Origin of the sequence: Streptomyces sp. NPDC048604 (genome assembly GCF_043199435.1) — a bacterium.
In the GTDB taxonomy this organism is placed as follows: Bacteria; Actinomycetota; Actinomycetes; order Streptomycetales; family Streptomycetaceae; genus Streptomyces.
This window is the reverse complement of the sequence record NZ_JBICVX010000003.1, coordinates 339,065-556,908: the sequence shown is the minus strand read 5'-3', so window position 1 is coordinate 556,908 and position 217,844 is coordinate 339,065. Positions and strand designations below refer to the sequence as shown.

Genomic DNA, 217,844 nt, shown 5'->3' with positions numbered 1-217,844 from the left:
CCGCTGGTCCAGCCGGCCGTGCGCGGCGATGTCGCGCGGGTCGACGGTGCGGTTCATCTTGGCGGCGCGGCTGGCCTCGGCCTCGTCGTTGGTCTTCTCGGTGAGCATCCGCTCGATGGCGACCTCGGTCGGCTCCAGGTCCATCGTGACGGCGACCGTGCGGATCACGTCCGGGGTGTGGACGAGCAGCGGGGCGAGGAAGTTGACGCCGACGGGCGTCATCGGCCACTCCTTCACCCAGGCCGTGGAGTGGCACCAGGGGGCGCGGGTGGACGACTCGCGGGTCTTGGCCTGGAGGTACGTGGGCTCCACGGCGTCGAGCTCGGCGGGCCAAGCGTTTCGTTTCGTCATCGCCTGGATGTGGTCGATGGGGTGGTCCGGGTCGTACATGGAGTGCACGAGGGACGCGAGCCGGGACTGGCCGAGGGGCTGGCGCACACGGATGTCGGCCTCGGCGAGGCGGGCGCAGATGTCCGTCAGCTCGCGGGCCATGACGACGGCGAGGCCGGCGTCCTGGTCGAGCTTCTTCGCGCCGCTGGCCGCGCGGGCGGCGCGGGCCATGGCGTTGGCCTCGGCGGCGAGTTCGCGGGTGTAGTGCATGCACGCGACGAGATAGGCGCGGTGCTGCTCGCTGGACGTGGACACCATGGACTGCAGCTGGTCGTACGACTGCTGGAGCCAGGCGGGCGCGCCGGCGTCGCCGCGCTGGGCGACGTCCTTGGCGTGCGCGTCGGGGTCGGCGGGCAGGGTGCGGGCCAGCATCTGCAGGCGGGTGACGAAGCCGTCGCCGTTGGCGACATGCTTGAGCAGCGTGCCGAAGCGGTCGACCAGGGCCTCCTGGTCCTCGCTGTCGCGCAGGCCGACGCCGGGGCCCTCGATCTCGATGGCGGCGGTGACGGTGCGGCGGTCGGCGTGCAGCAGGACGGCGATCTCGTCCGGGCCGAACGGCGCGGCGAGCCAGTTGATGCGGCCGATGCCCGGGGGCGGGCCGATCTCGACCTCGCGCCCGTCGAGGCGGGTGCCGGCCTCGACGGCGCCGGAGCGGTAGGCGGTGCCCTGCTTGAGGATCCGTTTGTAGCTGCGGTTGATCTCAAACCACTTGTAGAACGTGCGCCGCTTGTACGGGACGTACACGGCGGCGAGCGCCAGCATCGGGAAACCGGTCAGGAGCGCGATCCGCAGGGACAGGACGGGGACCAGCAGCCCGCTCATCATGCCGAGGAACGCGCCCGCGATGATCAGCGCGATCTCGCCGGTCTCGCGGTTCTTGCCGACGATCGCGTTCGGCCGGGCCCGGCCGATGAGATACGTGCGGCGGGGCGCGACCGCATGGGAGTGGGTCGTCAACGCCCTCCACCTCCTGTGCTTCCGGTGTTGTTGCTGCTGCGGCTGCTGTGCGGGGTGCCCGCGGTCGGGGCGGCGTTGCCGCCGCTACGGCGGGGCGGGGGCGGGGGTGCGGCGGAGGGGACAGGTCCGCCGCCGCCCCCGCGGCTGCTGTGGGCGGCCACGCCACCGGAGACGGCATTGGCGGGGCGGGCGTTGCCCGCGGCACTGTTGCCGCCGTTGCCGCCGCCGTTGTCGCGGGTGCTGTGGGTCTTGATGCCCTGGGAGACGAGGGAGGCGGGCGAGGAGATGACCGCTGCGGCGGCGTTCTCGCCGGCGCGGTGCAGGCGGTTGTTGCGGGAGGCGACGATCTCGTCGCCGAAGCCCGGGACGAAGCGGTAGATCATCGCGGAGGCGAAGATCGCGAGCAGGATGATCGCCAGGCCCGAGACGACGGCGGAGAACGAGTCGGGCCCGGTGCCGGAGCTGAGCGCGCCGGCGAGACCGAGGACGATCACGATGACCGGCTTGACCAGGATCACCGCGATCATGATCCCGGCCCAGCGGCGGACATGACCCCACATGTTCTTGTCGACGAGCCCGGAGTACACGACGACGCCGAGGAGCGCGCCGACGTACAGCAGGACCGCGCGCAGGAACAGTTCGAGGAACAGCACGCCCGCGGCGAGGACGGTCACCAGCGACACGATGATCAGCATGATCGGCCCGCCGCCGATGCTGTCGCCCTTCTGCAGGGCCTGCTTGAAGCTGCCGAAGAAGACGTCGGTCTGCTGGTTCGTACCCGACGCGATGACCTCGGTGACGGCGTCCGTGGCGGAGACGACGGTGTACAGGATCAGCGGCGTGAACGCGGACGCGAGAACGGTCAGCCAGAGGAACCCGACAGCCTCGGAGATCGCCGTCGTGAGCGGCACGCCCCGGATGGCCCGCTTCGCGACCGCGAGCAGCCAGAGGAGAAGGGTGAGGAACGTGGCGGCGGCGAAGACGACGGCGTAGCGGGCGAGGAACGCGGAGTTGGTGAAGTCGACCTCGGCCGTCTCTTTGACCGCCTTCGACAACGCGTCCACGATCGCCACGGCAGCGTCGGCACAACCACGGGCGAGGGAGGTGAGGGGGTCCAGGGCGGAGGTGGGGTCGGGGGCGGTGGTCGTGGACCCGGACTGGCCCTTCTCGCAGTACTCCTTGGCGGGGCCGATCAGGAGGTCGCACGGGTTGTTGCCGGAGGGCGACGGACTGGGAGTCGGGGTCGGGGTGGGGCTGGGGGCCGCCGTGGCTCGCGCGGCGAGCATGAAGACAGCCGTTTGCACGGCCACTAGCGCGGTGACGACGGTTCGGGCCTGCCGCGGGCTACCGGGCATAGGTGAAGCCTCCGTACTCGTCGACGGCCTTGCTGATCTCGTCGGCGCTGGAGGCGATGGCGTCGCCCGGGACGGGGGCGGGCCCGTCCTTCTGGTCGTCCGACATGACCTTCCAGTCGTTGTCCGACCAGCTCAGGTCGAACGTCCACGTCTTCCACGTGGTCGTGACGGGGTCGATCGAGTTGGGACCGGACATGCCGATCAGACCCATGTACCAGACCGACACGCGCGCGGTGTCGCCACGGAAGCTCTCCACCTTGGAGCCGACGGGGACCGTTCGGGACACGAACGTGCTGCCCGACGGCGCGTTGCCCTCGGCGTCGAGCCCCAGCTTCGTCAGGAACTCCTCGGAGTACGCGGCGTCCTGCGGGCCCTTCAGCTTGGCGGCGGCGTCCACGGTGAAGACCGCGTCCACGATCTCGTGGCGGCTGTCCTTCTTGAACATGCCGTCCGAGCCCAGCGCCACCGCGTAGTTCGCCGCCGCGCTCTGCGCGCCCTGTTCGTCCTTGGCCCAGCCCTTGCCCACCGGGCCCACCCCCGTCGCCGACGTCGGGGCGGCTGCGCCGGGGTTCTTGGCGTTCGGGGTGGTCGTGCCGGGGTCGTCGTCGCCGCGGTTGGCGAAGGCGATGGCGGCGATCAGGAGGACCACCACGCCCACCACCGTGATCAGCGAGCGCGAGCCGCGCGCGGCGGGGCGGCGGCCGCCGTACGGGTCGCCGGTGGCGCCCTCCGGGAGGCGCGTACGCGTCTGGCCCGCGCCGCCCACACCGCCCTCGTAGCCGTCGTTCTGGTCGCCGAGGCTCATGCCGGGTACGCCCCCTCAACCCTTCGCGGGTTCGACAGTGGTCGTGCTGCTCTCACGGTGTGGTGACTGGACATCAGGGGCGGTCAGACAGCCATTCCGTACACGATGGTGAACAGCGTCCCCAGCGATCCGATGATGAACACGCCGGTCAGGCCGGCCACGATCAGGCCCTTGCCCTGTTCGGCGCTGAACGTGTCGCGCAGGGCGGTCGCGCCGATGCGCTGTTTGGCCGCGCCCCAGATCGCGATGCCGAGGCAGAGCAGGATGGCCACGGCCATCACGACCTCGATCATCACGCGGGCCTCGTTGCCCAGGCTCCCGAATGGCCCCCAGTTGGGAGCGATTCCGCCGATGATGGTGGTGATGTCGCCCTTCTCGGCCGCCAGGTACATGTAACTCACCGCCCCTATTGGGTAGTTCGTCGCCCCTGCCTGATGGCATGGGTCATCGCCCTATCTTCGCTGATGAAACCGCCCGCGTGTGACGGCTTGGCGGCTCTCTTTACCCGATCCCCGCACATTTGACCGAGCCGACTGCGCTGACCTGCGGTGGCGCGGGCTGGTTGTATGCGAAGACACGTATCGTCACTCTGTGTATCACGCAGGGTGACTCCGGGCAATTACTGTCGTTGTTACACCTCAGGGCGCGTACGGGGCGGCGGGCCTGGGCGTTTCTTGGGGTGGGGGTTGCGGGTGGGCTTCTGGTGCGGCCGCCCTCTTGTCGAGTGTGGCCCCCTCCGTCGGGCCGTCAAGGGCGCTCCTTCGTCGCGTCGCTTCGCGATTCCGCTGTCGCTCCACCCTTGACGGCCCGCCGGAGGGGGCTGTTTCACACTCGGAGGGCGGCCGGGGGGCGGGGCCGCGCGGGGCCTGTGCTGTGGCTGGGGTTCGGCGGGCGGCCGGCGGGTTGGTGGGCGGGGCGCACCGGTTGAGTGGGGTGCCGATTGCCGTCTCGGCGGCCGGCCCCCGCCACGCGTCCGGGGTGCATGCCCGGCTGGTCATTGCCCGGTGGGGCGGGAGGGGCTGGTGGAGGGAGTAGGGGCCGGACTTCGTCGTTTCGCGCCACTGGAGCGAGGGGTGAAGTCTCGTCAGTCACATGAGACCCGTCTCGTCACGTCCGTATCGCTTCGGGGAGTTAAGTGCACCGAAACGACGGCCAACCGGCTTACCGCTGCCACGGGCCCGTCTTTCTCGTCTCCACCGGGCATTGACCAGCGGGGCATGTGGCTCCGCCCCGCGACGGCCGGGGGTCGCCGAGACGGCATAGGGCACCCCATTCAACTGCCGCGCCTCCCCGACCCTCCACTCACCCGTCGGTCGCCCTATGCGCTCAGGCACCCCGTACGCCCTTGCGTGGGCCCGGCCCCCGGGCCGCCCTCCGAGTGTGAAGCAGCGGGTGGAAGGGGTGGGTCAAGGGTGGAGCGTCAGCGGAATCGCGAAGCGACGCGACGGAGGAGCGCCCTTGACGCTCCCCTTCCAGTCGCCACACTCGATCAGAGGGCGGCCCCACCAGAAGCCCACGAGCAACCCCCGCACCCGGCGCCTCTTCGGCCGCGGCAGCGGTCGAAACGCGCCATGCATCGGCAGGGCCCTTCCTCGCCAGCCTCACGGGTGGTCTTCTTACGCCTGGCTCCACTTCGCCACATCAGCCACATGCAGCACTTCAGTAACACCAGCCACGTACACCACACCCACGACAGGGGAGGAAAGACCATGTTCACGCACAAGCTCACCGCCGTATCCGCCGCCGCAGTGGCACTCGGTTCCACCCTGCTCCTCGCCCCCGCGGCCTCCGCCGCGTCGGCCGCGCCCGCCGAGCAGGCCGCCACCTGCCGGACCGTCAAGGACAGCACGCGGTTCGGTGCGTCCTGCTTCGACAGCGGCCTCTACCGGGCCGTGGCCCGGTGCGCCGACGGGCGGACCGTGCCCGGTCCCTGGGTCCGCGACCAGCAGTGGTCGTACGCCTCCTGCACGAGCATCGGCTCCACGGTGACCGGCGGGTACGTGCAGTTCGCCTGACCGGCGGGCCGGTTCGGCCGCACCAGTGTGCCGCCGGCCGCGAGGCCCGGGTCGTCCACGCGGACGGCCCGGGCCCTACGGGGTGTAGGACCTGACCAGTCGCGCCAGGTGACGGCCAGCCAGGAGCAAGGGGGCCTCGTCGCGGGTCACCTGGGCGGTCACTTCCGCGCCCTCCAGGGTGCTGATGACCGTGGCCGCCAGGTCGCGGGCGTCGGCCGCCGGCAGGCCCGAGCGGAGGAGCCGGTCGGCGACCAGGGTCTGCCAGTCGTGCAGGGCTGCCGCGCAGGCGCGCTGGATGGGGTTGTCGGAGCCGAGCGTCTCCAGGGCGGCGGCGGTGATCGGGCAGCCCTCCGTCCATTCGGAGGCGCGCAGTTCCTTCGCGAGGAGGCGGGCGCAGGCCTCGACGGCGGCGGCCGGGTCGTCCTCGCTGTCGAGGGCCGTGCGCAGCACCGCCGCGAACTCCTCCCGGCCGTGCTCCATCGCCGCGACCGCCAGGGCCTCCTTGCCGCCCGGGAAGAAGTGGTAGACGGAGCCGAGGGTGGCCTTGGCCTCCTTGGCGATCTGCTTGATGCCCGTGCCCACGTAGCCCTGGCGCTGGATGAGGCCGGCGGCGGCCACGACGATGCGGTCACGGGTGCTGGTCTGCATGGGGGGAGCCTACCCGGCCGCTGAGTAGAGCGTTCGTTCTAGGGCTGTGCTACGGTCCTGCCCGTGCTCTGGATAGAGCGTTCGTTCTAGTTCGTTCCACTGGAAGAGGCGATGAGTCATGAGCGACCGCGGTATCGGCGGCGACAACGGCGACAACAGCAGCAACGGTCACAACAGCAACGCGAGCGTCACCGTCATCGGGCTCGGGCCCATGGGACAGGCGATGGCCGGGGCGTTCCTCGATCGCGGCCACCCGGTCACCGTCTGGAACCGCACCCCCTCCCGGGCCGACGCTCTCGTCGCGCGCGGGGCCGGACTGGCCGGGTCGGCCGAGGAGGCGGTGCGGGCCGCCGGGGTGGTGGTGCTGAGCCTGACGGACTACGACGCCATGTACGCCGTCCTCGGCGGGGTCGACCCGGCCGTGTTCGCGGGTCGGGTCCTGGTCAACCTCAGCTCCGACACACCGGAGAGGGCGCGAGCCGGGGCGGCGTGGGCCGCCGAGCGCGGGGCCGGGCATCTGACCGGCGGGGTGCTGACGCCGCCGTCCGGCATCGGGTCCTCGGAGGCGACCACCTTCTACAGTGGGCCGCCGGACGTGTTCGAGGCCCACCGCCCGGTTCTGGAGGTGCTCACCGCCGCCGAGTACAAAGGGGAGGACCCGGGTCTCGCGGCCCTCCTCTACCAGCTCAACATGGTCATGTTCTGGACGTCCCTGACCAGCTACTGGCAGGCGGTGGCCCTGGCCGGCGCGCACGGGCTGAAGGCCGCGGACATCCTCCCGCTGGCCCTCGACGCGACGAACCTGACGCAGTTCCTGGAGTTCTACACGCCCCGCGTCGACGCGGGGGACCACTCGGGCGACGTGGACCGGCTCGCGATGGGGCTGGCGAGCGCCGAACACGTCCTGCACACCATGCGCGACGCCGGGGTCGACGGCACCCTGCCCGCGGCCGTCGCCGAGGTCTTCCGGCGCGGTGTGGCCTCCGGTCACGCCGGGGACAGCTGCTCGAGTCTGGTGGAGGTGCTGAAAGTACCCGCGGGCTCCCGTGGCTGAGTACGGCCGGCGCCCCGGATGAGTAGCCGTACCGACGCCGCCTGGCCCGCCCCGCGGTGTGATGGGCGTATGACGACGAAGCAGTGGGACGCCGTGTACGCGCGGACGTACTGGGCGGCGCAGCGCCGGGCGCCGCGGGGGCCGGAGGAGCGGGACCGGCAGGCGTGGACGCCGTCGCTCGCGGTGGCGCTCGTCGCGGTCGCCGTGCACGTCCTGGTGGTGCTCGTGTACGGCTTCTCCACCATGGCGACGGACGGCTGCGGGCCCGACCACTGCCCGGCGGGGGTCACCGGGCCGCTGACGGCGATGTCGCTCGCCTACTACGGGATCTTCACCCTCACCCCGTCCGCGGTGCTCGTCGCGCTCGCGCTGCCGTGGCGGTACCGGTGGCGGCGGGTCCGGATCCTGGTGGCGTGCGCCGGGCTGCTGCCGCACCTGACGGTCATTCTGAGCCTGGTCGCCCTGCTGGCCTTCGGCTGACCGTCCTGCCCGCCTATCCTGGGCGGAATGGACTGCCAAGACCCTAGGGGTGGTTGACGGTGCGTAAGGCGTGGGTGGTCACCGGTGTGTCGGTCGGGGCCTGCCTGAGCTTCGTCGTTCTCCTGGTCGTCGGCACGTACTCGGCCGCCGCCGGGCTCATCGGGGGCGCCGGCAACGGCAAGAACGGGACGGTGGCCCTCGCCAAGGGCGCGGTGCCGGCCGCGTACCAGGGACTGGTCCAGAAGTGGGGCAACCTCTGCCCGGCCATCAACCCGGCGCTGCTCGCCGCGCAGCTGTACCAGGAGAGCGGCTGGAACCCGCGGATCGTCAGCCCGGCCAACGCGCAGGGCATCGCGCAGTTCATCCCCGGCACCTGGGCCGGGCACGGCATCGACGGCGACAAGGACGGCGACCGGGACGTCTGGGACCCGAACGACGCGATCCCGAGTGCGGCCTCGTACGACTGCGAGCTCGCGGGGTACGTGAAGAAGGTGCCGGGCGACCTCACGAACAACATGCTCGCCGCGTACAACGCCGGGGCCTACCGGGTCATCAAGTCCGGCGGGGTGCCGCGGATCCGTGAGACGCAGAACTACGTGCGCATCATCCGCGAGCTGGAGAAGAGCTTCGCGCGGCCGGTGGGCCGGATCGAGCCGTCCCGGCAGGCGGCCGGGGCGATCTACTTCGCGCAGCAGAAGCTGGGCACGCCGTATCTGTGGGGCGGCAACGGCACGCCGGAGCAGGGCGGCCGGTTCGACTGCTCGGGGCTGACCCAGGCCGCGTACCGGACGGTGGACATCGAGTTGCCGCGCGTGGCCAACGACCAGTACAACGCCGGTCCGCATCCGTCGCGGGACGAACTCCTGCCGGGGGACCTGGTCTTCTTCTCCGACGACCTGAACAACTCGCGGGCGATCCGGCACGTGGGGCTGTACGTGGGCGGCGGGTACATGATCAACGCGCCGTACACTGGGGCCGTCATCCGGTTCGACAAGATCGACACGCCGGACTACTTCGGCGCGACCCGGGTCACGAAGGACGGGGCAGCGGCGCTGCCGACAGGCCTGCCCCGTGCGTGACGCGCATGACGATTGCCGCGTGACGCGTGACGGGTGCCGCGTGACGGGTGGCGCGTGGCGGGTGGTGCGTGGCGGGTGGTGCCGCGTGACGGGGGACTCTGCGTGAAGTACGGCCCTGAGCTGGGGCGACGCGGCACTCTTCGATAACGTCGGGGTGATCTTCGGGGCGACCGTGGAACGTATGCGCGGAGCGCCTCGTTCCCCGTTCGGACCGCATCCGTATCCGCATCCGTATCCGTAATCGCATCGACAAGGGGCAGCAGCAGATGGCTGGACTCGCATCGGACGGTTCGAACCCCGATGTCAGCCTGCTCTTCGACATCAACGGCCTCGCGAAGTCCGCGCCCCCGTGGTTCGACCGCGTCATGGAGTTCACCGGCGAGTGGGGCATCATGCTCGCCATGGTCCTGGTCGGGCTGGGCTGCTGGTGGAGCGTCCGCCGCCGGGGCTCGCTCGCGGACTCGGTCTCCGGCGTCGCCGGGCTCATCTGGGCCCCGCTCGCGGCCGGCGTCGCCCTGCTGGTCAACATCCCCATCCGCGGATTCGTCGAGCGGCCCCGGCCGTTCCGGGACCACGAGGGGCTCGAGGTCCTGATCGGCGGCAAGACGGACTACTCGTTCGTCAGCGACCACGCCACCCTGGCGATGGCCCTCGGCGTCGGGCTCTTCGTCGCGCACCGCAAGTTCGGCCTCGTCGGGATCGCGCTGGCGCTCGCCGAGGGCTTCTGCCGTGTGTACATGGGGGTGCACTACCCCAGCGACGTCATCGGCGGCTTCGCGCTCGGCACGGCCGTGGCACTGCTCCTGGCCCCGCTGGCGCTCGCGCTGCTGACGCCGCTGGTCTCCGCCGTCGCCCGCTCGCGGACGGCCGGCCGGCTCGTCCGCTCCCGCCGGGCGGACCGGCAGGCGGTCGCCGACACGGTCGGCATCCCGGAGCCCCGGACGGGTACGGGCGCGGGGGACAGCGACCTGGCGGCCTGACGGCCGTACCCCCTCAGGATCTGCCGGAGCCCAATACCGACTCGCTCGTACGCGGCGGCGCCAAGTGCGCCGCCGCGTCCGTTCGCGCGCGGTCCCGTGATCTGCGGGCCGGTCCCGTCCAGCCGCAGGTGCAGCGGGCGAGCGCAAAGGAGCCGCGCTCCGTGGTGGTCGTCTCATGGCGGGGCTGGTCCTGCACCTCTCCACCGTACCTGCGCGTGACGAGGTCCCCCCGGCCGTCGTTAGGACGGCTGGGTGGGCCCGGCAAACCGCAGGACCGCGTTGGGGGTTGGCAGGCGATGGCAGAGCAGCAGCACAAGCTCAGGGGCGCGGCGCTGGCCGTCGCCGCGGTGGTCGGGGCGACGGCCCTCGGCGGCTCGCTCGGCGGCTGTTCCGGCGACCGGGCGGGCGCCCGTAGCGGGGGCGTGGACCCCGTCCGTGCGGTCCGGGACGCGTCGGCGGTGCTGGCGCGGGCCGGTACGTCGAAGGCGAGCACGTCGATGGAGATGGCGGCCGGCGGCACCCGGGTCACCATCCGCGGCGAGGGCACGTACGACTTCCGGCAGCGGATGGGCACGCTGAAGGTCATGCTGCCCCAGGACGCCGCCGGGGCCGAGGAGCACCGGCCGATCACGGAACTGCTCGCGCCCGGGGCGCTGTACATGAAGAACCGCGGCGCGGGGGTGCCCGCCGACAAGTGGGTGCGGATCGACACCCACACGCTCGTCGACGGCAATCTCGTCACCGGCGGGGCGACCGACCCGGCCGCCGCGGTCGAGCTGCTGCGCGGGGCGGACGAGGTGCGGTACGTGGGCGAGGCCGACCTGGCCGGGGTGAAGGTGCGCCACTACCGGGGTGTCACCGATATCGCGCGGGCCGCGAAGCTCGCCTCGCCGCAGGTCCGGGGGGCGCTCCTTGCCGCGGCGAAAGGGTTCGCCACGGACGCGGTGCCGTTCGACGCGTATCTGGACGAGGCGGGGCGGCTGCGGAAGGTGCGGCACCGGTTCAGCTATCCGAGCCAGGGGCGTACGGTCGCGGTCGCGTCGACGACGCTGTTGTACGGCTTCGGCGCTCCGGTCGAGGTGCGGCTGCCGGATCCGCGGGACATCTACGCGGGCCGGATCGAGGCCTGAAGCGGCGCACGGGTCGGGGCCTGAAGCGGCGCACGGATCGTGGCCCGAAGGCATCCGGGAGGTGCCGGGTGCCGCCCGGGCCAGGGCGCAAATGGTCCGGACGTGCCATGCGCGGTGCGTGTCGCGCTCCCTACGCTAGGAGACCGCACCGGCAGGCCGGCAGGAAGAGGTGAATGCGCGTGGCTCCGCCCCCTTCGACCATAGTCCTGGACCACGATCTCATCGCCCTCGCCGAGATCGAGCTGTGCGGCGAACTGATGATCGCGGCCTCCGCCGCGGACGGGGAGCGGCTCAGCGCGGACCGTATCGACGAGGTCCTCAGGGTGACCCCCGACCTCGTGCCGCCGCGCCGTGCCGCTTCCGGCGATGGCCGGAACTAGTCGGGTACGCGAGCCCCCGGACCCCGTCCCCCTCCGGATCCCGTCCGTCCGGATCCCGTCAGGTACGCATCATCCGCGCGATGGCCTTCGTGGCCTCCTCGACCTTCGCCTCGATCTCGTCGCCGCCGGTGCGGGCGGCGTCGGCGACGCAGTGCCGCAGGTGCTCCTCGAGCAGCTGGAGCGCGAAGGACTGCAGCGCCTTGGTGGACGCGGAGACCTGCGTGAGTATGTCGATGCAGTAGACGTCCTCGTCCACCATCCGCTGGAGGCCGCGGATCTGGCCCTCGATCCGGCGCAGCCGCTTGAGGTGCTCGTCCTTCTGCTTGTGGTAGCCGTGCACTCCGTGGGCGTGGTCGGCAGTCTCGACGGCCTCGGGGGTGACCTGGTCCGTGTCGGTGGTCGTGGCCTCGGTGGTCGTCATCGCGTCCTCCCGCTGTCCAGAAAGGGTCGGTATACCCCTCGTGGGTATATGGTACCGGGTCTGGCCGAATGCGGCCGGGGCCCGTGCAGATCACTGTGCCCGATGGGCGACACTGAAAGACGCCGGTTAGCCGTGGCCGGATGATGCGCCTAGCATCAGCCTGACCGAAACCCATGCACCCCGAGGACCCCTTGTGCGCTTTCGTCTGACCCCCAGGGAGACGAGCTTCTACGACATGTTCGCCGCGTCAGCGGACAACATCGTCACGGGCTCGAGGCTCCTGATGGAACTGCTCGGTGCGGATTCCTCCGCCCGTGCCGAGATCGCGGAGCGCATGCGGGCGGCGGAACACGCGGGCGACGACGCCACCCACGCGATCTTCCATCAGCTGAACTCCTCGTTCATCACGCCGTTCGACCGCGAGGACATCTACTCCCTCGCATCGTCCCTCGACGACATCATGGACTTCATGGAGGAGGCCGTCGACCTGGTCGTCCTCTACAACGTCGAGGAACTGCCCAAGGGCGTCGAGCAGCAGATCGAGGTGCTGGCGCGAGCGGCCGTGCTGACGGCCGAGGCCATGCCGCACCTGCGGACGATGACCAAGCTCACCGAGTACTGGATCGAGGTCAACCGGCTCGAGAACCAGGCCGACCAGATCCACCGCAAGCTGCTCGCCCACCTCTTCAACGGCAAGTACGACGCCATCGAGGTGCTCAAGCTGAAGCAGATCGTGGATGTGCTGGAGGAGGCCGCCGACGCCTTCGAGCACGTGGCGAACACGGTGGAGACCATCGCGGTCAAGGAGTCCTGAGGCGTCGTGGACACCTTTGCTCTGGTCGTGACCATCGGTGTCGCGCTCGGCTTCACCTATACCAACGGCTTCCACGACTCGGCGAACGCGATCGCCACGTCGGTCTCGACGCGTGCGCTGACCCCGCGCGCGGCCCTGGCGATGGCGGCGGTGATGAACCTCGCCGGCGCGTTCCTGGGCAGCGGGGTCGCCAAGACCGTCAGCGAGGGCCTGATCGAGACGCCCCAGGGCAGCAAGGGGATGGGCATCCTCTTCGCCGCGCTGGTCGGCGCGATCGTGTGGAACATGGTCACCTGGTACTTCGGCCTGCCCTCGTCGTCGTCGCACGCGCTCTTCGGCGGCATGGTGGGCGCGGCGCTGGCCGGCGGGATCGAGGTGATCTGGTCGGGAGTGCTGGAGAAGGTCGTCATCCCGATGTTCGTCTCGCCGGTCGTCGGTCTGCTCCTCGGCTACCTGGTCATGTGCGTGATCCTGTGGATGTTCCGCAAGTCGAACCCGCACAAGGCCAAGCGGGGCTTCCGGATCGCGCAGACGGTGTCCGCGGCGGGCATGGCGCTCGGGCACGGTCTGCAGGACGCCCAGAAGACGATGGGCATCGTGGTGATGGCGCTGGTCATCGCCGATGTCGAGCAGGCGGGCGACGAGATCCCGGTGTGGGTCAAGATCGCCTGTGCGGTGATGCTGTCGCTCGGTACGTACGCGGGCGGCTGGCGGATCATGCGGACGCTGGGCCGGCGGATCATCGAGCTGGACCCGCCGCAGGGGTTCGCGGCGGAGACGACGGCGGCGTCCGTGATGTACACGGCGTCCTTCATGTTCCACGCGCCGATCTCGACGACGCATGTGATCACCTCGGCGATCATGGGCGTCGGGGCGACGAAGCGGGTGAACGCGGTGCGTTGGGGGGTCGCGAAGAACATCGTCCTCGGCTGGTTCGTCACGATGCCGGCCGCCGCGGTGGTCGCTGCGCTGAGCTACTACGTGGTCAGGCTGTTCTTCGGGTAGAGCTCGGGTGGAGCCCGAAGGGCGCCGATACGCCGATACGAAATTGGGCCCGCTTCCCCTGTGGGGGAAGCGGGCCCTTCGCCTTGCGGTGGCACCGCCATGCAGCACCGCAGGACGTCTTTAGCCGAAGCGGCCCGAGATGTAGTCCTCGGTCGCCTGGACGGACGGGTTGGAGAATATGCGCTCGGTGTCGTCCAGCTCGATCAGCTTGCCGGGCTGGCCCACCGCCGAGAGGTTGAAGAAGGCGGTGCGGTCGGAGACGCGGGCGGCCTGCTGCATGTTGTGCGTCACGATGACGATCGTGAAGCGCTCCTTCAGCTCGCCGATCAGGTCCTCGATCGCGAGGGTGGAGATCGGGTCGAGGGCCGAGCAGGGCTCGTCCATCAGCAGGACGTCGGGCTCGACCGCGATCGCGCGGGCGATGCACAGACGCTGCTGCTGACCGCCGGAGAGGCCGGAGCCCGGCTTGTTCAGGCGGTCCTTGACCTCGTTCCAGAGGTTCGCGCCCTTGAGGGAGCGCTCGACGATGTCGTTCAGCTCGGCCTTCTTGTACTTGCCGTTGAGCTTCAGACCCGCCGCCACGTTGTCGAAGATCGACATGGTGGGGAAGGGGTTAGGGCGCTGGAACACCATGCCGACGGTGCGGCGCACGGCGACCGGGTCGACACCCGCGCCGTACAGGTTCTCGTCGTCCAGCATCACCTTGCCCTCGACCCGGCCGCCGGGGATGACCTCGTGCATGCGGTTGAGGGTGCGCAGGAACGTGGACTTGCCGCAGCCGGAGGGGCCGATGAAGGCCGTCACCGAGCGGGGCTCGACGGTCATGGAGATGTCGTCGATCGCCTTGTGGGCGCCGTAGTAGGCGGAGAGGCCGCTGACGTCGATTCGCTTGGCCATATCAGTTCACTTCCAGAGGTGACCGCGGTCAGCGGCCGGTCTTCGGGGCCTTCCAGCGGGCGATGCCGCGGGCCACCAGGTTGAGGATCATGACGAAGGCGATGAGGACCAGCGCGGCGGCCCAGGCGCGGGCCACGGCGGCGTCGGTGCCGACCGCGTACTGCTCGTACACGTAGAGCGGCAGGGAGGACTGCGCGCCTTCGAAGGGGTTCGGGTTGATGAGCTTCGTACCGAACACGAGGAGGAGGACGGGGGCCGTCTCACCGGTGATGCGGGCGACCGCGAGCATGACGCCCGTGGTGATGCCGCCGATCGCGGTGGGCAGGACCACCTTCAGGATCGTCCGCCACTTCGGGACGCCGAGGGCCAGCGAGGCCTCGCGCAGCTCGTTCGGGACGAGCTTCAGCATCTCCTCGGTGGAGCGCACCACGACCGGCATCATCAGGATGGCCAGGGCCATCGCGCCGGCGAACCCGGAGGGGCCGAAGCCCAGCATCAGGTTCCAGGTGGCGAGGATGAACAGACCCGCGACGATCGACGGGACGCCCGTCATGACGTCGACGAAGAAGGTGACGGCCTTCGCGAGCTTTCCCTTGCCGTACTCGACCAGGTAGACCGCGGTCAGCAGACCGATCGGCGCGGCGATCGCGGTGGCGATGAGGACCTGCTCGATGGTGCCGAGCAGCGCGTGGTAGATGCCGCCGCCGGCCTCGGCGTCGAGGACGCCGTTCATCGAGTGGCTCAGGAAGTACGGGTCGAGGACTTCCAGGCCCTTGCTGATGGTCGTCCAGGCCAGCGAGAGCAGCGGGACGACGGCGAGGACGAAGCAGACCCAGACGATGCTGGTGGCGACCCGGTCCTTGGCCTGGCGCTTGCCCTCGACCTTGGTGGTCACGGCGAAGGTGACGAGGACGAAGAGCAGCGCGGCGATCATGCCCCACTGGAGGCGGCTGTGCCAGCCGGCGCCGAGTCCGATGCCGATCGCGGCGGCGATCGAGCCGGCGGCGACGGCGAACGGCGTCCAGCGCGGGAGGCGCGCGTGGCTCAGGGGGTCCTGGACGACGGCGACCTTGGGACGGTCCTGTATGGCGGTCATCATGCGTTGGCCCCCGAGTACTCCTTGCGGCGGGCGATGATCCAACGCGCGGCGCCGTTGACCAGCAGGGTGATGGCGAAGAGCACCAGACCGGAGGCGATCAGCGCGTCACGGCCGAACTCGTTCGCCTCGTTGAACTTGGAGGCGATGTTCTGGGCGAAGGTGCCGCCGCCGGGGTCGAGCAGGTGGCCCGAGATGAGGAAGCTGGGGGAGAGCACGACGGCGACGGCCATCGTCTCGCCGAGCGCGCGGCCGAGGCCGAGCATCGAGGCGGAGATGATGCCGGAGCGGCCGAAGGGCAGCACCGACATGCGGATGACCTCCCAGCGCGTGGCGCCGAGGGCGAGGGCGGCCTCTTCGTGCATCCGGGGGACCTGGAGGAAGACCTCGCGGGTCACGTTGGTGATGATCGGCAGGATCATGATCGCCAGCAGGATGCCCACGGTGAACAGGGAGCGGGCGGGGCCGTCGCTGGACTTGTCGAAGATGTACGTCCAGCCCATGTACTGGTCGAGCCAGAGGTTCAGGCCGTCCAGGTACGGGACCAGGAAGATCGCGCCCCACAGGCCGTAGATGATGCTGGGCACGGCGGCGAGCAGGTCGACGATGTACGCGAGCGGCGCGGCCAGCTTGCGCGGCGCGTAGTGCGAGATGAACAGCGCGATGCCGATCGCGACGGGCACCGCGATCGCCATGGCGATGATCGAGGAGACGATCGTGCCGAAGGCGAGGACGGCGATGCCGAAGACCGGCGGGGTGCCGGCCGGGTTCCACTCGGAGGTGGTGAGGAAGTTCGTGCTGTCCTTCGAGATGGCGAGCGTGGCGCGGTAGGTCAGGAAGACCGCGATCGCAGCCATGATCACCAGAAGGGTGATGCCGGAGCCGCGGGACAGACCGAGGAAGATCCGGTCTCCGGCGCGGCCGGTGCTCTTGGCACTCCGGCTCTCTATGGGTGGTGGTGTCGTTGTGGTAGTAGCCATGGGACTCTCCGGTCTGCGGAACCCCGGGGGGTTCCTGGCGGCGGTGCACCGGATACCGAGGCCGGCCCGTCAGGGGTGCTGGACGGGCCGGTCCCGGTCTGGAATCAGGACAGGGTCGGGACGATCGTGCGGACCTTGGCCGCGATCTCGGCCGGGAGCGGGGCGTAGCCGGCCTCGGCGAGGACCTTCTGGCCCTCCTCGCTCACGGTGTAGTTGAGGAACGCCTTCAGGGTCGGCAGGGTCTCCGCCTTGTTGCCCTTGTCGCAGGCGATCTCGTAGGTGACGAGGATCAGCGGGTAGGCGCCCTCGGCCTTGGTCGCGTAGTCGAGGGACAGGGCCATGTCGGAGCCGGTGCCCTTGACCTTGGCGGCGGCGATGGCCTTGGACGCGTTCTCGGTGGTGGCCTTGACCGGGGCGGCGGCACCGGTGTTCAGGTCGACCGTGGAGATGCTGTTGGAGGTCGCGTAGGAGAGCTCGAAGTAGCCGATGGAGCCCTCGGTGCCCTTGACGGCGGTCGCGACGCCGGAGGAGCCGTTGGCGGCCTGGCCGCCCTGGGCGGGCCACGACTTCGACTTCGGGTCGTGCTTCCAGTCGGCCGCGGCGGCGGTCGAGAGGTACTTGCCCAGGTTCTGGGTGGTGCCCGACTCGTCGGAGCGGTGGAAGGCCTGGATGGTGGAGGCCGGCAGCTTGGCGCCCGGGTTCAGCTTGGCGATCGCCGGGTCGTTCCACTTGGTGATCTTGTTGTCGAAGATCTTGGCGATGGTGGAGGCGTCCAGGACGAGGTTGTCCACGCCGTTCAGCTTGTAGCCGATGGCGATGGGGCCGCCGACCATCGGGAGGTTGACGCCCTTGCCGCCCTTGCAGATCTTCTGCGACTCGGCGACCTCTTCGTCCTTCAGGGCGGAGTCGGAGCCCGCGAAGGCGACCTGGCCCTGGTTGAACTTGGTGATGCCACCGCCGGAGCCGATGGGCTGGTAGTTGACCTCGACGCCCTCACAGGCCGCCTGGAAGTTCTTGACCCAGAGGTCCATCGCGTTCTTCTGGGCGGAGGAGCCGGCGGCCAGCAGCTGGCCCTTGGCGCCGTCGCACTTGATGTTCGACGCAGCGGTCGTCTTCTTGTCGCCGCCGTCGGCGCCGCCGGTGTTGTCGTCCGAACCACACGCCGACAGGACCAGGGCGCCGGAGACGACGAGGGCACCGATCGCGGAGGCGCGAAGCCCGTTCTTGCGCGAAAGCTTCACTTTCGGGTGTTCCTTCCAGAAGCCGCCCGCCCTGACCTTGGCGTCGAGGCTGTTCTACGGCGGCGTGTGTCGGGTTGAGTGTCGCGGCGCAGTGCCGTGCACCTTGTACAGCCGAAATTAGGCAGATCAGGTGAAGCCGTCGACGGATGAGAGTGAACGGCAGGTGAACCATGCCGAAAGGCACGGTGCGGGGGGCACACCGGAGGGCTGGTTGGGTGGGCGGACGCCGTTGATCTCCTACGCCAGGGTCTCCGCGGACCGGCTGAACGGCGACTCGATCGGCGTCGCACGCCAGCACAGGAACAACATCAGAAGCGCGGAGCGGCAGGGCTGCGCGGTGGTATTGCACTACGAGGACAGCAATGTGACAGCTGCGAAGGCCGGAGTGGCGCGCCCGGCGTTCCGCCGGATGTGCCAGGACATCATGCACGGTCGTGAGCGGGCGTCCGGGATCCCCGTGCGGGGTGTGTCAGCGTCGAGCGTGAGAGGGTCTACCGCCTTCCCCGCGACTTCGTCGCGTTTCAGGATGCTCTGATCACGGCCGGTGACGGCGTTTTCATCGAAGGTTCCACTTTGCTGGATCTCGCGCACGACGACGGCCTCGCTCTCGCGGTGGCGGAAGTGGGCAGAGCGCGCTCCCGTGCGGCGAGGAGCCGCGCCGACCGTGCGGAGGAGGGCCGGGTCTACGGGGGGCCGCGCCGATTCGGCTGGCTGGGCGCCTCCAGGGACCCCTATCGACTCGGCAACAAGCACAGGAACGAAGAGGAGTGGCCGCACCTGTTGGCCATGATCAAGGCGCGTAGCGCGGGGACGTCGTGGCGCGGGATCGCCGGCGATCTGAACAGACGAGGTGTCGGGACGGCACGGGGAGGACGCTGGTCGGAACAAGGAGTGAAGGCTCTCGTCACCAATCCGGCCTGGTGGGGCGGTCGCGTTCTCAACGGTGTACTGGTGGCGGACCCCGAGAGCGGCGAGCCCGTGATCGGGGAGTGGGACTGTGTCGACGAAGAGCTGGAGGGAATCGGAGTCGAAACATGGAAGACCATCATGACCGGCGTGAACGCGGCGCGCTTGCACCGAGGCATGGAGCGGGAGGGGAATGCACGCCGGCCTGCGGATGCCGCGCAGACGCGGATGTATCTCTTCTCCGGAGTTCTGCGGTGCGGGCGGCTCAATGACTTCGGAGAGGTCTGTCGCTCGAAGCTCAGCGGCAACAAGGCAACGGGCAGGAATGCCAAGTACGGCGACTACTACAGGTGCGGAGACGCCAACTGCAAGGGCATCGGTCGACGGGTGGAGCCGGTGGACCGATACCTGGAGGGCTTGACCCTCGCCCACTTGGACGAGTACTTCGCCGACACCACGGCAGAGACGGTCGCGTGGCGCGGTGAGGAGAAGCTGAATGTGCTTCGTGCGCAACGACAGGAGATCGAGGAGTCCGTAGCCGCAGGGGAGACGGCCTGGGGCGACGTCCGAGATCTCCTCGCGCGTCTGAACAGGAACGTCGAGGGCATGGTGGAAAGGCGGGAACACCTCTTGGCGGAGGCGAAACGAAACCTGCTGCGTGGGTGGAGCCGTGAGAAGTGGGAGGGCATGGGGTTGGACGAGAGGCGCGAGGTGATTTCCCGGGTACTGGCCCGCGTACTCGTCCTACCCGTGCCGACGGGTGTCAGCGACAAAGCCCCGTTCGATCCGACGCTGCTCAGGCCTGTCTGGAGTCGGGAGGCCGCGGCCCCCACAGGGTGAGCAGGTCGTCGACGAGTGCCCTGTCCCTTTCCCGAGTCAAGCGGGCTCGCGCGGCTTCTGGGGAGAGCCAGAGCATCCGGGACACTTCCCGGCTGGGTCTGAACGAACCACCAGCGGCCTCCGCCGCCCAGTAGCGGACCTCCTTGGGGCGCCCCTCGACCTGGTAGTGGCTTGTGGGCAGCTCAGTACCCAGGTCGCACGTCATGCCGGTCTCCTCCAGCACCTCCCGTACAGCGCAGTGCCGGGCATCCTCCCCGCGCTTCTGCTTGCCCTTCGGGTGGGACCAATCAGACCACTTGGGCCGATAGACGACGGCGATTTCCAGCTCGCCGTCGCCGTACGGCGAGCGTCGCCACAGCACGCAGCCGGCGGCCAGGATCGGGGTGGGGGCGGTGGTCATGAGACGGGGGCCGCCGTTCGCTGCCAGGTCTGCTGGAAGGCGTAGCGGGCCGCCTCGACCTCGTGCCGCTGGTCGGCGTGGAGCACGCCGAGCGCGTACGCGGTGGCCGGGGCGATGCGCGGGGTACGGGCCGCCGTGGCGGCCGCGGCGGCGGCTTCGGCGGCGTCCCGGTGCCGGTCCAGCGCGCGGCCCGCGTCGAACAGGACCGGGTCCGGGCCGAGGTCCCCGCGTACCGCCTCCTGGGCGTACCGGTGCAGCCGCAGCAGCTGGCGGGCCCGGTGCCAGGGGGCGTCCTGCGTCTCGCCGGCCGCGAGCTCCAGGGCCTCCGCGTTGTACGGGTGCGCCGCGCGGGCCAGCGGCAGTACGGAGACCGCGTCGAGCAGCTTCCGCTCGACGACCTCGGCGGGGGCGTGCAGGACCTCGGCGGCCGGGGCCGCGCCGGCCGGGCCCAGCGGCACCTCGGAGGCCAGCAGCGCCACGGCGTCGGCGACGGCGTGGAACCGGGACGAGCCCAGTGCCTGCAGCGCCGCCGAGTGCGCCCGGGTCCGGGCCAGGGTGAGCTGCCGCTCCAGGAGCGCCCCGGCGCGGGCCGCGCCGACGGTCAGCCCGTGCGCTCCGCCCTCCGCGGCGCGTGCGGCCGGTACGGCGGTCCCGTTCCCGGCGCCCGACAGGCGGGACAGCGCGTCCATCAGCCGGACGAGCCGGGAGGTGCAGGCGTGTTCCAGGGCCAGCGTCCCGGACAGCCAGGCCAGCTCGGTGCGCAGGTCGTCGGCCCAGCCGGAGTCGAGCAGCACCCGGAAGGTGTGCAGGCTGCCGCTGATCCGGCGGGCCGCGCCGCGCAGCGCGCGGGCGGCCTCCTCCGCGCCTCCGGTGTCCGCGCCGCTCTCCGCGTGCAGCCGCAGGCTGCGCAGGAAGTCACCGGCGCGGGCGTGCAGGTAGGGCGCCAGCACTTCTCCCGCCGTGGCGTCCCCGGCCGCGGGCCTTCCTGCCGTGAGGTCCCCGGCCGCGGGCCTGCGCGCCGTGGGCTCCCCTGCCGTGGGCTTCCCCGCCGCGGGCGGCCTGTCGCCGTCGACCGCCGCCGGCTGCGCCGCCGTCGCGGCCCGGGGGTATTCAGGGTTGTGCACGCCGGCGCCTCCGCGCGTCGATGAGCATCTCCTGGACGTGCTTCAGCGGCTGGCCGTCGGGGTCGGTCGCGTGCCGCGTCCAGTTCCCGTCCGGGCCGAGGTGCCAGGAGGAGGCGGTGTCGGACATCCCGGTCTCCAGGAGCCGGGAGAGCGCGGCCCGGTGGGCCGGGTCGGAGACCCGGACCAGGGCCTCGATGCGGCGGTCCAGGTTGCGGTGCATCATGTCGGCGCTGCCGATCCACACCTCGGGCTCGCCGCCGTTGCCGAAGGCGAAGATCCGGGAGTGCTCCAGGAAGCGGCCGAGGATGGAGCGGACCCGGATGTTCTCCGAGAGGCCGGTGACGCCGGGGCGGATCGCGCAGATGCCGCGGACCCAGATGTCGACCGGGACGCCGGCCTGCGAGGCCCGGTAGCAGGCGTCGATGATCGCCTCGTCGACCATGGAGTTGACCTTGATGCGGACGTAGGCGGGGCGCCCGGCGCGGTGGTGGGCGACCTCCTTGTTGATCCGCTGGATCAGGCCGTCCCGCAGGGACTTGGGGGCGGTGAGCAGCCGCCGGTAGGTCTCCCGGCGGGAGTAGCCGGAGAGCCGGTTGAACAGGTCGGACAGGTCCGCGCCGACCTGCGGGTCGGCGGTGAGCAGGCCGAGGTCCTCGTACAGCCGGGCGGTCTTGGGGTGGTAGTTGCCGGTGCCGACGTGCGAGTACCGGCGCAGCGTCTCGCCCTCCTGGCGGACGACCAGGGAGAGCTTGCAGTGCGTCTTGAGGCCGACCAGGCCGTAGACGACGTGGCAGCCGGCCTCCTCCAGCTTGCGGGCCCACTTGATGTTGGCCTGCTCGTCGAAGCGGGCCTTGATCTCGACGAGGACGAGGACCTGCTTGCCGGACTCGGCGGCGTCGATGAGCGCGTCGACGATCGGGGACTTGCCGGAGGTCCGGTACAGCGTCTGCTTGATCGCGAGCACGTCCGGGTCGGCGGCCGCCTGCTCCAGGAAGGCCTGGACGGAGGTGGAGAAGCTGTCGTACGGGTGGTGCAGCAGCACGTCCCGTTCGCGCAGCGCGGCGAAGATGTCCGGCGCGGACGCGGACTCGACCTCGGCGAGGTCGCGGTGGGTGCCGGCGACGAACTTCGGGTACTTCAGCTCGGGCCGGTCCTGGGAGGCGATGCCGAACAGGCCGGTGAGGTCCAGCGGGCCGGGCAGCGGGTAGACCTCGGACTCGGAGATCTTCAGCTCGCGGACCAGCAGGTCGAGCACGTACGGGTCGATGGACTCCTCGACCTCCAGGCGGACCGGCGGGCCGAAGCGGCGGCGCAGCAGTTCCTTCTCCAGGGCCTGGAGCAGGTTCTCGGTGTCGTCCTCCTCGACCTCGAGGTCCTCGTTGCGGGTCACCCGGAACATGTGGTGCGCCAGCACCTCCATGCCGGGGAACAGCTCCTCCAGGTGCGCGGCGATGACGTCCTCGAGCGGGACGTAGCGCTGCGGGGAGGCCTCCAGGAAGCGGGTCAGCAGCGGCGGGACCTTGACCCGGGCGAAGTGGCGGTGGCCGCTGACCGGGTTGCGCACGACGACGGCCAGGTTGAGCGAGAGGCCGGAGATGTACGGGAAGGGGTGCGCGGGGTCGACGGCGAGCGGGGTGAGCACCGGGAAGATCTGCTGCCGGAACAGCGTGAACAGGCGGGCCTGCTCCTTCTCGGTGAGCTCGGGCCAGCGGATCAGGTGGATGCCCTCGTCGGCGAGGGCCGGGGCGACGTCCTGCTGGTAGCAGGCGGCGTGCCGGGCCATGAGCTCGCGGGAGCGGGTCCAGATCAGGTCGAGGACCTCGCGGGGCTGCAGTCCGGAGGCGGAGCGGGTGGCGACGCCGGTGGCGATGCGGCGCTTGAGGCCGGCGACGCGGACCATGAAGAACTCGTCCAGGTTGGACGCGAAGATCGCCAGGAAGTTCGCCCGTTCGAGGAGCGGGGTGTGGGGGTCCTCGGCGAGTTCCAGGACGCGCTCGTTGAAGGCGAGCCAGCTGCGTTCGCGGTCGAGGAAGCGCCCCTGGGGAAGTTCCGCGCCCTCGCCGTCGCCGTGGTCCTCGTACACGTCGAGGTCGGCGTCCAGGTCGGGCTCCAGGTCGGACACCGGGCCGGCGTGGTTGACGGCGTGCGGGCGGTGCGCGGCTATGGAACCGATCGACGGCTGGGCGGTCGGCTGGGCGTCGTTCTGGACCGGGACCTCGGCGGGCTGCTGGCTCATGGCCCCATTCTTCCGCGCGAAGGGGTGAACGGGCGCGTCGGAGCGGGCCGTGGTGGAGGGGAGTCTCCCGATGGGGAGGTCGGGCACGGCGGGCTTCATTGAGTGAGCGTCGCAAGCGCGTCTGAATGGCGGGTGACGACGACATGTCGTGCGGGCGACCGGGGACGGGGCCGCAGGGGGCCGTGCGGCCCCCTGCGGGGGCTCACCCGTGGCGGCGGCGGAGCAGCCGGAAGGCGAGCAGGACGGCGAGCGCGGCGACGACGATACAGATGCCCGATTCGACGAGCTGGATGGGCCAGAAGTGGGACGGGGGGTGGGCGTCGACGAAGTCGGTGACGCCGCCCCGGCCGGTCATGCACGCCCGCGCGGCGTCCGGCTGGACCGTCGTGCAGTCGGCCCAGGACAGGCGCTCGCCGGTGGCGGTGAGCATGCCGGAGTCCAGCTGCCAGACCGCGCCTCGGAGGTCCACGCCGCCCTGGCCGGTGACCGTCTCGACCATCCACAGGCGGGGGCGTACCTGGGCGAGGACCGCCAGCGCGGTCCCGACGACGAGCGCCGTCGCGCTCATGGCGACGACGGTGCGCCGTACGAGCAGGCCGACGGCGGCGCCGACGGCCAGCCCGAGCAGGGTGTGCGCGACGGGGACGACGCCGTGCGAGACGAACATCGTGGGCTCGTACCAGTACGTGGGGTAGTCGTGCGCGGGGCCGGTTTTCCAGGCCCAGGAGAAGGCCAGGGCGAGCAGCGGTACGCCGACGACGGCGAACGCGGCGGGCACGGCCAGTTTGGCCGCGAGCCAGCGCGCCGGGTGGACGCCCTGGGTCCAAGCCAGCTTGTACGTGCCCGATTCCAGCTCCCGTGCCAGCATCGGGCCGGCGACGAACGCCCCGAAGAGGGCGGGCAGGACGAGCATGCCGAGCGCGGTGTACTCGATGAGGTGCCGGGTGGCCCACTGGCCGTCGAGGTACTCGCGGACGGGCTGAAAGCACGCCCGGTTCACGCTGCCGGGGGTGCAGCCGGCGGCGCGCAGCGTGTCGGCCGTATGGCCCGACCACAGGTACGAGCCGACCAGCGCGACGAGCGCCACGACGCCGAGCGCGAGCGCCGTCCACATCGCCCGCCGGTGCTGGCGCACCGTCACCCAGTAGGGGCCCTTCAGCATCGTCAGGCTCATGCGGGGGCTCCTTCGGGGGTGCGCAGGTGGGCGAGGAGGAGGTCCTCCAGGGTGGGCTCGGCCGTCTCCCAGGGGCCCTGCACGGGGCCCTCGTGGCGGACCAGGGCCGTGAGCTGACGGCCCGTCGTGCGGGAGGAGACGACGGTGTGCGGGGCCAGGTCGGCGACCGGGCCGGTGAGCAGGGTGTGTGCGGCGAGGAGTTCGTCGATGGGTCCTTCGAGGCGGACCCGGCCGCCGTGCACGAGGAGCAGGTGGTCGCAGGCGCCCTCCAGCTCGGTGAGGATGTGCGAGGACATCACGACGGTGGTGCCGCGTTCCGCCGCGTCCGCCATCAGCGCGCCCATCAGTTCGCGGCGGGCCAGCGGGTCGAGGTCGGCCATCGGCTCGTCGAGCAGCAGGAGTTCCGGCCGTTTGCCCAGGGCGAGGGCGAGCGCGAGGCGGGTGCGCTGGCCGCCGGAGAGGGAGCGGACCTTCGCGTCGGCGGGGAGCGGGCCGCTTTCCGTGATGCGTTCGGCGGCGGCCGCGTCCCAGTGGCCGGGGTTCAGTTCCTGCCCCAGGCGCAGCGTCTCGGCGACGGTGAGCTGCCCGTACAGCGGTTTGTCCTGGGCGACGTATGCGAGCCGTTCCCGCGCGGGCGCCGTGATCCGTCCCTCGGTGGGCCGCAGCAGTCCCGCCGCGAGGCCGAGGAGCGTCGACTTGCCGGCTCCGTTGGGTCCGACGAGGGCGCAGATCCGCCCGGCCGGAAGGGTGAAGCCGCAGTCTTTCAGCGCCCACCCCCGGTGGCGGCTGTAGCGCAGGCCGAGGCTCTCGGCCTCGACGACCGGTGCGGTCATAGGTGTTCGTCCCCCTTGAAGTGCTGGTCCAGTACGGATGTGAAGAGCGCGGCGACGTCGTCCCGCTCCAGTCCGGCCGCCCGGGCCCGGCGCGCCCAGTCCGTCAGCTCGGCCCGCAGGGGCGAGTCGGCGGGGGCGGCGGTGCCGAGGGTCGCGCGTACGAAGGTGCCGAGGCCGCGGCGGGCCTCGACGAGGCCTTCGCGTTCGAGCTCGCGGTAGGCCTTGAGCACCGTGTTCGGGTTGATGGCCGTCGCCTCGACGACCTCGCGCGCGGTGGGCAGCCGGTCGCCCGGCTCCAACAGGCCCATGCGGAGGGCCTGTTTGGTCTGCTGGACGATCTGGAGGTAGGTGGCGACGCCGCTGCGCCGGTCGATGCGGTACTCGACCATGCTCTTCCACCACCCTTTCACTAATCGAATAGTGAAAGGGTGGTGCAAGAGAGGGGGCGGTGTCAACCGCCCCCTCGTCGTCAACCGCCCCCTCGCCGACGGCAGTCGGCTAGGACTCCGTGCGGTACATCAGGTCCACCTCGTGCGTCGCGAAGCCCAGCCCCTCGTACACCCGCACCGCCGCCGTGTTGTCCCCGTCCACGTACAGCATGGCCGTGGGCAGCTGCTGGGCCGCCAGGTGCCGCAGCCCGATCGCGGTCAGCGCCTTGCCCAGCCCGCCGCCCTGCGCGTCCGGCAGGATGCCGACCACGTAGACCTCGCCGAGCTGCTCCTCCGCGTGCACCTTCGTCCAGTGGAAGCCGACCAGCCGGCCGTCCTTCTCCGCGAGGAAGAAGCCCTTCGGGTCGAACCACGGTTCGGCCATCCGGTCGTCCAGGTCCCGCTGGGTCAGCGAGCCCTGCTCGGGGTGGTGGGAGAAGGCCGCCGCGTTGACCGCGAGCCATGCCGCGTCGTCCTGGCCGGGGACGAAGGTGCGGACGGTGACGCCCTCGGGCAGCGCCGGCTCGGGGAACGCGACCGGGGTCAACGGGCGGCGCATCTGCCGCAGTTCGCGGAACAGCGTCAGCCCGAGCACCTGCGCGAGATGGCGGGCGGCCGCCTTGCCGCCGTGCGCCCAGACCCGCAGCCGCTTCCCGGAGGCGCCGAGCAGGGCGCTGCCGAGCGCCCGGCCGTGCCCGCGGCCCCGGTGGGCGGGGTGCACGACGAGCTCGGCGGCCGGGGCCTCGATCGGGTCGGTGTCCTCCAGCTGGGCGTAGCCGCGCAGTTCGGGCCCGACGGTGAGCAGCAGATGGCTGATGCCCTCGCGGCTGCCGTGCCGCAGATACAGCCGGCCCTGCTCGGAGACGGCGTGCACCCCGTCGACGCGGTCGGCCTCCGCGAGCAGTTCGAGGACCTGGTCGATCTGCTCGGGGTCGAGCGCGTCGTAGGTGCGGATCTGCCGTCCGGGCTCCAGCGCCGGCGCCGAATCAATCGTCATGGGTACGAGCCTACGGCGGCCGGGGGCGCAAGTCGGAGAAGTCGCTGTGACGGGAGTCAACCTGCTCGTAACCCGTCGACCCCTGTTGCGCTACGCGCGTTGACTCTAGGCTGCATCGCTGGGCCGAGAGTCAAGCGACGCCGCACAAGGGGCGCGGGGGCCTAAAGGGGAGACATGTCTACGACACGGAAGAAGAACAGAGCCGTACGGCGGATACTCGCCGCCGGCGCGGGGATCGCCACGGTCGGCGCCCTCGTGGCGGCGCTGCCCGCCGGGGCCTCCGACACCAAGGGCGGGGGCGGCTACGGCGAGGGGCGGTACGTCGACGTACAGCTGCTGTCCTTCAACGACCTGCACGGCAACCTGGAGCCGCCGACCGGTTCCTCCGGCCGCCTCACGCACCGCAACGAGGACGGCACCACCAAGACCATCGAGGGCGTCGGCGGCGTCGAGTACCTCGCCACGCACCTGCGGCAGGCCCGCCAGGGCCAGCGGTACTCCGTGACCGCCGCCGCGGGCGACATGATCGGCGCCTCGCCGCTGGTCTCCGGTCTCTTCCACGACGAGCCGACCGTCGAGGCGCTGAACAAGCTGAAGCTCGACGTCAGCTCCGTCGGCAACCACGAGTTCGACGAGGGCGCGCGCGAGCTGGCCCGGATGCAGAACGGCGGCTGCCACCCGGTCGAGGGCTGCTTCGAGGAGGGCAAGACCTTCCGGGGCGCGAACTTCCCGTACCTCGCGGCCAACGTGACGAACGAGAAGTCCGGCCGTCCGATGCTCGACCCGTACTTCGTCTGGGAGCGCAACGGCGTCAAGATCGGCTTCATCGGCGTCACCCTGGAGGGCACGGCGAACATCGTGTCCGCCGAGGGCATCAAGGGCCTGAAGTTCGGCGACGAGGTCGAGACGATCAACAAGTACGCCAAGGTGCTGGAGCGCAAGGGCGTGAAGTCGATCGTCGCGCTGCTCCACGAGGGCGGCATGCCCGCCTCGGGCGCGTACAACTACGACTGCGACACCCCGGGCGCCGGCGCCGGCATCTCCGGCCCGATCGTCGACATCGCGAAGAACGTGACGCCGCAGGTCGACGCCCTGGTCACCGGCCACACCCACCAGGCGTACGCCTGCACGATCCCGGACCCGTCGGGCAAGCCGCGCACGGTCACCTCGGCGGCCTCCTTCGGCCGGCTCTACACCGACACGACGCTCACCTACGACCGTCGTTCGAAGGACATCGTCCGTACCGCCGTCGCCTCCGCGAACCACGTCGTCACCCGTGACGTGACCCCGGCGAAGGACATGACCGACCTGATCGGCCGCTACAAGGCGCTGGCCGCGCCGATCGCCGGCCGTCCCGTCGGCCACATCTCGGCCGACATCGAGAACCCGATCGACGGCGTCGAGAAGCCGCTCGGCAACCTGATCGCCGACGCGCAGCTGGAGGGCATGGCCCCGGCCGACAAGGGCGGCGCCCAGCTCGCGCTGATGAACCCGGGCGGCATCCGCGCGCCCCTGGTCCGCGCGCAGGCCAACGGCGAGGGCGACGGCGTGGTGACCTACGGCGAGGCGTACACCGTCCAGCCGTTCACCAACATGATGACGGCGGTCGACCTGACCGGCGCTCAGCTGATCACGACGCTTCAGCAGCAGGTCAGCGGCGCGAACCAGGCCGCCCCGAAGATCCTGCAGGTGTCGAAGGGCTTCACGTACACGCTGGACATGACCAAGACCGGCGCCGACCGGATCGTGGTCGGCTCGGTGCGGCTGAACGGCGAGGCGATCGACCCGGCGAAGACCTACCGGGTCGCCATGAACGAGTTCCTGGCGGGCGGCGGCGACGGCTTCCCCGTGCTGAAGGAGCACACGAACAAGCTGGTCGGCGCGTCCGACCTGGACCTGTTCACCGCCTACCTGGGCGCCAACTCCTCGGCGAGCGCCCCGCTGGCGCCGCCGGCGCTCGGCCGGATCACGGTCGTCAAGTGACCCTGAGGTAGCGCTCGGCGAAGGGGCGGCGGCCGGTTCGACCGGTCCGCCGCCCCTTTCGTGTGCGCACGACCCTGGTTCGTCCGTGCACGACCCTGGTTCATCTTGTCGCGTACGCGTCATACTCCGCGCATGGACCGACGACGCTTCCTCGCGGGAGCCGCGGCAGCATCCGCCGCCGTCCTCGTCGGGGCCCCGTCCGCAAGGGCGGCTGCCTCGACCCAGGACTGGATGGCCGGCCACGGCGACCCCACCCCGCTCCAGCGGCTCACGATCCCCGGCACCCACGACTCCGGCGCCCGCTTCGGCGGACCGTGGAGCGAGTGCCAGAACACCACGATCGCCCAGCAGCTCGCCTCCGGCATCCGCTTCCTCGACGTCCGCTGCCGGGTCACCGGCGGCTCCTTCGCCATCCACCACGGGGCCTCTTACCAGAACATGATGTTCGGCGACGTGCTTGTGGCCTGCCGGGACTTCCTCGCCGCCCACCCCTCCGAGACCGTGCTCATGCGGGTCAAGCAGGAGTACTCCACCGACTCCGACGCCACCTTCGGCGCGATCTTCACCGACTACCTCGACAATCGGGGCTGGCGCCCGCTCTTCCGCATCGGCGACACCGTCCCCGCCCTCGGCCAGGCCCGCGGCAAGGTCGTCCTCATCGCCGACAACGGCGGGCTGCCCGGCCTCAAGTGGTGGGACGGCGGTGCCCTCGCGATCCAGGACGACTGGAACGCGATGCCCGACGCCAAGTACCCGAAGATCGAGGCCCACTTCCGCACGGCCGCCGCGCAGCCCGGCAGGCTGTACGTCAACTTCGTCAGCACGTCCGCCTACCTGCCGCCGCGCTGGAACTCCGACAACCTCAACCCGCGGGTGCACCGCTTCCTGGACGGCACGGCGAACGGCTGGAAGGGCCTCGGGATCGTCCCCCTGGACTTCCCCGCCACCCGCTCAGGCCTGGTCGAGTCCCTCATCCGGCACAACTGAGCCGCGCGGCTCCGGCGTCACTGCACCGGCTCCGGCGTCACCGCTGCGGCGGCGGCGCCGGAGCCCCCGGCAGCCGGATCACCGCCGCCGTGCCGCCGCCCTCGGCCGGGGCCAGCGCCACCGTGCCGCCCGACTGCTGCACCGTACGCGCCACGATCGACAGGCCCAGACCCGAACCCGGCAGGCTGCGCGCCGACGGCGAGCGCCAGAACCGGTCGAAGACGTGCGGCAGCTCGTCCGCCGGGATGCCGGGACCGTGGTCCCGCACCGTCAGCGTCCCGTCCCGCGCCAGGGTCACCTCGACCGTGCCGCCCGGCGGCGAGAACTTCACCGCGTTGTCCAGCACGTTCACCAGCGCCCGCTCCAGCCCGGCCGGCTCCGCCCGTACGTACCAGGGCGCCAGCTCCGTGACGAAGGTCAGCTCCGGCCCGCGCAGCCGCGCCCGGTCCAGCGCCGAGCGCAGGATCTCGTGCAGCCCCACCACCTCCAGCGGCCCCGGCGCCACCGCGTCCGGCCGGGACAGCTCCTGAAGGTCGCCGATCAGCGCCGCCAGCTCCGTCATCTGCGCCTTCACCGAGGCCATCAGGGCCCGCCGGTCGTCCGGCGGCAGCGCGCGGCCCGTCTCCTCGCTGCGGGCGAGGAGTTCGACGTTGGTGCGCAGCGAGGTCAGCGGGGTCCGCAGCTCGTGCCCCGCGTCGGCGATCAGCTGCGCCTGCCGGTCCCGCGAGGATGCCAGGGCCGCGGTCATCGCGTTGAACGAGCGGGACAGCCGGGCCACCTCGTCCTCGCCCTCGACCGGGATCCGCACCGTCAGGTCCTCGGTCGCCGCCACGTGCTCGACCGCGTCGGTCAGCCGGTCCACCGGCTTCAGCCCGGCCCGCGCCACCCACAGCCCGACCGCGCCGGCCCCGATCACCCCGATGCCGGAGACCAGCAGCAGCACCCAGGCGAGCGTGGCCATCGAGTTGTCGATCTCGGACGTGGGCCGGGCGATCGACACGCCCACCACGCCCTGCTGGAACTGCTGCTGGTACGTGTAGACCCGCATCTCCTGGCCGTTCTCGGCCTGCTCCGTGTGCAGCGTGTCGGCGAGGGCGCCGCGCGCCACCGCCAGATCCGCCGGCCGCACCGGGATCGGCGAGGCGCCGTACGAGCAGGACCTGCCCGTGCTCAGCACGATCTGCACCGTGTCCCGGCCGCCCATCGCGGGCACCGCGGAGTCGTCGACGCCGCCCACGCAGTCCAGCACGAACCCGGGCACCTGCTCCCTGGGCAGCCGGGTGTTGCGCAGCGTCGCGTCCCGCTCCTCCTCCAGCTGCGCCCGCGTCACGAACCAGCACGCCGCCGAGGCCGCGGCCACCGCCAGGGCCACCGCCAGCGCCGTCAGCAGGGCGAGGCGGGAGCGCAGCGGCAGCGCCCGGAGACGCCCGGCCGGTCTCACGGTCACGCCTCGCCGCCGGACCGCAGCGCGTACCCGACGCCGCGCACCGTGTGCACCAGGCGCGGCTCGCCGCCGGCCTCCGTCTTGCGCCGCAGGTACATCACGTACACGTCCAGCGAGTTCGAGCTGGGCTCGAAGTCGAAGCCCCAGACCGCCTTCAGGATCTGCTCCCGGGTCAGCACCTGCTTCGGATGGGCCAGGAACATCTCCAGGAGCGTGAACTCGGTCCGGGTCAGCTCCACCGCCCGCCCGCCGCGGGTCACCTCGCGGGTCGCCAGGTTCATCCGCAGATCGGCGAACGCGAGCACGTCGCCCTCCGGCTGCGGCTCGGCCGCCCGGACGTAAGAACTGCGCCGCAGCAGCGCCCGGATCCGGGCGAACAGCTCGTCCAGCTCGAACGGCTTGACCAGGTAGTCGTCCGCGCCCGCGTCCAGGCCGGTGACCCGGTCGCCGACGGTGTCCCGGGCGGTCAGCATCAGGATCGGCAGCGTGGCGCCCGAGGCCCGGATGCGCCGGGCGGCCGTCAGCCCGTCCATGCGCGGCATCTGCACGTCGAGGACGACCAGCTCGGGGCGGTACGACTCGATCTTGGCGAGCGCGTCGAAACCGTCCACGGCCTCCTCCGTGGCATAGCCCTCGAAGGCCAGCGAGCGGCGCAGCGCCTCGCGGACCGCGGGCTCGTCGTCGACGATGAGGATGCGTTCGCCTTCCGGCGCCGGACCAGTCATGGGCCCAGACTCGCACGCCGTGGCGTCGGCGGGCCCGGGCGCGCTCAGTTGTCGCCGCCGGAGCGCAGGGCGTCCAGATCGGCCTTCACGGTGTCGACCGGGATCGCGAAGCCGAGGCCGACGCTGCCGGCCGTCGAGCCGCCTGCGGAACTGGGCGAATACATCGCGGAATTGATGCCGATGATCTCGCCGTTCATATTGATCAGCGCGCCGCCGGAATTCCCCGGATTGAGCGAGGCGTCGGTCTGGATCGCCTTGTACGTGGTCTTGGAATCGCCGGTGTCCCCGTTGAACTCCTGGCCGCCGAACTCGAACGGCCAGCCCTGCCGCGGGTCGTACTGGGGCTGCTGTTGCTCGCCCTGGCCCTCGTCCTTGGCGACCGTCACGTCGCGGTCCAGGGCGGAGACGATGCCGGAGGTGACGGTGCCGGTCAGGCCCTCGGGGGAGCCGATCGCCACGACCTCCTCGCCGACCTTCACCTTCGACGAGTCGCCGAGCGTGGCGGCCTTGAGGCCGGAGGCGCCGCGGAGCTTGATCAGCGCCAGGTCCTTGTCGGGGTCGGTGCCGACGACCTCGGCGGCGTACTTCTTGCCGTCGCTGAGCCGCACGCTCAGCTCCGAGGCCCCGGAGATCACATGGTTGTTGGTGACGATCTCGCCGTCGGAGGTGATGATCACGCCCGAGCCGGTGGCCCGGCCGGAGGTCCCGTTGGCGGTGATCTCCACGATGGACGGGGACACCGCCTCGGCCACGCCCGCGACGGTGCCCTTGCTGCTCGCCGAGACGCTGGTGCCGTTCACGGCGCCGGAGCCGGCCGTGACCGGGTCGGCGGTGTACTGCTGGACCAGCGTCGCCGTCCCGCCGCCGATCGCCGCCGCGGCGAGCGCGACGGCGGCCATGAGGCCGACGCCCCGCCTGGCCCTCCGCGGGGCGGGGGAGACGTGCGCCGGACGCGGCTGGTACGGGGGCTGTGGCGGCTGCGGCGGGTAGTACGGCTGCTGGGGCTGCTGGGGGTAGTCCGTCATGGGAAAGACTCTCGGAGCCATGCATGAGAACTGTCTGAGGACCGGCTGAGAAGCCCGACAGAAGCGTGTATGCCCCAAATAAAGGAGGAGGCGGGCCTCTGTCGGCAGCCCCTACACAGCCCCTACGCGCAGCCGCAGGAGCGCCGTACCACCAGCGCGGACGGGAACTGTCGCACCCGCTCGCGCCGCGAGCCCGAGACCCGCAGCGAGTCGTCCAGGACCAGGTCCACCGCGGCCCGGGCCATCGCCGGCCGGTCCGAGGAGATCGTGGTCAGCGGCGGATCGGTGAGCGCCGCCTCCTTGACGTCGTCGAAGCCCGCCACCGCCAGCTCGGTCGGCACGTCGATGCGCAGCTCCCGGGCCGCGCGGAGCACGCCGATCGCCTGGTCGTCGGTGGAGCAGAAGATGGCCGACGGCCGGTCCGGGCCGGAGAGGATCTTCAGGCTCACCTGGTACGCGTCGTAGCGGTTGTACGGGGCCTCGAACAGCAGGCCGTCCGTGGGGCGGCCGGCCTCCTGCATCGCGCGCCGCCAGCCCTCGACGTGGTCGGCGACCGGGTCGCCGACGGACGGGGTGTCCGGCACGCCGCCGAGACAGGCCACGGAGGCGTGCCCGTGCTCCAGGAGGTGCCGGGTGGCGAGCTGCGCGCCGCCGATGTCGTCGGTGACCACGGCCACGTCGTCGATCGCCTCGGGCCGCTCGTGCAGCAGCACCACGCGGGCGTCCCAGGCCTCGATCTCCTGCGCGGCGCGCTCGCTGGGGCCCTGGCTGACCAGGATCAGCCCGGCGACCCGCATGCCGAGGAAGGCCCGCAGGTAGTGCACCTCGCGGTCGTCGCGGTAGTCGGAGTTGCCGACCAGCACCATCTTGCCGCGGTCGGCGGCGGCCCGTTCGACCGCGTGCGCCATCTCGGCGAAGAAGGGCTGCCGGGCGTCCGGCACGATCATGCCTATGAGGTCGGTACGCCGCGACGCCATCGCCTGGGCCACCCGGTCGGGCCGGTAGCCGAGCTCCTTGATGGCGGCGAGGACACGCTCGCGCGTGGCCGGGGCGACCGGCCGGGGTCCGTTGTTGATGACGTAGCTCACGACCGCGGTCGAAGTACCCGCCAGTCGCGCCACATCGTCCCGCGTCACCTTGGCCACGCGCGAAGTCTACGCGGGGGGACTCACCTCTTGGCAGGTCGGGCTGTGGCATCCACCACGTCCCTGTCCCCCGCGGGGGTGGCGTCGGGCGCGCCGTCCTTGACGCCGGCGTCCCGCTCGGCCCGGGTTCCGGCCGACTTCGCCCGGGCCTCCTCGGCCGCGCGCTCCACCTTCTCGGGCGTGACGAAGCGGTAGCCGACGTTGCGCACGGTGCCGATCAGCGACTCGTGCTCGGGGCCCAGTTTGGCCCGCAGCCGCCGTACGTGGACGTCGACCGTCCGGGTGCCGCCGAAGTAGTCGTAGCCCCAGACCTCCTGCAGCAGCTGGGCCCGGGTGAAGACCCGGCCCGGGTGCTGCGCGAGGTACTTGAGCAGCTCGAACTCCTTGAAGGTCAGGTCCAGGACCCGGCCCTTCAGCTTGGCGCTGTACGTGGCCTCGTCGACCGACAGGTCGCCGTTGCGGATCTCCATGGGGGAGTCGTCGGCGGTGATCTGCTGGCGGCCCATGGCCAGCCGCAGCCGCGCCTCGACCTCCGCCGGGCCGGCGGTGTCGAGCAGGACGTCGTCGATGCCCCAGTCGGCGGTGACGGCCGCCAGGCCGCCCTCGGTGACGACGAGGATCAGCGGACAGCCGGGGCCGGTGGAGCGCAGCAGCTGGCAGAGCGAGCGGACCTGCGGCAGGTCGCGGCGGCCGTCGACGAGGATCACGTCCGCGCCGGGGGTGTCCACCAGCGCCGGGCCCTCCGCGGGGGCCACACGTACGTTGTGCAGCAGCAGGCCGAGGGCCGGCAGCACTTCGGTGGACGGCTGGAGGGCGTTGGTCAGAAGCAGCAGAGAACTCATCGCACGCCCCCTGTCCGGGTCGTCGTCGGTCGGTCCTGTCGGTCCTGCACGGTTCGCTCGCCCATAACGTCGGTTCCTCCTCGGTCCCTGCGAGGACGTTGCGGCACTGCTTCGTACTCACTTGCGGCTCTCGCGCCCTGAGAGCTTTCGTTCACCTGCTCGTAACAACGGCGGCAAAACACAAAAGGACCCGGTGGCTGCGTCGCCCGGATCCTCTGCCGAGCAGAATAGCCCAGAAGAGTTCCGAGGCAGAGGGTCGATTTCACATGGTGGATGTTTCCTCGATCACGTACGGCCCTCGTCGCGCCACCTTGACGACGGACGACGGTGTCCGAATCGAGGCGGTTTACGAGCCGGGTACGGCAAGTGTCACCGATTCCGCGCGGACCGCCATCGTGGTGGCGCACGGCTTCACCGGCTCGGCCCACCGGCCCGCGGTGCGCCGGGTCGCCGGGGTCCTGGCGCGGGACGCGGCCGTCGTCACCTTCTCCTTCCGCGGCCACGGCGGGTCCGGCGGCCGTTCCACCGTCGGGGACCGCGAGGTGCTCGACCTCTCCGCGGCCGTCCGCTGGGCGCGTGAGCTCGGTCACGAGCGGGTGGTCACGGTCGGGTTCTCCATGGGCGGCTCCGTCGTACTCCGGCACGCCGCACTGGAAAGGGGGCGCACGGAAGCACGCACCGATGCCGTGTGCGCCGTGAGTGCTCCCGCGCGCTGGTACTACCGGGGCACGCCCCCGATGCGCCGGGTCCACTGGGTGATCACCCGCCCGGTCGGCCGGTTCGTCGGCCGCTACGGGCTCGGCACCCGCATCCACCACGAGGAGTGGAACCCGGTGCCGCTCTCGCCGGTCGAGGCGGTGCCGCTGATCGCGCCGACGCCGCTGCTGATCGTGCACGGCGACCGCGACCCGTACTTCCCGCTCGACCACCCGCGCATGCTCGCGGCCGCCGGGCCGGCCGAGCTGTGGGTGGAGCGCGGCATGGGCCACGCGGAGAACGCGGCGGAGGAGGACCTGCTCGCCCGCCTGGGCGACTGGCTCACCCGCGCATAGACCATCATGGGGAGCGGCGCGCACACGAACGAAGGGAGCGCCGCTATGGCAGCGGGAACCATCCGCTACTGGGCCGCGGCCAAGGCCGCCGCGGGCCTCGCCGAGGAGCCGTACGCGGCCGAGACCCTGGCCGAGGCGCTGGACGCCGCCCGCGCGCAGCACCCGGGCGAACTGGTCCGCGTCCTGCAGCGCTGCTCGTTCCTCGTCGACGGCGATCCCGTCGGGACCCGCGCGCATGAGACCGTACGGCTGGCCGAGGGCGGCACGGTCGAGGTGCTCCCGCCGTTCGCAGGAGGGTGAACCCCGACATGAGCAGTGACCAGCAGTACGCGTACGGCGAGCAGCCGTACGACCCGTACGCGCAGCAGCAGGGGTACGGGCAGCAGCCGGCGTACGGCGAGCAGCAGTACGCCGAGCAGCCGGGGTACCCGCAGCAGCAGCAGCCGTACGGCGGCGGGCAGCACGCGGACCCGGGCGCGACCCAGACCTGGCAGGGCCAGACCTGGGACACCCAGTACCAGCCCACCGTCGCCCCGGCGGCCGCGCCCGCCCCCTCCGCCGCCGAGACCGCGTACCTCCCGCAGCAGCCCGCCGTGCCGCTGCCGCCGGAGACCCCCACCGCGTACCAGGAGCCGGCCGTCGCCGCCCCCGAGTCCGAGTCCGGGCCCGCGTACTCGTCGCCCACCACCTCCGGGAACACCCGGATCACCGACGCCCAGCGCGCCCGCGCCGAGGGCCGCTCGCCGATCATCGACCCGGGCATCCAGCCCGCCGGGCTGACCGCCGTCCTCGGTGTCCTGCTCGCCGCCGGCGCGGCCTTCGGCGAGTACGCGCTCCTCGTCCCGCTGGTCCTGCTCCAGGCCGTCACCGCCGCCGGTTGGTTCCGGCTCAACGGCATGTGGCCGGCCCGGCAGGGCATCGCGCTCGCCTTCGCCGGCGGCGTCACCGCCGACGTGGCGCTGCTCGCGGCCGGCCGGGACCACGCGCCCGCCGCGATCCTCGGCACGCTCGGCGTCTGGGTGCTGCTCACCCTCGTCCTGCAGCTGCGCAGCCACGCGGACCCGGACGAGCGGATGTACGGACTGACGGCCACCGTCGCCTCGGCCGCCCTGGCGATCCTGGCCGCCGGCCACCTCGGCGCGGACCCGGACGCGGTCGTCGTCGGCGGGCTCGCCGTGGCCGCCGCCACCGTGGCGCGGGCGCTGCCGCTGCCCGGCCCGGCCTCCGTGGCCGCCGCGCTGTTCGCCGCCGCGGGCGCGGGCATCGCGGCGGGCGGGTTCACCGGCTTCGACACGGCCGGCGCGGCGGGTCTGGGCCTGGGCGCGGGCGTCTGCGCGCTGATCGGCCTGCGGGTCGCCGCCTACGACTACCCGTCCCGCTTCGTGCACATGACCGCCGGCGTCGCGCTGCCCCTGACGCTGGCCGCGCCCGCCGTCTACCTGCTGGGACGCGCCCTGGGGTGAGCCCCGCGGAACCATCCGGCCCCCTGACTCGTCGATCTCGTGGATGGACATGTCAGGGGGCCGGACCTTTTTCGGGCAGGAAGCGGGGGACTGCGGGGCATGCGGGCACTGCGTGTGGGGTTGATCGTCGCCGTACTGCTGGGCGGGGCGCTGGCCGGTGTCGACCGGATCGCGGTCGGGTACGCGGAGTCCGAGGCGGCCGACCGGATCATGCTCGGGGACGCCCGCGCGGGCTCGACCGAGGTGGACATCAAGGGCTTCCCCTTCCTCACCCAGGTCGCCGGCCGGAGCTTCGACGAGGTCGACGTGGTGGTCGGCGGGGCGCAGACGCAGGCCGGGAAGAAGCGGGTCCGGCTGAGCGAGCTGTCCCTGTCCCTGAAGGACGTCACCGTGGACGCGGACTGGCGGGGCGCGCGGGCGGGCCGGGTGAGCGGCACCGCCCTGGTCTCGTACGCGGACCTCACCGCGGCGGCGGAGAGCAATGTGGCGGTGGCGTACGGGGGCGACGGCAAGGTGAAGGTCACCGGCACGTTCAAGCTGCCGCTGATCGGGCGGACGATGACGCGGAGCGTCGTGTCCAGCGTGACCCTGGTGGACGGGAAGACGGTCCGGGTGCGGGCCGACGAGGTGCCCGGCGAGGGCATCCCGGGCCTTGAGGAGCTGGTCCGTGCGCGGACGGACTTCGACCGGAGTGTGGGCGCGCTGCCGCCGGGCATGAAGCTGGAGCGGATCGAGGCGCGCGAGGACGGCGTGGCGATCGCGGTGTCGGGGACGAATGTGGCCCTGACGGGGTGAAACGGCCACGTTGGCCGAATACTGAGACGAGCGTGTCCGACCTGTAGAAACGCCGGAGGGGCAGGGGCGCGGAAGCCGCCCCGAATCGGACCCCGAGGGTGATCCGATCCCACATCCCGGACGATCGCGTCTCAAAATACGACACACCGGTGACATGGCCGCCTGTCCGTCCCTACGATCGGACCCATGAAGCGACAGGCGGAACTCACGAAGCGGCGGGCAGTAGACCTGTGCCGCGTCGCCGCCATGCTCTGTCGCTCCGTCTGAGCGGGACGCCCGTCTCCCGTATTCCCCCAGGCCCCACGACCGCACGGATCGGGGCCGCCCCCGTGTAGCCCGTACGCACGCGATGACGCGTACCCGCACCACTCCTGCACGCCACCCGCCGCACACTGCCCCGGAGGAATCAGCATGGCTCGCACCGACGTCCTGGTCGACGCCGACTGGGTCGAGGCCAACCTCGACAACCCGCAGGTCGCCGTCGTCGAGGTCGACGAGGACACCTCGGCCTACGACAAGAACCACATCCGCAACGCCATCCGCATCGACTGGACCAAGGACCTGCAGGACCCGGTCCGCCGCGACTTCGTCGACCAGGAGGGCTTCGAGAAGCTCCTGTCGGCCAAGGGCATCGCGAACGACACCACGGTCGTCCTCTACGGCGGCAACAACAACTGGTTCGCCTCCTACGCGTACTGGTACTTCAAGCTCTACGGCCACCAGGACGTGAAGCTCCTCGACGGCGGCCGCAAGAAGTGGGAGCTCGACTCCCGCGACCTGGTCTCCGAGGTCCCGAACCGCCCGGCCACCGCGTACAAGGCCCAGGCCCAGGACGCCTCGATCCGCGCCTTCCGCGACGACGTCGTGTCCGCGATCGGCGCCCAGAACCTCGTCGACGTCCGCTCGCCCGACGAGTTCTCCGGCAAGCTGCTCGCCCCGGCCCACCTGCCGCAGGAGCAGTCGCAGCGCCCCGGCCACGTGCCGAGCGCCCGCAACATCCCGTGGTCCAAGAACGCCAACGACGACGGCACCTTCAAGTCGGACGACGAGCTCAAGGCCCTCTACGAGGCCGAGCAGGTCGACCTGGCGAAGGACACCATCGCCTACTGCCGCATCGGTGAGCGCTCCGCGCTGACCTGGTTCGTGCTGCACGAGCTGCTCGAGGTCCCGAACGTCAAGAACTACGACGGCTCGTGGACCGAGTACGGCTCCCTCGTCGGCGTGCCGATCGAGCTCGGCGCGAACAAGTAAGCCCCTCACCAGGACAGGACTGAAGAACATGTGTGGAGCACCGATCGGCGGCCCCGACGTCAGCACGCTGAAGCCGGGTGAGACGGCCATCCAGGGCCAGATCACCAAGGACGGCGAGCCCGTGTCCGGCTACGTCCGCCTCCTCGACAGCACCGGCGAGTTCACCGCCGAGGTCCCGACCTCGGCCACCGGCCAGTTCCGCTTCTACGCGGCCACCGGCGAGTGGACCCTCCGCGCCCTGGTCCCCGGCTCCCAGGCCGACCAGAAGGTCGTCGTGACGGAGACCGGCAGCCTGACGGACGTGGCGATCGCCGTCTGACGCAGGACGACCGAAGACGGCCGGAGGGCCGTGCCTCCTGGGGGGTTGGACGCCATCACCAGGACCCGAGGCACGGCCCTTCGGTCTGCCCGGGAACGGGGATACGGGCCTACGCTGGAGGTATGTACGCACGGCGGAGGCGTGTCTACTTCTGGATGATGGGCGTCTGCCTGGCCCTGTTCGTGGGCGCCTGGGCCGTCGTGCGGCTCTGGTCCATGCCGGTCGCCATCGGCATGTGCGTGGTCGCCATGCTGATCCCGCCCGTCGCGGCCATGATCGCGAACCGGCGGGGGCCCGAGGACCGCTGGTGGGACGACCCCTCGGGCGACCCGCAGTCGGACGAATGGTGGGACGAACTCGACGGCAAGAAACGCCGGGACTCGTAGCCGGCGGGAAGCGGCGGCCGGGAGCGACGCCGGGACTAGTAGACGAGGGCCTGGGTCTCGTCGGCCGTCGCCTCCTGGACGAAGACCTGCGCGCCGGCGATGCGGACGCCGTTCAGGACGTCCTTCTCGGTGATCTCGCGACGGGCCGCGCACTGCGTGCACAGCGTGATCCGGCCGCCCGCGAGGATCGACTCGATCAGGTCCGGGAGCGGTGCGGCGTGCGGGAGTTCGAACTCGGCCGCCTTGTCCGGCAGCGCGAACCACGACGACTCGCCGGTCAGCCAGAGCGAGACCTCCACCCCGCTGGCCACGGCCACGGCGGCCACGGTGAAGGCCTGGGAGCAGCGTTCGGGGGCGTCGGCCCCCGCGGTCACCTTGATCACGAGCTTCTTCGCCATATGCCGAACTGTAATACTCGGCGGCGCAACCCCCCGCGCCCCTAGGGTGTCGGACTTGTGCGCGGGTTACGGAATCTGCGCTTCAGGTCCTGTGGGGGGACTCTCTTGGACAGCAGTACCGGAAGGAAGCGCGGCAGAACCGCGCTGATCGTCGCCGTCGCCGCCGTGCTCGGCGTCGCCGGCGGCACCGCCGTCGGATACGGCATCCAGGCGCAGCGCGAGCCGACGCCGCTGCCCGCGCTCAGCCAGCAGGACCTGCGCCATCCCGCGCCGCTGCCCAAGGGGCACAGGGCCAAGCCGCTGAGCGCAGCGGAGGACCGCAAGGTCCGCACCGACGGCGACCTGCGCAAGCTGCTGCTGCCGCGCCCGTCGGGGGCGAAGAGCGCGGGGTTCGGGTTCGGGGACGGGTGGATGTCGGTCACCGAGTACGTCTCCGAGTTCGACCACCCGAGCGTGGCGTTCTCGTACCAGATGGACAACGAGCTCCGGCGCGTGGCGGCGGTCTCGTGGCGCACGGGCAAGTACCGGACGACCGAGATCCGGCTGGTGCAGTTCCGGTCCGGCGTCGTCCAGGGTGCGCGTGAGCACGCGCTCTCACAGCAGGGCTACATGCCCCAGGAGGACTTCGCCCGCAACGAGGGCGAACCGCTCGCCGGAACGGGCAACGGGCGGTACTACGTGTTCCCCGTGGACAAGGAGCCGGGCTACCTGGACATGTACCAGGCCCGGGCCTACGCCTACCGCGGCGACATCATGCTCGAGATCTTCATGCACGACACGAAGAAGATCTCCCCGAAGGACATCAAGTCCGTGGCCGAGCGGCAGCTGGGGCGCCTGTGAACGAGGACCGGAACACCGTGACCGACAACCCGTGGGCGGCTCCCGAGGCCCCGTCCGCCGCCCCCGCCAGGCGCAGGCTGCTGACCGTCGTCCTGCCCGCCGCGCTCGTCGTCCTCGCGCTCGGCGGCGCCGCCGCGTACACCGGCGTCACCGTCTCGCGCGCCGACCGCTCCGCGCCCACCGAGATCTGGGCCCAGACCGAGACGGACGGCACCGACAAGGACCCGGCCGCCGACCGGGCGAAGCGCGGTCGCTCGGACACCCCGCTCAGCAAGCTGCTGCTGCCGGTCCCGGACGGCTATGTCCTGGGCCCGGACGAGGAGTTGTACGGCAACGACGGCGAACTCGGCGGGAAGGAGGCCCTCGCGCTGCTGAAGCGGGAGGGCAAGGGCCTGGCCGGCAAGAAGCGCCGCGACTTCGAGAAGCGCGTCGAGCGGCTCGGCGTCCAGGGCTTCGCCGTCCGCACCTTCGCGCGCTCGCCCGCCGGCGACCTCCTGGTGAACGTGCAGGTCGTCCGCATGAAGGACAAGCGCCAGATCCGCGAGATGCACGAGCTGCGGAACGAACTGTCCGAGTTCCTGAAGCTCCCGAAGGGCCCGAAGATCAGCGGCCACAAGAACGCCGCCTGCTTCCTGATGCCGGAGCCCGAGGGCCTCGACAAGGAGGAGAAGGAGGAGGCGCTCGACGGCGTGATCTGCTCCGCGTACGACTCCGACGTCCTGGTCCTGGTCGCCGCGACGGGCCCGCGCCCGATCGACAAGAGCGAGGTGGCGGACCTGCTGAAGAAGCAGCTCGACCACATCAAGTCCCCGGGGGAGTACATATGAGCGAGCAGCAGACGGAGGCGCTGAACGAGACGAAGGACGTCTCCGAGGAGACGCCGGAGACGCCGGAGACCCCTGAGGCCTCCAAGACCTCTGAGGCGTCCGAGGCTCCTGAGGCCGCCGAGACCCCTGAGGCGCCCAAGACTCCCGAGACCCCTGCGGCCTCCGAGGCTCCCGAGACCCCTGCGGCGTCCGAGACACCCGAGACCTCCGAGACCTCCGAGGCTCCCGAGCCCGTCGCTCCTCCCGTCGCCCCCGCCCCGCCCCGTCGCACCCTCCGCGCCGTCCTCCGGTGGACCGCGGCCGTACTGGTCTTCGCCGGGCTCGGTACCGGTACCGCCATGGGGATCACCGCCATGGAGCGCACCGACGTGCCCGGGCTCGCCACCGAGAGCGACGGGCGCTGGGCGTACCCGAAGCTCAGCCTGCCGGCCCTGCCGGCGGGCGTCCCGCGGCCGTACACCGAGGGCAACGACGGTGAGATCCACCACGCCGACCTGCGCAAGCTGCTGCTGCCCGCGCCCGCCGGAGCCACGCCGGACCCGAAGCTGAACGGCGGCTGGGCCACCACGGAGCAGTACCTCGCCACGTACCCGAAGGAGTCCGCGGCGAAGCTGAGGCAGCCGCTCGCCGACTCCGCTCTGCGGCACATCGCCTCCCGCGGCTGGACCGCGCCGGACGGCACGGTCGCCCGCATCCACCTGCTCCGCTTCAACTCGGTGGCCTTCGCCGAGGCGTACAAGGACGAGGCCCTCGACACCGGCGGCAGCGAGGAGCTCGTGCCCGCCGGGGTCGAGACCTGGGAGGTCTCCGACACCCTGTCCGGCGCCATCCGCGTGCCGTTCACCTCGGAGTACGCGTACGACGAGACCGAGCCGTACGGCGCGGAGCAGACCCGTTGGGCGTACGTCCAGGCGGGTGACACGCTCGGCCTGATCGTCCTGTCCCGCAAGGGCGGGGCGCCCGAGGTGCCGTTCCAGCAGACGGTGACTCTGCAGACGCAGCTGCTGGGCTAGCGCCCCGGCCGACCCGATAGACCCACCTCACGGAGTGGGCCGGACCCCAGCCCACTAAGCTGGGGTCCGGCCCGTTCCGCCTTCACCGCTCACAAGGAGCACTCAGTGATCCTCTTCTTCGAGATTCTGCTCGTGGTGGTCGCCGTCGCCACGCTCGCGTTCGCCGGCCTTGCCGTGAAGAAGCTGTACCAGGGCCAGCGCTGAGACCGCACCACCAGAGAACCGCGAGAGCAGACTCATGATCGAGATCCCGTCCGACCTGAACCCTGAGCTCGTTCCGCTCGCCTTCCTCCTCGGTACGTGGGAGGGCGCGGGCGTGTCGGACTTCCCGGGTGCGGAGAAGTGCAACTTCGGCCAGTCGGTGACCTTCAGCCACGATGGCCGGGACTTCATCGAGTACCACTCGCACTCCTGGGTCCTCGACGGCGAGGGCAACAAGGTCCGCCCGCTGGAGAGCGAGAGCGGCTACTGGCGCGTCGACAAGGACCGCAAGATCGAGGTCGTGATGGTCCGCGACCAGGGCGTCGTCGAGATCTGGTACGGCGAGCTCGCCGACAAGAAGCCGCAGATCGACCTGGTCACGGACGCGGTCGCCCGGATCCAGGGCGCGGCCGCGTACAGCGGCGGCAAGCGGCTCTACGGCTACGTCAAGGGCGACCTGATGTGGGTCGGCGAGAAGGCGACCCCCGAGGTCGAGCTGCGCCCGTACATGTCGGCGCACCTGAAGAAGGTCGTCACTCCGGAAGAGGTCGCCGAGATGGCGCGCAACCTCCCGGACATGCCGGACGACGGCATCGCCTTCTTCAAGTAGGCGCACAGCAGGCGCACCACCGGTGTCTCCCCGCGTCCTCCTACACTGGGGGGCGTGGTGAGCACCGACTGGAAGAGCGACCTTCGGCAGCGCGGTTACCGGCTCACGCCCCAGCGCCAGCTGGTGCTGGAGGCCGTGGACGCGCTGGAGCACGCGACGCCCGACGACATCCTGGTCGAGGTCCGCAGGACGGCCTCGGGGGTGAACATCTCCACCGTGTACCGGACCCTGGAGCTCCTGGAGGAGCTGGGTCTGGTCAGCCATGCCCATCTGGGGCACGGAGCGCCGACGTACCACCTCGCCGACCGGCACCACCATCTGCATCTGGTCTGCCGGGACTGTTCCGGGGTGATCGAGGCGGATGTCCAGGTGGCCGCCGAGTTCACCGGGAAGCTGAAGGACGTCTTCGGCTTCGAGACGGACATGAAGCACTTCGCGATCTTCGGCCGCTGCAAGGACTGCGCGGCGAAGGCGGCGGCCGGGAGCGGGGACGCCGATCAGGACGCCGCCGCCGGGTCGTAGGCTTTCTCCATGAAGAGCCCACTGCTGTCCCTGCCCGGCGCCGTCCCCGCCGAAGGCCGTGACGAAGGCGTCGCCGCGCACTACGGCGAGCTGTTCCGCGAGCAGCGCGCCCTCGCCGACGGCACCGGTTTCGTCGACCTGTCGCACCGCGGCGTGATCGCCGTGACCGGAGACGACCGGCTGAGCTGGCTGCACCTGCTGCTCACCCAGCACGTCAGCGACCTCCCCGCCGGACAGGCGACCGAGGCCCTGATCCTCTCCGCGAACGGGCACATCGAGCACGCGCTCTCCCTCGTCGACGACGGCACGACGGTGTGGGCGCACGTCGAGCCGGGCACGCAGGAGGAGCTTCTCGCGTACCTGGAGTCGATGAAGTTCTTCTACCGGGTCGAGGTCGCCGACCGCACCGACGACTACGCCGTGGTCCATCTGCCGGCCGGCTCGATCGCCCCGGTGCCCGAGGGCGCGGTCGTCCGGGAGACCCCGCACGGCCGCGACCTGTTCCTGCCCCGTGCCGAGCTGGAGTCCTTCGCGGCCTCGCACGGCCCGGCCGCAGGCATCCTCGCGTACGAGGCGCTGCGGATCGAGGCGCACCGGCCGCGGCTCGGCGCGGAGACCGACCACCGGACCATCCCGCACGAGCTCGGCCTGATCGGCACCGCCGTCCATCTGCAGAAGGGCTGCTACCGGGGCCAGGAGACGGTCGCCCGGGTGCAGAACCTGGGCAAGCCGCCGCGCCGTCTGGTCTTCCTGCACCTGGACGGCAGCGAGGTCTCGCTGCCCGGCCACGGCGAGCCGGTCCGGCTGGCCGCGGACGGGGCGGAGGGCCGTCAGCTCGGTTTCGTCACCAGTTCGGGCCGGCACCACGAGCTGGGGCCGATCGCGCTGGCGCTGGTGAAGCGGAACGTGCCGGTGGACGTGCCGCTTCTCGTGGGCGAGAAGACGGCCGCCACGCAGGAGGTCGTGGTCGAGCCGTAGTCCGGCGTCAGACCTCCACGAGTACGGTGAACGGGCCCTGGTTCGTGAGCGAGACGCGCATGCTCGCCCCGAACCGGCCCGTCTCCACGTGCGCCCCCAGCGCCCGCAGCTGCGCGACCACCTCGTCGACCAGCGGCTCGGCGACGGGGCCGGGGGCGGCGGCGTTCCAGGTGGGGCGGCGGCCCTTGCGGGCGTCCCCGTAGAGGGTGAACTGCGAAATCACCAGCAAGGGCGCATTCACGTCCGAGCAGGATTTCTCGCCCTCCAGGATCCGCACGCTCCACAGTTTCCTGGCCAGCTGCGCGGCCTTCTCCGGCGTGTCGTCGTGGGTCACTCCCACCAGCACGCACAGCCCCTCGCCGACGATCTCGCCGACGGTCTCTCCTGCGACGACGACGTTCGCGCCGTCCACTCTCTGCACCACTGCTCGCATACAGACCAACCTATCTGGGGCCGAACGGGTGCAGAGCGACTGCACGTGCACATGCAGGAGTGGCACCATGCCTTCCATGCGGTGCGCCGACGCACCGGACGAGGGATGGGGTCTTGACATGAGTGCATCTGGCGCCGGGCAGACGCCGGCAGGCATCCGTCGGGCCGGTGGCGGCACGGCGGTGCGGCCTCCGATGCAGCGGTCCGGCGAGCCGGGCCCGGCGTACGCCGCCCGGCCCGAGCTGGCGGACCTGCGGCTGCCGGAGCTGCGTACGCTGCGCCGCGACGCGCAGGGCGACGAGGCGGACCTGAGCTACGTACGCAGGATGCTGCAGGGCCGGATCGACATCCTGCGGGCCGAACTGGCCCGCCGTGCCGACCCGGAGGCGCCGGCGGTGGACCGGCTGTCCGAGCTGTCGGAGATCCTCGCGGACGCGCCCTCGCAGCTGCGTACCTCGGCGCGGCACGTCACGCTGTCGACGCCGCGGGGCGAGGAGTACCGGCGGCTCGCGGCCGAGATGCTGTCCGAGGTGGAGCTGTCGGACCTGGGCGCCCGCACGGACGACGAACTGCACACCGCGATGGGCCGGCTGGCCGGGTACGAGCAGCAGGTGTCGCGGCGGCGGCAGCAGCTGCAGCGGACGGCGGACGACTGCAGCGCGGAGATCGCCCGCCGGTACCGCGAGGGCGAGGCCCAGGTCGACGACCTGTTGACCTGAGGTCCGGTACGGGACCGCTGACCTGAGGTCCGGTACGGGACTCGGTACGGGACTCAGCGCGTCCGGCGGGCGAACAGTCGGCCGGAGGCGGCGGCCGCCACCGCCAGCAGGCCCGCGGACCAGGCCAGCGCGATCCACGGCGTGGTCCCGACCGGCCGGTCGAGCAGCAGCCCGCGCAGGGACTCGATCAGCTGGGTGACGGGCTGGTGGTCGGCGAAGCCGTGCAGCCAGGACGGCATGGTCTCGATGGGCACGAACGCGCTGCTCGGGTACGGCAGGAACATCATGAAGAAGGTGAAGCCGCCGGCCGCCTCGGGTGTCCGGGCGAGCAGTCCGGCGGCGGCCGAGAGCCAGGAGATCGCCGCGATGTAGGTGACGAGCAGACCGAGCGCGGCGAGCCAGCCGAGCGGGCCGGCCTGGGGCCGGAAGCCGATGACGAAGGCGACGCCGAGGACGAGCGTGGTGGCGACGAGGTTGCGGATCAGGCTCGCGCCGACGTGGCCGCCGAGGATCGCCGCGCCGCCGAGGTCGAGGGAGCGGAACCGGTCGACGATGCCGCCCTTCATGTCGTCGCTGACGGTCACGGCGGTGCCGGCCGCGCCGAAGCCGGCGCAGAGCACGAGGACGCCGGGGACGACGTACGTCACGTACTGCGTCCCGGTCTCGATGGCGCCGCCGAAGAAGTAGACGAAGATCAGCATCAGCATGACCGGGAGCAGCAGCGACGTGATGACCGCGTCGATGTTGCGGCGGCTGATGCGCAGGCTGCGGCCGGTCAGGACGAGCGCGTCAGACATGCAGGGGCTCCTTCTCGGTGAGCGCGAGGAAGACGTCGTCGAGGGTCGCGGTGTGCAGGGAGAAGCGGGCGACGTCGGTGCGGTCCGGGTCGAGTTCGTCGAGCCGGGCGCGGGCGTGGGCGGCGGTGCCGTCGGTCGGTACGCCGAGGGTGAGGGTCGCGGGGGAGCGGTGGACGGCCCGGTCGCCGAGGCGGAGGGCGGCGCGCTCGTAGGCGCCGGCGTCGGCGAGGACGAGGTCGAGGCGGTGGCCGGCGACGCGGGCCTTGAGCTCCCGGGCGGTGCCCTCGGCGACGAGGCGGCCGGCGTCCATGACGGCGATCCGGTCGGCGAGCTGGTCGGCCTCCTCCAGGTACTGGGTGGTGAGGAAGACGGTGGCGCCGCCGTCGGCCAGGTCGCGGACGACCTGCCAGAGTTCCTGGCGGCTGCGGGGGTCGAGGCCGGTGGTGGGCTCGTCGAGGAAGACCACCTCGGCGTCGCGGACGAGTCCGGCGGCGAGGTCGAGGCGGCGGCGCATGCCGCCGGAGTAGCCGCGGACCGGGCGGCGGGCGGCGTCGGCGAGGTCGAAGCGCTCCAGGAGCGCGGCGGCGCGGCGGTGTGCGGCGGCGCGGGTCAGGCCGGAGAGCCGGGCCATCATGCGCAGGTTCTCCTCGCCGGTCTGGAGCTCGTCGACGGCGGCGAACTGGCCGGTGAGGCTGATGACGCGGCGTACGGCGGATCGTTCGGCGCGCACGTCGTGGCCGGCGACGCGGGCCTGGCCGGAGTCGGCGTCGGTGAGGGTGGCGAGGATCCGGACGGTGGTGGTCTTGCCGGCGCCGTTTGGCCCGAGCAGGGAGAACACGGTGCCCCGGTCGACGTCGAGGTCGAGCGAGTCGAGGACCTGGAGGCCGCGGTAGGCCTTGCGCAGGCCGGCGGCGTGGACGGCGGGTGGCATGGGAGTACCTCCATGACGGCATCGCAGCGTACTGCGTATGGCATACGCGCTACTGTGTAAGGGTTACGCATTACTAGGATGGCCGTCAAGAAGTCGGGCGAGGAGGCGGGCGCGCAATGGCGGACGGCGGCGGTACGGGCGCGGCGGACAGCGGGACGGGCGCGGATGGCGGAACCTTCCTGCCGCCGAGTATCGAGGCCGCCTGGGGGCTGCGGGAGCGCCCGTCGAAGGGCCCGAAGCCGGGACTGAGCCTGGACCGGATCGTGGACGCGGCCCTGGCGGTCGCCGCGGCGGAGGGCCTGGACGCGGTCTCCATGGGCCGGATCGCCAAGCACCTCGGCGTCTCGCCGATGTCCCTGTACCGCTACGTCGGGGCCAAGAGTGAGCTGTACGTCCTGATGCAGGACGCGGCGACGGGCGAACCGCCCGAGCTGTTCCCGCCCGGCGCCGGCTGGCGCGAGGCGCTGGAGCGCTGGTCCTGGGCGATGCGCGCGGTGTACCACCGCAACCTGTGGATGCTCCGCATCCCCGTCTCCGGCCCGCCCGCGACCCCGCACATGGTGGCCTGGTGGGACTGGGGCATGCGGGCGCTCGCGGACACCGAGCTCGACGAGGGCACGAAGGTCTCGGTGATCCTGCTGGTCGGCGGCTTCGTACGGAACGAGGCCCTGCTGATGGCCGACCTCGCCGCCGTCGTCGCCACCAGCGGCGAACCCCCGGAGCGCGTCCTCGCCCGCTACGGCGCCACGCTCCGCCGCCTCGCCGACCCCGACCGCTACCCGGCGGTGACCCGGATGCTGGACGCCGGCGTGATGGACGGCCCCGACGAGCCGGACCACGAGTTCCGCTTCGGCCTGGAGCGGGTCCTGGACGGGATCGCGGTCCTGGTGGAGCGGGAGAAGTAGCCGGGACGGTCCGGTGGTTCAGCCCTCCTGAAGGAGGTTCACCCTTCCCGAAGGGCGGTCAGGAGGGCGCGTACGGCGGGCAGTGCGAGCGAGGACTCCCGCACCACCGCCTGGATGGTGCGGACCGGCTCGGGGCCGCGGGTCTTGCGGACGACCACGTTCGGGTGGCGGCTGCCCAGAGCCATCAGCGGGATCAGGCTGATGCCCAGGCCCGCCGCCACGAACCCCTGCGCGGTGGCGTACTCCTCGCACTCCACCGCGAAGCCGGGCGTGAAGCCCGCCGCCGCGCACGCCCCCAGCACCGCGTCCAGGCAGGGCCCGGGACGTTCGCTGCCGACCCAGGGCTCACCGGCGAGGTCGGCGAGGTCGATCGTGCGGCGGGCGGCGAGCGGGTGGGCCTTGGGCAGGACGGCGCGGTAGGGGTCGTCCCGGAGGTGGACCAGGCGGCTTCCCGCGGCCGGGGCGGGGCCGTCGCCGGGGTGGACGACCAGCGTCACGTCCGGCTCCTCGTCGTCCGGGGCGGCCGCGCCCGACTGGCCGACGAGCCGCAGCTCGACCCGTACGTCGGGGTGTGCGGCGCGGAACCGGGCGAGGGCGGGTGCGACCAGGTCCGCGCCCGCGGTGGCGAAGTAGCGCAGCACGATCCGGCCGGTGCGGCCCGCCCGCAGATCGGCCAGCGCGGTCTCGGCCTCGGCGACCTGACGGCCGATCAGTGCGGCGTGCTCGGTGAGCAGCCGTCCGGCGGCGGTCGGGCGGACGCCGCGGCCGACCCGTTCGAGCAGCTCGACGCCCGCCTCCTTCTCCAGGGCGGCGACCTGCTGACTCACCGCGGAGGGGGTGTAGCCGAGATGGGCGGCGGCGGCCGTGACGGAGCCGCTGGTGACGACGGCCCTGAGCACCTGCATGCGTCTGACATCCAGCATGTAGCAGAGCTTAACGCTGGATGCTCGATTCTTCGCTTGTCCTGTCGAGTCGGGGCAGGGACCGTGGAGTCATGGCGTCATGGATACGGATGGGGCTCCTCGCCCTGCTCTGGGGCTCGGGCTTCCTGTGGATCAAGATCTCCCTGGACCAGGGACTCGGCCCGGTGTGGATCACCTTCGTGCGGTGTCTGCTGGGGGCGGCGTTGCTGGTGGCACTGGCCGTCGCCGCGGGGCAGTCGCTGCCGCGGGACCGGCGCACGTGGGGGCGGCTGCTGGTGGCCGCGTTCTTCTGCAACGCGCTGCCGTTCCTGCTGTTCTCGATCGGCGAGCAGACCGTGGACAGCGGCGTCGCGGGCGTTCTGAACGCCACCACTCCGCTGTGGTCGGTGCTCATCGGTCTGGGACTCGGGACGGAGCGGCGCCTCGGACCGGCCAGGCTCGGCGGACTGCTGCTCGGTTTCGCCGGAGTCCTGCTGATCTTCGCGCCGTGGAGCGCGGGCGCGGGCCTGATGAGCGCGGGCGCGCTCGCGCTGCTGGCGGCGGCGGCGAGCTACGCGGTCGCGTTCGCGTACATGGCCCGGCGGCTCACCGGCGGGGGCACCGGCCCGCTCGCGCTGTCCGCGGCGCAGCTGCTGGCGGCGACGGCCTGGTCGGCGCCGGGCCTCGCGGCGGGCGGCGGGGCGGTACGGGTGACCTGGGCGGGGGTCGCGGCGGTCGTGGTCCTCGGGGTGTTCGCGACCGGGCTGACGTTCCACCTCAACTACCGGATGATCGCGGAGGAGGGCCCGACGGCCGCGGCGACGGTGGGGTACCTGCTGCCGGTGGTGTCGGTGGCGCTGGGCGCGCTGGTGCTGGACGAGCCGCTGTCGGCGCGGGTGGTGGCGGGGATGGCGGTGGTGCTGGCGGGGGTGGCGCTGACGCGCGTACGGCGGAGCAGCGAGCGGGTGTGGGAACCGAGAGCGTAGCCGCCCGAGTCTGGGCAGGCATGCGTGTGACGATGATTCTCCCCGCTCTGACCGAGGCGACCAGCCCGCTGTTCCGGCCCATCAAGTACTCGCTGTTCCCCCCGCTCGGCCTCGCGACGCTCGCCGGCTATCTCGACCCGGACGACGAGGTGACGCTGTACGACGAGCACGTCGAACGGATCGACATCGCGTCCCTGCCGACACCCGACCTGCTGGTGCTGCAGCCGTACATCACGTCCGCGCGCCGGAGTTACGAGATAGCCGACCACTTCCGGGCGCGCGGCGTGCACGTGGCGATGGGCGGGCTGCACGTCACCTCGCTGCCCGAGGAGGCGGCGGCGCACGCGGACACGATCTTCACCGGACCGGGCGAGGACATCTGGCCGCTGTTCCTGAAGGACTTCCGGGACGGGGCGCCGCTGGGCCGGTACGACTCGAAGTCACGCACCCTCGCGGGCCTGCCGCCCGTCCGCCGAGACCTGATCAAACGTCACCTCTACCTGGTCCCGAACTCGATCGTGGTCTCGCGGGGCTGCCCGCACCACTGCGACTTCTGCTACAAGGACGCCTTCTTCGAGGGCGGCAAGTCGTTCTACACACAGGCCGTGGACGACGCGCTCGCCGAGATCGAGCGGCTCCCGGGCCGGCACCTGTACTTCCTCGACGACCATCTGCTGGGCAACCGGCGGTTCGCCGAGGCGCTGTTCGACGGGATGAAGGGGATGGGCCGGCTGTGGCAGGCGGCCGGGACGGTCAAGTCGGTCCTGGAGCCCGACCTGTTGGAGAAGGCGGCGGAGGCGGGGCTGCGGAGCCTGTTCGTCGGCTTCGAGACGGTCAACGACGCCAACCTGGCGGAGCGCCGCAAGAACCAGAACATCGGCCGGGACTACGACGCCGCCGTGCGGCGGCTGCACGACGTGGGCGTGATGGTCAACGCCAGCTTCGTCTTCGGCCTGGACCACGACGGGCCGGACGTCTTCGACCGGACGGTGGAGTGGGCGGTGGAGCAGGGCATCGAGACGGCGACCTTCCACATCATGACGCCGTATCCGTCCACCGGCCTGTGGAAGCAGATGGAGGCGGAGGACCGGATCGTGCACCGCGACTGGGACCTGTACGACACCCGCCACGTCGTCTACCGCCCGGCCGGCATGACCCCGCGCCAGCTGGAGGACGGCTACTGGCGCGCGTACCGCGACTTCTACCGCTGGCGCAACATCTGGAAGGGCGCCGCGGCCCAGCCGGGCCCCCACGAGCGCATGCGCCACCTCGCGTACGCGGGCGGCTGGAAGAAGTTCGAACCCGCCTGGGACGCCCTGATCCGCTCCAGGAGGGTCATCGGCGCGATGCCCCTCCTGGAACGAACCCTCTCCGCCTTCGGCGGCCGGGCACCGAGCTAGGCGGGGAGCTTCGGGGTCTTCGTGGTCCTCAGGACCGTCAGGGTGACGGTGAAGGCGGCGACCAGCAGGGCCGTGCCGACCGCGAAGGCGAGGTGGTAGCCGCTGGTCAGGGCCTCGGGCGCGGGGCGGCCCGCCTCCGTGAGGGACTCGGTGCGGGCGGCGGCCAGCGTGGACAGGACCGCGATGCCGAGGGCCATGCCGATCTGCTGCGTGGTGTTGAACAGGCCGGAGGCGAGGCCCGCGTCCGCCTCCTTCGCGCCGGACATGCCCAGCGAGGTCAGGGCGGGGAGCGCCAGGCCGCCGCCCGCGGCCAGCAGCATGACGGGAAGCAGGTCGGTGACGTACGAGGCGTGCACCGGGACCCGGGTCAGCAGGCCGAGGACGCCGACGAGCAGGGCGAGGCCGGCCAGGAGGACGTTGCGCTCGCCGAAGCGGGCGCCCAGGCGGGCGGAGACGCCCAGCGACACCGCGCCGATGACCGCCGCGGCAGGCAGCATCGCGAGACCGGTCTGCGAGGCGCTGTACCCGAGGACCTTCTGCAGGTAGAGCGCGACGAGGATCTGGAAGGCGAACATCGCGGCGACCGTCAGCATCTGGACCAGGTTGGCGCCGGAGACGGTGCGCGAGCGGAGGATCCGCAGCGGCATCAGCGGGTTCGCGGCCCTGGCCTGGCGGACGAGGAAGCCGGCGAGCAGAGCGAGCGCGAGGGCGCCGAGGCCGAGGGTGTGCGCCGAGCCCGCCCCGTACTCCTCGATGGTGACGACCGCGTAGATGCCGGTCATCAGGCCTGACGTGACCAGGAGCGCGCCGAGCACGTCCGCGCCGGCCTTCAGGCCGAGGCCGCGGTCGGCGGGCAGCGCGGGGAGGGCGACGAGGATCGCCGCGACGCCGATGGGCAGGTTGATGAAGAAGATCCAGTTCCAGGTGAGCGCGTCGGTGAGGACACCGCCGAGCACCTGGCCGATGGACGCGCCGGCCGCGCCGGTGAAGCTGAAGACCGCGATGGCCCTGCCCCGTTCGCGGGGCTCGGTGAAAAGCGTGACCAGGATGCCGAGGCTGACGGCGGAGGCCATCGCGCTGCCGGCGCCCTGCAGGAAGCGGGCGGCGATCAGGACGCCGGGGGACGTGGCGGCCGCGGCGAGCAGCGAGGCGACGGTGAAGACCCCGGTGCCGGCGAGGAACATCCGCTTGCGTCCGATCAGGTCACCGATCCGGCCTGCCAGCAGGAGCAGCGAGCCGAAGGCGATCAGGTACGCGTTGACGACCCAGCTGAGCCCGGTCGGGGTGAAACCCAGGTCGCTCTGGATGGCCGGCATCGCGACGGTGACGATGCTGCCGTCGAGGATCGTCATCAGCATGCCGGTGGCGAGGACGCCGAGGGCGACCCAGCGGGAACGCGCGGCTGAGGCTTCGGCCGGCGCGGGAGCGGGGGCTGCGGACGTGGTCATGACGGTCTCTCCTGTCGTCGGGAGGCAACAGGAGTGACCGTAGCAGATGGTTTTGTTGCAGACTATCTTTTACGGATCGGCTAGCTTTTCTGGCGCGCCCGCCGGGCCGCCCGGGCGCTCTCGACCGGGGTCTCCAGATGCCCGCCGACCAGCAGGTTCAGGGCCCGCACGAGCGCGGTCCGCTCCTCCTCGGGCAGTGAGCCGAGCGCGCTCCGATGCACCGCGTCGACGATCTTCTGGCTCTGCTCGGCGGCCTTCGCGCCCGCCTCCGTCACTGCGATGATCCGCGCCCGCCGGTCCGTGCTGGACGGCCGCCGCTCGGCCAGGCCGGCCTTCTCCAGGGCGTCGACGGTGACCACCATCGTCGTCTTGTCCATGTCCCCGAGCTCGGCGAGCTGCGCCTGCGTCCGCTCCTCCTCCAGGGCGTGGACGAGGACGCAGTGCATCCGGGGCGTCAGCCCGATCTCCCCGAGCCGCGCGGCCATCTGCGTGCGCAGCACGTGACTGGTGTGGTCGAGGAGGAACGACAGGTCGGGTTCGGTGCGGGTGGGCGCCATGGCTGTCATGCGTCCCAGCGTAACCAAGCGATCGATCCGTCGCGGATTATCGGCGAGCGGAGCTGTTGTGGCGGGCAACGCGCCGACTAACTATTGCAAGCAGGTGCTTGCAATAGTTAGCGCTAGCCTGCATCATCGGCAGCATGGCATCGCTCAACGTCGGCAATCTCGGTGAGTACCTGCGCGAGCAGCGGCGCAATGCGCAGCTGTCGTTGCGGCAGCTCGCCGATGCCGCCGGGGTGTCGAACCCGTATCTGAGCCAGATCGAGCGCGGGCTGCGCAAGCCCAGCGCCGAGGTGCTGCAACAGGTCGCGAAGGCGCTGCGGATCTCCGCCGAGACGCTGTACGTCCGGGCGGGGATCCTCGACGAGACGGAGCGGGAGGAGCTGGAGACGCGCGCCGCGATCCTGGCCGATCCCTCGGTCAACGAGCGGCAGAAGCAGGTGCTGCTCCAGATCTACGACTCCTTCCGCAAGGAGAACGCCGCCGAGGCCGCAGCCGAAGCCGGGACCGACGCCACCGAGCGACCCACGACGTGAGCACGTAGACCACATCCGGGAGGACCATCGTCATGGCCATCATCGAAGAGCTGCGCACCCCTCTCTACTTCGCCGCCGGCACCGCCGACCTCGCCGTCCAGCAGGCCCGCAAGGTGCCCGGCCTGATCGAGCAGCTCGCCGCCGAGGCGCCCGCGCGGATCGACGCCGTGCGCCGGACGGACCCGAAGGCCGTGCAGGAGAAGGTCGCCGCCCAGGCCAAGGAGGCCCAGTCGACCGTCCAGGCCAAGGTCGCCGAGGTGGTCGGCGTTCTCGACACCGACCTGAAGAAGCTCGGCGAGACCGCCCAGGACCTCGCCCTGCGCGGGGTCGGCGTGGCCGCCGAGTACGCGGTCAAGGCGCGGGAGAAGTACGAGGAGGTCGCCGCCCACGGCGAGGAGGCCGTCAAGGCCTGGCGGGGCGAGGCCGCCGAGGAGATCACCGAGATCGCCGTGGTCGTCGAGCCCACGCCGTCGCCCGAGGCCGACGCGGCTCCGAAGGACGAGGACGCCCCCAAGGGCAAGGCTCCCGCCCGCAAGGCCGCCGCGCGCAAGGCCCCGGCCAAGAAGAGCGCCTCGGTCACCGAGAAGTAGGCACGGGAGCAGGCAGAGGAAGAGGTACGGCTTCAGCGCGCCGGGCACCATCAGGGTGGCCCGCGCGTTGAAGCGGGTACCTTGACGGCGAGAGCCGCGAGGCGCATTCCCACTCACGAGGCGGTACGCAGATGTTCAGCACGGGCTTCGGTTCCTTCTTCTGGAACTTCGATTCGATCCTCTGGCTGGTCATCGGTCTGGTCATGCTCGGCTTCGCCGTGGCCGCCTTCCTCTTCGCCGCGACGGCGCGGGAGGACGCGTATCGCGCGGCCGAAAAGCAGACCAAGAAGTTCTGGCTGATCCTGCTCGGCGTCAACCTGCTGCTGAACCTGGTGCTGCCGATGCTCTTCCTGCAGGTCGCCGGCCTCATCGCGGCCATCGTCTTCATGGTCGACGTCCGGCCCGCGCTCCGCCAGGTCTCCGGCGGCGGCCGCCGCGGCGGCTCCAGCAGCGACGGCCCCTACGGCCCGTACAACGGCGGCCGCTGACCCTCGGCCGCCAACCGGTCGGCCGCCGACCCGCCGGCCCTAGCGCCGCCGGTCCAGCAGCAGCACCGCCACGTCGTCCGTCAGCTCGCCGCCGTTCAGCGACCGGACCTCGGTCACGGCCGCCTCCAGGAGCTCCTCGCCCCGCAGGCCCTCCGCCAGCTGGCGGTTCACCATGCCGACCATCCCGTCCTGGCCGAGCCGCGGCGAACCCGGTCCCGCCGAGCGGCCCTCGATCAGGCCGTCGGTGTACATCATCAGGCTCCACGACGGGCCCAGCTCCACCTGCCGGCGCGGCCAGCGCGCCCGCGGCAGCAGCCCGAGCGCCGGGCCGCTGTCCTCGTACGGCAGCAGCTGCGCCGCCCACCCGTGCCGGGCGATCAGCGGCGAGGGGTGGCCGGCCAGGCACAGGCCCGCCCGCCGCCCGTCCGGGGCGATGTCCACGGTGCAGAGCGTCGCGAAGATCTCCTCGCTCTCCCGCTCGTGCTCCAGGACCCGCTGCAGCGTCGACAGGAGTTCGTCCCCGCACAGGCCCGCGAAGGTCAGCGCCCGCCAGGCGATGCGCAGCTCCACGCCGAGCGCCGCCTCGTCCGGGCCGTGCCCGCAGACGTCGCCGATCATGGCGTGGACCGTGCCGTCGGGCGTGCGGACCGTGTCGTAGAAGTCGCCGCCGAGCAGCGCGCGGGAGCGGCCCGGCCGGTACCGGGCGGCGAACCGCAGGTCCGAGCCCTCCAGCAGCGGCGTGGGCAGCAGCCCGCGCTCCAGACGGGCGTTCTCCTGGGCGCGCAGCCGGGACTCGGCCAGCTTCACCTGGGCCGAGTCGGCGCGCTTGCGCTCCACGGCGTAGCGGATCGCCCGGCTCAGCAGCCGGCCGTCGAGCTCCTCGCGGAACAGGTGGTCCTGGGCCCCGACCCGTACCGCCTCGGCGGCCAGCTCGGCGTCCGAGGAGGCCGCGAGGGCCAGCACGGCGTGCCGGGGCGCGAGGCGCAGGACGTGGTGCAGCGGGGCCAGCGGGTCGTCGCCGGCGCCGGGCAGGGCGAGGTCGACGAGGATGCAGTGCACGTCGTCGGTGAGCAGCCGCTCCGCCTCGGTGAGGTTGCGGGCGGTACGGATGCGCAGCCGGGTCCCGGCGTGGTCGAGCAGTTCGGGTACGGCGAAGGCGCCGGCGGGGTCGTCCTCGATCACGAGCAGCGTCAGGTCGACGCCAGTGGCTGTGCCGGCCTCCACGACGGGGGCCGCCGAAGTGGTCCTCTGTCGCGGTACGGGTACGGGCATCGTCCTGGTTTCCTTCCCTCCCCCCGAGGGCACGGCGGGACGCGAACCGCGTCCCACCGACCGGGACCATAGCGGTACTGCGCGGTGCAGCGGAATGGCGATCACGCTGTGAACATCGAAGAGCCCTTGGCATATGCCGCGCATGGGGAGGTTGTCGACCGCCGGGCCATGACGAACATCACCCCGGCGTCGCGCCGATTGTGGCCCGGCTCACCGCTTCCGAAGGACGGTCACGCGGAGGACGGTCACCCGGAGGACGGCCCGCTCACCGCTCCGGGCGGACGACCCCGAGGATCTCCATCGAGCCGGCGCCGGCCAGGGTGACGTTCCGCCCCGGCCGCGGCGCGTGGACCATCGCGCCGTTCCCCACGTACATGCCGATGTGGCTGGCGTCCCGGTAGTAGACGATCAGGTCGCCGGGCCGCATGTCCTTGATGTCCACCCGCGGCAGCAGCCGCCACTGCTCCTGCGAGGTGCGCGGGATGGCCTGCCCCGCCGCGCCCCAGGCCCGCTGGGTCAGCCCGGAGCAGTCGTACGACCCGGGCCCCTCGGCGCCCCACACGTACGGCTTGCCGATCTGCGCGGTGGCGAACTGGACGGCCTTCTTGCCCCGCTCCGTCGCCGTGCCGTTCAGCTCCTTGAGGATGCCGGAGCTGAGCCAGGTCGTCTGCATGCGGTACTGGGCGTCCTCCTCCAGCTTCACCAGCCGGGCCAGCTCCTCGGCCGCCAGCTCGGACTCCAGCTTCTTCGCCGCGGCGATCTTGTCGTTGATCTCCTTCTTCGCCTTGGCCTGCTTGACGCGGTTGGCCTCCAGCTTGGTCCAGTTCTCGCCGGCCTCCTGCGTGTAGGCCGTCAGCTCCGCCTGGGTGCGGTTCAGTTCGCCGAGGAGGTCCTTGGTGGCCTTCTGGCCCTGCTTGAGACGGCCGGCGTTGTCGAGGAAGAGCTGGGGGTCGTCGGTGAGGACGAGCTGGGCGCTCTCGGGCAGTCCGCCGTTGCGGTACTGCGCGCGGGCCGCGGCGCCTGCGTGGGTCTTGAGCTCCTCGATCTTCGCCTGGCCGGCCACGATCATCCGGGCCAGCTGCACGATCTCGTTGGACTGCTGCTTGGTCTGCTCCTCGGCGAGGTTGTACGCGTCGGTGGCCGCGGCCGCCTTGCGGTACAGCGCGTCGATCTCCTTGCGGACCTGTTCGAGGGTCTTCTTCGGGGCGCCGGCCGGCGGCGCCGCCGGGGGCGGCTCGGGCGCGGCGTGGGCGGGCAGGGCGAGCATCGGCGAGGCCAGCACCGTCAAGGCGCTGACCACGGTGATCGCGGCGGTGGCGCAACGGCGTCGGTTCACTGGCTCCCCCTGCTGGTTGCTGTCGGATCGTCAGACCTGATTTACCGTCAGTAACTTCTCTGTGACCTTGGTGATAGTGCCATGCAGAAGCGCAAAGCGACAGAGGAAACCCGGGCCCGGGCGGCGTCACCTCCCCCACAGGGGACGAAGGGCGGCGGTGATCCGTTCCCCGTTCGACTCCCGTCCCCCGTACGAGGGGTGAGGAACGCTCAGCGCCCGCCGAACGCTCAGCGCCCGCCGGGGGCGAGCGCCGCCCAGTCCACCGTCACCTCGCCCTGCCGCCAGCGGCGCGGCCCGTCCCGCAGCGGCCAGTCCGCCGCCAGGTCCCGCACCGACCGGATCCAGCGCTGCCGCGCGCCGAGCGAGGCGTACGGGGCGGCCGCCGCCCACGCCCGGTCGAAGTCCCGCAGGAAGGCGTGCACCGGCTCGCCCGGCACATTGCGGTGGATCAGCGCCTTCGGCAGCCGCTCCGCCAGGTCCGACGGCCGCTCCAGCGAGCCGAGCCTCGTGGCGAAGGTCACCGTGCGCGGCCCCTCCGGCCCCAGCGCCACCCACACGTGCCGCCGCCCGATCTCGTCGCAGGTCCCCTCGACGAGCAGCCCCTCCGGCGCGAGCCGCGCGCACAGCCGCCGCCACACGGCGGCGACCTCCGCCTCGTCGTACTGGCGCAGCACGTTCGCCGCGCGGATCAGGGCCACCTCGCCGGGTACCGGCACCTCGAAGCCGCCGTGCACGAAGGACAGGCCCTCGCACTCGTACGGCTTCGCCGCCTCGACCCGGGCCGGCTCGATCTCGATGCCGACGACCCGGGCCCGCGGATCGGCGGTGCGCAGCCGTCCGAGCAGTTCGACGGCGGTCCAGGGCGCCGCCCCGTACCCGAGGTCGACCGCCACCGGCGGGCCGTCGGCGCGGCGCAGCGCCGGGCCGTGGACGGCGGCGATCCAGCGGTCCATGCGGCGCAGGCGGTTGGGGTTGGTGGTCCCGCGGGTCGGGGTGCCGACGGGGCGGGTGGTGCGCGGGGCCATGGCATGAGCGTACGGGCCGGAGCCGGCCGGGCCGGGGGTGTGCCGGTGTACCGGGCAATGAATTGGCAAAGTGGCGGCCGCAGGAAATGAAAGGGGCTGTTCCGGTGTTGTGCGGCGTGGAGGACGCCCCTGTGCCCTCCGGCTGTCATGCCTGTGAGCGCCCCGAGCGGAAGGACCGCCGACGTGAGCCAGTACGTGTCCCGGTTCGCCGGCACCCTGGCGGCGCCGCCCAGGCTCCGCTTCCCCGGCCGGCACCGGACCCCGCGCCGGGTCGCCATGCTGAGCGTGCACACCTCCCCGCTGCACCAGCCCGGCACCGGCGACGCGGGCGGTATGAACGTGTACATCGTGGAGCTGGCCAAGCGGCTGGCCGCGATCGACATCGAGGTGGAGATCTTCACCCGGGCCACCACCGGCGGCCTCGCGCCCGTCGTCGAGCTGGCCCCCGGTGTCCTGGTCCGGCACGTCGACGCCGGCCCGTACGAGGGCCTGGCGAAGGAAGAGCTGCCGGCCCAGCTGTGCGCCTTCACGCACGGCGTGATGCAGGCGTGGGCGGGGCAGCGCCCCGGCTACTACGACCTCGTCCACTCGCACTACTGGCTCTCCGGCCACGTCGGCTGGCTGGCCGCCGAGCGCTGGGGCGTGCCGCTGGTGCACGCCATGCACACCATGGCCAAGGTCAAGAACGCGGCGCTGGCCTCCGGCGACACCCCCGAGCCCACCGCGCGGGTCATCGGCGAGACGCAGATCGTCGCCGCGGCGGACCGGCTGATCGCCAACACCGCCGAGGAGGCCGATGAACTCGTCCGCTTCTACGAGGCCGACCCCGGCAAGGTCGCCGTCGTCCACCCCGGCGTGAACCTCGACCACTTCCGCCCCGCGGACGGCCGGGCCGCGGCCCGCGCCCGCCTCGGACTGCCCCAGGACGCCTTCGTCCCCGTCTTCGCCGGCCGCATCCAGCCGCTGAAGGCCCCCGACATCCTGCTGCGCGCCGCCGCCCTGCTGCTCGACCACGACCCGTCGCTGCGCTCGCGCATGGTCGTCCCGGTGGTCGGCGGCCCCAGCGGCAGCGGACTGGCCAGGCCGGAGGGGCTGCAGAAGCTCGCCGCGCGGCTCGGCATCGCGGACGTCGTCCGCTTCCACCCGCCGGTCGGACAGGACCGGCTCGCGGACTGGTTCCGGGCCGCTTCGGTGCTCGTCATGCCCTCGTACAGCGAGTCCTTCGGGCTCGTCGCCATCGAGGCACAGGCGGCCGGCACGCCGGTCGTCGCCGCCGCGGTGGGCGGACTGCCGGTGGCGGTGCGGGACGAGGTGACCGGCTTCCTGGTCCCGGGCCACGACCCCGCCGACTACGCGCGGGCGCTGGGCCGGTTCACCGAGGCCCCCGAACTCACGGCCCGGATGGGCGAGGCGGCCGCGCGGCACGCGGAGTCCTTCGGCTGGGACACGGCCGCGTCCGGCACGGCGGACGTGTACACCGCGGCGATGCACGACAGGCGGCTGCGCGAGCACCGCCGTCGCGTACGCTCGCACCATGGCTGACGTCGCAAGGAAGCCCGCCGAGCGCGCCCGGCAGGTCGTCGAGGAGACCCTGAAGGACGCGGAACTCGAGTGGGAGTCTCCCGAACCGGGTTCGTACGTGGTCAAACTCCCCGGCACCCGCAAGCTCTTCACGACCCTGTCGCTGCGGGTCGGCCGGCACTCGCTCTCGCTGAACGCCTTCGTCGTCCGCCACCCGGACGAGAACGAGGCCGGCGTCCACCGCTGGCTCCTGGAGCGCAACCTCAAGCTGTACGGCGTGAGTTACGCGGTCGACAGCCTCGGCGACGTCTACCTGGCCGGCCGGCTGCCGCTCGCCGCCGTCGTCCCGGAGGAGCTGGACCGCCTCCTGGGGCAGGTCCTGGAGGCGGCGGACGGCGACTTCAACACCCTCCTGGAACTCGGCTTCGCGTCGGCGATCCGGCGCGAGTACGAATGGCGGGTGGCGCGCGGCGAGTCGACGCGGAACCTGGACGCGTTCGCGCACCTGACGCGCAAGAAGGACTGAAGCAGGACTGACGGCCCAGGGGGCCGGCCCGGCTGACGGGTCCTAGGCGACGGCCGGGTCCTTGGCCTCGGCCTTCTCGGGCGAGCCGTTCGCGTCCTCGTCCTGCGAGTCCGCCGAGTCCTCCGACAGGGCCTTGCGCAGCCGCGTGGTGTACCCGACGGCGGCGGCGCAGCCGATGACGCCGCAGGCGATCCACAGCACGTCGGAACCGGGCCCCTCGACGATCCAGCCGGCCGCGATCGGGGCGATGAAGCCCCCTACGGACCACGACATGCCCATGACGCCCTGGTAGCGCCCGCGGGCGTGCTCGGGCGAGAGCTTGGCGGTGGCGGCGGCGTTGGTGGGGACGTGGACCATCTCGCCGATCGTCCAGACGATGACGGTCGCGGCGAAGACGAGGGGGGAGCCGGCCAGTGCGGTCGCGCCGGTGCCGACGGCGAAGAGCAGCGAGGAGACGGTCAGCAGCATCACCGGCGAGCGCTTGTCGGTGAGCTTGTTGACCAGCAGCTGGAAGCCGACGATCACGACGCCGTTGACGGCGATGACCACTCCGTACGAGGAGGGCGACAGGCCCTGCTCGGCCATGGTGAGCGGCAGGCCGACCCAGGGGGCGGTGAAGACCAGGACGACGAGCATGTTGAGCAGGACGAGCGTGCGGAAGGGGGCGTCCTTGAGCACGTCGAGGGTACTGAGCTTCTGCTCCGGGACGGCGTTTCCGGCGGTGTCGACGGGGGTCTCGGGCCGGGTCTCGGGGAGCCGCAGGAAGACGATCAGCGCGCACAGGGTGGTGGCGACGGCGTCGGCGATGAAGAGGGTGCGGTAGCCGAGGACGATCGCGGCGCCGCCGCCGATGGCGGCGATGGCGAAGCCGAGGTTGAGGGCCCAGTAGTTGAGCGCGTAGGCGCGGCGCACGTCGTGCTCGGGGACCATGTCGGCGATGGTCGCGTTGATGGACGGCCGGACGGCCTGCATGGCGACGCCCATGAGCAGCACGGCGACGGCGACGGCCCAGGCGCTGCCGACGAAGGCGAGCGAGCTCGTACAGGCGGCCGTCGCGAGATGCATCGTGACCATGGTGGGGCGCCGGCCCCAGCGGTCGGTGAGCAGTCCGCCGAGGGCGGAGCCGGCGATGCCGCCGAGGCCGTGCAGGGCCACGACCAGGCCGGCGAACCAGGCGGAGTGGCCGAGTTCCTGGGTGAGGAAGAGGGACAGGAAGGTCAGGACGAAGGCGCCGGTGCGGTTGACGAGGGTGGACAGCCAGAGCCACCAGAAGCCGCCTGGGAGACCGGAGACGGTGGCGACGGCGGAGCGTCGTAGTGCGGCGATGGCCATGTGTGGAGGTCCCCCTGCGTCTGTAAGCGTCCCCGACCCTACGCGTAACTTACGGGCGGGGAAGGGGAGGCCGCCACCGATTTGCCGGCCGCGGGGCGTGTCCGCCTGCCGGGCGCGCCGAGCGTCGCCGCAGAGCCGTCGATTAATCTCGTACGCATGGCCGACGCACCGTACAAGCTGATCCTCCTCCGCCACGGCGAGAGCGAGTGGAACGCGAAGAACCTGTTCACCGGCTGGGTGGACGTCAACCTCACCGAGAAGGGCGAGAAGGAGGCGGTCCGCGGCGGTGAGCTGCTCAAGGACGCCGGCCTGCTGCCCGACGTACTGCACACCTCGCTGCAGAAGCGCGCCATCCGCACGGCGCAGCTGGCCCTGGAGGCCGCCGACCGCCACTGGATCCCGGTCCACCGCTCCTGGCGCCTGAACGAGCGCCACTACGGCGCGCTGCAGGGCAAGGACAAGGCGCAGACCCTCGCCGAGTTCGGCGAGGAGCAGTTCATGCTGTGGCGCCGCTCCTACGACACCCCGCCGCCGCCGCTCGCCGACGACAACGAGTACTCCCAGGCCGACGACGCCCGCTACGCGTCGATCCCGCCGGAGCTGCGCCCGCGCACCGAGTGCCTCAAGGACGTCGTCGAGCGCATGCTCCCGTACTGGTACGACGGCATCGTCCCGGACCTGCTGGCCGGCCGCACGGTCCTGGTCGCCGCCCACGGCAACAGCCTGCGCGCCCTGGTCAAGCACCTGGACGGCATCTCGGACGCGGACATCGCGGGCCTGAACATCCCGACGGGCATCCCGCTCGCCTACGAGCTCGACGAGAACTTCAAGCCCCTCAACCCCGGCGGTACCTACCTCGACCCGGAGGCCGCCGCGGCCGCCATCGAGGCGGTCAAGAACCAGGGCAAGAAGAAGTAGCCGCGAGCAACCCCTCACCTTGCAAGGCCCCCGCCGTGACGGCGGGGGCCTTGTCGGTTTCCGGGAGCCGCCGATATTCGGGGGCGCGCGGCGGGCGCGATCGTCTAGCGTGCGGGCGTGAGTGGTACCGGACTGCGTCTTGAGACGATCACCCCCGCCAATGTCGACGCCGCGCTCGGGCTGCGCGTGCACCCCGAGCAGACGGACAACGTCGCGCCCGTCGCGACCTCGCTCGCCGAGGCGTACGCGTACGGGGAGACGGCCTGGCCGCGCGCGATCTACGACGGGGACGAGCTCGTCGGGTTCCTGATGGCGTTCGTCGACATCCGGTGGAACGCCGAGAAGGACCCCGAGGACCGGCGCAGCGGGCTGTGGCGGCTCAACATCGGCGCCGCGCACCAGGGCATGGGGTACGGGCGGTTCGCCGTCGAGGCCGTCCGGGAGGAGCTGCGGCGGCGGGGGGCCTCGCAGCTGTACGTCTCCTGGCACCAGGGCGAGCACGGGCCCGGCGAGTTCTACCGGCGGCTCGGGTTCCGGGAGACCGGGGAGCTCGCCGGGGACCAGGCCGTAGGGGTCCTCGCGATCTGACGCGGGCCCCGCCCCCGAGGGCCGGACCCGCGTACCCGATCGCTGCTAGCAGGCCCCGCCGCACTGGCACGGGGCGCCGGACTGGCAGCCGCAGCCGCAGCCCGCGCCGCAGCCGCACGCGCCGAGCACCGGCAGCAGCTTCGGCTCGCGCGCGGCGGGCTCGGGCGCGCCGTCCGTCGTCGTGATGGGGGAATCGGCCATGGGGTCCCTCCTCCAAAGGCGCCGGTCGCCTTCCTCCCCATTCCATGCCCGCCCGACACGGCGCATCAACGGCGCACTGGGGCGTTCGGCGCCTACGCGCCCTCGACCGGCGACTCCGCCGGCTGCAGCTCGTCCGCGTGCTCGCCCGTCACCAGGTACACCACGCGCTTGGCGACCGACACCGCGTGGTCCGCGAAGCGCTCGTAATACCGGCCGAGCAGCGTCACGTCGACGGCGGTCTCGATGCCGTGCTTCCAGCGGTCGTCCATCAGGTGCTGGAACAGCGTCCGGTGCAGCAGGTCCATCTCGTCGTCGTCGTGCTCCAGCTGCAGCGCCAGATCGACGTCCTTCGTGATGATGACCTCCGCCGCCTTCGCCATCAGGCGCTGCGCCAGCTGTCCCATCTCCAGGATCGTCGCGTGCAGGTCCCGCGGCACCGCGGTGTCCGGGAACCGCAGCCGGGCCAGCTTCGCCACGTGCTGCGCCAGGTCGCCGGAACGCTCCAGGTCCGCGCTCATCCGCAGCGAGGTCACCACGATCCGCAGGTCCGTCGCCACCGGCTGCTGCCGCGCGAGGAGAGCTATGGCCCGGGCCTCCAGGTCGTGCTGCAGGTCGTCGACCTTCTGGTCCGCGGCGATCACGCTCTCCGCCAGCTTCAGGTCCGCGTCGAGCATCGCCGTCGTGGCGCGCCCGATCGCCGACCCGACCAGGCGGGCCATCTCGACCAGGCCCTCGCCGATCGAGTCCAGTTCCTCGTGGTACGCGTCGCGCATCGGTGGTCCTCTCTCCTACAGTCCGGGGTCAGGATCGAACGAGTGAAGCTCGGACCCCTACGTTGCCACGGTCCGCCCCGCACACGTCGAGCGCTGCCACCGCAGGTGAACGAGCACTTTCTCCCCGGTGAACTCTGAGCGACCCGGCCGCGGAACCGTTCGCACCAAATGAACCGACACCGTCCCCACGGTGAACTCTGGGCGACGACTGTTCGAGCAGCGACTCGGACGGCTGGGAGAGAGTCGGCGAGCCCGCATAACCTGGATGGCATGGACGTGAACGCGGCGGTTGCCGCATTGGCAGCGATCGCCGGTGTATGCACCGGCGTGATCGCCATGCTGGCGTTCCGCTGGAGCGAACGCGACCAGGCACGCCCGACCCGTACCTCCCTGCACACCGACGCGGTTCTGCCGCCCGGCGTCGACACGGTGCTGTCGGTGCTCCGCTCCTCCGCGGTCGTTCTCGACGAGAGCGACTCGGTCGTCAAGGCCAGCTCCGCGGCGTACGCCCTGGGACTGGTCCGCGGCGGCAAGCTCGCCGTCGAGCCCATGCTCAACATGGCCCGCGACACCCGCAGGGACGGCGAGATACGGCAGGTCGAACTGGACCTGCCGCGGCGCGGCACCGGACGCGGCGAGGCGCTCGCCGTCTCCGCCCGCGTCGCACCCCTGGGCTCCCGCCTGGTCCTGCTGCTCGTCGAGGACCTCACCGAGGCCCGCCGTATCGAGGCCGTGCGCCGCGACTTCGTCGCCAACGTGAGTCACGAGCTCAAGACTCCCGTCGGCGCGCTCTCCCTGCTCTCCGAGGCCGTCATGGACGCCTCGGACGACCCCGAGGCGGTCACCCGCTTCGCCGGCCGCATGCAGATCGAGGCGACCCGGCTGACCAACCTGGTCCAGGAGCTCATCGACCTCTCGCGGGTGCAGAACGACGACCCGCTGGAGGACGCCGAGCCGGTCCGGGTGGACGAACTCGTCGCCGAGGCGATCGACCGCTCCCGGCACACCGCGACCACCAAGCAGATCACCATGGCGTCCGGGGGCAGCGCCGGGCTGCACGTCTGGGGCCACCGCGGCCAGCTGGCCGCGGCCCTGGGCAACCTCGTCGAGAACGCCGTCAACTACTCACCGGCGCGGACCCGGGTCGGCATCGCCGCCCGCCGCGTCCCCGCCCCCGGCGGCGACCTGATCGAGATAGCCGTGACCGACCAGGGCATCGGCATCTCCGAGAAGGACCGCGAGCGGGTCTTCGAACGCTTCTACCGGGTCGACCCGGCCCGCTCCCGTGCCACCGGCGGCACGGGTCTGGGCCTGGCCATCGTCAAACACGTGGCCGCCTCGCACGGCGGGGAGGTCACGGTCTGGAGCACCGAGGGTCAGGGGTCCACCTTCACCCTGCGACTGCCCGAGGCGGGTTCCGTACGGAACCGCGACGACTCCGGCGCGGACAGCGCCGGCGCCGCCGATCACGACGCCCCCGACACCACCACCGAACCACTCCCTGCCCCGGAGGTCCTTCCGTGACCCGAGTGCTTGTCGTCGAGGATGAGGAATCCTTCAGCGACGCCCTGTCGTACATGCTCCGCAAAGAGGGCTTCGAGGTCGCCGTGGCGGCCACCGGGCCCGACGGACTCGACGAGTTCGAGCGCAACGGGGCCGACCTCGTCCTTCTCGACCTGATGCTGCCGGGTCTGCCCGGTACGGAGGTCTGCCGCCAGCTGCGCGGGCGCTCCAACGTCCCGGTCATCATGGTGACCGCCAAGGACAGCGAGATCGACAAGGTCGTCGGCCTGGAGATAGGAGCCGACGACTACGTGACCAAGCCCTTCTCCTCGCGGGAGCTGGTCGCCCGCATCCGCGCGGTGCTGCGCCGCCGCGGCGAGCCGGAGGAGGTCACCCCCGCCGCCCTGGAGGCCGGCCCGGTCCGCATGGACGTCGACCGCCACGTGGTGACGGTCGCCGGCGGCAAGGTCGACCTGCCGCTGAAGGAGTTCGACCTCCTGGAGATGCTGCTGCGCAACGCGGGCCGCGTGCTGACCCGCATGCAGCTGATCGACCGCGTCTGGGGCGCCGACTACGTCGGCGACACCAAGACCCTCGACGTCCACGTCAAGCGCCTCCGCGCCAAGATCGAACCCGACCCCGGCGCCCCGCGCTACCTGGTGACGGTCCGCGGCCTGGGCTACAAGTTCGAGCCGTAAAGACGGGTCCGTCCGGCGGACGGAGTCCGAGCCGTAGGACCGGGTCTGCCGCAGACCAAAGGGCGGCCCCGCCGGAGTGTTCCGGTGGGGCCGCCCTTCGTCTGTGTCAGTGACCCGCGGCGTGGGTGGCCTCGCCGGTGGGCTCCCCGGTCTCCGGGGCGGTGGGCTCGCCGGTCGGCTTCGTGGCGGGCTTCTCCGGCTTGGTGGCCGGCGGGGCCGGGCGCTCCGACGGGCCGTAGCCCTCGAAGTAGCTCTTCGCCGGGACGACGAAGGCCTGCAGGCCGACGTCGCCCGTCTCGCTGAGCTTGAAGACGACCTCCTGCACGTCGCCGCTCTTGCGCTCCGGCACACCGTTCTGGATCACGGCGGTCGCGTTGCCCTCGCCGCCGAGGACGACCGAGCCGCCGGCCGGGACGACGACCTGGCCCGAGCCCTTGGCGGGGGTGAGCTTCACCGTGGTCGCCGTGCCCGGCAGGGTGATGGACTCGACGGTCTGCGAATCCTGGCCGTTGTTGAAGATCGTCGCGGAGACGACCGCGGGACCCCGCCGGCCGGTGTCGGGCTGGGTGATCACCAGCGCGTTCTGGACCTGGATGTCCTCGACCGTGACGGCCGCGTTGTCCGGCTTCACGCCGAGCGTCTGGGCGTCGTTGCCGGCGCCGCATGCGGTCAGCGAGGCGATCGAGATCACGATGGCGGTGGCGGCGAGAGCGCCGCGTCGAAGGCTGCGGCTCACGGCGGCGGCAACTCCTAGGACGTACGGACGGACGGGGTAAGGGACAACTAAGGGTGTGTCAGCGCGCTTAGGTTACCGAGCCTCACTCTCGGTCCCGCACCCGACCCGCCCCTTGTGCCCCGGAGGTCCCATGAGAGGCCCCTTCGGACCCGGGCGCCGCGCCGTCCGCCGGCTGCGGGGCCGGGCCCCCGGCCCGTTCCGATTCGCCTCCCGTTCACATATCCGCCGTGATCAATTCGCCATTTCCGCAGGAAATCCCGGAACCGCCGGTGATCAATTCTGGAAAGTCCCCCCGGATGGCTCCGTACGAGTGAGCGATCTCCGAACGGAGCACGCAGAGATCGGTAGACTGAACCGGACAAACCAGGGTGTTCCACCCTCCTTCCCGGCCCCGGGGGAGCTGTGACGCGCGTGTTTCTCTCCGTTCGCGCAGCCCGTCCGACCTGCGAATACCGCCCTCCGGAAGACCGCCGCAGCACGTTCGCGTTGCTGTTGTCAAGCCCTGAGATATGCCCTGACCTGCGAAAACGCCATTCAGAAGAAGCCGTATCCGTGTTACCCTGGATAGCCACGGAAGGGGTACCTGTCACATGACGTTCAAGGTTGGCGACACCGTGGTCTATCCCCATCACGGGGCCGCGCTGATCGAGGCCATCGAAACTCGCCAGATCAAAGGCGTGGACAAGACCTACTTGGTGCTCAAGGTCGCCCAGGGCGACCTGACGGTTCGTGTGCCGGCGGACAATGCGGAGTTCGTCGGTGTGCGTGACGTGGTCGGTCAGGATGGGCTGGACCGGGTCTTCGAGGTGCTGCGTGCGCCGTACGCCGAGGAGCCGACCAACTGGTCCCGTCGCTACAAGGCAAATCTCGAGAAGCTCGCCTCCGGCGATGTCATCAAGGTCGCCGAAGTAGTGCGCGACCTGTGGCGCCGGGAGCGCGAGCGCGGTCTTTCCGCAGGTGAGAAGCGCATGCTCGCCAAGGCTCGGCAGATCCTGGTGAGCGAGCTGGCCCTCGCGGAGAACACGAACGAGGACAAGGCCGAGGCTCTGCTCGACGAGGTCCTCGCGTCCTGACGCGATATCGATGCCGCGGTGCCCGCTGACGCTCTGTGAGCTGTGACTCACAGTGCCGTCGCCGGGCACTGCGGCATGTTCGTCTCCTGAAACACCCCCACACACTCGGCCCCGAAAGGCCCTCCGTACTGCCGCCACGTCCGTACTGCCACCGCGCATGCGCACGCGCCACACGGAGGCCGCACAGCCGCACACGGCGCCGGCGCGACCGATCCTGACCAAGTCGTCACGGAAAGGGCCCGGTCAAGGCGTCGCGCCCGGCACGATGGAGGCCATACCCACAAGGGCCGAGGAAACAAACCTGCCGGAGTGCAACCGATGTCAGACGAAACGCGTCCCCTCCGCACCGCCGCCGTCATTCCCGCGGCCGGCCGGGGCGTCAGGCTCGGCCCGGGCGCGCCCAAGGCGCTGCGCGCGCTGAACGGCACCCCGATGCTCGTCCACGCCGTCCGCGCCATGGCCGCCTCCCGCGCCGTCTCGCTGGTCGTCGTGGTCGCCCCCGCCGAAGGCGTCGGCGAGGTCAAGCGCCTCCTCGACGAGCACGCCCTGCCCGCTCGCACCGACTACCTGGTCGTCCCCGGCGGCGACGCCCGCCAGGAGTCCGTACGGCTCGGGCTCGAAGCCCTGCCCGAGGGCATCGACATCGTCCTCGTCCACGACGCCGCCCGCCCCCTCGTCCCCGTCGACACCGTCGACGCCGTCGTCGAGGCGGTCCGCGACGGAGCCGTCGCCGTGGTCCCCGCGCTGCCGCTGGCCGACACCGTCAAGGAGGTCGAGCCGGCCGCGCCCGGCACGCCCGAGCCCGTCGTCGCCACCCCCGAGCGCGCCCGGCTGCGCGCCGTCCAGACCCCCCAGGGCTTCGACCACGACACCCTGGTCAACGCCCACGCCACGATCGCCCTCGCCGGCGACGGCGCCACCGACGACGCCGGCATGGTCGAGCGCCTCGGCGCGCCCGTCGTCGTCGTGCCCGGCCACGAAGAGGCCTTCAAGGTGACCCGCCCCCTCGACCTCGTCCTCGCCGAGGCCGTACTCGCCCGCAGGAGGGCCAACGATGGCTTCTGAGCTTCCCCCGACGCCGCTCATCCCCCGCACCGGCATCGGCACCGACGTGCACGCCTTCGAGAAGGGCCGCGAACTGTGGTGCGCGGGCCTGCTCTGGGAGGGTGAGGAGTACGGGCTCGCCGGGCACTCCGACGCCGACGTCGCCGCCCACGCCGCCTGCGACGCGCTCTTCTCCGCGGCCGGCGTCGGCGACCTCGGCGCCCACTTCGGCACCTCCCGCCCCGAGTGGGCCGGCGCCGCCGGCGTCACCCTGCTCGCCGAGGCCGCCCGCATCGTCCGCGCCGAGGGCTACGAGATCGGCAATATCGCCGTCCAGGTCATCGGCGTCCGCCCCAAGATCGGCAAGCGCCGCGACGAGGCCCAGAAGGCGCTGAGCGAGGCCGCCGGCGCCCCCGTCTCCGTCTCCGGCACCACCACCGACGGACTCGGCCTCACCGGCCGCGCCGAGGGCCTGGCCGCGATCGCCACCGCGCTGGTGTTCCCCGTACCGCGGTAGCCGGTGTTCCCCGTACCGCGGTAGCCGACCTGACACGTACGGAAAGAATCGCCCCGCGAACCCGGAATCCGTCGCGGGGCACTACCACACGCCCACTACCCTGGAGTGGTGACCATTCGCCTGTACGACACCAGCGCCCGGCAGATCCGCGACTTCACCCCGCTCACGCCGGGCTGTGTCTCGATCTACCTCTGTGGCGCCACCGTGCAGAGCGCCCCGCACATCGGCCACATCCGCTCGGGCCTCAACTTCGACATCATGCGCCGCTGGTTCGCGTACCGCGGCTACGACGTCACCTTCGTACGCAACGTCACCGACATCGACGACAAGATCATCGCGAAGTCCGGTGACCAGGGCCGCCCCTGGTGGTCCATCGGCTACGAGAACGAGCGGGGCTTCAACGCCGGCTACGACGCTCTCGGCTGCCTGCCGCCCACGTACGAGCCGCGGGCCACCGGCCACGTCACCGAGATGGTCGAGATGATGCGCGGCCTCATCGAGCGCGGACACGCCTACGAGGCCGACGGCAGCGTCTACTTCGACGTCCGCTCGTACCCCGACTACCTGTCGCTGTCCAACCAGGACATCGACGACCTGCGCCAGCCCGCCGAGGAAGGCATCACCGGCAAGCGCGACCCCCGCGACTTCGCCATGTGGAAGGCCACCAAGCCCGGCGAGCCCGACTGGGAGACCCCGTGGGGCCGCGGCCGCCCCGGCTGGCACCTCGAGTGCTCCGCCATGGCGCACAAGTACCTCGGTTCCGCCTTCGACATCCACGGCGGCGGCCTCGACCTGATCTTCCCGCACCACGAGAACGAGATCGCCCAGGCCAAGGCCTTCGGCGACGACTTCGCCCAGTACTGGGTGCACAACGCCTGGGTCACCATGAGCGGCGAGAAGATGTCGAAGTCGCTCGGCAACTCGGTGCTCATCGAGGAGATGGTCAAGCGCTGGCGGCCCATCGTGCTGCGCTACTACCTCGGCACCCCGCACTACCGCTCCATGATCGAGTACAGCGAGGAGGCGCTGCAGGAGGCCGAGGCGGCGTTCGCCCGCATCGAGGGCTTCATCCAGCGCGTCGTCGAGAAGGCCGGCGAGGTCGCCCCCGCCGACGAGGTCCCGACCGCCTTCGCCGACGCCATGGACGACGACCTCGGCGTCCCGCAGGCCCTCGCCGTCCTGCACAACACGGTCCGCCAGGGCAACACCGCACTGGCCGCAGACGACAAGGAAGCCGCCGTCGCCCGGCTCGCCGAGGTCCGCGCCATGCTCGGCGTCCTCGGCCTCGACCCGCTCGACCCGCACTGGGCCGGCGAGGCCGACCGCGGCGCCGGCGCCGAACTGCACGACGTCGTCGACAGCCTCGTACGCCTGGTGCTCCAGCAGCGCGAGTCCGCCCGCGAGCGCAAGGACTGGGCGACCGCGGACGCGATCCGCGACCAGCTCAACCAGTCCGGGCTCGCCATCGAGGACAGCCCCGACGGCCCGCGCTGGTCGATCGCCCACCGCTGATGATGTGCCGCTCGGGGAGCCGGGCGGCACACTTCACTTACAGACCTTTGTACGCAACACCGAGGATTAGGTAGTCATGGCCGGGAACAGCCAGCGCAGGAACCGCCGTACGTCCAACAAGAAGGGCGCGACGGTCGGCAGCGGTGGCCAGCGGCGCAAGGGCCTGGAGGGCAAGGGGCCCACGCCGAAGGCCGAGGACCGCAAGGGCCACAAGGCGTTCCGCGTCTCCAACGCCATCGCCCGACAGGCCGCCAAGCGCCGCCCCGCCCCCCGCCGCGGCGGCCCCAAGGGCACCAGCGAGATGGTCGTCGGCCGCAACCCGGTCTTCGAGGCCCTGCGCGACGGCGTGCCCGCGACGACCCTGTACGTCCAGCAGTTCATCGACAACGACGAGCGCGTCCGCGACGTGCTCAAGCTCGCCGGCGAGCGCGGCAACATCAACCTGATGGAAGCCCCCCGCCAGGAGCTCGACCGGATGACCAACGGGCTCAACCACCAGGGCCTCGTCCTCCAGGTCCCGCCCTACGAGTACGCCCACCCCGAGGACCTCACCGCGGCCGCCCACGACGCCCACGAGGACCCGCTGATCGTCGCCCTCGACGGCGTCACCGACCCGCGCAACCTCGGCGCGATCGTCCGCTCCACCTCCGCCTTCGGCGGACACGGCGTCGTCGTCCCCGAGCGCCGCGCCGCCGGCATGACCGCCGGCGCGTGGAAGTCCTCCGCCGGCACCGCCGCGCGCACCCCGGTCGCCCGCGTCACCAACCTGACCCGCGCGCTCGAGGGCTTCCAGAAGGAAGGCCTCACCGTCGTCGGCCTCGCCGCCGACGGAGAGCACACCGTCGAGGACCTCGAGGCCCTGGACGGCCCCGTCGTCATCGTCATCGGCAGCGAGGGCAAGGGCCTCGGCCGCCTCGTCGGCGAGACCTGCGACTACCGGGTCCGGATCAGCATGCCCGGCGGCGCCGAGTCGCTGAACGCCGGCGTCGCCGCCGGCATCGTCCTCTACGAGGTCGCCCGCCGCCGCAACGCCTGACGGCCTGCGTCGCCGCCGGCGGCGTACGTCGCAGGGAAGGGCCCGGCTCTCTGAGCTGGGCCCTTTCCGTACTTCCCGCCCATACCCGTAGATCTTGACGGGTCTCGGACATTTACCGGCCGTCAAGGCAGTGTCCTAAACCCACATCACTCGGTTAGATGAGTGTGGACACAAGAACGCCCCGGCCGGGATTCGACGATCAGCCCGCGCTGAGCATGGTCAAAGTGGATTCCGACCCCGCGCAGGTCATCGTGAACCACGCCAGCTTCCGCGTCCGGCTCAGTCCGGCCCAGCAGCCCAGGTTCGCCGTCCCCCGGGCCGCTGCGGCCGGCGCCGGACGGCGGCGCGCCCCCGTCGTATGGACCGGCAGGTCCGCCCCCGGAGCGACCGGACTGCTCCAAGCCGTGCGGGAGTCCTCCGTCTCCACGCTCGAACCGCTGGACACCGGCGCCACCCAGACCATCCCCCGCATCGACCAGACGATGCCCACCCCCGTCGTCCCCGCCGCCCCGCTGCTGCCGCCCATGCGGCGCGCGGAAGGCGCGTACGACGACCTCTACGAGCCGGAGCCGGCCACCGGCGGGTACGGCGACGGCGGATACGGCGGCGCACCCGGCGAGCCCGGCGACGGCGCCGAGGAACGCGCCCGCCGCCACGCCGCCGACCCCCTCCGGCACGCCTACTACCCCGGCCGCCGCATGAACCTCGGCGTGGTGCTCCTCCCGCTCCGCGTCTTCCTCGGCTTCATCTCCATCTACGCCGGCATGGGCAAACTCTGCGACCCCGTCTACTTCGACGGCGGCGAACGCGGCTCCATGGTCAAGTGGCTCAACTCGCTGCACCCCTGGGCCCTCGCCGAACCGCTGCGGGACTTCGCCCTCGCCCACCCCGTCGGCGCCGGCCTCACCGTCGCCTTCCTCCAGGTCGTCGTCGGCGTGCTCACCGTCCTCGGTCTCTGGCAGCGGGTCGCCGCCGTCGTCGGCGCACTGCTCTCCGCCGCCCTGATCCTCACCGTCAGCTGGAAGACCGTCCCCGTCTACGACGCGCCGGACATCATCTACCTCGCCGCCTGGTCCCCGCTGATCATCGCCGGCGCGCCCGTCTACTCCATCGACGGCCGACTCGCCGGCGAGGCCTGGCGCACCCTCGGACCCCGCTCCGAACTCTGGGAACTGCGCCGCCGGGTACTGCGCCGCGGCACGCTCGTCACCGCCGTCGTCATCGGCCTCACCCTGCTCATCGGCTCCATGCTCGGCGGCGCCGTCCGCTCCACCGAGATGGTCACCGTCCCCGGACCCAACGACGACCCCATCAACCACCTGCCCGGCCAGCCGCTCCCGCCCGAGCCGGGCGAGCGCAGCCCCTCCCGCTCCGCCGAATCCCGCCCCGAGCCCTCCCGCACGGGCCGCGAGGGCGCCGAGGACGACGAGCCGAAGGGCGAGTCCTCCCCCTCCGAGACCGTCCGCGAGTCCGGCCGCGTCGACCAGCGGCCCACCGCCACCCAGGGCTCCGGCGCCGACGCGCCCGACCGCTCCGGACCGGCCGCGCCCCCGCCGCCCCCGCCCGGCCCGACCGGCACCGGCGGCGCCGGCGACGGCGGCTCCTCGGACGGCGGCGGCAACGAGGAGGGCGGCTCGTCCTCCGGCGGCGCCGGCAACAGGAACCCGATCGGCGGCCTGCTGGGCTGAGAACGGCCGCAGGAGAACGAGCAGAGGGGCGGTGCACCGGGAAACCGGAGCACCGCCCCTCTCGCATGACGTACGAGTCTCAGGCGGGCGTCAGGTACGCGTACCCGCCAGCTCCTTCGCGGCCTCGGTGAGATCCTTGGCGGTGTCGATGGCCCGCCAGTACGCGCCCTGCGGCAGCGGATAGCCCGCCAGCCGGCGCTCCCGGGCCAGCCGGGGGAACGTGGTCCGCTCGTGGTCCCCGCGCTCGGGGAGCTGCTCGGTGAAGGCCGCGGAGAAGACGTACACGCCCGCGTTGATGAGGTACGGGGACGGCGGCGCCTCGATGAAGTCCGTGATGTGGCCGAAGGCGTCGGTCTCGACGGCGCCCCAGGGGATGCGGGGGCGGGCCAGGGCCAGCGTGGCGGTGGCGTCCCGCTCCGCGTGGAACTCGGCCATGTCGCGGAGCGAGAAACGGGTCCAGATGTCGCCGTTGGTGGCGTACCAGGGCTGCGCCGGCTCGGGCAGATGCGCGGCGGCGTACTTGAGGCCGCCGCCGCGGCCCAGCGGCTCCGACTCGACGACGGTGGTCACCCGGAGCGGCAGTTCGGCGCTCTCCAGCCAGTCCTGGAGCACCTCGGCGAGGTGGCCGCAGGAGACGACGGCGTCCGTGACGCCCTCAGAAGCCAGCCAGGAAAGCTGATGGCCGATGATCGGGGTCCCGGTGCCCGGGATCTCGACCATCGGCTTGGGGCGGTCGTCGGTGTAGGGGCGCAGCCGCGAGCCCTGACCGCCCGCCAGGACCACTGCCTGGGTCGGAGAGGTATGCATACGGCGAACGATATGCGCCGCCTCGTGGAGAGACGGGTACGGCGCTCGGGAGACGCCGTACGGGGCGGCTCGGAAGGCGGCTCAGGCGGCTCAGGACGCGGCTCAGGCGGCTCAGGAGGCGGCCATGACGCCGGTCGCGAAGGACGTGTCGCAGACCGGGCGGGAGAAGGACTGGGCGCGCGTCGGGCCGTACTGCTTCACGGCGGCGCGGCCGAGAGCGCGGGCGATGTCCATGCAGTGCCTGGCGAGCGACGGACGCGCCTCGACCTCGCGCTGGAGGTGCGTCAGCGCCGTGCCGGGGTCCTTCTGCTGAAGCTCCGCGAGCAGCCGGTCGCGCAGAATATCCTGCGGTGCACGGGACTTGGCGGGGGTCGAGACGTCCGCGGAGGACGCGGTCAGCATCTGGGTCCCCTGGGCCTGTCCGGCCCACGGAACGGCGGACACAGCGAGCGTTCCGGAGAGCACCAGGACGACGGGCAGGACGAGTGCGAGAGAGCGGCCGATGCGGCGGGCTGTGTGGGTCACGGAGCGAGCGTAGCGGCCGGTAGTGATATGGCGACATTTAGTCACTCTCGCGAGGGACGGTTCGAGGCGGCCTTTCGATTCCCGTGTTGACGCGACGACGTCGGGATCACCCGATATTCATGGACATCCATCGACTCGGGCGGAAACGCACAGCGGCCCCGCACCTGCAACAGGTACGGGGCCGCTCGGCGCTACGGGCGCGGGGCGGGGGCCCTTCGTCAGCCGCTGAGGCGCTCGCCGGTGGAGGTCGAGAACACGTGGATCTCGCCGCCGCGCGGCACGACGTGCAGCTCGGAACCCTTCTCCGGGACGTTCCGGCCGCCGACGCGCACCACGAGGTCCTTGTCCGCGCCGCCGACGCGGGCGGAGCCGTACACGTAGCCGTCGGCGCCCAGCTCCTCGACGACGTTCACGGAGACGGCGAGACCCTCGTCGCTGTCGGCGCCGGACACGTCGAAGTGCTCGGGACGGACGCCGACGGTGACGGTCTTGTCGCCCTTGGCGGAGGCGGCGGAAAGCGCCTCGCGGGACACGGGGACGACGCTGTTGCCGAACTTCACGCCGCCGTCGGTGATCGGCACCTCGACCAGGTTCATGGCGGGGGAGCCGATGAAGCCGGCGACGAAGAGGTTGGCGGGCTTGTCGTACATGTTGCGCGGGGTGTCGACCTGCTGGAGCAGACCGTCCTTGAGCACGGCCACCCGGTCGCCCATGGTCATGGCCTCGACCTGGTCGTGGGTGACGTACACGGTCGTGATCCCGAGCCGGCGCTGCAGCGAGGCGATCTGCGTACGCGTCGAGACGCGGAGCTTGGCGTCGAGGTTCGACAGTGGCTCGTCCATGAGGAACACCTGCGGCTCGCGCACGATGGCACGGCCCATCGCGACACGCTGCCGCTGACCGCCGGAGAGCGCCTTCGGCTTGCGGTCCAGGTACTCGGTCAGGTCGAGGATCTTCGCGGCCTCCTCGACCTTCTGCCGGATGGTGCCCTTGTCCACGCCGGCGATCTTGAGCGCGAAGCCCATGTTCTGGGCGACGGTCATGTGCGGGTACAGCGCGTAGTTCTGGAACACCATGGCGATGTCCCGGTCCTTCGGCGGCAGGTGGGTGACGTCACGGTCGCCGATCCGGATGGACCCGCCGTTGACGTCCTCGAGCCCCGCGAGCATGCGGAGCGAGGTGGACTTGCCGCAGCCGGACGGCCCGACGAGCACGAGGAACTCGCCGTCCTCGATCTCGATCTCGAGCTGGTCGACGGCAGGCTTGGTGGCACCCGGGTAGAGCCGGGTTGCCTTGTCAAAGGTGACAGTGGCCATGGTGATGCGTCCCTTCACCGGCAGGAACGTGCCGGACGATCCGAGTGGAAGGAAGGATTGAGGTCTAGTCCACCAGGGTGAACTTCCCGTGACGGTACCTGGCCGCGCCCGATCTGTCAGCACCTGGCAGTGGCGGAATTCCCCGTCTGAGGTGGGCGACCGTTGGTTACACTGCACTGGCTGCCGCCTTAGCTCAGTTGGCTAGAGCGCTTGACTTGTAATCTTGAGGTCGTCGGTTCGATTCCGACAGGCGGCTCTGAGAAGGCCCGGGTTTTGTGACCCGGGCCTTTTTGTGTTGGTGGGGGTGGGGGTCAGCGGCCGGTGAGGTGGTTGGCGGCTTTGGCCAGGGGGGAGGTGGTGGGGGTGTGGGTGGTGGCTTCCTGGCGGTCGGCGGTGCGGTAGGCGGCGTACATGGCCTGGACGCCGAGCCAGCGGAGGGGTTCGGGTTCCCACTTGCGGACCTTGTGGTTGACCCAGGGGAGGGTGGTGAGGTCGGTGGGGCCGGCCTGGCCGGAGTCCTGCTGGATGAGGTCGCGCAGGGTGCGGGCGGCGAGGTTGGCGGTGGCGACGCCGGAGCCGACGTAGCCGCCGGCCCAGCCGAGGCCGGTGGAGCGGTCGAGGGTGACGGTGGCGCACCAGTCGCGGGGGACGCCGAGGACGCCGGACCAGGCGTGGGCGATGCCGATGCCTGCCAGTTGGGGGAAGAAGCGGGTGAGGATCTCGCGGAGTGCGTCGATCGTCTGGGGCTGGGTGCGGCCGTCGTTGTCGGTCTTGGAGCCGTAGCGGTAGGGGACGCCGCGGCCGCCGAGGGCGATGCGGCCGTCGGCGGTGCGCTGGGCGTACATGTAGGCGTGGGCCATGTCGCCGAGGGTCTCCAGGCCGTTCCAGCCGATGTCGTCCCAGAGCTCTTCGGAGAGCGGTTCGGTGGCGATCATCGAGGAGTTCATGGGGAGCCAGGTGCGGCGCTGGCCTGCGAGGGAGGCGGTGAAGCCTTCGGTGCAGCGGAGCACGTAGGGGGCGCGGACGGTGCCGTACGGGGTGACGGCGTGCTTGGGTCTGATCTCGGTGACCGGGGTCGACTCGTGGATGGTGACGCCGAGGGCTTCCACGGCTGCTGCCAGGCCCTTGGCCAGTTTCACCGGGTGCAGGCGGGCGCCGTGCGGGGTCCAGGAGGAGCCGACGGCGCCGGAGACGCGGATGCGTTCGGCGGTTTCGCGGGCGCCGAGGAGTTCGCGTTCCTTCTCGCCGAAGGCGAGTTCGCGGGCGTGGAACTCCTTGAGGCGGGTCAACTGCGCGGGGGTGAGGGCGACTTCGAGGACGCCGCCGCGGTGGATGTCGGCGTCGATGCCTTCGGCGGCGCAGGTGTCGATGACTTCGGTGACGGTGTGGTTCATGGCCTGCTGGAGGCGGGCGGCGGGTTCGTGGCCGTGGACGCGGGCGTGGCGGTCGCGGCCGGCGATGCCGTTGTAGAGCCAGCCGCCGTTGCGGCCGGAGGCGCCGTATCCGCAGAACTTGGCTTCGAGGACGGTGATGTTGAGGAAGGGCACGGCCTTCTTGAGGTAGTACGCGGTCCACAGGCCGGTGTAGCCGCCGCCGACGATGCAGACGTCGGCCGTGGTGTCCCCGGGGAGCGGTTCGCGGGGCGCCGGGGTGCCTTCCTGCGCGTACCAGAACGAGATGCCGCCGTTGACCGTGACCGTGCTGCTCATGCTGTTCCTCGTGCGCCGAAAGGGGATGCGGGGTGGGTGTGCGGGGCACGCCGGGGTGTGCCGGTGTCTAGCATTCCGGCGTGATCGAGATTCCGGAAGCACTGGTGGAGACGCAGTTGCAGTTCAACGGGGACGCGGGTCGGGCCTTCGTCGACGCCTTGCCGGGCCGGGCGGCGTTTTTCCTCGACACGTGGGGGTTGCGGCTGTCCGGGCCGTCGATGTACGGGATGGCCTCGCTGGTGCTGCCGGTGACGCGGACCGCCGACGGGACGCGGGCGGCGCTGAAGCTGCAGCTGCTCGACGAGGAGACGGCGGGGGAGGCTGCGGCGTTGCGTGCCTGGGGCGGCGACGGGGTCGTGCGGCTGCTCGACGAGGATCCGGGGACCGGGACGCTGCTGTTGGAGCGGCTCGACGAGGGGCGGCATCTGTCGTCGCTGGAGGACGGGCGGGAGGCGACGCGGATCCTGGCGGGGCTGCTGGCGCGGCTGGCCGTGGTGGCGGCTCCGGCGGGGTTGCGGATGTTGGGCGACGTCGCGGCGGGGATGCTGGAGCGGGTCCCGGCGGCGGTGGCCCGGCTGGGGGCGGAGGACGGGCGGCTGCTGCTGGACTGTGCGGCGGCGGTGCGGGAGGTGGCGGGGGAGCCGGGGGACCGGCTGCTGCACTGGGACCTGCACTACGACAACGTGCTGGCGGGGGAGCGCGAGGCGTGGCTGGTGATCGATCCGAAGCCGTTGGCCGGGGATCCGGGGTTCGAGCTGTTGCCGGCGCTGGTCAACCGGTTCGAGGGGCCGGGTGAGGTGCGGTGGCGGTTCGATCTGCTGACGGAGACGTTGGGGCTGGACCGGGAGCGCGCGCGGGCGTGGACGCTGGGGCGGGTGTTGCAGAACGGGTTGTGGGAGGCGGAGGCGGACGCGGAGGGCGGCGAGGGCGGGCTGGACGGGCTGGACGGGGTCCAGGTGTCCGTGGCACGGACTTTGCTGGGTCGGTAGGCGCGTCCGGGGTGTGGACTGCGGTGGCCCGGTTGGCGCGTCCGGGGTGTGGACTGCGGTGGCCCGGTTGGCGGTTGGCAATTCATGCTGATCACATGATTCGTACGGCTACACCTGCAGACATTCCTGTCATTCACGCGATGGTCCGCGAGCTCGCGGAGTACGAGAAGGCGCTCGACGAGGCGCGGGCGACGGAGGAGCAGCTTCACGAGGCGCTGTTCGGCGAGCGGCCGGCGGCGTTCGCGCACATCGCGGAGACCCCGGAGGGGGAGGTGGCGGGGTTCTGTCTGTGGTTCCTCAACTTCTCGACCTGGCGCGGGGTGCACGGGATCTATCTCGAGGATCTGTACGTGCGTCCGGGGCATCGTGGCGGCGGGTACGGCAAGGCGTTGCTGACGCAGCTGGCGCGGATCTGCGTGGAGCGCGGGTACGAGCGGCTGGAGTGGTCGGTGCTGGACTGGAACGCGCCGTCGATCGCGTTCTACGAGTCGCTGGGCGCGCGGCCGCAGGACGAGTGGACGGTGTACCGGCTGACGGACGGGGCGCTGGGGGAGTTGGGGGCGGCGGGGGTGTAGGTCCTCGTCTTCCGTGGTTTACGAGAGCGGCCCGGTTCCGTGGGGACCGGGCCGTTCTCGTAGGTGCGTGCGGGGTTCCGTGCTTACGGGATGAGGACGACCTTGCCCGTCGTGCCGCGGGTTTCCAGGGCGCGGTGGGCGGCCGCGGCTTCGGCGAGGGGGAAGGGGTGGACGGCGGGGCGGAGGCGGCCGGCGGCGGCTTCGGCGAGGGAGCGGGTCTCCAGGGCGCGCAGGCCGCCGGCCTTCTCGAGCATCTGCGGGCCGAGGGGGCTCGTGGAGGTGATGCCGCGGGTGGCGAGCTCCTCGTCGGTGAAGGTGAGCGGGGCGGCGTCGGGGGCCCAGCCGTAGGCGAGGTGGGTGCCGCCGGGGCCGAGGAGGTCGACGGCGGCGCGGGCGCTGTCGCCGGCGACGGCGTCGAAGACGGTGGTGAGGGTGCGGTCGCCGAGGAACTCCCGTACGCGGGCGGGCCAGTCGGGGTGGGTGTAGTCGACGGCGAGGTCGGCGCCGTTGTCGTGGACACGGGCGGTCTTGGCGGGGCCGCCGGCGAGGCCGATGACGGTGGCGCCGGCGTTCTTGGCGTACTGGACGAGGAGGGTGCCGATGCCGCCGGCGGCGGCGGTGACGAGGACGGTGTCGCCGGGGCCGGGTTCGGCGAACTGGAGGATGCCGAGGGTGGTGCGGCCGGTGCCGATCATGGCGACGGCCTCGGCCGGGGTGAGGCCGTCGGGGATCGGGTGGAGGCGGTCGGCGTCGGTGACGGCGGCCTCGGCGTAGCCGCCGGGGACGAGGCCGAGGTGGGCGACGACGCGCCGGCCGAGCCAGGAGGGGTCGGTGCCGTCGCCGAGGGCGTCGACGGTGCCGGCGACCTCGCGGCCGGGGATGGTGGGGAGTTCGGCGGCGGCGGGGAAGGGGCCGCGTTCGCCGCTGCGCAGGGAGGTGTCGAGGACGTGGACCCCGGCCGCGGCCACGGCGATGCGGACCTGGCCGGGGCCGGGGGTCGGGGTCTCGGTCTCCTCGTAGGTGAGGTTCTCGGCGGGGCCGAAGGCGTGCAGGCGGATGGCGTGCATGGTGAGTGTCGTGGTCTTGGTGGTCTGGGTGGTCTTGGCGGGCGTGGTGGACATCGTGGGCTCCCCGGGGCGGACGGTGCGGTCTTCTGTCGGTGTGAGCCCAGCTTTCAACCTCAAGCGAAGTTGAGGTCAACCCTCAGGCCGCCAAAGGCGCGGTGGAGTGCTTGAGGGCGAGCGAGACGGCCTCGATGGCGCTGTTGAAGGACACCTCGGAGAGCACGCCGGGCGCGGCGACCTGGTCGCCGACGAGGTAGACGCCGTCGCCGCGGTCGATGGCGGGCCGGTCGCGCCAGGTGGTGCCGGGGCGGTCGACCGCGCCGGTACGGCCGTTCGCGACGGCCTCGCGGCGCCAGACGGTGCGCTCGCGCCAGCCGGGGAAGCCGAGGTCGAGGAGGCGTTCGGCGTGGGCGACGCCGTCGGCCTTGGAGCCGTCGGGGCCGATGGGCAGCTGGGCCTGGACGAGTTGCCGGCCGGCGGGGGCGAGTCCGGGGTCCTGGGCGGTGAAGCGTTCCACCCAGCCGGGTGCGTCGAGGTCGGAGATCACGAACGGGTCGCCCTTACGGGTGCGCAGCGCCAGGTCGAACAGGACGGTGCGGCCGCTCTCCCAGGTCAGGCGGGGCTCGCCGAGGAGGCGGCCGGCCGCGGCGAGGGAGGTGGCGACGACGACGGGTCCGTCGCCCAGCGGCAGGGAGCCGACGCGGGAGCCGGCCTCGATGCGTACGCCGAGGTTCCAGGCACGGGCGGTCATCCGCTCGACGAGCTGTCCCCAGCCGCCGCGGATGTACCGGGCCTCGGGCGGCAGCGAGGCGGCGCGGTGCAGCCGCTCCTGGACGAAGCGGGCGGAGAGCGCGCCGGGGTCGTGATGGAAGAGCGCGACGCCGCTGTAGTGGGCGGCGGCGCGGGCGGTGTCGGGGCCGGCGATGCGGGTGGCCCAGGTGAGGAAGTCCTCGTCGACGGGGGCCTGTTCGGGGGTGCGCAGGGTCTGCCGGAGGAAGCCCAGCGGCGGGGTGCGGCGCAGGGCGCCGTTGCGGTGGAAGCGGAACCGCGCGGCTTCGAGCGCGGGCAGCGCGGCGAGCGGTCCGAGCAGGTCGCGCTGCTTGAGCCAGGTCCAGTGGGGTCCGCCGTCGTACAGGGCGTGGGGGCCTTCGTTCGTCTTGTACGGGCCCTCGGCGGTCCGCGCCCGTCCGCCGAGCGTGTCGTGCGCCTCGTGCAGGGTGACGCGCGCGCCGGCTTCGGCGGCGGTGATGGCGGCGGTGAGTCCGGCGAAGCCGCCGCCGACGACGGTGAGGTGCTGCTGCATGGCTGGTGTCCCTTCGCTGAGGTGTCAGGCATGCGACGGCCGGGGGGCTTCGGTTTGTGACATCCGGGCGCTGTCAGTGGTGCACGTCACACTGAGTGGTGCTGGGTGAGGAGTCGACCGGGAGGACGTGGCGGTGGCGGGAAAGCGGGCGGTGGCGGCGGCGCGGCGGCCGGAGGTGCGGCTGCCGCCGCTGGAGGCGTACGAGGGCGGACTGGAGCCGGACGGGGACTACGACGGGCTGGAGTTCGCGGGGCGGGACCTGGCCGGGCAGGACGGGGCGGGGGCGCGGTTCCTGGACTGCGCGCTGCGGGACTGCGCGGTGGACGAGGCGCGGCTGACGGGAGCGCGGTTCCTGGACTCGGTGCTCGACGGGGTGCGGGGCGTGGGGACGGACCTGGCGTCGGCGACGCTGCGGGACGTGGAGGTGGTGGACGCGCGGCTGGGCGGGGTGCAGCTGCACGGGGCGGTGCTGGAGAGAGCGGTGGTGCGGGGCGGGAAGCTGGACTACCTGAACCTGCGGGCGGCGAAGCTGCGGGACGTGGTCTTCGAGGGCTGCGTGCTTGCGGAGCCGGACTTCGGGGGCGCGGAGCTGGTGCGGGTGGAGTTCCGGGAGTGCGTGGTGACCGGGGCGGACTTCGGCGGGGCGCGGATGCAGGACGTGGACCTGCGGTCGGTGCAGCGCCTGGAGATCGCGCGGGGCGTGGACGCCCTGTCCGGCGCGGTGATCAGCACGCCCCAGCTCCTCGACCTGGCCCCGGTGTTCGCGGCGGCACTGGGGGTGCGGGTGGAGGACTGAGGGGCTGAGGGGCTGAGGGGGCCGAGGGCTGAGGGGGTGTGGGTGGCGGCCGGTTAACGGAGGCGCGGGAAGCGGGACTGGAGGTCCCAGATCACGGGGTTGTCGCCGAGGCCCTCGTGCATGTCGGTGAGGTCGGCGACGAGGTCGTGGAGGAAGTCGCGGGACTCGCGGCGGAGTTCGGCGTGGTTGAAGGTGAGCGGCGGCTCGTCGCCGGGCATCCAGTCGGCCTCGACGTCGACCCAGCCGAAGCGGCGCTCGAAGAGCATGCGGTCGGTGGACTCGGTGAAGTCGAGTTCGGCGTGCTGGGGCTGGGAGGCGCGGCTGCCGCGGGGGTCGCGGTCGAGCCGCTCGACGATGTCGCACAGCGCCCACGCGAAGTCGAGCACCGGGACCCATCCCCAGGCTGTGGACACCTCGCGGTCCGCCTTCGTGTCGGCGAGGTACACGTCGCCGCAGAACAGGTCGTGGCGCAGGGCACGGACGTCCGCGCGGCGGTAGTCCGTCTGCGGGGGGTCCGGGAAGCGGCGGGAGAGGGAGTAGCCGATGTCGAGCACGTGGTCGATGGTGTCACGGCCGCGGCGGGGCTGTGTCACGGCCGCCGCGGGCCGCCGGGCCGGCGGCGGGCGCCGACACCGTGGTGGCGGGCGTACGCGGCCGTCGCCAGGGCCAGCAGGGGGCCCGTCGCGGCCAGCGGGGCGTAGGTGAGGAGCATCAGCGGGCGGCCGGAGGAGGACAGGTACGAGTCGGGGGTGACGAAGAAGAACAGCACGAGCTGGCTCAGGCAGAACAGGGTGACCAGCGCGGCCAGGACGCGGCCCGTCCGGACCGCCGTGCGGGGGTTCGGCACGGGGAGGCGGCCGGTGACCACCAGGAGCGGGAGCAGGGCGGCGCACTCCTGGAGGACGGTCAGGCCGACGACGTAGGCGACGCCCCAGCCGGGGATCCCGTACACGTCGCGCAGCACCTCCGCGCTGTACCCGACGGGCAGTTGGGCCGCCATCGCCAGCCGCCACAGCCCGGACGGCACGGTGCACAGGGCGAGCAGGCGTGCGGCCCGACGGGCGGTACGCAGGTGGTCGACGGCCGGGAGGGAGGCCGCCGGCAGGGCGTCGGCGGCCGGGTGGGCGGTGGGTGGTGGGAGCGGTGGTGTCGGCATGTGCTCAGGGTTGTCGGTCCCGCCGGGCCGGTCCTCGGCCTGGGCGGCGGACCTTCTCCGCCGTGCGGCGGAGGGGCCCTCCTGCGCCCGTGCTACGGCAGCAGGCGCTTCTCCTTGGCCACCGCCACCGCGCCCGCGCGGGTGTCGACGCCGAGCTTGGCGTAGATGCGGCCCAGGTGGGTCTTCACCGTGGCCTCGCTGATGAACAGGGCACGGGCGATCTCGCGGTTGCCGAGGCCCTGGGCGAGCTGCGCCAGGATGTCGCGTTCGCGGTCCGTCAGCGAGGGGCCGGCGGCGCCGCGCATCCGGTCCATCACCCTGCTGGCCACGGGAGCCGACAGGGCCGTGCGGCCCTCGGCCGCCGAGCGGATCGCGGAGAACAGCTCCTCGGGGCGTTCCGCCTTCAGGAGGTAGCCCGTGGCGCCCGCCTCGATCGCCCGCGTGATGTCGGCGTCCGTGTCGTACGTCGTCAGGACCAGGACGTGGACGTCCGGCGTGGCGATCCGCCGGGTGGCCTCGACGCCGTCGATGCCGGGGCCCAGCTGCAGGTCCATCAGCACCACGTCCGGCTTCAGCTTCGCGGCCATCGCGACGGCCTCCTCGCCGCTGCCGGCCTCGCCGACGACCTCGATGCCGTCGGCGCTGCCGAGCAGCGCGAGCAGGCCGGCGCGGACCACCACGTGGTCGTCGCACAGCAGGATGCGTACCGAATCCGAAGTCACTCTTCCGTCTCCAGGGGGATCAGGGGGATCGCGGCGGACAGGACCGTGCCCTCGCCGGGGGCCGACTCAATGGTGAGCGCGCCGCCGAGCTGGCGCACCCGCGCCCGCATCGCGGGCAGGCCGTGCCCGCGTACGCCCGCCGTCCCGGTGCGGCCCGGTTCGAAGCCGCGGCCGTCGTCGGCGATGTCGAGGACGACCTGGTCGTCGAGGTACGTGAGGGTCAGCGCGGCGGAGGTGGCCGCGGCGTGTTCGCGGACGTTCGCCAGCGCGCCCTGCGCGATCCGCAGCAGCGCCGACTGGACCCGCTCGGGCACGGGCACCGCCGTTCCGTCGACCCGGAACCCGGCCGATTCGCGGGCCGCGAGCCGCCGCAGTGCCTCCTCCAGGCCGCCGCCCTCCGCGAGGTCGGCGGGCGCGAGGTCGTGGACGAAGCGGCGGGCCTCGGCGAGGTTGTGCTCGGCGATCGACTCGGCGGTGCGGACGTGCCGGCGCGCGGTCTCCGGGTCGCTGTCCCAGGTGCGGTCGGCGGCCTGGAGCAGCATCTGCTGGCTGGACAGGCCCTGCGCGAGGGTGTCGTGGATCTCCATCGACAGGCGCTGGCGTTCAGCCAGCGTGCCCTCGCGGCGTTCGATCGCGGCGAGTTCGCGGCGGGTGCGGACCAGGTCGTTGATCAGGGCCCGTTGCCGGTCGGCCTGCCGCTGCGCGTGCACGAACACGGCGGTCGCGATGGCCGCCACCGCGGGCGGCGCGACGAGCAGGTTGGGGTCCCAGCCGCCGAGGTCGACCTGGGCGGCGACCACGAACGCGGTGAGCAGGGTGACCAGGACGAGCGCGGCGCGCGGTGGCAGCGTGCGCATGCCGGTGTAGAAGAGCGGCACGGCGCACCACGCGAAGCTCGGGGCGAGCACCACGAGGACGACCCACACGGCCACCACCGTGACCAGCCAGGCGATCCGGCGCGGCGTCGCGCGGGTGCCGAGCACCGGGCCGAGGAGGTACAGCGAGGCCAGCGCCCCGCTCAGGGCGATGATCCACGGGCTGCGGTCCTCCCAGGGGTGCCGCAGCAGGAACCGGACGAGCGAGGCGCCGAGCAGCAGGAAGAACGCGAGGTGCATGACGCGCGCCAGCCAACGGGCGTCCGGGTCGTGCTCCATCGTTCACCTTCCGAACTTCCGAAACCCGTCTGACCTGGTGGTACAGGTCCATGGTGGCCCCAGGGGACCAGTGCGGCATCAGCCGATCGGTTGACCCCGGCGTCAGCCGTCCCGCGCGCCGACGGCAGCCGGTCCGAGGACCGGAGGGGACGGTCTGCGGCACCAGCATGGATGACGAAGCGAACGAATCGCGCCGCTGAGGACCTGAGGACTCGAAGGAGCCCCACCATGAAGAAGAAGCTCTGGATCGGTGCCGCCACCGCCGCCGTCGTCGCCGCCGGCACGTTCGGCGCCGTCTCCGCGAACGCCTCCGCCCCGGCCGCCGCTCCCGCCGTCGCGATGAAGGCCGATGTCGCGAACGACAACCTCATGCAGACCACGCACCTGACCGTCGAGGCCGCCACCGAGGCCGCGCAGGCCGCCCTGGACGCCGCGAAGGCGGAGAACCAGCGCGTCTCCGTCGCGGTCGTCGACCGCAACGGCAACACCATCGTCACCCTGCGCGGCGACGGCGCCGGCCCGCAGTCGTACGAGTCGGCCGCGAAGAAGGCGTACACCGCCGTCTCCTGGAACGCCCCGACCTCCGAGCTGGTCAAGCGTCTGGAGAACGCCCCGAACCTGAAGGACATCCCGGGCACCCTGTTCCTCGGCGGCGGTGCGCCGGTGCAGGTCAAGGGCGCGCCGATCGCCGGCATCGGCGTGGCCGGCGCCCCGAGCGGCGACCTGGACGAGAAGTTCGCCCGCGCGGGCGTCGCCTCCCTCGACAAGTAAGCGGGACGGCACGATGACCCCGGTGGCGTTCCGGACCCCCGAACGGGACGCCACCGGCCTGCTCGTTCGGCTCGCGGCCCATGGACGGAGGAAGGGCATGACCAGGAACGAAGCGAACCGGCGGCTGCTCGACGCCGCCCGCCGCGGTGACGCCGACGGCGTACGCACCGCGCTCGCGGACGGCGCCGCCGTCGAGACCCGCGACGAGGAGCTGCGCTCCCCGCTGCTGCTCGCCGCCCTCGGCGACCATGTGGCCGCCGCCCGCGTCCTGGTCGAGGCCGGCGCGGACCCGGACGCGCAGGACAGCCGGCACGACAGTCCGTGGCTGGTCACCGGCGTGACCGGCAGCGTGGCGATGATGCGGGTGCTGCTGCCGGCCGGCCCCGATCTGACGCTGCGGAACCGGTTCGGCGGGGTCGCGTTGATTCCGGCCTGCGAGCGCGGGCACGTCGAGTACGTGCGGGCGCTGCTTGCGGAGACTGCGATCGACGTCGACCACGTCAACGACCTCGGCTGGACGGCGCTGCTGGAGGCCGTGATCCTCGGCGACGGCGGCCGCGCCCACGCGCAGACCGTCGAGCTGCTGCTCGCCCATGGCGCGACGCCCGACCTGCCGGACGGCGACGGCGTCACCCCCCTCGCGCACGCCGAGCGCCGTGGCTTCACCGCCCTCGCCGCACTGTTGCGAGACGCAGTGCCGCGGGACGCCGTGCCGCGCGACGCCCGCCAGCCTGCCGGCACGCGCCCGCCCGGCCTCCGTGCCTAAGATCGGCGGGTGGAACCCCGTATCGCCTCCCGCCCGCGTCGGCTCGCCGTGCGGGCGGCGCCCGTCGCCGCGGCGCTGCTGCTGCTGGCCGGCTGCAGCGTCGGCGTGGAGGGGACGCCCGGCGCGGCCGGGCTGCGCGACCCGTACTTCCCGAAGCTGGGCAACGGCGGGTACGACGTACGGCACTACGCGCTGAACCTCGCCTACGACCCGAAGACGGGGCGGCTCGACGCGACCGCCGACATCACCGCCGCCGCGACGCAGGACCTCAGCGCCTTCAACCTCGACCTGTCCGGGCTCACGGTCCGCAGTGCCGCCGTCGACGGCGCGCCCGCCGCCTTCCGGCGGGCCGGCGACGAGCTGACGATCCGGCCGCGTGAGGAGCTCGACAAGGGCACGGTGTTCCGTACGCGGCTCGTCTACTCCGGGGTCCCGGAGACGGTCACCGACGCGGACGGCTCCGAGGAGGGCTGGCTGCCCACCGCCGACGGTGCGCTCGCGGTCGGCGAACCCACCGGCTCCATGGCCTGGTTCCCCGGCAACCACCACCCCTCCGACAAGGCCACGTACACCGTCACGCTCACCGTCCCCGCCGGCCTGAAGGCGGTGTCCAACGGCCGCCTGGTCTCCGAGCGCACCGCGAACGGCCGGACCACCGCCGTCTGGAACGCGCCGGAGCCGATGGCGAGCTACCTCGCCACCGTCGCCATCGGCACGTACCGGACGAAGACCGGCACTGCCCGGGCCGGGAAGCCCGCCGACGTGCCCGTGCTCAGCGTGATCGACCCGGCCGCCGCCGACGCCGAGGCGGACGCGCTGCTCGCCCGGATCCCGGAGATCCTGGACTGGCAGTCCGAGAACTTCGGCCCGTACCCGTTCTCCGCCGCCGGCGCGATCGTCGACCGGGGCGGTGACCTCGGCTACGCCCTGGAGACCCAGACCCGCCCGGTGTTCCCGCGCACCGCGTTCGACACGGCGACCCTCGTCCACGAGCTCGCCCACCAGTGGTACGGCGACTCGGTCACGCCCGAGACGTGGCGGGACATGTGGCTCAACGAGGGCTTCGCCACGTACGCGGAATGGCTGTACGCGGAGGACTTCGAGGACATCCCGGCGCAGGAGAGCTTCGACGAGGCCTTCGCCGACGACGCCAACTGGGCCTTCCCGCCCGCCGATCCGCCGGCCGCGGAGAACATCTCGGACGCGCCGGTGTACGGCCGGGGCGCGATGGTGCTGCAGAAGCTGCGGCAGACGGTCGGCGACGACACGTTCTTCGAGATTCTGCGCGGCTGGCCGGCGAAGTACCGCTACGCCAACGCCTCCACGGACGACTTCACCGCGTACGTCGAGGAGACGGCGGGCGAGGACGTGGCGCAGGAGGACCTGGACGAGGTGTGGGACGTGTGGCTGTACGGGGACGGGAAGCCGAAGAGCCCCGAGGGCTAGAGCTGCTTGCGCAGCACGATGCAGGGGCGGCCGTGGGCGAGGTCCGGGCGCCGGGCGGTCTCCGTGTAGCCGAGCGCGGTCCAGAAGACGAGCGCGCGGGGGTTGTTCTCCAGGACGGCGAGCTTCAGGCCGGTGCGCCCCGCGGCGCGGAAGCGGTCCTCGACGGCGGCGGCGAGGCGGCGGCCGTGGCCGGCGCGGTGTTCCGCCGCGTGGATCATCAGCAGGCCCAGCCACGGGTCGGGTTCGGCCGGGTCGGGGTGGTGCGCGAGGGTGACGGCGATACCGGCCAGGCGGCCGTGCGTGCGGGCGAGCAGCACCTCGCAGGAGGGCTGGGCCAGTTCGTCGGCGAGGGCGGCCGCGACCTGGTCGACGGTGATGTCGTCGGGGTCCGGGAAGTCGCCGCTGAGCTGCTGGAACGCGTGGTTCGAGGCGTACAGCGCGGTGAGTTCGACGAGCAGCGGACCGGGCAGGTCGTGCGGGTCCCCGGCGACCAGGGGTTCGACGATCATGCGGGCCAGCGTAGGGCCCCGGCGCAGGTGGCGCGGGGGCCCTACGGCAGGTGTGGCGTCGGCCGGGTCAGCGGACTCAGATGCTGACGCCGAAGTCGCGGGCGATGCCCTCCAGACCGGCGGCGTAACCCTGGCCGACCGCGCGGAACTTCCACTCCTGGCCGTTGCGGTACAGCTCGCCGAAGACCATGGCGGTCTCGACGGCCGCGTCCTCGCTGAGGTCGTAGCGGGCGATCTCGGCGCCGCCGGCCTGGTTGAGGATGCGGATGTAGGCGTTGCGCACCTGGCCGAAGTTCTGCGAGCGGGTGACCGCGTCGTAGATGGAGACCGGGAAGACGATCTTGTCGACGTTCGGCGGCAGCTGGGCCAGGTTGACGTTGATCTGCTCGTCGTCGCCGCCGCCCTCGCCGGTGCGGTTGTCACCGGTGTGGACGATGGTCTGGTCCGGCGTGGCCTTGTTGTTGAAGAACACGAAGTGCGCCTCGGAGGCGACCTTGCCGGTGGCGTCGACGCCGATGGCGGACGCGTCGAGGTCGAAGTCGGTGCCGGTGGTCGTACGGACGTCCCAGCCGAGGCCCACGGTGACGGCGGTCAGACCCGGCGCCTCCTTGGTGAGGGAGACGTTGCCGCCCTTGGAGAGGCTTACAGCCATGGGAAGTCCCTTTCATCGTGGTGTCTTCGCTACGCACTAACGCGTATCGAGGTCCGGTGGTTCCACCGCGAAAAAAGGATGACGTGCGGGAGCCCGTCCGGGGAACATGGAAGGCATGTCCGGTCCCTATCCGATCCGAGGCTCCGTCTCCCTTCCGGAGGCCGAGCTCATGTGGCGTTTCTCGCGGTCGTCCGGGCCGGGCGGGCAGCACGTCAACACCAGTGACTCGCAGGTCGAACTGCGCTTCGACCTCGCGGCGACGAACGCGCTGCCGCCGGTCTGGAAGGAGCGGGCGCTGGAGCGCCTCGCGTCCCGGCTGGTCGGCGGGGTGCTGACCGTACGGGCCTCCGAGCACCGCTCGCAGTGGCGCAACCGCGAGACGGCGGCGGTCCGGCTGGCCGCGCTGCTCGCCGAGGCCACCGCGCCGCCGCCGAAGCCGCGTCGCGCCACGAAGATCCCGCGTGGCATCAACGAGCGCCGGCTGCGGCAGAAGAAGCAGCGCGCCGAGACCAAGCGCGGCCGCCAGGGCCGCGACTGGTGACGCGCCGGTAGGCACGGGCTCAGTCCTCCGCCGCCGGTCGCGGGCTCCGCCCTCCGCCGCCGGCTCAGCCCAAGTGGCGGTACCGGCCGCGGAAGTACGTCAGCGGCCCGCCGTCCGACGTCGGCAGAGCCGCCGTCAGCACGCGGCCGATGACGAGCGTGTGGTCGCCCGCGAGCACGCGGTTCTCCGTCCGGCACTCCAGCGTCGCCAGCGCCCCGCCCATCAGCGGCGCGCCGCTGGTCTCGCCGCGGGTCCAGGGCACGTCCGCGAACAGCAGTCGGTCGCTGACCCGGCCCTTCATCGCGAACCGGCCCGCGACGTGCCGCTGGCTCTCCGACAGCAGCGACACCGCCCAGGTCGGCACCTCCTCGAGCAGGTCGTCCATCCGGGAGCCGTTGCGCAGGCTCACCAGGACCAGCGGCGGGTCGAGCGAGACGGACATGAACGCGGTGGCCGTCATGCCGACGTCCTCGCCGCGCGGGCCGTCCTCCGGGTCGTGCGCGGTCACCAGGACCACGCCGGAGGCCAGCCGGGACATCGCCGCCCGGAACTCGTCGTCGCTCACCCCCTCAGCATGGGGGATGCCGGGGTCGCCGGCCGGGACGGCGGCGGTACTGGGGGAGAGGGGCGTCTGCAACACACCCGCACGCTAGCTCGGCCCCGGGGGCCCGGGCATCGGGCCAGGGGACCAGCCGGGTCCTAGGACTCTCGCCCGTGGCATATGACGCACCGTGGTGCAAACGGGCGCACCGGACCCCACCGCGCGGTGTGATTTGCGTTGCTGAAGAACCGGGAGCGCTCCCCGTCCTCCGTGGCATCCGATGGTGCCGTCTGTGACTTGAGTCACAGAGCCCAGTAATTGTTGACCCTGTGTACCGGGTGCACAGCTCGCTGTGATTCAGTGGCGGGGACAATGCAGCACGAGTGCCGATGAGAACCCTGGAGTTGCTGTCGAGGTCTCGGGGAGAGCGAGCGATGGAGACCGAGTCGGAGCCGTACGTCCGTCTTGCGACCCTGCGGCAGCTGCACCAGGTCGTGGCCGACCTCAACACAGCCCGCAGCCTCGCGGACACCTTGCAGACCGTCGCCGAAGGCATCGTCCGCGGCCTCAACTATGAGCTGGCCTGCGTCAACCTCGTCCGCGCCGACGGAGACCTCGTCGTCGCCGCCTTCGCCGGCAGCCCCGCCGCCGAGGCCCTCATCACCGGCCGGGTCGGCTCCCGCGCCTCCTGGGACCGCCGCCTGACCATGGGCGAGGCCTGGGGCGACCTGCGGTTCATACCGCACACCGAGGGCTGGGTGCTCATGGAGGACGACGTCCCCCAGTGGCACACCGACGGACCCGCCCCGCGCTTCGAGGACGAGTGGCACCCCCAGGACCGCCTCTACGCCCCGATGTACGCCTCGGGCAGCGGCCGCGAGCTCCTCGGCGTCATCTCGGTCGACCGGCCGCGCAACGGCCGCCACCCGGGCCCCTGGGGCCGGGAGGCCCTCCAGATGTACGCCTCCCAGTCGGCGATTGCGATCAGCAACGCCCGGCTCCGAGCAAACATGCAGCGGGCCCTGGTCCGGCTCGAACGCGAGCAGCAGGCGCTGCGGGCCAGCGAGGAGTCGTTCCGGCAGGCCTTCGAGTACGCGCCCTCCGGCATGGCGATCGCCGAACTCGGCGGCGACCAGCACGGCCGCCTGCTCCGCACCAACGACGCGCTCTGCCGGCTGCTCGGCCGCCCCGCCTCCGCCATGCGCCGCCACTCCTTCGCCGACCTCGTCCACCCCGAGGACATCGGCACCCTGCTGCGCACCTCCGCCGAAGGCGGCCGCGCCGAGCTGCGGCTCGCCCGCCGCGACGGCACGTACGTCTGGGTCTCGCTGCGGAACTCCGTCGTGGCCGACACCGCCGACGGGCCGCGCTTCCTGCTCACCCACGTCGAGGACATCGAGGAGCGCAAGCGGCACGAGCTCCAGCTCGCCCACCGCGCCTCGCACGACGCGCTCACCGGCCTGCCCAACAGCGCCGAACTGCGGGCCCGGCTCAGCGCCCGGCTCTGCGAGCGCCCCGGCGGGGTGCGCGCCGCGCACCTGCCCGGCGCGTCCCTGCCCGGCGAGCGCGAGCCGCGGCCGGTGTACGGGGGTCCCGGCCAGGGCTACGACGAGCCCGGGTACGAGCCCGCCGGGTACGACGGCCGGCCCGAGGGCCGGGGCGGCTACGACGAGCCCGGCTACGACGCGTACGGCGGCGGCCGGCCCGAGCACGGCTTCCGTGCCGACGGCTACGACTTCGACCCGCCCGGCGGCGGCCCCTACGACCACCACGTGCACATCGTCGCCCCCACCGGGGGAGACGTCGACGACGGCACCAAGGGGCTCGCGGTCCTCTTCTGCGACCTCGACGGCTTCAAGTCGATCAACGACCGGTTCGGGCACCACACCGGCGACGCCGTCCTCATCGAGGTCGCCCGCCGGCTCACCACCGGGGTGCGCGACGGGGACACCGTCGCCCGGCTCGGCGGCGACGAGTTCGTGGTGCTCGCCGACGGGCTCGGCGCGGCCGACGCCGCCGACCTCGCCGTGCGGCTGCGGAACGCGATCATCCCGCCCATCCGGGTGGACGGCCGGGCCGTGCGGGTGGGCGCGAGTTTCGGCATCGGCTGGGCGGAGTGCGGCATGACGGTGGAGGAAGTCCTGAACTCCGCCGACCAGCGGATGTACATCGAGAAACGATCCCGCGCGAAGCTCCACCGCAGGGCCGGATAGTCCGCCGCCACCGGCTCGTCATGGTCAAGGACCGCACCGGAGGGTGGCCCGTTCGGGGTAGGCTCGGCCGGTCGGCGACGGCTGGCGAGCATGGATAGGAGTGACGGGGATGGCTGCCGGTACCAGCGGCGCGAACACGCCCGAGGACGACGATCCGTTCGGCTACCTGTACGAGGACGGCCAGGCGTCGGGCGCCCAGCCGCCCCGCTCGGGCGGCTACGGCTACCCCGGGCCGGCCGCGCAGCCCGGTGTCCCGAGGACGTCGTACAACCAGGTCAGAACGGTCGGCGAGCGTCAGTACGGCGGCCACGGGCAGGTCCCGCAGCAGCAGCCGTACGGCCAGCCGAGCGCGCAGTACGCCGCGCCCGAGACGTACCCCGGCGGCGAGCGGACCCGCCAGGCGCCGATCCCGCCGCAGCGCGGCGGCGGCGGCGCGGGCGGCCGCGGGCCGAACACCAACGGTCTGCTGATCGGCGCGATCGCGGTCGTCGCGGTCGTGGTGATCGGTATCACCGTGGCGATCGTCACCAACGGCGACGAGAACGACGACCCGTCGGCCGGCGGGACGCCGTCCACCGGGCCGACCGCCGTCCAGGAGTCCCCCACCGGCGAGCCGAACGGCCAGGAGACCCCCCAGCAGCTCCCCCAGCAGGACGCGGCCACCCTGAAACTCGGCGGCACCGCGGCCCTCGCCAAGGACATCAAGGGCGCGGAGGGCGCGGACGGCGCCTATGTGACCGGGTTCAACGCGCTCGGCTCGTCGGTCACCTGGCAGGCCGAGGTGGAGAAGGGCGGGAAGTACTTCCTGTCGGTGCGGTACGCGATCCCCGCGAAGGACGCCAACGCGACGCTGTCGGTCAACGACAAGCCGAACAGCAACCCGATCGGCCTGAAGAACTTCATCCACTCCTCGGACCCGAACTGGGAGAAGAACTGGCAGACCACCTGGGCGCCGGTGACTCTCAAGAAGGGCATGAACACGATCAAGATCTCGTGTGAGCAGGGCAATCAGTGCGACGCGATCTTCGACTGGCTGAAGATCACGAAGGAGAAGCCCTGACGGTCGCGGGACCGACGGTGTGAACGGGTGGCGCCCCTGGTGGGGCGCCACCCGTTTCTGCGTGCGGGCTGAGGTGGCTACGCCGCCGGGGACTGGGCCTGTACGGCGACTTCGGGGAGGAGTTGTTCGTAGCGGGCTCGTTCGAACTCGCCGGCCACCGGTGACAGGACCGTCGCCGTCGACAGGGCGACGGCTCTCGACAGACGGTCGGGCCAGGGGAGTTGGTCGACCAGGGCGGACAGGAGGCCCGCGACGGCGGAGTCGCCGGCGCCGGTCGGGTTGCCGCTGACGGTGGCGGGCGGGGTGGCCTGCCACAGGCCCGTCGCGGTGACCGCGAGGAGGCCCGCCGGGCCGAGGGAGGCGACGACCGCGTGCGCGCCCCGGCGGCGGGCGTCGCGTGCGGCGCGCTCCGGCTCGCGGGCGCCGGTCAGTTGGGCGAGTTCGTCCGCGTTGGGCTTGACGATGTCGGGGCGGGCGGCGATGCCGCGGCGCAGCGGCTCCCCGCTGGTGTCGAGCAGGACCGGGACCCCCGCGCCGCGGGCCGTGCGGATCAGTTCCGCGTACGCGCCCACGTGGATGCCCGGCGGCAGGCTGCCGCACAGGGCCACCGCGTCGGCGGCGGGGAGGAGGTCGTTGTACCGGGCGACGAAGGCGGCCCATTCCTGCGGGGTGACCGTGGGGCCCGGCTCGTTCAGCTGCGTCGTGTCGCCGGTCGCGTCGTCGACGACGGCCAGCGTGCGGCGCGTGTTGCCGCTGATCGGGACCAGTGCGTCGCGCACGGGGCAGCGGGCCAGCAGGTTGCGCAGCACCGCGCCGTTGGGGCCGCCGGCGAAGCCGGTGACGACGGTGTCGTGGCCGAGCGCCCCGAGCACCCGGGCGACGTTGACGCCCTTGCCGCCGGGCCGTTCGAGGACGTGGGTGACGCGGTGCGAGGCGTGCGGGGTCAGCGCGGGCACGCGGTACGTCAGATCGAGCGCGGTGTTGAGCGTGACCGTGAGAATCACCTGCCGCACCCCCCTGGTCAGCGCATGTCGTCCTGCCCGGCTCCTGTTTCGCGCCCTGATCATGCCAAAGAGACGGCGGTCCGCCCAGACCCCTGGACCGACCGCCGTCAGGTAAGTTGGTGGTAAATCAGCCCAGTTGGGGCTTAACCACCCACTCGCCCTGCCGCATCACGCCGGTGAGCTCGAAGTGCGCGTCGAGGACGACGAGGTCGGCGTCCTTGCCGGGTTCGAGGGAGCCGACCCGGTCGTACAGGCCGAGCACCCGGGCCGGGTTGGCGGAGACGGCCTGGACGGCGGACTCGACGGGGAGGCCGTCGACGGTCACCGCGCGCTTGAACGCCCGGTCCAGCGTGAGCGTGGAGCCCGCGATGGAGCCGCCCTCGACGAGCCGGGCGACGCTGTCCTTCACCTCGACCTCCAGCGGGCCGAGCATGTAGCGGCCGTCGCCGAAGCCGGCCGCGTCCATGGCGTCGGTGATGAACGCGACGCGTTCCGGGCCCGCGTGATGGAACGCCAGCTCCAGGGCGGCGGGGTGCAGATGGGTGCCGTCGTTGATGAGCTCGACGGTGATCCGCTCGTCCTCCAGGAGCGCCGCGATGGGGCCGGGGGCGCGGTGGCCGAGGCCGGGCATGGCGTTGTAGAGGTGCGTGGCGACGGTCGCGCCGGCGTCGATGGCCTCGACGGTCTGCTCGTACGTGGCGTCGGTGTGGCCGATCGCGGCGACGACGCCGTGTTCGGCGAGGAGCCGTACGGAGTCGAGGCCGCCGGGCAGTTCGGTGGCGAGGGTGACCATCCGGGCCTGGCCGCGCGCCGCGTCGACGAGCTTGCGGACCTCGGCGGGGTCGGGGTCGCGCAGCAGGCTCTCGTCGTGGGCGCCCTTGCGGCAGGGGGAGATGAACGGGCCCTCGAAGTGGATGCCGGCGATCTCGCCCTGCTCGGCGAGCTCGGAGAGCAGCCCGGCGCGCCGGCCGAGGAAGTCCATGTCGCCGGTGACGAAGGAGGCGACGGTGGTCGTGGTGCCGTGCAGCCGGTGGGTGTGGACGCCCTTGAGGACCTCGTCGACGGTGCCGGAGGTGAAGGACGCGCCGCCGCCGCCGTGGTTGTGCATGTCGACGAAGCCGGGCACGAGCCAGTGGCCGGAGAGGTCGAGGGCGGGTGCGTCGGCGGGCGCCGAGCCCGCGATGCGGCCGCCTTCGACGATCACGCGTCCGTTCTCGACGATCCCGGTGGGCAGCACGACGCGTGCGCCGGCGAGAACCTTGCGATCGGCCATCAGGCGGAGACCTCCGGGTCGTGGGGGGTTTCAGTTGAATTGTCGGCGGCGAGGAGGTCCCAGGCGAGGAGGCCCGCGCCGAGGCAGCCGGCGGTGTCGCCGAGGGCCGCCGGGACGACGGCGGGCAGCTTCTGGAAGGTGACGCGCGCCTCGACGGCGGCGCGGAGCGGTGCGAAGAGCGTCTCCCCGGCCTCGGCGAGTCCGCCGCCGATGATGAGCGTGCGGGGGTCGAGCAGGGTGAGCGCGGTGACCAGGCCGTCGGCGAGGGCGTCGACGGCGGTCTGCCAGACCTGTACGGCGGCGGGGTCGCCGGACTCGACGGCCTTGGCGCAGTCGGCCGCGTCGGCGTCGGGGTCGCCGGAGGCCTCGGCCCAGGCGGCGGTGACGGCGGAGGCGGAGGCGTACCGCTCCAGGCAGCCGCGCTGGCCGCAGCCGCAGGGGACGCCGCCGGGGCGGACGACGATGTGGCCGATCTCGCCGGCGTAGCCGTGGGCGCCGGCCTCGATGCGGTCGCCGATGCCGATGGCGCCGGCGATGCCGGTGCCGAGCGGCACGAACAGGAACCGGTCGGCGCCGTCGCCGGCGCCGATGCGGCCTTCGGCGAGGCCGCCGGTGCGCACGTCGTGGCCGAGGGCGACGGGCAGTCCGTCGAGGCGCTCGCTGAGCAGGGCGCGCAGCGGGACGTCGCGCCAGCCGAGGTTGGCGGCGTAGACGGCGATGCCGCGGTCGGCGTCGACGATGCCGGGGACGGCGACGCCGGCCGCGCAGGCGGGGGCGCCGTAGCGCTGGAGGCCGTAGTCGCGCAGCTCGGCGGCGAAGCCGAGGATGGACTCGACCACGGCCTCGGCGCCGCGCTTGCGGCCGGTGGCGCGCCGGGCCTCGTACAGCAGCGTGCCGTCCGCCCCGACGAGGGCGGCCTTCATCCCGGTGCCGCCCACATCGAGGGCGATGACGTGTCTCACGGTCCCAGTCTGACCCGGCGGACCCCAACAGGTCTAGTCCACTGCCCGATATTGTTGCGCTGCCATACAAAGCCCGCGCAAAGCCCGCCGGCTCCTCGGGGCGCAATCGTCGTGCGCACGTTGCGCTTACTACCCAAGTGGTGTAGACCTCATCCCTCGCGATGAGGGAAAATCGCAGCTCAACGACGAGTGAAGGTGGAGACAACGCTGTGCAGCGGCGATTCCTTGGACTGACCGCGGCCGTCGCCGCACTGGGGCTGACCGCCACGCTCGCCGGCTGCGGCGTGACCGGCGGGAACGGCGACGTCACGCTCACGCTCGTCGCCGCCGACTACGACCTCGTCGGCGGCGACTCCACCGAGAAGTATTGGGCCGGCCTCACCGCCGCCTACGAGGCGAACCACCCGGGCGTCGAGGTCGAGGTCCGGATCGAGTCCTGGGACGACGTCGACCGCGTCGTGGGCGAACTCGTCGACGCCGGCAAGGCCCCCGACATCGCGCAGATCGGCGCGTACGCCGACCACGCGGCCGCGGGCGAGCTCTACACCGCCGACGAACTGCTCTCCGTCCCCGTCCAGTCCAACTTCCTCGCCCCGCTGATCTCCGCCGGCGAGATGAAGCGCGTCCAGTACGGGATGCCGTTCGTCGCCTCCACGCGGCTGCTGTTCTACAACAAGAAGCTCTTCGCCGACGCGGGCGTGGCCAAGCCCCCCACCACGTGGGAGGAGCTCGCCGACGCCGCGAAGGAGCTGAAGAGGGCGAAGACGCCGTACCCCTTCGCGCTGCCGCTCGGGCCCGAGGAGGCCCAGGCCGAGACCATGATGTGGCTGCTCAGCGGCGGCGACGGCTACACCGACGACACCGGCCGCTACGTCATCGACTCCGACGCCAACGTCAGCACCTTCCGGTGGCTGAAGGACGAACTGGTCGACAAGGGCCTCACCGGCCCCGTCGCCCCCGGCAGGCTCAACCGCAAGGCCGCCTTCGCCGCCTTCTCGCGCGGCGAGGTCGGCATGCTCAACGGCCACCCCTCCCTCATGCAGGAGGCCGCCAAGCAGGGCGTCGACGTCGGCATGGTCCCGCTGCCCGGCCGGGACAAGGAGCCCAGGGCCGCCATGGGCGTCGCCGACTGGATCATGGGCTTCAAGCAGAACGGCCACCGCAAGGAGATCGGCGAGTTCCTCAACTTCGTCTTCAGCGACGCGAACGTGCTGAAGTTCGCGGGGGAGAACGGACTCCTGCCCTCCACCGTCAGCGCCTCCCACGCGATGGAGTCCGACCCCGAGCACGCCGAGCTCGCCCCGTTCCTGAAGGCGCTGCCGAACTCGCGGCTGTACCCGGTCGGCAAGACGTCCTGGGCGCAGGTCAGCGAGCGGGTCAAGAAGAACATCGGCAAGGCCGTCGGCCCGGGCGGCTCGCCCGACGCGGTGCTCACCTCGATCGGGCGCGAGGCGACGACCGCGGAGGACGCCGAGTGACGACCGCGGAGGACGCCCGGTGGCGCCGCCGAATAGGTTGGTCGTATGAACGACGCATCGGAGCGGGAGCCGGACGCGGGCCCGGGCGAGGTCCTCGGCGAGCGGGAGCGCGCCGTGCTCGCCCTGGAACGCCGCTCCTGGCCGGGACCCGGCGCCAAGGAGCGTGCCGTGCGCGAGCAGCTCGGGCTCTCCCCGGTCCGGTACTACCAGCTGCTCAACGCGCTGCTCGACGATCCGCGCGCCCTCGTCCACGACCCGGTGACCGTCAACCGGCTGCGCCGGGTGCGCGCCGAGCGTGAGCAGCGCCGCTGACTCGCGCCGCTGACGCGGACGCGGAGCGTCGGTAGGGTCGGAGACATGGTCAGCAGCCTGCCGCACCCGACCACGTCCGCCGGCCGCGACGGTCTGGCCGCGCTCCTCGCGCGCCCTGCCAAAGCCGTCGTCGCCCTCGACTTCGACGGGACGCTCGCCGAGATCGTCCCCGACCCCGAGCAGGCCCGCGCCCATCCCGGCGCGGTGCCCGCCCTGTCCGCACTGGCCCCGCACGTCGCCTCGGTGGCCGTGGTCACCGGCCGGCCCGCCGGGGTCGCCGTCCGGCACGGAGGCTTCGCCGGGGCGCCCGGCCTGGAGCACCTGGTCGTCCTCGGCCACTACGGCGCCGAGCGCTGGGACGCCGTCTCCGGCACGGTCACGGCCACCGCCGTGCCGCCGGGCGTCGCCGCGGTACGCGCCGAACTGCCCGGCTTCCTGGACGGTGCCGGGGCCTGGCCCGGCGCCTGGATCGAGGAGAAGGGCCGCGCGGTCGCCGTGCACACCCGGCGCGCCGCGGACCCGCAGGGCGCGTTCGAGGCGCTGAAGGGCCCGCTGGCCGAGCTGGCCGCGCGCCACGGCCTGGTCCTGGAGCCGGGCCGGATGGTCCTGGAGCTGCGCCCGCCCGGCATGGACAAGGGCATGGCGCTGGCGGAGCACGTGCGCGCCACGGGCGCGGAGTCCGTGCTGTACGCGGGCGACGACCTGGGGGACCTGCCCGCCTTCGCCGCCGTGGAGAAGCTCCGTTCGAACGGGGTCCCGGGCCTGCTGGTGTGCAGCGGCTCCACGGAGGTCCCGGAACTGGCGGAACGGGCCGACCTGTCGGTGGCCGGCCCGTCCGCGGTGGTGGACCTCCTCGCGCGGCTCGCGGAGGCGGTCAGGACGCGCTGATCAGCACGCGCCGGTTCCGTACGCGCTGATCAGTGCGCGGCCGGGTTGGCCACGGTGATCCGCAGGTCGTCGCCGGCGTCGTCGGTGACGGTGACCCGCACGCCGTGGCCCGCGACCTTGACGCTCGCCTGGGCGGCCGCCGGGTCGTAGTAGGCGTTCGGGTCCGTGTCGTCGAAGACCGGGATGCCGGGGACGGAGGGGGCGCAGGCCGCCTTCGTCTCGACGGTCCGGTTCCTGCCCTTGCCGACCTCGACCTCCTTGTGGAGGCAGGTCGCGTCCGTGGCCTCCAGGCCGAAGGTCGCGTCGAAGGGCTGGCGCCGGTTGCTCGGCGCGGTGCCGTCGTCGAACCGGAACGGCGCGGGCCGGGCGTCGACGGCCATGGCCGAGCCGCCGCCGGGGTGGTCGCTGACGTTGTTGTCGTCGAAGGACCGGTCGACGTACCAGACCAGCATGCCGTTCTGGAAGCGGAAGAACTCCACCCAGTCCGGGGCGGTGAGGCCCTTGCTGAACTGGTACGGGCCCTCCGCAAGCAGCGCATCGCTGCCGACGTACTCGCGGTTCTCCACCAGGTAGTACCGCGGGTAGGTGGCGGACTCCGTGCCCGTGGAGATCTTCCACCGGCCGGTCGCCGTCCAGCCGCCCGCGCCCTGCTCGACGTCGTCGGCGGCGAGCGTCGTGCCGCCGGCGGTCAGCGTGATGTCGTCCAGGAACGCGCCGGCGAAGTGCACGCCGCCGTCGGTCTGGTAGCGGAAGCGGAACAGCGAGGGCTTGCCGCCGGCGTCGTACGCGAAGCGCAGCGTCGTCCACTTGCCGGCCGAGGAGCCGTCGACGGCCGTGCCCGCGCGCAGCCAGTTCGCGCCGCCGTCGAGGGAGTACTCGGCGAACAGGTAGTCGAAGTCGGCCTCGATCTCGTACCAGGCCTCGGCCTTGGCGGTGACCCGGGCGGCGGCCGGCACGGAGCGGGTCAGGGACTGGTTGAGCCCGTCCGCGGAACCGGTCCACCAGGCGTGCGAGCCGGAGGCGGGGGCCGTGTACACGGTGCTGGCCGTCTTGTCGGGCAGGGCGACGCGGACGGCCTGCTCCTTGCCGGCGGTCTGGAACTGGGCCGGATTGAGCGTGTACGAGCCCGTCGCGCCGAGCGGCGCGTCGGCGTAGTCCAGCCAGCCGAGGAACAGCTTCTCCTCAGCGCCCATCAGGCCCGGGTGGGTGCCGATGCCCTGGTTCGCGGCGGCGCCGTGGCCGAGCCAGGAGCCGGAGCTCATCAGGGTCCAGAAGGCGGTGGAGTTCTCGCCGCCGTTCGTGTCGTAGTAGTCCGGCAGGCCGAGGTCGTGGCCGAACTCGTGGCAGAAGACGCCGAGTCCGCCGTTCTCGCCCTCGGTGGTGTAGTCGCCGAGCCAGTACTTCGACTGGCCGATGCGGGCGCCGCCGGCCTTGTTCTGGACGCCGGAGACGTCCGGGCCGGTCAGGCCGTAGTCGTCGCCGTTGACGTACCAGCGGTGCGACCAGATGGCGTCCTCGCCCTGGGCGCCGCCGCCGGAGTCCTCGCCCATGCCGGCGTGGACGGCCTGGAAGTGGTCGACGTAGCCGTCGGGCTCGTCGAAGTCGCCGTCGTGGTCCCAGTCGTTGCGGTCCCAGACGTCGAACTGGGCGAGGTACGCGTCGATCTCGGCGGGCGTCTTGCCGGCCGCGAGCTGGGCGTTCCACCAGGCGTCGCCGGTGTCCTGGACGAAGGCCCAGGAGCCGCCGGTGTCCTCGATGGCGTTGTCGCCGTAGGAGGAGGCGTTGCCGGGGACCTTGACCCAGTCCTCGACGGTGTTGGTGACCGAGTAGCGCCCGCCGGAGAGCTTCTCGTAGTACGTCTTCATGGACTCGCCGGGCCCGTTGAAGAGGTTCTCGTAGTAGCCCTTGGAGAAGTCGGCGGTCCAGGCGTTGGAGTTGTCCTTGCTCCGGTCCGGCTGCGGGATCTCGTTGTGCCGGGGGCCGGGGACGGTGCCGTACTTGCCGTCCGCGCGGTCGCCGAACTCGGCGAGGACGGTGAGGATCTTCTCGGAGCGGACGGTGGCCGTCTCCACGAACTTGCCGGGGGCGACCTCGACGACGCCTTCGGCGTTCGCCCGGGCCTTCCCCTTGGCGACCTTGTCGATCGCCTGCTCGCGCAGCTCGGTGCGCTGCTTGGTGAGCGGTCCGGGACGGTTGTCGGCGCGGTGCCGGGCGGGGCCCTTGGCCCCCGGCGCCGAGGAGTCCCGGGTTTCCTGCGCGGCGGCCGGGGTGAGTCCCGCGGCGAGGAGAGCGGTGAGCGCCGACCCTAGGGTCATGCCCACGACAAATCGCTTCACGTGCGATCCCTTCGCATGCTTCGTGTGATGCCGGCGGATCGCCTGGGGGAACGATCGCGGCAGAGTCTGACACGAGAAGGACCGCGGCGAGGAGAGGCCGGAACGGAAGATTCTGCGGCATCATCCGTTCGCAGGGCGGGGGCTACCGCCGGGCGGCTTACGCCTGCGGCAGGGCGCGCAGGGCCTCCAGTTGGGTGAGGAACCAGCGTTGGGGTGGCAGGGCGGTCGCTGCGGCGGCCAGGCGCTTCGTACGGTCGGCGCGCTCCGCCGCGGGCATCGTGAGGGCCTTGTGCAGGGCCTCCGCGGTCTGCGTCACGTCGTACGGGTTCACCGTCAGCGCGTCCTCGCGCAGCTCCTCGTACGCTCCCGCGCCCTCCGAGAGGACCAGGGCGCAGCCCGCCTCGGAGACCACCGGTATCTCCTTGGCCACCAGGTTCATGCCGTCGCGGACCGGGTTGACCAGGGCCACGTCCGCCATGCGGTACACCGCGAGCGAGCGCGTGAAGTCGTCCTGGACGGAGACGAGCACGGGCTGCCAGTCCGCCGTGCCGAACTCCTCGTTGATCCGCTCCGCCAGCTCGGTCACCGCCGCCGTGTACGAGCGGTACGCCTCCAGGTCCTGCCGCGAGGGGTACGCCGAGGCCAGGTGGACGACCCGGCCCCGCCACTCGGGCCGGACGGTCAGCAGCTCCCGGTAGGCGAGCAGGCCGCGCAGGATGTTCTTGGACAGCTCCGTGCGGTCGACGCGGGCGATCGTCCGGCGGTCGCCGATCTCCTCGCGCAGCCGCGCGAGCCGCTCGTCCACCTCCGGCCGGTACGCCAGCGCCCGCAGGTCCTCGGCGTCGACGCCGAGCGGGTAGGCCCGCACCCGGGGCGTCCGCGTCTCGTCGTCGAGGCGCGCGCACGCCACGAACGCGTCCGCCCACCTCGTCGTGTGGAAGCCCAGCTCGTCCGCCCCGAGCATCCCCTGCAGCAGCTCCTCGCGGATGTCCGCCGGCAGCATCCGCAGATAGTCCGCCGAGGCCCAGGGCGTGTGCGTGAAGTGGCCGATGCGCAGATCGGGGCGGAGCTCCCGCAGCTGCCCGGGGACGAGGGCCAGGTGGTAGTCCTGCACCAGCACGCAGGCGCCCTCGTCCGCCGCCTCCGCCAGCGCCTCGGCGAAAGCGCGGTTGTAGGCGCGGTACGACTCCCAGCGGCGGCGGAACTCCGCGTCGAAGACCGGCTCGCGCGGGATGTCGTACAGGTGGTGGTGGAGGAACCACAGCACCGAGTTCGCGATCCCGTTGTACGCGTCGTCGTACACGGCCGGATCGATGTCCAGCATCCGGACGCCCGTCTCGCCGACGCCCCGGCGCACCGCCTCCCGGTCGCCCTCGCTCAGCGCCGCGCAGACCCACAGGCTGTCCTCCGCGGAGACCGCGCTCAGGCCGGACACCAGCCCGCCGCCGCCCCGCCGGGCGTCGAGCGCGCCGTCGTCCCGGCGGACGTAGCTGACCGGACCGCGGTTGGAGGCGACGAGAACAGTGGCCATGTGGCGAACCTAGCCCGTCCCGGAACCGCTCAAACGTACGCCCGGACAGGGTGGCGACAACCGGTCACCGGTCCCGCCGCGCCCGGGCCGCCGCCCGCGCCACGACGCCGGTGGCGCCCAGGGCGAGGACCAGGCCCCCGAGCAGCCACAGCCGCTCTCCTGCGCGCCCACCGACTTCCATCGTCAACTGCGTGAATTGTGTAAATCGCATGAAAACGGAATCTAGTCACCCGCCCCCGCGCGCCCCGGCTACGCCACGCCCGCTACGCCACGCGCCTGCGCGCGTACTCCGCGATCTCCGCCATCGGCGGCCGCTCCTCGGTGTCGACCGGATACGTCCGCGGCACGAACCCCGGCGCGCCGTCCTCGGCCCGCTCGAACTGCGTCAGCACCGGCCGCACCAGGTGCCCGCGCGACAGCCGGACCTGCGCCGTCCGGTAGATCGCCGCCGCCATCCGGCCCAGCGCCTGACCGCCCTGGTGACGGTGCTTGCGCACCCCCACGTCCACCTGCGCCAGCGCATCCAGGCCCACCGTGTGCAGCGCGTCCACCAGGAGCCCCAGCTCCACCCCGTACCCCACCGGGAACGGCAGCCGCTCGAGCAGCGTGCGCCGCGCCGCGTACTCGCCGCCCAGCGGCTGCACGAAGCCGGCCAGCTGCGGCCAGTGCAGGTTGAGCAGCGGCCGCGCCACCAGCTCCGTCACCCGGCCGCCCTGCCCGGGGGCGTCCCCGAGCGGCCGGTCGTACATCGCCTTGACGAACTCCACGTCCGGGTCCGTGAGCAGCGGGCCCACGATCCCCGAGACGAAGTCCGCGGAGAAGTCCCGCAGGTCCGCGTCCACGAAGCAGACCACGTCCCCGCCGGTCGCCAGCAGCGAGCGCCACAGCACCTCGCCCTTGCCGGGCAGCGCCGGGATCCGCGGCAGGATCGCGTCCCGCGCCACCACCCGCGCGCCCGCCGCCGCGGCCACCTGTGCCGTACGGTCGGTGGACCCGGAGTCCACCACCACCAGCTCGTCGACCAGCGGGACCGCTTCGGACATCAGTTCGCGGCGGATGACGGACACGATGTCGCCGACCGTGGCCTCCTCGTTCAGCGCCGGCAGCACCACGCTCACCGTCGTCGACCGCTTGGCCGCCAGGATCTGCTCCATCGGCCGGTCGGCCACCGACCAGGAGCGCCTGCCCAGCCAGCGCTCCACTTCATCCAGCACGTCGGTTACTCCCCAGTTGCTGCGGTCTGTGATCCATCTCGCGGTTCGGACGACTATCTCAACCGTCCGCGCCTTCGGTTACAGTCTTGAACAACGCAGCGGCCCGGTGCATGTCGGGGTCCCGACCGCGTTCCACAATCGAATACCGCTCATCCAGAGGGGCAGAGGGAAACGGCCCGTTGAAGCCCCGGCAACCCTCCAGTCGGTTCTCCGTCGCCGTCGTGCGACCGCGAGGCTCCCGGCTAGGGAAGGTGCCAAATCCGTCTCATGGCGAAATGCGCCATGAGGAAGATGAGGAGAAAGGGCCTCGCCTCCATGGCTGTACAGACGGTTGCAACCACCCAGAATTCGGTCGATCTCGGTCCCGCGACCGGCCTCTCCTGTCGCGAGTGCGGCGAGCGGTTCGCGCTCGGCCCGATCTTCGCCTGTGAGCTGTGTTTCGGACCGCTCGAAGTCGCGTACGACCTTCCCGCCGGCGACCCCGAGGCGCTGCGCAAGCAGATCGAGGCCGGCCCCGCCAACATCTGGCGCTACGCCCCGCTGCTGCCCGTCCCGGCCGGCGTCGCCGACAAGCCCAATCTGAACCCCGGCTGGACCAAGCTCGTCCAGGCCGACAACCTCGCCGCCGCCCTCGGCGTCGAGCCGGGCAAGCTGTTCGTCAAGGACGACTCCGGCAACCCGACGCACTCCTTCAAGGACCGCGTCGTCGCCCAGGCCCTGGAGGCCGCCCGCGCCTTCGGGTTCACCACCCTGTCCTGCTCCTCCACCGGCAACCTGGCCGGCGCCGTCGGCGCCGCGGCCGCCCGCGCCGGCTTCCGCTCCTGCGTGTTCATCCCGCACGACCTGGAGCAGGGCAAGGTCGTCATGGCCGCGGTCTACGGCGGCGAACTCGTCGGCATCGAGGGCAACTACGACGACGTCAACCGCTTCTGCTCCGAGCTCATCGGCGACCCGCTGGGCGAGGGCTGGGGCTTCGTCAACGTCAACCTGCGGCCGTACTACGCCGAGGGCTCCAAGACGCTTGCGTACGAGATCTGCGAGCAGCTCGGCTGGCGGCTGCCGGACCAGCTCGTCATCCCGATCGCCTCCGGCTCCCAGCTCACCAAGATCGACAAGGGTCTGCAGGAGCTGATCAAGCTCGGCTTGGTCGAGGACAAGCCGTACAAGATCTTCGGCGCCCAGGCCGAGGGCTGCTCCCCGGTCTCGGCCGCCTTCAAGGCCGGCCACGACGTGGTCCGCCCGCAGAAGCCGAACACCATCGCCAAGTCCCTCGCCATCGGCAACCCGGCCGACGGCCCGTACGTCCTCGACATCGCCCGCCGCACCGGCGGCGCCGTGGAGGACGTGAACGACGAGCAGGTCGTGGACGCCATCAAGCTGCTCGCCCGCACCGAGGGCATCTTCGCCGAGACCGCGGGCGGCGTGACCGTCGGCGTGACCAAGAAGCTCGTAGAGGCCGGCGTCCTCGACCCCACGCTGACGACGGTGGTCCTCAACACCGGCGACGGCCTCAAGACCCTCGACGCGGTGGCCGAGACCTCTCAGGCGACCGCCGTCATCCGCCCGAGCCTGGACGCGTTCCGCGACGCCGGCCTGGCCCACTGAAAGGGAGTACGCATGAGCGTCAACGTCCGCATCCCCACCATCCTGCGCACCTACACGGGCGGGCAGTCCGAGGTCCCGGCCGAGGGCACGACCCTCGCCGAGGTCATCGCGGACCTGGAGAAGAACCACACCGGCATCGCCGCCCGCGTCCTCGACGACCAGGGCAAGCTGCGCCGTTTCGTCAACGTGTACGTCAACGACGACGACGTCCGCTTCGAGCAGGGCCTGGAGACGGTCACGCCGGACGGCGCGGGCGTCTCGATCATCCCGGCCGTCGCCGGAGGCTGACCATCGAGCACAGTGCCGGAGGCTGCTGACGCGCTCCACGCGTTACCCGCGGTATCCCAATTGCCCCCTCCGTCAAGAAACGGAGGGGGCAATTCTGCATGGTTGAGCGCGGTAGAGTTGGGGAAGTCCCCTCCGCTGCTCATGCCGACCGCATATGAGAATGCGCCCGCATGCGACAAGAAGCAGCCAATGTGCTCGCGCGATGTGTACTTTTTGCGCCTTTTCCCGGGCCCGACTTGCCCAGGAAATCAAGGAAATCTCCGCAATTCTCCTTTCTCGTTCGCTCAGATTTCTCGTCCGATTGACCTGTTGCAGAGGGCAGTTGGGCAGATACATTCAGCCGCGGTCGACGCGTTCCGGCGCAGGGTCTGACCCGGGTCCGCGAAGTGCGGTCCCGCGCAAGGGCCAGTAATAGGGGAGTTAGGCATGGCTCAGGGCACCGTCAAGTGGTTCAACGCGGAGAAGGGCTACGGCTTCATCGCGGTCGACGGTGGTGCGGATGTTTTCGTCCACTACAGCGCGATTCAGATGGACGGCTACCGCACCCTCGAAGAGGGGCAGCGGGTCGAGTTCGAGATCTCGCAGGGCCAGAAGGGCCCGCAGGCCGACATGGTCAAGCTCGCCGTCTGACCGCGGCGCGATCGGCCACCGACGCACTTCGTTCGAGGGGCCCGCATCCACCAGGATGCGGGCCCCTCGTGCGTGCGTACAGCGGGTGGCGACGACCGGCCCGATCCCCGAGAGGCGCTTGCACTCGCCTGGGTCGAGTGCTAATCATTGGCGTTAGCACTCTCCCAGTGAGAGTGCTTACGAGGATCGGGCAGACGAGGTCCGCAGGCCGGGCGGGGCAAGGAACCGCACGGCGCGCAGACCGTCCGTCGCGGGCGTCGGCGCGGTCCTGGAGCGTTATCCACCCCATGTCCGGGAGGACCACTTCACATGGCCAAGATCATCGCGTTCGACGAGGAGGCCCGGCGCGGTCTCGAGCGCGGCATGAACCAGCTCGCTGACGCCGTCAAGGTCACCCTCGGCCCCAAGGGTCGCAACGTCGTCCTCGAGAAGAAGTGGGGCGCCCCCACGATCACCAACGATGGTGTGTCCATCGCCAAGGAGATCGAGCTCGAGGACCCGTACGAGAAGATCGGCGCCGAGCTGGTCAAGGAAGTCGCCAAGAAGACGGACGACGTCGCCGGCGACGGTACGACCACCGCGACCGTTCTCGCCCAGGCGCTGGTCCGCGAGGGCCTGCGCAACGTGGCGGCCGGCGCCAACCCGATGGCCCTCAAGCGCGGCATCGAGAAGGCCGTCGAGGCCGTCTCCGGTGCGCTGCTCGACCAGGCCAAGGAGGTCGAGACCAAGGAGCAGATCGCCTCCACCGCCTCCATCTCCGCCGCCGACACCCAGATCGGCGAGCTCATCGCCGAGGCCATGGACAAGGTCGGCAAGGAAGGCGTCATCACGGTCGAGGAGTCCCAGACCTTCGGTCTGGAGCTCGAGCTCACCGAGGGCATGCGCTTCGACAAGGGCTACATCTCGGCGTACTTCGCCACCGACATGGAGCGTATGGAGGCCTCGCTCGAGGACCCGTACATCCTCATCGCCAACTCCAAGATCGGCAACGTGAAGGACCTCCTTCCGCTGCTCGAGAAGGTCATGCAGTCCGGCAAGCCGCTGCTGATCATCGCCGAGGACGTCGAGGGCGAGGCCCTGTCGACCCTGGTCGTCAACAAGATCCGCGGCACCTTCAAGTCCGTCGCCGTCAAGGCCCCGGGCTTCGGCGACCGCCGCAAGGCCATGCTGAACGACATCGCCATCCTCACCGGCGGCACGGTCATCTCCGAGGAGGTCGGCCTCAAGCTCGAGAACGCCGGCGTGGACCTGCTGGGCCGCGCCCGCAAGGTCGTCATCACCAAGGACGAGACCACCATCGTCGACGGTGCCGGCGACAGCGACCAGGTCGCCGGCCGCGTGAACCAGATCCGCGCCGAGATCGAGAACTCGGACTCGGACTACGACCGCGAGAAGCTCCAGGAGCGCCTCGCGAAGCTGGCCGGCGGCGTGGCCGTCATCAAGGCCGGCGCCGCGACCGAGGTCGAGCTCAAGGAGCGCAAGCACCGCATCGAGGACGCCGTTCGCAACGCGAAGGCGGCCGTCGAGGAGGGCATCGTCGCCGGCGGCGGCGTGGCCCTGCTGCAGGCTTCCGAGGTCTTCGAGAAGCTGGAGCTGGAGGGTGACGAGGCCACCGGCGCCGCCGCCGTCAAGCTGGCGCTCGAGGCCCCGCTGAAGCAGATCTCCGTGAACGCCGGCCTCGAGGGCGGCGTCATCGTGGAGAAGGTGCGCAACCTGCCCGTCGGCCACGGCCTGAACGCCGCCACCGGCGAGTACGTCGACATGATCGCCGAGGGCATCATCGACCCGGCGAAGGTCACGCGCTCCGCGCTGCAGAACGCGGCCTCCATCGCCGCGCTGTTCCTCACCACCGAGGCCGTCATCGCCGACAAGCCGGAGAAGGCCGCCGCGGCCGCTCCGGGCGGCATGCCGGGCGGTGACATGGACTTCTGATCCCTCGACGGATCGGCAGTTCTCGCAGGACGCGAACGAGGGCGGTACCCCCAGCAGGGGGTACCGCCCTCGGGCGTTGCACGGACCGTCAGAGGACGTCGACGAAGTCGCCGACCGCGGACGAGTTGAAGTGCGTGCCGGTGCTCGTGCCCAGGTAGCGGATCAGGTACGTGCCGTCGACCGTCGCCGTCGTCCTCAGCGAGACGCCGCCGTTGGCCGCCGACTTGCCGGAGGCGACCAGCTTGTACGTGCTCGTCCCCTTCGCCTGGAACCACAGGCCCACCGGCTGCCCGGCGAACAGCGTCCAGGCGCCGTTCTTGTACTGCTGGAGCCCACCGGTCACCGTCACCGCCGCGCCCTTGCGCACCGGCTCGGGCGCCGCGTTCACCGAGACGACGCGCGTCTGGGTGCGGGAGAGGCCGAAGACCGGGCCGAAGCTCTCGGCCATGGTGTCGGTGGCGGGGTGGTGGACGCGGAACCAGCCGCCGGTGCTGCGGCCGGTGACGGTGAAGCCGTATCCGGAGTGGGTTTCGCTGGTGCCGATCACCTTCCAGCCCGTGCGGCCGTCCGCGGAGTGCTCCAGCCGCATCGGCTCGGTGTGGAGCCCCTGGGATTCGTAGGTGTACTCCAGCATGCCCGTCACCGTGACCGTCGTGTCGGCCGCGAGCGAGCCCCGTACGTTCCTGATGTGGGACTCGGCCGGCATGGCCACCTGACCGCTGGCGCCTCCATTGAGGAACACATCGGTCGGCGACACGTACCAGCTGCCCGCGTACTGCCCCGGCGCGCCCTTGAAGAGGGCGGTGTACCGGCCGTCGCCGTCGGTGGTCGCGAGCCGCACCATCCCACCGGAGTTGACTCGCACCTCGGTGCCGGCGAGCGGCGTGCCGCCGTCCGTGGCCACCACGCGGCCGCTGATGGCGAAGGGCTCACCGGGCAGGACGCGGGTCTTGTCCGCCGTGCCGGTCACCGTCACCGGGCGGGCCGTGACGCTGTGGAAGGCGTTCTGCTGCTTCAGGGAGCCGTGGACCTGGTCGCTGTTCTCCGAGAAGGCGAGGTCGTACCAGTTGGTGTTGGTGGTCACCCGGTAGGGCTCGGCGGCGAACGAGCCGTCCGCGGCCACGGCGACCGTCTGCGGCGCCGACGCCTCGGGGTAGCTCCGCGACACCTGCACCGTACGGCCCGTCAGCGGGACCGTGTCGCCGGAGCCGGGCTGGACGCCCGTCAGCGTTCCCTTCGGGCGGGCGACCGGGTCGGTCCACTCCGGGCTCGCGAGGGTGAACGTCGCCTCCGGCCGGAGCGTGAAGTCCAGCGTTCCCGCGTCGAGCCGGGTGAGCTTGTTGCCCTTGCTGTCCTCGGCGGTGACGTCGATCGAGTACCGGCCGAGGTCGGGGATCTGCCCGCCGTCCTCGGTCAGCTTCAGCGGGGTCTCGGCAGGCAGTTGGTAGTAGCCCGCCGCGTTCGACGCGGTCAGCGCGGGCAGTTCGACGAGGACCTGGTCGCCCTTGCGGATCTTCGCCGAGACGGAGGTGACCGTGCTGTCCGGCGCGTCCGTCCAGGCCGAGACCTGGAACGCGCCGCGCTGGTGGTCGAACGTGGTGGCCCGGCCGATGCCGACGGTCACGGTGTCGGCGAAGGCCGGCGCGGCGGGCGCGGTGAGCGCCAGGGCGACCGCGACCGCGGTCAGGGAACGCCGGGGCATGCCGCGGTGATCAGCGCGCATCGATGTACACCGCCTTGGACTCGCTGTAGAAGTAGCCGGTGAGCGGCTGGGTCGCCATGCCCCAGTACCCGTCGCCGTAGTTGGTGGCGGTGAACTTGAACCCGCCGTTGGCGGCGGTCTTGACGTTCTTCTTCACCCAGTACCACTGGCTCTCGCCGCGCGGCTTGAAGTACAGCGTCAGGTACTGGCCACCCGCCGGCTTCCAGACCCCGGAGACCTGCTTCTGCACCGCGCCGGACACGGTCATCGTGCCGTTGACGGTCGGGCGGGTGGGGCTGATCGTGAAGGAGGAGAACCGGGTGAGGGTACGGGTCTGGAAGACCGGCGCGGAGACCGCCGTGATGTACCGGTCGGTCTCGGCGTGCACCACGCGGTAGTACGCGCGGACGTAGCCGTTCACCGAGATGTCGAACGGACAGGCGGCCGTGCCGGTGTACGACGACCGGCCCCATTTCAGGCTGCGCCAGGTCCGGCCGTCCAGGGAGTACTGGATGGCGACGGGCTCGGACTCGCAGCCGACGGCGTTCAGCTTGCCGGTGGCCCGGACCGTGCCGAACGGGTCGATCGCGATCTTGACGTCGCTGAAGGCGGCCCGCTGCGGAACGGCGATGCTGCCACGGGCGAACGGCAGCTCGCCCAGGTACACCGAGGGCCGGACGTGGGTGAACACGTCGGTCGCGACGGGCGCGCTCGCGGGATACGCGAAGGTGCCGTCGGCGGCCGCGTCCGCGCCGCCCATCGGACGGGCCACGTGGTGGACCCACGCGTACGGCCAGTCCCGCGACGAGACGACGGGCGCGCCCGCGAACGGCTGCCAGCCGTCGTTGGTGAGGCGCTCGACGCGACCCTTGACGTTGACGTTCTGGCCCAGGGGGACGCGGAACTTGTCGAGGGTGGCGTTGATCCGGTACTTGGTCTGCTCGACGCCGACGGTCTCCCGGACCTTGTGCGTGGCGTCGGGGTCGGTGTCGGCGGCCGGTTCGACGACGGTGGCGGTGCCGCTCTCGACCCGCGCGTTCGGCGTGAAGGGCACCGAGAACGTGCCGCCGTTGCCGGTGACGGCGGTGGCCTGGGCCGACGGGTTCGGCCCGCCGTCCAGGTCCAGGGTGACCTTCACCTTGGTTCCGGCCCTGGCGGGTCCGCTGGTGCCGGTCGACGGGTCGAAGGTCGTCGCCTTGCCGGAGAGCACCACCTGGCGGTGGTCCCAGTCCGTCGTCGTACGGTCGAAGACGGTCTCGGCGACGCCGGTGTGGAGCTTGTAGGCGAAGGTGCCGCCGGTCCAGTGCTGAACCGTTCCGCCGGGCAGTCGGTAGTCGACGGAGACCGGGTAGTCGCCCAGTGCCGTGCCCTCGGGCAGCCGCAGGGCCGCGTCGGTCTTCCAGCCGGCGGGCTGACCGGTCGAGTAGTCGTACTCGTGCGGCCGCAGCTCGTCGGTCGAGGCGAGGACCGCGGCGTCCGGGGCGGTGGACGCGAGGACGTTCACCTTCACCCAGAGCGCGTTGGACGGCAGCCCGATGTCGAGCCGCCCGTCGTCGAGCGTGGTGGTACGGGTGACGGTCGCGGTCTCCGCGTAGGCCGCGGGCGCCGTGACCAGGGCGGGGGCTGCGACCCCCGCCGAAAGGACGAACATGGCCGCGGCACGCACGACGGCATGCGACGGCCTGCGCGTTGAGCGCATCAAGGGACCCCCCACAGGTCAGAAAAGGCGCGGCTCGCGTGATCGCGGAGGCCGCGTGGGAGCACGATAGCGCCCCGGCGTTGAACGTGTTCACTCAAGGGGCGGATTCGGCGGGTGTGCGCGATGCTGTTGGGGTGAGTGTGTTGAGTGAGCAGGGGCTCGTCGTGCCACGGCTCGCGGCGGTCTCCGGCTCGGGCGAGGAGTTCGCGCTGCGCCGCTGGGAGCTGACCGACCTGCCCCTGGTGCGGGAGGCGTCCACGGACCCGTACATCCCGCTGATCACGACCGTCCCGTCGGAGTACAGCCGCGCCGAGGGCGAGGCGTTCGTCCACCGTCAGTGGGCGCGGGCCGAGCAGGGCAGCGGCTACCCGTTCGTCGTCGAGCGCCGCTCCGACGCCCGCGCCGTCGGCACGGTCGGCCTGTGGCTGCGCGACCTGCCCGAGGGCCGGGCCACCCTCGGGTACTGGATCTCCCCCCGCTGCCGCGGCGCGGGCGCGGCCGGCGCGGCCCTGGGCACGGTCGCCGACTGGGCGCAGCGCGAGCTGCACATCCCCCGGCTCCAGCTCTTCGTCGAACCCTGGAACACCGCGTCCTGCCGCACCGCCGAACGCGCGGGCTTCGTCCGCGAGGGCCTGCTGCGCTCCTGGCAGGACGTCGGCGGCGAGCGGAAGGACATGGTGCTGTACGGGCGGGTGTGAGTCCGTGGTTCCGTGAGCCCGGCCCGGGCGACTAAGAGTTCCGCCACTTCTGGGTGGCGTCGTTCGGGTCGCAGGGCTTGGAGCCGACGGCGTACCCGCCGCTCATGTACAGGCATTGCTTCTCGGCGACGTTCTCAAGGAGCCGGCCGCCGGACGTCGTGGCGTAGACCCGCCACAGCTGTGCATCGGAGCCGTTGCAGGGCCTGGATTTCATGCCCGCGTAGCCCATGGACTCCAGGCAGTTGCCGGTGGCCTTGCTGACCACCCGGAACGTGGTCGAGGAGACCGGCTTGTACGTCCACTTGTACGTCCAGGTGGCGCCGTTCGTGGCCGGAGTCCCGCACACCTTCGACCAGACCGCCGTGCTGCCTCCGTAGCCCTCCTCCTCCGACAGACAACGGTCGTCCGAGGCGTTCCTCAGCAGATACGTGCCCGAGGGCGCCGGCTGCGCCGGAGGCTTCTGCGCGGGCGGCTTCTGCGCCGGCGGCCGGTCGCCGGACGGCGTACCGGCGCCGCCCTGAGCGCCGCCCCCGGAGGCGGCGCCGCCGGAAGCGCCCGCGTCCGGTGCGGGGCCGCCCGCGACGGGCGGGCTGCTGACCGCGCCCGGGGAGGCGCTGCCCGCGGTCGACGGGGCCGGCGAGCCCGAGGGCCCGCGCGTGCCGGGCGTCGCGGTGGCGGTGATCGAGGCCGTCGGCGAGGACGAGGGCTTCGCGCCCGCGCTCACGTCGGTGACGTACGGCAGCAGGGCGACGGTCAGCGTCGTGCCCGTGCCGATGACGATCGGCACGGCGAAGACGAGGAGCCGCGACCGCTTGCGGGCGGGAGCGGGGGCCGGCGCGGGGGGCTTCGTGGTGCCCTCCGCCACCGGCGGCACCGGCACCGGCTCCGGTTCCTCCACCTCCTCCGGCAGCACCGGCGGCACGGCCGCGAACGCCGCCCGCTCCGCGATCCGCGCCGCGACGGCGGCCGGCCAGGGCGACCGGGAGCCGCCGCCCAGCTCCAGCGTCGCCCCGGCCTTCACCCCCGCCAGATGCCCGTCCGCCAGCTCGACCAGCCGCTCGGCCGTCGGGCGGTCCTCCGGGTCCTTCGACAGACAGGACGTGACGATCGCGGCCAGCTGCGGATCGGTCTCCGGCAGCGCGCCGAGGTCCGGCTCCTCGTGGACGATGCGGTAGAGCAGTTCGAGGCCGGAGCCGTCGCCGAACGGCGGACAGTTGTTCGCCGCGTACAGCAGCAGGCTGCCGAGCGCGAACACATCGGCGGCACCCGAGAGTTCACGGCTGGCGACCGCCTGCTCGGGGGCCATGTACGCGGGCGTGCCGACGACCATGCCGGTCTTGGTGAGCCGGCTCTGGTCCGCGGCCCGGGCCACGCCGAAGTCGATGAGCGTCACGCCGTCCGCCGTCAGCATGACGTTGGACGGCTTGAGGTCGCGGTGCACCATGTCCGCCGCGTGCACCAGCTTCAGGCCCGCCGCCGCGTCGCGCAGCAGCCGCCACAACGAGGGGCCGGGCAGCGGGCCGTCGTGGAGCCGTACCGCCTCGTTCAGGGTGATGCCGGGGATGTACCCGGTCGCGAACCACGGCGGCCGCGCGGTGCGGTCGCTCGCCAGGAGCCGGGCCCCGGCGTCCCCGGGCAGCCGCGCCAGGTTGTCCAGCTCGTGCCCGAAGTGCCGCAGGAAGTCGGTGTCCTCGGCCAGCGCCGGCAGCACCTGCTTGACCGCCGCGTACGAGCCGGGCCGCCCCGGCTCGCCCTGCGTCGCGCCGAGGTACACCCGGCCCATACCGCCCGCGCCGAGCAGCCCGAGCAGCCGGAAAGAGCCGATCCGCCGCGGATCGTCCGGCTGCAGCGGCGTCGCGCCGCTGCCCGTCAAAGTGAAGTCGTCGTCCGTTCCCCCGGTCATGCGGCACAGGCTATCGGCTTTGCCACAAAGGCAGTTGGGGGTGCCCGGCCCTCTCGCGGGGGGTTATCCCCCGACGCGGTCCGGCTGCTGCCCGGATGGGTCTGTGACGCCCCGTCAACCACTCTTTTCCCATGACGACTCACCGACGCAACGCCCTCCTTGTCGCCCTCTCCGCCGCCACCGTCGCCACGGCCCTGCTGCCCCTGGCCCCCGCCTCCGCCGCCGCCCCGGCCGCCCCGGCCGCCCCCGCGCTCGACTGGACGGCCTGCGGGCCCGCAGGCCAGGGCCAGGAGTGCGCGAAGCTCACCGTGCCGCTGGACTACCGCGACCCGGACGGCGAGCAGCTCGCCCTCGCCGTGACCCGGATCCGCAGCACCCGGCCGGAGGCCCGCCGCGGCACGCTCATGGTGATCCCCGGCGGACCCGGCGGCTCCGGAGTCGAGCGGCTCACGCAGAAGGGCGCACGGCTCGCCAAGGAGACGGGCGGGGCGTACGACCTCGTCGCCTTCGACCCGCGCGGCGTCGGCGGCAGCTCCCGCGCCAACTGCCGGCTCGACGAGGCCGACCGGTGGATGGTCACCCTGCGGTCCTGGCCCGCCGCCGACGGGGGCATCGACGCGAACGCCGAGCGCTCCCGCCGCACCGCCGAGGCCTGCCGCCGCAACGGCGGCGCGGTCCTCGACAGCTTCACCACAGCCAACCAGGTCCGCGACATGGACCGGCTGCGCCGCGCCCTCGGCGAGCAGCGGCTCTCCGCCTGGAGCACCTCGTACGGCGCGTACGTCGCCGCCCAGTACGCCCAGAAGTTCCCGCGCCGCACCGACCGCATCGTCCTCGACAGCAGCGCCGACCCCGACCCGAAGCGGGTCGCGCAGGGCTGGCTGCGGGACATGGCGAAGGGCGCCGAGGTCCGCTTCCCCGACTTCGCGGCCTGGGCCGCGCACCCCGAGCGCGACGACGACGGGCTCCGGCTCGCCGCCCGGTCCGAGGACGTGCGCCCGCTGTTCCTGGCCCTCGCGGCCCGCCTGGACCGGGAGCCCGTGCCGAGCACGACGGCCGGCGTCGCGGTCGACGGCAACGTCCTGCGGCAGGCCATGCAGCTCGCCCTCGGCAGCGACGGCGCGTTCCCGTCCCTGGCCCGTCTGATCAAGGCGGTCCAGGACCCGGCCGCCGCCACGGACCCCACCCGCCGGCCCGTCCTGCCGCCGCCGCTCGCGCAGCCGCTGAGCGACGAGGACGCGGCGATCATGGTCGGCGTCATCTGCAACGACGTCCGCTGGACCGGCACCGTCGGGGACCACCGCACGGCCGTCGCCGCCGACCGCACCGCCCACCCGCTCACGGCCGGCTTCCCGGTCAACATCACGCCCTGCTCGTTCTGGAAGGCCCCGGCCGAGAAGCCCACCCGTCTGACGTCCGACGGCCCGTCCAACATCCTGATGATCCAGAGCCGCCGCGACCCCAACGCGCCGCACTCCAGCGGCCTGAAGATGCGCGCGGCCCTCGGCGACCGCGCCCGCCTCGTCACCGTCGAACGCGGCGGCCACGGCATGTACCTGGGCAACGGAAACGCCTGCGGCGACGCGGCGGTCACCCGCTTCCTGCTCACGGGCGAGCGCCCGGAGCAGGACGTGTACTGCGCGAACTGACGCGGGCCCTACGGCCCTACGGCCTCACGGTCCTGCGGTCCTACCGGACGACGTCGAAGACGTTCTTCTGCACCCCGTTGCCGTACGCCTCGGCCTCGACCAGCTTCAGCTGCTGGGCGTCCTTGTCCGTGGCGCTGAACAGCCGCTTGCCCGCGCCGAGCAGGACCGGGAAGACCAGCAGGTGGTAGCGGTCGATCAGACCGGCGTCGGAGAGCGCGTGGTTGAGGGTGGCGCTGCCGTGCATGATGATCGGGCCGCCCTCGGTCTCCTTCAGCGCGGCGACGTCCGCCACGGAGCGCAGGATCGTGGTCTCGCCCCAGTTCGACACCAGGTCGCTCTCGGCGAGCGTGGTGGAGACGACGTACTTCGGCATCACCTTGTAGTCGGCGAACTCCTCCATGTCCGGCCACACGGGGCTGAACGCCTGGTAGCTGGTCCGCCCCAGGAGCATCGCCGCGGCCTCCTTCTGCTCCCGGCCCTTGATCTCGAAGGCCTCGGGAAGGAACTCGGTGTGCTTGAACGTCCACCCGGAGTTCCGGTAGCCGGGCTCGCCGCCGGGGGCCTCCACGACGCCGTCGAGGGAGACGAAGGCGGTGCTGATGAGAGTACGCATCTGAAGCTCCTGGGTGACGTCGCTGAGTTCGCTGCTTGTCGGGCCTACATGATCTGAGACCCGGCCCGGACCGAGAACTCATCGCAAGCGGCGAAACTTTTTCGAGCAGCTGCCAGGCCGCTGTCGTACCCGCTCGGTACGGTGCCGCCATGACTGCTTTCGTACTGGTACCAGGGGCATGGCTCGGCGCGTGGGCATGGGACGAGGTCGCGGCGGAGCTGCGGGCGGCCGGGCACGAGGCGCACCCGCTGACGCTGACCGGCCTGGCGGAGAAGCGGGACCTGCCGGCGGGGCAGCGCACGCATGTGGACGACATCGTGGCCGAGGTCGACCGCCTGGGCTCGGACGACGTCGTCCTCGTCGGCCACAGCTACTCCGGCATCCCGGTCGGCCAGGCCGCGCAGCGCATCGGGAACCGGCTGCGGCGGGTCGTCTTCGTCGACGCGGGCGTCCCCGCGCACGGCGAGTCCTTCGCCTCGGCGTGGTGGCAGGGGCAGCCGGCCTTCGAGGCGGAGCTGGCCGCGCACGGCGGGGACTGGGCCCCGATCACGGCCCCCGAGTGCGCGGGCCAGGACCTCACCGACGACCGGATCGCCCACTTCCTCGCGGGCGCCACCCCGCACCCCGGCGCGAGCCTGACCGAACCGGCGGTCGTGACCGGCTCGTTGGCGGACCTGCCGGCCACGTACGTCAAATGCCTCCTCGACGGGGAGGAGCCGACCCCGGACGTGGCGGCCCTCCTGAAGAGCGACAGCTGGCGTCTGGTCGAGATGGAGACGGGCCACTGGCCGATGTTCTCCCGCCCCCGCGAACTGGCGGCCGTCCTGATGGAGCAGGTCAGCGGGCGTACTCCTTGAGCTTCTCGGTCTCGAGGGTGATGTCGACGGGCCCGGGAAGCGGGACGGTCGCCCCGAAGGGGTAGGCGGCGCGCTCCTGGTAGAAGCCGTTGCGGGGCTCGCTGAAGACGACGAGGGAGTCGGCGTCGCGGTCGATGAGCAGGTGGACGGGGATCTCGGACGCGGCGTACCCGTCGCGCTTCTCGATGCGGTCGCGGCGGTGGGTGTCGCGGTCGCGGGACGTCACCTCGACGACCATGAGGACCCCCTTGGGATCGCCCCACAGCTCGGGCCTAGGCGACGCGACGAAGTGGTCCACCGGCGCGAGTGCCCCGTCCGCGATGGCCCTGCCCTTGCGGTAGGTCTCCACCCGCAGCTCCTGCTCGGGGTAGAACGCGAGCTCCGGCCGCTGCTGCATGCACACGCGCAGCAGCCACATGACCATGGCCTTGTGGAGTTGGTCCGGCAACGGCTTGACCTTCAGCTTCCCGTTGATGAATTCCAGCTTCACGCCCTTCGGGGCGAGCTCGGCGAGTTCCTCGAAGTTCTCGACGTCCCTGGGGCCGTACTTGACGATCAGGCGGCCGTTGATGAGCTCGAACGTGGCGAGCTCGTCGGCCTTTCGGGAGAACTCCACGAAGTCCTCGAAGGAGATGTCTTCGCGGTCATCGGCGGGGCTGGGGGTCATGGCGTCGCCTCCTCGCCTCCATCGTGCCCCGCCATCGCTGCGGATGAGCTGAACGGTCATGTGCGATTCCTTTCGCCGGCTTCGCGGATCGCGTCGGCGTACGCGCGGACGCGGGCGGCGGGCAGGATGGCGGCCCGCCGGGTCTGCGGGGGTGCGGGGCCGCCGCGGCAGACCCCGCATTCGCCGCCGACCAGGGCGTCGACGTACCCCGGAACCCCGCACTTGGCGCACTCCAGCAGCCGTAGCGGCGGTGGCTCGCGGCGCATCGGCGGCGGTGGGAGTTTCGTGGTCAGGCGGTTGCGGACCAGCCCGGCCGGATGGTGCACGGGCGTCGGCAGCCCGTCCGTGAGCGCCCGCAGCACGTCCCCGTCGGTGGCCTCCCGCGCGAACCACTCCTCAAGCAGCGGCGCGAGTGCCCGGCAGTCCGCGTGCGACAGCGACAGCGCGGAGTTCTCCCGGCCCAGCGCGGCGAGCAGGATGTACGCGCGCGAGCGCGTCGGCGGCGGTTTCTCCCGGGGTGCGTCGCCCCGTTCGAACGCCGCCCACCACGCGTCGTCACGAGCCGTACGGGACCACCACGTTCGGGTGATCCAGCGCCCGCCCAGGCACTCCCGTCCGCGCCGCAGATGTCCGGCCCGCTGGATGCGGTTGAGCGCGGTGCGCAGGGCGCACTGCCCGTAGGGCAGCTGCTTGGCCAGCGTCTTGACGGAGATGTCGCTGCCGTCGGGCAGCCGCTCGATGTAGGCGGCGATGGCCGCCTCGCGGGGGTGCAGGTGCGCCCAGTCGTCGCGCCGGGCCGGATGTTCGTACGGAGCGGTGCGCTTTCCGTAGCCGGGGTTGGCGAGGGGGTGCGGGGCGCTACTAGACTCGGCGTTAGCCATGGATCGAAGTCGCTTTCGATCTGGTTGGTGAGGCCCTCGTCCAGTGTTGGCGCACTGGCGGGGGCCGCTCTATGTCTGGGTTCGCTCACCGTAAACGCATATGACACTCCGTGGCAAGTCGCTCGCTCAGCGTCAACTCCTAGGGTGGGCGGGCGGGTTAAGTCCAGGCCCGTATCCATTCCTCAGAAACAGTGCCCGAGGCTGAGGACTTGAGCTTCGGGCCGACAGGTACTCGGGGCGAAGGTCCTGGTGGGTTTCTGGTGTGGCCGCCCTCTTGTCGAGTGTGGCCCCCTCCGTCGGGCCGTCAAGGGCGCTCCTTTGTCGCGTCGCTTCGCGATTCCGCTGTCGCTCCACCCTTGACGGCCCGCCGGAGGGGGCTGTTTCACACTCGGAGGGCGGCCGGGGGTGGGGGTCCGCGCGGGGGTGCCATCGCGTCGTCCGGTCCGTCGGCGGCCGGCGGGTTGGTGGGGGTTGGGATGCGCGGCTGTTGAGTGGGGTGCCCCATGCCGTCTCGGCGGCCGCCAGGCCGTCGCGGGGCGGGGGTTCATGCCCGGCTGGTCATTGCCCGGTGGGGGGAGGGGGTGGGGGACCGGACTTCGTCGTTTCGTGCCACTGGAGCGAGGGGCGAAGCTTCCCAAGTCACACCGGTATCGCTCAGTCACTCCCGTGCCGATCCGAGGCGTTGGGAGCACTGAAACGACGATTGCGATGTTCCCTTGGCCCTCCCGTCTGTGACGACTGGGGCGGGTGCTGTGCATGTGACGGCGGGGGTGCCGAGCCTCGCTCCTGACTCGTGCGCGACGAGCGGGACCGGTCGTTTCGGTGCTGCGGACGGGGAGGTGAAGGCCCGTGAGTCACATGCGTCTCGTCCGGGCACTTCCGTACCGATCCTGGGCGTTGGGGGCGCCGAAACGTCAGGCTCCGCTTCCCGGACCCCGTGCCCGGCTTCCAGGGAGTGAAGCCTGGGATGGGTGCTTCGCGAGGGACGCCCGCCTTCGCAGACCCCTCCCCCCACCGGACAATGACCAGCCGGGCATGCACCCCGGACACGCGGCGGGGGTCGGCCGCCGAGACGGCATGGGGCACCCCACTCAACTGGCGCGTACCCACCGCCGGCCGCCCACGGCGACCAGCACACATGCGGCCTCCCCGCGTGGACCCTGCCCCCGGCCGCCCTCCGAGTGTGAAAAGGCTCCTGGAGGCGCCGGGTCAAGGGTGGAGCGCCAGCGGAATCGCGAAGCGACGCGACGAAGGAGCGCCCTTGACGCGGCGACTCCAGGAGCCACACTCGGAAAGAGGGCGGCCACACCAGAAACCCACCAGACACCCCTACCCCGACTACCCCACCGCCCTACGGGTGACCAGCCGGGGGCGGCCGCTCGTAGGGAACCGGACCTTCGTGCAGGGCGTTTCAGTGATCGTGATTGCTGATGCGGACGACCTGATCGACGACTGGGAGTCGATCTACCAGGGGTACTTCCTCGGGGAGCACGACGAGACCCTGCTGGAGTGTGTGGAACGGCTTGACGCGGCGCGGGCTGCCCGGCCAGGCGATCCGCACGTGACGGCGTTCTACACGCTGGGCCTGGTGTGGACGTACGCCCATGCGGCAACCGATGCGGACCCCGACGTGGCACGGCGGGTCGTCGCCGCGCTGTCCGCCGCGGCCGCCGAAGCGCCGGCCGCGTGCGAGCACGCGGGCCATCCGTGCGACGACGACCTGGACACGCACCTGGAGTCCTTCGTCGTGGTGTTGGCGCTGCTGACCGGGTCCGACGACTACACCTGGGACGACCTCGACGCGGGGTCCGGCTGGCGCTGCCCCCGCAACCTGGCGGGTTACGCGCGGTCGGCGGCCGACACGATCGAGCTGCACCGGCGGTAGTCAGCAGGAGCCCTCGGTGTAGGTGGCGTGGGAGCGGTAGAAGGCGAGCATGCCCGGGGCGGGCGGGGGCAGGTCCTCGGCTCCCGGAAAGACGACGGGGGGCTGCTTGTCCAGGGTCAGAGTGACGCGGACGCAGTACTCGGTCTCCGTGTCCTCGGTGCTGACGGTGTAGCCGCCGCCCTCCTCCTGGTCCGTGTCGACGCCGTGGCCCGGCCCGATACCGCTCTCCCGGATCGCGTCCGCGATCAGGAAGCCGTGATCGCTTTCCAGGCTGGTGTACTGCTGTCCGTCTTCCAGGTCCTGGACGCCCTTGTGGACGGCGTCTCGGAGTTCGCCCTCGCTCCACGTCGACTGGGCGTGCATGCCGAAAAGCATGCCGAACGCGAGGAGCGACGAGAGGACGATGAGTGCGAGACCAGCCGGATTGCGGTGGTTGTAGACGTACCGGCTGGTCCCCCACTTGCTCCGTACGAAGACGGGCTCTTCGCTCAACGCGCCGCCTGCACGCCGCCGATGAACGCCGCCCAGGCCTCAGCCCGGAACACGAGCTTCGGGCCGTCGGGGTTCTTGGAGTCCCGGACGGGGACGACGCCGGGGTGGTCGCCGGAGACTTCGAGGCAGTCGCCGCCGCTGCCGCCGCTGAAGCTGGACTTGCGCCAGGTGGCGACCTCGACGCAGTCGCCGCCGCTGCCGTCGCTGAAACTGGACTTGAACCACACCGCCGCGCTCAGGTCGTACTCAGAGATGTCGATCTTCATAGGTGTAATCCTCCGCCACGGATTCGATCAGGGCCAGGGATTCACGGGGGGACAGCGATGAGGCCCCGAGGAGATCGTAGGTGAGCGTGTGCTGCCTGACTGTGGCCGGGTCATCTTCCAACTGGCCTGTGCCAGGCCCCTGGAAGTACGCGAGCGGTGGGGCGTCCTCGAAGGCCATCAGCTTCAGCGCGCCGCCCATCGAGCCGTACGCTCCCGCCCCGAACGGCAGCACCTGCACGATCACCCGGTGCTGCCGCGCCAGCGCCGCCACGTGCCGTAGCGCCTCCGCCATCACGGCGCGGCCGCCGACTTCCTGGCGCAGCACCGCCTCGCCCAAGACCGTCCACAACAGCGGCTTTGTTGGGTCGGTCAGCAGCCTGCCACGATCCAGCCTCGCGGAGACGAGTTCGTCGATCTTCTCCTCCGGAGCCGTCGGCTGATACGCACGGAAGACTTCCCTCGCGTACCCCTCCGTCTGCATCAGCCCCGGGATCAGCAGCGGCGCGAACTCCTTGATCGCCTCCGCAACGGCTTCCGCCTCCGCGGCCTCCGCGAAGTGGTCCGGGTATCTCGACTTGTTCGCCGCCCTGCAGTTCCGTGCGAAGAAGCCCCCCGTTCCCAACACCTCGTCCAGTTGGGACGCGATGTCCTGCGGGATGCGGCGCGTGCCCGCCTCCATCTGGCCGACGTACGAGCCGCTGACGAACAGCAGTTGGCCCAGGGCCTCCTGGCTGAGGGCCTTGCGTTCGCGGGCGTGGCGGAGTTCCGCGCCGATTATCGCTCTGGGTGAGGTCGAGGGGTCGGGCTTCCTCGGGCCGCCGGCTGCCGCCATGGTCATCAACTCCGGGTCGTACATCTGCGGTTGTTGGGGCGTCACGACTGTTTCCCAGTGTGCTCCGCGCAGACACTCTCCGTAGGTGAAACCGATACAGAACGTGGAGGAGTCGGTAAAGTGGCAAGTTCGTTGGAGCGGCTGCGGGCCGCTCAGCAGGTCGTCGACCAGTTGAAGGCCGAGCTGGACGCGCTGGACGTGATCCTGCCCTCGATGGGCGTGGATCCGATGACCATCGGCGGCAGCGGCCCCTCGTCGCCGTATCCGCTGATCGAACTGGGGCGGTGCAACATGGACACCGCGCGGCAGCTCGTGGCGGTGCTGAGCGGGGCGCGGGCGGCGGTGGGTCCGGCGGAGGAGCCGGGTACGTCCGGCGAGGTTCTGCGGGCGCGGGTGCGGGCGGTCAACCGCGAGGGGCGGCTCCCCTGAGCCTGTTGGCCGCACCCACTACCGCCATTTCCGGCGGGCCGCCGCCATTCCCTGGTCTCGCGCGGGGTGCGCGGGCGTTCGCCGCGGTTCTTCTGGTAGCCGGCCCCGGTGCCGAGCACCGTGGCGACGGCCCGCCACGCGGTGACGTCCCCGCAGCGGGCCGTGCCGGGCTTCACGGGGTATCAGCGGGCGAGGATCCGCCGGAGCCAGCGGGTGCGGGCCTCCAGGGCGTCGAGGCTGACCGCGGCCTTCGGGACGATGGTGTCGAAGCCGTGGAACGCGCCCGGCCAGACGTGGAGTTCGGCGTCGCCGCCGGCCCGCCAGAGGGCGTCGGCGTAGGCGACGGTGTCGTCGCGGAGGAGTTCCGCCGCGCCGACGTCGAGGTACGCGGGCGGGAGCGCGGAGAGGTCCGTGGCTCGGCCGGGGGCCGCGTACGGCGGGATGTCGGCGGTGCCGTACAGGTCGTCCCCGAGTGTGGCGCGCCAGATGGTCCGCAGCGTCGTACGGTCCACGGTGTCGATGCCGTCCATCTGGTGGGCGGAGTGCCTCTCGGCGCGGTCGTCGAGCATCGGGCACAGCAGGAGCTGGCCGATCGGCGCGGGGCCGCCGCGGTCCCGGGTCAGCAGGGCGAGCGAGGCGGCGAGCCCGCCGCCGGCGCTCTTGCCGCCGAGGACGATGCGGTCGGGGTCGATGCCGAGGGCGTCCGCGCGGTCCGCCGTCGCGAGGAGGCCGGCGTAGCAGTCCTCCTGGGACTCGGGGTACTGCGCCTGCGGCGCGAGGCGGTACTCGACGGAGACCACCGCGAGGCCCAGCGGCTGCGCCCACTCGTCGAGCAGACGGGGCATGACGGACCGGGCGTTGCCCATGACCATGCCGCCGCCGTGCATGTAGTAGAGGACGGGCAGCGGGCCGGCCGTGCCGGCGGGGCGACCGGCGACGAGGGTGACGTCGCCCGCGCGTAACTCTTCGACCTCGAACCGCCCGTCGGCCCGCAGCTCCTCGACCGACGGCCGCGGCCGGACCTGGACGTCACGCCGCTGCACCTCGGCGAGGTTCTCGGGCGTGATCCGCACCCGCCCGCCTTCCCCCAGCCCGGCCGCCAGCTCCGGATCGACCTGCGGTACGCCTTCGCTTCCCATGGAAACCTCCCCCTCGACCGCGAGGCGGCCGCCCCGCCCCGCCCGGACCATTCTCAGGCCGCGGACCGCGACACGAAGGCGACTTCCTCCGAATCGTCGGCGAGGGCGATGGTGAGAGACGCGTCGAGGGCGCCTGCCAGGCGGCGGAGCAGCGACAGGGTGGGGACGGCGTCGGCCCCTTCGATGCGGGAGATCTTCGCCTGCGTCAGACCGGCACGGGCGGCGACCTCGACCTGGGACAGGCCCAGCTCGGTCCGTCGGTCGTAGACGGCCTTCGCGAACGCCATGGCGAGCCGGATCTCCGCGCGCTCGGCGGCGATCTCGGGCGTCTCGGCGAGGCTTTCGGCCACCGCGCGGTCGCGGGACGACTTCCAACGGGCGTGACTCATGGGCGTCTGCCTTCCTCGATTCGGCGGTACTCCACGTGCGCCGGTTCGTGCGTGCTCGCACACAGCAGTCGAGCGCGCACCGCGCGCTCGACTTGGGCGGCCTCGTGCATGCGGGTCTTGCGGAAGACCGTCAGCAGGACGATGCGGCGATCGGGGGCGAACCAGTACGTGATCCGAGTGTCGTTTCCGTCCAGTGTCGGTCGTAACTCGTGGACGCCGTCGCGCAGGGGACGTGCAAAAGGCATGGGCGTCAGCGTTCCGAGCGAGGCCAGGAGCGCGGCGTACTCCTCCACCTTGCGGTACTGCCTGCCGGGGAGGCTGTCCAGCCATGCGTGTACCTCCGGCTCCATCTCGATGGCGTGAAGGTCTTCCATGCGGCGGACCGTAATATGTCGCCAACGACATATTACGGCGAAGACGGGAGCTTCGCTCCTTCAGGTGACGCCGGCGTCGGGTGCCTCGGATTGGCGTCGGGGGCGAGGTCGTCTTCGACGGGGCGTTCCGGCGCGGCGGTTTCGGTCGGGACGTTCCATTCCGCCAGCAGCTGCGCGTCGAAGCCGAAGAGGTACGTCGCCGCGAAGCCCGTCGTGTAGCCGACCAGGAGGCCGCCGGCGTAGATCGCGGCGGTTTCGGCGAGGCCCTTGTCGCCTTGCAGCAGGGGGAACAGGGCCCAGCCCGACGGGCCGATGGCGGTGGCACCGACCTTGGTGCCGAGCATGTTGAACAGGCCGATGAAGCCGCCGCCGAACGCGCCGCCCACGCAGGCCGTGACGAACGGGCGGCCCAGGGGGAGGGAGACGCCGTAGATGAGGGGTTCGCCCACGCCCAGGAGGCCCGGGGGCAGGGCCGACTTCACCGTGCGGCGGATCGAGTCGTTGCGGCGGAGCCGTACGTACACCGCGAGCGCCGCGCCGACCTGGCCCGCGCCTGCCATGGCGAGGATGGGCAGCAGGACCGTGTAGCCCTGCTGCTCGATCAGGGTGGTGTGGATCGGGATCAGGGCCTGGTGCAGGCCCAGCATCACCAGGGGCAGGAACAGGCCGCCGAGGACGAAGCCCGCGAACGCGCCCGCGTGCGCCAGGAGCCAGTTCGCCGCGTCGCCGATCGCCGTCGAGACCTCGCCCGCCACGTACATCAGGCCGTAGACCGTCACCAGGCCGGTCAGGAGGACGGTCAGGGTGGGGGTCAGCAGGACGTCCAGCGACTCCGGGACCCACCTGCGGCACCACTTCTCCACCTGCACCGCCAGCGCCGCCGCGGCCAGCGCGCCCAGGACCCCGCCCTGTCCGGGCGACAGCGGCTGCCCGAACGCGTCGATCTTCGCGACCCCGGGGAACACCACGATCGCGGCCACCGCGCCGCCCAGGACCGGCGTTCCGCCGAACTCCTTCGCCGTGTTGAGGCCCACGAAGACCGCGATCAGCGCCATGAATCCCGAGGCGATCGCCGCCAGGGCCGGGGTCACGGACGGGAGCCACTTCAGGTTGATCAGCAGGCCGTTCAGGCCCGCGATGATGCCGCAGCCGATCAGGGCCGGGATCAGGGGGACGAAGATGTTCGCGATGCGGCGGAGGAGCTGCTTGAGCGGGGTGGCGTTCGCCGCCTTGCGCGAGGCTCTGATCGCCGCGCCTCGTTCCGCCAGATCCTCCGCCGAACGCCCCTGCGCCACCAGCGCTTCGAACGCTCTCGTCACCTTCCCCACCGGGCCCGGGCCCAGCACGATCTGGTAGGTGTCGTCGTCCGCCACAAGCCCCAGGACGCCCGGCAGCGCCCGCAGTTCCTCGTCGCGGGCGAGGGTGGGGTCCAGCAGGCCGAGGCGTAGTCGCGTCATGCAGTGCGCGACCGACTCCACGTTCTGCGCGCCGCCGACCAACGGGAGGATCGCCGCGGCCAGGGCGGCGTCTGCTGTGCTCATGTGCGGGCCTTGCCGTGCGGGGGGAGGGGTGCTCGGGGCCCTACTGTCCCGCGGTCAGCGCCGCCCGCAGGTGACCGTGGCTCTCGGCGAGTCGGCGCTCCGCGCTCTTCGCGTCCACGTCCGCGAGGATCATCAGGATCGCCGTCTTCACCTCGCCGTCCGCGGCCGTGAGCGCGTTCTCGATCTCGGCGTCGGGCGCGCCCGTCGCCAGCGAGACGATCCGGCGGGAGCGGGCGTGCAGCTTGTCGTTGGAGGCGCGGACGTCGACCATCAGGTTCCCGTACGTCTTGCCCAGTCGGATCATCGTGATCGTCGAGATCATGTTGAGCACCAGCTTCTGCGCCGTGCCCGCCTTCAACCGGGTGGATCCGGTGAGCAGTTCGGGGCCGGTGACGATCTCGATGCCGTGCTCGGCGGCGGCCGCGAGGGGGCTGTCCGCGTTGCAGGACAGGCCGAGGGTGAGCGCCCCGGCGACCCGCGCGTGGGCGACCGCGCCGACGGCGTACGGGGTACGGCCGGAGGCGGAGACGCCGACGACCGTGTCGTCGGGCGCGAGGCCGAGCTGCTCAAGGTCGGCCGCGGCCAGTTCCGCGGAGTCCTCCGCGCCCTCGACCGCCTCCACCATCGCGGACGGGCCTCCCGCGATCAGGCCGACGACGCGGGACGGGTCGGTGTTGAAGGTGGGCGGGCACTCGCTGGCGTCGAGCACGCCGAGCCGGCCCGCGGTGCCCGCGCCGGCGTAGATCAGCCGGCCGCCGCGGGCCATCCGCGCGGCGGTGGCGTCGATCGCGGCGGCGATCTCGGGGAGCCGGGCCGCGACCGCGCCGGGCACGGTGGTGTCCTCGCCGTTCATGATCCGGGCGATGTCGAGCGTGGGCAGCCGGTCGATGTCGGCGAGCTCGGGGCGGAACGCCTCGGTGGTGAGGGCGGCGAGCTGGGCCTGGAGTGCGGAGTAGTCCTGGGTGGTCATGTGGCGGGGGGCTCTTTCGGCGTACGTCAGGGGGGTGGCTTGCTCAGCTCGGCGGCCGTCAGCGGCCGCGCGGGGCGTGGCGGTGGGCCAGGGCCTCGTACGAGGCCGCGAGCGCGGGCGCGGCCGTCTCGTACGTCCGCTGGCACACGCCGGTGAACAGGCAGTCCACGACGAGGAGCTGGCTGGTGCGCGACGACATCGCGGCGGGGCGCAGTTCGCTCTCGCGGGCGGTGGAGGTGGTGAGTATGTGGTCCGCGTACTGGGAGACCGGGCCGTCGGGTCTGCCGGTGATCGCGACCGTGGTCGCGCCGTGGTCGAAGGCGACCCGCAGCGGTTCGATGACGTCGCCGGTGGAGCCGGAGTGCGTGATGGCGACGGCGACGTCGCCGGAGCGGAGCTGGACGGCGTTGGTGACCGCGAGGTGCGGGTCGCCGGGCGCGTGCGCGAGCAGCCCGATGCGCAGCAGTTTCTGCACGAGGTCCTGGGCGACGAGCCCGGACGCGCCGATCCCGTACACGTCGATGCGGCGGGCGGCGGAGAGGGCGGCGACGGCCGCGCCGAGCTGCACGGTGTCCAGGTTGGCGGCGGTGTCGGCGAGGGTCTGCTGCTCGTCGTAGGCCAGCTTGGCGACGACGTCGGCGATCGGGTCGTCGACGGCGATGTCGGCGGTGACGGAGGGCGCGCGGCCGGACTGCTGCTGGGCGGCGAGTCCGGCGAGGGCGAGCCGCAGGTCGCGGTAGCCGGGGTAGCCGAGGAGCCGGGCGGTGCGGACGACGGTGGCCTCGCTGGTGCCGGTCAGCTCGGCGAGGCCGGTGACGGTGAGGGCGGCGCAGCCGGCCGGGTCGCCGGCGACGGCCTCGGCGACGCGCTGCATGGAGCGGGTCATCGACGGGGCGAGGGTGCGGACCTTGGCGGCGAGGGCGGCGGGCGCGGGGCCGGCGTCCGCGCCGGTGAAAATTTCCTTCACGTCATTGGTCACATTTGAAAGATATTTTCGGTCCGTGGGGCCGTCAACCCCTGGTTCGGGGAGGGGTGGGCTCGGGAGGGGTGGGCAGGGGGTGGACTCGGGCAGGGGTGGACTCGGGCAGGGGTGGACAATGGCTTCATGGACGACATCGACCCTGTCGAGCAGGCGCTGCACGCCGCCCGAGCGCTGGTGCTGGCCGATCTCGTGGCGCGGCAGGTCGCCCAGGCGGAGGTCGTCTCGGTGGTGGAGGACGCGGTGACGCACCGCCGCTGGTGGGTGGAGCAGTGGCCGGAGGGCGCGGCGTACGTGGCCGGGCTCGTCGCCCAGGACGTACAGGACGCGCTCCTGGAGCGGTACGGCCGCTGGCCCCTGTGCCCGGTCTGCGCCTCCGGCGATCCGCACGCCCTGGACGTGGAGCCGGAACTCGGCCCGGACCCGCACTGGGTGTGCGGGAAGCAGGGCGTGGTGGTCGCTCCGGTCGGCGGTCTGACGTGACCTGTGATCCTCTGAGCCCATGACTCTCTACATCGACCCGCCTCAGTGGCCGGGCCACGGACGCATGTGGTCGCACCTGGTCAGCGACGTGTCGTTCGAGGAGCTGCACGCCTTCGCGGCGTCGATCGGCGCGCCCGCGCGGGCCTTCGACGGCGACCACTACGACCTTCCGTCCGAGCGCTACGCGGACGCGGTGGCGGCGGGCGCGATCGAGATCGGCTCGAAGGAGCTGGTCCGCCGGATCACCGAGGCGGGGCTGCGCCGTCCGAAGCGCCGGCCGGTAGCGAATCCGGCGGTCTGACGGCGCCGGCCGAGGCCTTACGGCCCTATACAGGCGCTTACGGGCGTTGCTTCGCTGGCTCGTGCTGCTCCGCCGCGGCGTCCGTCGTCGCCCCCATGACCACCCGCGAGCCGGCCGGGCGCTGCAGTCGCAGCGCGACGGCGACGGCCGCGAGCGCGAGCGCGGTCATCGCCGCGCCCGCCCACGCGGGCGAGGCGAAGCCGTGGCCGGCGTCGATGACGCTGCCGCCCAGCCACGGGCCGCCGGTGTTGCCGATGTTGAACGACGCGGTGGCGGTGGCCCCGGCGAGGGTCGGGGCGGCGCCCGCGACGTTGAAGATCCGGGCGTTGAGCGCCGGGGCGGTGTAGAAGCAGGAGATCCCGAGCAGCAGGCTCAGCACGATCGCGGCGACCGGGCTGGAGGCCAGCAGGGCCAGCGCGACCAGGATCACGGTGGAGGCGGTGATGCCGCTGAGCAGGACGCCGAACGGGTGCGCGTCGGCGACCCGGCCGCCGATGTACGTGCCGATCAGCGCGCCGACGCCGAACAGCCCGAGGACGCCGGAGACCCAGCCGGCGCCGAGCCCGGCCACGTCGGTGAGCAGCGGGGCGAGGTACGAGAAGGCGCAGAAGACGCCGCCGGCGGCGAGGGCGATGATCGCGACCGTCAGCAGGACCTGGCGGTCGCGGTAGATCGTCAGCTCGTCGCGGAGCCGGGGCCTGGTCTCGGGCAGGGGGATGCGCGGGATCTTCGTCAGTACGCCGGCCAGCGCGATCGCGGAGGCCACGGCGACCGCCCAGAACGCCGAGCGCCAGCCCAGGTGCTCGCCGAGGAACGCGCCGGCCGGGACGCCGACCACGTTGGCGATCGACAGTCCGCCGATCATGACGGCCATGGCCCGGGCCCGCGAGCCGACCGGCACCATGGCGATGGCGACGCCCGCGCCGACCGCCCAGAAGCCGGCGCAGGCGAGCGCGCTGATCACCCGGGAGGCGAAGAGCACCTCGTACGTCGGCGCGAGCGCGCCGGCGACCTGCCCGAGGCCGAACACGGAGATCAGCGCGACGAGCGTGGTCTTGCGCGGCAGCCGTAGCGTGGCGGCGGCAAGCACCGGCGCGCCGATCACCATGCCGATCGCGAACGCTGAGATCAGCAGCCCGGCCTGGGGGATCGAGACGTCCATGTCGTCGGCGATCTGCCGCAGCAGCCCGGACAGCATGAACTCGCTCGTACCGAGCGCGAACACGGACAGGCCGAGGATGTAGACGGCCAGGGGCATGCGGGACGACTGGGGCGACCGGGATGACCGGGGCGACCGGGACGACGAAGAGGGCATGACATCGGTCAACCAGGGGTTTGTTCCTGACATTCCCGCCGCACGGACCGTCTCACGGACTGGGACGGTCAGGCGGCCGGTCAGGCCTCGGCGGTGAGCCCCGCCAGCTCGCGCTCCAGATTGCGGCGGGCCGGGGCCTCCCAGTGCTCCGCTCCGTACGGCGTGCGGAACAGGCGCGGCAGGGCGAGCAGCTGACGCAGGACGTCCGCGCGGCCGGCCCGGAACAGGTCGTCCGGGACGAAGCCGTACTCCTCGCGGACCGCCGACGCATACCCCCCGTAGGCATCGGCGTCGGCCGCCAGGATCGCCAGGTCCGCGTCGCAGAGCAGGGCGCCGTTGACGTCGTCCGCGGCCGGATCGTGGGTGACGGTGAGGCGGACGAGGCGGGCGACCTCGGCGGTGGCGGCGGCGGAGAGGCCGGCCTCCGGGAGGGCGCGCTCGGCGAGCGCCGCGCTGCGCTCCTCGTTCTCGGAGCGGTCCGGGCGGTACACCGCGTCGTGGAACCAGGCGGCAAGCCGCACCAGAGCGAGGTCGGCCGGGCCCGGGGCGTGCGGGGCGAGCTCGTCGACGCGCCGCAGCACCGCCCACAGGTGCGCGGTGGTGTGGTACCGGCGCTGCGGCTCGGCCCAGCGGCCGAGCAGCTCGGTCCCGTACGGCGCGGGGTCCGGGCCCGCGCCGCCGGCGCGCGCGGCGAGCAGCGCCGCGCTCCAGCGGTGGAGAAGCTCCGTGTCGTCCTGCGCGCGTGCTGCGTCGGCTGCCATGCGCGGCATTCTGCCGCACACGCGTCCAGCCCTCCTTCCGGCTCAGCCCGGCTCCGCGCGGCCACCTCGTCCGGCTCCGCGTGGCCGCCTCGCCCGGCTTCGCGCGGCCCTTTCGGCGGCCGCTGCGGTGCGGTGCGGGGTGGCTGCTGCTCGACTGGAGGGGACTTCCACCCCCACACAGAGAGGGCCGCCACCATGGCCGTACTCGTCGTCGTCGACATCCCCGGCGGGACCAAGGAGCAGTACGAGGCGAACAACTCCCGGATCACCAGCGCGCCGTGGTTCCCGCCCAAGGGCTTCATCTCCCATGTCGGCGCGCCCAACAACGGCGGCTGGATCATCGTCGACGTCTGGGAGACCAAGGAGGACTTCCGCGCCTTCGCCGAACAGGCGCGGCCCATCTTCGCGGACACCGGCACCCCGCCGATGGAGGCGAAGTACTACGAGCCTGCCAACGTCATCAGTCCCTGAGCCTCCCGGCCGTGTCCCGGGCGAGGCCGACCAGGCCCGCCTCGTACGCGATGATCACCAGGTGGACCCGGTCGCGGGCGTCGAGCTTCGCCAGCAGCCGGGTCACGTACGTCTTCGCCGTGGCGACGCTGATCACGAGACGCTCCGCGATCTCGGAGTTGGTCAGCCCGCTGCCGACCAGCGTCAGCACCTCGCGCTCCCGCTCGGTGACCACGGTCAGCGGCCGGGCCGGCGCGGGGTCCGCCGGGCGGCCCGCGAACTCCTTGATCAGCCGGCGGGTCACGCCCGGCGCGATCAGCGCGTCCCCGGCCGCGACCACCCGGACCGCGGCGAGGATGTCGTCCATCCCGGCGTCCTTCACGAGGAAGCCCGAGGCTCCGGCGCGCAGCGCCCCGTAGACGTACTCGTCCTCGTCGAAGGTCGTCAGGACCAGCACCCGGGCGTCGCCGCCGGACGCGGTGATCCGGCGGGTCGCCTCGATGCCGTCCATGCCGGGCATCCGGACGTCCATCACGACCACGTCCGGGCGCTCCGCGGCGGCCAGCCGGACCGCCTCGTCGCCCGTGCCGGCCTCGCCGACAACCTCCACGTCCGGCAGTTCCTCGATGACCAGGCGCAGCGCCGTACGGATCAGGGGCTGGTCGTCCACCAGCAGCACCCGTACGGGCCCGGCGGTCTCCGGCGCGCTCACACGGCCTCCTCGTACGCAGGGACGGGCAGCCGGGCGGAGACCCGGAAACCGCCCTCGGGGCGGGGGCCGGCGGCGAACTCCCCGTGCAGCAGCGCGACCCGCTCCCGCATCCCGGCTATCCCGAGCCCGGAGCCGGCAGCGGCGGGCGTCCCGCCGGCGCCCTCGTCGGTGACGGTGACCGTCAGATGCTCCGCCGCGAAGGCGAGCCGCACCTCGCAGGACGGGGCACCGGAGTGCCGGACGACGTTGGTGACCGACTCCTGCACGAGGCGGAACGCGGACAGCTCCAGCTCCGGCGGCAGCGGCCGCCGCTCCCCGTCCCACCGCAGATCCACCCGCACCCCCGCCGCGGTCGTCGCCGCGGCCAGCCCGTCGAGATCGGCGAGCGTGGCGGCGGGCGCCAACGCGACGTCCCCCGACGAGGGTTCGCCCTCCCGCAGCGCGCCCACCATCAGCCGGAGCCCCGACAGGGTTTCGCGGCCCGCCGCCTCCACGGCCAGCATCGCCTCGCGGGCCCGCTCCGGCCGGGAGTCGACGATCCGGGCCGCCGCGCCCGCCTGCAGGGCGACGATGCCGATGGTGTGCGCGACGAGGTCGTGCATCTCCCGTGCGATGCGCAGCCGTTCGGCGGTGACCGCCTGCCGCTCGGCCTGCGCGCCGACCCGTGCCGCGTGCTCCTGCGACTGGCGCGCCGACCGGCCGAGCAGCCAGGCGACGACGGCGACCAGCGCCACCGCGAGCTCCGTGGATATCCCGGCCGGCCAGCCTCGCAGCAACCGGTAGCTCTGATGGACGACGAGGAAGCCGATTGCCAGGGCCAGCGCGTAGCGGGCGGTGCGGCGGGGGTGCGCGGAGGCGATCGCGTACAGGGCGACGTCGACGGCGGCGAACTGCGCCATCGGTATCTCGCCGACGCTCAGCTGGGACGTGGCGCACAGCGAACCGAGCAGCATCAGCCCGAGCGCCCGCAGCGGCCGGCGCGGCAGCAGAACGCAGCCGACCGCCGTCAGCGCCGTCGCGAAGCCGAGTATCACCGGGCCGTCCCAGCGGAACAGCTGGGAGCCGGGCACGTGTTCCGGCTCCCATTCGCCGGGCAGCTGCAGCCGCGTGAGGACCGTGAGGACCAGGCCCACGAACCAGACCACGGCCGCCCATTCACCGGGCGACAGCAGCTTGGCCAGGGGGCGTGGATGTGGTGTGGCGGACATGTCTTCGAGCCTATGCGGGCGTACGCCGCCGGTCATCAGACCACGGCTGTACACCCCCGGTCGACAATCCGACCCGGGTCCGGCATACGCCCGCAACGGCGCTAATGCCCCCGCCACTTGGCGGGCGCATTAGCGCCGTTACGGGGCCGTGTTCACGCCGCGGGCTGGAAGCCGCGCAGGCGCAGGCTGTTGCCGACCACGAAGACCGAGGAGAAGGCCATCGCGGCCCCCGCGATCATCGGGTTGAGCAGTCCGGCCGCGGCGAGCGGCAGGGCGGCCACGTTGTAGGCGAAGGCCCAGAACAGGTTGGACCGGATGGTGCCGAGCGTCTTGCGGGAGAGCCGGATCGCGTCGGCCGCCGCCCGCAGGTCGCCACGGACGAGGGTCAGGTCGCCGGCCTCGATGGCGGCGTCGGTGCCGGTGCCCATCGCCAGGCCCAGGTCGGCCTGGGCGAGCGCGGCGGCGTCGTTGACGCCGTCGCCGACCATGGCGACCGAACGGCCTTCCGCCTGCAGCTGCTTGACCACGTCGACCTTGTCCTGCGGCATGACCTCGGCGATGACCTCGCCGATGCCGACCTCGGCCGCGACGGCCTCGGCGACCGCCTTGTTGTCGCCGGTGAGCAGGATCGGCGTCAGGCCGAGGGCCTTCAGGCGGCGGATCGCCTCCGGGCTGGTCTCCTTGACCGCGTCGGCGACCTCCAGGACCGCGCGGGCCTCGCCGTCCCAGGCGACCGCGATGGCGGTCCGGCCGGCCCGCTCGGCCTCGTCCTTCGCGGACTTCAGCGAGGCGGGCAGCTCCATGGCCCACTCGGCGAGCAGCTTCTCGCGCCCGACGAGCACGGCGTGGCCGTCGACGATGCCCTGGACGCCGAGCCCGGGAACGTTGGCGAAGTCCTCGGGGACGGGCAGGACGCCGACGCGGGCGGCCGCCCCGCCGGCGACGGCCTGGGCGATCGGGTGCTCGGAGGAGTGCTCCAGGGCGCCGGCCAGGCGCAGTACGTCGTTCTCGTCGGTGCCCTCGGCGGTGTGCACCTTCAGCAGGGTCATCCGGCCGGTGGTGACGGTGCCGGTCTTGTCCAGGACGATGGTGTCGACCTTGCGGGTGGTCTCCAGGACCTCGGGCCCCTTGATCAGGATGCCGAGCTGCGCGCCGCGGCCGGTGCCGACCATGAGCGCGGTCGGCGTGGCCAGGCCCAGGGCGCACGGGCAGGCGATGATCAGGACGGCGACGGCGGCGGTGAACGCGGCGGTCAGGCCCTGTCCGGTGCCGAGCCAGAAGCCGAGGGTGCCGAGGGCGAGCGCGATGACGATCGGCACGAACACGGCGGAGATCCGATCGGCGAGGCGCTGTGCGGCGGCCTTGCCGTTCTGTGCGTCCTCGACGAGCTTGGCCATCCGGGCGAGCTGGGTGTCCGCGCCGACGCGGGCGGCCTCGACGACGAGGCGGCCGCCGGCGTTCAGGGTGGCGCCGGTGACGGAGTCGCCGACGGAGACCTCGACGGGTACGGACTCGCCGGTGAGCATGGAGGCGTCGACGGCGGAGGAGCCCTCGACGACGGTGCCGTCGGTGGCGATCTTCTCGCCGGGACGGACCAGGAAGCGGTCCCCGACCTGGAGTTCGGCCGTCGGGACGGTGAGCTCCCGGCCGTTCCTGAGGACGGTCACCTCCTTCGCGCCCAGCTGCATCAGCGCCTTGAGCGCCGCGCCGGCCTTGCGCTTGGAGCGGGCCTCGAAGTACCGGCCGGCCAGGATGAACGCGGTGACGCCGGCCGCGGCCTCCAGGTAGATGTTCCCGGCGCCGTCCGTGCGGGCGATGGTGAACTCGAAGGGGTGCGTCATGCCCGGCGTGCCGGCGGTGCCGAGGAACAGCGCCCACAGCGACCAGGCGAAGGCGGCGAGCGTGCCGACCGAGATCAGCGTGTCCATGGTGGCCGCGCCGTGCTTCGCGTTGGTCCAGGCGGCCTTGTGGAACGGCCAGGCGGCGTAGACGACGACAGGCGCGGCGAGGGTGAGGCTGAGCCACTGCCAGTACGTGAACTGGAGCGCCGGGACCATGGCCATGGCGATGACCGGCACGGCGAGCGCGACCGCGGTGACCAGACGCTGCTTGAGCGGCCGCAGTTCCTCGTCCGCCTTCTCCTCGTCGGACGGCCCGTCCGCGGTACCGGGGGTCTCGCTCCTCGGCGGCTCGGGCTCCTGGGCGGTGTAGCCGGTGGCCTCGACGGTGGCGATGAGGTCGGCGACGGAGACCTCGGCGTCGAAGGTGACCTTCGCCTTCTCCGTCGCGTAGTTGACGGTGGCCTCGACCCCGTCCATGCGGTTCAGCTTCTTCTCGATGCGCGCCGCGCACGAGGCGCAGGTCATGCCGCCGATGGCGAGCTCTACCTGGGCGGCGGCGCCGGATGTCGTGGTGGTCATGAGTGCTGCTCCTCGTAGGCGGGTCGGGGGCGTGCGGGTCAGGCGCGGCCGGTGAGTTCGTAGCCCGCGTCGTCGATCGCTTCGGCGAGCTTCGCGTCGTCGGGCGCGCCGCCGGTGGTGACGGTGACCAGACCGCCGGCGACATCGACCTCGACGGCGCGTACGCCGTCGAGCGCGCCGACCGCCTCGGTGATGGCGGTCCGGCAGTGGCCGCAGCTCATGCCGGAGACGCGGTAGACGGTGACGGTGCTCTCGGCGACGGCGGTCGCGGTCGTGGCCGCGGTCGCGTTGTTGGTGGAGCAGCTGTGGTCGGGGGTGCAGCAGGACTCGGACATGGGTCCCCTCCTCGGCTCTGTAACTCTTCCGGTCGATACCCTCGGGGGGTATCTGCTGGGTTCATGTATACCCCCCTACCGTATCCGACGCAAGCGGCTGCCGCACTTGACTTGATACCCCCCAGGGGTATGGTGAGGTGCAGAGAAGGAAACGGAGCAGGACCCGGGACGGGAGAGCAGCCATGAACACCGCCGTGAGGATCACCGCCTTCGCCGCCGCGCTCGCCGCGACGTTCGGCACCGCGTACGGGGTCGGTACGGCCGTCGGCCCCGTGGGCGGGCCGCAGCAGGCGGAGCACGCGCAGGCCGGGCACGGCGAGGCGGCCGGCGGGGACGGGGGCGACCCCGCCGCGGGCGGCCTCCAGGTCTCCGAGGGTGGCTACACGCTCGCCCTCGAGACGCCGAAGCCGGCGGCGGGCGCGAGCGAGCTGAAGTTCTCGATCAAGGACGCGGCCGGCCGGAGGGTCACCGCGTACAAGACGGAGCACGGCAAGGAACTGCACTTCATCGTCGCCTCGCGCGACCTCACCGTCTTCCGGCACCTGCACCCGGTGCGGGCCGCCGACGGGACCTGGTCGACCCCGGTGGACCTGCCGGCGGCGGGCGCGTACAAGGTCTTCGCGGACTTCACTGCGGCCGCGAAGGGCGCGAAGCCGGTCACGCTGGGCGCGGACGTCTCCGTACCGGGCGCGTACGCCCCGCAGCCGCTGCCGGCCGCCGCGCCGACGGCCACGGTGGACGGGTACCAGGTGCGGCTCGGCGGCACCCTGGACCCGGGGAAGCCCGGCGAGCTGAAGCTCACCGTCTCGAAGGCCGGCCGGCCGGTGACGGACCTTGAGCCGCACCTCGGCGCGTACGGGCATCTGGTCGCGCTCCGCGAGGGCGACCTGGCGTACCTGCACGTTCACCCGAACGAGGGCGGGCCCGGCCCGGACGTCTCGTTCACCGCGACGGCGCCGAGCGCGGGGGCGTACCGGCTCTTCCTGGACTTCCGGCACGAGGGGAAGGTCCGCACGGCGGCGTTCACCGTGTACGCGGGCGGTCAGGGCGGCGGACAGGGCGCCGGGCAGGGTGAGGGCGGCGGGCACGATGCGCCCTCGCACTCCCACGGCTAGTCTGGTCCCGAACATTGGACTAGACCTGTAGCCGCTATGGGGAGGAACGGGCTCGATGAGCGACCGTGCAGTGCTGGAGGTGATCGCCCTCGACGAGGAGGACGCGGTCGCGGCCCAGGCCGGCGGGGCGGACCGCCTCGAACTGGTCACCGACATGGCGGCGGACGGGCTGACCCCCTCCAAGGAGCGCTTCGCGGCCATCCGCGCGGCCGTGGACATCCCGCTGCGGGTGATGCTCCGGCTCACGGACGGCTTCACGGCGGGTGACGTGGACGCGCTGGTCGGCCGGGCGGCCGAACTGCGGGAGGCCGGCGCGGACGAGTTCGTACTCGGCTTCCTCACGCCGGACGGGCAGCCCGACCTCGTCGCCGTGGAGCGGCTGCTCGCCGTCATCGACGGCTGCCGGTGGACGTTCCACCGGGCGATCGACCGGTGCGCGGACCGGGACGGGCTGCGCAAGCGGCTCGCGGACCTGCCCGGGCTCGACACGTACCTCACCGCCGGGGCGGCGACCGGGGTCGACGACGGGCTGCGGGTGCTTGCTGCGGAGGCGGCGCGGGGTGGGGAGCCGGGGTACGAGGCGGCGATCCTCGTGGGCGGCGGGCTGCGGCTCGACCACCTGCCGGCGCTGCGGGGGGCGGGGCTCACCGCGTTCCACATCGGCGGGGCGGCGCGGCCGCGGGGGTGGGCGGCGCCGGTGTCGGCGGAGGCGGTCGCCTCGTGGCGGCGGGCGATCACGGCGGTCTAGCGCCCGCCCCTGTCGTTCGGCTGCGGGTGCGTCGTGGCTTGTCGCGCAGTTCCCCGCGCCCCCAAGCGCGTTCCCCGCGCCCCTAGAGGGGCAGGGGGGTGCCGTGGACGATGGTGAGGCCTGAGACGGCTCGGGTGAGGGCCACGTAGAGGCGGCGGAGGCCGGTGCGTTCGTCGGGTTCGCCGTCGACGACCGCCGACGGCTCGTCCAGTACGACGTAGTCGTACTCCAGGCCCTTCGCCAGGGACGCCGGGACCAGCGTCAGGCGGGACTCCGCCGTCGTCTCCTCGCCGGGGGAGAGGTACGGCAGGCCCGCCGCCTCCAGGGCTTCCGCCAGGGGGGCGATGCGGGCGTCCGCGGCGATCAGGCCGATCGAGCCCTCCCGCTTCAGGGACTCCCTGCACGCCGCCACCACGTCCTCGTCCAGGGAGTCCGAGGGGACGATCGCCAGCGAGCCCGGGGCCTCGCGGACCGAGGTCACCTCCGACAGGCCCGGCGACATGCGCGGGAGCAGCCGGGAGGCGTACGCGATGACCTCCCGCGGCACGCGGAAGCCCGCCGTCAGTTCCTCCACGACCGCGTCCGGCTTGCCCAGGTGCCCCAGCGCCTGCGCCCAGCTCTCCGTCGCCCACGGCGTGGTGCCCTGCGCCAGGTCGCCGAGAATCGTCGCCGAACCCGTCGTGCAGCGCCGGCCCACCGCCCGGTACTGCATCGGCGACAGGTCCTGCGCCTCGTCCAGGACCACGTGGCCGAGCGAGTGCGTCCGCTCCACCAGGTCCTTCGCCTCGTCGATCAGCACCGCGTCCGCCGCCGACCACTTCGCCGACTTCACGCTCCGGTACGGCTTGGCCCACAGCAGCAGCTTCTGCTCGTCCTCGGTGAGGATCCCCGCGGCGTGCTCCGCCAGGAAGTCCGCGTCGCCGAGCAGGCGCAGGACCAGTTTGGCCGGGTCCACCGGCGGCCAGCACTCCTTCACCGCGGCCTTCACCGCCGCGTTGCGCGCCACCGCGTCCTGCACCCGGTCGTCCGGCGCCTCGCCCGCCTGCTCCATCCGCACCAGCACCGTGTGCGCGATGCGCTGCGGCAGGGCGTCGCGGGCGGCCCCGTACCGGATGTCCCGGTCCAGCAACTCCCGGACGATCTCCTCCAGTTCGTACGCCGGCACCCGCCACCGCCGCGAGCCGCGGACCACCATCAGCGGCTCGGTCGGCAGCGTCACGTGCGAGCGGACCGCGCGGCGCAGCACCTCCGCCATCCGCGCGTCGCCCTTCACCACGGCCGTCGCCGCCGCGTCCTCGCCGCGCACCTCGACGTGCGCGACCAGGTCGTCCACGGTCGCCTGCTGGACCTCCAGCTCGCCCAGGGCGGGGAGGACCTGCTCGATGTAGTGCAGGAAGGAGCGGTTCGGGCCGATGACCAGCGTGCCCGTGCGGGCGAGCCGGTCCCGGTGCGCGTACAGCAGGTAGGCCACCCGGTGCAGGCCCACCGCCGTCTTGCCGGTGCCGGGCCCGCCCTGCACGCACACCGTGCCGGACAGGCCGGAGCGCACGATCGCGTCCTGTTCCGGCTGGATCGTCGCCACGATGTCCCGCATGGGGCCGACGCGCGGCCGCTCGATCTCCGCCTGGAGCAGTTTCGACGTCTGCGCCGCCTCGGACGGGTCGGTGAGGTGCTCGTCCTCGTACGCGGTGAGCTCGCCGCCCGTGTAGCCGAACCGCCGCCGCAGGCCCACGTCCTGCGGGTCCTTCCGCGACGCCCGGTAGAACGGCTGGGAGACCGGCGCGCGCCAGTCGATCACCATCGGGTCGCCGGCGGCGTCGTGGACGTGCCGGCGGCCGATGTAGAAGCGCTGGCCCTGCTGGGTGGTGGGCAGGTAGTCGAGCCGGCCGAAGAACAGCGGGGTGTGCGCGAGGTCGGCGAGCGCCTTGATCCGGTCCTCGATCTGCCGTTGCAGGACGAGGGAGTTGACCCAGTTCGCGGTGACGTCCTTGATGTCGAGCGACTGCACGTCCTCGCGCATCGCGCGCAGGGCGGTGCGGGAGTCGGAGAGGTGGGCGCGCTCGCGGGCGAGCGGATCGGTGGCGGACTCGGACACGGACACGGACACGGCGGAGCCTCCGGGTCGGGATGTGCGGACACGACGAGGTGGCCGCCGGTTTCCGACCGGACGGCGAGCGCTCCAGCGAGGGAGGCGGGGAAGCGGACGAGTGTAGCCGCCGGGCACCGGCCGGGGCGAACGGTTTTCCGCGGCCCGCCGTACGTGGCCCGCCGTACGAGCGGCCCGCTGTCGTACGAGCGACCCGCCGTCGTACGACCCGTAGGGGACCGGGTCCGTCCTGCGTCGTACCGAGGGGGGACCACGGTTCAGACCCCGGGTCGATGTGCTCGGTATGCCCGAAATCCATCATGGAGACATGACCGCAGCGACCCTGACCCCCAGCCTCCCCCACTCCCGCCGACTCGCCCTCGCCCTGCGCGCCGTGCGCGCGTACGGCGGCGCGGCGGTGTCCGTCGTCCTGCTCGGCGAGTACGGCCCGCCCGGGGCCGGCATACGGAACCCCCGTCCTGAGTACGCGGGAGGTTCGGGCTGAGTACCTCCGCGCATGGCCGACGGCCGGAGCCGGTGATGTGATCGGTGCATGACGACGAACGCCCACGACGGCCGCCCCACCGCCGCCCCCACCCCGACCTCGCCCTCCGTCCGCGCACTCCGCGTCCTCGCGGGCGGGAGCCTTCTCGCCCTGTTCGTCTCCTTCGTCCTGACCGTGGTCGTCGTGCTCGAGGACGCGATCTCCGGTGACGGACGCAGCGGGGTGTTCGTCGACGTCGCGTTCTGGACCCTGGCGGCCGGCGCCGTGACCGGACTGGCCGCCGCCGTCGCGCCGCGCGCGACGCTGGAGTACCGCGTGCGTGCCGTGGCGGTCACCGCCGCCTGGGCCCTCGCCGTGATCGCCCCGCTCGTCGCGCTCGTGGACTAAGGCCTGCGGCGGGCCTGCCTCGGCCGACCTGCCCCGGCCGACCCGTACAACCGTTCGTCGTCCTCGACGGTCTCCTCATCGCACCGCTCATCCCCCCAAGCAGTGAGGAACGCAGGAGATCATGAGGAAGTCCTCCGCCGGCCGCCTGGCGCGGATCGCCGCAGGCGTCAGCGCCGCCGCAATGGCCGGCGTCGGTCTGGCCGCCGTGCCCGCCGCCGCGGCGAGCGACCAGCTGTGGATCGTGTCGCCGTGGGAGCTCGCGCTCCCCAAGGGCGTCGACGGCGGCGAGGCCCCCGTCAGCACGGTCGCCCTGGGCCTCTACCACGACAACGCCGACTACCGCGTGACCGACGGCAAGCTCACCGTCGACGTCTCCGGCCTGGCCGGCGTCGCCGACGTCACGTGGCCGGACGCCTGCGCCCCGGCCGGGACGACCGCCGTCTGCTCCTTCCCCGAGGTGCCGCTGACCGGCGACGCCCCCGTGGAGGTGAAGCTGCGCGCCGTCGCCGGCGCCGACGCGGGCGTCACCGGCCAGATCACGTACCAGGCCACCGCGCAGACCGACAGCGGCACCATGGTCGCCCCGGAGAGCTCCACCACCGTCCGCATCGCCTCCGGCCCCGACCTGGTCCTCGGCCCGCCGGCGCCGGTGACCGGCGTCGCGCCCGGCAGCACGGTCCCGGTGCCGGTCTCCGTCGTCAACAAGGGCAACGAGGCGGCGACCGGCGTCCAGGTCACCCTGTACGTCACCCGTGGCCTCGACCTCGGCACGGTCGCGCCGCAGTGCACCAGCGAGCCGCTCGGCGAGGGCACGATCAAGGCCCTCACCAAGATCGACTGCCTCTTCGACGACGTCGTGGCCCCGGGCGGCTCCTTCGCGCTGCCGACGGCGCTGCAGGCCACGGTCGCCCCGTACGCGCTGTCCGAGCGCGTCGACATCGGCGTGCACGCCCGCGGCGGCGCCGAGGACCTCGCCCCGGAGAACAACGGCGCGGTCGCGCAGATCACCGCGACCAACACCGCGGACTTCGCGGTCCGCGGCGGCCGCCACACCGCCGCTGCCGGCGCGACCGTCCGCGCCGACGTGACCTTCCGCAACCGCGGCCCGGCCTGGATCGCCAACCTCGGCTCCGGCGACCCGGTCGGCTCCGTCGACGTCACGGTCCCGCAGGGCGCGACGGTCACCACCGTGCCGGACGCCTGCGAGCCGCGCACCGCGGACGGCGGCTGGTGGGAGAACGAGGTGCGCACCGGCGCGCCGCGCTACGTGTGCCAGCTGCCCATCTGGGTGGCCGAGAAGCAGACCGTGACGTTCCCGTTCGAGCTGCGCGTCGACACGGTCGTCACCGGCGCGAAGGGCGCGATCACGCTGAAGCCGCCGTACGGCACGGGCTTCGCGTTCGACCCGAACACCGCGAACAACCAGGCCAAGCTGGTCCTGAACCCGCGCGTCTGACACCGTCGCACGACACAGGAGCCCCGGCCCGCCGATGGCAGGCCGGGGCTCCCGTGCGTTCACGCGCTCACGCGCCCACGGGCCTCAGCCCGACTGCTCGTCCCCCGCGAGCAGCTCGTCCGCGTCCACGATCCGGTACGCGTACCCCTGCTCGGCCAGGAAGCGCTGGCGGTGCGCCGCGAAGTCCTGGTCGACGGTGTCGCGGGCGACGACCGAGTAGAAGTGCGCCTGGTGCCCGTCGGCCTTCGGCCGCAGCACCCGGCCGAGCCGCTGTGCCTCCTCCTGCCGGGAGCCGAAGGTGCCGGAGACCTGGATGGCGACCGTCGCCTCGGGCAGGTCGATGGAGAAGTTCGCGACCTTCGACACCACCAGGACGCTGATCTCGCCGTTCCGGAAGGCGCCGAAGAGCTTCTCGCGCTGGGCGTTGGACGTCTCGCCCTTGATGACCGGCGCGTTCAGGTGCTCGCCGAGCTCGTCGAGCTGGTCGATGTACTGGCCGATGACGAGGATCTGCTGCCCGGCGAACCGCTTCACCAGCGCCTCGGTCACCTTCCGCTTGGTGTCCGTGGTGGCGCAGTAGCGGTACTTCTCCTCCGTCTCGGCGGTCGCGTAGGCGAGCCGCTCGGAGTCGGTGAGGTTCACCCGGACCTCGACGCAGTCGGCGGGCGCGATGTAGCCCTGCGCCTCGATCTCCTTCCACGGCGCGTCGAAGCGCTTGGGCCCGATGAGCGAGAAGACGTCCGACTCGCGGCCGTCCTCGCGGACGAGAGTCGCGGTCAGACCGAGCCGCCGCCGGGCCTGGAGGTCGGCGGTGAACTTGAAGACCGGCGCGGGCAGCAGGTGCACCTCGTCGTAGACGATCAGGCCCCAGTCGCGGGAGTCGAAGAGCTCCAGGTGGGGGTAGATCCCCTTCCGCTTGGTCGTCAGCACCTGGTAGGTGGCGATGGTGACCGGCCGGATCTCCTTCCGCGTGCCGGAGTACTCGCCGATCTCCTCCTCGGTGAGCGAGGTCCGCTTCACCAGCTCGGCCTTCCACTGGCGGGCCGAGACGGTGTTGGTGACGAGGATCAGCGTGGTCGCCTTGGCCTGGGCCATCGCGCCCGCGCCGACCAGCGTCTTGCCGGCGCCGCAGGGCAGCACGACGACGCCGGAGCCGCCGTGCCAGAAGCCCTCGACGGCCTGCCGCTGGTAGGGGCGCAGCGCCCAGCCCTCCTCGGCGAGGTCGATGCGGTGGGCCTCGCCGTCGACGTACCCGGCGTGGTCCTCGGCGGGCCAGCCCAGCTTCAGCAGGGTCTGCTTGATCTGCCCGCGCTCCGAGGGGTGCACGGCCACGGTGTCCTGGTCGATCCGGGCCCCGACCAGCGGCGCGACCTTCTTCGACCGGAGCACCTCCTCCAGGACGGGCCGGTCGGTGGTGGTCAGCACGAGCCCGTGCGTGGGGTGCTTGCTGAGCGTGAGCCGCCCGTACCGGGCCATGGTCTCGGCGACGTCGACCAGCAGCGCGTGCGGCACGGGGTAGCGGGAGTACTCGACGAGGGCGTCGACGACCTGCTCGGCGTCGTGCCCCGCGGCCCGCGCGTTCCACAGCCCGAGCGGGGTGATCCGGTACGTGTGGATGTGCTCCGGAGCCCGCTCCAGCTCGGCGAAGGGCGCGATGGCCCGACGACAGGCGTCGGCGAGCTCGTGGTCGACTTCGAGCAGGAGTGTCTTGTCGCTCTGGACGATGAGTGGACCGTTCACGTACGTGTTTCCCTTCCGCGCGGCCAAACATCCAGTCTGCACGATGAGCGGCCGATACCGGCGGGTGAAGAACCGTCTACCCCGCCGTCGTCCGTACCAGCGCGTTGTTCGCTATCGAGTTGTGGACGGTGAAGCTGACCGCGTCCGGCCGGTAGCGGTCGTCGGACCATTCGACCGGGCGGCCGTCGTGGGTGGTGGTGACGCGGCGGACGCGGAGCAGGGGGCTGGTGCGGCGCAGGCCGAGGAGGGCGGCGTCGCGGGAGCCGGCGGCGACCGCGTCGATGACGTGCTCGCCGTGCGCGAAGACCAGGCCGGTGTCCTCGTACAGGCGCTGGGTGACCGAGGCGCACTCGGGGGAGATCGCCTCGACCGTGGGGGAGATCCAGTCGGCGTAGACGGTCCGCTCGATCAGCACCGGTTCGCCGTCCAGGCCGCGCACGCGCAGGACGTTCAGGAGCGGCACGCCCTGGTCCAACTGGAGTCGGGCGGCGTCCTCGGCGGTGGCGGGGCGGTACTCCTGGCGGACCACGTGTCCGGTGGCGGTGCGGCCCATCGCCTGGGCCCACTGGGCGAAGCTGCGCAGTTCGCCGAAGCTCTGGCTGCGGTGATCGGCCAGGACCACCCGGCGGGCGCCCTGGCGGGAGCCGATCAGGCCCTCCGCGGTGAGCGCGGCGACGGCCTGCCGGACGGTGCCGCGGGAGACCCCGTACTGCGCCGCGAGCTCGGTCTCGGCGGGGAGCCGGGCCCCGACGGGGTACTCCTCGCGCCGGATCGCCCGCCGCAGCTCCTCGGCGATCTGCTCGTGTCGCGCGGCCATCGGTTCCCCTCGTGAAAGTGGACAGCTGTGCACAGCTGTGTGCTGATGCTCAGCGTAATCGAGTGCCCGACCGGCCGAAAAGAGTTGCCATTGTGCAAGGAATGGCGAGGATCTATTCCCTTCGGGTTCACCTGTGTGTCACCATCGCCGGGCGTACTGAGGCCGACTTGTTCAGACAAGTTGTTCGGCAAGTCATGCGGACCGGTCCGTTGGGGCCGTCCGTCGGACACCCCTCGACGCTCCCCTGGAGAAGCCGTGCCCGTCCCCGCGTCCCCGCTGAGAAAAGCCGCCGCCGGCGGTTCGCTCGCCCTTGTCGCCGCCCTTGCCCTGACCGCCTGTGGCGCCGCCCCCGAGAAGTCCTCCACCACCGCCGACGGCAAGAACGCCGCCACCGCGACCTCCGCCGCCGACTTCGGCGGCATGGACGCCCTCGTCACGGCGGCGAAGAAGGAGGGCAGGCTCAACGCCATCGCCCTGCCCCGCGACTGGGCCAACTACGGTGCGCTGATCGACGGCTTCCAGAAGAAGTACGGGATCAAGATCGAGGTCGACAACCCGGACGGTTCCAGCCAGGAGGAGATCAGCGCCGTCACGACCCTCAAGGGCCAGGACCGCGCCCCCGACGTCCTCGACCTCGGCCAGTCCTTCGCGCTCAGCGGTGCCCAGCAGGGCCTGTTCGCCCCCTACGAGGTCGCCGGCTTCGCCGACATCCCCGCGGCCCAGAAGGACGCCCAGGCCCGCTGGTACAACGACTACGGCGGCTACGTCTCCATCGGCTGCGACGCCAAGCGCGTCAAGAACTGCCCGGCCACCTTCAAGGACCTGCTCAAGCCCGAGTACAAGGGCCAGGTCGCCCTCAACGGCAACCCGACCAAGTCCGGCTCGGCCTACGCGGGCGTCTTCGCGGCCTCGCTCGCGAACGGCGGCTCCTTCGACGACATCCAGCCCGGCATCGACTTCTTCGGCAAGCTGAAGGCCAACGGCAACTTCAACCCCGTCGAGGCGACCCCGGCCACCGTCGAGAAGGGCGAGACGCCCATCACCATCGACTGGGACTACCTGAACGCCGGCTACGCCGAGCAGTTCAAGAGCAAGGGCCTCGACTGGAAGGTCGCCGTCCCCGCCGACGGAAAGTTCTCCCAGTACTACTCCCAGGCCATCAACAAGGACGCCCCGCACCCCGCGGCCGCCCGCCTGTGGCAGGAGTACCTCTACAGCGCCGAGGGCCAGAACCTGTGGCTGAAGGGCTTCGCCCGCCCCGTCCTGATGCCCGCCCTGGAGAAGGCCGGCACCCTCGACAAGGACGCCGCCGCCAAGCTGCCCGCCGTCCCCGGCACGCCCGCCTTCCCGTCCGAGGCCCAGGCGGCCAAGGCCAAGACCACCCTCTCCGAGGGCTGGGGGAAGGCCGTCTCCGGATGACCCTCCCCTCCTCCGCCCGTCCCGCCCCGGCGGTGACGGCCCCCACGCGGAGGGCCCAGGCGCCCGTCGCTTCCCCGGTCACCCCGGGGAAGCGGCGGCGCCGCACCGCCTTCCGCACCCCCGCCTGGCTCGCCGTCGTCCCGCTGCTCGCGGTGACCGCGCTCGCCTTCGGCGTCCCCGCCCTGGCCATGCTGTCCGGCGCGTTCACGGTGAAGGACCCGGTCACCGGGGCCACCTCGTACGGCCTCGACAACCTGACCACCTCGCTCAAGGGCGCGTACCTCACCGCCCTGATCGGCAGCGTCAAGCTGTCCGCCGTCTCCGCCGCCATCGGCGTCGTCACCGGACTGCTGCTCGCCCAGGCCGTCGTGACCTCGCGCTTCGAGGCGCTGAAGCAGGCCGTACTCACCGCCTCCGGCGTGCTCGCCAACTTCGGCGGCGTGCCGCTCGCCTTCGCCTTCGTCGCCACCCTCGGCAACGCCGGCTTCCTCACCCGGAAGCTCGACCTCACCGAGAAGGGCTGGAGCCTGTACGGCTTCACCGGACTGACCCTGGCCTACCTGTACTTCCTGATCCCGCTGATGGTGCTCACCATCACCCCGGCGCTCGAAGGACTGAAGAGCCAGTGGCAGGAGGCGGCTCTCAACAACGGGGCGACCCGCGCCCAGTACTGGCGGCACGTCGCCCTGCCGGTGCTCGCGCCGTCCCTGCTCGGCGGGTTCGTGCTGCTCTTCGGCAGCGCCTTCGCGGCCTACGCCACCGCCGCCGCGATGGTCGGCAGCTCCGTCCCCCTGATCACCCTGCAGATCGCCGACGCGCTCGCCGGCAACGTCATGGTCGGCCAGGAGAACGTGGCCCTCGCGATGAGCCTGGACATGGTCCTCGTCGCCGGTCTCGTCATGGCCGTGTACCTCCCCCTGCAACGACGGAGCGCCCGGTGGCTCGCCTGACCCCGACCGTACGCGTACGTCCCGGGCGCGGCCTCGTCCTGCTGATCGCGGCGGTCTACTTCCTGCTGCCGCTGGCCGCCTCCGTGATCTTCACGATCGACGTGCCCGGCCAGGGCATCACGTTCGACGCGTACACCAAGCTGCTCGGCGCCGAGGGCTTCCTCACCAGCCTGCTGCTCTCCCTCGAACTGGCCGCCGCCACCATCGCGTTGGTCCTGCTCCTCATGGTGCCCGCGATGGTCGCGCTGCGGCTCGGCGCGCCGAGGCTGCGGCCGGTCGTCGAGGTGGTCTGCTCGCTGCCGCTGGTCGTGCCGCCGATCGCCTTCGTCGCCGGCATCGCCTCAGTGCTGACCTGGGGCCCGGAACACCTCTCCCGGACCCCGCTGTTCCAGACCTTCGTCGCCGTCCAGAACCCCGACTTCCCGGTGGTGCTCGTCCTCGCCTACACGGTGATGGCGCTGCCGTTCGTGCACCGGGCCCTGGACGCGGGCCTGCGGGCCGTCGACGTGCCCACCCTCGTCGAGGCCGCCCGCAACTGCGGCGCGAACTGGGCGCAGGCGCTGGTCAGGGCGGTGCTGCCCAATCTGCGCGGGGCCCTGCTCAACGCCTCGTTCCTCACCCTGGCGCTGGTGCTCGGCGAGTTCACCGTCGCCCAGATCCTGAAGTTCCGGCCCTTCGCCGTCTGGATCGTCGGCATCGGCGGCTCGCAGGCCCAGGTGTCCGTGGCCGTGTCCGTGCTCAGTCTGTTCGTCACCTGGCTGCTGCTGCTCGGCCTCGCCTTCGTCGGCGCCCGTTCCGCCACCCCGACCTCCTCCGAGAAGTGACTGAAGAGATGACGACCGACACCGCCGTGGCCCCCCAGACATCGAAGACCGACTCGGCCGCCACCGTCGAATTCCGGGGCCTGCGCCGCGCGTTCGGGACCACCGTCGCCCTCGACGGCCTCGACCTGACCGTGCGCCCCGGCGAACTCCTCGCCCTGCTCGGCCCGTCCGGCTGCGGCAAGACCACCGCGCTGCGCATGCTCGCCGGCTTCGAGCACCCCGACGCCGGCGAGATCCTCGTCGACGGCGAGGACGTCACCCGCGTCCCGGCCCACCGCCGCGACGCCGGCATGGTCTTCCAGTCGTACAGCCTGTTCCCGCACCTCAGCGCCCTCGACAACGTCGCCTTCGGCCTGCGGATGCGCAAGGTCGGCGCGGCCGAGCGGTGTGCCCGGGCGGCCGAGCTGCTCGACCTGGTCGGCCTCGGCGACAAGAGCGGCCGCTACCCCCACCAGCTGTCCGGCGGCCAGCAGCAGCGCGTCGCCCTCGCCCGCGCCCTCGCGCTGCGCCCCCGCGTCCTGCTGCTCGACGAGCCGCTGTCCGCGCTCGACGCCAAGGTGCGGCTCACGCTGCGCGAGGAGATCCGCCGTATCCAGCAGGAACTCGGCATCACGACCCTGTTCGTGACGCATGATCAGGAGGAGGCGCTGTCCATGGCGGACCGCGTCGCCGTGATGCACGGCGGCCGTCTGGAGCAGATCGCCCCGCCCGCAGAGCTGTACGGTCGGCCCGCGACCGCCTTCGTCGCCGAGTTCGTCGGCACGATGAGCCGGATCCCCGGGGACCTCGACGGCAGCACCGTCGAGGTCCTCGGCCGCCGGCTCCCGGTCGAGGGCGAGCCGCCCGCGACCGCCCGGGTCGACGTGCTCGTCCGGCCCGAGGACCTGGGGGTCGCGGCGGACGCGTCCGGCACGGCCCAGGTCACGGCGGCGTCGTTCCTCGGCGCGGTCGTCCGGCTCACCGTGCGCCTCGGCGACGGCACCGAGGTCAAGGCCGACCTGCCCGCCCACGAGGCCCGCGCGCTCGCCGTCGGCGACGCCGTGACCGTCACCCCGCGCGAGCAGCCCGTCCTGGTGGCCGCGCGAGCAGCCGCGTAGACCTGGACGCGGTACGCACAACGATGGAAAGAGAAGAAGAGAACGTGACGCTGACCGCACCGTCCCCTCGCCGGACCGCCCTCCAGGCCGTCCTGTTCGACATGGACGGCACCCTCGTCGACACCGAGGGCCTGTGGTGGGAAGCGGTGGAGCAGGTCGCGGGCCGCCCGCTGACCGAGGCCGACCGGCCGGACGTGCTCGGCCGCCCCGTCGAGCACACCGCCGCCTGGCTCGCCGCCGAAGGAACGGGCGCGGCGGACGAGCTCGCCGCCGCGCTGCACCGGGAGTTCGCCGACCGCGTCCGGGCCGGGGTGGTGCCCCGGCCCGGCGCGCTCGCCCTGCTCTCCTCGCTCGCCCGCGACGGTGTCCCCACCGCCCTGGTCACCGCCTCGCCGCGGGCCGTCGCCGACACCGTGCTCGCCGCCCTCGGCGCGCTCGGCGCGCCCGCGTTCGCGGTCTCCGTCACCGCCGACGACACCGAGCGCACCAAGCCCGAGCCCGACCCGTACCTCGCCGCCTGCCGCGCCCTCGCCGTCGACCCGGCCCGCTGCGTGGCCGTCGAGGACACCCCCACTGGCGTCGGCTCCGCCGAGGCCGCCGGCTGCGCGGTGCTCGCCGTCCCGTCCCTCGCGCCGATCGACGCCGCGCCCGGCCGGACCGTGCTCGGCAGCCTCACCGAGGTCACCCCGGACCGGCTGCGGGCCATGACCGCGGACGGCCCCCGGCTGAAGGTCATGAGCTGGAACCTGTGGCTCGCCGGCGCGATGGTCGACGACGGCCGCGCCAAGCAGGTCCGGGCGATCCGCGACTCCGGCGCCGACGTGGTCGGCCTCCAGGAGGCCGGCCCCCAGGCCACCGACGAGCTGGCGGAGGAGCTCGGCTGGCACGGTCACCACGCGGGCGACAACCTCGGCATCGTCAGCCGCCACCCGATCGTCGCCCGCCTCGGCGACCCGGACGTCGGCTTCTACGGCGCGGCCGGCGTGCGGATCCGTACCGACGAGGGCCACGAGGTCGACCTCTGGACCGCGCACCTGCACTACGCCCCGTACGGGCCGTACGAGGCCGACTTCGACGGTCTTGACGCCGAGGAGCTGGTCGCCCACGAGGACGTACGGCTCGGGCAGATGCGGGACACGCTGGAGCGGATCGCGGCGGCGGCGGGGGAGTCGCGGCCGGTGGTCCTGGTCGGCGACTTCAACGCGCCCTCGCACCTCGACCGGACCGACGTCCCGTGGCCGGTGACGCTGGCCGCCGAGGCGGCCGGGCTGCGCGACTCGTACCGCGAGGCGCACCCCGACCCGGAGCGCGAGCCCGGCCACACCTGGTCGCCGATCCACGTCATGCACCCGGACGAGGGCTCCGGCAGCGGCCGGCCCGAACCGCAGGACCGCATCGACTTCGTCCTGCACAACGGCCGCGGCCTGCAGGTCCTCGACTCCACCACGCTCGTCGCGGGCTCCCCGAACCCGTGGCCGGAGGTCGCGGCGAACGTCTGGCCGTCGGACCACGCGGCGGTCCTGACGACGTTCGTGCTCGGGTAGCCGGGCCCGTCCCAGGCCCGCCTAGGAGTCGTCCTCGGCCAGCTCGGCCACGCCCGTGACGCGGTGCAGCGGGAAGGTGCGCACCTCGTCCGCGGTGTGGTCGTAGCCGGTGACGAAGCCGCCCTCCACCCGGACCGGGGCGATCACCCGCTGGCTGGCCGCGCCGTCGGCGTTCACGTAGCCGATCCAGACCGCCGAGCCGGTCATGGCCGCGGCCTGCACGGTGGCCAGGGTCTCGGCGGCGGAGGTGCGGGGCAGCTCGCCGGGCGCGCGCGGGGGCGCGTCCGGACGCTCCTTGCGCACCGCCGTCGAGGCCAGGTCCCCGGCGCGGATCGCGCGGACCGCCGCCTTCAGGAGCGTGCCGTCGGGGGCCGGAGGCCCGTCCGGCACCGGCGCGGGGGCGGTGCGGGGCGGGGTGCGGACCGCGTCGGCACGGGTGATCAGCACGTCGCCCCCCGCGGACTCGGCGGCCGGCGCGTACCCCATCGCGCGCAGCCCGTCGAGCAGCGAGGCGGGGTCGGTCTGCGCGGCGAGCACGGTCGGCGCGAGGCGGCGCAGCCGGAGCGGGTCCGACCGGCGGTCGGCGAGGATCTCGCCGAGCAACGTGTCGTCGTCGCAGCGGACGTACGCGGAGGCCGCGCCGATCCGCAGATGGCCGTGCTTCCTGGCCACGTCGTCGATCAGGTACGCCAGCGGCTGCGGCACCGGTGTACGGGAGTGGGCGGCCAGGAACCCCTGCAGGTCGGAGGCGCTCCGGCCGGCGTCGAGGGCGCGGCGCACGGAGCCCGGGGTGAACCGGTAGACGGTCGCGCCGCCCTTCGACTCGACGTCCGCGAGCACCGCGAGGGTCTCGGCGAGCGGCCGCTTCAGGGGGCCGGGCGCGACGGCCGTCAGGTCGGCCTGGAGCAGGACGTGGTCGACGGACTCGGGCAGCAGCGGCGCGAGCAGCGTGGCCGCGCGGGAGGCGGCGACGGACAGCTCGACCCCGCCGCCGGCCTCGCCGGGAGGGGAGTCGGGGCAGGCCTCGGCAAGCGGCAGATTGAGCAGCGCCCGGGCCGGGCCGGACAGCGCCCCGCGCCCGGTGAGCCCGAGCAGCTCGGCCTCGTCGAGCGCCCACAGGGCGAGGCGGGAGCGCAGGTCGGTGGGGGCGGAGGCGGCGGCGGAACGGCCGCCGAGGGCCGAGGCGGGGTCGCCGGCAGGCGCGCCGGGGCCCGTACGGGCCGGTGCGTCTCCCGCGGCCGAGCCGCGCAGCGGGCGCTCCCAGGCCAGCCGGGCGAGGACGGACGCCGGGTCGGCGGCCGAGCCCGGCGGGAGCGTGGCTTGCAGGGTGAGGACCCGGCGGCGCACCTCGGGGGCGGGCGAGCGGTCGAGCTCAGGCCCGAGCGCGGACAGGGCGCGGCCCTTCGCGTCCTGTCCGCCGACCAGGCCGGAGGCGCGGGTGCCGGGGAGCCAGGCGGTGACGAGGCGGGCCCAGCGTTCGGCCGGGGGCAGGTCGAGCCAGTCGTCGTACGCCGGCGTCGGGGCGTACCGTTCGTCCGCCTCGCCGTCGGAGGCGAGCAGCCCCGCGCCGTGGCAGAGCTCCAGCCAGAACGCGGCGACCGGTTCGGCGACGTCGAGGGCGACGGCGATGCGCTTGAGGTCGCGTACGGACAGGCCGCCGGCGCGGAGCACCTGGGGCCCGCCCTCGTTCCACTCGCGCAGCAAGTCCTCGACGGTGGCGAGCGCGGTGTACGCCTGGCCGGCCGCCGCACTGTCCACAGCCTGTGGACGGTACTCGCGCAGCACCTCCACGGCGGGCGGCACCGGCTCCACGACACGGTGGGCGCGGCCGCCGCGCAGATGGAGCGCGGCCTCGCGGGGCAGGACGACGGTGCGCGTGGACACGGGCAGCAGCAGGCCCCGGTCGCGCAGCCAGCGGACCGGCGGCGGCGGGTCGGCGGTGACCTCGCCGTACGGCGGCCCCCAGACGAGCCGGTCGAGGACGGCGAGTGCATCGGACGGGGCGGTGTCGAGCAGCGCTGCCATGCGGGCGCGGTCGGTGAACAGCCCGGACAGCGCGGCGACGGCGGACACCGGATCGTGCGTGGCGGGCAGCCCGGCCGCGGCGATGATCTCCTGCACCCGGCCGGGCGACATGCCCGCGGTGGCCTCGGAGACGGAGGGGCCGAGACCCGTGGGGGACGGGTGCTGCGGGGAGGGAGCGAGCAGCTCGCGGGCGGTGCGGACGAGCCGGAGCCGCTCGTCGTCGCCCCACACGAGAGCCTGGCCGCGCAGCAGCTCGACGGCACGGGGGAACGCCTCGGAGACGGCCGGGTCGCTCTCGCCGTCCCCGGTGAGCAGGGCCAGGAGCACGGGGTACGGGGCGGGGTCCGGGGCGACGGCGAGGGCCTCGGCGGTCTGCAGGGCGAACCGGTCGAGACGCTCCAGCGCGCGGACGACGGAGGCACGGGTGCCGGCGCGGGTGGCCAGCTGGGTGAGGTCGTTCGGCACCGGCGACAGGAGGTCGGGGCGGGCGCGCAGCAGCACGGCGAGCCCCTCGTCGCCGCGGCCGCGGAGGGCCTCCGCGAGGGTGCGCGGCGGCGTCGCGCCGCCGCCTGCGTTCCGTTCGGGCACGGCCGCCTCCCGATTGCGCTCTCCGGTCCCCATCCGCCCCACGTTAGCCCCTGCGCAGGCGCTAACGTCATGACGAAGCGGTCGGGGAGGGCGGATGGGCATCGAGAGCGACCAGTTGGTCTTCGACTACCTGAGCCGGGTCGGGGACCTGGCGCAGCAGCGGCAGCTGCCGTCCGGGGAGCGGATGAACCTGGTGGCGGAGCTGCGCGAGGAGATCGGCCGGCAGCGCTCGAAGACGGTCGGCGGCGGCGACAGCCCGGCGGCGGTGCGCCGCATCCTGAAGCGCATGGGCACGCCGGACGAGATCGTGGACCGCGCGGGCGGCACCGTACCGACGCCACGATCGGCGACCGCTGCGAGCCCGCAGGACTCGAAGGCCCCGGTGAACCCTGTGGACCCGGGGAACCCGGCGAACCCGGAGGACTGGTGGGCCGAGGGCCCCCAGGAGCTTCCCGGCTTCGTGGGCGGCGTGGAACTCGCGGAGATCCTCCGCCCCCCGGCGGAGGAGACGGAAGACCCCGCCGACGAGGAACCGGAAGAGACCGGGCAGGAGGACCCCCCGCAGGAAGAACCCCGCCGCGGACTCCGCCTCCCCGCCCTTTCGAGGGCCTCGTTCCCGAACCCCATGCTGCTGCTGGCGGCGGCCCTGCTCGTGGCGGGAGCGGCCCTGGGCTCCCTGCTCCCCCTGGCGGCCGGCTGGCTCCTGGCCTACGCCTCGCGCCGCCTGACCCCCTTCGAGTCGAAACTCGCCGTCCTGGGCCTGCCGGGCGTGGCGGCCGCGGGCGGCATCCTCTGGATCTGGGGCCGCCTGAACGGCCGCTGGGGCGCCCCGATCCCGCCCGGCGGCGAAGCCCTCACCCAGGCCATGGCCGCCACCTGGCCCTGGACCCTGCGCACCGCGGCGATCGCCTCCGCCCTCTACCTGCTCTGGCGCTCCCGTCGCGCCTAGGGCCCGTCCGGGGGCAATGCATATGATCGCTGAAATGGATGAACGGGGAGCCATGCCGCGGGAAACGCAGGAAATAACCGACCGTCAGAACCGGCGTGTCGTGCTCGACGAGATCACCGACGACAACTGGCGCGCCGTCGCCGACGTCGCGCCGACCGACGACCAGCGCCGGTTCGTGGCCGCGCTCGGCGCCCGGTACCTGCTCCTGTCGATGCGCGGCGGAGTCTGGAACTCCCTGGCGGTCCGCGCCGCCGACGAGGTCGTGGGCCACGTCATGTGGGCCCTCGACGACGAGGACGGCACCCACTGGATCGGCGGCATGATCGTCAACGAGACGGAGCAGGGCAAGGGCGTCGGCCGCGCCGCCATGCGCGCCCTGATCCAGCGCCTCGCCGCCCTCCCGGACTGCCGGGAGATCCGCCTCTCGTACCACCCCGAGAACGTCCCCGCCGCCCGCCTGTACGAGGCCCTCGGCTTCAAGCCCACCGGCGACCAGGAGGACGACGAGATCGTCGCCGCCCTGGCCGTCGCGTAAGAGGCCGGTCCCCCGCCGAGGCCGGTCTCGAACAGCCCGGCACAATGTCCCCCATGACGATGACTCCGCCCACCGTCGGCTTCGACCTCGACATGACGCTGATCGACTCCCGGCCGGGCATCAAGGCCGCCCTCGAGGCGTTCGCCGCCGAGACCGGGGTGTTCATCGACGCGGACCTCGTGGTCAGCCGCCTCGGGCCGCCGCTGGCGCAGGAGCTCGCCCACTGGTTCCCGGCGGAGGAGGTCGAGGAGCGGGTGACGCAGTACCGCGCGCTCTACCCCGCGTACGCGATCGAGCCCACGCACGCGCTGCCCGGCGCGCGGGACGCGATCCGGGCCGTTCGCGAGTCGGGCGGCCGGGCGATCGTGGTCACGGCGAAGAACGAGGCGCACGCCAAGCTGCACATGGTGCACCTCGGCATCGACCCCGACGCGGTCATCGGCGGACTGTGGGCGGAGGGCAAGGCGGAGGCGCTGCGCGAGTACGGCGCGGCCGTGTACGTGGGCGACCACACCGGCGACGTGCGCGGCGCCGCGGCCGCCGGGGCGCTGTCGCTCGCGGTGCCGACCGGGCCCTGCGACGAGGCCGAGCTGCGGGCCGCCGGCGCGGACGTGGTCCTGCCGGACCTGACGTACTTCCGCGCCTGGTGGGACGAGTACCGGACGCCCTAGAGCCCCCGCGCCTGCTTCCGCTGCGCCGCGACCGACCGCAGCACCCCGGCCGCCGCCACCGCGAAACCGACGCCCATCAGCATCGACACGGCGTACGCCACCGTCGGGAACGGCTTCGTGCCCAGGAACAGCGGCGCCACCGTGACCAGTGTGGCCACGGCGCCGACGATGAACACCACCGCACCGACACGGACCAGCCCGTCACCCGGAGCGGCGGTGCCCGAAGGCTTCGTGGGGGTTTCGTTGCGCATCCGGCCAGGATACCCAGGCATGCCAGGGCGGCGTGGCTACGTGTGAAGACCCCCGCACGTTTCGGGCATCCTCATCGGCGAAGCCGAGGACGCTGACGTGTCCGGTGGCCTCTCCCCCTTCAAACGCCCGAGGCTCGGTCGGTGGCTGCACCATCGCCACGACGAGTTCGACGTGCTCATCGTCTCCAGGCTCGATCGCCTCACCCGTCGAGCCCTCCACTTCAATGAGCTGCTGAAGTGGTGCCAGGACAACGGCAAGTTCATTGTTTGCGTCGAAGAGGGTTTCGACCTCTCCACCGGCCCCGGGAAGATGATGGCCCAGATCACCGCCGTCTTCGCCGAAGCCGAATGGGACGCGATCCAGGCGCGCATCCTCAGCGGAGTGCAGACCCGCCTCGAAAACAGATCCTGGCTGGTCGGTGCGCCTCCGGCCGGATACAAGATCGTCCCTGTCGAGGGCGAACGCCGGAAGGTTCTTGCGCGGGACGAGACCTATTGGGGCGTGATCCAAGACATCAAGACGCGAATCAGTGAGAAGCGGCAGACCACCCACAAGATCGCCAAGGAACTCAACGAGAGAGGGATTCTCACCTGGAGTGATCACCAGCGGGTGCTGAAGGGCCTGGAGCCGAAGGGCGTCATGTGGCAAGCCACCATCGTCAACAAGATGGTCCGCTCCAACTGGTTCCCCGGCATCTACACGTACAAGGGCGAGGCTGTCCTTGACGACGCCGGCGAGCCCTACATCATGCCCGACCAGCCTCACGCCGACATGGACGAGTGGTTCGACCTGGTGGAAAGGATCGCCCCGCGTGGGAAGGACGACCGCGAGCCCGAGACCCGGGCTGCCAAGAGCCTCCTCGCCGGAATCGCCAAGTGCGGAGAATGCGGTGCCCCGCTGGCGCGAGTTCAGACCTCTGGCGCCAGGCGCCAGGACGGCACTCGATCTCCGTCGAAGTACTTCTATCGGTGCACCAACCGGTTCCACGGTGGTTCCTGCAAGAAGGGTGCCTATGTAGAGCGCGACGTACTGGACCAGGTCGCCGAGGACATCGTGGTCAACAGCGTCGGGCAGTGGCAGCAGTACGAACGGGCGCGTGTCCTTCCTTCGAACAGGAAGGAACTCGAAGCGGCTGAGGTCAGACTTGCCAAGCTCGAAGCCGACTTCCTCGTGGGGAAGTACGACGGCGAAGGTCAGGAGGAGTCCTACTGGCGTATGCACAAGTCCGTGTCCGGGAAGGTGCAGCGCCTCAAGAAGCAGGAGAAGGAGCGCAGGAACCCCGAGACCAGGGCGACCGGCCGTCGATACTGCGAGGTCTGGGCGGCGAAGGACCAGGACGACCGCCGCGCCTTCCTCAAGGAGTACAAGGTGACCCTGTGGGTCTGGCGTGACTGTCTGCCGGGCATGACGCGGGGCAATCGCTCCGGGGCCGTGCTCGACCTCGGCGACATCGGCCGGATTGCGGAGGAGCAGAAGCTCGTCATGCCGGAACAGGCGGACTGGCTGTGGCACGGCTGGAATGTTCCTCGGCACTGGGCAGCCCCGCACCTTCTCAAGTATCCGGACGCACGCGAGATGCTGTTCGAGGACTACGGGTCGATCGAGCTGCCGAGGACGCTCCAAGGGCGTCTGGATACGTACGAGAAGCAGCGAGAGAGAGCCGAGAGGGCTGATGGCTGACCGTTGGGGCTTGCGTGCGAATAGGGTGTCCCCGACTCCTCCGCATGTGCTGTGATGTGCATGCTTCTCCCGCCCCCGAGCAAGCGGCCATCAATGTCGGCCACTCCTGGTGACTGACATGGATGGACCGGCTTGACGGGGGGTACAGAGCTGGGGAGGCTTCCAGGCAACACGGCAGGCACGAGCAAGCGCTAGATAGCCTGACCTGCGACGACAGTGGTTCGGCTGACTGGTGGAATGGGGTGCGTGCTTTGCCTACCGGCAAGGTCAAATGGTTCAACAGTGAGAAGGGCTTCGGCTTTCTCTCCCGCGACGACGGCGGCGACGTCTTCGTCCACTCGTCGGTGCTCCCTGCCGGAGTCGACGCCCTCAAGCCCGGTCAGCGCGTGGAGTTCGGCGTGGTCGCGGGACAGCGCGGCGACCAGGCGCTCTCCGTGGTGATCCTCGACCCGACCCCGTCCGTGGCCGCCGCGCAGCGCCGCAAGCCGGACGAGCTGGCGTCGATCGTGCAGGACCTGACGACGCTTCTGGAGAACATCACGCCCATGCTGGAGCGCGGCCGTTACCCCGAGAAGGCGGCGGGCAAGAAGATCGCCGGGCTGCTGCGCGCGGTGGCGGACCAGCTGGACGTGTAGGGCGTATAGGACGACGGGCGCTCACGGAAAACGCAGAGCGTCCGGGCCGAGGGGCGGAACGAGCCCCTCGGCCGCCGCGCGCGTGAGCAGCCCGCGCACGGCCGCGTAGCCGTGTTCCCCGAGGTCGGCCGTGAACTCGTTGACGTACAGCCCGATGTGCTGGTCCGCCACCTTCGGGTCCATCTCCTGCGCGTGCTCGACCACGTACGGCCGGGAGGCCTCCGGGTCGTCCCAGGCCATCCGGACCGAGGTGCGCGCCGACTCGGCCAGCAGCCGCAGCGTCTCCGCGCCCAGCGAGCGCTTCGCGATGATCGCGCCCAGCGGGATGGGCAGTCCCGTGGTGTGCTCCCAGTGCTCGCCCATGTCGGCGAGGCAGTGCAGCCCGTAGTCCTGGTACGTGAACCGGGCCTCGTGGATGACGAGTCCGGCGTCGACCTTCCCGTCCCGCACCGCGGGCATGATCTCGTGGAACGGCATCACGACCACGTTCCCGACGCCCCCGGGGACGACGTCCGCCGCCCACAGCCGGAACAGCAGGTACGCGGTCGAGCGCTCGCTCGGCACGGCGATCGTCCGGCCGGTCAGGTCCACGCCCGGCTCCCTCGTGAGCACCAGCGGGCCGCAGCCGCGGCCCAGGGCGCCGCCGCAGGGCAGCAGCGCGTACTCGTCGAGGACATAGGGCAGCACCGCGTACGAGACCTTCAGGACGTCGTACGCACAGTCGCCGCGCTCCGCCCAGCCGTTGGTGACGTCGATGTCGGCGAACGTGACGTCGAGGCGGGGCGCGCCGGGGACGCGGCCGTGCGCCCAGGCGTCGAAGACGAAGGTGTCGTTCGGGCAGGGCGAGTAGGCGATCTTCAGCTTCACATCGGCTCCCTGAACACGGTGCTGCCGAGCAGCTGGAAGGCGTACCGCAGCGCGTCCATGGCCTGTCCGATGCGCCAGTTGGCGCGGTCGCGCGGGCCGACGGCGTTGGAGACGGCGCGGATCTCGATGACGGGCACCCCGTGCGCGGCGGCGGACTCGGCCACCCCGAAGCCCTCCATCGCCTCGGCGGCGGCGCCCGGGTGACGCTCCGCCAGCTCGGCGGCGCGGGCCGCGGTGCCGGTGACGGTGGAGACGGTGAGGACGGGGCCGACGCAGTGGCGCTGGACGCCGTCGTCGAGGGCCCGCGCGATACGGCGGACGAGGGCCTCGGGCACGGGGTGCACGGAGCGGCCGAAGCCGAGCTCCTCGACCGGCAGGTAGCCGTCGGGCGTCTGCGCGCCGAGGTCGGCGGCGACGATCGCGTCGGCGACGACGACGGAGCCGAGCGGGGCGTGCGGCGCGAAGCCGCCCGCGATGCCGGCGGAGACGACGAGGTCGTACGGGGCCTGGCCCAGGGACGCCCGTGCGAGGGCGGTGGCGGTGGCGGCCGCGGCGGCCGCGGGGCCCACGCCGGCGACGAGGACGTCGACGATGGGGTGGTGCGGCCGGTCGCCGGGCCCGGCGAGCGCGCCGGCGGAGGCGGCGCCGGACAGCGGCCCGTGGGCGGACAGCGGTCCGCCCGGACCGCCGGGGATCGGATCACTGGACGTGTGGCGGCGCAGGACGTACCCGCCGGGGAGGGGCTGGAGGCCGGAGCCCTGCCCGCCGCCGGTGAGGCCCCGGGCGACGGAGTCGGCCTCCGCCGCCACGGCCGTCACGATCAGGATCCGGTCGGCCACCGGGGGGTCAGGACTTCTTCTTCAGCTCGAACTGCCAGATGCCGGTGAGCTTCCGGCCGGTGTTCTCGACGATGGTGACCTGCGTCCGGTTGGTCGCCTCGCCGGTCTGCGAGGAGAAGAAGGCGCTGGCCGGGATGGTCCGGTACGTCTTCTTGTACGGCTCAGGCTCGGCCTGCTGGCCGCCGAGGAAGATCGTCCACCCGTTGTCGGCGATCGACGGGTCGACGCCGAAGCGGATCTTGTCGTCCGCGGAGACGGAGATGGAGGTGGTGGGCTTCTTGTTCAGGCAGCCCTGGACCAGCGACTCCTTGATGGCGTCGCCGTCGTTGTAGCAGGCGGCCTCGGTGTGGACCGAGTCCGTCCCGACCGTCACGGTCGCGAGCGGCGTCGGCTTGTCGCAGGCGGAGAGTACGAGGAGCCCGGCGGAGACGGCCCCGAGGGCCACGGCGGCCCGGCGGCGCGAGCCGGAGAAGAACGCAACGGTCATGAGCCGAAGGCTATCGGTCGCACCGTCCCGGGGCTCCCCGACCCCCCGGTTCCCCCCTCCGTGTGGTCCCGCGCGGCCACCCGGACCCGCTCACATCACCCGCGAGCCGCGGGATCCCCGGTGGCTCGGGGGCCGCGGCGCCGGGCGGCGCGGGGCCGAGAGGAGGCCGCGTACGGACAGGGCCGCGCCCGTCCCCAGGATCGCCGCGGCCACCGCCATGCCCACCGCCCCGTCCAGCGGCAGGGCGATGCCGATCGCGCCGCCGACCACCCAGGCCATCTGCAGCAGCGTCTCCGAGCGCGCGAACGCGGACGTCCGCACCACCTCCGGCACGTCCCGCTGGATCAGCGCGTCCAGCGACAGCTTCGACAGCGCCTGCGACAGCCCCGCCACCCCGCCGAGCACGGCCACCCACACCGGGCTGAAGAACAGCGCCGCGCAGATCGCCGCCGACAGCTCCACCAGGATCATGGTGGCGATGATCACCTCGGGGGCGCGCGACTTCAGCAGCGAGCCGATCGCCGTCCCGCACGCGTTGCCCACCCCCGCCGCCACGCCCACGATGCCCAGCGAGACCGCCGCGCTCTGCCCGGCGAGCGGTTCCTCGCGCAGCAGGAACGCCAGGAAGAAGATCAGGAAGCCGGAGAGCCCGCGCAGCGACGCGTTCGCCTGCAGCCCGTGCAGCACGGACGGGCCCACCGTCCGCAGGCTCGGTTTCTTCTCGCCGTGCGTCAGCAGATGGGCCGGCCGCTCACCCTTCGCCGAGTCCACCTTGTGCGGCATCCGCAGCGCCCAGTACGTCCCCAGCAGGAACAGCGCACACGCCCCGTACAGCGGATACGCCGGACCGATCCGCTGCAGCCCCACGCCGATGGGCGCGGCGATGCCGGTGGCCAGCAGCCCGGCCAGGGTCACCCGCGAGTTCGCCTTCACCAGCGAGAAGTCCGGTGGCAGCAGCCGCGGCACGACGGCGCTGCGCACCACCCCGTACGAGCGCGACGCCACGAGCACGCCGAGCGCCGCCGGGTACAGCTCCAGGCCGCCCGTGGCGACCGCGCCGGACATCGTCACCGCCAGCACCGCGCGGGCCAGCATCGCGCCCGCCATCGCCCACCGGCGGCCGTGCGGCAGCCGGTCGAGCAGCGGACCGATCACCGGCGCGAGGAGGGTGAACGGGAGCATCGTGACGGCCAGGTAGAGCGCGACCCGGCCGCGGGCCTGGTCGGTCGGCACGGAGAAGAACACCGTGGACGCCAGCGCCACGGTGATCATCACGTCGCCGGCGCCGTTCACCGCGTGCAGTTCGATCAGCTTGCCGAGACCGGACTCGCCCGCTCCCTGCGCGTGCGTGGCACGCCGGATGCCCCTGGCCGTGCCGGTGAACGGCAGGTGCAGGGCACGGCCGACTCTCCGGCCCGCCCTGCCGAGCGACCCGGTCCGGTCGTGCGATCCCGATCCCGTCGACGACGACGCCGGCGGCCTCGACGACCTCGCGGCTGCCACCCCCTCATCGTCCCCCACTCCACAGCTCTCCACCCCCCTTCCACACCGGGTTTGCGGACCGGGTTGGAGGTCTCTTGGGGCGGGCAGGTGGGAAGGGGGCTGCGGACGGGGTAGCGTGCGTAGCGCGCCACCGGCGGAAGTTCTCGGCCGCGCGCCTCTTCGGCATCCCGCAGAATGGATGCTGGTAGGTGTGCCCGAGACTCGCGAGACTCACGAGAAACGTCGGGCGCGGACGTCGATGCGGCCCCCAGGTCCGCTCCGCCCGCCGCCCGTACACCACTCGTCGCTGCTCGCACCTCGGCCGGCGCACCCGTGAGACGGCGTAGGAGAGAAGCGAGACCTGTGAGTGCTGCGACGACGCGAAGCCCGCGAGCCACGCGTACCCGTACCCCCGACCGTCTGTGCGCCGAGGCGGTAGACCTGGCCCGCGAGGCCGCGGAAGAGCTCGCCGCGCCCGGCATCGTCGGGGAGCACGCCGGAGTCGTCGCGGAGGGCGACCGGGTCGTCACGCACTTCTTCGCGTGCGAGGAGCCCGGCTACCGCGGCTGGCAGTGGGCGGTCACCGTCACACGCGCCTCCCGCGCCAAGAACGTGACGCTTGACGAAACCGTCCTGCTGCCGGGCTCCGACGCACTCCTCGCACCCGAGTGGGTGCCGTGGAGCGAGCGGCTGCGGCCCGGCGACATGGGGCCGGGCGACCTGCTGCCGACGGAGGCGGACGACCTGCGCCTCGAGCCCGGGTTCAGCGGCGAGGACGCGCCGCCGCCGAACTCCGCGGTCTCGGAGGAGATGGCGGACCACCTCGACGCCGAGGACGCCGAGATCACCACCCGTACGCCCTCGCGCGGCGCGATCGCGTCCGTGGCGGAGGAGCTCGGGATGCGGCGGGCCCGGGTCCTGTCGCGGTACGGGCTGCACGTGGCGGCGGACCGCTGGGACGAGGCGTTCGGCGCGAAGACGCCGATGGCGCAGGCGGCGCCGGCGTCCTGCGAGTCGTGCGCCTTCCTGGTGCCGCTGTCGGGCTCGCTGCGGCAGGCCTTCGGCATCTGCGCCAACGAGTTCTCGCCCGCGGACGGCCGGGTCGTCTCGCTCTCGTACGGCTGCGGCGGGCACTCGGAGGCCGCGGTCATGCCGAAGCCGCCGCGGCCGGCGGCGCCGGTCCTCGACTCGATGGCCGCCGACGAGTTCCCCCTGCGCCCGGCCAAGGACTCCGGCTCGGTCCCGGCCCCCGACGACACCTCGGACGACCTGGGCCACTCGTAGGGTTCTGGCGCGCGCACGGGGGCGGGCCCAAGGCCCGTCCTGTCGTCCGCGCGCGGTACCTTCGCGGCAACGGGTACACGACCCCGCCGTACACGAGGAGCCAGCCGTGAGGACCAGCGTCCGGACGACGACCGACGGAGCCGACCCGTTCGGCACGGCCCGCCTGCGGCGGGGGGTTCTGGACGCCTGGGGCGCGAGCCCGGCCCGGTTCCGCGAGGACGCGAACGCCGAGGAGGACCTCGTCCTCGGCGGCTACCGCGACCGCCTCGTCGTCGAGCTCGCGCAGAACGCCGCCGACGCCGCCCGCCGGGCCGGTGTCACCGGCCGGCTCCGGCTGACCCTGCACCCGGCGGACGCCGACGGCCCCGCCGCCCTCGCCGCCGCCAACACCGGCGCGCCCCTCGACGCGACCGGCGTCGAGTCGCTGTCCACCCTCCGCGCCTCCGCCAAGCGCGAGCACGACACCGCCGCCGTCGGCCGGTTCGGCGTCGGCTTCGCCGCCGTTCTCGCCGTCTCCGACGAGCCCGCCGTCCTCGGCCGGCACGGCGGCGTCCGCTGGTCCCTCGCCGAGGCCCGCGAACTCGCCGCCGACGCGGCCCGGCACAGCCCCGGCCTCGGCGACGAACTGCGCCGCCGCGACGGCCACGTACCGCTGCTCCGGCTCCCGTTGCCCGCCGAGGGCACCGCGCCCGACGGCTACGACACCGCCGTCGTCCTGCCGCTGCGCGACTCCGCCGCCGTCGACCTCGCCGAGCGGCTCCTGAGCGGCATCGACGACGCCCTGCTGCTCACCCTCACCGGCCTCGCCGAGATCGTCGTCGACACCCCGGACGGCGTCCGCACCCTGCGCCGTTCCGAGGAGTACGGCTACGTGGTCGTCGACGACTCCGCCGCCCCCGCGCCCCGGCGCTGGCGGACCGTCGCCCACGGCGGCCCCCTCGACCCCGCCCTCCTCGCCGACCGCCCCGTCGAGGAACGCCTGCGCCCGCACTGGTCGGTGACCTGGGCCGTGCCGGTGGACGCCGAGGGCGCCCCGCAGCGCCCGGCCACCGCGCCCGTCGTGCATGCGCCGACGCCCACCGACGAACCCCTCGGCGTCCCGGCCCTGCTGATCGCCTCCCTGCCGCTGGACACCGCCCGCCGGCACCCGGCGCCCGGCCCGCTGACCGACTTCGTCGTCGGGCGGGCGGCCGAGGCGTACGCCGAACTCCTCGGCGACTGGCAGCCTGTTGGCACCGGAACGCTCGACCTGGTGCCCGGCCCGCTGGGCAAGGGCGCCCTGGACGGCGCGCTGCGCGCCGCGATCCTGGACCTGCTGCCGCGCGTCGCGTTCCTCGCGCCCGCGGTGGCGTCCGAGGAACTGCCGGCGCTGCGTCCCGTGGAGGCCGAGGTCGTCGAGGGCGCGGGCGCCGAGACCGTACGGGTCCTGGCGGAGGTCTTCCCGACGCTGCTCCCCGCCGGCCTGGAGCGCCGCGTCGAGCTGCGCACCCTGGGGGTGGGCCGGGTGCCGCTGACGGAGGCGGTGGACCGCCTGGCCGGTGTGGACCGCGCGCCGTCGTGGTGGTGGCGGGTGTACGACTCCCTGTCCGGCGTGGACCCGGACCGCCTGTCGGGCCTGCCGGTCCCGCTGGCCACGGGCAGGGCCGCGGACGAGACGGCGGACGAGGCGGCGCTCGGCGCGGCGCTCGGCGCCGTCGAGGAGGACGGCGCGGACACCGCCCCGGCCTCGGCCCGCATCCGCACCAGCATCGGCCCCCGCCATCTCCTCCTCCCGCAGGAGCACACGCCCGCCGACCTCACCCGGCTCGGCCTGAAGGTGGTGCATCCGGACGCCGCGCACCCGCTCCTGGAGAAGCTGGGCGCGCTGCCGGCGACGCCCCGGGCGATCCTGACGACCCCGCAGGTGCGGGCCGCCGTCGCGGCGTCGCTCGACGCGGGGGAGATCTGGGACGAGGACGCGGACGCGCCGGACGCCGACGAGCTGGCCGAGATCGTGCTCCAGCTCGTCCGCGAGGCCGAACTGGGACCGGGCGACGAGCCGTGGCTGGGCGCCCTGGCCCTGCCGGACGAGGACGGCGAACTGTCCCCGGCGGGCGAACTGGTCCTCCCGGGCAGCGCGTTCGCGCAGGTCATGGGCGAGGACGAACTCGCCCTGGTGGACGCGGAGCTGGCCGAGCGCTGGGGCGAGCAGCCGCTCGCCGCCTGCGGCGTGCTCGCGAACTTCGCGCTCGTCCGGGCCACCGACCTGGTCCTCGACCCGGACGAACTGGAGCCCCGCGAGAGCGACTTCCCGGAGCCGGACGACGCCGGGGTGCTGGATGCGGTGGACGTCTGGTGCGAGGACGTCCTGGACCGACTCCCGGAGACGCCCGTGCCCCCGGTGGCCACGGAGCTGGTCGCCGTACGGGACCTGGACCTCGTCGACGACGACGCCTGGCCGCAGGCGCTGGCGCTGCTCGCGCAGCCGCCGCTGCGGGACGCGCTGACGCAGCCGGTGCGGGTGCTGCTGCCGGACGGCACGACGGAGACGGTGCGCTCGTACACGGCGTGGTGGCTGCGCGACCACCCGGTCCTGGACGGCCGCCGCCCGGCCGGTCTGCGCGCCGCGGGCACGGATCCGCTGCTGAACGGTCTGTACGACTCCGCCGACGCGACCGGCTTCGAGGACGAGCAGGTCCTGCGGGCCCTGGGCGTGCGCACCTCGGTGGCCGTGCTGCTCGACGAGCCCGGCGGCGCGGCGGAGCTGCTGGGCCGGCTCGCCGACCCGGACCGCGAGGTCGGCGGCGCGCAGCTGCACGCCCTGTACACGGCGCTGGCCGACCTGGACCCGGAGCAGGTCACGCTGCCGGACGAGCTGCGCGCGGTGGTGGACGGCGAACTGCGCGTGGTGGACGCCGCGGACGCCCTGGTGGCGGACGCCCCCGACCTCCTGCCGCTGACCGCGGGGCTGCCGTTGCTTCCGGTGGCCCCGTCCCGGGCGGCGGACCTCGCCGAGCTGTTCCAGGTCCGCCGGCTGAGCGAGGCGGTCGAGGCGGAGGTCACGACGGTCGGCGAGGAGCACGAGGTCCCGCCGTCCGTCCACGCGCTGCTCGGCCCGGCGACCCCGTCGTCGTACGTCGAGCACGAGGAACTGCTGGCCGGGGGCGTGGAACTGGACTGGCGCCGGACCCCCGACGGCGTGATCCACGCCGCCACCCTGGAGGGCGTCGCCGCGGGTCTCGCCTGGGCGGCCGGACAGTGGCCGCGCCGCTTCGAGGTCGCCGCCCTCCTCGAGGACCCGTCCCGGACGACGGAACTCGCCCGGGACAGGTGGTTCGACTAGGCCGGTGCGCTCGGTTCAGTTCACGAAGACGACGGCTCCGCCCTGGGTGGTGTCCTTGACGGGGCCGTACTTCGCGCTGAAGTAGCCGTTGGCCGGGCAGGTGCCGGGGCCGCTGGCCTTGGTGAACTGCTGGTTGGCGAAGGTGAGCGAGTTGTCGGTGTTGGACGGGGTGGCGGTCAGGCTCGCCGCGCGGTAGACGCACGTGGTCACGCCGAGGATCGTGTTGATCTTCAGGGTGGTCTGGATCGGGCCGGTCGCGCCGGCCGTGACCTGCAGGGTGCCGCCGCTCGTCACGGAGGTGGCGTACGGCAGGTTGTTGACCGTGATGCTCTGCACGCCCGTGGCGCCCAGGATGTTCGTGGTGCAGCTGCTCAAGGTGTGCGCCGTCAGCGTCTCGGTCGCCGTGCCGGGCGCGGCCGGGTTGGTGTCGACCGTGGCGGTGAAGGCCGAGGCGTTGCAGGTGATGCCGGTGCTGCCGCCGAGGGTGGTGGCGATCTTGGCCTGGCCGCCGGAGGCGAGCGAGGCGGTGAGCACGTCGCCGGCCGCGACGGCCGGGCCGCCGGCGCTGCCGGTGGTCAGCACCTCGCCCGCGGCGGCGGTCGCGTGCGCGGTGGCGGTGAGGGCGGCGGTCAGCGTCGCGGCCACGGCGAGACCGGTGGAGGTGAGAAGGGCGCGCTTGCCCATGGGGGTTCCTTCCTTCGGAGGGTGACGTAACGCGGCGGTACGCGTGGGCGGGGTGTGCGGGTGGTGCGTACCGGGGGATCCGGTTGCGTTCTCGCGCACGGCCGGTCCGGGCACGGCGGAGTGCCCGGAGGGCGTGATGGAGTGCGCGGCTCGTGCCACCGCCGGAGCGATCCGGCGCCACGGATGTCCCGGCGGCGGTGTCCTGTTGCGCTTCTGGGCGTGATACTCGGTGCGGGGCTACAACTCCGGCCGCTGTGGCCTGAGTTGGTGCGCCCTGCACCTGGTGGAAAACCCATGAGGGTTGTAACTCCGCCCGCCGGTGCCGTCAACACCCCGGGAGGTTGTGGCCGATGGACGTCGTCCGTGACGCCGACGAGGTGTTCGTCCTGCCCGGAGCCCGTACCGGGCGCGAACCGGAGCGTTCGCTGCGGCCCGGTCCGCGGCGGCTGACCGCGGAGCAGGTCGCCTCCCGGCAGCGGGAGCGGCTGCTCGACGGCGTCGCCCGCACGGTCGCCGCCAACGGCTACGCGGGCGCCCGGATCAGCGACATCTGCCGGGCCGCCGGAGTGACCCGCCCGGTCTTCTACGAGCTGTTCTCCGGCAAGGAGGACGCCGTCATCGCCGCGTACCTCGGCGGCACCCGGATCGTCGTCCGCGCCATGGAGCAGGCGTACGGCGCGGCCGGCGGGGCGGCCGCCTGGCCCGCCGCGGTACGGGCCGGGCTGGGGGCGATGCTCGATCTTCTCGCCCGCAACCCGGTGTTCGCCACGATGGTCGTCGAGATCGAGTGCGTCGGGCCCGCGGGACGCCGCGCCCGGGCCGAACTTCTGGCCAGTTTTCGCCGGTTCTTCTCCGACGCCCCGCCGGCGCCCTCCGGCGTGGAGCGGGGCGAGTTGGTGGACGCGGTGGTCGGCGCCGTGCACGCGGCGGTGCACCGCACGGTCGACGAGGGGCGTTCCGAGGCCCTTCCCGCGTTGCTCGACGTCCTCGTGCATGTGGTGCTCACGCCGTTCCACGAGAGGTAGATCCCGACAACAAGCGGTTTCTGCACGGCAATTGACTCGCGAGTAATAACGGGCGTACGTTGCCGGTCCGGTTCCCTGCGGCACGGCTGCCTCTGTACGAGGAAGACCCACGGCAGGTCGGGGAACCGTCGTCGTCCGCGCCAGGACACGCCGCGCAGGTCTGTTTCCTCATCTATGTCAGGAGCACCTCATGGCACTGTCCGAAGCATCCCGCGGGCCCTTAGGGCCCGAGCGCCGCGGCCGCGTGCGCTACCGCCGGGCCGCCTTCATGGGCTTACCGGCCCTGGTCGCCGCGGCCGGCCTCGTCGTCCTCACCGCCCAGGGCGCGCTCGCCGCCCAGTTCGCCATCTCCGGCATGCCGTTCACGGTCGCCGCCGACTCCCTGGAGGGCCGGGGCTTCGGCCAGTTCGGAGGCCTGGACAACATGGCCGAGGGCAGCCCCAACGCCGGCGACACCGGCGGCCAGGTCCTGGTCATCGTCACCGCGATCCGCCAGGCCGAGCTGACCAACCTCTGCCAGAGCGTGGAGCTCGGCGGCACCTTCCTGAAGATCACCGCCGGCGACAAGGGCACCACCGTCAAGGCCTCCGGCCTGACCACCGACTCCACCGACATCACCGGCAAGCTCGCCGCCTTCGACAACATCGAGATCGGCGGCGACGCGTCGACCTTCGACAAGCCCCCGGTCAAGGGCCCGCTCGGCAGCTTCGGCCAGCAGGCCGACACCGTCACGCTCAAGGACCTGCGGCAGACCAACTACGCCACCACCGCCGCCCGGTTCACCCTGCCCGACCTGCACATGACCTTCGCCTCGGAGGGCTGCTGACGATGATGCAGGGCACCGAGGGGACGGCCACCGCCGTGGACGACGTCACGCGTCGCCGTACGCATCCCTGGGCGGCCTTCCGCCGCTGGCGGCACCGCCGGCCGTTCGGTGCGGGTCTCGCCGTCGCCCTCGGCGGCGGCGAGATCCTGCTCACCCAACGCGCCAGCATCTCCGTGATCCTGACCGCCGGCGCCGACAGCCTCATCGGCTACGTCATGCCCGTGATCATGGTCGTCTGCGGGCTGCTGATCGTCTTCAACCCGCGCCAGCGGCTGTTCTACTCCGTCGTCGCCGTCCTCGCCTCCCTCGCCAGCTGGCTGACCTCCAACCTCGGCGGCTTCTTCATCGGGCTGCTGCTCGGCGTGGTGGGCAGTTCGCTCGCGTTCGGCTGGGACCCCGACCAGCCGGCCCGTGCCCGCCGCCGGTGGCTGCGCCGGAGGAAGGCCGTCTGACCTACGCCGGGAACCGTCTGTCCACCCACCGCCAGGAGAACTCGAGCAGCGCCGCACCCGCCGCCGCGATCGCGACCGCCGTCCACGGCATCGTCACCCCGACCAGCTTCAGCGCGAAGAACTCCTGCAGCCACGGCACCACCAGCACCAGCAGGAACGCCCCGCCCATCGTCGCGACCAGCGCGATCCGCCACCAGGTGTACGGGCGGGCGATGATCGCCAGCACCCACATCGACACCAGGAACAGCGTCAGCGTGGCCGCGCTGGTCTCCGCGTCCAGTGCGCCCGTCCCGCTGTAGTGCGAGCGGGCGATCAGGTACGTGGTGAAGGTCGCCGCGGCGGCGATCACACCGCCCGGGATCGCGTACCGCATCACCCGGCGCACGAAGTGCGGCTTCGCCCGCTCCTTGTTGGGCGCGAGGGCGAGGAAGAACGCCGGGACGCCGATGGTCAGCGTGGACAGCAGCGTCAGATGGCGGGGCAGGAACGGGTACTCGACCTGGGAGCAGACCACCAGGATCGCGAGCAGCACCGAGTACACCGTCTTGACCAGGAAGAGGGTGGCGACGCGGGTGATGTTGCCGATGACCCGGCGGCCCTCGGCGACCACCGACGGCAGCGTGGCGAAGCTGTTGTTCAGCAGCACGATCTGCGCGACGGCCTTGGTCGCCTCGGAGCCCGAGCCCATGGCCACGCCGATGTCGGCGTCCTTCAGCGCGAGGACGTCGTTGACGCCGTCGCCGGTCATGGCGACCGTGTGGCCGCGGGACTGCAGCGCCCCGACCATGTCCCGCTTCTGCTGCGGGGTGACCCGGCCGAACACCGTGTGCGCGTCCAGCTCCTGCCCCATCGCCTCCCGCTCCTCCGGCAGACCGCGGGCGTCGACCGTGTGCGCCGCGCCGGGCAGGCCGAGCTTGCCGGCGACCGCGCCGACCGACACCGCGTTGTCCCCGGAGATCACCTTCGCGGCGACGCTCTGGTCGGCGAAGTACTCGAGCGTGGCCGCGGCGTCCGGCCGCAGCCGCTGCTCCAGGACGACCAGGGCGGTGGGCCGGGCGCCCTTGGCGACCTCCGGGGAGTCCAGCTCGCCGGCGGCCCGGGCCAGCAGCAGCACCCGCAGGCCCTCCTCGTTGAGCCGGTCGGTCTCGGCGAGCGCCGGGTCCCCGGGCGGCAGCAGCACGTCGGGTGCGCCGAGCAGCCAGGTGGAGGACTCGCCGTCGCCCTCGCTGAAGGCGGCGCCGCTGTACTTGCGGGCGGAGGAGAACGGCAGGGACTCCGTGCAGCGCCAGTCCACGCTGTCGGGGAAGGCGTCGATGACGGCCTGTAGCGAGGCGTTGGGCCGGGGGTCGGACTCGCCGAGCGCGCCGAGGACCTTCCGTACGTACGCCTCGTTCGCGCCGTCCAGGGTGCGCAGCTGGGTGACGTCCATGCCGCCCTCGGTGAGCGTGCCGGTCTTGTCGAGGCAGACGACGTCGACGCGGGCCAGGCCCTCGATGGCGGGCAGCTCCTGCACCAGGCACTGCTTGCGGCCGAGCCGGATCACCCCGATCGCGAAGGCGACGGACGTGAGCAGCACGAGGCCCTCGGGGATCATCGGGACGATGCCGCCGACGGTCCGGGCGATCGACTCCTTGAAGTCGGTGTCCTTGACGACGAGCTGGCTGACGATGAGCCCGATCGCGGTCGGGACCATCATCCACGTCACGTACTTGAGGATCGTGGAGATGCCGGAGCGCAGCTCGGAGTGGACGAGGGTGAAGCGGGACGCCTCCTCGGCGAGCTGGGCCGCGTACGCCTCGCGCCCCACCTTCGTGGCGGTGAACGCGCCGCCGCCGGCGACCACGAAGGAGCCCGACATCATCGGATCACCGGGCTTCTTCAGTACGGGGTCGGCCTCGCCGGTGAGCAGCGACTCGTCGACCTCCAGGCTGTCCGCCTCGGCGACCTCGCCGTCCACCACGATCTTGTCGCCGGGCCCGAGCTCGATCAGGTCGCCGAGCACGAGCTCGGAGGTGGACACCTCGCCCGTGACGCCGTCGCGCCGGACGGTGGGCTTGGCCTCGCCGATGACGGCGAGCCCGTCGAGGGTCTTCTTGGCCCGCAGCTCCTGGACGATGCCGATGCCGGTGTTGGCGATGATCACGAAGCCGAAGAGGCTGTCCTGGATGGGCGCGACGATGAGCATGATCACCCAGAGCACGCCGATGATGGCGTTGAAGCGGGTGAAGACGTTGCCGCGGACGATGTCGGCGGTGGAGCGGGAACTGCGCAGCGGTACGTCGTTGACCTCGCCGCGGGCGACCCGCTCGGCGACCTCGCCCGAGGTCAGTCCGGCGGCGCGGTGCACGACCGGAGGCCGTGACCGCGTGTCGCCGGGTCGGCCGTCTCCGCCGGTGTCGATCTTCGCCCGCTGGGTCATGTCTCCGACCGTACGGCCGGAACGACGGGTTCACCCGCCGAGCGAGGGGAAGTTCAGACCGGGGTAGGACGGAAATCGTCCCGTGGTGCTACGAGGTCTCCCCGGCCGCCGCCGGCCCGCCCCCCGCCGGCCCGCCCGCTGCCGCCGCCCGCTTGATCGCGGCGTCGCGCTTGCGTACGTACCAGATGCCGATGAGGCCGAGGCCCGCGCCGGCGAGACAGGTCCAGATCCACGAGGTCGCGTTGTGGTCGGCGAACCAGCCGTAGAAGGGGACCTGGACGAGGAACAGGACGAACCACAGGATCGTGCCGCCGCTGATGGTGGCGACGACGGGCCCCTCCAGGGGCTCGGGCGCCTCGTGCTTGGGGGTCCACTTGGCCATGGGGTCAGTTTAAGGGGAGGCCCTGGGGGGTCTACGCGCGGAGATAGACGCTCTTCCGCTTATGTGTTCATACTGAAACGGTTTGCCTCTGGCGCGATTCCCTCGTATGAACCGCCAACGAGGATCCCCCAAGAGGACCCTGAGGACCCTTTTCATGAGCACCACGGCCCCCGCCAAGGCCATGTCTCCCGAGCCGTCCGCGCCCCAGCAGCCGGCCTCGGCCCTCGACCGATACTTCAGGATCTCCGAGCGCGGCTCCACCGTCGCCCGCGAGGTCCGCGGCGGCTTCGCCACCTTCTTCGCGATGGCCTACATCATCGTGCTGAACCCGATCATCCTCGGCAGCGCCAAGGACATGTACGGGCACCAGCTCGACAGCGGCCAGCTGGTCACCGCCACGGTCCTGACCGCGGCCCTGTCCACGTTGCTGATGGGCGTCATCGGCAACGTCCCGATCGCGCTGGCCGCCGGCCTCGGCGTGAACACGGTCGTCGCCCTCCAGCTCGCCCCGCGCATGTCCTGGCCGGACGCCATGGGCATGGTGGTGCTCGCGGGCGTGATCGTGATGCTGCTGGTGGCGACGGGGCTGCGGGAGCGCGTGATGAACGCCGTCCCGGTCGGCCTGCGCAAGGGCATCGCGATCGGCATCGGCCTGTTCATCATGCTGATCGGTCTGGTCGACTCCGGCTTCGTCTCCCGCATCCCGGACGCCGCCCACACCACCGTCCCGCTGCAGCTCGGCGCCGACGGCCACCTCGGCGGCTGGCCGGTGCTGGTGTTCGTCCTGGGCACCCTGCTCACCCTCGCGCTGATCATCCGCAAGGTCCCCGGCGCGATCCTGATCTCCATCGTGGTCATGACCCTCGTGGCCATGGTGGTCAACGCGGTGGCGAAGGTCCCGTCCTGGGGGCTGACGACGCCGGAGTGGCCGGGCAACCCGGTCGCGAGCCCCGACTTCGGGCTGGTCGGCGAGGTCAGCCTGTTCGGCGGCTTCGAGAAGGTCGGCCTGCTCACCGGCGGCCTCTTCGTCTTCACCGTGCTGCTGTCCTGCTTCTTCGACGCGATGGGCACGATCCTGGGCGTCGGCGACGAGGCCAAGCTGACGGACAAGGACGGCAACTTCCCCGGCATCAACAAGGTCCTGCTCGTCGACGGCCTGGCCGTCGCCTCCGGCGGCGCGACCTCGTCCTCCGCCACCACCTGCTTCGTGGAGTCCACGGCGGGCGTCGGCGAGGGCGCGCGCACGGGCCTGGCGTCGGTGGTGACGGGTGCGCTGTTCTCGGTGGCGCTGTTCCTCACGCCGCTGGCCACGATGGTGCCCTCGCAGGCGGCCACCCCCGCGCTGCTCGCGGTGGGCTTCCTGATCCTGGCCGGGTCGGTCAAGGAGATCGACTGGAGCGACCACACCATCGCCGTGCCGGCGTTCCTGGCGATGGTGATGATGCCGTTCACGTACTCGATCACCAACGGCATCGGCATCGGCTTCATCGCCTTCGCCGTGCTGCGGCTGGCGGCCGGCCGGGGCCGTGAGGTCCCGGCGGCCATGTACGTCGTCTCTGCGGTGTTCGTCTTCTACTACGCGATGCCGGCGCTCGGCCTCACGTAAGCGGTTCCGACGTACGGCCGTAGAACTTGTCGGTCTCGTCGACCGCGGCCTTGAACCTCTCGTCGAAGTCGTCGCGAATGAGCGTCCGAAGGACATAGTCCTGGACGCTCATTCCGCGTTTGGCGGCATGCCCCCGGAGCCGGTCGAGCAGCTCACCGTCGATGCGCAGGCTGAGCACTGTCGATCCCATGCGTGTCAGGGTCGCGGCAGGGGGTGGTCCGATGCGTCACTTTCCGGCGGGGTCTCACTCATTTGGGTGACACATTCAACGACTGCGCATGGCCTGGTGGGGGCCGGAAAGGGTCGGCCGGGGATTCGGCCGGGGATTCGGCCGCGATTCCGAGTGGTCTTTAGGTAGGGTAATGAGTTACGCTAACGACATGCCTGACCTGTCCCACGGCACCGCCGAAGACACGGCGGCCGTGAACGCGCTCCGCTCCGCGGTGATGCGCCTCGGCCGACGACTGAAACACCAGCGCGTCGACGAGTCGCTCAGCCCCACCGAGATGTCGGTGCTCGGCACCCTCCACCGGTGCGGCTCGGCCACCCCCGGTGAGCTGGCCCGCAAGGAGCACGTGCAGCCGCCGTCCATGACCCGCATCGTGGCGCTGCTCGAGTCCAAGGGACTGGTCCGGCTCGAGCCCCATCCCGACGACCGCCGGCAGAAGGTGGTCAGCCCGACCGACGTGGCCGAGGCCATGCTGGAGGAGAGCCGCCGCAAGCGGAACGCCTGGCTGGCCGAGCTCGCCGAGGGCCTGGACGAGGACGAATGGGCGCGGCTGCGTGCCGCCGCACCGGTCCTGGAGAAGCTCGCACACCTCTGACCCGCCCAGCCGAGGAGGCGACGCACCTTGAGCACGGGACCCGGAGCAGACTCCGCACCCGTCCCCACACCCACCCACGACACGACCGCGGAGCGGAGAGGAACCTTCTCCTCCCTCAGGATCCGCAACTACCGCCTCTTCTTCACCGGAGCGATCGTCTCCAACACCGGCACCTGGATGGCCCGGATCACCCAGGACTGGCTGGTGCTCACCCTCACCGGCTCCTCGGCCGCCGTCGGCATCACGACGGCGCTGCAGTTTCTGCCGATGCTGCTGTTCGGCCTGTACGGCGGCGTGCTCGCCGACCGATACCCGAAACGGCTCATCCTCCTGTTCAGCCAGGGCGCGCTCGGCCTGTGCGGGCTCACGCTCGCGGCCCTGACCCTGTCCGGACACATCCAGGTCTGGCACGTGTACCTGGTGGCCTTCCTGCTCGGCATGGTCACCGTCGTCGACAACCCGGCACGGCAGTCGTTCGTCTCCGAGATGGTCGGACCGGAGCAGCTGCGCAACGCGGTCTCCCTGAACTCGGCGAACTTCCAGAGCGCCCGGCTCGTCGGCCCCGCCGTGGCCGGCCTGCTGATCGCCTCGGTGGGCAGCGGCTGGGCGTTCCTGCTCAACGGCCTGTTCTTCCTCGCCCCGCTGACCGGACTGCTCCTGATGCGGCCCGCGGAACTGCACCGGACCGAACGCGTACCCCGCGGCAAGGGGCAGCTGCGGGAGGGCCTGCGGTACGTCGCGGGGCGGCCGGAACTGATCTGGCCGATCGTCCTCGTCGGCTTCGTGGGCACCTTCGGCTTCAACTTCCCGATCTGGCTGACGGCCTTCGCGGACGACGTGTTCCACGTCGGCGCGGGCACCTACGGCCTGCTGAACACGCTGATGGCGGCCGGTTCGCTGGTGGGCGCCCTGTTCGCGGCGAAGCGCGGCAGCACCCGGCTGCGGGTCCTCGTCGGCGCGGCGGCGCTGTTCGGCGTCCTGGAGGTCCTGGCGGCGGTGGCGCCGACGTTCTGGCTCTTCGCACTGCTGCTGGTCCCGATCGGCATGGTCGGCCTCACGGTGAATGTGACCGCGAACTCGGCGGTCCAGCTCGCGACCGACCCGGTGATGCGGGGCCGGGTGATGAGCCTGTACATGATGGTCTTCGTCGGCGGCACCCCGATCGGCGCGCCCGTCGTGGGCTGGCTCACCGACGAGTACGGCGCACGCGTCGGCTTCGCCACCGGCGGCCTGATGACACTCGCCGCCGCCGCGACGGTGGGCCTGATCCTGACCAGGGCGGTCGGCGTCAAGCCGCGGCTGCGCTGGCACCAGGGCCACCCCCGGGTCGACCTGGTACGCCGCCGCCCGGAACAGGCCCTGGAGCCGGCGGCGTAACGGGCCGACCGCCCGTCCCGCGCCACGGGACGGGCGGGGGCCGGTCAGACGCGCTGCTCCAGGACCTGGCCCGGCCAGGCGCCGACGGTGAACTCCTGGGTGCGGCGGAAGCCCTGGGCCTCGTAGAACTCGACCAGGCGGCCCTCCCCGCCCGCGTAGCAGTCGACGCGGAGCAGCGAGACGCCCCGGCGGCGGGTCTCCTCCACCGCGTGCGCCAGAAGGGCCGCGCCCACGCCACGGCCGTGGAATCGGCCGTCGGTCACCAGGAGGTGTACGTACACCTCCGGCTCGTCCGCCGGGTCCACGTACGAGGTGGGGTGCGGCGTCAGCGTCACCGTGCCCGCCGGCCGGCCGTCCAGCTCCGCGATCCACGGCGTCCCCGACGCCACGATCTCCGCCACCTTCTCCACGGACGTCTGCCGCGCCGACCACGGCTCCGTCCCCCACTGCTCCGTGATCCCGCGCGCGTTCAGCCACACCACCGCGCTGTCGAGCATCGCCAGTATCGCGGGGACGTCGTCCGCCCCGCCCTTCCTGATCGTCATCGCCATGCCCCGAGGCTAGGGGGTGTCAGACTCGCGCCATGAGGCTTTTCACCGCCGTCCTGCCGCCGCCCGACCAGCTCGCCGAGCTCGCCGCCGAGGTCGACGTGCTGCTCGGCCTCCCCGGCTCCGACGCCCTGCGCTGGACCGGCCGCCCCGGCTGGCACTTCACGCTCGCCTTCATGGGCGAGGTCGACGAGGCTCAGCTCCCGGACCTCCGCGCCCGCCTCGCCCGCGCCGCGCACCGCACCGCGCCCTTCCCGCTCCGCCTTCACGGCGGCGGCCACTTCGGGCAGCGCACCCTGTGGACCGGTGCGGCCGGCGCGCTCGACGAGCTGCGGCTGCTCGCCGAGCGCTCGGACGCCGCCGCCCGCCGGGCCGGTGTCCCCATGGACGAGCACCGGGCCTACCACGCCCACCTCACGCTCGCCCGCGCCCGCACCGGCGTCCGCGCCGACCTGCGGCCCTTCGCCGAGGCGCTCGGGCACTTCGAGGGCGGCCGCTGGGAGGTCCCCGAGCTCGTCCTCGTCCGCTCGAACCTCCCCGCCGGCGGCGTCCCCGGCGAGGGGCCCCGCTACGAGACGCTCGACGCCTGGCCCCTCGGGGGCGGTCCCGTCGCCGGAGACCGCCCGAGTTAACCTCGATGCGTGGATCCGAAGACCCGAAACCAGATCATGGCCGGCGTGCTGGTACTCCTGTTCGCGATCATCGCGGTGGCGTCGGTGACGGGCCGGTAGCAGCGCGGCACCGGCCCGGCCCCCCTCACCAGGCGAAGGCCTCCGGGGACGGCCCCGGCCCCGGGAAGATCTCGTCCAGGGCCGCCAGGACCTCGTCCGAGAGCTCCAGCTCCACCGCACGCAGCGCGCCGTCCAGCTGCTCGGCGGTCCGCGGGCCGACGATCGGGCCCGTGACACCGGGCCGCGTGAGCAGCCACGCCAGCGCCGTCTCGCCCGGCTCCAGACCGTGCTTGTCGAGCAGGTCCTCGTACGCCTGGACCTGCGCCCGCACGGACGTGACCGCCAGCGCGTCCGCCGACCGGCCCTCCGTACGCCGCCGCCCCTCGGCCTCCTTCTTCAGGACGCCGCCGAGGAGACCGCCGTGCAGCGGGGACCAGGCGATGACGCCGAGCCCGTACTCCTGGGCCGCCGGGACGACCTCCATCTCCGCGCGCCGCTCGGCGAGGTTGTACAGGCACTGCTCGCTGACCAGGCCGACCATGCCGCGCCGGGCGGCGGCCTCGTTGGCCTGGGCGATCTTGTAGCCGGGGAAGTTGGACGAGCCCGCGTAGAGGATCTTGCCCTGCTGGATCAGGACGTCGATCGCCTGCCAGATCTCGTCGAAGGGGGTCCGGCGGTCGATGTGGTGGAACTGGTAGACGTCGATGTAATCGGTCTGCAGGCGCTTCAGGCTGGCGTCGACGGCGCGGCGGATGTTCAGCGCCGAGAGCCGGTCGTGGTTCGGCCAGCGGTCGGCCTCCCGCTCCATGCTCCCGTACACCTTGGTGGCGAGGACGGTCTTGTCGCGGCGGCCGCCGCCCTGGGCGAACCAGGAGCCGATGATCTCCTCGGTGCGGCCCTTGTTCTCGCCCCAGCCATACACGTTTGCCGTGTCGATGAAGTTGACGCCCGCGTCCAGGGCGGCGTCCATGATCGCGTGGCTGGTCGGTTCGTCTGTCTGCGGACCGAAGTTCATCGTGCCGAGGACCAGTCGGCTGACCTTGAGTCCGGTGCGTCCGAGCTGCGTGTACTTCATGGGGAGCAAGCCAACTGCTTCGAGTCCGCTCCAGGCAAGACCCGGTCCGGCGCTCGCGGTGAGCGCCGGACCGGATCGTGGAACTCCGCCTGCCTAGAAGGTCAGGTTCCAGGCGTCGATCCTGCCGACGTCCTGTGCGGCGTTGTCGTTCACGCGCAGCTTCCAGACGCCGTTGGCGACCTCCGCGGAGGCGTTGACCGTGTACGTCTGGACGAGGTTGTCCGTGCCGCCGCCGGCCCGGTTGTGCAGGGTGTAGACCGTGCCGTCCGGGGCCACCAGGTCGACCTTCAGGTCGCCGATGTAGGTGTGCTTGATGTCGACGCCCACCTTCAGGGCGGCCGGCGCGTTGCCGGTCACCCCGCTGACGGTGATCGGGCTCTCGACCGTGGCGTTGTCGGCCACGGCGACGTCGGCGAGGTTCTCGAAGTACGCGCCGGGCGGCGGGGTGCTGCCGGAGACGGCCTTGAGGGCGTCGACCTGGCCGTCGCCGAAGAAGCCGTTCTTGGCCGTGGTGCCCGTGCAGCGGCTGTCGGCGGGGCAGGCGGTGTCGCCGGCCTGCGAGTTCAGCCGGTCGCGCAGGTCGGCCGGGGTGAAGGTCGGGTTGGCGCTCGCGAGGAGCGCCGCGACGCCCGCCACGTGCGGCGAGGCCATCGACGTGCCGTTCTTGTTGCCGTACTTGCCGCCCGGCAGCGTCGAGTAGACGCCGGAGGCGCCGTCGCCGCCGGGGGCCGCGACGTCGATGACGCCGTTGCCGAAGTTGGAGTACGAGGCCTTGACGTTGCCCTTGCCCATGGCCGCGACGGTGACCACGCCCGGCAGCTCGGTCGGGATGTCGATGCAGGCGTTGGTGATCGTGCGGGTGACCGGCGTCGAGTCGTTGGGGCTCTCGGTGTCGGTCGTCTTGTTCGCCAGGTCGTAGTTCGAGTTGCCGGCGGCGGCGACCTGGAGCGAGCCCTTGCCCTCGGCGTACGCCTGCGCGCGCCGCACGCCCTCGATGATGGCGGCCTGGTCGACGTTGTCCGGGCAGTTGAACGCCCACGGGTCGGTGTAGAAGCTGTTGTTGGTGACCTTGAAGCCGTGGTCGCCGGCCCAGACGAAGCCGCAGATCGTGTTCTCGGCGAAGAACAGGCCGCTCGGCTGCTCCGCGATGCGGACCGAGGAGAGCTTCACGCCCGGCGCGACGCCGATGACGCCCTTGCCGTTCTTGGCCGCCGCGATGGTGCCGGCGACATGCGTGCCGTGGGTGTCGATGTCCCGCCACGCGCCCGGACGGGTGTCCGCCTTGCCGTAGGCGCAGGAGACGGAGTCGGCGGCGTTGAAGTTGGGCGAGATGTCCTGGTGCTGGTCGTCGACGCCGGTGTCGAGGACGCCGACCTTGACGGAGGCGGAGCCGGTGGTGACGGCCCAGGCCTGGTCGGCCTTGATCTGGGTCATGTCCCAGCGGTTGGACTCGGTCAGAGTCGTCGGCGTCTGCGTCGGGTTGGCGGGCAGCGCCGGGTTGTACGCGTCGGCCGGGACGTCGGAGGTGCGCGTCGCGCCGACCTGCTGGACGCCGCTCACGGTACGCATCGTCGAGGCGAAGCCGGCCGACGTCGAGTGGGCCACGATCACGCCGATGGCGTCGTAGGCCGCGAAGACGGAACCGCCGTTGTTCGCGATCGCGGTGCGTACGGCGGTGGTGTCACCGGGAGCGGTGATCACCAGGTAGGCGCGGGTGCCCGCGGCCCAGGCCGTCGCGGCCGCCTTCGCCTTCGCGGCAGCCGACGAGTCGGTCGTGCGCGTGGAGACGGAGGAGGGCTCGGGGGTGTCGTCGGGCGCTGCGTGGGCGAGTCCGACGGGTCCGGCGAGCGCCATGGTCGCGCCGAGCGCGACGGCCGTCACGGCCGAGAGTCTCAGCCGACGGGATATGTGGGAAAACAATGCGTCCTCCGATGGCCCGGGGCGCTGGTGGCGCCGGCCGGACCGTGTGTGGTGTGGGGAGGACGCAAGATCCCAGACGGGACCCTGCGGAAGGAAGGGTTCTGTCCGACAAGTCTGGTGATGTTACAGAGAGTTGATCTGACGGGGAGTCGGGTCGGCGTACTTCGGGGGGTCGTTGGCGTGAGGTGGACATATGCGTAGTCCCTGCGGGTGAGCTGGGCTCGGCGTCGTATCCGCCGGCCCGCGCCTCCGTTTCAATGCGAGAGGTGACCTCTACCCACGCCCTCGCCGTGGCGCTCGTCGTCGTCCTCGGCACCGCCCCCGCGGCCTCGTCCGCGGCCTCGTCCGCACCCACGGAACGCGTCCCGACCGTGTTCCTCGGCGACGGGACGGTCGGCGGCTACGGCATCGCTCCCGTCGACGAGAGCCGGCTGTCGTGCGTCCGGGCGCAGGAGAACCTGCCGGACGTGATCGAGGACCAGCTCGCCGACCAGTCGATCCTGCTGGACATCACGGCCGACGTCTCCTGCGCGGGCGCGGAGTTGCGGCACGTGTGGGAGCAGCAGGAGCTGGGCGGCGACGTGGCGCCCGCGCCGCCGCAGAAGCGGGTGCTGACGAAGCAGACGCAGTTGGTGGTGGCGGGGCTCGGGGCGCACACGCTGGGCCTCGGCCGGATCCTGAAGCAGTGCTCGGCGAAGCTGCGCGGTACGGAGGGCTCGCTGTTGCCGGACGGGCCGGTGGACACGGCGTCGAAGCCGGCGGACTGTGCCGCGTACTTCGCGAAGGGCGCGGGCGCGGACTGGCTGACGAAGCGGTTCGAGCAGGTGGACAAGGACCTGGAGAAGCTGTTCTCGGAGATCGGCAGCGAGTCTCCGTCGGCGAAGGCGGTGCTGGTCGGCTACCCGAGGCTGGTCCCGAAGGACGTGAAGCGCTGCCGGACGGTCCTGCCCGGCGGCGCGGGGCGGCCGCTCGCGGACGTCCCGGAGTCGGCCTGGCCGTTCCTGGACCAGAAGGTGCAGGCCCGGCTCAACTCCCTGATGGCGAAGCGGGCGAAGACGGCGGGCGCGGTGTTCGTCGACCTGTACGCGGCGACGGGCGCGGCCACCGCCTGCGACGGCGACGCCCGCACGACGGGAGGCCTCCTGGAACCCTCCGCGGTCACCCTCCTCCACCAGCGCCACCCGTGGTTCCTCCACCCGAACGAGACGGGGCGCGACACGAACGGCGACACGACGGCCCAGGCGATCGCGACGGGGGTGTTCGGGCGGGGGCCGGCGTGACGGCGGGTCAGTCGGTGGGGAACTCGTCGGTGGCGAGGGTGAGGCCCAGGGGAGTCTTGGTGAGGTCGATGGGGTCACCGAAGACGGAACGGTGTTCGTGGGTGTACTCCCCGTCCACGGGAAGCGTGTACAGGATGCACTTGCGGGTGTACGGGTCGACGATCAGGTACGCGGGCACCTCGGCCACGGCATACGCGTCCTTCTTCGGCCCGTAGTCGTTCATCGCAGTGGCTCGGGAGATCACTTCCGCTGCGAGCTCGACGTCCTGGGCCAGCCAACGGCCCTTGCCGTTCTTCTTCGCGTCCGCTGAGAGAAGTGTCAGGTCGGTGGCGAAGCCGTTGAGGTGGCCGGGGTAGTCGATGCGGACGTCCGACTTCAACCGCTGCCGGGGATACGCGGTCCGCAACTGGTCATAGATGTCCGCGATGATCTCCCAGTGCGTGTCTCGCTGTGGCGACATGAAGATGTGACCCCCGACGATCTCGGTCTTGTATCCCTCGGGGACAGGCATCCTCTCGAGCCACTCGAACAACATGTCCAGCGTGGGCTCGTCGTCGCTGCTCTGGGCCATCTCGATCCTGTCGTCTACGGCAGTCATCGTGGCGCTCCTCCCCGGCTGCCGATCGATACATGCAGCCGCGCCCTTCAACGATACGCACCGCCAGGGCGCACGCCGGTGGCGAGAACTCGCCAGTTGGTCGCGTCACGCGCCCCCGAGCCAGCTCGTCGCGTCGAGCCGGTATGCGGTCTCCGGAGGGACGACGGTGCGCAGGGCGGTCTCCAGGTCCCGTACGCGTTCCGTGCCCAGGGTGGACGCCCACTCGGCTCGGAGTTCGTCGAAGATCGCGGCCGAGCGGGTCAGGGCGTCCCGGCCCGACGGGGTGAGGCGGACGAGTTTGCGGCGGGCGTCGGCGGGGTCGTCGGTGCGCTCGACGTAGCCGAGGGCGAGGAGGCGGTCGACGGTCTTGCCGGCCGCCTGCTTGGACACGCCGAGCCTGCGGCCGACCTCGCTCGCCGTCGCCCCGGCCGGGCCGCCGGCGACGACGGCCTGGAGGGCGAAGCCGTACGCGGGGCGCAGGCCGGGGTGGCCCTCCTGGGCGAGGCGGGCGTGCAGGCGGTCGATGAGGGTGCGGAAGCCGGCGAAGAGGAGCAGCGGTAGTTCGTATCCGCGGCCGTCCTCCTCAAATCCCTTGCCCGCATCGACAACCTGGTTTACGTTTCTCGCGTCGAACTGGTCAACCATGTTGTCGATTCTAATCTCTTCCGGGGGTCTACGCCTTGTCTTCCACGCCGTCCGACCTGTCCACCCGCACCGCCCGCGCCGTCGCGCTCATGAAGGACTCCCCGCACACCCTCGACGGCTTCCTCAAGCTCGCCGAGATCTTCGAGTCCACCACCCTCGACGCGCACTCCCGCGAGACCGTCGTCCTGACCGTCGCCGCGCGCAACCAGTGCCATCTGTGCGTGGCGATGCACGAGGCTAAGTTCGCCGCGCTCGGCCCGGTCCCGGACCCCGAACGCCTCGCCGCCGTGAAGGAGTTCACCCTCCAGGTCCTCGCCGCCACCGGTGCGGTCAGCGACGCCGAGCTCGAGGCCTTCTTCGCCCACGGCTACACCCGCCAGAACGCCCTGGAGGTCGTCCTCGGCATCGGCGCGTACACCGTCTCGACCTTCGCCAACCGCCTGAACCGCTGCTGACGTCCCCCTGCGGCGGCCGCTCTCAGCAGGCCGCCGCGTACGGCGCTCCCACGCCCCACGCCTGGTACAGCGCGTCCGCGAAGGCCGCGGCCAGCTTGTGCTCGCCCGTGGGGCCCGGGTGCGTGCCGTCGTAGGTGTCCGTGCGCAGGTCGTACGCCGTCGGGGGCGAGGCCAGCAGCAGCGGCGACGCGGCCGTGTCGAGGTCGGCGACCGACTTGGCCAGGAGCTCGTTGAAGCGCTCGCACTCCGCCGCGAACGGCGCGTCCACCTCGGCCCGGACGTTCGGGATCACCGGCAGCAGCACCGCCCGCACCCGCGGGTTCGCCGCGCGGGCCGCCGCGACGAACGCGCGGACGTTGTCGGCGGTCTGCTCGCTGTTCGTGTAGAAGCCCAGGTCGATCAGGCCGAGCGAGACCAGCAGCACGTCCGCCCCGGTCTCCTCGACCGCCCCGCCGATCAGCGGGGCCATGTGCAGCCAGCCCTCGCCCCAGCCCGACAGATGGCGGCGGGCCGCGGCGGGGAATTCAGGGTCGGCGTACGCGTCCGATACCGCCGCGTCGGCCCCGGCCTCGTACAGCGCCGTGCGCGGGCCCACGATCTCGTACGGACCCTCCGGGCAGCGGCCGAAGTGCTGCCACATGCGGTAGCGCCACGTGTAGTCGCCGGCGCGTCCGATGGTGCAGCTGTCGCCGACGAACATGAAACGCATCAGGTCATCATCCCGGACCGCGTGGCCGGGCTGCGACGTGATCCCCAACACCAGGCCGGGCCCGTGGCAGGCTGGAGGGCATGCGATCGTCTTTCCTCGTCACCGGCGCCGTGGCCCTGCTCCTGTGCTCGGCCGCGGCCCCGGCCGCCGCCGCGGAGCCGGGCCCCGACCAGGACTTCACGATCGAGGACACCCGCATCACCGAGTCCAGCGGGCTGGCCGCCAGCCGCGCCCACCCCGGCGTGTACTGGACGCACAACGACCAGGACCAGCCGCGCGTCTTCGCCGTCGACTCCCGCACCGGCAGGACCGTCGCCACGGTCACCCTCAGCGGCGTCGGCACGCCCCGCGACATGGAGGCGATCTCCGTCGGCCCCGACGGGCACGTCTACGTCGGCGACATCGGCGACAACCTCGGCGGCTCCTGGGACCACGTCTGGGTCTACCGCTTCCCCGAGCCGAAGACCCTGAAGGACCAGACGGTCCGGGCGACGCAGTACGACGTGAAGTACGCCGACGGGCCGCGCGACGCCGAGGCCCTGATGGTCCATCCGAAGACCGGCCGGGTCTACATCGCCAGCAAGCACGAGGACGGCGGCGGCCTGTACGAGGGTCCGGCGAAGCTCACCGCCAAGGGGACCAACACCTTCCGGCGGGTCGCCGAGGTGCCCTGGGTGACCGACGGCGCGTTCTCGCCGGACGGCGGGCACCTCCTGCTCCGCGGCTACCTCATGGCCCGCGTGTACGCGTGGAACGGCGGCCGTCTCGGCGCGGACCGGTCCGTCGGCGCGCCGTTCCAGGGGCAGGCGGAGTCGGTGTCGTACACCCTCGACGGGTCGGCGGCGATGTTCGGCTCGGAGGGCACGGGCAGCCGGGTGCTCCGGGTGGAACTGGACGGCGACTCCGGCGGCGGCCCGTCCGGCTCCCCGCCCGCCGGCAGCGGCGGCACGGACGCGGACGCCGGCGGCCGGGGCGGCGAGAAGGACGGGGGCGGCTTCGGCCTCGGCATCGTCGTCCTCGCCGTCGCCACGGCCGCGGTCGTCGGCTTCAAGCGCCTGCTGCGCCGCCGCTGACCCGCCTCGCGGGCGTCAGTCGCCCGCCGCTGCGGCGCGGGCGACCAGCGCCTCGAAGCCGTCCATGACGCATGCCAGTCCGAAGGCGAACTGGTCGGTCTCGCGCGAGAAGGTGTCCTCGGCCAGGCCCGCCACGGTCGGGAACTCGCCCGAGGTCATGGCGCGTTCCAGGAACGGCGCCTGCGCCGCCCAGAAGTCCTCGTCGCTGACGCCGGTCTCCTTCGCCGCCTCGACGGCCTGCAGTTCCATCCGCGCGATGCCGGCCACGAAGCTCTGCACGGTGACGATGACGGAGACGGTCTGCCGGTCGCTCAGGCCCATGCCGTGCGGTCCGGTCAGCCCGGCCATGCACAGTTCGAAGCCGCGCAGGGTGTTGGGGCCGAGCAGCGACCGGGCCTCGTTGACCTTCAGCAGCCAGGGGTGCGCCCGGTAGAGGGCGAGGTGGCCGCGGGCCAGGCCCTCGACCGTCGTCCGCCAGTCCGCCGGCGGCGCACCGGGCCCGTCCGTCCCGGACTCCGCGGCCAGTGACTCGCCCTGCACCCGGTCGAGCATCAGGTCGAGCAGCTCGGTCTTGCCGGGGACGTACCGGTACAGCGACATCGTCCCGACGCCCAGCTCCGCCGAGACGCGTCGCATGGACACGGCGTCCAGCCCCTCCGCGTCCGCGAGCGCCACCGCCGTCCCGACGATCCGGTCGAGGGTGAGCCCGGGCTTGGGGCCCCGGCTGGGGCGCTCGCCCGTGCCCCACAGGAGGTCGAGGCTGCTGGTGATCGTCTCCTTCATGGTCCTCACCTTAAAACTGAGTACACCGTACTCTTAATGGGGTACGGTGTACTCAGTTTCGCTGAGTGGAGGCTCCCATGCATGAACACGCCGTCCTGGCAGAGGGTTTGCGCAAGCGCTACGGCGGCAGGGGCGATGCCGCGTACGCACTCGACGGCTTCGACCTCGCCGTCCGCGCCGGCACCGTCCACGGACTCCTCGGCCCCAACGGGGCCGGCAAGACCACCGCCGTACGGATCCTGGCCACGCTCCTCAAGGCCGACGGCGGCCACGCCCGCGTCGCCGGGCTCGACGTGGCCCGCGACCCCCGCGCCGTACGCGCCCGGATCGGCCTCGCCGGCCAGTACGCCGCCGTCGACGAGGGCCTCACCGGCCGCCAGAACCTCGAACTCTTCGGCCGGCTCTTCCATCTCGACGCCCGGCGCGCCCGCGCCCGCGCCGCCGAACTCCTCGACCGGTTCGCCCTCTCCGACGCCGCCGACAAGGGCGCCGGCGACTACAGCGGCGGCATGCGCCGCCGGCTCGACCTCGCCGCCTCGATGATCCTCGCGCCCGAGGTGCTCTTCCTCGACGAGCCGACCACCGGACTCGACCCGCGCAGCCGCGGCGAGGTCTGGGACAGCGTCCGCTCCCTCGTCGCCGGCGGCACGACCGTGCTGCTCACCACCCAGTACCTGGAGGAGGCCGACCGGCTCGCCTCCCGCATCACCGTCATGGAACGCGGCCGGGCCATCGCCGACGACAGCCCCGAGGGGTTGAAGAGCCGGATCGGCGGCGACCGCGTCGAAGTCGTCGTCACCGAGCCCGCCGACCTGCCCGCGGCCCGCAAGGTCGTCGCCCGGGTCGCCGAGGAGGAGCCCGGCGTGGACGAGGCCGAGCGCCGCGTCCACGCGCCCGTCGCCGACCGCGTCGCCGCGCTGACGGAGGTCGCCCGCGCCCTCCAGGACGAGCGGATCCCCGTCGAGGACATCGGCCTGCGCCGCCCCAGCCTGGACGACGTGTTCCTCAGCCTGACCGGCCACCACAGCGACGAAGGAGCGAACGCCGCATGACCGCCGTCGACCTCACGCCCGTCTCCTCGCGCGGCCGCGCGTACTGGGCCGTGGCCGACGGGCTGACGCTCGTCCGCCGCACCCTGCTCAACTACCGTCGGCAGCCCGTCCTCATCGTCTGGCAGCTCGGCTTCCCGATCGTCTCCGTGCTGCTCTACGGCTTCGTGTTCGGCAGCGCCATGCGGGTGCCCGGCGGCGGGGACTACAAGGACTTCCTCATGCCCGGCATGTTCACCATGACGATGACCTTCGGGCTGATGAACACCGCCACCGCCGTCGTCTCCGACGCGGGCCGGGGCGTCATGGACCGCTTCCGGTCCATGCCGATGGCGCCCTCCGCCGTCGTCACCGGCCGCGGCCTGTCCGACCTGCTCGTCGCCTCCGCCGAGCTCGCCATCCTGGCCGCCACCGCCCTGGCGATCGGCTGGACCTCCGACGGCGGACTCGGCGGCACGCTGTTCGCCTTCGGACTGCTGCTCCTGCTGCGCTTCAGCCTGATCTGGGTGGGCGTGTGGGCCGGGCTGATCGTGCCGAACACGGAGGCGGCCGGCGCGCTCTACGCGGTGATCTTCCCCATCACGATGATCTCCAGCGTGTTCGTGGCGCCCTCGCTGATGCCGGGCTGGCTGGCCCCCGTCGCCGCCTGGAACCCGATCTCGTCGACCGTCGCCGCCACCCGCGAACTGTTCGGCAACCCGGGCGCGGGCGGCGCCACGTGGGTCGAGCAGCACGCCGTCCTGATGGCGGTGCTGTGGCCGCTGGCGATCACGGCCGTGTTCCTGCCGCTGGCGGTCCGGAGGTTCCAGCGCCTGAGCCGCTGACACGCCGAGGGCCCGCACCGGACGGACGTGTCCGGTGCGGGCCCCACGTGCGCGTGAAGTTCAGAGCTCCTGCGCCGTGATGAGCGCGACGGTCAGCAGGGGCTCAGCCAGTACACCCAGCCCCAGGGGGCGTGACGGTCCTCGCTGTATCCGCCGGGTGAGGTCCAGCCGAGGTTGCCGTAGTAGTCGTAGAACTTGGCGTACAGGGTCGAGCGCTGGTTGTTGATCCACGACCCGGTGCCGCTCCAGTAGATGCGGACCGGGTAGTTGCAGGTGTACAGGCGCAGCTCGTCGCCCGTGAAGTTCTCGCCGCTGTACGCGCACACGTAGGTGTACGGGCAGCCGGCCGCCGCACCGAGGCCCGTGTTCGTGGCGTCGAGGTCGCGGGCCCGCTGTTCCCCCGGCAGCGCGAGCAGCAGGACGCCGCCACCCTTCGGCAGGGCGATCTTGTTCGCGCCGAGCTGGGTCCCGCGCGTCTTCGCCAGGTATCCGTCGACCCGGGCCTGCAGGTTCCCGGCCTGCGTACTGCTCAGTCCGGCCTTTCTGGCCTGCGCGGAGAAGTCCGCGCGTGCGCCGTCCGCGGCGCCGGCCGCGCCGGGCGCGGCGATGAGCGCGAGGAGCGCCATCACCAGGGCGGCGACGGTCTTCGCCAGCCCCCCGGACCGTAAGGTTCTCTGCTCCGTCACTGTGTCCCCCTCTGTCTCACGCGTTCCTGCCGGACGCGTCGGCACGGTGCCGGCCACCACTGTGCGCGGCGCCGCCCACGTGCGTCGTTGGCATCGTGTGCCGACGTGTTGCGCAATGAGCGCAGCCGGGCGCGGCCACCCTGCCGTGGCCCGTGGCGAGTTGACCGGCATCCCGCTGTTCCATCGGCCTGCCGGGCGGCATCATCGGCATGTACACCTCACTCGGGGCGGGGGGCTTCGTGACGCGTACGGAGACGATCGACGTCAGAGCGCGGGACGGCTTCGAGTGGTGGGCCGACATGGTCGGCGACAGGGTGATGCCGGTCGCGATCACCAGTCCCCACGCCGACCGCTTCCGCGGAACGGTCTCCGCGATTCAGCTGGCACAGACCGACGTGTCCGGGTTCACCTTCTCGCCGATGTCCGGGCGGCGGACCGCCGCCCACATCAGGCGCTCGGACCCGGAGGACTACTTCCTGGTGCTCGTCCACGGCAGCCCGATCGGCCTCGAGCAGCGCGGCAACAACACCCTGCTCAGAGCGGGGGACATGGCGCTCTTCGACTCCTTCCATCCCCTGAGCTGCGAATTCCACGACGAGGGGCGGCTGTCGCGGCTCACCCTGTTGCGCCTGCCCAGGACCGCCCTGCCCCTGCCCCAGGACCGGACGGACCGGCTGCTCGCCACCGCCTTGTCCTCCCGCACCGGCTCGGGGGCACTGCTCGCCTCGTACCTGACCGGGCTGCGCGCCCAGGCCGACCGGTGCGACCCCTCGGAGCTGCCGCGCCTGGGGGCCGTCGCCCTCGACCTGTGCGCCGGCCTCCTCGCGTCGCAGTCCGACAGCCGGGCCCTGCTCCCCGCCGAGACGCGCCGGCAGATCCTGCTGGCCCGGATCCGTGCCTTCATCGACTCGAACCTGCCCGACCCCCGGCTCGGCCCGGCCACGGTCGCGGCCCGGCACCACATCTCCGTACGGCTGCTGCACACGTTGTTCAAGGAGGAGCCGGAGACGATCGGCGCCACGATCCGCGGGCTCCGCCTCGAACGCAGCCGAGCGGACCTCGCCGACCCGGGGCTCGGCCACCGCAGCATCGGCGAGATCGCGATGCGCTGGGGCTTCCGGCACCCGGCGGACTTCAGCCGGGCCTTCCGCCGCGCGTACGGACTGCCGCCCAGCGACTATCGGCGCATGGCCCTGGTCGCCGCTGCCGCCGGGGCTTACGCCGGCGATGCCGAAGGGCCCGCACCGGACGTGTCCGATGCGGGCCCCTCGTACGTGTGAAGGTCAGAGGTTCTCGATCACGTAGTCGATGCAGGCCGTGAGCGCCTGCACGTCCGCCGGGTCGATCGCCGGGAACATCGCGATGCGCAGCTGGTTGCGGCCCAGCTTGCGGTACGGCTCGGTGTCGACGATGCCGTTGGCGCGCAGGACCTTGGCGACCGCGGCCGCGTCGATCTCGTCCGCGAAGTCGATCGTGCCGATGACCTGCGAGCGCTTCGCCGGGTCGGTGACGAACGGCGTCGCGTACTTGGACTCCTCGGCCCAGCCGTACAGGTTCTGCGAGGACTGCTTCGTCCGGGCCACGGCCCAGTCCAGACCGCCCTGGCCGTTGATCCACTTCAGCTGCTCGTTGAGCAGGAACAGCGTGGACAGCGCCGGGGTGTTGTACGTCTGGTTCTTCAGCGAGTTGTCGATCGCGGTCGGCAGCGAGAAGAACTCGGGGATGTGCCGGCCGGACGCGTGGATGCGGGCCGCGCGCTCCAGGGCGGCCGGCGAGAACGCCGCCAGCCACAGGCCGCCTTCGGCGGCGAAGGACTTCTGCGGGGCGAAGTAGTACACGTCGGTCTCGGCGATGTCGACCGGCAGACCGCCCGCGCCGGAGGTCGCGTCGACCAGGACCAGCGCGCCCTCGTCCGCGCCCGCGACCCGCTGCAGCGGGGCGGCGACACCGGTCGAGGTCTCGTTGTGGGTGAAGGCGTACACGTCGACGCCGGCCTCGGCCCGCGCCTCCGGGTGGGTGCCCGGCTCCGAGGAGACCACGGTCGGCTCGGCCAGCCAGGGGGCCAGCTTCGCGGCCTTGGCGAACTTGGAGGAGAACTCGCCGAACGTCAGGTGCTGCGACTTGTTCTCGATCAGACCGTGGGTCGCGATGTCCCAGAACGCGGTGGAGCCGCCGTTGCCCAGGATCACCTCGTAGCCCTCGGGCAGCGAGAACAGCTCGCGGATGCCGGTGCGCACCTCGCCGACCAGGTTCTTCACCGGAGCCTGGCGGTGGGAGGTGCCGAGCAGGGACGTGCCCGTGGCGGCCAGGGCGTCCAGCGCCTCCGTACGCACCTTGGAGGGGCCCGCGCCGAAACGGCCGTCGGCGGGCTTCATGTCAGCGGGAATCTGGATCTCAGCCACGAGGCGGAGCGTATCGGGTCGGAAGGGCCACGGCGGAACGACGTCCGCCGGATGAGACGACGACGTGAGACATCCTGACCTCGTGGGAACACACGAAGCACTGCGGAACGCCCTGCGGGCGGCCCTGCGCGGGGACGTCGACTTCTCCGCCGCCGCCCGCGCCCTGACGAGCATGGACGCCTCCAACTACCGCCGGGTGCCGCTGGGCGTGGTCGCTCCGCGCGACGCCGGCGACGTGGCGGCGGCCCTTGAGGTCTGCCGGGTGCACGGGGTCCCGGTCGTGGCGCGCGGGGCCGGCACGTCGATCGCCGGACAGGCGACCGGCACCGGCGTGGTGCTCGACTTCACCCGGCACATGCGGGCGGTCGTGTCCGTCGACCCGGAGTCGCGGACCGCCGTCGTCCAGCCCGGTGTCGTCCTCGACCGGCTGCGGGAGGCGGTACGGCCGTACGGGCTGACCTTCGGGCCCGACCCGTCCACGCACAGCCGCTGCACCCTCGGCGGCATGATCGGCAACAACGCCTGCGGGGCGCACTCGGTCGCCTGGGGCACGACGGCGGACAACGTCACGGGTCTGGACGCCCTCACCTACGGGGGCGAGTCGCTGCGGCTCGGCAGGGACTGGCAGGGCGCGCCGGCCGGACTGCGCGAGCTGGTCGGCGGGCGTCTCGCCGCTCTGCGCACCGGCTACCCGCCCGGTCTGCCGCGCCGGATCTCCGGCTACGCGCTGGACGCGCTGCTGCCGGAACGGGGCGGCGACGTGGTCCGCTCCTTCTGTGGGAGCGAGGGGACGCTCGGGGTGGTGACGGAGGCAACCGTGCGCCTGGTGCCGCTTCCGCGCGCCCCCGTCCTCGCGGTGCTCGGGTACCCGGACGAGAGCGCGGCGGCCGAGGCGGCGGCGGGGCTCCTGGAGTGGGGGCCGCTGACCGTCGAGGGCATGGCGGCCGATCTCGTACGCGGCGCCGGGGGGCTGCCGCGGGGCGGGGCATGGCTGTTCTGCGAGACGGACGGCGCGGACGCGGCGGCGCGGCTGGTCCGGGCCGCGGACGCGCTGGACGCGACGGTGGTGACGGACCCGGCCGGGCAGCGGGCGCTGTGGCGGATCCGCGAGGACGCGGCGGGCACCGCGACGCGGACCCCGCAGGGCGGGGAGGCCTGGCCCGGGTGGGAGGACTGCGCGGTGCCGCCGGCCCGCCTCGGGGCGTATCTGCGGGACTTCCGGGCGCTGCTGGCCGAGCACGGCCTGCACGGCACGCCGTACGGGCACTTCGGCGACGGCTGCATCCACGTCCGCATCGACTTCGACCTGTTCACGGGCAAAGGGGTACGGGACTTCCGCCGGTTCTCCGAGGAGACGGCGGACCTGGTGGTGGCGCACGGCGGCTCGCTGTCGGGCGAGCACGGCGACGGCGTGGCCCGGGCGGAACTGCTGCCGAAGATGTACGGGGACGAACTGGTCGGGCTCTTCGGGCAGGTCAAGGACCTGTGGGACCCGGCGGGCGGACTGAACCCGGGGATGCTGGCGCGGCCGGGGAGGCTGGACGAGAACCTGCGGTTCACGGGGCTGCCGGTCGTGGGCCTGGGCCGGGAGGCGGCCCGGTGCGTCGGGGTCGCCAAGTGCCGGGTGGAGGGCCCGAGTTCCGGACCGGGAGTGATGTGCCCGTCGTACCGGGCGACGGGGGAGGAACAGCACTCCACGCGGGGCCGGGCGCGGCTGCTGCACGAGATGGCGCTGGGCGAGGTGATCACGGACGGGCTGCGCTCGGAGGAGGTCCGCGAGGCGCTCGACCTGTGCCTGTCCTGCAAGGGCTGCCGCAGCGACTGCCCGGTGGGCGTGGACATGGCCGCGTACAAGGCGGAGTTCACGGCCGGGTACTACCGGGGCCGCCCGTGGCGGCGGCCCCGCTCGCACTGGACCGTGGGCGGGCTTCCGCAGTGGCTGGCGCGGGCCCGGTGGCTGGTGGCGGTCGGGGCGCGGCTGCCGTTCGCGGCGCGGCTCGCGGGGGTGACGCCGCAGCGGCCGCTGCCGAGGGTGGCGGCGCGGAGCTTCGTGTCGCGGCACGGGGGACTCGCGGGCGGCGACGCGCTGCTGTGGCCCGACACCTTCACGAATCACCTCGCGCCGGAGGTGGGCGACGCGGCGGTACGGGTCCTGGGCGCGGCCGGGATCGCGGTGGGGCTGCCGCCGGGGCGGGTGTGCTGCGGGCTCACGTACGTGTCGACCGGCCGGCTGGACCGGGCGCGCGCGGTGATGCGCCGCACCCTGGACGTCGTGGAGCCGGTCCTGGACCGGCCGGTGGTGGTCCTGGAGCCGTCGTGCGCGGCGACGCTCCGGACGGACCTGCCGGAGCTGCTGCCGGACGACCCGAGGGCGGCGCGGCTCGCGGGCTCGGTGCGGACGTTCGCGGGCGCGATCGAGGAGTTCGCCCCGGACTGGGAGCCGCCGCGCCTGGGCCGCGAGGTCGCCGGCCAGACCCACTGCCACCAGCACGCCGTCCTGGGCGACGCGGCGGAGCGCCGGCTGCGCGCCCGGGCGGGCCTGACCGGCGAGCTGAGCGGGGGCTGCTGCGGCCTGGCCGGCGACTTCGGCTTCGCGCCCGGCCACTACGCGGTCTCGGTCGACTGCGCCGAGGACCAGCTCCTCCCGGCGGTCCGGGCGGCCGGCGAGAACACCGTCCTCCTGGCCGACGGATACTCCTGCCGCACCCAGTTGGACCAGCTGGCGGGACGACGGGCCCGGCATTTGGCGCAGGTGTTGGCGGAAGGCCTGGTCAAAGACCCGGAATCGCGCGCATGGAATCAAATGCCGGATATGTGAGCACGGTTGACGGTGCAACAGATCGGTGATTCGCCCTTGTCCGGTCACTTCATCACGGCCCTCATCGGGGCCTTGCGAGGCAGAAGAGCGTTATGAGCGAGCACGACACCTCCGGCGTCTGGTTCGACGCCGATCCGGAGCTTGAGCCCACCGAGGACGGCCTGCGGTTCCTCGCCGCGCTGCGGGAGCGGGCGGAGTCCGGCGACTGGGGCTGCGAGCCCGACGACACCTTCGCGACCTTCGCCGTCTTCGAGGAACGCACCGAGCTCCTGGTCACCCTGGATCTGGGCGACCCCGCGACCGAGCCCGAGCAGCACGTACTGACCGTGGGGGCGTTCTTCACCGGCTCGCGTCTCGTCGGCGGGGAGTTCCACGACCGGCTGTACACCCTGGAGCGGAGTCCGGAGACGCTGCTCCAGGAGGACGGGGCACCGGAGTTCCTCGCCGAGCGGGCCGCGGAATGGTTCCTGCGGATGGCGGGACTCCCGGTCGTACGCAACGAGTACGAGGTCGACGGCCGGATCGTCAACCGCCAGTGGCTCCTGGCCGACTCCGGCCGCGAGCTGGCCGCCCAGTTCCGCGTGGAGCCCGGCGACCCACTGACCCGCACGGTCCGGGTCCGGGGCGGGGCGGCGTAACGGGGCGGTGTAACGGGTCTGCGGGTCACCCCTCCGCGGCGACGTCCCGCGCCAGCTCCACGAGCAGACCGATCGCCGGGTGCGGGGCGGTGTCGCGCCAGGCGAGGACGACGGGGACGGGTGGGGCGTCCGTCAGGGGGCGGTAGGCGACGCCGGGGTGCGGGTGCATCTCGGCCGTGGAGGCGGCCGATACGCCGACGCCGCGGCCCGCGGCGATCGCCGTCAGCCAGTCGTCGGTGTTGCCGACGGTCAGGGTGGCGGCGGGGCGGTCGTCCGGCGGCCACAGGCCCAGGGTCGTCGTGCCGGAGACCGGGTTGAGGATCGCGGTCTGCGCCGTCAGGTCCGCGAGCGTCAGGGACGCGCGGGCGGCGAGCGGGCTGTCCGCCGGGAGCGCGGCCACCCGGGGCTCGACGACCAGCTCCACCGTCGCCAGGCCCGGCGCGTCGACCGGGCCGCGCAGCAGGGCCGCGTCGACCTCGCCGCGGGTCAGGCCGGCCGTGCGGTCGTCGATGCGCAGGAGCTCCAGCGGGGTCTCCGGGTGCGCCTGCTGCCAGCGCCGCAGCAGCGGTGTGGTGTACGGGCCGAAGGCCGACCAGGCGTGCCCGAGCCGGAGCGGGCGGCGGCGCAGCCGCTCCGGGTCGGCGGCCGCGTCGAACGCGGCGACCGCCGCGGCGGCCCGGTCGTGGAACGCGCGGCCCTCCGGCGTGAGCGCGAAGTGGTGGGTGGTGCGGTCGACGAGCCGCGCGCCGAGGTGCCGCTCCAGCGCGGCGAGCGTGCGGGACACGGCGGGCTGGGTCAGGTGCAGCCGGGCGGCGGCCCTGGTCAGGTTGCCCTCTTCGGCGATGGCCAGGAAGCAGCGGAGGTGGCGGAGCTCGATGCCCATGCGTCCGGAGCATAACCGCAGCCCAATCGGCATTTCACGCGCCGCGCTGGCGGTCGTAGCGTGAGTCGCGGAGCGAGGTTGACGGGTTCAGTATTCTGGACCTGTGGTCCAGTGGAGTGGACCTCGCGTCGCGCATACGCAAGGAGGAGCCGGTGGACAGTCCGGTCAAGGACATCGCCGCGGTCTCCGTGCCCGAGGCCGCGGCGGCACGGGCCGCGGCGCCCGCCCGGGCGACCCGGCTCGGGCCCGTCGCCCTCGTCGTCGCCGGCGGCCTCTCGGTCCAGTTCGGCTCCGCCGTCGCCGTCCTGCTGATGCCCCGGGCCGGCGCGCTCGGCGTGGTCACGCTCAGGCTCGTCCTCGCCGCCGCCGTCCTGCTCGTCGTCTGCCGGCCCAAGGTGCGCGGCTACAGCCGCGCCGACTGGGGCACGGTCGTCGCCTTCGGCACCGCCATGGCCGCCATGAACATCCTCTTCTACCAGGCCGCCGACCGGATCCCGCTGGGCGCCGCGGTGACCCTGGAGGTCCTCGGCCCGCTGGTCCTGTCCGTGATCGTCTCGCGCCGCGTGGTCAACCTGCTGTGGGCCGGGCTCGCCCTCGGCGGCGTCGTGCTGCTCGGCGGCGGCGGCTTCGACCGGCTCGACCCGGTCGGCGCGGCCTTCGCGCTCGCCGCGGGCGCCATGTGGGCGGCGTACATCGTCTTCAGCGCCCGCACCGGCCGCCGCTTCCCGCAGGCCGACGGGCTGGCCCTGGCCATGGCCTTCGGCGCGGTGCTCAGCCTGCCGTTCGGCCTCGTGGAGGCCGGCGGCAAGCTGCTCGTCCCCTCGACGATCGGCCTCGGCCTGGCCGTCGCGCTGATGTCCTCCGTGCTGCCCTACACCCTCGAACTCCTCGCCCTGCGCCGCCTGCCCGCCCCCACCTTCGCCGTCCTGATGAGCCTCGAACCGGCCATCGCCGCCACCGCCGGCTTCCTCGTCCTGAGCCAGGCCCTCTCCCCGACCGACGCCCTCGCGATCGCCCTGGTCATCGCGGCCAGCATGGGCGCGGTGCGGACGCAGGTCCGCAAGCGGGGCTGACCCTGTCCCGGTCCTGACCCTGTCCCGGTCCTGGCCCTGTCCCGGTCCTGACGCAGGCCCGATCCTGACGATCTTCGGCTCGGGCGGAGGCTGTCCGGCGGGCCGCGCACCGGCAGGATCGAGCCATGGCTCTGGAGATGCGCACCCTGTGCGAACGCTGCGAGAAGACCACCCTGCCCGCCGACGGTCCCGCCCGGATCTGCACCTACGAGTGCACCTTCTGCGTGGCCTGCAGCGAGGCCATGGACGACGTCTGTCCCAACTGCGGGGGTGAGCTGGTGCCGCGGCCCCGGCGCGTCACGGCCTGATCCGTTCCCCGGGTGCGTCAATAAAGCAAGCATGCTTGCTTGTTTCTCGTCGCGCTGCCATGCTCCTCGGCACACGCCCGTGTCCCACCCTGCCGAGGGGAGCGCTCCGTGTCCGACCCTGCCGTCGTCCTCGACGATCTGCGCAGCGAGAGCGAGGAACTCGACCGGCTGGTCGAGCGGTTGAGCGCCGAGCAGTGGGCGACGCCCACGCCCGCGCCCGGCTGGACGATCGCCCACCAGATCGCCCATCTCGCCTGGACCGACCGGGCCGCGCTGCTCGCCGCCACCGACGCCGACGCGTTCGCCGCCGAGACGGAGAAGGCGCTCGCCGCGCCGGACACGTTCGTCGACGACGGCGCCGCGGAAGGCGCCGCCCTGCCGCCCGGCGAGCTGCTCGCCCGCTGGCGGGAGGGCCGGGAGCGGCTGCAGGAGGCGCTGCGCGCCACGCCGCCGGGGAGCAGGTTCCCCTGGTACGGGCCGCCCATGAGCGCCGCGTCCATGGGGACCGCCCGGCTGATGGAGACCTGGGCGCACGGGCAGGACGTCGCCGACGCCCTCGGCGTCGTACGCCGCCCCACCGCCCGGCTCCGGCACGTCGCCTGGATCGGGCTGCGCGCCCGCGACTACGCGTACCTGGTGCGCGGCCTCACCCCGCCCGCCGAACCCTTCCGCGTCGAACTGACCGGCCCCGACGGCGAGCTGTGGGCGTTCGGGCCGGAGGACGCCGCCCAGCGGATCACCGGCCCCGCCCTCGACTTCTGCCTGCTCGTCACCCAGCGCGTCCACCGGGACGACACCGCCCTCACCGCGCACGGCGACGACGCCGAACGGTGGCTCGGCATCGCCCAGGCGTTCGCCGGCCCCGCGGGCGCGGGCCGCCCCGCCGAGGAGGGCCGGTGATCCTGCGCATCGGCAACGCCTCCGGCTTCTACGGCGACCGCTTCGACGCCGTCCGCGAGATGCTCACCGGCGGTGAGCTCGACGTCCTCACCGGCGACTACCTCGCCGAGCTGACGATGCTCATCCTCGGCCGCGACCGCATGAAGGACCCCGCCGCCGGATACGCCAAGACCTTCCTGCGCCAGATGGAGGAGGGCCTCGGCCTCGCCCACGAGCGCGGCGTCCGCATCGTCACGAACGCCGGCGGGCTCAACCCCGCCGGACTCGCCGACGCCCTGCGCGCCCTCGCCGGGCGGCTCGGCCTGCCCGTCCGCGTCGCCCACGTCGAGGGCGACCAGCTGCCCGCCCGGGACGGGGCGCTGACCGCCAACGCGTACCTCGGCGGCGCGGGCATCGCCGCCTGCCTCACGGCCGGCGCGGACGTCGTCGTCACCGGCCGGGTCACCGACGCCGCCCTCGTCACCGGCCCCGCGCAGTGGCGGTTCGGCTGGGGACCGCAGGAGTACGACCGGCTCGCGGGCGCGGTCGTCGCCGGGCACGTCCTGGAGTGCGGGACCCAGGCCACCGGCGGCAACTACGCCTTCTTCCGGGGCCACGACGTGCGCCGCCCCGGCTTCCCGCTCGCCGAGCTGCACGAGGACGGCAGCTGCGTGATCACCAAGCACCCCGGGACCGGCGGCCTCGTCGACACCGGCACCGTCACCGCACAGCTCCTGTACGAGACGGCCGGCGCGCGGTACGCGGGACCCGACGTCACCGCGCGGCTCGACACCGTGCGGCTCGCCCAGGAGGGCCCCGACCGGGTCCGGATCGACGGGGTGCGCGGCGAGGCCCCGCCGCCCACGCTCAAGGCCGGCCGCACCCGCCTCGGCGGCTTCCGCAACGAGGTCGTCTTCGTGCTCACCGGCCTCGACGTCGAGGCCAAGGCGCAGCTCGTCCGGGACCAGGTCGAGGACGCCTTCGAGCGCGCCAAGTCCCGGCCCTCGGAGGTCCGCTGGGAGCTGGCCCGGACCGACCGGCCCGACGCGGACACCGAGGAGACCGCCAGCGCCCTGCTCCGGCTCGTCGTCCGCGACCCGGACCCCGAGGCCGTCGGCCGGTCCCTGTCCGGCGCGGCGATCGAGCTGGCCCTGGCGAGCTACCCCGGCTTCCACGTCACCGCCCCGCCCGGCAAGGGCGCGCCGTACGGGGTCTTCGAGGCCGCGTACGTACCGGCGGAGGACGTCGCCCACACGGCCGTGCTGCCCGACGGGAGCCGGCAGCCGGTCCCCGTGCCGGCGCACACCCGGGAGCTGGAGCCCGTCCCCGCGCCCGCCCTGCCCGAGCCCCTGCCCGCCGGGCCGACCCGCCGCGTCCCCCTCGGCCTGGTCGCCGGGGCCCGCAGCGGCGACAAGGGCGGCGACGCCAACGTGGGCGTCTGGGTGCGGACCGACGCGGCCTGGCGCTGGCTGGCGCACACCCTGACCGAGGACCGGTTCCGCGAACTCCTCCCGGAGGCGGCTGACTTGACGGTCACAAGGCACGTGTTGCCGAACCTGCGCGCGGTCAACTTCACCGTCGCCGGGCTGCTCGGCGAGGGCGTCGCCTCGCAGGCCCGCTTCGACCCCCAGGCCAAGGCGCTCGGCGAATGGCTCCGCTCCCGCGTTCTCGACGTACCGGAGGAACTGCTGTGACCGTGCTCGCCTCGGCCCTCGACACGGCCGGACCCGACTACGCCGCGCACCGCGCCGCCATGCTGGACAAGCTCGCCGCGCTCGACGCCGAGCACGCGAAGGCGCTCGCGGGCGGCGGCGAGAAGTACACCGAACGGCACCGCAAGCGCGGCAAGCTGCTCGCCCGCGAGCGGATCGAGCTGCTGATCGACCCCGACACGCCGTTCCTGGAACTGTCCCCGCTGGCCGCCTGGGGCAGCGACTACCCGGTCGGCGCGTCGATCGTCACCGGCATCGGGGTCGTCGAGGGCGTGGAGTGCCTGATCACCGCCAACGACCCGACGGTGCGCGGCGGGGCGTCGAACCCGTGGACGCTGAAGAAGGCGCTGCGGGCCAACGAGATCGCCTACGCCAACCGGCTGCCCGTCGTCTCGCTCGTCGAGTCCGGGGGCGCTGATCTGCCATCGCAGAAGGAGATCTTCATCCCGGGCGGGGCGCTGTTCAAGGACCTCACCCGGCTCTCCGCCGCCGGCATCCCGACGATCGCGGTGGTCTTCGGCAACTCGACGGCCGGCGGCGCGTACGTCCCGGGCATGTCCGACCACACCGTGATGATCAAGGAGCGGTCGAAGGTCTTCCTCGGCGGCCCGCCGCTGGTGAAGATGGCGACGGGCGAGGAGAGCGACGACGAGTCCCTGGGCGGCGCGGAGATGCACGCCCGCACCTCCGGACTCGCCGACCACTACGCCGTCGACGAGGCGGACGCGCTGCGCCAGGCCCGCCGGATCGTGGCCCGGCTCAACCACCGCAAGGCGCACACCGATCCGCTGCCCGCCGAGCCGCCGAAGTACGACGAGGACGAACTCCTCGGGATCGTGCCCGGCGACCTGAAGACCCCGTTCGACCCGCGCGAGGTGATCGCCCGGCTCGTCGACGGCTCGGACTTCGACGAGTTCAAGCCGCTGTACGGGACGTCGCTCACCACCGGCTGGGCGTCGCTGCACGGCTACCCGGTGGGCATCCTCGCCAACGCGCAGGGCGTGCTGTTCAGCGCCGAGTCGCAGAAGGCGGCGCAGTTCATCCAGCTCGCCAACCAGCGCGACATCCCGCTGGTCTTCCTGCACAACACCACCGGCTACATGGTCGGCAGGGAGTACGAGCAGGGCGGCATCATCAAGCACGGCGCGATGATGATCAACGCGGTGTCGAACTCGAAGGTCCCGCACCTGTCCGTCCTGATGGGCGCGTCGTACGGGGCCGGGCACTACGGCATGTGCGGCCGGGCCTACGACCCGCGGTTCCTTTTCGCCTGGCCCAGCGCCAAGTCGGCCGTCATGGGCCCGCAGCAGCTGGCCGGCGTGCTGTCGATCGTGGCGCGGGCGAGCGCGGCGGCGAAGGGACAGCCGTACGACGACGAGGCGGACGCCGGACTGCGGGCGATGGTCGAGGCGCAGATCGAGTCCGAGTCGCTGCCGATGTTCCTGTCCGGGCGGCTGTACGACGACGGCGTCATCGACCCCCGCGACACCCGCACGGTCCTCGGGCTGTGCCTGTCCGCGATCCACACGGCACCGGTCGAGGGCGCGCGCGGCGGCTTCGGCGTCTTCAGGATGTGAGGACTGCTCCGATGAGCTCCATGATCTCTACTGTTCTCGTCGCCAACCGCGGCGAGATCGCCTGCCGGATCTTCCGGACCTGCCGCGAGCTGGGCATCGCCACGGTGGCCGTGTACTCCGACGCGGACGCGGACGCGCTGCACGTACGGGAGGCCGACGCGGCGGTGCGGCTGCCGGGGGCCGCGCCCTCGGACACGTACCTGCGCGGCGACCTGGTCGTCGCCGCCGCGCTCGCGGCGGGCGCGGACGCGATCCACCCCGGGTACGGCTTCCTGTCGGAGAACGCGGACTTCGCGCGGGCGGTGACGCGGGCGGGCCTGGTGTGGGTCGGGCCGCCGCCGGAGGCGATCGAGGCCATGGCCTCGAAGACCCGGGCCAAGGAGCTGATGGGCATCGCGCCGCTCACCGACGTGACGCCGGCAGACCTGCCGGTGCTGGTGAAGGCGGCGGCCGGCGGCGGCGGGCGCGGAATGCGCGTCGTCCGCGAACTGGACGCACTCCAGGAGGAGTTGGCGGCCGCGTCGGCGGAGGCGGAGAGCGCCTTCGGCGACGGGGAGGTGTTCGTCGAGCCGTACGTGGAGAACGGCCGCCATGTGGAGGTGCAGGTCCTCGCGGACGCGCACGGCACGGTGTGGACGCTCGGCACCCGCGACTGCTCGCTCCAGCGCCGCCACCAGAAGGTGATCGAGGAGGCCCCCGCGCCCGGACTGCCCGCCGTGCTCGTCGACGAGCTGTACGCCCGCTCGGCGGCGGCCGCGAAGGCGGTCGGGTACGTCGGCGCGGGCACGGTCGAGTTCCTGGTCGCCGACGTCCCCCAAGCTCTCGGCTCCGCTCGAGCAGGGGGGACCCCCTGCGCGCACTTCCTGGAGATGAACACCCGGCTCCAGGTCGAGCACCCCGTCACGGAGGAGGTGTACGGCGTCGACCTGGTGGCCCTGCAGCTGGCGGTCGCGGAGGGCGAGCCGCTGCCCCCGGAACCGCCGGAGCCGGCCGGCCACGCCATCGAGGCCCGGCTGTACGCGGAGGACCCGGCGAGCGGCTGGACCCCGCAGACGGGCGCCCTGCACCGCATGGAGTTCCCGGCCGGCGTGCGCGTCGACACCGGATACGTCTCCGGGGACACGGTTCCCGTGCACTACGACGCCATGCTGGCGAAGGTCGTCGTGCACGCGGCCACCCGGGACCAGGCCGTGCGCAGGCTCGCCCACGTCCTGGAACGGGCCGCCGTGCACGGCCTGGTCACCAACCGGGACCTGCTGGCCGGCTCGCTGCGGCACCCCGAGTTCCGGGACCCCGCGCTGCTCGACACCGGGTTCTACGGGCGGAACCTGGACGCCCTGACCCGGCCGGAGGACGGCGAGGCGTACGGAGCCGTCGCTGCCGCGCTCGCGGACGCGGCCCGCAACGCCGGACGGTTCGGCGGCGGCTGGCGGAACCTGCCCTCCCAGGAGCAGACGAAGACGTACGGCGAGCACGAGGTCCGGTACCGCCACGGCCGGGACGGATACACGGTCACCGCCCCCGAGGGCGTCCGCGTCGTCTCCGCCGCGGCCGACCGCGTACGGCTGGAGACGGGCGGCGTCGTACGGGACTACGCGGTCGCCGCGTACCCCGACGGCACCGTCCACGCCGGACGCTTCCGCCTCACCGCCCGGCCCCGCTTCACCGACCCGACCGACCGCCAGGAGCCCGGCTCGCTCCTCGCGCCCATGCCCGGCACCGTCGTCCGGGTCGCCGACGGCCTCGCGGTCGGCGACGCCGTCGCCGCCGGGCAGCCCCTGCTCTGGCTGGAGGCCATGAAGATGGAGCACCGCATCACCGCTCCCGCCTCCGGCACGCTCACCGCGCTCCACGCCGCCCCCGGCCGCCAGGTCGAGGTCGGCGCCCTGCTCGCCGTCGTACAGCCCTCGCACGTACCGACCGAAGCACAGGAGGAAACAGCCTCATGAGCAGCATCATCGAAACGCCGGAGCACACCGCGCTGCGCGCCGCCGTCTCGGCCCTCGGCCACCGCCACGGCCCCGGCTTCGACCGGGCCACCGTGTGGGCCGAGGCCGGCAAGCTCGGCTACCTCGGGGTGAACCTGCCCGAGGAGTACGGCGGCGGGGGCGGCGGCATGGCCGAGCTGTCCATCGTCCTGGAGGAGGCCGGCGCGGCCGGCACCCCGCTCCTGATGATGATCGTCTCGCCCGCCATCTGCGGCACCGTGATCTCCCGGTTCGGCACCGACGAGCAGAAGCAGGCCTGGCTGCCGGGCCTCGCCGACGGCAGCCGCACCATGGCCTTCGGCATCACCGAGCCCGACGCCGGCTCCAACTCGCACCGCATCACGACCACCGCCACCCGCACCGAGGACGGCTGGGTCCTGAACGGCCGGAAGGTCTTCGTCTCCGGTGTCGACATCGCCGACGCGACCCTCATCGTGGGCCGCACCTCCGACGCCCGCACCGGCAACCTCAAGGCCTGCCTCTTCATCGTGCCGCGCGACACCCCCGGATTCGAGCGGCGCCACATCGAGATGGAACTGCGCGCCGACGAGAAGCAGTTCGAGCTGACCCTCGACGACGTGCACCTGCCGGCCGACGCCCTGGTGGGCGACGAGGACGCGGGCCTGCTCCAGCTCTTCGCCGGCCTCAACCCCGAGCGGATCATGACCGCCGCGTTCGCGATCGGCATGGGCCGCTACGCCCTCGCGCAGGCCGTGAAGTACGCCAAGGAACGCCAGGTCTGGAAGTCCCCGATCGGCGCCCACCAGGCCGTCGCCCACCCGCTCGCCCAGGCGCACATCGAACTGGAACTGGCCCGGCTGATGATGCAGAAGGCCGCCGCCCTGTACGACGCCGGCGACGACATGGGCGCCGGCGAGGCCGCCAACATGGCCAAGTACGCCGCCGCCGAAGCCTGCGTGAAGGCCGTCGACCAGGCCGTGCACACCCTCGGCGGCAACGGCCTCACCAAGGAGTTCGGCCTCGCCCGCCTCATCACGGCGGCCCGCGTCGCCCGCATCGCCCCGGTCAGCCGGGAGATGATCCTGAACTTCGTGTCCCATCAGTCCCTGGGTCTCCCCAAGTCGTACTGACAGGAGGGATTCTGACCGCCACGAGTTCCGGCGACACCTCTCCACCACACAGGGGGCACGCATGGTGTTCTACAGCGAGTACGCGGACGTTCCGGCCCTTTCCGTCCCGATCCACGACGCCGTTCTCGGTGAGGCCGCCGCGCGCGGCGACGCGCCCGCACTGATCGACGGGAACGGCGGTCCCGGGGCGCTCACCCTCAGCTACGCGCAGGTCGACGCGTTCCACCGGCGGGTCGCCGCCGGACTCGCCGAGGCCGGGGTGCGCAAGGGCGACGTGCTCGCCCTGCACAGCCCCAACACCGTCCTGTTCCCCGTGGCGTTCTACGCGGCGACCCGGGCCGGCGCCTCCGTCACCACCATCCACCCGCTGGCCACCGCCGAGGAGTTCGGCAAACAGTTGCGGGACTCCGCAGCCCGCTGGATCGTCACCGTCTCGGCGCTCGCCGAGACGGCCCGCCGGGCCGCCGAACTCGCCGGCGGCGTCGAGGAGATCTTCGTCTGCGACACCGCCGACGGACACCGCTCGCTGCAGTCCATGCTCGCGAGCACCGCGCCCGAGCCGGACCTCGCGATCGACCCGGACACCGACATCGCCGCCCTGCCGTACTCCTCCGGCACCACCGGCGTGCCCAAGGGCGTGATGCTCACCCACCGCTCCATCGGCACCAACCTCGACCAGCTCGCGCCCCTGGTCCCCATGGCCCCCGGCGACCGCATCCTCGCCGTGCTGCCGTTCTTCCACATCTACGGGCTCACCGCCCTGATGAACGCCCCGTTGCGCAAGGGCGCCGCCGTCGTCGTCCAGACCCGCTTCGAACTCGACCTGTTCCTGGGCGCGATCCAGGAACACCGGATCACCGGCCTGTACGTCGCCCCGCCGATCGTCCTCGCGCTCGCCAAGCACCCGGCGGTCGATTCGTACGACCTCTCCTCGCTGAAATACATCCTCTCGGCCGCCGCCCCGCTCGACGCCTCGCTCGCCGAGGCCTGCCGCGCCCGCCTCGGACTTCCCGTCCGGCAGGCGTACGGGATGACCGAACTGTCGCCCGCCACCCACGCCGTCCCGCTCACCGTCGCCGACCCGCCGCCCGGCACCGTCGGCAAACTGCTGCCCTCCACCGAACTGCGCGTCCTCTCCCTCGACGACCCGGCCAAGGACGCCGCGCCCGGCGAGGAGGGCGAGGTCGCGATCCGCGGACCGCAGGTCATGAAGGGCTACTTCGGCCGGCAGGACGCCACCGACGCGATGATCGACACGGACGGCTGGCTGCACACCGGCGACATCGGCCGGGTCGACGCCGACGGCTGGCTGTACGTCGTCGACCGCGTCAAGGAACTCATCAAGTACAAGGGCTTCCAGGTCGCCCCCGCCGAACTGGAAGCGCTGCTGCTCACGCACGCGGGCATCGCCGACGCGGCCGTCATCGGCGTCGCCGACGAGGACGGCAACGAGGTCCCGAAGGCGTACGTCGTCCGGCAGCCCGGCACGGAACCGCTGACCGAGGACGACGTGATCACGTTCGTCGCGGGGCAGGTTGCCCCGTACAAGAAGATCCGCCGGGTCGAGTTCATCGACGCGGTGCCGAAGGCGGCGTCCGGGAAGATCCTCCGCCGCGAACTGAGGGAGCGTCCATGACCCTGGTCCCCGTCGCCGACGAGCGCGGCATCCGGACCCTGACCCTCGACTCGCCCGGGAACCGCAACGCGCTGTCGGCGCCCCTCGTCGCCGAACTCGCCGACGCGCTCACCGCGGCGGGCAAGGACCCGGCGGTCCGGGCCGTCGTGCTCACGCACACCGGGGCCACGTTCAGCGCCGGCGCGGATCTCAAGGCGCCGCCGAACCCGTACGCGTTCGTGACGCTGCTCCGGCAGATCGTGGAACTGCCCAAACCGGTGGTGGCGCGGGTCGAGGGCAAGGTACGGGCCGGGGGCCTCGGTCTGCTCGGCGCGTGCGACGCGGTGGTGGCCTCACCGGACTCGGACTTCGCGCTCACCGAGGTCCGGATCGGCGTCGCGCCCGCGGTGATCTCGCTGACGCTGCTGCCGAAACTCCAGCCGCGGGCGGCGGCCCGGTACTACCTGACCGGGGAGCGCTTCGGGGTGGCGGAGGCGCTGGAGCTGGGCCTGGTGACGGCGGGCGCCGAGGCTCTCGAATCGATCCTGGACGGCCTGCGTCGGGCCTCCCCGCAGGGCCTGGCGGCGGCGAAGCGGCTGGTCACGGCTAGAGTCCTGGAGACCTTCGAACGCGACGCGGAGGAGCTCGTGCAGGAGTCCGCCTCCCTGTTCGCCTCCGCCGAGGCGCGCGAAGGGATGACGGCCTTCCTCGAGCGACGGGACCCCGAGTGGCGCTTGTGACCGCACCCAAGCAGGACAGGAGCCGCGCCACCCGGCAGCGGCTCCTGGAGGCCGCGGTGGCCTGTCTGGCCGAGCGCGGCTGGGCGGGCTCCACGGTCGCGGTCGTCGCCGAGCGCGCCGGGGTCTCGCGCGGGGCGGCCCAGCACCACTTCCCGACCCGCGAGGACCTGTTCACGGCGGCGGTCGAGTACGTCGCCGAGGAACGCTCGCAGGCGCTGCGCGCCCTGGAGGCGCGGGACCGCCACGAGGTCGTCGCGGCGATCGTGGACCTGTACACCGGCCCGCTGTTCCGCGCCGCCCTGCACCTGTGGGTCGCCGCGTCCAACGAGGACCAGCTGCGGGAGCGGGTGACGGAGCTGGAGGCCCGGGTCGGCCGCGAGTCCCACCGCATCGCGGTCCACCTCCTCGGCGCGGACGAGTCCGTCCCCGGCGTCCGCGAGACCGTCCAGGGCCTCCTGGACATGGCCCGAGGCCTAGGCCTGGCCACCCTCCTCACCGACGACACAACCCGCCGCCGCCGCGTCGTGACGCAGTGGGCGGCCTTGGTGGACGCGGCACTGGGGTAGGGGGCCGAGGGGTGCAGGGGCCGCGGGGGACGGGCGCGGATCGTGGCCGCGCGGGGTCCGGGGCCGGGGCCGGAGCTGCACGGGCTGAGGCTGCTCGGCATCGACCGGGGCGTGCCGGCCACCGGCCGGCCGGCACCGCATGTTCCGGGTGACCTGGCGGCGCTGGGAGCAGCCCTGGGCCGCGGGGGCTCCCGCGGGCCCCGCACGCGGTCCTGCGCCGGGGGCCGCGCGAAGTTCCCGCCTCGCCGGCGCGGTCCGCGCCCGGGCCTGCGTGTGGCTGCTCCACGAACCACCGCCCCGGGGCCGAGCGGCTGCCACGTGGCCCGCGCGGGGCCTGCGGCGCGCGGGCCTGCCGGCTCCCGCGGGCCCGCCCCGCCCCACCCCTCGCTGTGACCTGTGTCACGTGCGATTCCGGGGGGTCGCAGTACGCTGGTCGCATGCTTTCGCTCGTGCGCCGCCGTCACGTGGACTACGTCCGCGTCACGACCATGGGCTGTCGGCGCTCCGTCTGAACTCGGAGCCCCCTTTTCCTCACCCGGCCCGGAGCCCCCGCCCCACCCCTCGCGGCCGCCCCGGGTCCCGTACACCCCGCGGATGCATCCCATGACGAACACCCAGCCGTACGCGCAGCTCCCCGTCATCGACCTCTCCGCCGCCGACCGCGGCCCCCAGGCCCGTCGCGAGCTGCACGCTCAGCTGCACGCCGCCGCGCACGAGGTCGGCTTCTTCCAGCTGGTCGGTCACGGCGTGACGGAGGCCGAGACCGAGGCGCTGGAGCACGCGATGCGGGCCTTCTTCGCGCTGCCCGAGCCCGCCCGGCTCGCCCTCGACAACGTGAACTCCCCGCACTTCCGCGGCTACACCCGGATCGGCGACGAGCGCACCGGCGGCGCCCGCGACTGGCGCGACCAGCTCGACATCGGCGCCGAGCGCCCCGCCCGCGCCCCCGCCCCCGGCGAGCCGCCGTACTGGTGGCTCCAGGGCCCCAACCAGTGGCCCGAGGTCCTGCCGGAGCTGCGCACCGCCGCGCTGACCTGGATCGACCGGCTCAGCGCCGTCACCGAGCGGCTGCTGCACGAGCTGCTCGCCTCGATCGGCGCGCCGCCCCGCTTCTACGACGACATCTTCGGCGCAGAGGCCCACCCGCACCTGAAGCTCGTCCGCTACCCGGGCAGCTCCGGCGACGAGGGCGACGACCAGGGCGTCGGCAACCACAAGGACTACGGCTTCCTGACCCTGCTGCTGCAGGACCACGTCGGCGGCCTGCAGGTGCTGCGCGGCGACGGGCAGTTCCACGAGGTGCCGCCCATGAAGGGCGCGTTCGTGGTGAACCTCGGCGAGCTTCTCGAGGTCGCCACCAACGGGTATCTCGTCGCCACCAGTCACCGCGTCGTGTCCCCGCCCGGGGCGACCGAGCGGTACTCGGCGCCGTTCTTCTACAACCCGCGGCTCGACGCCAGGATCGCCCCGGTCCCGTTCCCGTACGCCTCCGACGCCCCCGGCGTCACGGCCGACCCGGCGAACCCGCTGTTCGCCGAGTACGGCCGCAATGAGCTGAAGGGCAAGCTGCGGGCGCACCCGCTGGTCGCCGCCCGCCACCACGCCGACCTGCTGCTGAAGGAGGATCAGCCGCTGATGTCGGCGTAACCCTCGATCTCCTGCGGGTGGCGCTGCCCCGGGCCCACGTACGTCGCGGACGGCCGGACCAGCCGGCCGGTGCGCTTCTGTTCCAGGATGTGCGCCGACCAGCCGGCCGTACGGGCGCAGGTGAACATCGAGGTGAACATGTGCGCCGGCACCTCGGCGAAGTCGAGCACGATCGCCGCCCAGAACTCCACGTTCGTCGCCAGGACCCGGTCCGGACGGCGGTTGTGCAGCTCCTCGAGGGCCGCCCTCTCCAGCGCCTCCGCGACCTCGAACCGCGGCGCGGCCAGCTCCTTCGCCGTACGGCGCAGCACGCGGGCGCGCGGGTCCTCGGCGCGGTAGACGCGGTGGCCGAAGCCCATCAGCCGCTCGCCCTTGTCGAGGGCCCGCTTGACGTACGCGGTGGCGTCGCCGGTCTTCTCGATCTCCTCGATCATGCCGAGGACGCGGGACGGCGCGCCGCCGTGCAGCGGACCGGACATCGCGCCCACCGCGCCGGACAGCGCCGCGGCCACGTCCGCGCCGGTGGAGGCGATGACGCGGGCGGTGAACGTGGACGCGTTCATGCCGTGCTCGGCGGCGGACGTCCAGTACGCGTCCACGGCCTTGACGTGCTTCGGGTCCGGCTCGCCGCGCCAGCGGATCATGAACCGCTCGACGACGGACTGCGCTTTGTCGATCTCGCTCTGCGGGACCATCGGCAGGCCCTGTCCGCGGGCGGACTGCGCGACGTACGACAGCGCCATGACGGCCGCGCGCGCGAGGTCGTGGCGGGCCTGCTCGGGCGAGATGTCGAGCAGCGGCTTCAGGCCCCACACGGGCGCCAGCATGGCGAGCGCGGACTGCACGTCGACGCGGATGTCGCCGGAGTGCACGGGGATCGGGAACGGCTCGGCCGGCGGCAGGCCGGGGTTGAACGCCCCGTCGACCAGCAGGCCCCAGACGTTGCCGAACGAGACGTGGCCGACCAGATCCTCGATGTCGACGCCGCGGTACCGGAGCGCGCCGCCCTCCTTGTCCGGTTCGGCGATCTCCGTCTCGAACGCGACGACTCCCTCGAGTCCGGGTACGAATGCGGACATGCGGCGGCTCCTCGTGATGGGGGGTTGATCGATGATCAATCAGCAGGCGGGTCTGGGTCGTGGGGAGGCAACAGTCATCCAGCCGAAGAGTCTGTACGGTTCCGACGATGCGGGGAAGCGTGACATCCGGCACACTCCGCCGATCCGGCGAGTCAGGATTAGAGAAACGCTTCTGCGGGCAGAATGGGGCCGCCACGGGGTGCTGTGGCCGTCTCGGCGGAGTGCTGCGGCAGGATGAATCGTGTGACTCACATCCTCGATCCCGCAGACATGCGCGAGCAGTACCGCACCAAGGAGCTGCACGTGGAGGACCTCGCGCCGGACCCGATCGAACAGTTCACCCGCTGGTTCGAGGAGGCGGCCGGGAACCCGGAGATCCACGAGCCCAACGCGATGGTCGTCTCGACGGCCACCCCCGACGGCCGCCCCTCCTCCCGCACGGTGCTGCTCAAGCACTACGACGAGGGCGGCTTCGTCTTCTTCACCAACTACGGCTCCCGCAAGGGCGGCGAGCTGTCCGCCAACCCGTACGTCTCGCTGCTCTTCCCCTGGCACCCCGTCGCCCGCCAGGTCATCGTCACCGGCACCGCCGCCCGCACCGGCCGGGACGAGACCGTCGCGTACTTCCGCACCCGCCCGCACGGCTCCCAGCTGGGCGCGTGGGCGAGCGCGCAGTCCGCGGTGATCGACTCCCGCGAGGAACTCCTCGCCCGCTACGAGGAGCTGGCCGCCCGCTACCCGGAGGCCGAGCAGGTCCCGGTCCCGCCGGAGTGGGGCGGCTTCCGGGTGGCCCCGGAGACGGTCGAGTTCTGGCAGGGCCACGAGAACCGCCTCCACGACCGGCTGCGGTACGTCCGGGAGGGCGACGACGGCTGGCGGGTGGAGCGGCTGTCGCCGTGAGGCGGTGGGCGGTGGGCGGTGGGGTTGCCGTGCCGCTGCCGCTGCCGCTGCCGCGGCCGTGCGGGCGGCACGGTCATGCGCGCTCCGCGGCCACCTCGCGTGCCCGGGCGAGGGCCGTGTCGACGGCCGCCGGGATGTCGGTGACCGGGAACTGGACGTGCCGTACGGTCCGCTCCCGGTCCACGACCAGGACCAGCCGCTTGAGCCGGAGCATCTGCCCGGTCCGGAAGGTCGGCAGCCGCAGCGGGGCCGAGAGCCTGTTGTCGGCGTCGGAGAGCAGCGGGAACGGGATCTCCTCCGCCGCCGCGAAGGCCCGCTGCTCGTCGGACCGCTGCGCGGAGACGCCGCGCACGGCGATCCCGGCCGCGGTGAAACTCTCGTACGCGTCCCGGAACAGCCGGTTCTCCAGGGTGCAGCCGATCGTGCCGGGGATGTCGTTCCAGCCCTCCGGCAGCGGCGTCGGCCGCCCGGTGGCCGGGTAGCAGAACAGGACCGTCGCGGCCGCGTCCGGGGCGACCGGGTCGAGCTCGCCGCCGGTGTGCGCGGGCAGCGGGAGCGGCGCGGGCAGCCGTACGCCGGGCAGGGAGTGGACGCGGTGCGTCTCGGTGCCGTCCTCGTCGGCGAGGGCGGTGAGCCGGCCGTCGCCGAGCACCCAGCGGTCGGCCCAGTCCTGCATGGCGACCAGCACCGGCAGCAGGGCGCGGCCCGCGTCGGTGAGCCGGTACTCGTGGCGCACCGGACCCTGCTGGTACGGGACCTTCTCCAGGACGCCGGAGTCCACGAGGTGGCCGAGGCGCTCGGTGAGCACCTTGCGGGAGATGTCGAGCTCGCGCTGCAGCTCGTCGAACCGGTGCCGGCCGCGGGCGGCCTCCCGGACGAGCAGCAGGCTCCACCAGTCGCCGATGACGGCGGCCGCCTGGGCGACGGCGCAGGCGGCGTCGCGGTCGGGTACGGCTCGCGCCATGTCGGTGTCTCCTTCGGTTCCGGCGGTCCCATCTTGCGTCACCGGGTGAGTTCCCGATAGAAACTCTCTGGTTCAAGGGTAAGTTCCCAAAAGAAACTCGCGGGTGGAACTCATAGGTCTGCCCTTCAGGAACCACTCATCGGCTCACCGGACCCACAGGGGGGATGTCCGTGCCCATCGCCTGGGCAACCGCATGGCGCACCTGGCAGATGACCCGCCGTGCCTATCCGTGGTCGTACGCGGTCGGCACCGTGCTGCCTGCCGCGCTCGCCATCTCGCTGGCCCACCTCGGCTACCACGCGGTCGGCGACGGCGCGGTGGCCGCCGACTTCACGGCCGGCGCGGGCACCACCGCGTACCTCGCCTACATCGCCGTCGGCGCCACCGCCTTCCAGTTCACCGTCCGCCTGATCCTCTGGTCCGCCAAAGCGCTGATCACCGAGCAGCGCGAGGGCACGCTCGGCGCGCTGCTCGTCGCGCCCGCCGGCCGCTTCCCGTACCTGCTCGGCTTCACCGGCTTCGCCGTCACCAGCAGCCTCGTCGAGTTCCTGGCCCTGGGCGCCGTGATCGCCGCCTTCGGCATCGCGATCCCGGTCTCCTCGCCGCTCGGCCTGCTGCTCGGCGTACTCGCCCTGCTCGGCACGGTGTTCGCGCTCTCCGTAGGCCTCGGCGGACTGATGATCGCCGCCGGCGAGGCGCACATCTCGCAGAACACCGTCTTCATCGTCCTCGGCCTGCTCGGCGGCTACACCTTCCCCCGCTCCTACCTGCCCGAATGGGCCCAGTGGCTGGCCGAGTTGATGCCCACCACCGCAGCCGTCGACGTCCTGCACGGCGCGACCACCGGCGGCCAGGGTCTCGCCGAACTCCTGCCGCGGCTGGGCGTCAGCGCCCTCGTCGCCGCCGGCTACCTGCTGCTCGGCCTGACGTACCTCCCGCGGGCCGAGGCCCGCGCCGTGGAAAGGACCTACTGACGATGGTGACGACGACGGGTACGACCGGGATCCGGGTCCGCGGGCTCCGCAAGGACTTCCCCGTACGCGACAAGGGCCTCTTCGGCCCGCGCAGCACCAAACGGGCCGTCGACGGCCTCGACCTCGACATTCCGGCCGGCCGGATCACCGGACTGCTCGGCCTCAACGGCGCCGGCAAGACGACCACCATCAAGATCCTCGCCACCCTGCTGCGGCCCAGTTCGGGAACGGTCCGCGTGGACGGCCTCGACACCGTCGCCGACGCCCGCGCCGTACGCCGCCGGATCAACCTCATCGCGGGCGGCGAGCGCATGGTCTACAGCCGGATGACCGGCCGCGAGAACCTCTGGTACTTCGGCCAGCTCTACGACGTCCCCAAGGCCGAACTGCGCGCCCGCACCAGCGAACTCCTCGACCTCGTCGGCCTCACCGACGCCGCCGACACCATGGTCGAGCGGTACTCCCGCGGCATGACCCAGCGCCTCGCCATCGCCCGCGGCCTGATCAACCGCCCCGCCTACCTGCTCCTCGACGAACCCACCCTCGGCCTCGACGCCCCCATCGCCCGCGACCTGCGCCGCGTGGTCGCGGAACTGGCGGCCGCCGGCACGGGCGTCCTGCTCACCTCCCACTACCTCGCCGAGGTCGAGGAACTGTGCGGCCACGTGTACGTGATCTCCGAGGGCCGGCACCTCGCGCAGGGCAGCCCGGCGGAGCTCAAGACGGCCACCGGCAGCCACCGCACGGTCCGCGTGACCGTCACGAACCCCGGCGAGCGCACCGCCGCCGTTGCCGCCCGCTTCGGCGCGACCCGCGAACCCCGCCCGGACGGCGGCGAGGTCATCGTCCTGAGCCACCCCGACGACGTCGCCGGCCCGCTGGCCGCCGCGATCGTCGAGGCGGGAGGCTCCATCGGCGGCCTGGAGATCGCCGAGGCGAGCCTGGAGGACGCGATCCTGAGGCTGGCGGACGGTACGGCATCGGGTACGCGGCAGACGGCATCCGTGTCGGACACCCGGCAGGCGGTGCACGGATGAACCTCCGACACGCCCTGCGCATCTTCGCCGCCGAAGCCCTGAAGCAACACCGCCGCCTCTTCGGACAGCCGCTCGTCGTCTTCTCGATGCTGGTCTGGCCGGTACTCCAACTGGCCACCACGTACTACACGTTGCGCCCGGTCGCGACCGCCTCCCCGGCCGCCGCGAACTGGCCCCTCGCCGCCGACCCGGAACGCCTGCTCGCGTTCCTGGCCACCGGCACCCTCGCGTACGCGTTCTTCTTCTCGCTCGTCCAGTCCGCCTGGCACTTCGCCTTCGAGCGCACCACGGGCACCCTGGAACTCCTCTTCCTGTCCCCGGCGGGCCGCCTGACCCTGATGATCGCCAACGGCGCCGGCGCGCTGCTGCAGAACGCCTGGCTGCTGACCTGCTTCACGGTCGCCGCGCTCACGGGCTTCGGGGCGCTGTCGGTATCGGCCTGGTGGATGTACGGGGTGGTCTTCCTGGCGCTGCTGATCCCGGCGGTGGCGTGGGGCGCGTTCCTGAACAGCCTGCTGGTGTTCTCCCGCGACTCGACGTTCCTGTACACGATCCTGGACGAGCCCCTGTGGTTCGTGGCGGGCGTCCGCCTCCCCAACTTCGCCCTCCCGGCCGCGGTCCAGGTCATCGGCGCGTTCTTCCCCCTCACCGGCAGCCTGGTAGCCCTCCGCGGCGCCCTCCTGGAACACCGCACCCTCACGGACCTGGCCCTCCCGCTGACCGCCCTGGCCGCCCTGAGCGCCCTCCTGCTCCTCGCAGCCACCCTCATCCTCCGCACCGGCGAAGCCCGAGCCCAACGCACGGGCGGGCTGGCAATGGCATAAGCCGAAACCGGGGAGCAGGTACCAGAACGGGCGGACGTAGGCGGGTGGGTGGGGCGAGTCGGCCCCGGGAATGCAGGCGACCCGTGGGCCTCGGTCCCGTCCGCTCGAGTTCGGACGGGAGCCGGCCGGACTTACCGGCGGCCCACGGGTCGGGTGACTGCTTGGGTGTTCGGCAGAAGGCCTGCCGAGGTGCACAGAGTGCGACGGCAGGCCTTAGCCCGCAGTCACCTCACGAGTCCGAAAAGAAATCATTTTTCCGGATCACCTCCTTTCGCGTGTGCCCACACACTAAGAGGCCGTCCGGAGGGGTTCAAGTGAATTAATCGGCGGATGTCGCGGGGGCGTGCTCCGCGATGATCCGGGCCATCTCGGCGACCGGGAGCGCGGGGTTGCGGCCTGCGGCTTCGGCGACCTGCCGGTCGTCGTCCGCGA

At 72.3% G+C, this 217,844-nt stretch carries 221 protein-coding genes, 1 tRNA gene and 1 riboswitch (2 of these 223 running past the window's edge); of the genes, 118 read left to right on the top strand and 104 right to left on the bottom strand.

What is annotated here, in order from left to right:
* From ACGFMM_RS09250 to ACGFMM_RS09235, 4 genes are all read right to left on the bottom strand, one after another.
* Positions 1-1,347 carry the 5' portion of an SCO6880 family protein gene (locus tag ACGFMM_RS09250; protein ID WP_393644663.1) on the bottom strand. Its footprint begins 207 nt before the window's first position, so the window shows 1,347 of its 1,554 coding nt (coding positions 1-1,347); the start codon lies at positions 1,345-1,347; its stop codon lies beyond the left edge, outside the window.
* The gene (locus ACGFMM_RS09245; RefSeq protein WP_393644661.1) at positions 1,344-2,702 is read right to left on the bottom strand and encodes a hypothetical protein; all 1,359 of its coding nucleotides are present in this window, start codon (positions 2,700-2,702) and stop codon (positions 1,344-1,346) included. Before ACGFMM_RS09245 ends, ACGFMM_RS09250 begins: the two co-directional genes overlap by 4 nt.
* Positions 2,692-3,507, bottom strand: a complete 816-nt coding sequence (locus ACGFMM_RS09240) for a hypothetical protein (protein WP_393644659.1) — start codon at positions 3,505-3,507, stop codon at positions 2,692-2,694. Before ACGFMM_RS09240 ends, ACGFMM_RS09245 begins: the two co-directional genes overlap by 11 nt.
* A gap of 83 nt (positions 3,508-3,590) precedes the next feature.
* The gene (locus tag ACGFMM_RS09235; protein ID WP_017945892.1) at positions 3,591-3,899 is read right to left on the bottom strand and encodes a hypothetical protein; all 309 of its coding nucleotides are present in this window, start codon (positions 3,897-3,899) and stop codon (positions 3,591-3,593) included.
* 1,317 nt (positions 3,900-5,216) lie between these two features.
* On the opposite strand from ACGFMM_RS09235, the gene ACGFMM_RS09230 reads away from it, so the two are divergent.
* On the top strand, positions 5,217-5,522 hold the full coding sequence (locus ACGFMM_RS09230) for a hypothetical protein (protein WP_393644657.1): 306 nt from the start codon (positions 5,217-5,219) through the stop codon (positions 5,520-5,522).
* A 75-nt stretch (positions 5,523-5,597) separates the two neighbouring features.
* Here ACGFMM_RS09230 and ACGFMM_RS09225 read toward each other — a convergent pair whose 3' ends face one another.
* A complete protein-coding gene (locus tag ACGFMM_RS09225; protein ID WP_393644655.1) occupies positions 5,598-6,170 on the bottom strand; it encodes a TetR/AcrR family transcriptional regulator in 573 nt (190 codons plus the stop codon).
* Between the two features lie 118 nt (positions 6,171-6,288).
* Between ACGFMM_RS09225 and ACGFMM_RS09220 the strand changes: the two genes are divergently transcribed.
* From ACGFMM_RS09220 to ACGFMM_RS09205, 4 genes are all read left to right on the top strand, one after another.
* Positions 6,289-7,224, top strand: coding sequence for an NAD(P)-dependent oxidoreductase (locus ACGFMM_RS09220; protein WP_393644653.1), 936 nt, complete (start codon positions 6,289-6,291; stop codon positions 7,222-7,224).
* Between the two features lie 69 nt (positions 7,225-7,293).
* A complete protein-coding gene (locus ACGFMM_RS09215) occupies positions 7,294-7,704 on the top strand; it encodes a hypothetical protein (RefSeq protein WP_393644651.1) in 411 nt (136 codons plus the stop codon).
* Positions 7,705-7,763: 59 nt separating this feature from the next.
* Positions 7,764-8,783, top strand: coding sequence for an NlpC/P60 family protein (locus tag ACGFMM_RS09210; RefSeq protein ID WP_393644649.1), 1,020 nt, complete (start codon positions 7,764-7,766; stop codon positions 8,781-8,783).
* A gap of 266 nt (positions 8,784-9,049) precedes the next feature.
* Positions 9,050-9,763 carry a phosphatase PAP2 family protein gene (locus ACGFMM_RS09205; protein WP_393644647.1) on the top strand — a complete coding sequence of 238 codons (714 nt, stop codon included), beginning with the start codon at positions 9,050-9,052 and terminating at the stop codon, positions 9,761-9,763.
* Between the two features lie 13 nt (positions 9,764-9,776).
* Here the strand turns inward: ACGFMM_RS09205 and ACGFMM_RS09200 are convergent, their stop codons facing one another.
* A complete protein-coding gene (locus ACGFMM_RS09200) occupies positions 9,777-9,959 on the bottom strand; it encodes a hypothetical protein (protein WP_393644645.1) in 183 nt (60 codons plus the stop codon).
* Between the two features lie 100 nt (positions 9,960-10,059).
* On the opposite strand from ACGFMM_RS09200, the gene ACGFMM_RS09195 reads away from it, so the two are divergent.
* Both ACGFMM_RS09195 and ACGFMM_RS09190 read left to right on the top strand, forming a co-directional pair.
* Positions 10,060-10,893 carry a hypothetical protein gene (locus ACGFMM_RS09195; protein WP_393644643.1) on the top strand — a complete coding sequence of 278 codons (834 nt, stop codon included), beginning with the start codon at positions 10,060-10,062 and terminating at the stop codon, positions 10,891-10,893.
* A gap of 173 nt (positions 10,894-11,066) precedes the next feature.
* Positions 11,067-11,273 (top strand): hypothetical protein, encoded by a 207-nt coding sequence (locus ACGFMM_RS09190; RefSeq protein WP_393644641.1) that lies wholly within the window; start codon positions 11,067-11,069, stop codon positions 11,271-11,273.
* Between the two features lie 58 nt (positions 11,274-11,331).
* Here ACGFMM_RS09190 and ACGFMM_RS09185 read toward each other — a convergent pair whose 3' ends face one another.
* Positions 11,332-11,694: a metal-sensitive transcriptional regulator gene (locus tag ACGFMM_RS09185; RefSeq protein ID WP_393644639.1), complete on the bottom strand. Its 363-nt coding sequence runs from the start codon at positions 11,692-11,694 to the stop codon at positions 11,332-11,334.
* Between the two features lie 193 nt (positions 11,695-11,887).
* Between ACGFMM_RS09185 and ACGFMM_RS09180 the strand changes: the two genes are divergently transcribed.
* The gene (locus ACGFMM_RS09180; RefSeq protein ID WP_393644637.1) at positions 11,888-12,508 is read left to right on the top strand and encodes a DUF47 domain-containing protein; all 621 of its coding nucleotides are present in this window, start codon (positions 11,888-11,890) and stop codon (positions 12,506-12,508) included.
* 6 nt (positions 12,509-12,514) lie between these two features.
* Positions 12,515-13,513, top strand: a complete 999-nt coding sequence (locus tag ACGFMM_RS09175; protein ID WP_393644635.1) for an anion permease — start codon at positions 12,515-12,517, stop codon at positions 13,511-13,513.
* 120 nt (positions 13,514-13,633) lie between these two features.
* Here ACGFMM_RS09175 and pstB read toward each other — a convergent pair whose 3' ends face one another.
* From pstB to pstS, 4 genes are all read right to left on the bottom strand, one after another.
* Positions 13,634-14,410 carry a phosphate ABC transporter ATP-binding protein PstB gene (gene pstB, locus ACGFMM_RS09170; protein WP_393644633.1) on the bottom strand — a complete coding sequence of 259 codons (777 nt, stop codon included), beginning with the start codon at positions 14,408-14,410 and terminating at the stop codon, positions 13,634-13,636.
* A 28-nt stretch (positions 14,411-14,438) separates the two neighbouring features.
* Positions 14,439-15,509: a phosphate ABC transporter permease PstA gene (pstA, locus tag ACGFMM_RS09165; RefSeq protein ID WP_393644631.1), complete on the bottom strand. Its 1,071-nt coding sequence runs from the start codon at positions 15,507-15,509 to the stop codon at positions 14,439-14,441.
* Positions 15,506-16,486: a phosphate ABC transporter permease subunit PstC gene (gene pstC / locus ACGFMM_RS09160; protein WP_393644629.1), complete on the bottom strand. Its 981-nt coding sequence runs from the start codon at positions 16,484-16,486 to the stop codon at positions 15,506-15,508. The genes pstA and pstC overlap by 4 nt, the downstream gene beginning before the upstream one ends.
* 104 nt (positions 16,487-16,590) lie before the next feature.
* A complete protein-coding gene (gene pstS / locus ACGFMM_RS09155; protein ID WP_393644627.1) occupies positions 16,591-17,727 on the bottom strand; it encodes a phosphate ABC transporter substrate-binding protein PstS in 1,137 nt (378 codons plus the stop codon).
* 130 nt (positions 17,728-17,857) lie between these two features.
* Between pstS and ACGFMM_RS09150 the strand changes: the two genes are divergently transcribed.
* Both ACGFMM_RS09150 and ACGFMM_RS09145 read left to right on the top strand, forming a co-directional pair.
* Positions 17,858-18,262, top strand: a complete 405-nt coding sequence (locus ACGFMM_RS09150) for a recombinase family protein (RefSeq protein ID WP_393644625.1) — start codon at positions 17,858-17,860, stop codon at positions 18,260-18,262.
* Positions 18,263-18,300: 38 nt separating this feature from the next.
* Positions 18,301-19,473 carry a recombinase family protein gene (locus ACGFMM_RS09145; RefSeq protein WP_393644623.1) on the top strand — a complete coding sequence of 391 codons (1,173 nt, stop codon included), beginning with the start codon at positions 18,301-18,303 and terminating at the stop codon, positions 19,471-19,473.
* Here ACGFMM_RS09145 and ACGFMM_RS09140 read toward each other — a convergent pair.
* From ACGFMM_RS09140 to mshD, 7 genes are all read right to left on the bottom strand, one after another.
* Positions 19,430-19,873, bottom strand: a complete 444-nt coding sequence (locus ACGFMM_RS09140; RefSeq protein WP_393644621.1) for an NUDIX hydrolase — start codon at positions 19,871-19,873, stop codon at positions 19,430-19,432. The genes ACGFMM_RS09145 and ACGFMM_RS09140 overlap by 44 nt on opposite strands.
* Positions 19,870-20,997 (bottom strand): CHAD domain-containing protein, encoded by a 1,128-nt coding sequence (locus ACGFMM_RS09135; protein WP_393644619.1) that lies wholly within the window; start codon positions 20,995-20,997, stop codon positions 19,870-19,872. Before ACGFMM_RS09135 ends, ACGFMM_RS09140 begins: the two co-directional genes overlap by 4 nt.
* A complete protein-coding gene (locus ACGFMM_RS09130; protein WP_393644617.1) occupies positions 20,984-23,233 on the bottom strand; it encodes an RNA degradosome polyphosphate kinase in 2,250 nt (749 codons plus the stop codon). Before ACGFMM_RS09130 ends, ACGFMM_RS09135 begins: the two co-directional genes overlap by 14 nt.
* A 202-nt stretch (positions 23,234-23,435) precedes the next feature.
* On the bottom strand, positions 23,436-24,407 hold the full coding sequence (locus tag ACGFMM_RS09125) for a hypothetical protein (protein ID WP_393644615.1): 972 nt from the start codon (positions 24,405-24,407) through the stop codon (positions 23,436-23,438).
* Entirely contained in the window at positions 24,404-25,240 is an 837-nt protein-coding gene (locus ACGFMM_RS09120) for an ABC transporter ATP-binding protein (protein WP_393644613.1), read from the bottom strand. The genes ACGFMM_RS09125 and ACGFMM_RS09120 overlap by 4 nt, the downstream gene beginning before the upstream one ends.
* Positions 25,237-25,629, bottom strand: a complete 393-nt coding sequence (locus tag ACGFMM_RS09115) for a GntR family transcriptional regulator (RefSeq protein ID WP_393644611.1) — start codon at positions 25,627-25,629, stop codon at positions 25,237-25,239. Before ACGFMM_RS09115 ends, ACGFMM_RS09120 begins: the two co-directional genes overlap by 4 nt.
* A 109-nt stretch (positions 25,630-25,738) precedes the next feature.
* The gene (mshD, locus tag ACGFMM_RS09110; RefSeq protein ID WP_393644609.1) at positions 25,739-26,665 is read right to left on the bottom strand and encodes a mycothiol synthase; all 927 of its coding nucleotides are present in this window, start codon (positions 26,663-26,665) and stop codon (positions 25,739-25,741) included.
* Between the two features lie 174 nt (positions 26,666-26,839).
* Here mshD and ACGFMM_RS09105 point away from each other — a divergent pair, with 174 nt between their 5' ends.
* Together ACGFMM_RS09105 and ACGFMM_RS09100 are read left to right on the top strand one after the other, a co-directional pair.
* Entirely contained in the window at positions 26,840-28,648 is a 1,809-nt protein-coding gene (locus tag ACGFMM_RS09105; RefSeq protein WP_393644607.1) for a bifunctional metallophosphatase/5'-nucleotidase, read from the top strand.
* A 132-nt stretch (positions 28,649-28,780) separates the two neighbouring features.
* Entirely contained in the window at positions 28,781-29,635 is an 855-nt protein-coding gene (locus tag ACGFMM_RS09100; protein ID WP_393644605.1) for a phosphatidylinositol-specific phospholipase C, read from the top strand.
* Positions 29,636-29,672: 37 nt separating this feature from the next.
* Here the strand turns inward: ACGFMM_RS09100 and ACGFMM_RS09095 are convergent, their stop codons facing one another.
* The 5 genes from ACGFMM_RS09095 to ACGFMM_RS09075 form a co-directional block, all read right to left on the bottom strand.
* Complete coding sequence (locus tag ACGFMM_RS09095) at positions 29,673-31,082, bottom strand: sensor histidine kinase (protein ID WP_393644603.1); 1,410 nt, start codon at positions 31,080-31,082, stop codon at positions 29,673-29,675.
* Entirely contained in the window at positions 31,079-31,804 is a 726-nt protein-coding gene (locus ACGFMM_RS09090) for a response regulator transcription factor (RefSeq protein WP_393644602.1), read from the bottom strand. The genes ACGFMM_RS09095 and ACGFMM_RS09090 overlap by 4 nt, the downstream gene beginning before the upstream one ends.
* A gap of 44 nt (positions 31,805-31,848) precedes the next feature.
* Positions 31,849-32,829 (bottom strand): S1C family serine protease, encoded by a 981-nt coding sequence (locus ACGFMM_RS09085; RefSeq protein ID WP_393644600.1) that lies wholly within the window; start codon positions 32,827-32,829, stop codon positions 31,849-31,851.
* 122 nt (positions 32,830-32,951) lie between these two features.
* Entirely contained in the window at positions 32,952-33,974 is a 1,023-nt protein-coding gene (locus ACGFMM_RS09080) for a LacI family DNA-binding transcriptional regulator (RefSeq protein WP_393644598.1), read from the bottom strand.
* A gap of 23 nt (positions 33,975-33,997) precedes the next feature.
* A complete protein-coding gene (locus ACGFMM_RS09075; RefSeq protein ID WP_393644597.1) occupies positions 33,998-34,816 on the bottom strand; it encodes a winged-helix domain-containing protein in 819 nt (272 codons plus the stop codon).
* Positions 34,817-35,082: 266 nt separating this feature from the next.
* On the opposite strand from ACGFMM_RS09075, the gene ACGFMM_RS09070 reads away from it, so the two are divergent.
* The 8 genes from ACGFMM_RS09070 (at position 35,083) to ACGFMM_RS09035 (ending at position 40,082) form a co-directional block, all read left to right on the top strand.
* A complete protein-coding gene (locus tag ACGFMM_RS09070) occupies positions 35,083-35,868 on the top strand; it encodes an alpha/beta hydrolase family protein (RefSeq protein WP_393644595.1) in 786 nt (261 codons plus the stop codon).
* A 45-nt stretch (positions 35,869-35,913) separates the two neighbouring features.
* Positions 35,914-36,168, top strand: coding sequence for a MoaD/ThiS family protein (locus ACGFMM_RS09065; protein WP_393644594.1), 255 nt, complete (start codon positions 35,914-35,916; stop codon positions 36,166-36,168).
* An 8-nt stretch (positions 36,169-36,176) separates the two neighbouring features.
* On the top strand, positions 36,177-37,331 hold the full coding sequence (locus ACGFMM_RS09060) for a hypothetical protein (RefSeq protein ID WP_393644592.1): 1,155 nt from the start codon (positions 36,177-36,179) through the stop codon (positions 37,329-37,331).
* A 99-nt stretch (positions 37,332-37,430) separates the two neighbouring features.
* Positions 37,431-38,126 carry a DUF2993 domain-containing protein gene (locus tag ACGFMM_RS09055; RefSeq protein ID WP_393644590.1) on the top strand — a complete coding sequence of 232 codons (696 nt, stop codon included), beginning with the start codon at positions 37,431-37,433 and terminating at the stop codon, positions 38,124-38,126.
* Between the two features lie 186 nt (positions 38,127-38,312).
* Positions 38,313-38,393 carry an Ms5788A family Cys-rich leader peptide gene (locus tag ACGFMM_RS09050; protein ID WP_352021666.1) on the top strand — a complete coding sequence of 27 codons (81 nt, stop codon included), beginning with the start codon at positions 38,313-38,315 and terminating at the stop codon, positions 38,391-38,393.
* A 144-nt stretch (positions 38,394-38,537) separates the two neighbouring features.
* Positions 38,538-39,377, top strand: a complete 840-nt coding sequence (locus tag ACGFMM_RS09045) for a sulfurtransferase (RefSeq protein ID WP_393644588.1) — start codon at positions 38,538-38,540, stop codon at positions 39,375-39,377.
* 28 nt (positions 39,378-39,405) lie between these two features.
* Positions 39,406-39,696, top strand: a complete 291-nt coding sequence (locus ACGFMM_RS09040; protein ID WP_393644586.1) for a DUF1416 domain-containing protein — start codon at positions 39,406-39,408, stop codon at positions 39,694-39,696.
* 122 nt (positions 39,697-39,818) lie between these two features.
* Positions 39,819-40,082, top strand: a complete 264-nt coding sequence (locus ACGFMM_RS09035) for a DUF3099 domain-containing protein (protein WP_393644585.1) — start codon at positions 39,819-39,821, stop codon at positions 40,080-40,082.
* Positions 40,083-40,117: 35 nt separating this feature from the next.
* On the opposite strand, the gene ACGFMM_RS09030 is transcribed toward ACGFMM_RS09035, so the two are convergent.
* Positions 40,118-40,480, bottom strand: coding sequence for a DsrE family protein (locus ACGFMM_RS09030; RefSeq protein ID WP_393644583.1), 363 nt, complete (start codon positions 40,478-40,480; stop codon positions 40,118-40,120).
* A gap of 105 nt (positions 40,481-40,585) precedes the next feature.
* Here ACGFMM_RS09030 and ACGFMM_RS09025 point away from each other — a divergent pair, with 105 nt between their 5' ends.
* The 6 genes from ACGFMM_RS09025 (at position 40,586) to ACGFMM_RS09000 (ending at position 45,471) form a co-directional block, all read left to right on the top strand.
* Entirely contained in the window at positions 40,586-41,320 is a 735-nt protein-coding gene (locus ACGFMM_RS09025; RefSeq protein WP_393644582.1) for a hypothetical protein, read from the top strand.
* A gap of 17 nt (positions 41,321-41,337) precedes the next feature.
* Positions 41,338-42,147 carry a hypothetical protein gene (locus ACGFMM_RS09020; protein ID WP_393644580.1) on the top strand — a complete coding sequence of 270 codons (810 nt, stop codon included), beginning with the start codon at positions 41,338-41,340 and terminating at the stop codon, positions 42,145-42,147.
* Positions 42,144-43,160: a hypothetical protein gene (locus ACGFMM_RS09015; RefSeq protein ID WP_393644578.1), complete on the top strand. Its 1,017-nt coding sequence runs from the start codon at positions 42,144-42,146 to the stop codon at positions 43,158-43,160. Before ACGFMM_RS09020 ends, ACGFMM_RS09015 begins: the two co-directional genes overlap by 4 nt.
* Positions 43,161-43,398: 238 nt before the next feature.
* The gene (locus ACGFMM_RS09010; RefSeq protein WP_393644576.1) at positions 43,399-43,971 is read left to right on the top strand and encodes an FABP family protein; all 573 of its coding nucleotides are present in this window, start codon (positions 43,399-43,401) and stop codon (positions 43,969-43,971) included.
* 54 nt (positions 43,972-44,025) lie between these two features.
* Entirely contained in the window at positions 44,026-44,493 is a 468-nt protein-coding gene (locus ACGFMM_RS09005) for a Fur family transcriptional regulator (protein WP_393644574.1), read from the top strand.
* Between the two features lie 9 nt (positions 44,494-44,502).
* The gene (locus ACGFMM_RS09000) at positions 44,503-45,471 is read left to right on the top strand and encodes a YgfZ/GcvT domain-containing protein (protein WP_393644573.1); all 969 of its coding nucleotides are present in this window, start codon (positions 44,503-44,505) and stop codon (positions 45,469-45,471) included.
* 7 nt (positions 45,472-45,478) lie between these two features.
* On the opposite strand, the gene dtd is transcribed toward ACGFMM_RS09000, so the two are convergent.
* Positions 45,479-45,904 carry a D-aminoacyl-tRNA deacylase gene (gene dtd, locus ACGFMM_RS08995; protein ID WP_393644571.1) on the bottom strand — a complete coding sequence of 142 codons (426 nt, stop codon included), beginning with the start codon at positions 45,902-45,904 and terminating at the stop codon, positions 45,479-45,481.
* Between the two features lie 118 nt (positions 45,905-46,022).
* Between dtd and ACGFMM_RS08990 the strand changes: the two genes are divergently transcribed.
* Positions 46,023-46,622 carry an ABC transporter substrate-binding protein gene (locus tag ACGFMM_RS08990; protein WP_393644570.1) on the top strand — a complete coding sequence of 200 codons (600 nt, stop codon included), beginning with the start codon at positions 46,023-46,025 and terminating at the stop codon, positions 46,620-46,622.
* A gap of 53 nt (positions 46,623-46,675) precedes the next feature.
* Here ACGFMM_RS08990 and ACGFMM_RS08985 read toward each other — a convergent pair whose 3' ends face one another.
* Entirely contained in the window at positions 46,676-47,419 is a 744-nt protein-coding gene (locus ACGFMM_RS08985; protein WP_393644568.1) for an ABC transporter permease, read from the bottom strand.
* Positions 47,412-48,350 (bottom strand): ATP-binding cassette domain-containing protein, encoded by a 939-nt coding sequence (locus ACGFMM_RS08980; RefSeq protein ID WP_393644566.1) that lies wholly within the window; start codon positions 48,348-48,350, stop codon positions 47,412-47,414. The genes ACGFMM_RS08985 and ACGFMM_RS08980 overlap by 8 nt, the downstream gene beginning before the upstream one ends.
* A 116-nt stretch (positions 48,351-48,466) precedes the next feature.
* On the opposite strand from ACGFMM_RS08980, the gene ACGFMM_RS08975 reads away from it, so the two are divergent.
* Positions 48,467-49,255 carry a TetR/AcrR family transcriptional regulator gene (locus ACGFMM_RS08975; protein WP_393644564.1) on the top strand — a complete coding sequence of 263 codons (789 nt, stop codon included), beginning with the start codon at positions 48,467-48,469 and terminating at the stop codon, positions 49,253-49,255.
* Positions 49,256-49,293: 38 nt separating this feature from the next.
* On the opposite strand, the gene ACGFMM_RS08970 is transcribed toward ACGFMM_RS08975, so the two are convergent.
* Entirely contained in the window at positions 49,294-50,178 is an 885-nt protein-coding gene (locus ACGFMM_RS08970; RefSeq protein ID WP_393644562.1) for a LysR family transcriptional regulator, read from the bottom strand.
* 71 nt (positions 50,179-50,249) lie between these two features.
* On the opposite strand from ACGFMM_RS08970, the gene ACGFMM_RS08965 reads away from it, so the two are divergent.
* The gene (locus ACGFMM_RS08965; protein WP_393644560.1) at positions 50,250-51,143 is read left to right on the top strand and encodes a DMT family transporter; all 894 of its coding nucleotides are present in this window, start codon (positions 50,250-50,252) and stop codon (positions 51,141-51,143) included.
* Between the two features lie 20 nt (positions 51,144-51,163).
* Positions 51,164-52,543, top strand: a complete 1,380-nt coding sequence (locus tag ACGFMM_RS08960) for a B12-binding domain-containing radical SAM protein (protein WP_393644558.1) — start codon at positions 51,164-51,166, stop codon at positions 52,541-52,543.
* Here the strand turns inward: ACGFMM_RS08960 and ACGFMM_RS08955 are convergent.
* Complete coding sequence (locus ACGFMM_RS08955; RefSeq protein ID WP_393644556.1) at positions 52,540-53,991, bottom strand: MFS transporter; 1,452 nt, start codon at positions 53,989-53,991, stop codon at positions 52,540-52,542. The genes ACGFMM_RS08960 and ACGFMM_RS08955 overlap by 4 nt on opposite strands.
* An 80-nt stretch (positions 53,992-54,071) precedes the next feature.
* On the bottom strand, positions 54,072-54,557 hold the full coding sequence (locus tag ACGFMM_RS08950; protein WP_393644554.1) for a MarR family winged helix-turn-helix transcriptional regulator: 486 nt from the start codon (positions 54,555-54,557) through the stop codon (positions 54,072-54,074).
* 134 nt (positions 54,558-54,691) lie between these two features.
* Here ACGFMM_RS08950 and ACGFMM_RS08945 point away from each other — a divergent pair, with 134 nt between their 5' ends.
* From ACGFMM_RS08945 to ACGFMM_RS08935, 3 genes are all read left to right on the top strand, one after another.
* Complete coding sequence (locus ACGFMM_RS08945) at positions 54,692-55,087, top strand: helix-turn-helix domain-containing protein (protein ID WP_393644552.1); 396 nt, start codon at positions 54,692-54,694, stop codon at positions 55,085-55,087.
* A gap of 32 nt (positions 55,088-55,119) precedes the next feature.
* Positions 55,120-55,677, top strand: a complete 558-nt coding sequence (locus ACGFMM_RS08940; protein WP_393644550.1) for a hypothetical protein — start codon at positions 55,120-55,122, stop codon at positions 55,675-55,677.
* Between the two features lie 131 nt (positions 55,678-55,808).
* Positions 55,809-56,165, top strand: coding sequence for a DUF2516 family protein (locus tag ACGFMM_RS08935; RefSeq protein ID WP_393644548.1), 357 nt, complete (start codon positions 55,809-55,811; stop codon positions 56,163-56,165).
* A 39-nt stretch (positions 56,166-56,204) separates the two neighbouring features.
* On the opposite strand, the gene ACGFMM_RS08930 is transcribed toward ACGFMM_RS08935, so the two are convergent.
* The 3 genes from ACGFMM_RS08930 to ACGFMM_RS08920 all read right to left on the bottom strand — a co-directional run bounded on the left by ACGFMM_RS08930 (position 56,205) and on the right by ACGFMM_RS08920 (position 59,798).
* Complete coding sequence (locus ACGFMM_RS08930; protein WP_393644546.1) at positions 56,205-57,437, bottom strand: PP2C family protein-serine/threonine phosphatase; 1,233 nt, start codon at positions 57,435-57,437, stop codon at positions 56,205-56,207.
* Positions 57,438-57,702: 265 nt separating this feature from the next.
* Positions 57,703-58,773, bottom strand: a complete 1,071-nt coding sequence (locus tag ACGFMM_RS08925) for an NlpC/P60 family protein (RefSeq protein WP_393644544.1) — start codon at positions 58,771-58,773, stop codon at positions 57,703-57,705.
* Between the two features lie 227 nt (positions 58,774-59,000).
* Positions 59,001-59,798 carry a class I SAM-dependent methyltransferase gene (locus ACGFMM_RS08920; protein WP_393644542.1) on the bottom strand — a complete coding sequence of 266 codons (798 nt, stop codon included), beginning with the start codon at positions 59,796-59,798 and terminating at the stop codon, positions 59,001-59,003.
* Positions 59,799-59,981: 183 nt separating this feature from the next.
* Between ACGFMM_RS08920 and mshA the strand changes: the two genes are divergently transcribed.
* Both mshA and ACGFMM_RS08910 read left to right on the top strand, forming a co-directional pair.
* Positions 59,982-61,340 (top strand): D-inositol-3-phosphate glycosyltransferase, encoded by a 1,359-nt coding sequence (mshA, locus tag ACGFMM_RS08915; protein ID WP_393644540.1) that lies wholly within the window; start codon positions 59,982-59,984, stop codon positions 61,338-61,340.
* Positions 61,333-61,845 (top strand): YbjN domain-containing protein, encoded by a 513-nt coding sequence (locus ACGFMM_RS08910; RefSeq protein WP_393644538.1) that lies wholly within the window; start codon positions 61,333-61,335, stop codon positions 61,843-61,845. The genes mshA and ACGFMM_RS08910 overlap by 8 nt, the downstream gene beginning before the upstream one ends.
* Positions 61,846-61,887: 42 nt before the next feature.
* Here the strand turns inward: ACGFMM_RS08910 and ACGFMM_RS08905 are convergent, their stop codons facing one another.
* Entirely contained in the window at positions 61,888-63,177 is a 1,290-nt protein-coding gene (locus ACGFMM_RS08905; RefSeq protein WP_393644536.1) for an MDR family MFS transporter, read from the bottom strand.
* Positions 63,178-63,333: 156 nt separating this feature from the next.
* On the opposite strand from ACGFMM_RS08905, the gene ACGFMM_RS08900 reads away from it, so the two are divergent.
* Positions 63,334-64,095: a phosphoglyceromutase gene (locus ACGFMM_RS08900; protein WP_393644534.1), complete on the top strand. Its 762-nt coding sequence runs from the start codon at positions 63,334-63,336 to the stop codon at positions 64,093-64,095.
* 117 nt (positions 64,096-64,212) lie between these two features.
* Entirely contained in the window at positions 64,213-64,683 is a 471-nt protein-coding gene (locus ACGFMM_RS08895; RefSeq protein ID WP_393644532.1) for a GNAT family N-acetyltransferase, read from the top strand.
* 45 nt (positions 64,684-64,728) lie between these two features.
* Here the strand turns inward: ACGFMM_RS08895 and ACGFMM_RS08890 are convergent, their stop codons facing one another.
* Entirely contained in the window at positions 64,729-64,884 is a 156-nt protein-coding gene (locus tag ACGFMM_RS08890; protein ID WP_393644530.1) for a hypothetical protein, read from the bottom strand.
* A 92-nt stretch (positions 64,885-64,976) separates the two neighbouring features.
* Positions 64,977-65,657 carry a phosphate signaling complex protein PhoU gene (gene phoU / locus ACGFMM_RS08885; protein WP_393644528.1) on the bottom strand — a complete coding sequence of 227 codons (681 nt, stop codon included), beginning with the start codon at positions 65,655-65,657 and terminating at the stop codon, positions 64,977-64,979.
* A gap of 270 nt (positions 65,658-65,927) precedes the next feature.
* Here phoU and ACGFMM_RS08880 point away from each other — a divergent pair, with 270 nt between their 5' ends.
* Together ACGFMM_RS08880 and ACGFMM_RS08875 are read left to right on the top strand one after the other, a co-directional pair.
* The gene (locus ACGFMM_RS08880; RefSeq protein ID WP_393644526.1) at positions 65,928-67,181 is read left to right on the top strand and encodes a sensor histidine kinase; all 1,254 of its coding nucleotides are present in this window, start codon (positions 65,928-65,930) and stop codon (positions 67,179-67,181) included.
* Entirely contained in the window at positions 67,178-67,858 is a 681-nt protein-coding gene (locus tag ACGFMM_RS08875) for a response regulator transcription factor (protein WP_015035162.1), read from the top strand. Before ACGFMM_RS08880 ends, ACGFMM_RS08875 begins: the two co-directional genes overlap by 4 nt.
* Before the next feature lie 106 nt (positions 67,859-67,964).
* Here the strand turns inward: ACGFMM_RS08875 and ACGFMM_RS08870 are convergent, their stop codons facing one another.
* Entirely contained in the window at positions 67,965-68,594 is a 630-nt protein-coding gene (locus ACGFMM_RS08870; protein WP_393644524.1) for a DUF461 domain-containing protein, read from the bottom strand.
* A gap of 590 nt (positions 68,595-69,184) precedes the next feature.
* Here ACGFMM_RS08870 and ACGFMM_RS08865 point away from each other — a divergent pair.
* From ACGFMM_RS08865 to ACGFMM_RS08840, 6 genes are all read left to right on the top strand, one after another.
* On the top strand, positions 69,185-69,667 hold the full coding sequence (locus tag ACGFMM_RS08865; protein WP_003953493.1) for a CarD family transcriptional regulator: 483 nt from the start codon (positions 69,185-69,187) through the stop codon (positions 69,665-69,667).
* A 318-nt stretch (positions 69,668-69,985) separates the two neighbouring features.
* Positions 69,986-70,732 (top strand): 2-C-methyl-D-erythritol 4-phosphate cytidylyltransferase, encoded by a 747-nt coding sequence (gene ispD / locus ACGFMM_RS08860; protein WP_393644522.1) that lies wholly within the window; start codon positions 69,986-69,988, stop codon positions 70,730-70,732.
* A complete protein-coding gene (ispF, locus tag ACGFMM_RS08855) occupies positions 70,722-71,228 on the top strand; it encodes a 2-C-methyl-D-erythritol 2,4-cyclodiphosphate synthase (protein ID WP_393644520.1) in 507 nt (168 codons plus the stop codon). Before ispD ends, ispF begins: the two co-directional genes overlap by 11 nt.
* Positions 71,229-71,336: 108 nt before the next feature.
* Positions 71,337-72,740 (top strand): cysteine--tRNA ligase, encoded by a 1,404-nt coding sequence (cysS, locus tag ACGFMM_RS08850; RefSeq protein WP_393644519.1) that lies wholly within the window; start codon positions 71,337-71,339, stop codon positions 72,738-72,740.
* Positions 72,741-72,816: 76 nt separating this feature from the next.
* Positions 72,817-73,776, top strand: coding sequence for a 23S rRNA (guanosine(2251)-2'-O)-methyltransferase RlmB (gene rlmB / locus ACGFMM_RS08845; RefSeq protein ID WP_393644518.1), 960 nt, complete (start codon positions 72,817-72,819; stop codon positions 73,774-73,776).
* Between the two features lie 158 nt (positions 73,777-73,934).
* Complete coding sequence (locus tag ACGFMM_RS08840) at positions 73,935-75,464, top strand: DoxX family membrane protein (protein WP_393644517.1); 1,530 nt, start codon at positions 73,935-73,937, stop codon at positions 75,462-75,464.
* Between the two features lie 90 nt (positions 75,465-75,554).
* Here the strand turns inward: ACGFMM_RS08840 and ACGFMM_RS08835 are convergent, their stop codons facing one another.
* The 3 genes from ACGFMM_RS08835 to ACGFMM_RS08825 all read right to left on the bottom strand — a co-directional run bounded on the left by ACGFMM_RS08835 (position 75,555) and on the right by ACGFMM_RS08825 (position 78,112).
* The gene (locus ACGFMM_RS08835; RefSeq protein WP_393644515.1) at positions 75,555-76,271 is read right to left on the bottom strand and encodes an NDP-sugar synthase; all 717 of its coding nucleotides are present in this window, start codon (positions 76,269-76,271) and stop codon (positions 75,555-75,557) included.
* Positions 76,272-76,382: 111 nt separating this feature from the next.
* A complete protein-coding gene (locus tag ACGFMM_RS08830) occupies positions 76,383-76,796 on the bottom strand; it encodes a hypothetical protein (protein ID WP_393644513.1) in 414 nt (137 codons plus the stop codon).
* 218 nt (positions 76,797-77,014) lie between these two features.
* The gene (locus ACGFMM_RS08825) at positions 77,015-78,112 is read right to left on the bottom strand and encodes an ABC transporter ATP-binding protein (RefSeq protein ID WP_393644511.1); all 1,098 of its coding nucleotides are present in this window, start codon (positions 78,110-78,112) and stop codon (positions 77,015-77,017) included.
* Between the two features lie 182 nt (positions 78,113-78,294).
* On the opposite strand from ACGFMM_RS08825, the gene ACGFMM_RS08820 reads away from it, so the two are divergent.
* Positions 78,295-78,368 (top strand) — tRNA-Thr (locus tag ACGFMM_RS08820).
* A gap of 55 nt (positions 78,369-78,423) precedes the next feature.
* Here ACGFMM_RS08820 and ACGFMM_RS08815 read toward each other — a convergent pair.
* Positions 78,424-79,821 carry an NAD(P)/FAD-dependent oxidoreductase gene (locus ACGFMM_RS08815; RefSeq protein WP_393644509.1) on the bottom strand — a complete coding sequence of 466 codons (1,398 nt, stop codon included), beginning with the start codon at positions 79,819-79,821 and terminating at the stop codon, positions 78,424-78,426.
* 80 nt (positions 79,822-79,901) lie between these two features.
* On the opposite strand from ACGFMM_RS08815, the gene ACGFMM_RS08810 reads away from it, so the two are divergent.
* The gene (locus ACGFMM_RS08810; protein WP_393644507.1) at positions 79,902-80,810 is read left to right on the top strand and encodes an aminoglycoside phosphotransferase family protein; all 909 of its coding nucleotides are present in this window, start codon (positions 79,902-79,904) and stop codon (positions 80,808-80,810) included.
* Positions 80,811-80,905: 95 nt separating this feature from the next.
* On the top strand, positions 80,906-81,385 hold the full coding sequence (locus tag ACGFMM_RS08805) for a GNAT family N-acetyltransferase (protein ID WP_393644505.1): 480 nt from the start codon (positions 80,906-80,908) through the stop codon (positions 81,383-81,385).
* Between the two features lie 83 nt (positions 81,386-81,468).
* Here the strand turns inward: ACGFMM_RS08805 and ACGFMM_RS08800 are convergent, their stop codons facing one another.
* On the bottom strand, positions 81,469-82,452 hold the full coding sequence (locus ACGFMM_RS08800; RefSeq protein ID WP_393644730.1) for a zinc-binding dehydrogenase: 984 nt from the start codon (positions 82,450-82,452) through the stop codon (positions 81,469-81,471).
* A 136-nt stretch (positions 82,453-82,588) separates the two neighbouring features.
* Entirely contained in the window at positions 82,589-83,752 is a 1,164-nt protein-coding gene (locus tag ACGFMM_RS08795) for an FAD-dependent oxidoreductase (protein ID WP_393644503.1), read from the bottom strand.
* A gap of 133 nt (positions 83,753-83,885) precedes the next feature.
* Between ACGFMM_RS08795 and ACGFMM_RS08790 the strand changes: the two genes are divergently transcribed.
* A complete protein-coding gene (locus tag ACGFMM_RS08790; protein WP_393644729.1) occupies positions 83,886-84,548 on the top strand; it encodes a pentapeptide repeat-containing protein in 663 nt (220 codons plus the stop codon).
* Between the two features lie 53 nt (positions 84,549-84,601).
* On the opposite strand, the gene ACGFMM_RS08785 is transcribed toward ACGFMM_RS08790, so the two are convergent.
* The 4 genes from ACGFMM_RS08785 to ACGFMM_RS08770 form a co-directional block, all read right to left on the bottom strand.
* Complete coding sequence (locus ACGFMM_RS08785) at positions 84,602-85,102, bottom strand: hypothetical protein (protein ID WP_393644727.1); 501 nt, start codon at positions 85,100-85,102, stop codon at positions 84,602-84,604.
* Positions 85,103-85,137: 35 nt separating this feature from the next.
* Complete coding sequence (locus ACGFMM_RS08780) at positions 85,138-85,704, bottom strand: hypothetical protein (RefSeq protein ID WP_393644501.1); 567 nt, start codon at positions 85,702-85,704, stop codon at positions 85,138-85,140.
* A gap of 92 nt (positions 85,705-85,796) precedes the next feature.
* Complete coding sequence (locus tag ACGFMM_RS08775; RefSeq protein WP_393644499.1) at positions 85,797-86,426, bottom strand: response regulator; 630 nt, start codon at positions 86,424-86,426, stop codon at positions 85,797-85,799.
* Positions 86,423-87,580 (bottom strand): sensor histidine kinase, encoded by a 1,158-nt coding sequence (locus ACGFMM_RS08770; protein ID WP_393644497.1) that lies wholly within the window; start codon positions 87,578-87,580, stop codon positions 86,423-86,425. The genes ACGFMM_RS08775 and ACGFMM_RS08770 overlap by 4 nt, the downstream gene beginning before the upstream one ends.
* A gap of 228 nt (positions 87,581-87,808) precedes the next feature.
* Here ACGFMM_RS08770 and ACGFMM_RS08765 point away from each other — a divergent pair, with 228 nt between their 5' ends.
* The 3 genes from ACGFMM_RS08765 (at position 87,809) to ACGFMM_RS08755 (ending at position 90,563) form a co-directional block, all read left to right on the top strand.
* Entirely contained in the window at positions 87,809-88,351 is a 543-nt protein-coding gene (locus tag ACGFMM_RS08765) for a heme-binding protein (RefSeq protein ID WP_393644495.1), read from the top strand.
* Positions 88,352-88,448: 97 nt separating this feature from the next.
* Entirely contained in the window at positions 88,449-89,117 is a 669-nt protein-coding gene (locus ACGFMM_RS08760; RefSeq protein ID WP_393644493.1) for an ankyrin repeat domain-containing protein, read from the top strand.
* A 9-nt stretch (positions 89,118-89,126) separates the two neighbouring features.
* Positions 89,127-90,563, top strand: a complete 1,437-nt coding sequence (locus ACGFMM_RS08755; RefSeq protein ID WP_393644491.1) for a M1 family metallopeptidase — start codon at positions 89,127-89,129, stop codon at positions 90,561-90,563.
* Here ACGFMM_RS08755 and ACGFMM_RS08750 read toward each other — a convergent pair.
* Complete coding sequence (locus ACGFMM_RS08750) at positions 90,560-91,072, bottom strand: GNAT family N-acetyltransferase (protein ID WP_393644489.1); 513 nt, start codon at positions 91,070-91,072, stop codon at positions 90,560-90,562. The genes ACGFMM_RS08755 and ACGFMM_RS08750 overlap by 4 nt on opposite strands.
* A 76-nt stretch (positions 91,073-91,148) precedes the next feature.
* Complete coding sequence (locus tag ACGFMM_RS08745; protein WP_393644487.1) at positions 91,149-91,724, bottom strand: TerD family protein; 576 nt, start codon at positions 91,722-91,724, stop codon at positions 91,149-91,151.
* A 106-nt stretch (positions 91,725-91,830) separates the two neighbouring features.
* Between ACGFMM_RS08745 and arfB the strand changes: the two genes are divergently transcribed.
* Positions 91,831-92,265, top strand: coding sequence for an alternative ribosome rescue aminoacyl-tRNA hydrolase ArfB (arfB, locus tag ACGFMM_RS08740; protein WP_393644485.1), 435 nt, complete (start codon positions 91,831-91,833; stop codon positions 92,263-92,265).
* Positions 92,266-92,329: 64 nt separating this feature from the next.
* Here the strand turns inward: arfB and ACGFMM_RS08735 are convergent, their stop codons facing one another.
* Complete coding sequence (locus ACGFMM_RS08735) at positions 92,330-92,905, bottom strand: flavin reductase family protein (protein WP_393644483.1); 576 nt, start codon at positions 92,903-92,905, stop codon at positions 92,330-92,332.
* Positions 92,906-93,240: 335 nt separating this feature from the next.
* On the opposite strand from ACGFMM_RS08735, the gene cdgB reads away from it, so the two are divergent.
* Both cdgB and ACGFMM_RS08725 read left to right on the top strand, forming a co-directional pair.
* The gene (gene cdgB / locus ACGFMM_RS08730; RefSeq protein ID WP_393644481.1) at positions 93,241-95,019 is read left to right on the top strand and encodes a diguanylate cyclase CdgB; all 1,779 of its coding nucleotides are present in this window, start codon (positions 93,241-93,243) and stop codon (positions 95,017-95,019) included.
* Positions 95,020-95,128: 109 nt separating this feature from the next.
* Positions 95,129-96,079 (top strand): CBM35 domain-containing protein, encoded by a 951-nt coding sequence (locus ACGFMM_RS08725; protein WP_393644479.1) that lies wholly within the window; start codon positions 95,129-95,131, stop codon positions 96,077-96,079.
* Positions 96,080-96,156: 77 nt separating this feature from the next.
* On the opposite strand, the gene ACGFMM_RS08720 is transcribed toward ACGFMM_RS08725, so the two are convergent.
* From ACGFMM_RS08720 to ACGFMM_RS08710, 3 genes are all read right to left on the bottom strand, one after another.
* On the bottom strand, positions 96,157-97,083 hold the full coding sequence (locus ACGFMM_RS08720) for a 1-phosphofructokinase family hexose kinase (protein WP_393644477.1): 927 nt from the start codon (positions 97,081-97,083) through the stop codon (positions 96,157-96,159).
* 127 nt (positions 97,084-97,210) lie between these two features.
* Positions 97,211-98,356, bottom strand: coding sequence for an N-acetylglucosamine-6-phosphate deacetylase (nagA, locus tag ACGFMM_RS08715; RefSeq protein WP_393644475.1), 1,146 nt, complete (start codon positions 98,354-98,356; stop codon positions 97,211-97,213).
* Positions 98,356-99,318, bottom strand: coding sequence for an ROK family protein (locus tag ACGFMM_RS08710; protein WP_393644473.1), 963 nt, complete (start codon positions 99,316-99,318; stop codon positions 98,356-98,358). Before ACGFMM_RS08710 ends, nagA begins: the two co-directional genes overlap by 1 nt.
* Positions 99,319-99,527: 209 nt before the next feature.
* On the opposite strand from ACGFMM_RS08710, the gene ACGFMM_RS08705 reads away from it, so the two are divergent.
* The 3 genes from ACGFMM_RS08705 to otsB are packed head-to-tail and all read left to right on the top strand — an operon-like array spanning position 99,528 to position 101,996.
* The gene (locus ACGFMM_RS08705) at positions 99,528-100,796 is read left to right on the top strand and encodes an extracellular solute-binding protein (RefSeq protein ID WP_393644471.1); all 1,269 of its coding nucleotides are present in this window, start codon (positions 99,528-99,530) and stop codon (positions 100,794-100,796) included.
* A gap of 45 nt (positions 100,797-100,841) precedes the next feature.
* Entirely contained in the window at positions 100,842-101,108 is a 267-nt protein-coding gene (locus tag ACGFMM_RS08700) for a DUF3263 domain-containing protein (RefSeq protein WP_393644469.1), read from the top strand.
* A gap of 45 nt (positions 101,109-101,153) precedes the next feature.
* On the top strand, positions 101,154-101,996 hold the full coding sequence (gene otsB / locus ACGFMM_RS08695; RefSeq protein ID WP_393644467.1) for a trehalose-phosphatase: 843 nt from the start codon (positions 101,154-101,156) through the stop codon (positions 101,994-101,996).
* Between the two features lie 29 nt (positions 101,997-102,025).
* Here otsB and ACGFMM_RS08690 read toward each other — a convergent pair whose 3' ends face one another.
* The 4 genes from ACGFMM_RS08690 to ACGFMM_RS08675 all read right to left on the bottom strand — a co-directional run bounded on the left by ACGFMM_RS08690 (position 102,026) and on the right by ACGFMM_RS08675 (position 107,077).
* Entirely contained in the window at positions 102,026-104,311 is a 2,286-nt protein-coding gene (locus tag ACGFMM_RS08690; protein WP_393644465.1) for an immune inhibitor A domain-containing protein, read from the bottom strand.
* 178 nt (positions 104,312-104,489) lie between these two features.
* Complete coding sequence (locus ACGFMM_RS08685) at positions 104,490-105,863, bottom strand: trehalose-6-phosphate synthase (RefSeq protein WP_393644463.1); 1,374 nt, start codon at positions 105,861-105,863, stop codon at positions 104,490-104,492.
* Between the two features lie 64 nt (positions 105,864-105,927).
* Positions 105,928-106,050, bottom strand: a complete 123-nt coding sequence (locus tag ACGFMM_RS08680; RefSeq protein WP_393644461.1) for a hypothetical protein — start codon at positions 106,048-106,050, stop codon at positions 105,928-105,930.
* A gap of 76 nt (positions 106,051-106,126) precedes the next feature.
* The gene (locus tag ACGFMM_RS08675) at positions 106,127-107,077 is read right to left on the bottom strand and encodes a glucosyl-3-phosphoglycerate synthase (RefSeq protein ID WP_393644459.1); all 951 of its coding nucleotides are present in this window, start codon (positions 107,075-107,077) and stop codon (positions 106,127-106,129) included.
* Between the two features lie 146 nt (positions 107,078-107,223).
* Positions 107,224-107,375: riboswitch (SAM riboswitch) on the top strand.
* A gap of 17 nt (positions 107,376-107,392) precedes the next feature.
* On the opposite strand from ACGFMM_RS08675, the gene thrC reads away from it, so the two are divergent.
* The 4 genes from thrC to groL all read left to right on the top strand — a co-directional run bounded on the left by thrC (position 107,393) and on the right by groL (position 111,532).
* Complete coding sequence (thrC, locus tag ACGFMM_RS08670) at positions 107,393-108,682, top strand: threonine synthase (RefSeq protein ID WP_393644457.1); 1,290 nt, start codon at positions 107,393-107,395, stop codon at positions 108,680-108,682.
* A gap of 12 nt (positions 108,683-108,694) precedes the next feature.
* Complete coding sequence (locus tag ACGFMM_RS08665; RefSeq protein WP_393644455.1) at positions 108,695-108,970, top strand: MoaD/ThiS family protein; 276 nt, start codon at positions 108,695-108,697, stop codon at positions 108,968-108,970.
* 426 nt (positions 108,971-109,396) lie between these two features.
* Positions 109,397-109,600, top strand: coding sequence for a cold-shock protein (locus tag ACGFMM_RS08660; protein WP_005315736.1), 204 nt, complete (start codon positions 109,397-109,399; stop codon positions 109,598-109,600).
* Positions 109,601-109,909: 309 nt separating this feature from the next.
* Positions 109,910-111,532, top strand: a complete 1,623-nt coding sequence (groL, locus tag ACGFMM_RS08655; protein WP_393644453.1) for a chaperonin GroEL — start codon at positions 109,910-109,912, stop codon at positions 111,530-111,532.
* Between the two features lie 88 nt (positions 111,533-111,620).
* On the opposite strand, the gene ACGFMM_RS08650 is transcribed toward groL, so the two are convergent.
* A complete protein-coding gene (locus tag ACGFMM_RS08650; RefSeq protein WP_393644451.1) occupies positions 111,621-113,255 on the bottom strand; it encodes a hypothetical protein in 1,635 nt (544 codons plus the stop codon).
* Positions 113,245-114,900 (bottom strand): hypothetical protein, encoded by a 1,656-nt coding sequence (locus tag ACGFMM_RS08645; RefSeq protein ID WP_393644449.1) that lies wholly within the window; start codon positions 114,898-114,900, stop codon positions 113,245-113,247. Before ACGFMM_RS08645 ends, ACGFMM_RS08650 begins: the two co-directional genes overlap by 11 nt.
* A gap of 167 nt (positions 114,901-115,067) precedes the next feature.
* Between ACGFMM_RS08645 and ACGFMM_RS08640 the strand changes: the two genes are divergently transcribed.
* Positions 115,068-115,631 carry a GNAT family N-acetyltransferase gene (locus ACGFMM_RS08640; RefSeq protein ID WP_393644447.1) on the top strand — a complete coding sequence of 188 codons (564 nt, stop codon included), beginning with the start codon at positions 115,068-115,070 and terminating at the stop codon, positions 115,629-115,631.
* Positions 115,632-115,662: 31 nt separating this feature from the next.
* On the opposite strand, the gene ACGFMM_RS08635 is transcribed toward ACGFMM_RS08640, so the two are convergent.
* Positions 115,663-117,534, bottom strand: a complete 1,872-nt coding sequence (locus ACGFMM_RS08635) for a protein kinase (RefSeq protein WP_393644445.1) — start codon at positions 117,532-117,534, stop codon at positions 115,663-115,665.
* A 131-nt stretch (positions 117,535-117,665) separates the two neighbouring features.
* Between ACGFMM_RS08635 and ACGFMM_RS08630 the strand changes: the two genes are divergently transcribed.
* Positions 117,666-119,183, top strand: a complete 1,518-nt coding sequence (locus tag ACGFMM_RS08630; RefSeq protein WP_393644443.1) for an alpha/beta hydrolase — start codon at positions 117,666-117,668, stop codon at positions 119,181-119,183.
* 40 nt (positions 119,184-119,223) lie between these two features.
* Here the strand turns inward: ACGFMM_RS08630 and ACGFMM_RS08625 are convergent, their stop codons facing one another.
* Positions 119,224-119,796 (bottom strand): dihydrofolate reductase family protein, encoded by a 573-nt coding sequence (locus tag ACGFMM_RS08625; RefSeq protein WP_393644441.1) that lies wholly within the window; start codon positions 119,794-119,796, stop codon positions 119,224-119,226.
* A 149-nt stretch (positions 119,797-119,945) separates the two neighbouring features.
* On the opposite strand from ACGFMM_RS08625, the gene ACGFMM_RS08620 reads away from it, so the two are divergent.
* Positions 119,946-120,653 (top strand): alpha/beta fold hydrolase, encoded by a 708-nt coding sequence (locus ACGFMM_RS08620; protein ID WP_393644439.1) that lies wholly within the window; start codon positions 119,946-119,948, stop codon positions 120,651-120,653.
* Here ACGFMM_RS08620 and ACGFMM_RS08615 read toward each other — a convergent pair.
* Positions 120,634-121,320, bottom strand: coding sequence for a Uma2 family endonuclease (locus ACGFMM_RS08615; RefSeq protein ID WP_393644437.1), 687 nt, complete (start codon positions 121,318-121,320; stop codon positions 120,634-120,636). The genes ACGFMM_RS08620 and ACGFMM_RS08615 overlap by 20 nt on opposite strands.
* Before the next feature lie 56 nt (positions 121,321-121,376).
* Complete coding sequence (locus ACGFMM_RS08610) at positions 121,377-122,201, bottom strand: hypothetical protein (RefSeq protein ID WP_393644435.1); 825 nt, start codon at positions 122,199-122,201, stop codon at positions 121,377-121,379.
* A gap of 1,420 nt (positions 122,202-123,621) precedes the next feature.
* Between ACGFMM_RS08610 and ACGFMM_RS08605 the strand changes: the two genes are divergently transcribed.
* Positions 123,622-124,086 carry a hypothetical protein gene (locus tag ACGFMM_RS08605; RefSeq protein WP_393644433.1) on the top strand — a complete coding sequence of 155 codons (465 nt, stop codon included), beginning with the start codon at positions 123,622-123,624 and terminating at the stop codon, positions 124,084-124,086.
* On the opposite strand, the gene ACGFMM_RS08600 is transcribed toward ACGFMM_RS08605, so the two are convergent.
* Genes ACGFMM_RS08600 through ACGFMM_RS08590 form a run of 3 tightly spaced genes read right to left on the bottom strand, consistent with a single transcriptional unit; the run spans position 124,087 to position 125,700 of the window.
* Positions 124,087-124,578 (bottom strand): hypothetical protein, encoded by a 492-nt coding sequence (locus ACGFMM_RS08600; RefSeq protein WP_393644431.1) that lies wholly within the window; start codon positions 124,576-124,578, stop codon positions 124,087-124,089.
* The gene (locus ACGFMM_RS08595) at positions 124,575-124,844 is read right to left on the bottom strand and encodes a DUF397 domain-containing protein (RefSeq protein ID WP_393644430.1); all 270 of its coding nucleotides are present in this window, start codon (positions 124,842-124,844) and stop codon (positions 124,575-124,577) included. Before ACGFMM_RS08595 ends, ACGFMM_RS08600 begins: the two co-directional genes overlap by 4 nt.
* Entirely contained in the window at positions 124,825-125,700 is an 876-nt protein-coding gene (locus ACGFMM_RS08590; protein WP_393644428.1) for a Scr1 family TA system antitoxin-like transcriptional regulator, read from the bottom strand. Before ACGFMM_RS08590 ends, ACGFMM_RS08595 begins: the two co-directional genes overlap by 20 nt.
* A 96-nt stretch (positions 125,701-125,796) precedes the next feature.
* On the opposite strand from ACGFMM_RS08590, the gene ACGFMM_RS08585 reads away from it, so the two are divergent.
* Entirely contained in the window at positions 125,797-126,105 is a 309-nt protein-coding gene (locus ACGFMM_RS08585; protein WP_393644426.1) for a hypothetical protein, read from the top strand.
* Positions 126,106-126,287: 182 nt separating this feature from the next.
* Here the strand turns inward: ACGFMM_RS08585 and ACGFMM_RS08580 are convergent, their stop codons facing one another.
* Genes ACGFMM_RS08580 through ACGFMM_RS08555 form a run of 6 tightly spaced genes read right to left on the bottom strand, consistent with a single transcriptional unit; the run spans position 126,288 to position 131,497 of the window.
* Positions 126,288-127,244: an alpha/beta hydrolase gene (locus ACGFMM_RS08580; protein WP_393644424.1), complete on the bottom strand. Its 957-nt coding sequence runs from the start codon at positions 127,242-127,244 to the stop codon at positions 126,288-126,290.
* A 53-nt stretch (positions 127,245-127,297) separates the two neighbouring features.
* Entirely contained in the window at positions 127,298-127,633 is a 336-nt protein-coding gene (locus ACGFMM_RS08575; RefSeq protein ID WP_393644422.1) for a helix-turn-helix domain-containing protein, read from the bottom strand.
* Positions 127,630-128,007 carry a type II toxin-antitoxin system RelE/ParE family toxin gene (locus tag ACGFMM_RS08570; protein ID WP_393644421.1) on the bottom strand — a complete coding sequence of 126 codons (378 nt, stop codon included), beginning with the start codon at positions 128,005-128,007 and terminating at the stop codon, positions 127,630-127,632. Before ACGFMM_RS08570 ends, ACGFMM_RS08575 begins: the two co-directional genes overlap by 4 nt.
* A 32-nt stretch (positions 128,008-128,039) precedes the next feature.
* Complete coding sequence (locus ACGFMM_RS08565) at positions 128,040-129,548, bottom strand: PTS transporter subunit EIIC (RefSeq protein ID WP_393644420.1); 1,509 nt, start codon at positions 129,546-129,548, stop codon at positions 128,040-128,042.
* A 40-nt stretch (positions 129,549-129,588) separates the two neighbouring features.
* Complete coding sequence (gene murQ, locus ACGFMM_RS08560; protein WP_393644418.1) at positions 129,589-130,518, bottom strand: N-acetylmuramic acid 6-phosphate etherase; 930 nt, start codon at positions 130,516-130,518, stop codon at positions 129,589-129,591.
* 58 nt (positions 130,519-130,576) lie between these two features.
* Complete coding sequence (locus tag ACGFMM_RS08555; RefSeq protein ID WP_393644417.1) at positions 130,577-131,497, bottom strand: MurR/RpiR family transcriptional regulator; 921 nt, start codon at positions 131,495-131,497, stop codon at positions 130,577-130,579.
* Between the two features lie 126 nt (positions 131,498-131,623).
* On the opposite strand from ACGFMM_RS08555, the gene ACGFMM_RS08550 reads away from it, so the two are divergent.
* Positions 131,624-131,980, top strand: coding sequence for a hypothetical protein (locus ACGFMM_RS08550; protein ID WP_393644415.1), 357 nt, complete (start codon positions 131,624-131,626; stop codon positions 131,978-131,980).
* 19 nt (positions 131,981-131,999) lie between these two features.
* A complete protein-coding gene (locus ACGFMM_RS08545; protein ID WP_393644413.1) occupies positions 132,000-132,281 on the top strand; it encodes a DUF4031 domain-containing protein in 282 nt (93 codons plus the stop codon).
* Positions 132,282-132,318: 37 nt separating this feature from the next.
* Here the strand turns inward: ACGFMM_RS08545 and ACGFMM_RS08540 are convergent, their stop codons facing one another.
* Positions 132,319-133,539 carry a Cmx/CmrA family chloramphenicol efflux MFS transporter gene (locus tag ACGFMM_RS08540; protein WP_393644412.1) on the bottom strand — a complete coding sequence of 407 codons (1,221 nt, stop codon included), beginning with the start codon at positions 133,537-133,539 and terminating at the stop codon, positions 132,319-132,321.
* A gap of 137 nt (positions 133,540-133,676) precedes the next feature.
* Positions 133,677-134,357, bottom strand: a complete 681-nt coding sequence (locus ACGFMM_RS08535) for a hypothetical protein (protein WP_393644410.1) — start codon at positions 134,355-134,357, stop codon at positions 133,677-133,679.
* Positions 134,358-134,552: 195 nt separating this feature from the next.
* Here ACGFMM_RS08535 and ACGFMM_RS08530 point away from each other — a divergent pair, with 195 nt between their 5' ends.
* Positions 134,553-134,828: a hypothetical protein gene (locus ACGFMM_RS08530; protein ID WP_393644408.1), complete on the top strand. Its 276-nt coding sequence runs from the start codon at positions 134,553-134,555 to the stop codon at positions 134,826-134,828.
* Here ACGFMM_RS08530 and ACGFMM_RS08525 read toward each other — a convergent pair.
* The 4 genes from ACGFMM_RS08525 to ACGFMM_RS08510 all read right to left on the bottom strand — a co-directional run bounded on the left by ACGFMM_RS08525 (position 134,818) and on the right by ACGFMM_RS08510 (position 139,482).
* Positions 134,818-135,519 (bottom strand): response regulator, encoded by a 702-nt coding sequence (locus tag ACGFMM_RS08525; RefSeq protein WP_393644406.1) that lies wholly within the window; start codon positions 135,517-135,519, stop codon positions 134,818-134,820. The genes ACGFMM_RS08530 and ACGFMM_RS08525 overlap by 11 nt on opposite strands.
* Positions 135,516-136,727 carry a sensor histidine kinase gene (locus ACGFMM_RS08520; protein WP_393644404.1) on the bottom strand — a complete coding sequence of 404 codons (1,212 nt, stop codon included), beginning with the start codon at positions 136,725-136,727 and terminating at the stop codon, positions 135,516-135,518. Before ACGFMM_RS08520 ends, ACGFMM_RS08525 begins: the two co-directional genes overlap by 4 nt.
* A 152-nt stretch (positions 136,728-136,879) precedes the next feature.
* Positions 136,880-139,147 carry a heavy metal translocating P-type ATPase gene (locus ACGFMM_RS08515; protein WP_393644402.1) on the bottom strand — a complete coding sequence of 756 codons (2,268 nt, stop codon included), beginning with the start codon at positions 139,145-139,147 and terminating at the stop codon, positions 136,880-136,882.
* Positions 139,148-139,185: 38 nt separating this feature from the next.
* The gene (locus tag ACGFMM_RS08510; protein WP_393644400.1) at positions 139,186-139,482 is read right to left on the bottom strand and encodes a heavy-metal-associated domain-containing protein; all 297 of its coding nucleotides are present in this window, start codon (positions 139,480-139,482) and stop codon (positions 139,186-139,188) included.
* A gap of 182 nt (positions 139,483-139,664) precedes the next feature.
* On the opposite strand from ACGFMM_RS08510, the gene ACGFMM_RS08505 reads away from it, so the two are divergent.
* Together ACGFMM_RS08505 and ACGFMM_RS08500 are read left to right on the top strand one after the other, a co-directional pair.
* Complete coding sequence (locus ACGFMM_RS08505; protein WP_393644399.1) at positions 139,665-140,597, top strand: hypothetical protein; 933 nt, start codon at positions 139,665-139,667, stop codon at positions 140,595-140,597.
* Between the two features lie 55 nt (positions 140,598-140,652).
* Positions 140,653-141,345 (top strand): copper homeostasis protein CutC, encoded by a 693-nt coding sequence (locus ACGFMM_RS08500; protein ID WP_393644397.1) that lies wholly within the window; start codon positions 140,653-140,655, stop codon positions 141,343-141,345.
* 82 nt (positions 141,346-141,427) lie between these two features.
* Here ACGFMM_RS08500 and ACGFMM_RS08495 read toward each other — a convergent pair whose 3' ends face one another.
* A complete protein-coding gene (locus ACGFMM_RS08495) occupies positions 141,428-143,365 on the bottom strand; it encodes a HelD family protein (RefSeq protein ID WP_393644725.1) in 1,938 nt (645 codons plus the stop codon).
* Between the two features lie 394 nt (positions 143,366-143,759).
* Between ACGFMM_RS08495 and ACGFMM_RS08490 the strand changes: the two genes are divergently transcribed.
* From ACGFMM_RS08490 to ACGFMM_RS08480, 3 genes are all read left to right on the top strand, one after another.
* Positions 143,760-143,936 carry a hypothetical protein gene (locus ACGFMM_RS08490; protein WP_393644395.1) on the top strand — a complete coding sequence of 59 codons (177 nt, stop codon included), beginning with the start codon at positions 143,760-143,762 and terminating at the stop codon, positions 143,934-143,936.
* A 48-nt stretch (positions 143,937-143,984) separates the two neighbouring features.
* On the top strand, positions 143,985-144,323 hold the full coding sequence (locus ACGFMM_RS08485) for a hypothetical protein (protein WP_393644394.1): 339 nt from the start codon (positions 143,985-143,987) through the stop codon (positions 144,321-144,323).
* 121 nt (positions 144,324-144,444) lie between these two features.
* Entirely contained in the window at positions 144,445-145,779 is a 1,335-nt protein-coding gene (locus tag ACGFMM_RS08480; RefSeq protein WP_393644392.1) for a hypothetical protein, read from the top strand.
* Positions 145,780-145,863: 84 nt separating this feature from the next.
* Here the strand turns inward: ACGFMM_RS08480 and ACGFMM_RS08475 are convergent, their stop codons facing one another.
* Positions 145,864-147,519 carry a DNA repair helicase XPB gene (locus ACGFMM_RS08475; protein WP_393644390.1) on the bottom strand — a complete coding sequence of 552 codons (1,656 nt, stop codon included), beginning with the start codon at positions 147,517-147,519 and terminating at the stop codon, positions 145,864-145,866.
* A 76-nt stretch (positions 147,520-147,595) separates the two neighbouring features.
* The gene (locus ACGFMM_RS08470) at positions 147,596-148,336 is read right to left on the bottom strand and encodes a GntR family transcriptional regulator (protein WP_393644388.1); all 741 of its coding nucleotides are present in this window, start codon (positions 148,334-148,336) and stop codon (positions 147,596-147,598) included.
* A 255-nt stretch (positions 148,337-148,591) separates the two neighbouring features.
* Between ACGFMM_RS08470 and ACGFMM_RS08465 the strand changes: the two genes are divergently transcribed.
* Genes ACGFMM_RS08465 through ACGFMM_RS08445 form a run of 5 tightly spaced genes read left to right on the top strand, consistent with a single transcriptional unit; the run spans position 148,592 to position 154,170 of the window.
* On the top strand, positions 148,592-149,755 hold the full coding sequence (locus tag ACGFMM_RS08465) for an ABC transporter substrate-binding protein (protein WP_393644387.1): 1,164 nt from the start codon (positions 148,592-148,594) through the stop codon (positions 149,753-149,755).
* A 32-nt stretch (positions 149,756-149,787) separates the two neighbouring features.
* The gene (locus tag ACGFMM_RS08460; RefSeq protein WP_393644723.1) at positions 149,788-150,705 is read left to right on the top strand and encodes an ABC transporter permease; all 918 of its coding nucleotides are present in this window, start codon (positions 149,788-149,790) and stop codon (positions 150,703-150,705) included.
* Positions 150,693-151,529, top strand: coding sequence for an ABC transporter permease (locus ACGFMM_RS08455; RefSeq protein ID WP_393644385.1), 837 nt, complete (start codon positions 150,693-150,695; stop codon positions 151,527-151,529). The genes ACGFMM_RS08460 and ACGFMM_RS08455 overlap by 13 nt, the downstream gene beginning before the upstream one ends.
* Positions 151,530-151,537: 8 nt before the next feature.
* Complete coding sequence (locus ACGFMM_RS08450; protein WP_393644383.1) at positions 151,538-152,626, top strand: ABC transporter ATP-binding protein; 1,089 nt, start codon at positions 151,538-151,540, stop codon at positions 152,624-152,626.
* Between the two features lie 44 nt (positions 152,627-152,670).
* Positions 152,671-154,170, top strand: a complete 1,500-nt coding sequence (locus ACGFMM_RS08445) for an HAD-IA family hydrolase (RefSeq protein WP_393644381.1) — start codon at positions 152,671-152,673, stop codon at positions 154,168-154,170.
* A 21-nt stretch (positions 154,171-154,191) separates the two neighbouring features.
* On the opposite strand, the gene ACGFMM_RS08440 is transcribed toward ACGFMM_RS08445, so the two are convergent.
* Complete coding sequence (locus tag ACGFMM_RS08440) at positions 154,192-156,816, bottom strand: helicase-associated domain-containing protein (protein ID WP_393644379.1); 2,625 nt, start codon at positions 156,814-156,816, stop codon at positions 154,192-154,194.
* A 61-nt stretch (positions 156,817-156,877) separates the two neighbouring features.
* Between ACGFMM_RS08440 and ACGFMM_RS08435 the strand changes: the two genes are divergently transcribed.
* Genes ACGFMM_RS08435 through ACGFMM_RS08425 form a run of 3 tightly spaced genes read left to right on the top strand, consistent with a single transcriptional unit; the run spans position 156,878 to position 158,938 of the window.
* Positions 156,878-157,732, top strand: coding sequence for an HAAS signaling domain-containing protein (locus ACGFMM_RS08435; protein WP_393644377.1), 855 nt, complete (start codon positions 156,878-156,880; stop codon positions 157,730-157,732).
* A 34-nt stretch (positions 157,733-157,766) separates the two neighbouring features.
* Positions 157,767-158,267 (top strand): GNAT family N-acetyltransferase, encoded by a 501-nt coding sequence (locus tag ACGFMM_RS08430; protein WP_393644375.1) that lies wholly within the window; start codon positions 157,767-157,769, stop codon positions 158,265-158,267.
* Positions 158,268-158,311: 44 nt separating this feature from the next.
* A complete protein-coding gene (locus ACGFMM_RS08425; RefSeq protein ID WP_393644373.1) occupies positions 158,312-158,938 on the top strand; it encodes an HAD family hydrolase in 627 nt (208 codons plus the stop codon).
* Here the strand turns inward: ACGFMM_RS08425 and ACGFMM_RS08420 are convergent.
* Positions 158,935-159,189, bottom strand: coding sequence for a hypothetical protein (locus ACGFMM_RS08420; protein WP_393644372.1), 255 nt, complete (start codon positions 159,187-159,189; stop codon positions 158,935-158,937). The two genes, ACGFMM_RS08425 and ACGFMM_RS08420, sit on opposite strands and share 4 nt — an antisense overlap.
* A gap of 67 nt (positions 159,190-159,256) precedes the next feature.
* On the opposite strand from ACGFMM_RS08420, the gene ACGFMM_RS08415 reads away from it, so the two are divergent.
* Positions 159,257-160,870 (top strand): recombinase family protein, encoded by a 1,614-nt coding sequence (locus tag ACGFMM_RS08415; RefSeq protein WP_393644721.1) that lies wholly within the window; start codon positions 159,257-159,259, stop codon positions 160,868-160,870.
* Between the two features lie 251 nt (positions 160,871-161,121).
* A complete protein-coding gene (locus ACGFMM_RS08410) occupies positions 161,122-161,505 on the top strand; it encodes a cold-shock protein (RefSeq protein ID WP_393644719.1) in 384 nt (127 codons plus the stop codon).
* A gap of 21 nt (positions 161,506-161,526) precedes the next feature.
* Here the strand turns inward: ACGFMM_RS08410 and ACGFMM_RS08405 are convergent, their stop codons facing one another.
* The 4 genes from ACGFMM_RS08405 to ACGFMM_RS08390 form a co-directional block, all read right to left on the bottom strand.
* Positions 161,527-162,372 (bottom strand): 1,4-dihydroxy-6-naphthoate synthase, encoded by an 846-nt coding sequence (locus ACGFMM_RS08405; RefSeq protein ID WP_393644370.1) that lies wholly within the window; start codon positions 162,370-162,372, stop codon positions 161,527-161,529.
* Positions 162,369-163,211, bottom strand: a complete 843-nt coding sequence (locus tag ACGFMM_RS08400) for a futalosine hydrolase (RefSeq protein WP_393644368.1) — start codon at positions 163,209-163,211, stop codon at positions 162,369-162,371. Before ACGFMM_RS08400 ends, ACGFMM_RS08405 begins: the two co-directional genes overlap by 4 nt.
* Positions 163,212-163,218: 7 nt before the next feature.
* The gene (locus ACGFMM_RS08395; protein WP_393644367.1) at positions 163,219-163,698 is read right to left on the bottom strand and encodes a DUF2771 domain-containing protein; all 480 of its coding nucleotides are present in this window, start codon (positions 163,696-163,698) and stop codon (positions 163,219-163,221) included.
* 90 nt (positions 163,699-163,788) lie between these two features.
* Positions 163,789-165,201 (bottom strand): MFS transporter, encoded by a 1,413-nt coding sequence (locus ACGFMM_RS08390; RefSeq protein WP_393644365.1) that lies wholly within the window; start codon positions 165,199-165,201, stop codon positions 163,789-163,791.
* A 342-nt stretch (positions 165,202-165,543) separates the two neighbouring features.
* Here ACGFMM_RS08390 and ACGFMM_RS08385 point away from each other — a divergent pair, with 342 nt between their 5' ends.
* On the top strand, positions 165,544-166,464 hold the full coding sequence (locus ACGFMM_RS08385; protein ID WP_393644363.1) for a DUF3027 domain-containing protein: 921 nt from the start codon (positions 165,544-165,546) through the stop codon (positions 166,462-166,464).
* Between the two features lie 106 nt (positions 166,465-166,570).
* A complete protein-coding gene (locus ACGFMM_RS08380; protein ID WP_393644361.1) occupies positions 166,571-169,786 on the top strand; it encodes a sacsin N-terminal ATP-binding-like domain-containing protein in 3,216 nt (1,071 codons plus the stop codon).
* A gap of 15 nt (positions 169,787-169,801) precedes the next feature.
* On the opposite strand, the gene ACGFMM_RS08375 is transcribed toward ACGFMM_RS08380, so the two are convergent.
* Positions 169,802-170,470 carry a Tat pathway signal sequence domain protein gene (locus tag ACGFMM_RS08375; protein ID WP_393644359.1) on the bottom strand — a complete coding sequence of 223 codons (669 nt, stop codon included), beginning with the start codon at positions 170,468-170,470 and terminating at the stop codon, positions 169,802-169,804.
* A gap of 350 nt (positions 170,471-170,820) precedes the next feature.
* Between ACGFMM_RS08375 and ACGFMM_RS08370 the strand changes: the two genes are divergently transcribed.
* The 3 genes from ACGFMM_RS08370 (at position 170,821) to ACGFMM_RS08360 (ending at position 172,773) form a co-directional block, all read left to right on the top strand.
* Positions 170,821-171,495: a TetR/AcrR family transcriptional regulator gene (locus ACGFMM_RS08370; protein ID WP_393644358.1), complete on the top strand. Its 675-nt coding sequence runs from the start codon at positions 170,821-170,823 to the stop codon at positions 171,493-171,495.
* Between the two features lie 190 nt (positions 171,496-171,685).
* Positions 171,686-172,321, top strand: a complete 636-nt coding sequence (locus ACGFMM_RS08365) for a DUF6230 family protein (protein ID WP_393644356.1) — start codon at positions 171,686-171,688, stop codon at positions 172,319-172,321.
* Positions 172,322-172,323: 2 nt separating this feature from the next.
* On the top strand, positions 172,324-172,773 hold the full coding sequence (locus ACGFMM_RS08360) for a DUF6114 domain-containing protein (RefSeq protein ID WP_393644354.1): 450 nt from the start codon (positions 172,324-172,326) through the stop codon (positions 172,771-172,773).
* Position 172,774: 1 nt separating this feature from the next.
* Here the strand turns inward: ACGFMM_RS08360 and ACGFMM_RS08355 are convergent, their stop codons facing one another.
* Together ACGFMM_RS08355 and ACGFMM_RS08350 are read right to left on the bottom strand one after the other, a co-directional pair.
* Positions 172,775-175,192 (bottom strand): HAD-IC family P-type ATPase, encoded by a 2,418-nt coding sequence (locus ACGFMM_RS08355; RefSeq protein ID WP_393644352.1) that lies wholly within the window; start codon positions 175,190-175,192, stop codon positions 172,775-172,777.
* 88 nt (positions 175,193-175,280) lie between these two features.
* Entirely contained in the window at positions 175,281-175,574 is a 294-nt protein-coding gene (locus tag ACGFMM_RS08350; protein ID WP_393644350.1) for a DUF2530 domain-containing protein, read from the bottom strand.
* Positions 175,575-175,728: 154 nt separating this feature from the next.
* Here ACGFMM_RS08350 and ACGFMM_RS08345 point away from each other — a divergent pair, with 154 nt between their 5' ends.
* Positions 175,729-177,180: an NCS2 family permease gene (locus tag ACGFMM_RS08345; RefSeq protein ID WP_393644348.1), complete on the top strand. Its 1,452-nt coding sequence runs from the start codon at positions 175,729-175,731 to the stop codon at positions 177,178-177,180.
* Here ACGFMM_RS08345 and ACGFMM_RS08340 read toward each other — a convergent pair.
* Positions 177,173-177,370 (bottom strand): ribbon-helix-helix protein, CopG family, encoded by a 198-nt coding sequence (locus ACGFMM_RS08340; protein WP_393644347.1) that lies wholly within the window; start codon positions 177,368-177,370, stop codon positions 177,173-177,175. The two genes, ACGFMM_RS08345 and ACGFMM_RS08340, sit on opposite strands and share 8 nt — an antisense overlap.
* Before the next feature lie 190 nt (positions 177,371-177,560).
* On the opposite strand from ACGFMM_RS08340, the gene ACGFMM_RS08335 reads away from it, so the two are divergent.
* Together ACGFMM_RS08335 and ACGFMM_RS08330 are read left to right on the top strand one after the other, a co-directional pair.
* Complete coding sequence (locus tag ACGFMM_RS08335) at positions 177,561-178,004, top strand: MarR family winged helix-turn-helix transcriptional regulator (RefSeq protein WP_393644345.1); 444 nt, start codon at positions 177,561-177,563, stop codon at positions 178,002-178,004.
* Positions 178,005-178,031: 27 nt separating this feature from the next.
* Positions 178,032-179,381: an MFS transporter gene (locus ACGFMM_RS08330; RefSeq protein WP_393644344.1), complete on the top strand. Its 1,350-nt coding sequence runs from the start codon at positions 178,032-178,034 to the stop codon at positions 179,379-179,381.
* A 44-nt stretch (positions 179,382-179,425) separates the two neighbouring features.
* Here the strand turns inward: ACGFMM_RS08330 and ACGFMM_RS08325 are convergent, their stop codons facing one another.
* The gene (locus tag ACGFMM_RS08325) at positions 179,426-179,932 is read right to left on the bottom strand and encodes a GNAT family N-acetyltransferase (protein WP_393644343.1); all 507 of its coding nucleotides are present in this window, start codon (positions 179,930-179,932) and stop codon (positions 179,426-179,428) included.
* Positions 179,933-179,964: 32 nt separating this feature from the next.
* Between ACGFMM_RS08325 and thpR the strand changes: the two genes are divergently transcribed.
* Positions 179,965-180,561 (top strand): RNA 2',3'-cyclic phosphodiesterase, encoded by a 597-nt coding sequence (gene thpR / locus ACGFMM_RS08320; RefSeq protein WP_393644341.1) that lies wholly within the window; start codon positions 179,965-179,967, stop codon positions 180,559-180,561.
* 124 nt (positions 180,562-180,685) lie between these two features.
* On the opposite strand, the gene ACGFMM_RS08315 is transcribed toward thpR, so the two are convergent.
* Entirely contained in the window at positions 180,686-181,675 is a 990-nt protein-coding gene (locus ACGFMM_RS08315; RefSeq protein ID WP_393644339.1) for an aldo/keto reductase, read from the bottom strand.
* 93 nt (positions 181,676-181,768) lie between these two features.
* On the bottom strand, positions 181,769-183,595 hold the full coding sequence (locus tag ACGFMM_RS08310) for a S8 family serine peptidase (RefSeq protein ID WP_393644337.1): 1,827 nt from the start codon (positions 183,593-183,595) through the stop codon (positions 181,769-181,771).
* Between the two features lie 266 nt (positions 183,596-183,861).
* On the opposite strand from ACGFMM_RS08310, the gene ACGFMM_RS08305 reads away from it, so the two are divergent.
* Positions 183,862-184,875 (top strand): SGNH/GDSL hydrolase family protein, encoded by a 1,014-nt coding sequence (locus ACGFMM_RS08305; protein ID WP_393644336.1) that lies wholly within the window; start codon positions 183,862-183,864, stop codon positions 184,873-184,875.
* Between the two features lie 7 nt (positions 184,876-184,882).
* On the opposite strand, the gene ACGFMM_RS08300 is transcribed toward ACGFMM_RS08305, so the two are convergent.
* Both ACGFMM_RS08300 and ACGFMM_RS08295 read right to left on the bottom strand, forming a co-directional pair.
* Complete coding sequence (locus ACGFMM_RS08300; RefSeq protein ID WP_393644335.1) at positions 184,883-185,473, bottom strand: Uma2 family endonuclease; 591 nt, start codon at positions 185,471-185,473, stop codon at positions 184,883-184,885.
* Positions 185,474-185,578: 105 nt separating this feature from the next.
* Positions 185,579-186,118, bottom strand: a complete 540-nt coding sequence (locus ACGFMM_RS08295) for a MarR family winged helix-turn-helix transcriptional regulator (RefSeq protein ID WP_393644333.1) — start codon at positions 186,116-186,118, stop codon at positions 185,579-185,581.
* Between the two features lie 89 nt (positions 186,119-186,207).
* Between ACGFMM_RS08295 and ACGFMM_RS08290 the strand changes: the two genes are divergently transcribed.
* Positions 186,208-186,573 carry a carboxymuconolactone decarboxylase family protein gene (locus ACGFMM_RS08290; protein ID WP_393644717.1) on the top strand — a complete coding sequence of 122 codons (366 nt, stop codon included), beginning with the start codon at positions 186,208-186,210 and terminating at the stop codon, positions 186,571-186,573.
* 22 nt (positions 186,574-186,595) lie between these two features.
* Here the strand turns inward: ACGFMM_RS08290 and ACGFMM_RS08285 are convergent, their stop codons facing one another.
* Complete coding sequence (locus ACGFMM_RS08285; protein WP_393644331.1) at positions 186,596-187,282, bottom strand: GDSL-type esterase/lipase family protein; 687 nt, start codon at positions 187,280-187,282, stop codon at positions 186,596-186,598.
* Positions 187,283-187,362: 80 nt separating this feature from the next.
* On the opposite strand from ACGFMM_RS08285, the gene ACGFMM_RS08280 reads away from it, so the two are divergent.
* Entirely contained in the window at positions 187,363-188,355 is a 993-nt protein-coding gene (locus tag ACGFMM_RS08280; protein WP_393644329.1) for a WD40 repeat domain-containing protein, read from the top strand.
* Between the two features lie 15 nt (positions 188,356-188,370).
* Here the strand turns inward: ACGFMM_RS08280 and ACGFMM_RS08275 are convergent, their stop codons facing one another.
* A complete protein-coding gene (locus ACGFMM_RS08275; RefSeq protein WP_393644327.1) occupies positions 188,371-189,138 on the bottom strand; it encodes a TetR/AcrR family transcriptional regulator in 768 nt (255 codons plus the stop codon).
* A 77-nt stretch (positions 189,139-189,215) separates the two neighbouring features.
* Here ACGFMM_RS08275 and ACGFMM_RS08270 point away from each other — a divergent pair, with 77 nt between their 5' ends.
* Together ACGFMM_RS08270 and ACGFMM_RS08265 are read left to right on the top strand one after the other, a co-directional pair.
* Complete coding sequence (locus ACGFMM_RS08270) at positions 189,216-190,190, top strand: ATP-binding cassette domain-containing protein (protein ID WP_393644325.1); 975 nt, start codon at positions 189,216-189,218, stop codon at positions 190,188-190,190.
* Positions 190,187-191,011: an ABC transporter permease gene (locus ACGFMM_RS08265; RefSeq protein ID WP_393644323.1), complete on the top strand. Its 825-nt coding sequence runs from the start codon at positions 190,187-190,189 to the stop codon at positions 191,009-191,011. Before ACGFMM_RS08270 ends, ACGFMM_RS08265 begins: the two co-directional genes overlap by 4 nt.
* A gap of 92 nt (positions 191,012-191,103) precedes the next feature.
* Here ACGFMM_RS08265 and ACGFMM_RS08260 read toward each other — a convergent pair whose 3' ends face one another.
* Complete coding sequence (locus ACGFMM_RS08260; protein ID WP_393644321.1) at positions 191,104-191,697, bottom strand: peptidase inhibitor family I36 protein; 594 nt, start codon at positions 191,695-191,697, stop codon at positions 191,104-191,106.
* A 209-nt stretch (positions 191,698-191,906) separates the two neighbouring features.
* On the opposite strand from ACGFMM_RS08260, the gene ACGFMM_RS08255 reads away from it, so the two are divergent.
* Positions 191,907-192,977, top strand: a complete 1,071-nt coding sequence (locus ACGFMM_RS08255; protein ID WP_393644319.1) for a helix-turn-helix domain-containing protein — start codon at positions 191,907-191,909, stop codon at positions 192,975-192,977.
* Between the two features lie 3 nt (positions 192,978-192,980).
* Here ACGFMM_RS08255 and serC read toward each other — a convergent pair whose 3' ends face one another.
* Positions 192,981-194,099 carry a phosphoserine transaminase gene (gene serC / locus ACGFMM_RS08250; protein WP_393644317.1) on the bottom strand — a complete coding sequence of 373 codons (1,119 nt, stop codon included), beginning with the start codon at positions 194,097-194,099 and terminating at the stop codon, positions 192,981-192,983.
* An 82-nt stretch (positions 194,100-194,181) separates the two neighbouring features.
* Between serC and ACGFMM_RS08245 the strand changes: the two genes are divergently transcribed.
* The gene (locus tag ACGFMM_RS08245) at positions 194,182-196,917 is read left to right on the top strand and encodes an FAD-binding and (Fe-S)-binding domain-containing protein (RefSeq protein ID WP_393644316.1); all 2,736 of its coding nucleotides are present in this window, start codon (positions 194,182-194,184) and stop codon (positions 196,915-196,917) included.
* A 92-nt stretch (positions 196,918-197,009) separates the two neighbouring features.
* Entirely contained in the window at positions 197,010-197,555 is a 546-nt protein-coding gene (locus ACGFMM_RS08240; RefSeq protein ID WP_393644314.1) for a hypothetical protein, read from the top strand.
* Between the two features lie 25 nt (positions 197,556-197,580).
* Here ACGFMM_RS08240 and ACGFMM_RS08235 read toward each other — a convergent pair whose 3' ends face one another.
* Positions 197,581-198,438, bottom strand: coding sequence for a LysR family transcriptional regulator (locus tag ACGFMM_RS08235; RefSeq protein ID WP_393644313.1), 858 nt, complete (start codon positions 198,436-198,438; stop codon positions 197,581-197,583).
* Between the two features lie 152 nt (positions 198,439-198,590).
* Between ACGFMM_RS08235 and ACGFMM_RS08230 the strand changes: the two genes are divergently transcribed.
* The 11 genes from ACGFMM_RS08230 (at position 198,591) to ACGFMM_RS08180 (ending at position 211,634) form a co-directional block, all read left to right on the top strand.
* Positions 198,591-199,511 (top strand): DMT family transporter, encoded by a 921-nt coding sequence (locus ACGFMM_RS08230; protein ID WP_393644311.1) that lies wholly within the window; start codon positions 198,591-198,593, stop codon positions 199,509-199,511.
* Positions 199,512-199,636: 125 nt separating this feature from the next.
* Positions 199,637-199,819, top strand: coding sequence for a DUF1272 domain-containing protein (locus ACGFMM_RS08225; RefSeq protein ID WP_393644309.1), 183 nt, complete (start codon positions 199,637-199,639; stop codon positions 199,817-199,819).
* A gap of 108 nt (positions 199,820-199,927) precedes the next feature.
* Entirely contained in the window at positions 199,928-200,719 is a 792-nt protein-coding gene (locus ACGFMM_RS08220; RefSeq protein WP_393644307.1) for a TIGR03084 family metal-binding protein, read from the top strand.
* Positions 200,716-202,392, top strand: coding sequence for an acyclic terpene utilization AtuA family protein (locus ACGFMM_RS08215; protein ID WP_393644305.1), 1,677 nt, complete (start codon positions 200,716-200,718; stop codon positions 202,390-202,392). The genes ACGFMM_RS08220 and ACGFMM_RS08215 overlap by 4 nt, the downstream gene beginning before the upstream one ends.
* The gene (locus ACGFMM_RS08210) at positions 202,389-203,987 is read left to right on the top strand and encodes an acyl-CoA carboxylase subunit beta (RefSeq protein WP_393644304.1); all 1,599 of its coding nucleotides are present in this window, start codon (positions 202,389-202,391) and stop codon (positions 203,985-203,987) included. The genes ACGFMM_RS08215 and ACGFMM_RS08210 overlap by 4 nt, the downstream gene beginning before the upstream one ends.
* Positions 203,988-204,007: 20 nt before the next feature.
* On the top strand, positions 204,008-205,936 hold the full coding sequence (locus ACGFMM_RS08205; protein WP_393644715.1) for a biotin carboxylase N-terminal domain-containing protein: 1,929 nt from the start codon (positions 204,008-204,010) through the stop codon (positions 205,934-205,936).
* Positions 205,933-207,066: an acyl-CoA dehydrogenase family protein gene (locus ACGFMM_RS08200; protein ID WP_393644303.1), complete on the top strand. Its 1,134-nt coding sequence runs from the start codon at positions 205,933-205,935 to the stop codon at positions 207,064-207,066. The genes ACGFMM_RS08205 and ACGFMM_RS08200 overlap by 4 nt, the downstream gene beginning before the upstream one ends.
* A gap of 61 nt (positions 207,067-207,127) precedes the next feature.
* Positions 207,128-208,702 (top strand): 4-coumarate--CoA ligase family protein, encoded by a 1,575-nt coding sequence (locus ACGFMM_RS08195; protein WP_393644301.1) that lies wholly within the window; start codon positions 207,128-207,130, stop codon positions 208,700-208,702.
* A complete protein-coding gene (locus ACGFMM_RS08190) occupies positions 208,699-209,421 on the top strand; it encodes an enoyl-CoA hydratase family protein (RefSeq protein WP_393644299.1) in 723 nt (240 codons plus the stop codon). The genes ACGFMM_RS08195 and ACGFMM_RS08190 overlap by 4 nt, the downstream gene beginning before the upstream one ends.
* Entirely contained in the window at positions 209,409-209,987 is a 579-nt protein-coding gene (locus ACGFMM_RS08185) for a TetR/AcrR family transcriptional regulator (RefSeq protein WP_393644297.1), read from the top strand. Before ACGFMM_RS08190 ends, ACGFMM_RS08185 begins: the two co-directional genes overlap by 13 nt.
* Positions 209,988-210,590: 603 nt before the next feature.
* Positions 210,591-211,634, top strand: a complete 1,044-nt coding sequence (locus ACGFMM_RS08180) for an isopenicillin N synthase family dioxygenase (RefSeq protein WP_393644296.1) — start codon at positions 210,591-210,593, stop codon at positions 211,632-211,634.
* Here ACGFMM_RS08180 and ACGFMM_RS08175 read toward each other — a convergent pair.
* Positions 211,613-212,713, bottom strand: coding sequence for a citrate synthase 2 (locus ACGFMM_RS08175; protein ID WP_393644295.1), 1,101 nt, complete (start codon positions 212,711-212,713; stop codon positions 211,613-211,615). The two genes, ACGFMM_RS08180 and ACGFMM_RS08175, sit on opposite strands and share 22 nt — an antisense overlap.
* A 270-nt stretch (positions 212,714-212,983) precedes the next feature.
* Here ACGFMM_RS08175 and pdxH point away from each other — a divergent pair, with 270 nt between their 5' ends.
* Positions 212,984-213,613 carry a pyridoxamine 5'-phosphate oxidase gene (gene pdxH / locus ACGFMM_RS08170; RefSeq protein WP_393644713.1) on the top strand — a complete coding sequence of 210 codons (630 nt, stop codon included), beginning with the start codon at positions 212,984-212,986 and terminating at the stop codon, positions 213,611-213,613.
* A gap of 73 nt (positions 213,614-213,686) precedes the next feature.
* Here the strand turns inward: pdxH and ACGFMM_RS08165 are convergent, their stop codons facing one another.
* Positions 213,687-214,577, bottom strand: coding sequence for a winged helix-turn-helix transcriptional regulator (locus ACGFMM_RS08165; RefSeq protein ID WP_393644293.1), 891 nt, complete (start codon positions 214,575-214,577; stop codon positions 213,687-213,689).
* Positions 214,578-214,741: 164 nt separating this feature from the next.
* Here ACGFMM_RS08165 and ACGFMM_RS08160 point away from each other — a divergent pair, with 164 nt between their 5' ends.
* The 3 genes from ACGFMM_RS08160 to ACGFMM_RS08150 are packed head-to-tail and all read left to right on the top strand — an operon-like array spanning position 214,742 to position 217,412.
* Positions 214,742-215,551 carry an ABC transporter permease gene (locus tag ACGFMM_RS08160; protein WP_393644291.1) on the top strand — a complete coding sequence of 270 codons (810 nt, stop codon included), beginning with the start codon at positions 214,742-214,744 and terminating at the stop codon, positions 215,549-215,551.
* Between the two features lie 2 nt (positions 215,552-215,553).
* On the top strand, positions 215,554-216,588 hold the full coding sequence (locus ACGFMM_RS08155; RefSeq protein ID WP_393644290.1) for an ABC transporter ATP-binding protein: 1,035 nt from the start codon (positions 215,554-215,556) through the stop codon (positions 216,586-216,588).
* On the top strand, positions 216,585-217,412 hold the full coding sequence (locus ACGFMM_RS08150; RefSeq protein WP_393644288.1) for an ABC transporter permease: 828 nt from the start codon (positions 216,585-216,587) through the stop codon (positions 217,410-217,412). Before ACGFMM_RS08155 ends, ACGFMM_RS08150 begins: the two co-directional genes overlap by 4 nt.
* 319 nt (positions 217,413-217,731) lie before the next feature.
* Here ACGFMM_RS08150 and ACGFMM_RS08145 read toward each other — a convergent pair whose 3' ends face one another.
* On the bottom strand, positions 217,732-217,844 hold the end of the coding sequence (locus ACGFMM_RS08145) for a hypothetical protein (protein ID WP_393644286.1). It continues 1,354 nt past the right edge of the window; only the last 113 of its 1,467 coding nucleotides appear in the window; its start codon lies off the right edge, out of view; the stop codon is at positions 217,732-217,734.

What these genes read in the sequence shown, in the direction of transcription:
- ACGFMM_RS09245 (WP_393644661.1), bottom strand. Translation starts at nt 2,702, where the DNA reads ATGCCCGGTAGCCCGCGGCAGGCCCGAACCGTCGTCACCGCGCTAGTG.
- ACGFMM_RS09240 (WP_393644659.1), bottom strand. Translation starts at nt 3,507, where the DNA reads ATGAGCCTCGGCGACCAGAACGACGGCTACGAGGGCGGTGTGGGCGGC.
- ACGFMM_RS09235 (WP_017945892.1), bottom strand. Translation starts at nt 3,899, where the DNA reads ATGTACCTGGCGGCCGAGAAGGGCGACATCACCACCATCATCGGCGGA.
- ACGFMM_RS09230 (WP_393644657.1), top strand. Translation starts at nt 5,217, where the DNA reads ATGTTCACGCACAAGCTCACCGCCGTATCCGCCGCCGCAGTGGCACTC.
- ACGFMM_RS09225 (WP_393644655.1), bottom strand. Translation starts at nt 6,170, where the DNA reads ATGCAGACCAGCACCCGTGACCGCATCGTCGTGGCCGCCGCCGGCCTC.
- ACGFMM_RS09220 (WP_393644653.1), top strand. Translation starts at nt 6,289, where the DNA reads ATGAGCGACCGCGGTATCGGCGGCGACAACGGCGACAACAGCAGCAAC.
- ACGFMM_RS09215 (WP_393644651.1), top strand. Translation starts at nt 7,294, where the DNA reads ATGACGACGAAGCAGTGGGACGCCGTGTACGCGCGGACGTACTGGGCG.
- ACGFMM_RS09205 (WP_393644647.1), top strand. Translation starts at nt 9,050, where the DNA reads ATGGCTGGACTCGCATCGGACGGTTCGAACCCCGATGTCAGCCTGCTC.
- ACGFMM_RS09195 (WP_393644643.1), top strand. Translation starts at nt 10,060, where the DNA reads ATGGCAGAGCAGCAGCACAAGCTCAGGGGCGCGGCGCTGGCCGTCGCC.
- ACGFMM_RS09190 (WP_393644641.1), top strand. Translation starts at nt 11,067, where the DNA reads ATGCGCGTGGCTCCGCCCCCTTCGACCATAGTCCTGGACCACGATCTC.
- ACGFMM_RS09185 (WP_393644639.1), bottom strand. Translation starts at nt 11,694, where the DNA reads ATGACGACCACCGAGGCCACGACCACCGACACGGACCAGGTCACCCCC.
- pstB (WP_393644633.1), bottom strand. Translation starts at nt 14,410, where the DNA reads ATGGCCAAGCGAATCGACGTCAGCGGCCTCTCCGCCTACTACGGCGCC.
- pstA (WP_393644631.1), bottom strand. Translation starts at nt 15,509, where the DNA reads ATGATGACCGCCATACAGGACCGTCCCAAGGTCGCCGTCGTCCAGGAC.
- pstC (WP_393644629.1), bottom strand. Translation starts at nt 16,486, where the DNA reads ATGGCTACTACCACAACGACACCACCACCCATAGAGAGCCGGAGTGCC.
- ACGFMM_RS09140 (WP_393644621.1), bottom strand. Translation starts at nt 19,873, where the DNA reads ATGACCACCGCCCCCACCCCGATCCTGGCCGCCGGCTGCGTGCTGTGG.
- ACGFMM_RS09130 (WP_393644617.1), bottom strand. Translation starts at nt 23,233, where the DNA reads ATGAGCCAGCAGCCCGCCGAGGTCCCGGTCCAGAACGACGCCCAGCCG.
- ACGFMM_RS09125 (WP_393644615.1), bottom strand. Translation starts at nt 24,407, where the DNA reads ATGAGCCTGACGATGCTGAAGGGCCCCTACTGGGTGACGGTGCGCCAG.
- ACGFMM_RS09120 (WP_393644613.1), bottom strand. Translation starts at nt 25,240, where the DNA reads ATGACCGCACCGGTCGTCGAGGCCGAGAGCCTCGGCCTGCGCTACAGC.
- ACGFMM_RS09115 (WP_393644611.1), bottom strand. Translation starts at nt 25,629, where the DNA reads ATGGTCGAGTACCGCATCGACCGGCGCAGCGGCGTCGCCACCTACCTC.
- mshD (WP_393644609.1), bottom strand. Translation starts at nt 26,665, where the DNA reads ATGACGATTGATTCGGCGCCGGCGCTGGAGCCCGGACGGCAGATCCGC.
- ACGFMM_RS09105 (WP_393644607.1), top strand. Translation starts at nt 26,840, where the DNA reads ATGTCTACGACACGGAAGAAGAACAGAGCCGTACGGCGGATACTCGCC.
- ACGFMM_RS09100 (WP_393644605.1), top strand. Translation starts at nt 28,781, where the DNA reads ATGGACCGACGACGCTTCCTCGCGGGAGCCGCGGCAGCATCCGCCGCC.
- ACGFMM_RS09090 (WP_393644602.1), bottom strand. Translation starts at nt 31,804, where the DNA reads ATGACTGGTCCGGCGCCGGAAGGCGAACGCATCCTCATCGTCGACGAC.
- ACGFMM_RS09085 (WP_393644600.1), bottom strand. Translation starts at nt 32,829, where the DNA reads ATGACGGACTACCCCCAGCAGCCCCAGCAGCCGTACTACCCGCCGCAG.
- ACGFMM_RS09075 (WP_393644597.1), bottom strand. Translation starts at nt 34,816, where the DNA reads ATGAGTTCTCTGCTGCTTCTGACCAACGCCCTCCAGCCGTCCACCGAA.
- ACGFMM_RS09070 (WP_393644595.1), top strand. Translation starts at nt 35,083, where the DNA reads ATGGTGGATGTTTCCTCGATCACGTACGGCCCTCGTCGCGCCACCTTG.
- ACGFMM_RS09065 (WP_393644594.1), top strand. Translation starts at nt 35,914, where the DNA reads ATGGCAGCGGGAACCATCCGCTACTGGGCCGCGGCCAAGGCCGCCGCG.
- ACGFMM_RS09060 (WP_393644592.1), top strand. Translation starts at nt 36,177, where the DNA reads ATGAGCAGTGACCAGCAGTACGCGTACGGCGAGCAGCCGTACGACCCG.
- ACGFMM_RS09055 (WP_393644590.1), top strand. Translation starts at nt 37,431, where the DNA reads ATGCGGGCACTGCGTGTGGGGTTGATCGTCGCCGTACTGCTGGGCGGG.
- ACGFMM_RS09050 (WP_352021666.1), top strand. Translation starts at nt 38,313, where the DNA reads ATGAAGCGACAGGCGGAACTCACGAAGCGGCGGGCAGTAGACCTGTGC.
- ACGFMM_RS09045 (WP_393644588.1), top strand. Translation starts at nt 38,538, where the DNA reads ATGGCTCGCACCGACGTCCTGGTCGACGCCGACTGGGTCGAGGCCAAC.
- ACGFMM_RS09040 (WP_393644586.1), top strand. Translation starts at nt 39,406, where the DNA reads ATGTGTGGAGCACCGATCGGCGGCCCCGACGTCAGCACGCTGAAGCCG.
- ACGFMM_RS09035 (WP_393644585.1), top strand. Translation starts at nt 39,819, where the DNA reads ATGTACGCACGGCGGAGGCGTGTCTACTTCTGGATGATGGGCGTCTGC.
- ACGFMM_RS09030 (WP_393644583.1), bottom strand. Translation starts at nt 40,480, where the DNA reads ATGGCGAAGAAGCTCGTGATCAAGGTGACCGCGGGGGCCGACGCCCCC.
- ACGFMM_RS09015 (WP_393644578.1), top strand. Translation starts at nt 42,144, where the DNA reads ATGAGCGAGCAGCAGACGGAGGCGCTGAACGAGACGAAGGACGTCTCC.
- ACGFMM_RS09010 (WP_393644576.1), top strand. Translation starts at nt 43,399, where the DNA reads ATGATCGAGATCCCGTCCGACCTGAACCCTGAGCTCGTTCCGCTCGCC.
- ACGFMM_RS09000 (WP_393644573.1), top strand. Translation starts at nt 44,503, where the DNA reads ATGAAGAGCCCACTGCTGTCCCTGCCCGGCGCCGTCCCCGCCGAAGGC.
- dtd (WP_393644571.1), bottom strand. Translation starts at nt 45,904, where the DNA reads ATGCGAGCAGTGGTGCAGAGAGTGGACGGCGCGAACGTCGTCGTCGCA.
- ACGFMM_RS08990 (WP_393644570.1), top strand. Translation starts at nt 46,023, where the DNA reads ATGAGTGCATCTGGCGCCGGGCAGACGCCGGCAGGCATCCGTCGGGCC.
- ACGFMM_RS08985 (WP_393644568.1), bottom strand. Translation starts at nt 47,419, where the DNA reads ATGTCTGACGCGCTCGTCCTGACCGGCCGCAGCCTGCGCATCAGCCGC.
- ACGFMM_RS08980 (WP_393644566.1), bottom strand. Translation starts at nt 48,350, where the DNA reads ATGCCACCCGCCGTCCACGCCGCCGGCCTGCGCAAGGCCTACCGCGGC.
- ACGFMM_RS08975 (WP_393644564.1), top strand. Translation starts at nt 48,467, where the DNA reads ATGGCGGACGGCGGCGGTACGGGCGCGGCGGACAGCGGGACGGGCGCG.
- ACGFMM_RS08970 (WP_393644562.1), bottom strand. Translation starts at nt 50,178, where the DNA reads ATGCTGGATGTCAGACGCATGCAGGTGCTCAGGGCCGTCGTCACCAGC.
- ACGFMM_RS08965 (WP_393644560.1), top strand. Translation starts at nt 50,250, where the DNA reads ATGGCGTCATGGATACGGATGGGGCTCCTCGCCCTGCTCTGGGGCTCG.
- ACGFMM_RS08960 (WP_393644558.1), top strand. Translation starts at nt 51,164, where the DNA reads ATGCGTGTGACGATGATTCTCCCCGCTCTGACCGAGGCGACCAGCCCG.
- ACGFMM_RS08955 (WP_393644556.1), bottom strand. Translation starts at nt 53,991, where the DNA reads ATGACCACGTCCGCAGCCCCCGCTCCCGCGCCGGCCGAAGCCTCAGCC.
- ACGFMM_RS08950 (WP_393644554.1), bottom strand. Translation starts at nt 54,557, where the DNA reads ATGACAGCCATGGCGCCCACCCGCACCGAACCCGACCTGTCGTTCCTC.
- ACGFMM_RS08945 (WP_393644552.1), top strand. Translation starts at nt 54,692, where the DNA reads ATGGCATCGCTCAACGTCGGCAATCTCGGTGAGTACCTGCGCGAGCAG.
- ACGFMM_RS08940 (WP_393644550.1), top strand. Translation starts at nt 55,120, where the DNA reads ATGGCCATCATCGAAGAGCTGCGCACCCCTCTCTACTTCGCCGCCGGC.
- ACGFMM_RS08935 (WP_393644548.1), top strand. Translation starts at nt 55,809, where the DNA reads ATGTTCAGCACGGGCTTCGGTTCCTTCTTCTGGAACTTCGATTCGATC.
- ACGFMM_RS08930 (WP_393644546.1), bottom strand. Translation starts at nt 57,437, where the DNA reads ATGCCCGTACCCGTACCGCGACAGAGGACCACTTCGGCGGCCCCCGTC.
- ACGFMM_RS08920 (WP_393644542.1), bottom strand. Translation starts at nt 59,798, where the DNA reads ATGGCCCCGCGCACCACCCGCCCCGTCGGCACCCCGACCCGCGGGACC.
- ACGFMM_RS08910 (WP_393644538.1), top strand. Translation starts at nt 61,333, where the DNA reads ATGGCTGACGTCGCAAGGAAGCCCGCCGAGCGCGCCCGGCAGGTCGTC.
- ACGFMM_RS08905 (WP_393644536.1), bottom strand. Translation starts at nt 63,177, where the DNA reads ATGGCCATCGCCGCACTACGACGCTCCGCCGTCGCCACCGTCTCCGGT.
- ACGFMM_RS08900 (WP_393644534.1), top strand. Translation starts at nt 63,334, where the DNA reads ATGGCCGACGCACCGTACAAGCTGATCCTCCTCCGCCACGGCGAGAGC.
- ACGFMM_RS08890 (WP_393644530.1), bottom strand. Translation starts at nt 64,884, where the DNA reads ATGGCCGATTCCCCCATCACGACGACGGACGGCGCGCCCGAGCCCGCC.
- phoU (WP_393644528.1), bottom strand. Translation starts at nt 65,657, where the DNA reads ATGCGCGACGCGTACCACGAGGAACTGGACTCGATCGGCGAGGGCCTG.
- ACGFMM_RS08880 (WP_393644526.1), top strand. Translation starts at nt 65,928, where the DNA reads ATGGACGTGAACGCGGCGGTTGCCGCATTGGCAGCGATCGCCGGTGTA.
- ACGFMM_RS08865 (WP_003953493.1), top strand. Translation starts at nt 69,185, where the DNA reads ATGACGTTCAAGGTTGGCGACACCGTGGTCTATCCCCATCACGGGGCC.
- ispD (WP_393644522.1), top strand. Translation starts at nt 69,986, where the DNA reads ATGTCAGACGAAACGCGTCCCCTCCGCACCGCCGCCGTCATTCCCGCG.
- ispF (WP_393644520.1), top strand. Translation starts at nt 70,722, where the DNA reads ATGGCTTCTGAGCTTCCCCCGACGCCGCTCATCCCCCGCACCGGCATC.
- rlmB (WP_393644518.1), top strand. Translation starts at nt 72,817, where the DNA reads ATGGCCGGGAACAGCCAGCGCAGGAACCGCCGTACGTCCAACAAGAAG.
- ACGFMM_RS08840 (WP_393644517.1), top strand. Translation starts at nt 73,935, where the DNA reads ATGAGTGTGGACACAAGAACGCCCCGGCCGGGATTCGACGATCAGCCC.
- ACGFMM_RS08835 (WP_393644515.1), bottom strand. Translation starts at nt 76,271, where the DNA reads ATGCATACCTCTCCGACCCAGGCAGTGGTCCTGGCGGGCGGTCAGGGC.
- ACGFMM_RS08825 (WP_393644511.1), bottom strand. Translation starts at nt 78,112, where the DNA reads ATGGCCACTGTCACCTTTGACAAGGCAACCCGGCTCTACCCGGGTGCC.
- ACGFMM_RS08815 (WP_393644509.1), bottom strand. Translation starts at nt 79,821, where the DNA reads ATGAGCAGCACGGTCACGGTCAACGGCGGCATCTCGTTCTGGTACGCG.
- ACGFMM_RS08805 (WP_393644505.1), top strand. Translation starts at nt 80,906, where the DNA reads ATGATTCGTACGGCTACACCTGCAGACATTCCTGTCATTCACGCGATG.
- ACGFMM_RS08800 (WP_393644730.1), bottom strand. Translation starts at nt 82,452, where the DNA reads ATGCACGCCATCCGCCTGCACGCCTTCGGCCCCGCCGAGAACCTCACC.
- ACGFMM_RS08795 (WP_393644503.1), bottom strand. Translation starts at nt 83,752, where the DNA reads ATGCAGCAGCACCTCACCGTCGTCGGCGGCGGCTTCGCCGGACTCACC.
- ACGFMM_RS08780 (WP_393644501.1), bottom strand. Translation starts at nt 85,704, where the DNA reads ATGCCGACACCACCGCTCCCACCACCCACCGCCCACCCGGCCGCCGAC.
- ACGFMM_RS08770 (WP_393644497.1), bottom strand. Translation starts at nt 87,580, where the DNA reads ATGGAGCACGACCCGGACGCCCGTTGGCTGGCGCGCGTCATGCACCTC.
- ACGFMM_RS08765 (WP_393644495.1), top strand. Translation starts at nt 87,809, where the DNA reads ATGAAGAAGAAGCTCTGGATCGGTGCCGCCACCGCCGCCGTCGTCGCC.
- ACGFMM_RS08760 (WP_393644493.1), top strand. Translation starts at nt 88,449, where the DNA reads ATGACCAGGAACGAAGCGAACCGGCGGCTGCTCGACGCCGCCCGCCGC.
- ACGFMM_RS08750 (WP_393644489.1), bottom strand. Translation starts at nt 91,072, where the DNA reads ATGATCGTCGAACCCCTGGTCGCCGGGGACCCGCACGACCTGCCCGGT.
- ACGFMM_RS08745 (WP_393644487.1), bottom strand. Translation starts at nt 91,724, where the DNA reads ATGGCTGTAAGCCTCTCCAAGGGCGGCAACGTCTCCCTCACCAAGGAG.
- arfB (WP_393644485.1), top strand. Translation starts at nt 91,831, where the DNA reads ATGGAAGGCATGTCCGGTCCCTATCCGATCCGAGGCTCCGTCTCCCTT.
- cdgB (WP_393644481.1), top strand. Translation starts at nt 93,241, where the DNA reads ATGGAGACCGAGTCGGAGCCGTACGTCCGTCTTGCGACCCTGCGGCAG.
- ACGFMM_RS08725 (WP_393644479.1), top strand. Translation starts at nt 95,129, where the DNA reads ATGGCTGCCGGTACCAGCGGCGCGAACACGCCCGAGGACGACGATCCG.
- nagA (WP_393644475.1), bottom strand. Translation starts at nt 98,356, where the DNA reads ATGGCCGATCGCAAGGTTCTCGCCGGCGCACGCGTCGTGCTGCCCACC.
- ACGFMM_RS08700 (WP_393644469.1), top strand. Translation starts at nt 100,842, where the DNA reads ATGAACGACGCATCGGAGCGGGAGCCGGACGCGGGCCCGGGCGAGGTC.
- otsB (WP_393644467.1), top strand. Translation starts at nt 101,154, where the DNA reads ATGGTCAGCAGCCTGCCGCACCCGACCACGTCCGCCGGCCGCGACGGT.
- ACGFMM_RS08690 (WP_393644465.1), bottom strand. Translation starts at nt 104,311, where the DNA reads ATGACCCTAGGGTCGGCGCTCACCGCTCTCCTCGCCGCGGGACTCACC.
- ACGFMM_RS08685 (WP_393644463.1), bottom strand. Translation starts at nt 105,863, where the DNA reads ATGGCCACTGTTCTCGTCGCCTCCAACCGCGGTCCGGTCAGCTACGTC.
- thrC (WP_393644457.1), top strand. Translation starts at nt 107,393, where the DNA reads ATGGCTGTACAGACGGTTGCAACCACCCAGAATTCGGTCGATCTCGGT.
- ACGFMM_RS08665 (WP_393644455.1), top strand. Translation starts at nt 108,695, where the DNA reads ATGAGCGTCAACGTCCGCATCCCCACCATCCTGCGCACCTACACGGGC.
- ACGFMM_RS08660 (WP_005315736.1), top strand. Translation starts at nt 109,397, where the DNA reads ATGGCTCAGGGCACCGTCAAGTGGTTCAACGCGGAGAAGGGCTACGGC.
- groL (WP_393644453.1), top strand. Translation starts at nt 109,910, where the DNA reads ATGGCCAAGATCATCGCGTTCGACGAGGAGGCCCGGCGCGGTCTCGAG.
- ACGFMM_RS08650 (WP_393644451.1), bottom strand. Translation starts at nt 113,255, where the DNA reads ATGCGCGCTGATCACCGCGGCATGCCCCGGCGTTCCCTGACCGCGGTC.
- ACGFMM_RS08635 (WP_393644445.1), bottom strand. Translation starts at nt 117,534, where the DNA reads ATGACCGGGGGAACGGACGACGACTTCACTTTGACGGGCAGCGGCGCG.
- ACGFMM_RS08630 (WP_393644443.1), top strand. Translation starts at nt 117,666, where the DNA reads ATGACGACTCACCGACGCAACGCCCTCCTTGTCGCCCTCTCCGCCGCC.
- ACGFMM_RS08625 (WP_393644441.1), bottom strand. Translation starts at nt 119,796, where the DNA reads ATGCGTACTCTCATCAGCACCGCCTTCGTCTCCCTCGACGGCGTCGTG.
- ACGFMM_RS08620 (WP_393644439.1), top strand. Translation starts at nt 119,946, where the DNA reads ATGACTGCTTTCGTACTGGTACCAGGGGCATGGCTCGGCGCGTGGGCA.
- ACGFMM_RS08615 (WP_393644437.1), bottom strand. Translation starts at nt 121,320, where the DNA reads ATGACCCCCAGCCCCGCCGATGACCGCGAAGACATCTCCTTCGAGGAC.
- ACGFMM_RS08610 (WP_393644435.1), bottom strand. Translation starts at nt 122,201, where the DNA reads ATGGCTAACGCCGAGTCTAGTAGCGCCCCGCACCCCCTCGCCAACCCC.
- ACGFMM_RS08595 (WP_393644430.1), bottom strand. Translation starts at nt 124,844, where the DNA reads ATGAAGATCGACATCTCTGAGTACGACCTGAGCGCGGCGGTGTGGTTC.
- ACGFMM_RS08590 (WP_393644428.1), bottom strand. Translation starts at nt 125,700, where the DNA reads ATGTACGACCCGGAGTTGATGACCATGGCGGCAGCCGGCGGCCCGAGG.
- ACGFMM_RS08580 (WP_393644424.1), bottom strand. Translation starts at nt 127,244, where the DNA reads ATGGGAAGCGAAGGCGTACCGCAGGTCGATCCGGAGCTGGCGGCCGGG.
- ACGFMM_RS08575 (WP_393644422.1), bottom strand. Translation starts at nt 127,633, where the DNA reads ATGAGTCACGCCCGTTGGAAGTCGTCCCGCGACCGCGCGGTGGCCGAA.
- ACGFMM_RS08570 (WP_393644421.1), bottom strand. Translation starts at nt 128,007, where the DNA reads ATGGAAGACCTTCACGCCATCGAGATGGAGCCGGAGGTACACGCATGG.
- ACGFMM_RS08565 (WP_393644420.1), bottom strand. Translation starts at nt 129,548, where the DNA reads ATGAGCACAGCAGACGCCGCCCTGGCCGCGGCGATCCTCCCGTTGGTC.
- murQ (WP_393644418.1), bottom strand. Translation starts at nt 130,518, where the DNA reads ATGACCACCCAGGACTACTCCGCACTCCAGGCCCAGCTCGCCGCCCTC.
- ACGFMM_RS08550 (WP_393644415.1), top strand. Translation starts at nt 131,624, where the DNA reads ATGGACGACATCGACCCTGTCGAGCAGGCGCTGCACGCCGCCCGAGCG.
- ACGFMM_RS08545 (WP_393644413.1), top strand. Translation starts at nt 132,000, where the DNA reads ATGACTCTCTACATCGACCCGCCTCAGTGGCCGGGCCACGGACGCATG.
- ACGFMM_RS08540 (WP_393644412.1), bottom strand. Translation starts at nt 133,539, where the DNA reads ATGCCCCTGGCCGTCTACATCCTCGGCCTGTCCGTGTTCGCGCTCGGT.
- ACGFMM_RS08535 (WP_393644410.1), bottom strand. Translation starts at nt 134,357, where the DNA reads ATGGCAGCCGACGCAGCACGCGCGCAGGACGACACGGAGCTTCTCCAC.
- ACGFMM_RS08530 (WP_393644408.1), top strand. Translation starts at nt 134,553, where the DNA reads ATGGCCGTACTCGTCGTCGTCGACATCCCCGGCGGGACCAAGGAGCAG.
- ACGFMM_RS08520 (WP_393644404.1), bottom strand. Translation starts at nt 136,727, where the DNA reads ATGTCCGCCACACCACATCCACGCCCCCTGGCCAAGCTGCTGTCGCCC.
- ACGFMM_RS08515 (WP_393644402.1), bottom strand. Translation starts at nt 139,147, where the DNA reads ATGACCACCACGACATCCGGCGCCGCCGCCCAGGTAGAGCTCGCCATC.
- ACGFMM_RS08510 (WP_393644400.1), bottom strand. Translation starts at nt 139,482, where the DNA reads ATGTCCGAGTCCTGCTGCACCCCCGACCACAGCTGCTCCACCAACAAC.
- ACGFMM_RS08505 (WP_393644399.1), top strand. Translation starts at nt 139,665, where the DNA reads ATGAACACCGCCGTGAGGATCACCGCCTTCGCCGCCGCGCTCGCCGCG.
- ACGFMM_RS08500 (WP_393644397.1), top strand. Translation starts at nt 140,653, where the DNA reads ATGAGCGACCGTGCAGTGCTGGAGGTGATCGCCCTCGACGAGGAGGAC.
- ACGFMM_RS08495 (WP_393644725.1), bottom strand. Translation starts at nt 143,365, where the DNA reads ATGCGCGAGGACGTGCAGTCGCTCGACATCAAGGACGTCACCGCGAAC.
- ACGFMM_RS08490 (WP_393644395.1), top strand. Translation starts at nt 143,760, where the DNA reads ATGACCGCAGCGACCCTGACCCCCAGCCTCCCCCACTCCCGCCGACTC.
- ACGFMM_RS08485 (WP_393644394.1), top strand. Translation starts at nt 143,985, where the DNA reads ATGACGACGAACGCCCACGACGGCCGCCCCACCGCCGCCCCCACCCCG.
- ACGFMM_RS08480 (WP_393644392.1), top strand. Translation starts at nt 144,445, where the DNA reads ATGAGGAAGTCCTCCGCCGGCCGCCTGGCGCGGATCGCCGCAGGCGTC.
- ACGFMM_RS08470 (WP_393644388.1), bottom strand. Translation starts at nt 148,336, where the DNA reads ATGGCCGCGCGACACGAGCAGATCGCCGAGGAGCTGCGGCGGGCGATC.
- ACGFMM_RS08450 (WP_393644383.1), top strand. Translation starts at nt 151,538, where the DNA reads ATGACGACCGACACCGCCGTGGCCCCCCAGACATCGAAGACCGACTCG.
- ACGFMM_RS08440 (WP_393644379.1), bottom strand. Translation starts at nt 156,816, where the DNA reads ATGGGGACCGGAGAGCGCAATCGGGAGGCGGCCGTGCCCGAACGGAAC.
- ACGFMM_RS08435 (WP_393644377.1), top strand. Translation starts at nt 156,878, where the DNA reads ATGGGCATCGAGAGCGACCAGTTGGTCTTCGACTACCTGAGCCGGGTC.
- ACGFMM_RS08430 (WP_393644375.1), top strand. Translation starts at nt 157,767, where the DNA reads ATGGATGAACGGGGAGCCATGCCGCGGGAAACGCAGGAAATAACCGAC.
- ACGFMM_RS08425 (WP_393644373.1), top strand. Translation starts at nt 158,312, where the DNA reads ATGTCCCCCATGACGATGACTCCGCCCACCGTCGGCTTCGACCTCGAC.
- ACGFMM_RS08420 (WP_393644372.1), bottom strand. Translation starts at nt 159,189, where the DNA reads ATGCGCAACGAAACCCCCACGAAGCCTTCGGGCACCGCCGCTCCGGGT.
- ACGFMM_RS08395 (WP_393644367.1), bottom strand. Translation starts at nt 163,698, where the DNA reads ATGACCGTTGCGTTCTTCTCCGGCTCGCGCCGCCGGGCCGCCGTGGCC.
- ACGFMM_RS08375 (WP_393644359.1), bottom strand. Translation starts at nt 170,470, where the DNA reads ATGGGCAAGCGCGCCCTTCTCACCTCCACCGGTCTCGCCGTGGCCGCG.
- ACGFMM_RS08370 (WP_393644358.1), top strand. Translation starts at nt 170,821, where the DNA reads ATGGACGTCGTCCGTGACGCCGACGAGGTGTTCGTCCTGCCCGGAGCC.
- ACGFMM_RS08365 (WP_393644356.1), top strand. Translation starts at nt 171,686, where the DNA reads ATGGCACTGTCCGAAGCATCCCGCGGGCCCTTAGGGCCCGAGCGCCGC.
- ACGFMM_RS08360 (WP_393644354.1), top strand. Translation starts at nt 172,324, where the DNA reads ATGATGCAGGGCACCGAGGGGACGGCCACCGCCGTGGACGACGTCACG.
- ACGFMM_RS08355 (WP_393644352.1), bottom strand. Translation starts at nt 175,192, where the DNA reads ATGACCCAGCGGGCGAAGATCGACACCGGCGGAGACGGCCGACCCGGC.
- ACGFMM_RS08350 (WP_393644350.1), bottom strand. Translation starts at nt 175,574, where the DNA reads ATGGCCAAGTGGACCCCCAAGCACGAGGCGCCCGAGCCCCTGGAGGGG.
- ACGFMM_RS08345 (WP_393644348.1), top strand. Translation starts at nt 175,729, where the DNA reads ATGAGCACCACGGCCCCCGCCAAGGCCATGTCTCCCGAGCCGTCCGCG.
- ACGFMM_RS08340 (WP_393644347.1), bottom strand. Translation starts at nt 177,370, where the DNA reads ATGGGATCGACAGTGCTCAGCCTGCGCATCGACGGTGAGCTGCTCGAC.
- ACGFMM_RS08335 (WP_393644345.1), top strand. Translation starts at nt 177,561, where the DNA reads ATGCCTGACCTGTCCCACGGCACCGCCGAAGACACGGCGGCCGTGAAC.
- ACGFMM_RS08325 (WP_393644343.1), bottom strand. Translation starts at nt 179,932, where the DNA reads ATGGCGATGACGATCAGGAAGGGCGGGGCGGACGACGTCCCCGCGATA.
- thpR (WP_393644341.1), top strand. Translation starts at nt 179,965, where the DNA reads ATGAGGCTTTTCACCGCCGTCCTGCCGCCGCCCGACCAGCTCGCCGAG.
- ACGFMM_RS08315 (WP_393644339.1), bottom strand. Translation starts at nt 181,675, where the DNA reads ATGAAGTACACGCAGCTCGGACGCACCGGACTCAAGGTCAGCCGACTG.
- ACGFMM_RS08300 (WP_393644335.1), bottom strand. Translation starts at nt 185,473, where the DNA reads ATGACTGCCGTAGACGACAGGATCGAGATGGCCCAGAGCAGCGACGAC.
- ACGFMM_RS08295 (WP_393644333.1), bottom strand. Translation starts at nt 186,118, where the DNA reads ATGGTTGACCAGTTCGACGCGAGAAACGTAAACCAGGTTGTCGATGCG.
- ACGFMM_RS08290 (WP_393644717.1), top strand. Translation starts at nt 186,208, where the DNA reads ATGAAGGACTCCCCGCACACCCTCGACGGCTTCCTCAAGCTCGCCGAG.
- ACGFMM_RS08285 (WP_393644331.1), bottom strand. Translation starts at nt 187,282, where the DNA reads ATGCGTTTCATGTTCGTCGGCGACAGCTGCACCATCGGACGCGCCGGC.
- ACGFMM_RS08280 (WP_393644329.1), top strand. Translation starts at nt 187,363, where the DNA reads ATGCGATCGTCTTTCCTCGTCACCGGCGCCGTGGCCCTGCTCCTGTGC.
- ACGFMM_RS08275 (WP_393644327.1), bottom strand. Translation starts at nt 189,138, where the DNA reads ATGAAGGAGACGATCACCAGCAGCCTCGACCTCCTGTGGGGCACGGGC.
- ACGFMM_RS08270 (WP_393644325.1), top strand. Translation starts at nt 189,216, where the DNA reads ATGCATGAACACGCCGTCCTGGCAGAGGGTTTGCGCAAGCGCTACGGC.
- ACGFMM_RS08265 (WP_393644323.1), top strand. Translation starts at nt 190,187, where the DNA reads ATGACCGCCGTCGACCTCACGCCCGTCTCCTCGCGCGGCCGCGCGTAC.
- ACGFMM_RS08255 (WP_393644319.1), top strand. Translation starts at nt 191,907, where the DNA reads ATGTACACCTCACTCGGGGCGGGGGGCTTCGTGACGCGTACGGAGACG.
- ACGFMM_RS08240 (WP_393644314.1), top strand. Translation starts at nt 197,010, where the DNA reads ATGAGCGAGCACGACACCTCCGGCGTCTGGTTCGACGCCGATCCGGAG.
- ACGFMM_RS08235 (WP_393644313.1), bottom strand. Translation starts at nt 198,438, where the DNA reads ATGGGCATCGAGCTCCGCCACCTCCGCTGCTTCCTGGCCATCGCCGAA.
- ACGFMM_RS08225 (WP_393644309.1), top strand. Translation starts at nt 199,637, where the DNA reads ATGGCTCTGGAGATGCGCACCCTGTGCGAACGCTGCGAGAAGACCACC.
- ACGFMM_RS08205 (WP_393644715.1), top strand. Translation starts at nt 204,008, where the DNA reads ATGATCTCTACTGTTCTCGTCGCCAACCGCGGCGAGATCGCCTGCCGG.
- ACGFMM_RS08200 (WP_393644303.1), top strand. Translation starts at nt 205,933, where the DNA reads ATGAGCAGCATCATCGAAACGCCGGAGCACACCGCGCTGCGCGCCGCC.
- ACGFMM_RS08195 (WP_393644301.1), top strand. Translation starts at nt 207,128, where the DNA reads ATGGTGTTCTACAGCGAGTACGCGGACGTTCCGGCCCTTTCCGTCCCG.
- ACGFMM_RS08190 (WP_393644299.1), top strand. Translation starts at nt 208,699, where the DNA reads ATGACCCTGGTCCCCGTCGCCGACGAGCGCGGCATCCGGACCCTGACC.
- ACGFMM_RS08180 (WP_393644296.1), top strand. Translation starts at nt 210,591, where the DNA reads ATGACGAACACCCAGCCGTACGCGCAGCTCCCCGTCATCGACCTCTCC.
- ACGFMM_RS08175 (WP_393644295.1), bottom strand. Translation starts at nt 212,713, where the DNA reads ATGTCCGCATTCGTACCCGGACTCGAGGGAGTCGTCGCGTTCGAGACG.
- pdxH (WP_393644713.1), top strand. Translation starts at nt 212,984, where the DNA reads ATGCGCGAGCAGTACCGCACCAAGGAGCTGCACGTGGAGGACCTCGCG.
- ACGFMM_RS08165 (WP_393644293.1), bottom strand. Translation starts at nt 214,577, where the DNA reads ATGGCGCGAGCCGTACCCGACCGCGACGCCGCCTGCGCCGTCGCCCAG.
- ACGFMM_RS08160 (WP_393644291.1), top strand. Translation starts at nt 214,742, where the DNA reads ATGTCCGTGCCCATCGCCTGGGCAACCGCATGGCGCACCTGGCAGATG.
- ACGFMM_RS08155 (WP_393644290.1), top strand. Translation starts at nt 215,554, where the DNA reads ATGGTGACGACGACGGGTACGACCGGGATCCGGGTCCGCGGGCTCCGC.
- ACGFMM_RS08150 (WP_393644288.1), top strand. Translation starts at nt 216,585, where the DNA reads ATGAACCTCCGACACGCCCTGCGCATCTTCGCCGCCGAAGCCCTGAAG.